Here is a 230,686-nt window from a genome sequence, read left to right as displayed (position 1 = left end):
CAAAGCCAAAGATGACCCAAACGTTCGCCTGTTAATGGGTATTCCCGGTATTAACGTTCTGAGCGCTTTAACCATACTGGCCGAAATTGGCGACATCAAGAGACAAGGTGGTCGAGTAGAGGTATGCCTCACAGCATACCTCCCTCACAGAACCGTGCTTGCGCAATTAACGCACACGGCTCCTCAAGGAATCCTTCACGCAATGTATGCCGACGGCAACCGAATGTCCATGATATTCACATATATCCTGGGACTTGGTAAGGGGTACTTTTCCAGGAACCTTTCGAACTTCTCACTGTCGAAGCTCTTCCTTTGGCTTCTCCGATTTAACCACTTGAAGAGCAAGCACCTGGCAATATGGTGAAATGCTTGGAGGCGCTGGCTATTATCGGTTATACCATAGTAACGGTAGTAGCCTTCAAGCTTCAGCCTAAGAAGGCCCATGAGAGCCTTTGCCGGCAGCATGCGATTCGCCTTTATCCATTCCTTCATCCTCTGCACACTTTGCCGGAATTTCTTCCTGCTGGTACGTCTCTTGACCCTGAACTTGCCCTGGTGGCTGGTGCTGCAGTAGTGGGTAAAGCCTAGAAAGTCAAAGGTATCTGGCTTTCGCTTCCCCATTCGTTTGCACCATTGCGCCGCAAAGCGGCCAAAGGGTATTATCTTGGTCTTCTCTTCGGCCACCGATAGGGAGAATTTAGCCAGTCTGGCCCTTAAGGCCCGGTAAAATGCTTCGGCTTCATGTTTGTATTGAAAGCAGCAGATGAAGTCATCGGCATAGCGCACTATGTAGGCCTCTCCCCGACAGTGCTTCCGCACCACTTTTTCAAACCACAGGTCAAGAACATAGTGCAGATAGATGTTGGCCAGGATGGGCGATATTATGCCGCCCTGGGGTGTTCCTTCGCTTGCGTCCCTTAGTTCCCCGTTTTCCATAATGCCCGCCTTGAGAAATCGACGGATCAACCTGAGAAAATTGGGGTCGGCTATGCGGTGCTCTAAGAATTTCATCAGCCAATCGTGGTCTACATGGTCGAAGAAGCCTTTAATATCGGCATCGACTATATAATTGACCTTCCTGGCTACGATGAGATAGTTTAACAGCTTTAGAGCGTCGTGACAGCCCCGCTGAGGACGAAACCCGAAGGACATGTCCAGAAAATCCGCCTCAAAGATGGCGTTGAGTATCTTGCTAATAGCCAGTTGTACTATTTTGTCTTCGTAGGCCGGTATTCCCAACGGACGTTTCTGGTCAGTGCCCGGTTTGGGAATATATACCCTCCGCACTGGCTGGGGTCGGTAAGATTTGCGTTTGAGGCGTTCTAGGAGGTTCTGAATATTAGCTTCCAGGTTGCCCTCATATTGTCCCTTGGTAATGCCATCCACCCCAGCAGCCTTATTGGCCTTGAGCTCTGCATGGCACATCCTAAGCATATCCACATCTATAAGGTGCATAAGTGAGGTGAAGCGTTCCTTCGGTTGCCTTCGTGCAACTTCCGCTATTCTTGCAAGTTTCGTTGTCAATTCGGTTCCACCTCTGGGTGTGGGAATTGTTTCCCTTACAAGAGCGATCCCTTGTTACGGCCTTCCCTCCCCCGGCGTTACCCGGTTTCCTCAGTACTATGCCGTAATCCGACTCCCTGCCTCCTGTTTGGCTTCCTCACTTTGTATCGCTTGTCGGCCATACTTCCTGAGACCGGAAGAGGTGGCAGGGCCTCCTGAGTTACCGTGGGATAACAATGTACAGCGTGCCGAGGTCTACGACCCCGGGGAGGTGACGGTAGTCTTGCCTTTAGTGATTACCGTCATGTTGCCTTCTGCTGGGGTCAGAGCATCGGCCCTCCCGGCTTAGACAAATTTCGAGGCTCAATCCCTTCAGCGCCATGGCTTTCGGCCCGCTGTCTTGCCTGCCTACGCTTAAACCTGCTGGTTACCCAGCCAGGCTCCAAGGCTGGCTACTGGCGGTTGGCTAGACCTTACCAGGTGGGCTTCCCACCCACTATATCCCGCGGCATTGCTCAGCCGCACGACCCCATTGTCAAGACAGTTTTATTTAAAATTTAAGAGCCAAACACGTGTTTTATAGATCTTGTAATAGGTAGAATGGTTAGGGTTATTTAACCATTGGCACTACCAAATCTGTTATAATATCCCTGGTTGTAGCCACCTCCTTTTGTATATTTTGGCATGATTGTGTGTAAACTTCTGCAGGTGTTTGGTAGCCAAGTGATTGATGAGGGCGACGATAGTTATAAAAGTCCAGGTAGTGGGCGATTCTTTGCCTGGCCTCGCGGGGACTGGCGTAGTCGTGCAGGTAAACTTCTTCGTATTTCAGACTGCGCCAGAGGCGCTCGACAAAGATGTTATCTGTAGCTCTACCCTTGCCGTCCATGCTGATTTGGACCCCTGCATTTTTTAAAAGCTCTATGTACTGCGGACTGGTAAACTGGCTTCCCTGGTCACTGTTCATGATTTTCGGCCGGGACCGGGCCAGGGCCAGTTTAACCGCTTCCAGGACAAAGGAAATCTCCAGCGAGAGGTCCATCTCCCAACTGACCACATAACGGGAGTACCAATCCATGATTGCTACCAGGTACACCCAGCCCTTTTGCAGGCGAATGTAGGTAATATCTATGCCCCACACCTGGTCTGGATGGGTGATTTCGAGGTTTCTAAGCAAGTAGGGGTAAACCTTATGTTGCTGATTGCGCTTGCTCAGGTTTGGCCCGGGATGGATACCGGCGATCCCCATTTCACGCATATGTCGCTGTACTGCTTTACGGTTGACTTCAAAGCCCTCGCGGCGAAGCTGTGCTGTAATCCGTCTGGAACCGTAGTACGGATGTTCTGTGTAGATCTCATCAATGCGGTGTTTGATAGCGATTTCCTCTGGTGAAGGTCCCACAGGCTTGTAGTAAAGGCTTGTGCGATTAAGGCTCAAAAGTCTGGCCTGTGTTGCAATGGGAATTTCCGGGTTATCCCACTCGACCAGGGCCATGCGTTGCTCACGGGTCATGCTGGATGCCAGATTTTTTTTTCAACCAGGACAGTTGTGTGGTCAGACGACCAATCTCGGCATACAAGTCCTGGATTTGCTTTTCGTAATCTTTTTTCATGGCTTCTATATTTCTTTTATCAAAAAGTTGGGGCAGGTTTTCGAGTACTTCTTTTTTCCAATTCTTTAACTGAGTGGTATGGACCCCGTATTCCGATGATATCTGAGAGAGGGTTTTATCTTCTTTGAGAATTTCCAGTACGATCTTGCTTTTGAATTCCGGCGAATATTGTTTGCGAACAGACATTTGGTTCTAAAAAACCCCCTTTTCACTGTCTAAAATCCTGGGTCCATTATAATCGTTTTACCTAAGACTCAAGGCCAAAAAAGGCCATAAGATTGCGATTGTAGCCACGGCATGAAAACTACTCACGATAATATGGGCGGTATTGACTAAACAAGAAAAGGATAAAGACATCCGCAGGGACCTGTTGGAGAGGAAGCTGCGTACCCTGGCTAAAAGGGCTGTAAAGTACCCAATGCGAGAAGATTTGTCCAACCTCCTTGAACGAGTTGGGGAGATGGAAACCGACGATGTATTTGCACCATTTTCGTTACCAGGGCCGGATAAGGTAGCTTGCGGGTAACAATGATATAGCCCGCGGCAGAACCCGTCAAGGAAAAAGACCCTTGACTGAACCTGCCGCGGGCTATGGAAGATTACCAACGTAAGCTACCTGGGGTGGCTAGGGACACTCCCTTTACCGGGTTGACCTCTCCTAAGATTGGACAATTGGTCCTTCATGCTCACGATTTTAGCGAATTTCAATCAGGGCGGCGGCCTTGACTGCCACCCCGCACGTGGTTAATCAAAACCACCGACGGGGCGGCTCCGGGGAACATCTTATGCGGCACAAGAGGCACGCCCCGTCGCCTAGCTATTGTACCACGTGCGGGGTCCTCGGCCGTCAAGGCTACCCTGCGGCACCGCCCAGAAATCCCTCAAGGGCTCACCAAGGAACATGCATTTTTAAAGCCCTACGGGCTGAAACTGTCCAATACAGTTAGGGGGCTTAAGAGTTACTACCCACAAAGAAATTTTTTAAAAGGGTCTTGCATTTTTTCATAGGTGAGAGGACGGGGGTTAGCCGCCCCCTCCTACTCGATGTACACTCGGCATGGGCGTTAACCCGGTGATGAAGGTATACTGCAGACGAGGCAGCACGAGTCTGTTAATTAAAGGCAGGGTATCCACTGCGAGGTGAAATCTGAAAAAAAATTAGTGCTTGTTCCAAAATTTCAGCCAGATTCATCTTAAATCACAAATTCAAGTAAAAATATAAGCATTTTAAAGAAAATAAAAATAAAACAGGTTATAATTGTCTTATTTGCTTATTATTCATACTTGATTTGTTTTTTGTATCAGTATAATTTTCTTGCAATTAAAAATATGAAAATAATTTTCACATTGTGAAAACAGGGGTGTATTTAATATGCATTGTAAAAAAACGGCCTGGGAAACAGCAATAAAACAACTGGAAGAATCTGCGGCTATAGCTGGTTTGTCTCATGAAATACTGGAACTGCTAAAAAAACCGCAACGAATTTATACGGTTCATTTCCCGGTTCGTATGGACGATGGTACTACTAAAATTTTTACTGGTTTCCGGGTACACCATTGTCACGCCTTGGGTCCCATTCGAGGAGGTACGAGATTCCACCCGGACAATACCCTCGAAGATATTAAAGCACTGGCCTTGTGGATGACCATTAAGAATTCTCTCAACGGCATACCGGCTGGCGGAGGTAAGGGCGGAGTAGTTTGCGATCCGGCGACAATGTCTAGGTTCGAACTAGAAAGAGTTTGCCGTGCCTATATCAGGGCTATTTCACCACTTATTGGGACCTGGAAGGATTTCCCGGGGGCCGACATTGGTACTAATGAACAAACTATGAGCTGGATGCTTGATGAATGGGAACAAATACACGAAATGACCCATGACCCGGCAGCCATAAGCGGCAAGGCCCTCGTTTTGGGTGGCTCAGAGGGAAGACCGTCGGCTACCGGGCTAGGGGTAATGTTTGCCGTTCGTGAAACATGTAAATATCTGGGATTACAAATGAAGGGCCTGCGGGTTGCAATTCAGGGGTTTGGGAAAGTTGGTTCCTGGGCGGCCCGTTTGCTTTATGACGAGGGTGTAATAATTGTCGCCTTAAGCGATGTTTACGGTGGTATTTTGAACCCTGAGGGTTTGAGCCCGTACGAAGTTTTAAAATTCGTAGAAGAAACCGGAAGTGTGGTCGGTTACCCTAAATCAGAATCAATCACTAATGAGGAACTACTCTGTCTTGATTGTAATGTAGTCATACCTGCCGCAGTCCAAAGCGTCATTACGGAAGAAAATGCACCCAATATAAAAACAAGGATAATAGTTGAAGCAGCTAATGGCCCAATTACTCCTGAAGGAGAACAAATTCTTCTTAGCAAAGGCACTTTTATAGTGCCGGATATTTTGGCTAACGGAGGTGGTACAACTATCGCACACCTGGAAAGGGTTCAGGGGTTATGTGATCATTACTGGACGGAAGAAGAAGTTAGGAAACAATACAACATTATATTTACCCAAGTTTATAATCAGGTTTACCACGTCGCCAAGGAGCGCAATATCAGTATGCGTATGGCCGCATGGGTCAAAGCTTTAAAACGTTTAGAAAGCGCAATTAAAGCACGAGGATGGGTATAGGGCTATGTCGCCAATGCCGAACGTTAAAGCTTTAGAAAGGGCCCTTGATATCTTAGAAGCTTTTTCGCTTGAAAAAAGCGAATTAAGTCTTACTGAACTAAGCCGTAGAGTAAATCTTTCACCACCTACAGTTAGTCGTCTTATGCAAACCCTCATTAAGCGAGGTTATCTTATCCAAAATCCCTCCAATAAAAAATACCGCCTTAGCTTTAAATTCTTGGACCTGGTTGCCATAATTCATGCAGGTATGGATTTACATCGAGCAGCTTTTCCGGTACTGAGCAAACTCAGGGATAAGTTAAAAGAAACTGTATACTTGGATGTAATTGAAGGCGACGAAAGGGTTTGTATTATATCATTACCTGGAATTCATCCGGTTCGCACATTTGTACCCCTTGGACAACGATCCCCTCTTTACGCCGGTGCAGACTCCCGCATGTTGCTCGCGTCCTTAGATGATGAAGAAATTGAATCCTATTTTAACCGGGTTGAATTTAAATGCTTCGCTTCCAATACGATTACCGATAGGGAGAGGTTGTGGGAGGAGATACGTTTAACCCGCCTTATGGACATGGCTGTTAGCGTGAATGAATTTCACCCGGGTAGCGCATGTATATCAGTACCCATTAGGGATTACTCGACAAAAGTTATAGCCGCATTATCTGTATCCTTCCCGGATTCCAGGGCTAATAAAAGTAACATCGAGAATTATGCTGCTGCCATTCGCAATGCGGCCCGCAGTTTGTCCGAGGCTATGGGTTATAGGCAACAAGGAAAAAAACATATCCCCATCCCTGAGGACTTTATAAAAAGAATTTCCCTGGCATGAATATTCCATAAAAGAAGAGCGAGGGAGTATCAATGAGTAGGGACAATATACTACGAGTTGTGATCACTGTTGCTGCAATTGCGATGTCATTGTTTATTCTAATAACATCCATTAGCTTGCCCCTTGTAGCAATGTGTCAAAGGGCCGTTGTTTTAATGCTCAGTTTATTTATTATTTTTCTTATGTGTCCGTACAAGAAGAAAGAAGGGGCTAGGATTACTATTTTCGATATACTATTAGCTATAGCTGGAATAGTGATTGGTGCATATATATTGATAGACTATGAAAACTTAGTTAACCGCATGGGAGTTCCGAATAAAGCTGACCTGATTATGGGCGGTATGGCCATCCTTCTGGTCCTTGAAGCTACCCGGCGCGCTATTGGCTGGCCCTTACCTATAGTTACGAGCTTATTTTTGCTTTACAATTACTTTGGACATTATATTCCGGGCACTTTTGGACACCGCGGTTATGACTTGGTGAGAATTATTAATCAAATGTACATGACTACCGAAGGCATATTCGGTGTCCCCTTGGGTGTGGTGGTAAGTATTGTCTTTCTTTTTGTGCTGTTCGGATCTTTTCTGGAAAGAAGTGGGGGCGGCAATTTCTTTATCAATTTTGCGATGTCTATCGCCGGTAGATCGAGGGGTGGTCCGGCAAAAATTGCAGTTATTGGTAGTGGGCTAATGGGTACCATTTCCGGGAGCAGCATAGCCAATGCAGTAACTGTAGGTAGTTTCACTATACCATTGATGAAACGTGTTGGCTATAGGCCGGAATTTGCTGCAGCAGTGGAAGCAAATGCTTCTACTGGGGGGCAGATAATGCCACCCATTATGGGTGCAGGAGCTTTTATCATGGCTGAATTTACTCAAATCCCATACATAAAAATAATTGCTGCTGCGGCAATACCCGCAATTCTATACTACTTTAGCATCTATATGAACGTGCATTTCGAAGCCTGCCGCGCAGGGTTGGAAGGCTTGCCTCCTGAAGAGGTCCCTAAAATGAAGGAGGTTTTAAAGGATGGATGGATTTATATTTTCCCCATTGCTGCCCTGGTGGTTATTTTAATATTGGGTTATAGCCCGGCAAGGGCTGCTTATGCAAGCATCGCGTTGTTAATTCTGGCAAGTATGCTTAAAGCGTCCACCAGAATGGGTTTTGCTGACATCCTGGATGCCCTGCGAAATGCAGCATTAAATGCTTACGGGGTTGTTGCTGCATGTGCGTGTGCGGGCATGATTGTAGGTTCGGTTAGTATGACTGGCTTAGGTATAAAGTTTTCTAACGTAATTGGGGCTATTGCCGGAGATAAGATAATTTTAGGACTCTTAATGACAATGGTTGCATCATTAGTTCTTGGTATGGCCCTACCTACTACGGCCAACTACATTGTACAAGCTTCTATTGCTGCTCCAGCCTTGGTCGCACTGGGCCTGCCCGTGCTAACTTGTCACTTATTCGTTTTCTACTTTGGTGTTTTTGCCGATATCACCCCCCCGGTAGCTTTGGCCGCTTATGCAGCCGCTGGTATTGCAAAGGCAAACCCGTTGATTAGTGGTCTTTTGGCTGCTCGAAATGTTACCGTGGCTTACCTGATACCTTACTTGTTTGTTTTCTATCCAGCCCTCCTGGGAAAGGCCCCTGTCTTTGATGTAATATTCACAGCGATTTCAGCTGCGATTGCCATTGTTGCATTTAGTGCTGCCTTCTCAGGCTACCTATACTGTAGATGCAAGGGTTGGGAGAGAATAGTCTTAGTGGTTATGGGTGCTATGTTGCTGTTTCCAGAGAAGATTACCTCTTTAATTGGGGGAGCGCTGCTGTTGCTGTTTTATATCTGGCAGAGGCATAAATATAAAGCTGTTATTAAGGAGGAGGTGGGGAAAAGTGTTAGTGAGTAGATAAACAGCTGAGACCCGTAACTCGTAACAAAAAAAGGGGGGTTAAAGATGTTAAAATTAGGTCTTAAGAAAAACATAGCCTTGCTTGCAACACTAGTTTTTCTTATGGGAATACTTACCGGATGCACAGGCAGCAAAGAGCAAACCGGTCAAGACAGTTCCAAGGTGTTAAATATGTCCATTTCAACCGGTGCTACCAGTGGCACTTACTACCCTTTGGGAACAGCTATTGCCAGCGTGGTTTCTAATGCAGGCATTGGTGTGAACATGACAGCTGAATCCACTAGTGGCTCTATAGAGAATGCGCGTCTTATAGGGCAAAAACAAACCGAAATTGGTTTTGTTGAGTCGTTGATTGCTGACTGGGCTTATAACGGAAAAGAGATGTTTAAAGACCAGAAGGTCGAAAATATCCGTGGACTGGTAGCCCTTTACCCCAACACAATTCAAACTGTGGTAAAGAAAAAGTCCGGTATAAAATCCTACAAAGATCTCAAGGGCAAAAAAGTTGCTGTAGGTATACAAGGTAGCTCAAGCCCTATGGCAATGCAAGTGGTTCTCGAATCTTATGGGTTGTCAATGAATGATATTAAACCGCAGTATCTGGCCTATGGCCCTTCCATGGAACTTTTGAAAGACGACCAGGTAGACGCGGTAATGGTTGATGCCGGAGCACCCAACTCATCAATTATTGACGTTAGCACCCAGCATGATATCGATATTTTATCAATAGAACCAGAAAATATTAGAAAAATTAGGGAAAAATACCCGTACTTTTCGAATCCAGTTACTATACCCAAAGGAACATATAAGGGTGTTGACAAGGACATCATTACTACCGGTTCACTGGCCACGCTTTGTGTAAGAGCCGATTTGCCTGAGGATGTAGTTTACAATATTACAAAGACCATCTTCGAGAAAAGAGATGAAATTGCCAAAGTACACGAAAAAGGTAAGAGCATTAACTTGGATACTGCAATAAACGGAATATCAATCCCGCTGCATCCCGGTGCAGAGAGGTATTATAAAGAGATGGGCGTTTTAAAATAAACTTATTTGTTGATGTGGTGAAGCCCATTAAGTTTCTTAATGGGCTCTCTTATGCCTCCTTAACCTAAATATGGAGATGATTTTATGTATCCGCCAAATGAAGCGGGGCCGGTAGATTATGAAGGCCGTATAGCCCAAGTATGTACGCATTTAGGTGAAAGAAAAGGTGCCTTCGATTTTTCTATCATACCTCCGGTTTATGAAACGGTTAATTTCTACTTTAAAGATCTAGAGGAAGCACAACATTACTTCAATCAAGGTAAATCCGGGCGCTTCTATTACACGCGTGTTAGCAATCCCACTACTGCAATTCTAGAACAAAAATTGGCCGCCCTGGAAAAGGCACCGGCCTGTAAGTGTTTTGCCTCTGGTATGGGTGCCATTGGAGCATCTATCCTGGGTCTTGCTAAATCCGGTGATCACATTGTAGCAGTTAAGACTATTTACAAAAACTCTTCACGCATATTGAACGAAATAGCTCGCAGGTACAGTATAGATGTAACCTTCGTTGGGGGGCATCGGGTTGAGGACTTTGCCGAAGCTATTCGTCCCAATACAACCATATTTTATTTGGAGAGCCCATCGAGCTCACGCTATTCGTTACAGGATTTAGAGGCAATAGGTAAATTGGCAAGGAGTCATGGTATTACTACTCTGATTGATAATACCATAGCAACTCCCTATAACCAGAATCCACGGGATTACGGTATTGATGTGGTCATTCATTCCGGTAGTAAATACCTGAACGGTCATGGTGATGTGCTTTACGGGGCGGTATGTGCAGATGAACATTTAGTACAAAAAATAGCCGAGCGTGAACATTATTTACTGGGAAACATACTGGGGCCCCTGGAATCATGGCTGGCTCTGCGTGGGTTGCGCACTTTTGCTTTGCGGATGGCTTATTACAATAAGGTTGGACTGGAAATAGCATGTTTTTTGGAAAGTCATCCCAAAGTGGCTCGTGTATATTACCCAATGCTGGAATCGCACCCGCAATATAAACTTGCCTTGCGTCAGATGCGTGGTGCGGGTTCGCTCATGGCCATAGAGTTAAAGGACGGTTACGAGAAAGTCAGGTCGTTTATAAACAACCTGAGGCTATTTAAAATTGCAGCAAGCTGGGGTAGTTTTGAAAGTTTGGTGTGGTATCCTGCGACTGGGATGCGAAATATTGATGAGGATTGGTTAAAAGAGCATGAGTTGAGCCTGTCAATGGTACGTTTGTCAATTGGGTTAGAAGATCCTGAGCTGATCAAGGAAGATCTGGATAGTGCGCTTAGAAAATAATGTCTTCTGTCGTTTTTGACTTTACTCATGGGGGAGTTTTTATGCCAATGATTATCATAAATCAAAATTATTGTAAAAAGTGCGGTATATGTATAGCTTTTTGCCCCAAACAAGTTTTTATCCCGGGTCAAAAAGATTATCCCCAGGTTCAGTATGTCGAGAAATGTACAGCGTGTAAACTATGTGTGTTCAGATGTCCTGATTTTGCTTTGGAAGTGAGGGAATAGAAAAATGAACCAGTTAATTAGTGGAGGTAAAAAACTTTTCCTGCAGGGTAACGAAGCCATCGCCGAAGGTGCTATCACCGCTGGTGCCCGTTTCTACGCCGGTTATCCTATCACACCTTCTTCAGAGATCGCGGAGGTATGTTCTCAAAGGCTTCTGGAGGTGGGCGGCGTCTATATCCAGATGGAGGACGAGCTGGCCAGCATAGCTGCAGTCATCGGTGCATCTCTAACAGGAGTAAAGGCTTTTACCGCCACTTCCGGCCCCGGTTTTTCGTTAATGCAGGAAAACCTCGGCGTCGCCATATTAGGTGAAGTTCCGTGTGTGGTAGTTAACGTGCAGCGCTCCGGTCCCAGCACCGGCTTAGCCACCAAACCGGCCCAGGCCGATGTCATGCAGGCGCGCTGGGGGCGCCATGGCGACCAGAGTATCATCGTCATTTCCCCGGCGACTGTGCAAGAATGCTTCGATCTCACCGTCACAGCCTTTAACCTCGCCGAGCGCTTCCGGGTGCCGGTGGTCCTTTTAGCCGACGAAATTGTGGGCCACATGCGGGAAAATGTTGTACTTCCCGACCCGGCCCAGATAAAAATTGTCAACCGTAAAAGGCCGACCTGTCCTCCGGAGGAATACCTCCCCTTTAAGCCGGACGCTGACGGTGTTCCCCCGCTGGCTGACTACGGGAGCGAATACATTTTCCACGTCACCAGCTCCATGCACGGGGAAAGGGGCTACAGCCAGAACGACCCCGCCAACGCTGGGGCGAAAATCAAGCGCCTCTTCACCAAGCTGGAAGATCACCTGGATGAAATTCTGATGGTGAAGCACCATTACAACCCGGAGGAAGAACTGGACCTGTTAGTCGTTACCTTCGGATGCACAACAAGGCCTGCCCGGGAGGCCGTCTTACGTGTCCGGGATATAAAGGCTGGAGTACTGCAGCTCATTACCCTTTGGCCCTTCCCTGAAACCTTTATCGCAAGAGCAGCGGCGAAAGCCCGCGCCCTTTTGGTACCGGAATTAAACTTGGGGCAGGTAGTGCGCGAAGTCGAGCGGGTCGTCGGCAAAGAAAAACCGGTCTTTGGTTTGCCTAAGTCCAACGGCGAAGGGCTCACCCCCGCCGAAATCGGTGCCCGGATTAAGGAGGTGGCTGGCCTTGTCGGCTGTGCTTAAAACACACTGGAGGGAGTACCTGGACGAAAAGATGTTGCCGCATCTGTGGTGCCCGGGATGTGGAAACGGGATTACCCTGGGGGCCCTGGCACGTGCACTGGCTGAGCTGAACCTTCCTCGCCACAAGGTGGTGGTGGTTACCGGGATCGGCTGCTGGGGCAAAGCCGACGATTACCTTTCCACCAGCGCCCTGCACGGGACCCACGGGCGGGCGTTGGCCTTTGCCACGGGTGTAAAAGCCGCCCGCCCGGAACTCACCGTCATTGTCCTCATGGGGGATGGGGACGGGGCAACTATCGGCGGCAACCACCTCATCCACGCTGCCCGTCGCAACATCGACCTCACAGCGATTGTTGTCAACAACCACAATTACGGTATGACCGGCGGGCAGGTTTCCGCCACCACGCCGGCGGACGCCGTCACCAGTACCACCCGATATGGCAACCCCGAGCAGGACTTCGACCTCTGCCGCCTGGTGGAAGCTGCCGGCGCCAATTATGTGGCCCGCGGTACCGTTTACCATGTTCCCCAGCTGGACCGGCTGATTCGCGACGGGATCAGGAAAAAAGGTTTTTCCTTCATCGAAGTGATGAGCCCCTGCCCAACTCACTTCGGGCGGAGAAACCGTCTGGGTTCGGCTGTGGAGATGATGAAACTTTTAAAGGAAAGGGCGGTGCCTGTAGGCTCGGCGGCGGCCAAAAGAGGAGATCTCCCGGCAGGTTCCTTTTTTATCGGCAAACTGGCCGAGCGCGACGAGCCCGACTTTACCACCCGCTACGAACTGATCCGCCAAAAAGCGCTGGCGAAAGGAGGGAACCGGTAGTGAAGGAAACCTGGCAGGTGGTGCTGGCTGGCGAGGGCGGGCAGGGCCTGATCGTCGCCGGCATTCTTTTGGCCGAAGCAGCTTCCCTTTTTGAAGAAAAGAACGCGACGCAGACGCAATCATACGGAATTGCCACCAGGGGTGGATTTACCAAGTCGGAAGTGGTGATCAGCACGCAGGAAATAATTTACCCGGGCGTTGAAGAACCCGACCTGGTTCTTGCTTTGACGCCGGAAGCCTACGAAATATACGCCCGGTCTTTGGCACCGGAAGCCCTCCTGATTTACGATAAGGGCCTGGTGACTGCCGAAGAAATGGAAAAAAGCAGGGCGCGTACTTATGGCTTCCCCTTTACCGATACCGCTCGCGAACTGGGTCGGGTGGGGGTAGCCAACCTGGTTGCCTTAGGGGTTATCGTGGCTTTAACCGGCATAGTCGGGTCTGAATCACTGGAAAAAAGCATTCAGCACCGCTTTTCTGGCAGCGCAGCGGAGTTAAACCTAAAAGCTTACCACCGGGGGTTCGAACTGGTGGGGAAGAAGTAATGCCGTGGCATGTAGCTGTGCTGGCGATGGCACTGGGTTCGAGCTGACGAAGAAGATTAAACAATTTATGTAGGCTTAAGAAAAAGAAAGTATCCTTTAAAATCATTATAACATTATAGTTACAAAACGATAATTTTTTTAATTCATTTATTGGAACATATTTTATTATTCGGAATGTACTGTGCATTAAAGAAATGCGGAAACATTATCCCGGAAACTGGGTTATTCCCAAGCACAGCCGTCCAGGGGGTTGTCCGGCTGACTAAGGGCAAAAATGAATTTCTCACCGGGGAGGAGATCTTATGAACTTCGATTTACCGGAAGAATTACAGGACATTAGAAGGCTGGCCCGCGATTTTGCCGTGAGCGAAGTGCTGCCCACGGTAGATGCCGACGACAAGGCACACCGCTTTCGCCGGGATCTGGTGGAAAAGATGGGGGAACTGGGCTTTTTAGGCTGCGTTATTCCCGAAGAATACGGCGGGAACGGGCTGGGCTACCTGGCTTTAGCCATTCTGGCCGAGGAAATAGCCCGGGTGCACAGTTCCCTGCGCATCATATTTGCGGCCAACACCCTTGGCCCGGCCATTACCATCTGGCGTCACGGCAGCGAAGAACTGAAGCAAAAGTACCTGCCGGGACTCACCAGCGGCAAGCTGCTGGGTTGTTTTGCCATGACCGAGCCCAACGCCGGATCCGACGTGGCGTCCATGAAGGCCCGCGCTGTTTTAGAGGGAGATTATTATGTTTTGAACGGCAGCAAGATGTGGATCTCCTTAGCGCCTGTAGCCGACATAGCCCTCGTTTACGCCTATACCGATCCCTCCCAGCGGGCCAAGGGCATGTCTGCCTTCATCGTGGACATGAAGAGTGAAGGCATTACCGTAGAAGCGATAACTGAAAAACTGGGCAACTGGTCTTCGCCCGTGGGTACCATTACTTTTGAAAACTGCAAGGTGCCCAAAGAAAACCTCCTGGGACGGGAAGGCCAGGGATTTGCCATCTGCATGCAGCAACTGGACAACACCCGCCTGGCCTCGGCCGCAGGTGCAGTGGGAGTGGCCCAGGCCTGCCTTGACGCCGCCATCGAATATGCCAATACCAGGGAGCAGTTTGGCCAGCCCATCGGCAAGTTCCAGATGATCCAGGACATGATTGCCCAGATGTGCGTGGACATTGAAGCGGCCCGTCTATTAACCTACCGGGCGGCCTTCTTGAAGGATAAAGGAGTACCCAACACTCTGGAAACCTCCATGGCCAAGCTTTTTGCCAGTGAAGCCGCCAATAAGTGTGCTGATTATGCCCTGAGAATATACAGCGCCTACGGCTACTCCGAGGAATACCCCGTGGCCCGGTTCTTCCGTGACGCCAAATACTATCAGATAGTGGAAGGCACCAGCAACATCCACAAGCTCATTATCTCCCAGGATGCTCTGGGTTATCGCAAAGCCAACCGTTCGTCCTGATCACGTCTGGAGGAGGAAGCATAAATGGATCGCTACCAGGAACTCAAGGAGAAAAAAGAAAAAATCCTGCAAATGGGCGGCCCCAGGGCGGTGGAACAGCAGCACAAAGCCGGCAAATGGACGGCCCGGGAAAGGATAGAATACTTCTTTGACCCCGGCACCTTCACGGAAATCGGCATGTTCGTTAAGCACCGCACCACGGCCTTTGGGATGGATAAAAGGGAGGTTCCGGCCGAAGGCGTGGTGGTGGGTTACGGTAAGGTAAACGGCCGGAACGTGATGGTGGCGGCTGAAGATTATACTTCCATGGCCGGTACTTTTGGTGAATACCACGGAAAAAAATTCGCCCAGGCCATTGACATGGCCAAGGAAATGGGCATACCCTTTGTGGGCATGAACGACTCCGGCGGTGCCCGCCTTCAGGAAGGCATGGACACCCTGGAGGCCTATGCCTGGTTGTTCCGTTCCCAAATCCTTGCCTCCGGTATTATCCCCCAGATTGCCCTGTTGATGGGGCCCTGCCTGGGAGGACAGGCCTACCACCCGGTGATGCAGGACTTCGTCTTCCAGTGCAAAAAGACCGGTTTCATGGGGATAGCCGGGCCGGCCTTTGTAAAGACCCAGCTGGGTGAGGAAATCAGCCTGGAGAATTTATGCGGCGTGCATGTCCACGCCACCAAGACCGGACAAACCCACGTGGTGGTGGAAGATGACAGGGACTGCCTGGACAAGACCAAAGAACTCCTGAGCTACCTGCCGCAAAACAACCGGGAGAAGCCGCCCCGGGTGGATACCGGCGACGAGGCCGAAAGGAGCATTCCCGAACTGGACGGCCTGGTGCCCGAGGAAGGCCACGTACCTTACGACATGCACCAGGTGATCTACAAAATAGTGGACAACGGGGTTTTCTTTGAGATCCTGAAAGACTTTGCTCCCAACGTGATTGTGGGCTTCGGCAGGATTGCCGGCCGGACGGTGGGGCTTGTGGCCAGCCAGCCCCTGTATATGGGCGGCGTGATCAACTGCGATGCCGCCGACAAGGTGGCCAGGTTTGTGCGCTTCTGCGACCTGTTCAACATCCCCCTGGTTAACTTCCACGACACTCCGGGTTACATGATTGGTTCCTATGAAGAACACAGGGGGATCTTAAGGCACGGGGCCAAAATGCTTTACGCCTACATCGACGCCACGGTGCCCAAGGTCACGGTAATCCTGCGCAAGTCCTTTGCCGGTGCCTACCTGGGGATGTGCTGCAAGGACACCGGGGCCGATCTGGTCTACGCCTGGCCCATAGCCCAGGTCTCCATTGTGGGTGCGGAAACGGCGGCCAGCGTAATTTTTGCCAAGGAAATTAAAAATGCCGAAGACCCGGCCAAAGTAGCCGCCGAGAGAATCCAGCAATACCGTGAAATGTATGAAAACCCGTACCGGGGTGCGGAACGCGGCTATATAGACGATATCATCATGCCCAGCGATACCAGGAAGTATATCGCCAGGGCGCTGGATATCCTGGAGAACAAACGGGTGGCCAGACCCTGGCGGAAGTACTCCAACATTAACCTGTAGGGTAAAGTTATGACAAGGATGCGGTGCGGTGATGGCCACCATCAGGCCCAACGTACTGCCGGTGCCCCAACCCCAAGGGGGACGCGCGGCGGAAGTGGTACAGGTGGACGTGGAGCCGGGGGACATCCGCCAGATCATTAAAGAAGTAGTTCGCCAGGTATCCAGCCGTCCCGAACTCACCGAAGCGGACATTATTGTCTCCGGGGGCCGGGGGATGAAATCGGCGGAGAACTTCAAGATACTGGAAGAGCTGGCGGACGTGCTGGGGGCGGCGGTGGGAGCCTCCCGGGCGGCGGTGGATGCGGGATATGCGCCGCACAGCATGCAGGTGGGTCAGACGGGTAAGACCGTATCCCCGCAGCTGTACATTGCCTGCGGCATCTCGGGGGCCATCCAGCATCTGGCGGGGATGGGCTCATCCAAGGTGATTGTGGCCATAAACAAGGACCCGGAAGCCAATATCTTCAAGGTGGCCGATTACGGGATCGTGGGTGACCTCTTTGAAGTGGTACCCCTGCTTACCCGGGAGTTCAGAAGGCTCCTCGGGAAGGAATAAGATGTTAGGAGATGAGCACCGGTGAAAGAAGTGGTTATAGTTAGCGGGGTGCGTACGACCATCGGCGCCTTTGGCGGTTCCTTAAAGGATGTGCCGGTGGTCAAGCTGGGCAGTCTGGTAATTAAAGAAGCCTTAAAACGGGCCGGTTTAAGGCCCGTCTCCAGCCAGGAGCTTTTAAATTATGGCCCCGACGCCCTGAAAGGTGAACCGGTAACGGATTTGGAGAAAAACTGCTATGACTGGGATGACTCCCTGCAGGAAGTACAGGTTGACGAAGTCATTATGGGGCATGTGCTCCAGGGTGGCAGCGGCCAAAACACCGCCCGCCAGGCCGCCATTTATGCCGGCATTCCCAAAGAATCCAACGCCTTTACGGTAAACAAGGTTTGCGGTTCGGGCTTAAAAGCCATTGCCCTGGGCGCCCAGGCCATTATGGCCGGTGAGGCGGAAGTGGTGGTGGCCGGTGGAATGGAGAATATGAGCCAGGCGCCTTATATCCTGCCCCGGGCCCGCTGGGGATACCGGATGGATGTCAACGCCAAAGGCGAATGCATTGACCTGATGGTTTACGATGGGCTGTGGGAAATTTTCTACGGCTACCACATGGGTAATACGGCGGAAAACATCGCCGCTAAATACGGAATCACCCGCCAGGAACAGGATGAGCTGGGCCTGCTCAGCCACCAGCGGGCCAGGGCAGCCATTAAAGAAGGGCTTTTTAAAGAAGAAATTGTGCCCGTACCCCTGCCCCAGAAGAAAGGCGAGCCGGCAGTCTTTGACACCGACGAGCGGCCCATGGATACCAGTATGGAAAAGATGGCCAAATTGCGCCCGGTCTTCCGGCCCGATGGAACGGTGACCGCGGGCAACGCCTCGGGCATAAATGACGCCGCAGCGGCAGTGGTGCTGATGTCCCGGGAGAAGGCGAAGGAGCTGGGGCTGAAGCCCTGGGTGGCGATTAAAGCCTACGCTTCCGGCGGGGTGGACCCGGCCTACATGGGCATCGGGCCGGTTCCGGCCGTCAGAAAAGCCCTCAAAAAGGCGGGACTTGCCATCCAGGATGTAGACGTGGTGGAACTGAATGAAGCCTTTGCCGCACAGGCCCTGGCCTGTATGAGGGAACTTGGCCTCACTCTGGAAAAAACCAACCCGTTGGGCAGCGGCATTTCTCTGGGTCATCCCATAGGCTGCACGGGGGCCAGGCTGGTGGTCACCATTATGCACGAAATGAAGAGAAAAAATTTGCAAACCGGTCTGGTGACCATGTGCATTGGCGGGGGCCAGGGGATGGCCATGATTGTAGAAAATATTTATGAGGAGGTTTAGGGGATTTATGGATGTACAAAAGGTAATGGTTGTCGGTGCCGGCCAGATGGGTTCGGGCATTGCCCAGGTGGCGGCAGTGGCCGGCTGCCAGGTCATTTTAAATGACATTAAAGATGAATTTGTTCAACGGGGCCTGAGCAATATCGAAAAGAACCTAAGCCGGGATGTGAGCAAAGGGAGGTTGCAGGAAGATCAAAAGGCAGAAATCCTCGCGCGCATTACACCTTCCACCAGTCTGGCCGATGCTAAAGATGTGGACCTGGTCATTGAAGCGGCTATAGAAAATATGGAAGTGAAATCCAGCATTTTTAAACAACTGGATGAAATTTGCCCCGCCCACACCATCCTGGCCACCAACACCTCGTCCCTGCCCATAACCCAGATTGCCGCGGCAACGAAAAGGCCGGAAAAGGTCATCGGCATGCACTTTATGAACCCGGTGCCGGTAATGAAGCTGGTAGAAGTTATCCGTGGACTGGCTACCTCCGATGAAACCTTTGCGGTGGTCAAGGCCATGAGTGAACGCATGGGCAAGGTGCCCGTGGAAGTCAACGATGCTCCGGGTTTTGTATCCAACCGGGTGCTTCTGCCCATGATCAACGAAGCCATTTTCTGCGTTTACGAAGGAATAGCCACTCCCGAAGCAGTGGACCAGGTGATGAAACTGGGTATGAACCATCCCATGGGACCCCTGGCCCTGGCGGATCTCATTGGCCTGGACACATGTCTTTACATTTTGGAAGTGCTGCACAGGGAGCTGGGTGACAGCAAGTACCGCCCCTGTCCCCTCCTGAGAAAATACGTAGCCGCCGGCTGGTTGGGCCGCAAGACCGGACGGGGATTCTACGTTTACAACCAGTGACTTCTGGCCTGAAGGTTGGCAGAACAGGGGAGGTAGGATAATGTCCTGGAATAATATCCTGGTGGAAAAGGATGGCCCGGTGGCCATACTCACCATCAACCGGCCGCAGGTGTTGAACGCACTAAATGCCGAGACGCTTACGGAGATCGACGGGGCCATCGAGGAACTGGGGGCGGACCCGGCGGTGCGGGTAATTATTATTACCGGTGCGGGGGAGAAGGCCTTTGTGGCCGGGGCAGACATTGCCTTTATGAGCAGGCTGACCCCCCCCTGGAGGCTAAAGATTTTGCCCGGCTGGGACAGAAAGTGTTGAGCAAGATTGAAAACCTGCCCAAACCCGTAATTGCTGCCGTCAACGGCTTTGCCCTGGGCGGCGGGTGCGAACTGGCCATGGCCTGTGATATTCGCGTGGCCTCGGAAAAGGCTAAATTCGGTCAACCGGAGGTTAATCTTGGTTTGATTGCCGGTTTCGGCGGTACCCAGCGTTTGACCAGACTGGTCAACCCCGGCCTGGCCAAGGAGATTTTGTTTACGGCGGACATGTTTGATGCCGAAACCGCCAGGCGCATAGGACTGGTGAATCATGTGGTTCCGGCTGAGGAACTGCTTAACTTTTGCCGGGGGATGGCCGAGCGCATTGCCGCCCGGGGACCGGTGGCTGTACGGTTGACCAAGGAAGCCGTGAATGAAGGACTGGAAATGGACCTGGAAAAGGCCCTGGCCCACGAGGCGGATCTTTTCGGGCTGGTATTTGCCACGGCCGACCGGGAAGAAGGTATTGCGGCCTTTTTAAGCAAGCGCAAGCCGCAATTCCAGGGATGCTAGCATTTGTGGTACGAATCTGGGTTTCAAATAACTTATATCTTTCAGTTTCTCCTTTTATAGCTTGGGGGTGAGAATAAGAAAAAATTGGATGGTCGTACCCGGTTGGTCATTGGAATTCTGTAACGGGCACTTATAAAAATAAAAGGAGGTCTTTTAAATGATCGACTGGACCAATGCTCTGGTAGTAGCCATCAGCGGTATTGTTTCGGTGTTTCTGGCCCTGGGCATACTAAGCGCGGTGGTGAGCTTTTCCGGCTGGCTTTTTGCCTACAGCGCCAGGAAAAAAGCTGCCGCCCAACAATCCCAGCAGGCACCTGCTCAGGGAAAAACAGTTGCAATTCACTAGGAAAGGGGGTTCTGTAAGTGGCTACTCCGGTCAATTCACCCATGGTGGGCAAGCTGATTTCAGTTGATGTTAAAGTGGGGGATCAGGTGAAGGAGAATGATCCCGTGGCCACTATTGAAGCCATGAAAATGTATGTCAAAATCTATGCTCCGGCCAGTGGTGTGGTCAAGGAAATTAAAGCCAATCCGGGCGATGTAGTCAACCCGGATACGGTAATCTTAACTTTGGAGTAAAGGTGGAACTGGCTATGCTGGAGCAGTTGACAGAGGTCATCAACAGCACGGGGCTCCTCAGTTTGACCCCGGGCAATTTAATCATGTGGGCCGTTGCCTTTGGTCTCATGTACCTGGCCATAAAAAAAGGGGTCGAACCCCTCCTGCTGGTGCCGATTAGTTTTGGTATTTTTGCAGCCAATTTTCCCCTCACTGGACTGATGGAACCGGGAGGGCTGTACTACTTGTTCTTCCATAACGGGATCCAGAACGAGTTAATCCCTCCCCTGATCTTCCTCGGTCTGGGAGCCATGACCGACTTCGGTCCGGTAATTGCCAATCCCAAGACTTTACTGCTGGGTGCGGCCGCCCAGCTGGGAGTTTATGCGGCCTTCTTCACCGCCCTGTTATTTGGTTTTAGCATTGCCGAAGCGGCCGTCATTGGCATTATCGGCGGTGCGGACGGACCCACCACCATCTTCCTTTCGGCCAACCTGGCTCCGCATCTGATGGGGGCAGTTTCCGTGGCTGCTTATTCCTACATGGCCCTGGTGCCCCTGATTATCCCGCCGGTGGCCAAGCTGCTGACCACACCCAGGGAGCGGGCCATGGTCATGAAACAAATGCGCCCGGTGAGCAAGGGAGAAAAAATCCTCTTCCCCTTGCTGGCCAGCCTGGTGATTATCCTGCTGGTGCCCAAATCGGCGCCCTTAATCGCCATGTTCATGCTGGGCAACCTGTTCATGGAATCGGGTGTGGTCCAGCGCCTCACCGACGTTTCGCGCAATGAGCTGATGAACATCGTAACCATCTTTTTGGGCCTGGGTGTTGGTGCCACCATGTCGGCGGAAACTTTCCTTAAACCCCAAACCATTTACATTTTCATTCTCGGTGTCGTGGCCTTTGCCTTCGCAGCTGCGGGCGGCATCCTGATCGCCAAGATCATGAACTTGTTTACGACGAACAAGGTCAACCCGTTGATCGGTGCGGCAGGAGTATCCGCAGTTCCTATGGCCGCCCGGGTGGTGCACCAGCTGGGCTCGGAAGCCAACCCGCAGAACTATCTGCTCATGCACGCCATGGGGCCGAACGTAGCCGGGGTAATCGGTACTGCCGTAGCCGCCGGAGCCTTCATCACGGCCATCCATTAAGGCGAAAACCCCTTTGGCGCGCCGGGGAACTCCGTAGGTTCCCCAGTTTTTTATTCCTTAGAAAATAGCAATTGCCTGCCGTTTGCACGCGCTCGCTCCGTTCGCCTCGCAGGCCAAACTAGCGCTCGACCTCGGACTCCCGGCGGGGTTCCTGGCCCATTCGGCATCCATGTCTCAGGGGCCAGCCTCGGGCATCCATGCCCTCGGCCCCGCTTCCTCCCTCGGTCTCGCTAAGTTTGCCCAGCACTCAACAGACTTCGAATGATGAGCGACTAAACACAATCACTTTCAAGTCTGTTGAGTGCTGGGTCAATGTCGCTCGCTTACGTGCAAAACGGCGGCCATTTTCATTCTCTGTTGGTGGCGCTGAATGCGTCATGGGTGTCTATTCTATGCCTCGTCTTGGGTTATTTTTTAATTATTCTTCCCGGCCCGGCCGCATTTTTGTATACCATTTTGGTCCTTAGAATAACGTCGTGGCCAGGGAGTAAAGGGCCACGGCGGTGACCAGCAGGGGTACCCCCCGGCGAAAGAGTTCCTGGGATACCCGGGGGAAAATGCCGAGACCTACCATCTGGCCCAGCAGGGCAAAGGGGACCAGGGAAAGGGCGGTCAAGATAGTCTGCCGGTCCAGGGCCTGCACGGCCAGCAAAAGGAGCAGGCTGGCCGGGTAAACCAGGCAAAAGTAGGCGGCGGTGGTGGCCCGGAACTGCCCCTTGGGCACTCCCTGGTGATTTGAAAAGAGCACCACGGGAGGGCCGGGCATGCCCACACTGGCCCCTAAAAAGCCGCCCGCAGCTCCCACCGCAGCTTCGGTCCAGGAGCCAAAAGACCTGGGGGTACCCAGCCCAGGAGGAGGGCCAGGGCAAAGGCCAGGGTAACCAGGGCAATGATGATTTTGAGCTGTGTGACGTCAAAGTGGGTAAAAACGTAGGCTCCCAGGGGAATACCGGCCAGACCGCCCAGAGACAGGTTTCTGGCCATCGGTTTGATGATGTTCTTCCGTACCTGGTACGTGAGGAGGGCCAGCGAACAAAAAGATATGACCATGGTCATACCTACGGCAGTGTGGCGTTGTAGGCCAGCACCAGCAGGGGGACGAGAATGAGGGTTGCGCCAAAACCCGTCACGGCCTGCAGGGTGGTGGCCAGGGTTACGGCCAGGGCGGCCACCAGCCAGGAAAGGGAGAAAATCAAAGGAATCCCTCCAGGATAGTACAGTATTAGACGGGTAACTACTCCGTTAAACCGTGTGGCTACAGTAATCCGTCGGGAGCCATAGCCTCTAATTTTGCCCGCCATGGTCCTGCCGGTGCGGAAGGCGGGTGGGCTCGGCACTGGCCTGCACCGGTCTGGCCAGATACACGAAAGGCAAAACGTATACTTTAAAATTATATACCAGATATGGGGTAATGGGTTTGGTTTTATTAGTGGGCCCGGCCCTGCGGGGGAGCCATGTCGTGGCCGGGACAGGGAAGGTTCAATTTTCCCTCTACCAGGCATACTAAAGCGGATGAATCTTCTACATTCGCTGGGCGGCGTGTCGCCGGCCGGGTGAGGGCGTAAAAAGCAGAGGCTCGGTTGACAGGTCTGGCTGCCGGGAGGTAGAAAACAGCTTCTTCCCTTATAATAATTATCTCAAATAGGTATTGCCAAACAACGCCGTCTGATATAAGTTAATACCAGGCGGTTATTTTTATGAAGCTATATACAATAAGCGAGTTTACCGAAAAACTTGGCGTCAGCGTATCAACGCTCCGCGCTTGGAATAAAGAAGGTAAACTGGTTGCTTTACGTACACCAACTAACAAACGCAGGTACACTGAAGAAATGCTCTACCGGACACTGGGCATAAAGAACCGCCAGGAACCAAAGAAAATCGTTTTATATGCCCGGGTGTCATCAGCCAGCCAGAAACCGGATCTGGAAAACCAGCTTAAGTACCTGAAGGACTTCGCCGCCGGCAAGGGGTTGACCGTGGACGAAATACTTTCCAACGTCGGCTCCGCCCTCAATTATAACCGCAAGAATTTCCTGAAGTTGTGCGGCATGGTCACCCGGGGAGAAGTCAAAACCGTTATCGTTGCCCACAAGGACCGCCTGGTGCGGTTCGGCTTTGACTTTTTTGAAGACCTGTTCGCCAAATTCGGCTGTGAAATACTGGTGGTCAACAAGGCCGAAGACATGTCCCCAGCCCAGGAGTTGACCGAAGACCTGATCAGCATCGTCCAGCATTTTGCGGCCAAACTCTACGGCCAGAGGACCTACAAGGCCCGAAAACTGACCAAAACGGTAAGGGAGGCGCTGGCCGGTGCAGCAGACGGTAAAACAAAAGAGCCTGCCGCTGAACAATGAGAAGTGGGCCAGGATAACTGAGACGGCAGAAGCATATGCCCGGCAGAAGGACGCCTTCCTGGTGGAGTACGGGCATGTAAAATACCTGCACTATCTGGGCGAAAAGCGGAAGCTGCGGGACGAATTAGTTTCAGCGGGTTTTGTAAGCCCTTTTGGCCTGCAGGCCCGGCAGTGGAAGCTGGCTTTAGACGATGCTCTGTTCACCCTGGAGAGGCAGTGGGAGGCCGCCGTCGTCGAAGTCAAAGAGCGCCTTTACCGCTTTGAGGCGCTGACCGACGAAGAAAAGCACTAATACCGGCCCGAATACGGTGAGGCCCTGCAGGAAATGTCCGACCATATCCTGGACAAGAACCGAAAGCGCGGCAAGATCCGGGCACTGCGCCGGAAGTTCCTCGAGCAGGACCCAAACAAGGCCCGGCGCATCTTAAAACACAACCTGGGCCTTATCAAGCAAACCAAAAGGAACAAAAAATACCGGACCAGGTGCGAGAACGAAATCAACCGGGCGTTTAACGAATTCTACAAAGAACGCCGACCAAAGATAATTGCTTACGAAGACCTCGCCCACCTGCGCGGGAAGGCCGGGAGCAGGGGTCTCTCCCGCAAGGTGAGCGGCTGGCAGCGCAGCATCATCAAAGAGCGGTTGGGATACAAGAATTACATTTACTCCGTCACCGACCCCGGTCCGGTGAATGCGGCGTACTCCAGCCAGACGTGCCCCATGTGCGGCTGGGTGGACGCGAAGAACCGCCGCGGGGACGTTTTTAAGTGCCGGAAATGTAGTTTTGAAGCTGATGCGGACAATGTAGCCGCACTGAACCTTAAGTTGAGACTGCATGACAAAGAAATAACCCGGTACATGCCATACAAAAAAGTAAAAGAACTTTTGCTCCAGCGTTATTATCAGAAACAGCAAGCCAATTAATTCTTTATCCTCCCGGGATGTTCCCGGGAAAGGGCAGGGACTGGCCCCGGTGGGAGAAAGACCGTTGGAACGTGCGGTCGGCTGGCTTTTGGTCGCACGCGAGAACGGCTTTGACGATGACGTTTTTCATGGAAAGCGGAGCACTGCCGGGTAGCCTGCACTGGAATGTACGGGAAACGGCATTCCGGTCGGCCAAACCGTTCCTGTCCTTCAGGTGGGAGCCTTTGGGCGTTAACACCACCCCGCCGTTTGGAAGCCGTCGGGCTGGATAAAGACGGTGGGCCTTTCGGGTCTGCCGGATGACGTACCGGTTTGGCGGTGACTGTTTCGGGCGGGACTCCAGAAGCCCGTGGTCCGCCTGCCCCGTCAGCCGGGCAGGCGGGGGTACCCGGCCTCTCGGAGAGCGTAAACTGCTTTTGCTATCACTTTTATCGCTACTTGATAGAAGTTGATAGCAAAAATGAAACAGAAGCCCATACGCCGGTTATCCTTGGTGAACCGGGGGATGAGGCCTTGCTGGGAGTGGTTACGCTGGAGATTCTCGGTTTGGTTTTAAACCCGTTCAACCGGATTCTCCAGCCCATGCGGGTGGCCCTTTAGCGGGTGGTCCCTGACAGTTTACCGGGATAGGGACCTGTTGATTAAGCTCCGGAGGTTCAGACTTCCACTGGTATGGTCAGTGGATCAGTTTGTTTGAATGCCGGCATCTGGTAAATATGCCCCAGGGGATTTGCTGCCCTTGGGGTTTCTTCGTGCCTTTAAGCCGGCGGCCGGTTATAATCCCGGTGTGAAACCATTCCGTCCTTTTTTTGTGGTATACTTATGATATTCCGGTATCATTGATGGTAAAAAAGAGCAAATTCGAATAGATTATTACAAAACTATGGTGGGGAGGACGGCCGATGGCAAAAAAACGGGTGGCGGTGATCTTTGGCGGGCGTTCGGGAGAGCACCAGGTCTCCTTAAACTCGGCGGCTTCGGTGATTGGCGCCCTGGATAAAGACAGGTACGAGGTTATTCCCGTGGCCATTACTCCGGAAGGAAAATGGTTCGCAGGCGCTGAGCCGGCACAATTGCTGGGCGGGGAGGACCCGGAGCAACTGGGACAAAGGGTCGCTCTGCTGGCAGACCCCACTTATGGGGGCCTGGCTCCTGTGGGGGACGGGTGCATAAGGGTGGAACAGGTGCGTCCTATCGACGTGGTTATCCCGGTACTGCACGGCACTTTTGGCGAGGATGGTACCGTTCAGGGGCTTCTGGAGTTGGCCAACATCCCCTATGTAGGGGCGGGGGTGATGGCTTCGGCAGTGGGCATGGATAAAGTGATGATGAAGACCGTCTTTGCCCGGCACGGCCTGCCCCAGGTGCGTTTCTGCCACTTCCTGCGCCGTGATTGGGAGCGGGATCCGGAGGCGGTGCTGGACCGGGTAGAACAGCTGGGTTATCCCGTCTTTGTCAAGCCGGCCAACCTCGGTTCCAGCGTGGGCATATCCAAGGCGAGGAACCGGGAGGAACTGCGGCGGGCCATAGACCTGGCCGCCAGCTACGACCGTAAAATTATCGCGGAGGAATTTGCAGATGCCCGGGAGGTGGAAGTAAGCGTTCTGGGCAATGATGATCCCATGGCATCCCTGCCGGGGGAAATTATTCCCTTAAACGAATTCTACGATTATGAAGCCAAATACGTGGAGGGAAAATCCCGCCTGGTTATACCGGCCCGGTTGCCTGACGAAACCATGCTGGAACTGCAGAGACTGGCCATCCGTGCCTTTAAAGCCCTGGACTGTGCCGGTTTGGCCCGGGTGGATTTTTTCCTGCGCCGGGATAACGGGGCCGTGCTGATCAACGAAATCAACACCATCCCCGGCTTCACCCGCACCAGCATGTATCCCAAGTTGTGGGAAGCCACCGGCATCCCTTATCAGGATTTGCTGGACCGGCTTATTGAGCTGGCCCTGGAAAGGCACCGGGAAAAGAACCGGTCCCGGACCACCTTCCGGCCGCCGGGGGCCGCCGGTTAAAACCGGCCGGTTTTAACCGCATAACCCCTGCCCGGGACCGAAAAAAATACCATTGCACAAGACGTTTTGGAGGAGCTGGTACCATGTTTACCTGCTGGGAATCAAAGCCCTGCCCGGGCAGATGGGAAGTGTCGGCCCGGCTGGGGTTGATGGGACGCTTTCTTTTTCTAGCCTTTCCGGGAGTGGCCCGGGAGTTGAAAAATTGGCGGCTGATGGCGTCGCGCTGCCCCGAGCCGCACCTGCGCCGGATGGCCCTGGCCAGCATTGGCGCCAAGGCGTTTCACTGTCAGGGGGGCAGCGTCTTCAGCGCCTGGACCGGCAGCCACCGCCGGGAGTTAATCCGGGCCATTGTGGCCCTGCAGACCATCAGCGACTACCTGGATAATTTGTGCGACCGGGCGGGGGTGCAGGACGGGGAGGCCTTCCACAGGCTGCACCGGGCCTTTGTGGACGCCCTTTGCCCCGGGGCGTCCGGTTGCGATTATTATGCCCTCTATCCCTACCGGGAGGACGGCGGGTACCTGCAGGAACTGGTACGCTCCTGCCAGCAGGCCCTGGCCCGGTTGCCCGCCTACGGGCCGCTGCGGGAAAGGGCCTGCCGGCTGGCCGAACTTTATTGCCAGCTTCAGGTGTACAAGCATATCCAGTGGCCTCTGCGGGTGAAAAGCCTGACCACCTGGCTGGAACCCTTGCTGGAAAGCCTTCCGGAAAAGCTCTACTGGTGGGAGCTGGCTGCGGCCACCGGTTCAACCATTGGCATCTTTGCCCTCTTCGCCCTGGCGGCCAGGGGGAATTACACCGCGGACGAGGTGGAAAGAGTCACCGCCGCTTATTTTCCATGGATCTGCGGGTTGCACATTTTACTGGATTACCTTATCGACCAGCAGGAAGATGTGGAAGGCGGCGATTTAAACTTTGTTTCTTATTACCAGGACGGGCAGCAGGCCGCCGGGCGCCTGAAGTATTTTGTGGACCGGTCCCTGGCCCTGGCCGCCCAACTGCCCGATCCCTTTTTCCACATGACTGTGGTGCAGGGCCTTCTGGCCATGTACCTGTCCGATGAAAAGGTGGACGAGCAGGGCCTGCAGGCCACCCGCCGCCTGCTTTTGGACAGCGGCGGCCCCGCTGCCCGCCGGCTGTACCGCCTGTGCGCTTTTTTCCGGAAAGTGGGGATTGTTTGAACAAGCCCTGCGTAAAAGTTTCAGATTTATATGATTAATTAGCAAGGAGGGGTATAAGAGGAATGAGTAAGGCGCAGATCTACTTTGTCCTGGCCCTGGTTTTGGCCGTGCTGGTGGCAGTATTTGCCGTACAGAATCTCGAACCGGTTAGCATCAACTTTCTGTTCTGGCACCTGGACGGCATCTCCAAGGTGCTGGTGATCCTGTTTTCTACCATGGCGGGGGCCCTGGCAGTGCTGTTCCTGGGTGTATGGTGGCATTTCAGGAGATACCTTTATATCCGCCGCCTGGAAGGGGAAGTCCAAAAGCTGAGGGGCGAGCTCAACAGTTGTAAAAAGGCGGCCGGGCTTCCTCCGGCCGGGGAGTCATCGGATGTTGGTTCCAGCCTGGGTGAGGCGGGTACTGAAAAGCAAAACGGCACCTATGCTTGAGGTGAAACTTGCCGCCACCCTTTGTGATCTATTTCATTGTCCGTTCAAATTTAAATTCCTATAATGGGGCCCCTGATAAGTACCAGACCAGCGGTAAAAAGGATGATGCACATGAAATGGACCAAAGAGGCCCTGCAGTACATGAACAACGTCCCCTTTTTTGTGCGGGAAAAAGCCAGGAAAAAGGTGGAGGAGTGGGCCAGGCAAAAAGGGGTCGAGGAAATCACCATGAACGAGGTTATGGAAGCCCGGAGCAAAATGACCGCCCGAGACCCCAATGCCCCCCCGCCGGCCAAACCCAGGATTGCCGTGGTGCGCTGCAACATTGTTTCCGAGGTCTGCCCGGGCGTGGGCTGTCTTAACAGCTTCAACAAAAGGGAGCAGCACTTTGCCCGCTACGGTCCCGATGCCGAGCTGATCGGCTTTTTCACCTGCGGAGGATGTTGCGGGCGCCGCGTTTCCCGGCTGGTGGAAAAATTGCTGCCCTACGATCTTACCCATGTTCATTTGAGCTCGTGCATGCTTTTGGAGGGGGACTATCCCAGGTGTCCTTTCAAGGAGCAGATCAAGAAGACCATCCAGGCCAAAGGTGTGGAGGTCGTCGAGGGGACGCACCACTGATGCACCGCGTGCCGGTTCTACCAAAAAATTTTTTCGAGCGTACAGGAAATCAGTTATCAATCTTGAATTCTATATTAAGAAAGCAAAAACGTTTTTGCTGTAGCTTTGTCCGGTTTAGCGGTGGGATATAACATGCTGGCTCATTTATGCAACAAAGGGGGAATACAATATCATGCAACCGGTGGAAATCAAAACGAAAATATACTGGGTGGGCGGCATCGATTGGGACCTGCGTTACTTTCATGGGTATCTCACTCCGCGGGGAACCACCTACAATGCTTACCTGATTGTGGATGAAAAAATTGTGCTGGTGGATACGGTCAAACACTACCTGTTTGATGAAATGTTGAGCAGGATTAAGAAAGTTGTGGATCCGGCCAAAATCGACTACCTGGTGGTCAACCATGTGGAAATGGATCATTCCGGCAGCGTCCCCAAAATAATGGATCTTGCCCCGGTTGCCAAAATCATAACTTCGCCCCAGGGGAAAAAGGGTTTGGAGCGGCATTACAAAAGGAATTGGGACTTTATGGTTGTTAATTCCGGTGACGAACTCAACATCGGCTCCCGCACTTTAAAGTTTGTGCACACTCCCATGGTGCACTGGCCCGACTCAATGGTCACCTATATTCCTGAAGAGAAACTGCTTTTGCCCAACGATGCCTTTGGACAGCACATTGCCAGCATTGAACGTTTTGATGATGAGCTGGGATGGGATGTGGTTCACGAGGAAGCGGCAAAGTACTACGCCAATATCGTTTTGCCCTACGGCGACCAGGTAAACAAGGCCCTGGATATTGTTTCCCAGTTGCCCATTGAGGTGATTGCCCCCAGCCACGGGGTGATCTGGCGCTCCTTCCTGCCCCGGATTTTGCAGGTTTACCGCCGTTGGGCCAATCACGAAACCGGGAAAAAAGCGCTTATAGTATACGATACCATGTGGGGTTCTACGAAAAAAATTGCTCTGGCCCTGCAGGACGGCCTGGAGGATGCCGGTATTCCCGTTACAGTCAGGTTCCTCCAGACCAGCCACATCTCGGAGATTATGCCCGACGTGCTGGTATCGAAAGCCATTTTAATTGGCACGCCCACCTTGAACAACGGCATGCTGCCCAGTGTGAGTGCTTTTCTCACCTACCTGAAAGGACTGAGGCCGAAAAACCGGATCGGGTTTGCCTTTGGTTCTTACGGCTGGGGTGGTCAGGGTGCAAAAGAAGTAAAGGCATTTATGCAATCGATGGGCTGGGAAGTGCCGCTGGATGTCGTCAACCTTCAGTATATCCCCGGTGAGGACGAGCTGGAAGCGGTGAGGGAAATGGGACGTAAGCTGGGGGAGGTGTTGTAGCTGGATTGCAAGCCCCCGGGAAAGGGCACCCGCCACAAAGTGCCTGCGTTTGAAGAGTGAATACTCGTGGGAAAGCTATTTTAACCAGCAGCGGGTGCGGGCGGTCGTTATGGAACGCCCCTGGAAGTGACGGCAATAAGGTAAATTTTTAAGTGCCAGAGGGGGATGGTCTTTTTGGACTCCAAAGCCCTGCATAAGATCAGTTACGGTCTTTATGTTATCACCTCGAAAAAGGGCGACCGTTTTAACGGCCAGATTGCCAATACGGTGTTTCAAATTTCAAATGAGCCACCGACAATTGCCGTGAGCATTAACAAGCAAAACCTGACCCACGAATTTGTCAAAGAAAGCAAGGTTTTTGCGGTTTCCGTACTGGCCCAGGAGACACCCCTTTCCTTAATCGGGCGCTTTGGCTTTAAAAGCGGCAGGGAAGTGGATAAGTTCGACGGCTTGAAGTATGAACTCAGTCAAAATGGGTTACCCTATCCCGCCGAACATGTTCTGGCCTACCTGGAGGCCAAAGTAATTCAGGAAGTGGATGCCGGAACGCACACCATTTTTATTGGCGAACTCACCGATGCAAAAGTTTTAAAAGAAGGTACTCCTATGACCTATGCTTACTATCACCAGGTAAAAAGAGGGAGTGTTCCTAAAACCGCTCCCACCTTTATTCAAAAACAAGCAGAGGTGGCTGTAAAAATGGATAAATACGTATGTTCTGTCTGCGGCTACGTTTACGATCCGGAAGTGGGCGATCCGGAAAACGGTGTACCTCCGGGAACGCCGTTTGAAAAACTTCCCGGCGACTGGACGTGTCCTGTTTGCGGGGTGGGCAAAGAGGAGTTTGAGAAGGAAAGGTAAATCGCAGCCGCTATACTTAAGGGCGCTTTTTTCCGGTACTCAAGACTTCAAGTGTCTGGAATGTATCTCACGAGGTTCACGGATTGCATCGCTCTATCAAAGCTTTACAGGAGGTGTGCGCAACGCCCTGCCCCCCCGGGGGCTTGCGCTTTTTTATGAAAGGTAGCGAAAGCATGAAAAAATACGTTTTGCTGGCGGCCACCCTGGCTTCCTTTTTAACTCCCTTTATGGGCAGTGCCGTTAACCTGGCCGTTCCGGCCATCGGTCGGGAGTTTCACCTGGAAGCATTGATGCTCAACTGGATTGTTACTTCCTATCTCCTGGCCTCCTCTGTTTTCTTGCTTCCCTTTGGCCGGGCGGCGGACCTGTACGGCAGGAAAAAGGTCTTTCTGGCCGGGATCATTACTTATACCTTGCTGTCCCTTTTAAGCGGTCTGGCCACTTCAGGGGAAATGCTGATCCTTTTCCGCATCCTGCACGGCATTGGCGGGGCCATGATCTTCGGTACCGGCGTGGCCATCCTGACCGGCGTATTTCCTCCCCGGGAACGGGGGAAAGTGCTGGGCATCAACGTGGCGGCTGTTTATACGGGGTTATCCCTGGGGCCTGTGGTAGGCGGGTTTTTAACCCACCAGTTTGGCTGGCGGTATATTTTCTACCTGAACTTTTTGCTTGGCTTAATTGTGGTCCTGGTCACCGTGTTTAAACTCAAGGGAGAATGGAGGGATGTGCGGGGTGAAAAATATGACCCGGCGGGGGCGTTCCTTTACACCCTGGGCATGGCGGCATTCATGTACGGCATCGCGTCGGCCAACACCAGCACCTCTGCCCGCTGGGTGCTGGCAATGGGTCTGGTTTTGCTGGCCCTGTTTATCCGGCAGGAGCTGCGCTACCCCTATCCGTTGATCAACCTGAACCTTTTCCGCAACCTGGTTTTTGCCTTTTCCAACCTGGCGGCGCTCATTCACTATAGCGCCACCTTTGCGGTGGGGTTTTTGCTTTCCCTGTACCTGCAGGTGGTCAGGGGGCTGGATGCCCAGACTGCCGGCTTTATCCTCCTGGCGCAGCCCGTTCTGATGGCCCTTCTTTCCCCGCTGGCCGGCAGGCTTTCCGACCGTGTCGAGCCGCGGCTGCTTGCTTCCCTGGGGATGGCTTTAAGCTTTGCCGGGCTTTTCCTTTTTTCCCTTATAAACAAAACCACTCCTTTGTGGACGATAATGGGATATCTGGTGTTGCTTGGCACTGGCTTTGCCCTGTTTTCTTCGCCCAATACCAATGCGGTAATGAGTGCAGTAGAAAAACGCTATTACGGAGTGGCTTCCGCCACCCTGGGTACCATGCGCCTGGTCGGGCAGGCTTTAAGCATGGCCCTGGTCACCTTCTTCTTTGGCCTTTATCTGAAGGGTACGACCATCACCCCGTCTGCGAGTCCGCTCTTGCTGAAAAGCATGCATATATCCTTTTTGCTCTTTGCCGTGCTCTGCGCCGGCGGCGTATATTTCTCCCTGGCCCGGGGGGAGGTCCGGAAAAAAGAAGGGCGGCCGGCAAAATAAAAAGGGTGGCGGGAAACGCGCCACCCGGATTTTTTTAATCTTAATCAAACAGATCTTCAAATAACTCGAAGATGCTGCGTTTCTTTTTGTGCTTGTGGTAGCCGTGATGGCCGTAATGGTCGTGATGGTGATAGCTGTGGTGCTCGTCGTAATCTTTGTGGTGCTGAAATTCGCCGTGGAACTCCCGGGCCAGGGCAATCACCTTTTCCAGTTCTCCGCCGTCGAGCCACACCCCGTGGCAGCGGGAGCAGACATCCAGCAAGACCCCGAAGCGGGGCACTTCCCTAAGGGGTACATGGCATACCGGGCAGTCCTTCATCAAGAAACGCCTCCTTACTTTAAAATCATATGCTGCTTTCATTATAACCAAAAAATGTTACCCTGCAAGCAGGTTTGTTGCCCCGCAGCCAGTGGTGGTTACCGGAAAGGCGCGGCAGGTAAGCCCTATCGAAACGTAAACCACTTCCGTGTAGTCCTACGAATTGCTCCGGAGGTGGTTTATTTGTCAGGAGCTGGTTCCAACCACCCGGCCTTTTCGATGGCGGTGAGAAATTTTTCGCGGATATCGGGGTAGGCTTTCGCCATCAAGCCCACCAGGGAGCGTATTTCTTCCCGCTTCGTTTTACCGCTGGCAGGACAGGGGTTGTCCATCACGGGAAGGTTTTCAGCCCGCGTAATACCGGCCAGGGTGGCTTCCGGCAGGTAAATGAGGGGGCGGATAAGCACCAGGCCGCTTCTGGCCAGATGGGTTGCCGGCGTAAAGGTGGCCAGCCGGCCGGTATAGACCCAGTTTAAAAGAAATGTTTCCAGGAGGTCATCCAGGTGATGCCCCAGGGCCACCTTGTTGCAGCCCAGCCGCCGGGCCACTCCGTGGAGGGCGCCCCGGCGCAGGTGGGCGCACAGGGCACAGGGGTTTTCCTCCCGGCGGTGTTCAAAAACGATGGCTCCGATGGCCGTTTGTTCCACGTGAAATGGTATTTCCCGTTCCCGGCAAAAGGAGGCCAGGGGTGCAGGATCAACCGGCCAGCCCAGGTCAAGAAAGACGGCGTGAAAGTCAAATGAAAGCGGGGAATAGTGTTTGAGCAGCCACATTATGTACAGGAGAGCGGAACTATCCTTGCCCCCCGAAACACCTACTGCAATTTTATCGCCTGCCGTGATCATGGAGTACCGGTAGATCGCCCTTTTCACTTTCGTCAGGAACCATTTCCCGTAGGTGCGCTTGATTTGGTAGACTGCCTTACTCCGGTCCTTCATTTCTTACCCCTGGAAAACCTGGATTCTTGTCATTTAGAGCAAAGATCGTGTAATATTAAAGAGCAATGGTAAAACCATGAGAATTCGTAAGTATTCAGTAAAGTCGCTAGGGGGGTGCGGCGCTGTCCGGAGCGAACGACTTGCGAAGCGCCGGTAACAGCACCCGGTGAAGCGAGGCTGCCGGCTCGGCTCTCGAGGACGCCAAACGAAAGCGAATGGAAGAACACCTGCTGGTGACACATCGGGCAGTTTAATATGGTCGGGAGGTAATAGTTTCGATGGTAATCCGCAGAGAGCCAGAGCCGGCCCGAAGCGAACCGTGGTGCTGTCGGCGCGGAGCACTGGAGTGAGCGGGGACAGCGCCGCACCCAACCGGGTTCACTGAATGTTTACGAGAATTCTTTGTAGAGGGTGAGGCAATGAGTCTTTATCATGATGTACAAAAAATTGTTGTACCGCGCATTGTTCACCTGGCCCGGGAGATGAATCTCGGCGCCGGTCAGGTTGTGGAGCTGGACTGCCCGCGGGCGACCCTTTTGAACATTGCCTTTCGCATCCGCACTACCGGGACCGTGAATCTCTTTGTAGAGGAGCACAACGGGCAGGAATGGGAGACCACCGGCAGGCTGGAGGTCGAAGAAGGGGAAACCGTGTGGCACCACATACTAAAAAAACCCTGCTTTCGACTGCGCCTTGCCAATCCCTCGCCTGCCGGTGCGGTGGAGGTTTCCATCGACGCCAACCTGCCCTGCCTGAAAGATCTTAGCGAAATAAAATAAAAGGCTTCAATAATCTTCGGGACAAGCCGTGTCCTGGCGCTAAAACGCATGGCGGGGCCACCGGCCCAGGCGGCGGAAGGCCTCTATTTTTTCCTGGTGGCCCAGGCGGCTTTCGGCCAGGGCTTTCTCCAGAAAGGCTATGGAGTGATCATAGGTGGCCCGGTCCACGGGATAAGGGTGGCCGTCCTTGCCCCCGTGGGCGAAACTGAACCTGGCCGGATCCCTGAAGCTGGGCGGTGTTCCGTAGGCCAGTTCCGAGAGCAGGGAAAGAGCCCGCAGCGCTTTAGGTCCCACTCCCTCGGTGGCTACCAGCGCGGCAAAATTCTCCGGCTGCCGTTCGTAACTTTTCAGGAGCACCCGGTGCAGTCTGGCCGGATTCAGGTCGGCCAGTTCCACCCGGTGCCGGGCCGGCAGGTTCAGGGCACTCTGCTGCAACCGGGTCAGATCCCGGAGCAGGTTTTCCGGTTTTTCCCGGGCCAGCTCGGCAATTACCTTTCGCGCCGGGTCGCTTTCCAGGGCCACCAGGTTAAGGGTTTCACCCTTGTGATCGCAGCACACCGCCGTGTGGGGTTCGCAGACAAAATCCTTTACCGTGGTGCTCAACCAGTGATAGCGGCGGGCCCAGCGGGTGGTTTCGTTCATACCCTGCTGGATGATTGCCCAGTGCCCGGAGGAAGTAAAAAAGAAGGTGTGATGGTAGAGCTGGTAGCCGTCCTGGACGGCGGCGTTGTCCACTTTGGCGGCCATCTTGCTCGCAAAAACCAGTTCCCGGGGATCCCGGGCCAGGGGAAACTTTTCCCCTATGGCCAGGATTTCGTCCGGCGTCTGGCGGGATGTCTTTCCTTTACCTCCCGCCACAAAAAGCCCCAACTGCCCGGCCCGGTCCCGCAGGGCTTCCTTTAACGCACCGCAGACGGTGGTGGTTAAGCCGGAAGAATGCCAGTCAAATCCCAGCACGCAGCCCAGGGCCTGAAACCAGAAGGGGTCGGCCAGCCTGGCCAGGATCCCGTCCGGGCCGCTTTCAGCTACCATCACTTCAATTAATGCGCGGCTCATTTTGACCATCCGTTCAAAGAGCCAGGGCGGGCATTTCCCTCCGTGCAGGGGCAGGTTGGCCGTCCCGGTTCGCATGTGCATTCCTCCACCAAATAAGGGGGCGTCTTTCCCGACGCCCCTTGTTTTTTGCTTTAGTTCTTTCTATTCCTCTTTCCAGTGGATGCACTGGGCAGGGCACATATCAATGGCTTCCTGAATTTCATCTTCACTGGCCCCCTGGGGATTAACCACCTCGGCGAAACCCAGGGTTTCATTCATCTGGAAGACATCCGGGCAAACGTCTGCGCAGGAGCCGCAGGCCAGGCATTCTTCCGATTCGATGTACGGAATTTTGGCCACGGTGTTTCCCTCCTTAACTTTTCCGTTTGTGGCTGTACTGCCGGGGATATTATATCACCTTTGTCAATAATTTGAATAGAGGTAACTGAACACTTTTTTGTATTTTGTATGCATAGTGCAGGAAAATGAAAAAATTTCTTGAATACTCATTAACATAAGCCACGAATAACATCGCGAGAGGGTGGACTGACCATGAAGGAATTTCGCCGCAAGGTTTTGGCCGCCGAGGAAATAATCAATCCCTCGCCGGAAGTGTTAAGGGCACTGGCCTCCCATGAAGAAAAAGTTACGGTTTACGGGAGTCTCAGCTATATCACACAGGTCCGCAACCGCAGCGCCAAATTCACCTATATTGTTGAAGATGGAGTACGGCTGGGGGTGGACCAGCAGGGCATCTCCCGGGAGCGGGCGCTGGAACTGGTGGACCAGGTGCATGCCTACCTGAAGCAAAAATCGGTCATCCGCCTGGACCGGCAGATGGGCACCCATCCCGATTTCCGCCTCCACTGCCGTTTATATATCACCGCTGAATATGCCCGCATACCACTGCAGTGGCGGTTGATGCTCTTTGAACCGGAAAACCCGGACAAAGAGCCCGATTTAATGAGCATCTATGTTCCGGAGTGGCCCGAGCGGATTATTTTTTGCCACCCCGAAGCGGGTGTGACCTACATTCTGGGCACTGATTACTTTGGCGAATGCAAGAAATCTTTTTTGCGCATGGCCATGTACGTGGTGAAAAAGCGGGGCTGGCTGGGCCTGCACGCCGGGAGCAAGGTTTTAAGGGTGCGGGACAGGAACGGCCAGTTAAAAGAGGTCGGCTTTATTCTCTTTGGCCTTTCCGGTACGGGGAAAACCACTCTCACCATGCATGATCACGGCTTGACCGGAGAGGAAGGGGTGGTCATCCGCCAGGACGACGTGGTGATGATGGATGGCCGGGGTTACTGTTACGGTACGGAAAACGGCTTTTATATTAAAACGGAAGGTTTGGATGAGTCCCAGCTGGTCCTCTACCGGGCGGCCACCGCTTCCGGGGCCGTCTTTGAAAACGTGAAGGTGCTGGAAGACGGGCGGATTCTATTTGATGATACCGGGCTGACTTCCAACGGCCGGGGAGTGATCCTGCGCCGGGACGTGCTCAATACCGATGGCCGTATTGATCTCGACAAGGCCCACCGGCTCATCTTTATCACCCGCCGGAATACCATTATCCCTCCCGTGGCCAGGTTGACGGCGGAACAGGCGGCGGCTTATTTTATGCTGGGGGAATCCATTGAAACCTCGGCGGGAGATCCCACCCGTGCCGGCCAGTCGAAAAGGGAGGTGGGCACCAATCCCTTTATCATTGGTCCAGAAGAAGAGGAAGGCAACCGCCTGCTGGAAATTCTGCGGGCCAACCCGGATATGGAGTGCTACCTGTTGAATACCGGGAGCGTGGGCGCCGGGCCCGGCTTCCCCGGCGAAAAAATCACCATTGCCGTTTCCACCCACATCTTAAGGGAAATTGCCCGCAACAGTATTACCTGGCAAACCGATCCCGACTGGGGCTACCAGGTGCCTTTGCAGGTGCCGGGTCTGGACCTGGACCGCTATAACCCCGTTACTTACTACAGCCCGGAAGTTTACCGGCAGCTGGTGGAAGAACTGCGCCGGGAGCGCCGCCAGTGGCTGGCCAAGTACCGGGGGCTGAAACCGGAAATTGTCGCCGCCATTGAACCGCCGGGGAATTAGTCTCTTGGAAAGCTTAAGACAGGATTTTCCTTGCCTTTAGCGTTTCCTGCAGGCGGGCCATCACTCCTATGGCAGTGGCCCCCAGCAGGGCGGAGTAGAGCAGCATGACCGTGAGGATGTCCCAGCGCTGGGCCAGGAAAGTGCCCGCCAGGGGACCGGCCACCAGGCCTAAGGAATAGGCAGTGTTGGATATCCCATAGGTAGTGCCGTAAAGGCCGTTCTGAGGACCTGTGTTTGCGGTGTTCAGATGCTTGGAATTGATTTTTTCTACAGACTCCGCCAGTAAGGGCAGTGCCGGGGTGGAGTACGCGCCGGCAGTAATGCCCAGCAGTATCATGGCTACCGTTACCAGTTTAACATTTGGCGCCTGGACCAGCCACGGTACGGTGGCCGCCGTGCTGAGCAGTCCGGCTACAATCAGGGGTTTACGACCCAGCCGGTCGGAAAGAATGCCGAAAAGGGGCTGGAACAGGGCGAAGGAGAGGCTCAAGGCGCCAAAGAGCAGCCCCACGCCGGCACTGCCGAGGCCAAAACGTTTATGCAGGTCGATGGGCAGAAGGGGTTCCAGCATGCCAAACCCAAAGCTGCCCGTGACGGTTATTGACACTCCCCAGAAGATATTCCGGTCAAACAAAAACTGCTGCCACGGCAGCTGCTCCCGCCCGGTAGAGGTGCTGTTTTTTGGCAGGGGGCTGAACCAGAGCAAAAGGCTCAATAAGGCTCCCATCCCGGCTGTTAACAGAAAGGGAAAGGCGTAACCGGCAAACTGGTAAAGGGTGCCACCCAGCACGGGGCCGATTATGGTGCCCAGGCCGGTGCTGGTCATGACTATTCCCATTTTTTGCCCCCTTAAATGCGGAGGGTACAGGGCCGCCACCAGGGCCAGGCCGGCCGACCAGGTGGCCGCCGCGGCTATTCCCTGGAGCAAACGGCTGATAACCAGAAGCCAGTCCGAGCGGGAAATCATGAAGATTAGCGTGGATATGGTCAGGCCGGCCATACCCAGAACCATGACCGGCCTGTAGCCGTACCGGTCACAGGCCAGTCCTGCGGGTACGCTGGCCAGTAGAAGGCCGGTCGAGTAGGCGGCAAAAATTACCCCCAGCATGGTGGGAGAGGCGCCTATGGTGGTGGCGTAGTAGGGGACCACGGGGACGATGATGCCGTACAACAGGGTATCCAGGAAAACGGTCAGGTTGATCAGTATAAACAAGTAGCCGGTATTCATAATTTGCCTCGCTTGCAGCCCTCCCCCAAAGCTTCTAAGAAAACCTGTGCCCTTTTGGGTTTCCTTTATTGTACCGGTTTTTTTCTGATACTCATATTCTGGTTGGTAACCCGTCTTCCCTTCTTTCACGAAGATATGAAGGTAAAATGATGCATTTATAATCTACGGACCGCAGGCAGGCAAAACCTGCCTTTTGTTTTTCGCTGGTTGAGCTGGAGGAGATCATATTGCAATGTCGAAATTATGAAGTGTCTAAATATTTTTAACGGAATTTGTCGGGGAGGGAGGAGAAAGCATATGCTTTTTGAAGAAGGCCTTTCTCGTTACCTGCCGGAATATTGGAAAGATGGAAGCGATCATCTGCTCGCTTTACATAAGACAAATCTTTTAGAAAATACCCTGGGGTCCAAACAAAGGACACGGAATTATCAGGGCAGGTCCTTACGTGTTGCCGATACTGAAACCGGCTTTTACTACACCAACGGGCAGGCTTATACCCTGGGCGTGAACAGTGCCTACGAATGTTTGACGGGTTTACATGGCGACGAACTGTTGGGACGCAATATGAATGAACTGGTGGATAACCGCTACTTCGACCGGTCGGTTTCCCTGATGGTACTGGAACAGGGGCGCACCGTTACCATTCTCCAGCATGTGCTTAAAACCGGCCAGAAAGTGATGGTAACCGGAAATCCCGTTTTTGATGAAGAGGGTAAAATTCTTCTGGTAGTAACTACGGTGAAACCGCTGCGAAACAATAAAGGAAAGAAAGTAACCGGGCCGACCCCGGCAAATCACCTGGTGGAACTGGAAGGCATCGGAACGGTAGTGGCGGAAAGCGAAGCCATGAAACAGGTGGTGAACAGGGCCATTCGTGCTGCGTATTCCGACGCCACCGTCTTGATCCAGGGCGAGTCCGGCGTCGGCAAAGAAGTCGTGGCCAGGATTATCCATGAATACAGTCCGAGGAAGCACAAACCCTTTGTGGTGGTAAACGCGGCCGCCATTCCGGGGGAACTTTTTGAGGCGGAATTATTCGGTTACCGTCCGGGAGCTTTTACGGGCGCCCGGCGGGAAGGTTATCCCGGGTTGGTCAAGGCTGCCGAGGGGGGGACCCTGTTTCTGGATGAGATCAGTGAGGTGCCTCTTTCTGCCCAGGTGAAATTATTGCGTCTAATCCAAAATAAGGAATTTTACCCCCTGGGTAGCGGGCAACCGGAAAGAATAGATGTGCGCATTGTGGCTGCATCCAATCAAGATCTGGTAAAGCTGGTGCGTGAGGGGCGTTTTCGCCAGGATCTATACTACAGGTTGAATGTTATACCAATTTACGTTCCTTCCCTGGCCAACCGGCGGGAGGATATTATTCCCCTGGCCAGCCACTTTTTCAAACTCTACACGGACCGTTACAACATCAAAAAGATTCTTACTCCGGAAGCCTGCCGGGAATTGCTTGGCTACCGGTGGCCGGGAAACGTGCGGGAGCTGCAGAATTTGATGGAGCGACTGGTGGTTCTCAGTTCCGGGGTAACAATTACTGCCCGCATGGTAGCCACGGAACTGGAGGCGCAACTGGAGCAACCCGCCGCTTGTTTTTCGCCTGGAAATCCGGAGAACCTGGAAAAGGCGGTGGAAGAATTTGAAAAGGATCTTATCCGGCATGCTTTGCAGATATATTCCTCGCAAGAGGAGGCGTCCCGGGCGCTGGGTATTCACCGGAGTACCCTGGCCCGGAAAATAAAAAAATACTTTTCTTAAACCGCGCAAAGTTGCGCGTTTTTTGTTGCACTCCTGCTACATCCAGAGGCGGGGATGAGAGGATTTAAGGGAAACCGGTAGGTATCAAGCCGCGATATTAAAAGGCTTCGCGATCATTTAAGCAAAAGTATTCAAACAGGCATGAATTTTGAAAATCGTGGCACCGACAGATAATATTCTGGAGGTGCATGATGTGAAAGTAAGCCATTTCTGGACGGCAGGCACAATCATTACTGGATGGGGTAGCCTCGGCCGGATTGCCGGTGAGGCTAAAAACCTTGGCGCCACCAAAATCCTGCTGGTTACCGATCCCGTGCTTTTAAAAACCGGCCTCATTGACCGGGTAAAGGAAGCCCTGGCCCCAACCGGCCTGGAAATCGGACTTTTCAGTGAAGTGGAACCCGAACCACGCCTGCAGGTGGTGACCAGATGTCAGGAGGCCATTAAAGAAGGTGGCTACGACCTGCTGGTGGCGGTGGGCGGCGGCAGTTCCATGGACGTGGCCAAGGCCGCTTCTATTTTGGTGACCAATTCCGGCTCCATTAAGGAATACCTTGGCGTGAACCTGGTGCCCAATCCGGGCATACCGGTAATTGCCGTGCCCACCACTGCCGGTACAGGCAGCGAAGTGACGCCCATCGCCATCCTTTCCGATGTTGATGAACAGTTGAAAAAGGGTGTGGTCAGCCCGTACCTTCTTCCCAGAGTGGCCATTGTGGACCCGGAACTAACGGTAACCATGCCTCCGCATATAACCGCGGCGACTGGTATGGATGCCCTGACCCACGCAGTAGAAGCGTATATCTCCGTTAATGCTACGACAATTACCGATGCACTGGCCCTGGAAGCCATCAGGCTTATTTCCCGGCACCTGCGTACGGCAGTGGCCAACGGTGAGGATATGGAGGCCAGGGAGAACATGGCCATGGCCAGCCTGCTGGCAGGGATTGCCTTCGCCAACGCCGGTGTCGGTGCCGTTCATGCGATGGCCTATCCCCTGGGTGCCCAGTTCCATGTCCCCCACGGTGTGGCCAACGCCGTCCTGCTGCCTTATGTCATGGAATCAAACCTGCTCGGTGCCCTGCCGAGGTTCAAAATAATGGCCCTGGCCATGGGGGAAAGGGTGGAGGAACTGTCCGACCGTGAGGCGGCCGGTAAATTTATCGAGGCCATTAAGCAGCTGTCCACCGATGTAAGAATTCCTTTGCATCTCCGCGATCTCGGTGTAACTGCCGGAGCCATACCGGGTATGGCCGCGGGTGCCATAAAGGTAACCCGCCTGCTGGCCAACAACCCGCGCAAGCTCACGGTGGACGACATCAGGGAAATCTACGAAAGGGCATTTTAAAGGCAAGGAAAGGAAGACTTAAATCATGAGAGGCTTTTACGGACGTCTGCTCCGCATTGACCTGTCAACCAGACAGTGGCAGGCGGAGGAAATTCCAGATGAAGTTTTGGCCGCATACCTGGGCGGTAAAGGTTTGGGCACTTACCTGATGCTCCAAAACATTCCGCCCGGGGCCGACCCCCTGGGTCCGGAAAACTGCCTAATTTTTACCACCGGCCCTGTAACAGGTACGGCCATGCCGGGTTCCAACCGTTTTGGAGTCTTTGCCCGGTCCCCCCTCACCGGTTTTTACGGCGAGTCCTACTCAGGCGGCCATGTGGGGGCGGCAATGAAGAGAACCGGTTACGATGCTATTATCATTCAGGGCCAGGCAAAGAATCCTACCTTATTGGAAGTCACCGATCAGAATGTTTATTTCCGGGACGGCACGAAATTATGGGGCCTGGATTGCTACGCTGCTGAAGATGGGGCACTGGCGGATGTTGGCGCAAGGGGCGCCCAGGCGGTGGTGATCGGTCCGGCCGGCGAAAACCTGGTCCGCTATGCCTGCATTGAAAACAACTACTGGCGTTCCGCGGGACGGACCGGCATGGGGGCCGTGATGGGGTCGAAAAAACTAAAGGCTATTGTTTTTCACGGCCGGGCCGGCTGTGAGCTGGCCGACCCGGCGGGTCTGAAACAATATGTCGCCGGGCTGGCTCAAAAGGCCAGGGACAACGCTGGGGTGCTTGGCTACCGCAAGTACGGTACACCACAGCTGGTTTCGATAATGAACTCGGTAGGCGCCTTTCCGGCCAGGTATTGGTCCCGGGGAACCCTTCCCGGCTGGGAGTCACTGACCGGCGACTACCTGATCGAAAACTTTGAAGTGCAACCGCGGGCCTGCCGCCCCTGCTTAATGACCTGCGGCAACCTCACCCGGGTGACCAGGGGAAGGCACGAAGGGCTTATGGTGGAAGGTCCGGAATATGAAACCATTTATTCTTTCGGCGGATTGTGCTGCATCCACGACCTGTCCGAAATCATTTACCTGAACGACATCTGCGACCGGCTTGGCCTGGATACAATCAGTGCGGGCAACATGGCGGCCTTTGCCATAGAGGCGGCACAAAGAGGAGCACTGGACGTTAAAGTGGCTTACGGGGACGTAGAAGGTATTGCGCAGCTACTCCACCAGATAGCCCGACGGGAGGGCGTGGGTGACCTGCTGGCCGAAGGTATCCGGGTGGCGGCGGAAAAACTGGGCCTTTCCGACCTCGCCATACATGTTAAAGGGATGGAACCGGCCGGCTATGATCCCCGGGTGTTGCAGGGCATGGGCCTGGCCTACGCTACCTCTCCCCGGGGTGCGTGCCATCTGCGCGCTACATTTTACAAGCCCGAGCTGGCCGGGATCATCGATCCGAAGACCACTCACGGGAAAGCAGAGCTGTTCATTGATTATGAGGACCGGTTGGCTATTTACGACGCCCTTATTCTCTGCCGTTTTTACCGGGACCTGGTTTTATGGGAGGACCTGGCTACACTGGTTAACGCCACCACGGGTCTGGGTGTGGACGAAGGACAGCTGCGCCGCATTGCCGGACGCATAGTTGCGGCCACCCGTCAATTTAACCTTTTACAGGGCTTGACCAGGGATGACGATAACCTGCCGCCACGCTTCTTTAAAGAACCGCTGGAAAACGGGGACGTTCTCCCGGAAGAAAACTTCAGGCAGATGCTGGCCGATTACTACCGCCTGCGCGGGTGGGATGAAGAAGGCCGCCCAATCGTTGGGGCTATTTAAACCCGGTTTTAGAAAAAATGAAAAGGAGGAAGTTTATCATGAAAGTTTACATTTTAGATAACGGATACCTCAGCTGCGACGAAAACCAGATGGTGGCTATGGCTACAGTGGGTACGGCAAGCAATCAGACACCTTCTCACCACTGGATCAAGATTCCAGTATATTGTGTTTTGATTGATCATCCCGAGGGCAAGATACTTTTTGATACGGGATGCCCCCCGGAGGCTATGAACGGTTACTGGCCGAAAGGTTTATGTGAAGCCTTCCCTTATACGTTTACCGAAGAACAGCGTATTGAAAACCAGCTCAAGAAAATTGGATTGACTCCTCAGGATATCGACATAGTGGTTTTATCACATATGCATCTGGATCATGCCGGCAACCTGAGGCTTTTCAAAAATGCGCAGGTTTATGTACACCGTAAAGATTTTGAGCTGGGTCTTTTAATGACGCACCGGAACCCTGATCCTGACAGCCATGGAGCATATATTAAAGCTGACCTTGAAGTACCTGCTCAGTTCAATCTGGTTGATGAAGATTTTGAGCTGGTACCGGGCGTGGAAGTGGTTACCCTTCCCGGCCATACTCCGGGTGTCCTGGGTTTGGTCATACATCTGCAAAAGTCGGGAACGTTAATTTTTCCCATGGACGCAGTATATGAACGCCGCAACTATGGCCCGCCGGCCCGTCTCTCAGGCATCGTATATGACAGCATCAGTTTTATCCAGTCAATTGAAAAAGTACGGAAACTGGCCCGTAAGTACAATGGTCGGGTTATGTTCTCCCACGATATGGAGTTCTTCATCAATGAAATGAAAAAGGCCCCTGAATATTACGAGTAAAAGCAATACGTTGAAACACGAGATATGAAGATAAATTCTCCAGCCGGCTGAAAAGGCTACCGGCTGTTAAAGTTCGTGGTTCCAAAAATTTTTCGGTCCGGAAGGCGGTGGTAGAAAGTTCTCGCCGCCTTTTTGCTTTCATTAAAATATAATCTGGCAGGATTTATCAATTGGGAAAACGAATTTCCAACCCTGTGACCAAGAAAACGGGGAGGGCAGGGTCATGCGACTGTATCTTGTGGATGACGGGACCCTTACCGCGGGGGCTTTGCGCCGGGAATTGCCGGCGGCGCTGGCCGGGTGGCCGGTGACCGTAACGGTGCTGAGCATGGGACCGGGGCAGGAAGGTATTGAACCCCTTCCGGGATATGAAAAAGGAGTCAAAGAGTTTTACGGATCTTCGGCGGAGCTGGCCGGCAAACTGGCCGGGGCCGACATCCTGGTGGTGCACAAAGCGCCCGTGACTGAAGAGGTGATCGAGGGCGCACCCGGGTTGCGCCTGATTGCCTGTGCCCGGGCACACCCGGTGAATGTGGATGTCCGGGCGGCCTTAAGCCGGGGGATCCCCGTGGTGCATGCTCCGGGGCGGGCTGCCGACTCTACCGCCGATTTAACCATGGCCCTTTTGCTTTTTCTGGCCCGCAATATGGGGGAGACCTGCCGTCTGGTAAGGCGCCTGGGGGCCGGCGCCTGGCAGTACGACTGCCGCAGCCGGCTGGAGGGAGTAGAACTGGCCGGGAAGATCCTGGGCATTATCGGTTTCGGGCAGGTGGGCCGCCGGGTGGCGGTCCGGGCGCAGGCCTTTGGTATGAACCTCCTCGTATACAGTCCCCATGTGGATCCCGTTGAAATTCTTGCCGCGGGCGGCCGGCCCGTGACTCTGGAAGAACTCCTGTCAGCTTCCGATTTTGTAAGCCTCCATACCCGGCCCACTCCCGAAAAAATAGGCTTGATTGGCGCACCTCAGCTGGCGTTGATGAAGAACTCGGCCTGCTTGATCAATACCGCCCGGGGTGAGCTGGTGGATGAGGATGCCCTTTACCGCGCTTTAAAGGAAAAAAGGATCCGGGCTGCGGCGCTGGATGTTTTAATTTCGGAACCCCCGCCGCCGGATCATCCCTTTTTTACCCTCCCCAACGTCGTCCTGACCCCCCACCTGGGAGGCAAAACGGAAGCTGCACCAATGAGAGCGGCAAAGATAATCATAGAAGAGATCATTAACTTTCTGAGCGGAAAGTCCCTGCGCCATGTTATAACAGGGTCTGAAGTTTGATACCACTCCTGCCAGAAATTTTACCTTGTACTGCGAACATAATTTCATTTACACTTATTAATAAATAGGTCCTCTAATTAAAGCATTCATAAGTGTCCGGCCTTTGCCGGCTCATTTTTTTGCGTTCGGGAAGGAGGATGGGATAATGAAGAGACGTCGCCTGTTAAGCATAATGATGTTCTTAATTGCCCTGCCGTTTTTGGTTGCGGGGACGGGGGGTGCCTGGAACAGTCCGGGTCTGGATATTTCGCCGGTACAGGCGACCGGAGAAAAGGATTCGTCTTTCCAGCAGGTGCCGGATTACCGGCCGCTGCAAAAACAACTGAAAGACTACCTGGCCCAGCAGCCGGGAGTTTACGGCATCTACTTTAAGGACCTGCACTCCGGGGCCAGCTTTGATATCAACGGTGATGAGCCCATAACTGCCGCCAGCACGGTGAAGGTACCCGTGGTTCTCTACTTGAATCATCTCGTCGCCCAGGGGAAGCTGGACTGGGATGACCGGGTGGTTTATGACAGCAAACAGGACTATCAAGGGGGAGCCGGGATTCTGCAGTTTTCCGCCCGGGACGGCGACAGCTATTCCCTGCGGGTACTGGCCAACCTGTCCATAACCATCAGCGACAACATTGCCTACCGGATGCTGGTGCGCCACCTGGGTAAGGATAACGTGGCCCAATTTATGCGTGACCTGGGCGGGCAAACCGTGTTCCCGGGCGGGGAGAATATCACCACTGCCCGGGACATGGGCCGGTATATGGAGGCGGTGCTGGAATTCAGCCGTGAGCATCCCGCCCTGGGAGAGCGCCTGTTGGATGATATGGCCAACCCCATTTACCACGTGGGTTTGCCCGGTAGACTCCCGCCGGAGGTAAGGGTGGCCCATAAGGAAGGGGATGTCTGGGGTGTGGCCAACGATGCCGGGATTGTTTTTGCCGAACACCCTTACATCCTGGTGGTGCTGTCCAAAGGGGAAACGGATGTGGATAAAGGATTTGCCCGCATCGCGGAGATTTCCCGGATGGTCTATGACTACCAGGTTAATCTGAAGCGGTAATGCTGCGCAAAAGGCCTGGCGATTCTCAAGTTACGCCAGGCCCTTGTTTTAGTGCCGGCAAACCGCTAAGCTTTTTTCGCCACCAGATCATCCAGCGTCTTAAAGGTGTACCCCTGGGCCCTGGCGTCTTTAAGGATACGGTCCAGGGCTTCGGTGTTGTCCCTGGATACGGCGTGCAGCAATATTACCGCCCCGTTGTGCAGGTTATCCATTACCGACTGGTAGGCTTCCTGGGAACCTCCGGGCATGGGTACCCAGTCCACCAGGGCCAGGCTCCAGAAAATGTTGTAATATCCTAATTGCCTGGTTACCGCCAAAGTGCGCTCACTGTATTCCCCCTTGGGCGGGCGCAGGTATTTCATCTTCTTCCCCGTCAGCTTTGTGAAAAGTTCTTCCACCGATTGCAGTTCTTTCTTGATCTCCTCATCGCTGATATCGGGCAGGCTGGGATGGTTCATAGTGTGGTTGCCCACGATGTGCCCTTCAGCCGCCATACGCTTGACCAGCTCCGGCTGGGTTTTGACGTAATGCCCGGTCACAAAGAAGGCGGCTTTGACGTTGTTGGCTTTGAGAATGTCCAGTATTTTGGGCGTGTAGCCGTTTTCATAACCTTCGTCAAAGGTCAGGTAAAGCACCTTTTCACCGGGACTGCCAATCCAGTAGGCGTCATACCGGGCCAGGGTGTCGCGGATTGCTTTGGGCATTTCCGGTTGCTGGTGGTTGTCGTTACGTTTAATGCCCCAACCGCGGCGTGCGTTGGACAAGGAAGTAGTGGTCTGGCCGGTCTTTTTATTGCCGGTGGCACCTTTCTTTTCATTAACATTTTCCGGGATTTGAGCCTTTGCCTCATTTTTTGCTGGTTTTACTGCCTGTGAAGGGGGGGGATTTGCCGTTGTTTTTTCCCCCGCAGGTTGGGAAGAATAGACCCCAGTAGCACTGGACTTTGGATTTTCCGCCGCCAGGTACATCTTGCCGGCGTAAAACCCACCGGCAATTACAGCCATTATAAGTGCCACGGTTGCTTTAGCATATCGGGACAACGGATTTTCCTCCTTGATAGTAAAAATATCTAGCATTAGCTTGGGCAGGGAAATAAGGAATTATTCCCGGGTCCTGATCCAAAAAATTCGACACCTTTTGCCACCGCCCCTCTTTTGGTATATTATTTTTAAGGGCGTTTCACGGGAAGCCCGGCTGCCCGCTGAACTTTGCCTGTATACCTGACGTTTACTTAAGCCTAATACCAGGGCAGCTTCAAAGGTTGAGATCTGACCCTCCAGAGCCCGCTGCAAAACCAGCATCCGCTTCAGTTCCGTCTGTGACAGGGTAACCATCTCCTTCATACTGACATTTTTACTGACGGATTTTACCCTGACAATATCACAGACGGATCACACAGGCTGCGGTGGAGGTATTGACACGGTGAGGCTTTTCTGTTATCATAATAACTGCGTCTGAAGTTATTGTGCCATGCCGGCGTAGCTCAATTGGCAGAGCAGCTGACTTGTAATCAGCAGGTTGCGGGTTCGAGTCCCATCGCCGGCTCCAGTTTTTCCCGTGGAGGGGTTCCCGAGTGGTCAAAGGGAGCAGACTGTAAATCTGCCGGCTGACGCCTTCGCAGGTTCGAATCCTGCCCCCTCCACCAAGTACCTGCTTATTCTTCAGGACCGGACTTCTTCAAATAAGGGTTTGAAAAAGTTCCGGTTCTGTGTTATAATATAATTTGCCGACGCGGGGTGGAGCAGCCGGTAGCTCGTCGGGCTCATAACCCGAAGGTCGTAGGTTCAAATCCTACCCCCGCAACCAATGCCACTATAGCTCAGTCGGTAGAGCGCGTCCTTGGTAAGGACGAGGTCACCGGTTCAATCCCGGTTAGTGGCTCCAGTTTCAGAGGTCAGAAGTCGGAGGTCTGAGGTTGGAAGGAGCCGCCTGGCGACAGGGGAACTCAGGTGGACAGCAATTCTGACTTCCGACATCCGACATCTGACTTCCGCTCATGGCGGCGTAGCTCAGTTGGTTAGAGCAAGCGGTTCATACCCGCTGTGTCCGGGGTTCGAGTCCCTGCGCCGCTACCACTACAGAATCGCCAGCGTAAAAGCTGGTGATTTTTATTTTGGGGAGCAGGAATTTTAAGCCCTTTAGCGAATTTTGTGTTCTATGGCTTATTGCATGATTTAAAGAAAAGTGGTAATAATTTAGAAGTGTGTAAAAAAGTGGGTTTCAAGGAGGAGGAAAGAGAGTCATGGCCAAGGCCAAATTTGAGCGGACGAAACCCCACGTAAACGTAGGGACCATTGGACACGTTGACCACGGGAAGACCACTTTGACGGCAGCCATCACCACGGTGCTGGCCACGGTGGGCAGGGCGCAGGTGAAGAAATACGAAGAGATCGACAACGCTCCGGAAGAGCGGGAGCGGGGGATTACCATTAACACGGCCCACGTGGAATACGAGACGGAAAAGAGGCACTATGCCCACGTGGACTGTCCGGGCCACGCGGACTACGTGAAGAACATGATCACGGGTGCGGCCCAGATGGACGGTGCGATTCTGGTAGTATCGGCGGCGGACGGTCCCATGCCCCAGACGCGGGAGCACATATTGCTGGCCCGGCAGGTGGGTGTGCCCTACATTGTGGTGTACATGAACAAGGCGGACATGGTGGACGACGCGGAACTTCTGGAACTGGTGGAGATGGAAGTGCGGGAACTTCTGTCCACCTACGAATTTCCCGGGGACGACGTGCCGGTGATCACCGGTTCGGCGTTAAAGGCACTGGAATGCGGCTGCGGGAAGCGGGAGTGCGAATGGTGCAAATCGATCTGGGAACTGATGGACGCGGTGGACGAATACATTCCGACGCCGCAGCGTGACATTGACAAGCCCTTCCTGATGCCCATAGAAGACGTGTTCAGCATCACCGGTCGCGGCACGGTGGTGACGGGGCGTGTAGAGCGGGGCACGGTGAAGGTGGGCGACGAAGTAGAGATAGTGGGACTGATGGAAAAGCCGAAGAAGACGGTGGTCACGGGAGTGGAGATGTTCCGGAAGATCCTGGACCGTGGGGAAGCTGGGGACAACATTGGATGTCTGCTGCGGGGTATCGACCGTAAAGAAGTGGAGCGGGGGATGGTGCTGGCGAAGCCCGGGAGCATCAAGCCGCACACCCACTTCAGCGCGGAAGTATACGTGCTGACGAAGGAAGAAGGTGGGCGGCACACGCCGTTCTTTAACGGGTACCGGCCGCAGTTTTACTTCCGGACGACGGACGTGACGGGAACGATAACGCTGCCTGAAGGTGTGGAGATGGTGATGCCCGGGGACAACGTTCGGCTGGAGATCAAGCTGATCACCCCCATTGCCATTGAAGAAGGGCTGCGCTTCGCCATCCGGGAAGGTGGCCGTACCGTCGGAGCCGGCGTGGTCACCCAGATTATTGAGTAACGAGCAGCAGCGAATGGAGAAACGGATGAAGAAGGAATTGCCTGTCGATTCCTTCTTCATTGCTTATATATAAGTTTACTTATGGAAGGCTATGGTTACACTTGTTGTTTAGAGGAGTCACTATTGACATCACCGGGGAATTATGTTACAGTGGATAAGGTTAATTCCAGGGAGTTTTTTGCAAGTGTTTTTTAGTTTTAGGAGGTGGCCAGGATGCGGGTTAGTGTTACTCTGGCCTGCACGGAATGCAAACGCCGGAACTACACCACCACAAAGAACAAGAAAAATGATCCCAACCGGCTCGAATTGAAAAAGTACTGCAAGTACTGTCACACCCATACCCTCCACAAGGAAACCCGTTAGTCTTTTCCCGCCGCGACAGGCTTGCGATAAGGGTTTTTTAAGGATGTGGCTAACATGGCACCATTGAGAGGACTGATCAAAAGGGACGGTTCGCGAAACGAAGTGGCGGTTCGCGACGGAGCCAGGGCAGTTAAGAAGCCCGAAAAAAGGCTCGTGATGAAAAAGGAGAAGGTGAACCGCCTGGAACAGGTTAGTAAATATTTTCGCGGGGTCTACAGCGAACTGAAAAAGGTTCACTGGCCTAACCGGCGGGAGGTTGTTACTTACACTGGTGTGGTGCTGGTGGCCGTCACCATCGTTGGCATCCTGATCTGGATTTTCGATTCGCTTTTAAGCCGGCTGCTGCAGTTTATCATTAAATAAGTGCCAAGGGGGTGGGGGGCCTTAAGTTTTCTTGAGGTCCCTTGTATTTATGAGTGAAAAGGGTGAAAAGCACTGGTACGTGGTTCATACCTACTCCGGGTATGAGAACAAGGTAAAGGCGAACCTGGAAAAGCGGATCGAATCCATGAACATGGAGGAAAAAATCTTCCGTATCCTCGTCCCCATGGAGGACGAGGTGGAGATAAAAGACGGCAAGAAAAAAATCGTTAAGAAAAAAATCTACCCCGGTTATGTGCTGGTGGAAATGATCATGACCGACGATTCCTGGTATGTGGTGCGCAATACCCCCGGCGTAACCGGTTTTGTCGGTTCTGGTTCCAGGCCCATTCCCCTGACCGACGAAGAGGCCATGCAGATAATCGGCAAGACTTTGTCCGATACCCCGCGCCCGCGGCTGGACCTGAACGTGAAGGAGCGCGTACGGGTTACTTCCGGTCCCTTTGAGAATTTTGAAGGCATTATTGAAGAAATAGATCCGGATAAGGGAAAGCTCAAAGTAATGATCTCCATGTTTGGCCGGGAAACTCCGGTGGAATTGGATTTTTCCCAGGTGGAAAAGATATAGCGACGGCGAGGAGGTGTTCGTAGCAAATGGCGAAAAGAGTAGCTGCGGTGATCAAGCTGCAGGTCCCGGCAGGAAAAGCCACCCCTGCACCGCCGGTTGGTCCCGCCCTGGGTCAACACGGTGTGAATATTATGGCCTTCGTTAAGGAATTTAACGAACGTACGGCTGCCCAGGCCGGTCTAATCATTCCGGTGGAAATAACCGTTTTTGAGGATCGCAGCTTCACCTTTATCTGTAAGACACCGCCGGCTGCGGTACTGCTGAAGAAGGCCTGCGGTATTGAGACTGCCTCCGGTGAACCCAACCGGAAAAAGGTAGCCAGGATTCCCCTGTCCAAAGTGCGGGAGATTGCCGAAACAAAGATGCAGGATCTCAATGCCAATGATATCGAGGCCGCCATCCGCATGATTAAGGGGACGGCCAGGAGCATGGGCATCGAAGTAGTGGAAGGCTAGGCCCGTGCGGCCAGTGGGAGGATCCAGTCCGTTTGCACCACAAAGGAGGAAGGTAAAAATGCCGCGACATGGCAAAAAGTATTTAGATGCAGCCAAGAAAGTGGATCGGTCCAAGCTTTACGATCCCGCTGAGGCCCTTGCCCTGGTTAAAGAAATGGCTTCGGCTAAATTTGACGAGACGGTGGAAGTGGCCGTAAAGCTAGGGGTAGACCCCCGGCACGCCGATCAGCAGGTACGGGGAGCGGTAGTTTTACCCCATGGCACCGGCAAGACGAGGACCGTGCTGGTCTTTGCCAAGGGGGAAAAGGCCAGGGAGGCCGAGGAAGCCGGTGCGGATTTCGTTGGGGCTGAGGATATGGTAGCCAAGATCCAGCAAGAGGGATGGCTGGGTTTTGACGTAGCCGTTGCCACCCCCGACATGATGAGCCTGGTCGGACGCCTGGGCCGGATTCTGGGCCCCCGGGGCCTGATGCCCAACCCCAAAACGGGTACGGTCACCTTTGATGTTGCCCAGGCGGTTAAAGAAGTGAAAGCGGGTAAGATTGAATACCGGGTGGATAAGGCCGGTATAATCCACGCCCCCATCGGCAAAGTGTCCTTTGACGTGGAAAAGCTGACCGAAAACCTGCGCACCCTGGTGGAGCAGTTGATCCGGGTCAAGCCGGCCGCCGCAAAAGGCCAGTACATCAAGGGCATCACTGTTTCCTCCACCATGGGGCCGGGAGTAAAGGTTAACCACCTGAAGGTTACCGCCTGAGGACAACGCCGCGCCTAAGCGGCTTTCACGCACACAACATCAAAAACGTAAATGATCAGTAAAAGTGCTACCATATACGTAAGGTGCCGCGTTGTCCAAAGCGAACGACTTGCGGAGCACTGGAGTGAGCGTGGGCAACGCGGCACCAAAGCGGTTCACTGAACATTTACTTAAAAACTTCATAACCATACCTAGCTGTAGACAGTTGGTGTCCTGTACTTAATGGCATCTGCCGCCAACCGAGGCCGGGGTTTTGTTACCTGCCGTTTGTTTATCAGGGCAGGCCCTGTGTCTTTTTGTGCTACAGGTGCCTGCCCTTTAGTTTTTTCAACCCGCGGAAAGGAGGTGCAACCGGTTTATGCCTACCAGGGAAGAAAAACAAGCCATACTGGCGGAATTGACGGAGAAGTTTCGGACCAGCAAAGCAGCCGTTCTGACCAACTTTCGCGGCCTTGATGTCGCATCCATGACCAAAGTGCGCCGGCGTCTCAGGGAGTCGGGCAGTGAGCTAAAAGTGGCTAAAAACACCCTGACCCGCCTGGCGGCCAACGAGGTGGGTTTAGAGGGGTTGGACCCTTATCTGGAGGGGCCCACGGCCATTGCCTTTGGTTACGAGGATCCTGTGGCCCCGGCCAAGGTTCTTGCCGAGCTTGCCCGGGAGTTTAAGCAACTGGAAATAAAGGCCGGCATACTGGAAGGCAAGGTCATCGATGTGGAAGGGGTTCGCCGCCTGGCCGACCTGCCCTCCCGGGAGGTCCTGCTGGCCAGGGTGGCGGGTGGCATCCAGGCTCCCCTGTACGGTTTCGCCGGCGCATTGCATGGCCTTCTGCGCAACCTGGTCTATGTACTGGAAGCCATCCGTAAACAAAAGGCCGGAGAAGCAACTACCTGAGAAATTGCCTGAACCCAAAACCATGATCTGAGCATTCCTGTAATCCTTATCAAAGGGGTTGATCAACAAAAAGACCTCCTGGTACAACAAGGTTAGAGCAAACACCAAAAGTACCGGAGGTCGAGGTTAATGACGAAACGAAACAAAAACCTAAAAGAAATTCGTAGCGTCCACACCCTCATCGTGGGCGTCGACATCGCCAAAAGGACCCACTGGGCCCGCACGCTGGACGGGTCAACAGGCATCGAAGTGGGCAGCGCCTTCTCTTTTCAGAATAGCATAAACGGCTTTTCCCGTCTACTGGGTAGAATGCACCGGGTCAAAGAACAAATCGGCGCGCAAAACATCGTCGTGGCCATGGAGCCTTCCGGCCATTACTGGAAACCCCTGGCCAGCTACCTGGTCAATGCCGGCATCCCAGTAGTTATCGTCAATCCTTACCACGTCAAAAAGCAAAAAGAACTCGACGATAACTCGCCCACCAAAAACGACCGGAAAGACGCCCTGATCATCGCCACTTTAACCTGGGAAGGACGCTTTTTCCACTGCTATCTACCCAAAGGGATCTGGGCGGAACTCCGGGGGTACACCCAAAACCGCCACCAGCAAAAGGCCAAACTAAACGCCGCCCAGAACAACCTGGTGGCGATCCTGGACGAGCGCTTTCCCGAATATCCGCAGGTTTTTAAGAACCTTCTAGGGAAAGCCTCCCTGTACATCCTGACCCACCGGCCCTTCCCGGCCGACCTAAAACAGCTCACGACAGAAGAGCTGACCGCTGAACTTAAGGCAGCCAGCGGCGGGAAAGTGGGTCAAAAACGGGCCGTTCTTTTACTGGCTGCCGCCAATGAATCCATCGGCGTGCCGGAAGGTTTAGATGCTGCCCGTCTGCGCCTGACCCAGTGCCTGGAAGAAATCTTCTTCTGGCAAAAGCAATTGCTCCAAACCGAAGCGGCCATGGAAAAGGCCCTGGCCAAAACCGGCTTAGCCGAGTACCTTTTGAGCATCCCCGGGATCGGAGTCGTCACTGCCGCCAGCTTCTTAGGGGAAGTGGGGGATTTCACCCGGTACGAAGACTGGCGCCAGATCCGCAAACTGGCCGGTTACAACCTGACTATCAACCAATCCGGGGATTCCAAAAAAGGGGTTACAAAGATCTCCAAGCGGGGCCGGGCGGGGTTGCGGAGCATCCTCTACCAGGCTGCCCTGGTCCTGGTGGCCAAAAACCCTCAGTTTAAAGCGCTCTACCGTTACCTGGTGACCCGGCCGCAAAACCCGCTGAAAAGCAAGCAGGCCCTGGTAGTGATCGCCTGCAAACTCCTCCGGGTAATGTTCACCTTAGCTAAAGAAAAACGCCTGTACGACCCGGAGAAGGTTTTGGGTAGCTACCGCCGGCAGCAACTGGCGGCCTAGAAGGCTTGTGGATATGCCGCTCGTATGGACTTGCGGGAGGCCTCCTGCCACTTAAGAGGAGCCTGGAGGTTTAGGCATGGTTTATCTTCCGCCTGTCCACAGGGTCCACACTCGCTTGGACAACGCTAAAGCGTTGCCCACATATCCACAAGCCCGACGGCGTAAAGGAATCATCATGAGGCAAAAATCTTGGGTGGGGGAAACCGAAAAAACCTCCGTTAGGGCATGACCCTGCTTCTGAGTAACGGTGCCCCACCCGCCCCCATTATGCTGAACGAAGGAATGTAAGGGCATTGACCCCGGGAGACATGATAGGGTAAGCAGGGGGCGAACAGGTGGGTTAGACCACCCAAGATAAATTTTAAAAATGGCAGATTGAGTAAGCTTTTTAAAGTATCAATGAAAAATATTGAGATAGGAGGTAAAAGTAATGTCCAAGGTAAATGAAATTCTCGAAGCCGTAAAAAGCCTGACCGTATTAGAGCTGGCTGAACTGGTGAAAAAATTTGAAGAGGAGTTTGGCGTGAGCGCTGCTGCGCCCGTGGCCGTGGCCGCCGCCCCGGTAGCTGCGGGTCCTGCAGCCGCCCCGGCAGCCGAGGAAGAACAAACTGAATTTGACGTCATTCTGACCGCCGTGGGCGACAAGAAAATCAACGTGATCAAAGTGGTGCGGGAGATCACCGGCCTGGGCTTGAAAGAAGCCAAGGAAGTGGTGGATAACGTTCCCAAGCCCATTAAGGAAAAGGTCAGCAAGGAAGAGGCCGAGTCCATCAAGGCCAAGCTGGAAGAGCAGGGCGCTACGGTGGAAATCAAGTAAATGCCGTTCCGGCAGCACCGCGGGCCACACTGCATGGTCAGTGTGGCCCGCTCCGCTGTCCGAATCCTCCCCGCATTTTTATTAAGGCCGTGTAAAATTTAGTTAGTGCTCATAACGCATCAACGCAACTAAAAGAGGATAAAATGGCCGCCGATAAAATGGCCGCCGTTTTGCACGAAGCGAGCGACCTTGAGCCGAGCAAGTGCCAAACTTAGCGAGACCGAGGGTGGAGGCGGGGCCGAGGGCATGGATGCCCGAGGCCGGCCCCTGAGGCATGGATGCCGAATGGGCCGGGAACCCCGCCGGAGCCCGAGGTCGAGCGTTAGTTTGGCCTGCGAGGCGAACGGAGCGAGCGCGTGCAAAACGGCAGGCGAGTACAGAGTTACCTATTGAATCTTGATACGAACTTTTACCAATTAGCCCTTGACAATCCTGTGGGAATGTGCTATTATTCCTAAACGTCCATATATATGCATGGACCGGGAGCCGTCTTTATACGTATACGTATGAATGATCGCTTTTGCGGAAATAATATCCTGGCATAGCTTTTTTATGATTTCGTAGGAAAGCGAGGTTTTCGAGGTTCTCTGGAAAACCTTGCTTTTCGTTGTTTTTTAATTTTGGGGGGTGTGAGGCTCTCAATGGTTACTGCAAACGCCGGGATCAGAACCAGGTGGAATTTCGGCAAGCTCCGGGAAGTTTTGGATTTGCCCAACCTGATTGAAGTGCAGCGCAACTCCTACGACTGGTTTTTGCGGGAGGGTTTGCGCGAGGTATTCCAGGATGTTTCGCCCATCCAGGACTTTACCGGCAATCTGGTCCTTGAGTTCCTGGACTATACCCTTGGTGAACCCAAGTACTCCGTCGAAGAGTGCAAAGAGCGGGACGTCACCTACGCGGCGCCCTTAAGGGTAAAGGTGCGCCTGATAAATAAAGAGACGGGAGAGGTCAAAGAGCAGGAAGTCTTCATGGGCGACTTCCCCCTCATGACCGAGAAAGGCACCTTTATCATCAACGGCGCTGAGCGGGTGATTGTCAGCCAGCTGGTGCGTTCCCCCGGGGTTTACTTTGCCGAGCAGCTCGATCCCAGCGGCAAGAAAATCTACACGGCCACCATTATCCCCAACCGGGGGGCATGGCTGGAATTTGAAACCGATGTCAACGACCATGTCTTCGTACGCGTTGACCGCACCCGCAAGATTCCAGTTACCGTCCTGGTGCGTGCCCTGGGTTACGGGTCCAATGTGATGATCGTCGATCTGTTTGACGGCAATAAATATATCCAGGAAACCCTGACCAGGGACAACACCGATTCCGAAGAGGAAGCCCTGGTGGAAATCTACAAGCGGCTGCGGCCCGGTGAACCCCCCACGGTGGAGAGCGCCCGCTCGCTGCTCCACTCGCTGTTCTTTGATCCCAAGCGCTACGACCTGGCCAATGTGGGCCGTTATAAAATATGGAAGAAGTTAAAGCATGATGTGCTCTACCGTTTTAAAGATGACGGTCAGGGACCAACGGAGTGGGACCGTTACCTGAACCGGGAGGTGCCCAAAAACCGCGAATTTATCCGGGAGCTGACCCCCGAGGATATTATTGCCACCGTTAAATACCTGCTTCGTTTAATGGATGGGGAAGGCCAGGTGGATGACATCGACCACCTGGGCAACCGGCGCCTGCGTTCGGTGGGGGAGCTCCTGCAAAACCAGTTCCGCATAGGTCTGTCCCGCATGGAACGGGTGGTGCGGGAAAGGATGACCATCCAGGACGTGGATGTCATCACCCCCCAGGTGTTGATCAACATCCGGCCGGTGGTGGCGGCCATCAAGGAGTTTTTTGGCTCCAGCCAGCTTTCCCAGTTCATGGACCAGACGAACCCCCTGGCCGAGCTGACCCACAAGCGGCGCCTTTCGGCCCTTGGGCCGGGTGGATTGAGCCGGGAGAGGGCGGGCTTCGAGGTGCGGGACGTGCACCATTCCCACTACGGCCGCATGTGTCCCATAGAGACCCCGGAAGGTCCCAACATCGGTCTGATCGGCTCTTTGTCCTGCTATGCCCGGATCAACCACTTTGGTTTTATTGAAACGCCCTACCGCAGGGTAAACAAGGAAGAGCGGCGGGTTACCGACGAGATCGTCTACCTCACGGCCGACGAGGAAGAGGATCTGGTCATTGCCCAGGCCAACGTGCCCCTGGATGAAAATGGCTATTTTCTGGCGGAGCGGGTGAATGCCCGCCACGGCCATGAGATTCTGGTGGTGCCCACGGACAAGGTCGACTACATGGACGTTTCGCCCAAGCAGGTCTTCAGCGTGGCCACCTCCCTGATTCCCTTCCTGGAGCACGACGACGCAAACCGGGCGCTGATGGGTGCCAACATGCAGCGCCAGGCCGTACCGTTGATTAAAGCTCAGGCCCCCCTGGTGGGTACAGGGCTGGAGTACAAGGCCGCCCGGGATTCCGGGGTGGTGGTCATCGCCAGAAACAGCGGCGTGGTGGAGCGGGTAACGGCCAACGAGATCGTGATCCGTACCGACAACGGCACCCTGGATACTTACAAGCTGATCAAGTTTGCCCGTTCCAACCAGGGTACCTGCATCAATCAAAAGCCCATTGTGAACAAGGGTGACCGGGTTGAAGCCGGGCAGGTAATTGCCGACGGGCCTTCCACCGATCACGGGGAGCTGGCCCTGGGCCGCAACGTGCTGGTGGCCTTCATGCCCTGGGAAGGTTACAACTACGAGGACGCCATCCTGGTGAGCGAAAAGCTGGTCAAGGAAGACTACTTTACTTCCATTCACATAGAAGAATATGAGTGCGACGCCCGGGATACCAAGCTCGGTCCCGAGGAAATCACCAGGGATATTCCCAACGTGGGCGAGGAGATCTTAAAAGACCTGGACGAGCGGGGAATTATCCGGGTGGGAGCGGAAGTGCGCCCCGGGGATATTTTGGTGGGCAAGGTTACGCCAAAGGGGGAAACCGAGCTCACCGCCGAGGAGCGATTGTTGCGGGCCATCTTTGGCGAAAAGGCCCGGGAAGTGCGGGACACTTCTTTAAGGGTGCCCCACGGCGAGTCCGGTAAAGTAGTGGATGTCAAAGTATTTTCCCGGGAAAAGGGCGACGAACTTCCCCCCGGGGTTAACCAGCTGGTCAGAGTGTATGTGGCCCAGAAGCGCAAGATTTCCGAGGGCGATAAAATGGCGGGCCGCCACGGGAACAAGGGAGTTATTGCCCGGATCCTGCCGGAGGAGGACATGCCCTTCCTTCCCGACGGCACGCCCGTGGAGATCGTACTGAACCCCCTGGGTGTACCCTCCCGGATGAACCTGGGCCAGGTGCTGGAAACCCACCTGGGCTGGGCGGCCAAGGTGCTGGGCTACCATGTCTCTACACCGGTGTTTAACGGGGCTACGGAAGAAGATATATTGGAATTTTTGGAAAGAGCGGGCCTTCCCAGGGACGGTAAAATAACCCTTTACGACGGGCGTACGGGAGAGCCCTTCGACAACCCCATTACCGTGGGCTACCTCTATATGTTAAAACTGGCCCACCTGGTGGACGACAAAATTCACGCCCGTTCCACCGGCCCTTATTCCCTGGTTACCCAGCAGCCCCTGGGCGGTAAGGCTCAGTTCGGCGGCCAGCGCTTCGGCGAAATGGAGGTTTGGGCCCTGGAGGCCTACGGTGCGGCCTACACCCTGCAGGAGATCCTCACGGTCAAATCCGACGATGTGGTGGGCCGGGTCAAGACCTACGAGGCCATTGTCAAGGGGGAAAATGTACCCGAACCGGGTGTTCCCGAGTCCTTCAAGGTTTTGATCAAGGAACTGCAGAGCCTGGCGCTGGACGTGAAGGTTCTTTCGGAGGACGACGAGGAGATCGAGATCAAGGAAGTGGAGGAGGACATGCAGGAAACGGCCCGGGATCTTGGTCTCGATATTCACGCCGAGGAGCCGCCGCGGGAAAAGGGTTATGATTCCGATTCGGAAGCCGAGGAAGAAGGGGAGGAATATGAAGAGGATGATTACCCGGTTGATTTGCCCGATGACGTCCTGGATCTGGATGATGAGGACACGGAACCGGATCGTTACCAGTGATTGCTATACGTATTGCCGCATCCATGTTGCCGCATCCATGTCATAACAGATTTACACGGCTGCCCCGGGGCGGTTTTGTGGCCGCAATAGAACCGGCGATATTCTTGAGCGAAGGGAGAGGGGTCCTTTGCTGGATTTAAACAACTTTGACCGCATCCGCATTGGTCTGGCATCTTCGGACATGATCCGCCAGTGGTCCAGCGGCGAGGTAAAAAAGCCGGAAACAATTAACTACCGGACACTGAAGCCGGAGCGGGACGGTCTTTTTTGCGAGCGCATTTTCGGTCCTACCAGGGACTGGGAGTGCCATTGCGGCAAATACAAGCGGGTACGCTACAAGGGCGTGGTTTGCGATCGCTGTGGCGTGGAGGTTACGCGCTCGAAGGTACGCCGGGAACGCCTGGGGCATATTGAACTGGCCGCCCCCGTGTCCCACGTCTGGTATTTTAAAGGCATTCCCAGCCGCATGGGGCTGCTCCTGGACATGTCGCCCCGCGCGCTGGAAAAAGTCCTTTACTTTGTTTCATATATTGTCATAGATCCCGGCAACACTCCCCTGATTAAAAAACAGCTGCTTACGGAAACGGAATACCGGGAGTACCGGGAGAAATACGGCAATGCCTTTAAGGCCGGGATGGGTGCCGAGGCGATCAAGGAGCTCCTGGCCGAAATCGATCTGGATGAAATGAGCCGGGAGCTGCGCCAGGAGCTCAAGGAGGTCAGCGGTCAGCGCCGGGTGAGGGCCATTCGCCGCCTGGAAGTGGTGGAAGCTTTCCGCAAATCCGGCAACCGGCCCGAGTGGATGATCCTGGATGTCATCCCGGTGATTCCCCCGGAACTGCGCCCCATGGTCCAGCTTGACGGGGGCCGCTTTGCCACCTCGGATTTAAATGACCTGTACCGGCGGGTCATCAACCGCAACAACCGGTTGAAGCGCCTCCTGGATCTGGGGGCTCCCGATATTATCGTCCGGAACGAAAAGCGCATGCTCCAGGAAGCGGTGGATGCCCTCATTGACAACGGCCGCCGGGGGCGCCCCGTTACCGGCCCGGGCAACCGGCCCTTGAAGTCCTTAAGCGATATGCTCAAGGGCAAGCAGGGACGTTTCCGCCAGAACCTCCTGGGCAAGCGGGTGGACTACTCCGGCCGTTCGGTGATTGTGGTCGGCCCCACCTTGAAGCTGCACCAGTGCGGCCTGCCCAAGGAAATGGCCCTGGAGCTGTTCAAGCCCTTTGTGATGAAGCAACTGGTGAACAAGGGCTATGCCCATAACATCAAGAGCGCCAAGCGCATGGTGGAGCGGGTGCGTCCGGAAGTTTGGGACGTCCTGGAAGAGGTGATCAAGGAGCACCCGGTGCTTTTGAACCGGGCTCCCACACTCCACCGGCTCGGCATTCAGGCTTTTGAGCCCGTCCTGGTGGAGGGCCGGGCCATCCAGATCCACCCCATGGTCTGCACCGCCTATAACGCCGACTTTGACGGCGACCAGATGGCCGTGCACGTGCCCCTGTCGGCCGAGGCCCAGGCCGAAGCCCGTTTGCTCATGCTTTCGGCCCATAACATCTTAAACCCCAAGGACGGCCGTCCCGTGGCCATTCCCACACAGGATATGGTCCTGGGCTGCTACTACCTGACCATGGAAAAACCCGGTGCTCCCGGTGAGGGGAAGGTCTTCAAGGATTACGAGGAAGCCATCATGGCCTATTATAACGGAGCCGTGAGCCTGCAGGCCCGGGTTCAGGTGCGCCAGCCCAACGGGGAGCGGCTGGAAACCACCGTGGGCAGGATCATTTTCAATGAAGTGGTCCCCGATGAACTGGGTTATTTAAACACTGTGATGGACAAGAAGAGCCTGGTGCAGCTGGTGGACGACTGTTACCGCAAGCTGGGGTATTCAGCCACGGCCAGCATGCTGGACGGCATTAAAAAACTCGGTTTCCATTTTGCGACCAGGGCCGGGATTACCATCAGCACTTCCGATATCATTATCCCCCCGGAGAAAAAGGAGATCCTGGCGGACGCGGAAAAGCAGGTGGAAACGGTGGAAACCCAGTACCGCCGGGGGTTGATCACCGAGGAGGAGCGCTACCGCAAGATCATCACCATCTGGAACGAGGCTACCGACAAGGTAACCAAAGCCCTTTTGAATATCCTGGATAAATTCAATCCCGTGTACATGATGGCCAATTCCGGGGCCCGGGGTAACATCCAGCAGATTCGCCAGCTGGCCGGTATGCGGGGACTCATGGCCGACCCCTCGGGCCGGATCATCCCCGTGCCCATTAAAGCCAACTTCCGGGAAGGGCTGGCCGTGCTGGAATACTTTATTTCCACCCACGGTGCCCGCAAGGGCCTGGCCGATACCGCCCTGCGCACCGCCGACTCCGGCTACCTGACCCGGCGCCTGGTGGACGTGGCCCAGGATGTCATCGTCCGGGAGAAGGACTGCGGCACCAACGAAGGCATTCTGGTGCAGGAAATCAAGGACGGTACGGAAGTAATTGAAAAGCTGGAAGACCGTCTGGTGGGGCGGGTGGCCTTGAACGATATCCTCCATCCCGGGACCGGGGAAGTGCTGGTGCGGGCAGAAGAAGAGATCGACGAGGAAAAGGCCAGGGCCATCGTTAACGCCGGCATTAAGGAAGTATGGATTCGTTCGGTGATTACCTGTAAAACCCGTTACGGTGTGTGCGTGAAGTGCTACGGCCGCAACCTGGCCACCGGCCGCATGGTGGACATCGGCGAGGCCGTGGGTATTATCGCGGCCCAGTCCATTGGCGAGCCGGGCACCCAGTTGACCATGCGCACCTTCCACACCGGCGGCGTGGCCGGGGACGACATCACCCAGGGTCTGCCCAGGGTGGAGGAACTCTTTGAGGCCCGGCGCCCCAAAGGGCAGGCGGTCATTGCCGAAGCCGACGGTGTGGTGGACGTGCGGGAGGTCAAGGGACGCAGGGAGGTGGAGATCACCACCGACAGCGGTGAAAAATACACCTACCAGATTCCTTACGGCGCCCGGCTCAAGGTCAGTGCCGGGGACCGGGTGGCTGCCGGAGATGAGCTGACCGAGGGTTCCATCAACCCCCATGACCTTTTAAAGATCAAGGGGCTGCACGGCGTCTATACCTACCTGCTGCATGAGGTGCAGCGGGTTTACCGCCTGCAGGGTGTGGATATCAACGACAAGCATATCGAAGTGATGATCCGCCAGATGCTGCGCAAGGTCAGGGTGGAGGACCCCGGGGATACGGACCTGCTTCCCGGCGGGGTGATCGACAAGTTTGAGCTGGAGGACGAAAACCGCCGGATCCGGGAACAGGGCGGCAGGGAAGCCGTGGCGCGGCCGGTGCTCCTGGGGATAACCAAGGCCTCCCTGGCCACCGATTCGTTCCTCTCGGCTGCTTCCTTCCAGGAAACCACCCGGGTGTTGACCGAGGCAGCCATTAAAGGTAAAGTGGATCCCCTGATCGGGTTGAAGGAAAACGTGATCATCGGCAAGCTGGTGCCTGCAGGTACGGGCATGAGCCGCTACCGCAATATTCAGCTGGTGGAAGCCGGGGCCGAAGACCAGCAGGAAGCGCTCGAGACTGCAGGTACCGCACCTGCTAACGAAAATATTGACAACGTTCGTGACTGATGTTAAGATATGAGAGTGTCTGGATTTCTCTGGGGGGAGAGCTCATGCCCTTGGCCCGGTTGTCCAATGCCCGCAAGAAGATGGTGGGTTCCAAGCAGACCATGAAGGCCATTAATCGAGGGCAGGCAAAAGTAGTTTACGTGGCCATGAACGCGGAGCGGCATATCATTGATCCCATTATCCAGGCCTGTCGCGCCAAAGACATACCCCTGGTTGAGGTGGATTCCATGTCCCAACTGGGCAAAGCCTGCCACATCGAAGTGGGTTGTGCCTCGGCGGCGGTTATCGAAGATTAACCGCCGCTTCAACAGGGGTGGCCGTGGTTATGTCCGATAATCTGGAGGAAGGAGGTGTAGCAGCATGCCGACCATCAGCCAGCTGGTCCGCAAGGGCCGGGAGAAGGTGACCCAAAAGTCCTCAGCCCCCGCGCTCAAGGGAAGCCCGCAAAAGCGGGGAGTATGCACCAGGGTTTACACCACAACCCCGAAGAAGCCTAACTCCGCCCTGCGCAAGGTGGCGCGGGTAAGGCTTACCAACGGGATCGAGGTAACCTCCTATATTCCGGGGATCGGGCATAATCTACAGGAACACTCGGTGGTATTAGTGCGGGGCGGCCGGGTGAAGGACCTGCCCGGTGTCCGCTACCATATTATCAGGGGTGCCCTGGATTGTGCCGGTGTGCAGAACCGCAACCGGGGCCGTTCCAAGTATGGCGCCAAGCGCCCGAAGAAATGATTAACCGCCGGCTGGTTGGGCCGGTAGTTTTAAGTTTGGCAGGAAAGGTTATACTTCCGGTTAAAGGGGGGTAGAAAATGCCCAGGAGAGGCGCAGTAGCCAAGCGAGATGTGCCGCCGGACCCCATCTACAACAGCAAGGTGGTCACCAAGCTGATCAACCAGGTTATGCTCAAAGGCAAGAAGAGCATAGCCGAACGCATATGTTACAAGGCCTTTGAGATCATCCGGGAGAAAACCGGCAAGGACCCGCTTGAGGTTTTTGAGCAGGCCATGAAAAATGTTATGCCCGTGCTGGAGGTAAAGGCCCGCCGGGTAGGGGGTGCCAACTACCAGGTGCCCGTGGAAGTCCGGCCCGAGCGGCGGCAGACCCTGGGTATCCGCTGGATCACCCAGTATGCCCGGCAACGCGGCGGCAAAAGCATGGAAGAAAAGCTGGCCGCGGAAATTATGGATGCCGCCAATAATACAGGTGGGGCGGTGAAAAAGAAGGAAGACACCCACAAAATGGCGGAAGCCAACAAGGCCTTTGCCCATTACCGGTGGTAAGGGGGTGAAAATATGGCACGGCAATTTCCACTGGAAAGAACACGCAACATCGGTATAATGGCCCACATTGATGCCGGCAAGACCACCACCACCGAACGGATTCTTTTTTATACCGGCCGTGTGCACAAAATGGGTGAAGTTCATGACGGGGCTGCCACCATGGACTGGATGGTGCAGGAGCAGGAACGGGGCATTACCATTACCTCCGCTGCCACCAGCTGTCAGTGGCGGGATCATTGTATTAACATTATCGACACGCCTGGGCACGTGGACTTTACTGTGGAAGTAGAACGCTCCCTGCGGGTGCTTGATGGGGCCGTGGCCATCTTCTGTTCCGTGGGCGGCGTGGAGCCCCAGTCGGAGACCGTGTGGCGCCAGGCCGACAAGTACGGTGTACCGCGGATTGCTTACATTAATAAGATGGACCGGGTCGGCGCGGATTTCTTCCGCAGCATGTCCATGATCCGGGAACGGCTGGGAGCCAACCCGGTGGCCATCCAGCTCCCCATAGGCGCCGAGGACAGCTTTGCCGGTGTGGTAGATCTGATTCGTAACAAGGCCATTATTTATGTTGATGATCTGGGCACGCGCAGCAAGGAGACGGCCATCCCGGAGGAAATGCGTGAACTGGTGGCCGAATACCGGGAAAAGCTTTTGGAAGCAGTGGCCGAGTCCGATGAGGAATTGATGATCAAGTATCTGGAAGGCGAAGAACTGGATGAAGAGGAGATCAAGCGGGGCATCCGCAAAGCCACTCTGGCGGTGAAGATGATCCCGGTGCTGTGCGGCTCCTCCTTCAAAAACAAAGGTGTACAGCCCCTTCTGGATGCCATTGTCGACTTCCTTCCGGCACCGACGGACATACCGGCCATCCGAGGTCTCAACCCCGAAACCGGGGTGGAGGATAAGCGGGTGGCCAGGGACGATGAACCATTTTCGGCCCTGGCCTTTAAGATCATGGCCGATCCTTATGTGGGTAAACTGACCTTTTTCCGGGTATACTCGGGTAAGGTAACTTCTGGCTCGTATGTTTATAACTCCACCAAAAACCGGCGGGAACGCATCGGGCGCATCTTGCGCATGCATGCCAACCACCGGGAGGAAATAGATGAGGCTTATGCCGGGGACATTGTGGCCGCGGTGGGCTTGAAGGAAACCACCACGGGGGATACCCTGTGCGATGAAAAACACCCCATCGTCCTGGAGTCCATGGATTTCCCCGAGCCGGTGATTTCCGTGGCCATCGAGCCCAAGACCAAGGCCGACCAGGACAAAATGGGCGTGGCTCTCTCCAAGCTGGCCGAAGAGGACCCCACCTTCAGGATGCATACCGATCCGGAAACGGGCCAGACCATTATTTCCGGCATGGGCGAGCTGCACCTGGAGATTATCGTCGACCGCCTGATGCGGGAGTTCAAGGTCGAGGCCAATGTGGGACGCCCCCAGGTGGCCTACAAGGAGACCATCAGGGAAAAGGTCAAGGCCGAAGGTAAGTTCATCCGGCAGACCGGCGGCCGCGGCCAGTACGGCCATGTGGTTCTGGAAATCGAGCCTCTGGAGCGGGGCGCCGGTTACGAGTTTGTCAGCAAGATTGTCGGCGGTGTGGTGCCCAAGGAATACATCCCGGCCATCGATGCCGGCGTCAAGGAAGCCATGGAAAACGGTGTCCTGGCCGGGTACCCGGTAGTGGACGTACGGGTAACCCTGGTGGACGGCTCCTACCATGAAGTGGACTCCTCGGAAATGGCCTTTAAGATTGCCGGTTCCATCGCCTTCAAAAACGGGGCGCAAAAGGCCAAACCGGTGCTGCTGGAACCGGTTATGAAGGTGGAAGTGGTGGTCATGGAGGAGTACATGGGGGATGTCATTGGGGACCTTAACGCCCGTCGCGGACGGATTGAAGAGATGGAGCGGCGGGGTAATGCCCAGGTGATCCATGCCTATGTCCCCCTGGCCGAGATGTTCGGCTACGCCACGGATCTGCGTTCGCGCACCCAGGGGCGGGGTACCTATACCATGCAGTTCAGTCATTACGAGGAGGTACCTCCGTCAATGGCTGAAGCAATTATTGCCCGGCGGCGGGGATAAAGGCCGCACCCACATTTGCTGCCTACAAAACTATATGCTGGATAAGGAGGATCTAATGTCATGGCCAAGGCCAAATTTGAGCGGACGAAACCCCACGTAAACGTAGGGACCATTGGACACGTTGACCACGGGAAGACCACTTTGACGGCAGCCATCACCACGGTGCTGGCCACGGTGGGCAGGGCGCAGGTGAAGAAATACGAAGAGATCGACAACGCTCCGGAAGAGCGGGAGCGGGGGATTACCATTAACACGGCCCACGTGGAATACGAGACGGAAAAGAGGCACTATGCCCACGTGGACTGTCCGGGCCACGCGGACTACGTGAAGAACATGATCACGGGTGCGGCCCAGATGGACGGTGCGATTCTGGTAGTATCGGCGGCGGACGGTCCCATGCCCCAGACGCGGGAGCACATATTGCTGGCCCGGCAGGTGGGTGTGCCCTACATTGTGGTGTACATGAACAAGGCGGACATGGTGGACGACGCGGAACTTCTGGAACTGGTGGAGATGGAAGTGCGGGAACTTCTGTCCACCTACGAATTTCCCGGGGACGACGTGCCGGTGATCACCGGTTCGGCGTTAAAGGCACTGGAATGCGGCTGCGGGAAGCGGGAGTGCGAATGGTGCAAATCGATCTGGGAACTGATGGACGCGGTGGACGAATACATTCCGACGCCGCAGCGTGACATTGACAAGCCCTTCCTGATGCCCATAGAAGACGTGTTCAGCATCACCGGTCGCGGCACGGTGGTGACGGGGCGTGTAGAGCGGGGCACAGTGAAGGTGGGCGACGAAGTAGAGATAGTGGGACTGATGGAAAAGCCGAAGAAGACGGTGGTCACGGGAGTGGAGATGTTCCGGAAGATCCTGGACCGTGGGGAAGCCGGGGACAACATTGGATGTCTGCTGCGGGGTATCGACCGTAAGGAAGTGGAGCGGGGGATGGTGCTGGCGAAGCCCGGGAGCATCAAGCCGCACACCCACTTCAGCGCGGAAGTATACGTGCTGACGAAGGAAGAAGGTGGGCGGCACACGCCGTTCTTTAACGGGTACCGGCCGCAGTTTTATTTCCGGACGACGGACGTGACGGGAACGATAACGCTGCCTGAAGGTGTGGAGATGGTGATGCCCGGGGACAACGTTCGGCTGGAGATCAAGCTGATCACCCCCATTGCCATTGAAGAAGGGCTGCGCTTCGCCATCCGGGAAGGTGGCCGTACCGTCGGGGCCGGCGTGGTCACTTCGATTATCGAGTAGCCGGCTGGAACGAGAAGTGGGAAGTGGAAAGTGGGGCCAGTAATGGAAAGCATCCCACATCCCACTTCTCATATTTACGAAAACCTCTTTGCCGGGTTTGAAAGGAGGTAGACCCTTGAAAAAGCAAAAGATTCGCATCCGGTTGAAGGCCTACGATCACCACATGCTGGATCAGTCGGCCCAGAAGATTGTGGAGACCGCCCGGCGCACCGGCGCCCAGGTAGCCGGCCCTATTCCTCTGCCCACGGAGAAAAATATTTACACCATTTTGCGTTCACCCCACGTCAACAAGGACTCGCGGGAGCAGTTTGAGATACGGACGCACAAGCGCTTGATTGATATCCTGGAACCCACGCCTAAAACCGTGGACGCCTTAATGCGCCTGGATCTGCCTGCCGGGGTGGACATTGAAATCAAGCTTTAGGAGGTGCTAAGGACCATGCCCAAGGGCATCCTCGGCCGTAAAGTCGGCATGACCCAGATTTTCAATGATGCCGGGCAGGCCATTCCCGTTACAGTTATCGAAGCCGGTCCCTGCATAGTGGTGCAAAAGAAAACCCCCGAGCGGGACGGATACAGTGCGATCCAGCTGGGTTTTGGCGAAAAGCCCGAGCGTTTGGTCAACAAACCCTTAAAAGGGCATTTTGCTAAAGCCGGCGTGCGGCCTTTGCGTTTTTTGCGGGAATTGCGCGTGGAAAATGTGGAAGATTACCAGGTGGGGCAGGAAATTAAGGCCGATGTCTTTGCCGCCGGTGAAAGGGTGGATGTGGTCGGTACATCCAGGGGCCGTGGTTTTGCAGGCGGCATTAAACGCCACGGCTTTCACCGGGGACCCATGGCCCACGGTTCCAAATACCACCGGCGGCCCGGCTCCCTGGGAGCGAAAGGACCGGCCCGGGTTTTCAAAGGAAGAAAGTTGCCCGGACATTACGGTGTGGAGCGGGTAACGGTGCAAAACCTGGAAGTAGTGCGGGTGGACCCCGAGAGAAATCTTCTGGCCGTGAAAGGATCTGTCCCTGGCCCCCGCGGAGGTCTTTTGCTGGTTAAGGAAACCGTTAAGGCCCGCTAGTAACCAGGCACCGGAAGGAGGAAAGCGTTATGCCTACAGTTGCCGTTTACAATATCAACGGGGACCAGGTGGGCGAAATCCATTTGCGGGACGATGTATTCGGCGTTCCCGTGCATATGTCCGTGCTGCACGATGCCGTAGTCTGGCAGCTGGCCGGGCGCCGTCTGGGAACCCATGATACCAAGACCCGTGCCGAGGTTCGGGGCGGCGGACGCAAACCCTGGCGCCAGAAAGGTACCGGCCGTGCCCGTCACGGCAGCATCCGTTCCCCCCTCTGGCGGAAGGGCGGCATAGTCTTTGGTCCCCATCCCCGGGACTACAGTTACCGGTTGCCCCGTAAGGTGCGGCGTCTGGCCATGAAGTCCGCCCTGTCGGCCAAGGTGCAGGACGGCAAAATTGTGGTTCTGGAAGACCTGAAGCTGGAACAGCCCCGTACCAAGGATATGGTGCGCATTTTGGGGAACCTCAAGGTAAATGACAAGGCCCTGGTGGTTACTGCCGACCGGGAGGAAAACGTGATCAAGTCGGCCCGGAATATCCCCGGTATTAAACCCATGGCTGCCGATGGTCTTAATGTGTACGACCTGTTGGCCCATAATACGCTGGTCATAACGAAGGACGCGGTGGCCAGGGTCCAGGAGGTGCTGGCCCGGTGAAAAACCCCCGGGATATTTTAAAGCGGCCGGTAATTACGGAGAAGAGCATGTCCCTGCTGGCCGACAACAAGTACACTTTTATCGTCGATCCCCATGCCAATAAGGTGGAAATCAAGAGAGCGGTAGAAGAACTGTTCAAGGTGAAAGTGGAAAAGGTAAACACCATGCGGGTTAAAGGGAAAACAAAACGGGTGCGGAATGTCGTTGGTCGCCGCCCCGACGTCAAGAAAGCCATCGTCACCCTGCGGAAAGGGGATAAGATCGAACTCTTTGAGGGTGTGTAAAGCTTCCCTCCCCCCATTCGGGTGGGCGGTTTATTCTGGAAGGAGGGAAACCAGTTGGGTATAAAAAAGTTCAAGCCGACATCTCCCGGGCGGCGGTTTGTCACCGTATCGACCTTTGATGAAATCACCAAAACCGAACCGGAAAAATCCCTGCTGGCGCCGCTGAGGAAAAAGGCCGGCCGCAATTTCCAGGGCAGGATTACCGTGAGGCACCGGGGCGGCGGCCACAAGCGCATGTACCGGATCATTGACTTCAAGCGGGATAAGGACGGCATCCCGGCCAAAGTGGCCAGCATTGAATACGATCCCAACCGTTCGGCCCGTATTGCCCTGTTGCACTATGCCGACGGGGAAAAGCGCTACATCCTGGCTCCCGTGGGGCTGGAAGTGGGCATGACGGTGGTATCGGGTCCCGACGCCGACATCAAGGTGGGCAACGCGCTGCCCCTGCGGAATATCCCGGTGGGTACCCTGGTGCACAACCTGGAGCTGTATCCGGGCGGCGGCGGCCAGCTGGTGCGCTCGGCGGGTGCGGCGGCCCAGGTTATGGCCAAGGAAGGCAAGTATGCCCACATTCGCATGCCTTCGGGCGAAATGCGGCTGCTTCTTCTGGACTGCCGGGCCACCATCGGCCAGGTGGGCAATGTGGAGCATGAAAACATCACCATCGGTAAAGCCGGCCGCTCGCGCTGGCTGGGCATCAGGCCGACCGTGCGCGGTGTGGTCATGAACCCGGTGGATCACCCCCACGGCGGCGGTGAAGGCCGTTCCCCCATTGGCCGTAACCCGGTTACTCCCTGGGGCAAGCCGGCCCTGGGCGCCCGTACGCGCAGGAAAAAGCCCAGCGATCGCCTGATCATCAAGAGAAGGGCGAAGTAGCAGCCGGAAGGAGGTAGGTGAAAAGGCGATGGGACGTTCTTTAAAAAAGGGCCCTTACTGCGATCCGAAGCTATTGAAAAAAATCGAGGAAATGAACGCTAAAGGGGAAAAGCGGGTCATCAAGACCTGGTCCCGCCGTTCGACCATTTTCCCGCAGATGATCGGTCATACTATTGCCGTACACGACGGCCGGAAACACGTTCCCATATATATTACCGAAGACATGGTGGGGCATAAGCTGGGTGAGTTTGCTCCCACCCGGTTATTCCGGGGCCACGGTGCCCACACCGAAAGATCCACGGCCCTGAAGTAATCACTAAGGAGGGTTTGGGATGGAAGCCAGAGCAGTGGCCAGGTACGTGCGCATTTCGCCCCGCAAGGTGCGCCAGGTGGTGGATCTCATCCGGGGGAAGGATGTGCGTGAGGCGCTGGCCATCCTGAAGTTTACGCCTAAAAGGGCCGCGGTTCCGGTGGCCAAGGTAATTAAGTCGGCTGCGGCCAACGCCGAACACAACTATGATATGAATCCGGATAATCTCTATATTGCGGCGGCTTATGTGGATCAGGGTCCCACCTGGAAGCGTTACCAGGCCCGGGCCATGGGCCGGGCGGACCTGCTGCGCAGGCGGACCAGCCACATCACTGTGGTGGTCAAGGAAAAGGAATAGAAAAGGAGGAGTAGTGTGGGCCAGAAGGTACATCCCAAAGGGTTGCGTATTGGCATTATCAAAGACTGGGACGCCAAATGGTTTGCCGATAAGAAGAATTTTGCCAACCTGCTTTTAGAAGATGTAAAGATCCGCAGATATATCAAGCAAAAGCTTTATGCCGCCGGCATCTCCCGCATTGCCATTGAACGGGCGGCCAACCGCATCCGCATCAGCATTTATACGGCCAAACCGGGGATTGTCATCGGCCGGGGCGGTGCGGAAGTGGAAAACCTGCGCCGGGAACTGGAAAAAATGACGGGCAAGCAGGTACACGTGAACATCGTGGAAATCAAAGTGCCCGAATTGGACGCCCAGCTGGTGGCGGAGAACGTGGCCGCCCAGATCGAAAAGCGGGTTGCCTTCCGGCGGGCCATGAAACAGGCCGTATCGCGGGCCATGAAAATGGGCGCCAGGGGGATCAAGGTTTCCGTCAGCGGCCGGCTGGCCGGAGCGGAGATTGCCCGTACCGAGTGGTACAGCGAGGGCAAGGTACCCCTGCACACCCTGCGGGCGGATATCGATTACGGCTTTGCGGAAGCGGACACCACTTACGGCAAGATCGGCGTAAAGGTATGGATTTACAAGGGAGAAGTGCTGCCGGAGGCCAGGGCTGCTGCCGGTCAAGGAGGAGAGAAGGCCTATGCTCATGCCCAAGAGGGTTAAATATCGTAAACAGCACCGTGTGAGAGATCTGAGCGGCAGGGCCAAGGGGGGTACGGAGGTACACTTTGGCGAGTACGGGCTGATGGCTCTGGAGCCGGCCTGGATTACCAGCCGTCAAATTGAGGCCGCCCGTATTGCCATGACCCGTTACATTCGCCGGGGCGGGAAGGTGTGGATCAGGATATTCCCGGACCGGCCGATTACCGCCAAGCCTGCCGAAACCCGGATGGGCAGCGGTAAAGGTGCTCCCGAGTACTGGGTGGCGGTCGTCAAGCCCGGGCGGATTTTGTTTGAGCTGGCCGGTATTGACGAGGAGGTGGCCCGGGAAGCCATGCGCCTGGCCTCTCACAAGCTGCCCATTAAAACAAAGTTTGTCAAACGTGGGAGTGAGGCAAATGAAGGCTAAGGATTTGCGGGAACTATCCGATGAGGAGCTGGTCAAGAAGCTGGACGATTCCAAGGATGAACTTTTCAAGCTGCGGTTCCAACTGGCTACCAACCAGCTGGATAATCCCATGAAAATCAGGGAAGTGCGCCGGAACATTGCCCGTTTAAAGACTGTGCTCCGGGAGCGGGAGCTGGGCATCCGGCGGGCCTAACGAAAGGGGAGTCACGAGGTGGAAGTTCGTAAGCAGCGCAAAGTCCGGACGGGCCGCGTGGTTAGCGATAAAATGGACAAAACGGTAGTGGTGGCGGTGGAAACCCTGGTGCGGCATCCGCTTTACCAGCGCACCATTCGCAAGACCAAGAAGTTTAAAGCCCATGACGAGGAAAATGCCTGCCGCGTCGGGGACAAGGTGCGCATTATGGAAACTCGGCCCCTTTCGAAAGAAAAGCGCTGGCGGGTGGTTGAAATCCTGGAACGGGCTGAACGGATTTAATAAACCCTTGCGAAGGGAGGTTAAAGCCGATGATCCAGGTACAGTCAATGCTCAACGTCGCCGACAACACCGGTGCCCGCCGTTTAATGTGCATTCGCGTGCTCGGCGGCAGCATGCGCCGTTATGCCAGTCTGGGAGATGAAATCATTTGTTCCGTCAAGGAGGCTACGCCCGGAGGCGTTGTAAAGAAGGGCGATGTGGTGCGGGCGGTGGTCGTGCGGACCAATAAGGAAGTGCGCCGCCCGGACGGTTCATACATTAAATTTGACGAGAACGCGGCAGTGATTATCAAGGACGACAAGAGCCCCCGGGGCACCCGTATCTTCGGACCGGTGGCCCGGGAGTTACGGGAGCGGGACTTCATGAAGATTATTTCCCTGGCTCCGGAGGTAATTTAGCCGGGGAAGCTGGAGGTGGGTCAGGATGCCCAAGTTACACGTGCGCAAGGGCGATACAGTGCTGGTGCTGACCGGCAAATATGCCGGCAAAAGAGGCAAGGTGCTGGCGGCATTACCGGCTGAAGGGCGGGTAATTGTGGAGGGCGTGAACATCGTGAAGCGCCATACCAGGCCCAACCCGCGCATGCCCCAGGGAGGCATCGTGGAGAAGGAAGCCCCCATTCACGCCTCCAACGTCATGCTGGTCTGCAGCAAGTGCAACAGCCCAACCCGCATAGCCAAAAAGTTTTTGGAGGACGGCAAAAAGGTGCGGGTATGCAAAAAATGCGGGGAAGAACTAGGCTAAAAGGCAGGTGAAAAAGCGTGCCGAGACTTAAAGATAAATATAAAAACGAAGTAGTCAAGGCCATGATGCAGAAGTTTGGCTATAAAAACGTGATGGAGGTACCCAGGCTGGAAAAGGTGGTCATCAACATGGGGGTGGGCGAGGCCACCCATAACAGCAAGGCCATGGACGCGGCGGTCAGCGATCTGGCCACTATCACCGGCCAGCGTCCGGTGATCACCCGGGCTAAGAAATCCATTGCCGCCTTTAAGGTGCGCCAGGGGATGACCGTGGGCTGCAAGGTAACCCTGCGGGGGGACCGCATGTATGAGTTCATCGACAAGCTTTTCAACGTGGCCCTTCCCCGGGTTCGGGATTTCCGGGGGGTTTCGCCCAAGTCCTTTGACGGCCGCGGCAATTACAGCCTGGGCGTCCGGGAGCAGCTGATCTTCCCCGAAATCGAATATGATAAGATCGATAAAGTACGGGGAATGGACATCATCTTTGTAACCACGGCCAAAACCGACGAGGAGGCGCGGGAACTCTTGCGCCTGCTGGGCATGCCTTTTGCGGCCGCCTGAGCGGAAACAGCTTCGAACGATTAGGCAAAGCAGGTAAGAATCGTATATAAGGGGGGACTCAAGTGGCCAAAAAATCGATGATTGCCAAGGCAATGCGCGAACCCAAATTCAAGGTGCGCCAGCATAACCGCTGCAAGCTCTGCGGCCGTCCCCGGGCGTACATGCGGAAGTTCGGCATTTGCCGCATCTGTTTCCGGGTTCTTGCCTACCGCGGCGAGATTCCCGGCGTTCGAAAGGCCAGCTGGTAAAGAGGAAGGGGGTATTGCCATGGTTATGACCGACCCGATCGCGGACTTTCTCACCCGTATTCGCAATGCCAATACGGTTTATCTCGATAAAGTGGAGGCCCCTGCTTCCCGCCTGAAGAAGGCCATTGCCGAGATTCTCAAGGAAGAGGGCCTGATTAAGGATTACGAAATAATTGACGACGGCAAGCAGGGCGTCATCCGCGTATATTTGAAGTACGGTCCGGACAAAAAACGGGTAATTACCGGATTGAAACGGATCTCCAGGCCGGGACTCCGGGTCTATGCCCGCAAGGACTCCATCCCCAAGGTGCTGGGTGGCCTGGGTATAGCTATCCTGTCCACCTCCAAGGGCATCATGACCGATAAACAGGCCCGGAAACTGGGTGTGGGCGGCGAAGTAATCTGCTACGTATGGTAGGAGGAGGGAAGGCTTGTGTCCAGGATTGGCAAAAAGCCCATTGCCCTGCCCCAGGGGGTTGATGTGCAAATAGAAGGCAATACCGTGCGCATAAAGGGGCCCAAGGGCCAGCTGGAGCGGGAATTCCACCGGGATATGCGCATCCGCCTGGACGAGGAGGGCCGCCTGGTGGTGGAACGCCCCTCGGACGAAAAACTCCACCGGTCCCTGCACGGTTTGACCCGCACCCTGCTGTTCAATATGGTGGAAGGAGTGACCAGGGGGTTTGCAAAAACCCTGGAACTGGTCGGCGTAGGTTACCGGGCCACCAAGCAGGGTAACAAGCTGGTGCTGTCGGTGGGTTACTCCCACCCGGTCGAGATTGTCCCCCCGCCGGGGCTGGAGATAGAAGTTCCCGCGCCAAACAAAATTGTGGTCAAGGGAACGGATAAAGAAAAGGTCGGCGCCCTGGCTGCGGTGATCCGCGGTGTACGGGAGCCGGAACCCTACAAGGGCAAGGGCATTAAGTACGAAAACGAACAAATCCGGCGCAAGGCCGGCAAGGCTGGCGGTAAAGGTAAGAAGTAGGGAGGCTTGATTGCTTTGATTAAGAAACCGGATCGCAAGGCATTGCGGGCCAAGAGACATTTACGGGTACGCAAGAAGATCTCCGGTACCGCCGAGCGCCCCAGGTTGAATGTCTTCCGGAGCTTAAAGCACATGTATGCCCAGATTATAGATGACGAGCGGGGAATTACCCTGGTCAGCGCTTCGACCCTTTCCCCCGAATTGAGGGAGCAGCTCAAAGCAGGTGGCAACAAGGAAGCAGCTGCCGCGGTGGGCCGCCTGGTGGCCAGGAAAGCCCTGGAGCGCGGGATTAAGAAAGTGGTCTTTGATCGGGCTGGATATATTTATCACGGCCGGGTGAAGGCTTTAGCCGAGGCCGCCCGGGAAGCCGGTCTGGAATTCTAGGTGACGAAGGAGGGAAACGGGTGACCAGGATTGACGCCAGTAAGCTGGAGCTTACCGAGAAAGTAGTATCCATAAACCGCGTGGCCAAGGTGGTCAAAGGCGGACGGCGCTTTAGTTTTTCGGCCCTGGTGGTGGTGGGCGATGGCAACGGCCGGGTCGGCGCCGGGCTGGGCAAGGCCGGCGAAGTACCCGAAGCCATTCGCAAGGGCATTGAAGATGCCAAGAAAAACATGATCCAGGTGCCCTTATCCGGCACCACCATTCCCCATGAAGTGATTGGTGAATTTGGTGCCGGCAAGGTGCTGTTAAAACCGGCCGCCCCCGGTACGGGGGTAATTGCCGGCGGTCCCGTGCGGGCGATTCTGGAGTGTGCCGGGATCCGGGACATCCTCACCAAGTCCCTGGGTTCGCACAACGCCAACAACATGGTTCATGCCACCATGGTGGCTTTAAAGAGCCTGAAGACCCCGGAAGAGGTGGCCCGGCTGCGGGGTAAAACGGTGGAAGAATTACTGGGCTAAGGGGGTAAGAACATGGCCAAGCTGAAGATTACCCTGATCAGAAGTCTCATCGGTCGCCCCGAAGACCAGCGCGTAACCGTACGTACTCTGGGCCTGCGCAAACTGCACAGCTCGGTAGTTCAAAACGATACGCCTCAAATACGGGGCATGATTAACAAAGTATCCCACCTGGTCAAGGTCGAGGAAGTTTAAGCGACGGGTACGGATGGCCTTTCGACCAGCAACCAACTGGAGGTGTAATTGTGGCTCAACTGCACGACCTGCGTCCCAACCCGGGGGCGCGTACTAAACCAACCCGCAAGGGGCAGGGTATCGGTTCCGGGTTAGGAAAAACAGCCGGCCGGGGGCACAAGGGACAAAAGGCGCGTTCCGGCGGCGGGGTGAGGCCCGGTTTTGAAGGCGGCCAGATGCCCCTGCAGCGGCGCATACCCAAGCGGGGTTTTACCAACGCGCGCTTTAAGAAGGAGATAGTGGCCGTAAATATTGAGGCGTTAAACCGTTTTGAAGACGGTGCGGTAGTAACACCGGAAACGCTCCTGTCGGAACGGATAATCAAAAAGCTGGGTGATGGGGTAAAGATCCTGGGCGACGGGCAGCTGGAAAGAGCGCTGACCGTGCGGGCCCACGCTTTCAGCAAATCGGCGGTGGAAAAGATTGAAGCTGCCGGCGGCAAGGCTGAGGTGATCTAGGTGCTGGACAGCCTCAGAAGCGCCGTCAGGATTGATGAGCTGCGTTCAAAACTTCTCTTTACCCTGGCCATGCTTTTTGTTTTCCGCATCGGCGCTCACATTCCCGTGCCGGGGGTTAACACCGAAGTTTTTGCGAAACTGCTGGAAACGGGAGCCCTTTTCGGCTTCTTTGACGTGATCTCCGGTGGGGCCTTCAAAAATTTTTCCATCTTTGCCATGAGTATTACCCCTTACATTAACGCTTCTATTATAATGCAGCTCCTGACGGTGGTCATTCCCTCCCTGGAGCGGCTGGCCAAGGAAGGGGAAGAGGGCCGGAAAAAAATCGTCCAGTACACCCGCTACCTCACCGTGGTGCTGGCGTTTATCCAGGCCATCGGTATCAGCTTTGCCCTGCGCAACCAGCATGTGCTGGTGAGCCCCACCGTCGGCCACTACCTCCTGGTGGCTCTGACCCTGACCGCCGGTACGGCCTTCCTGATGTGGATCGGGGAACAGATTACCGAAAAGGGCATTGGCAACGGCATCTCGCTTTTGATCTTTGCCGGTATTGTCTCCCGGGTTCCGGCGGGTGCGGTAAGGGTGGTGGAGTACCTGCAGGCCGGGACCATCAATATCCTGAGCGTGATCCTGCTCCTGGTCATTGGTGCACTGGTCATTGCCGCCATTGTGGCGGTCAATGAGGGACAGCGGCGTATTCCGGTGCAGTACGCCAAACGCGTGGTGGGACGCCGGGTATACGGCGGGCAGTCCACCCACCTGCCCTTGAGGGTGAACCAGGCCGGCGTCATTCCGGTGATCTTTGCTTCTTCCATTTTGATGTTTCCGGAACAGCTTGCCACCTGGTTTCAAAACACCTGGTTCGGCAACTGGTACCTGGCCTTTTTTGCCTGGGGTACGCCCCTGCACACCATCATTTACGCCCTTTTGGTGATTGGCTTTACCTACTTCTACACGGCGGTAATCATGAACCCGGTGGATATTGCCGAAAACATTAAGAAATACGGCGGCTTCATCCCGGGCATCCGGCCCGGACGCCCCACAGCCGAATATATCAGCCGGGTCATGAGCCGGGTAACCCTGGCGGGGGCTGTTTTCCTGGCCTTAATTGCCATCCTGCCGAATTTTGTCCTGCTGGCTACCCGCATCCCCCAGATTTACTTTGGCGGAACCGCCCTGTTGATTGTGGTGGGGGTGGCCCTGGATACCATGAAGCAGGTTGAATCCCACATGCTGATGCGCAGCTACCAGGGGTTTATCAGGTAGGGAGATGACCTTATAAATGATTATGATCAAGTCGCAGCGGGAACTGCGCTACATGCGCGACGCCGGTCGCGTGGTGGCGGGTGTCCTGGGCGAGCTCTCCCGGGCCATTAAGCCGGGGGTGACCACCGCAGAACTGGACCGTTTGGCTGAGGACTTTATCCTGGCCCGGGGTGCCAGGCCTGCGTTCAAGGGCCTCTATGGTTTTCCGGCCAGTATCTGCACCTCGGTCAACGAGCAGGTGGTGCACGGTATTCCCGGTTTAAGAAAACTGGAAAGTGGAGATATTATCAGTATTGACGTCGGGGCGGAAATAAATGGATATTTTGGGGACGGTGCGGCCACCTTTCCGGTAGGTGAGATTTCCCCGGAGGCAAAAAAACTGCTGGCCGTAACCGAAGAAGCTCTGTACGAAGGCATTCGCTTTGCCCGGCAGGGCAACCGGCTGTCGGATATTTCCCATGCCGTACAGAGCTATGTGGAGAAACACGGGTTCTCTGTGGTCCGGGAATACGTGGGCCACGGTATTGGCCGGAGCATGCATGAGGAGCCGCAGGTGCCCAACTTCGGAAAGCCGGGACGGGGTCCCAGGCTGAAGGCGGGAATGACTTTAGCCATTGAACCGATGGTCAATGCGGGCACCCATGAGGTGCGCACCCTTGGGGACAACTGGACGGTGGTAACCGGGGATTCCAAGCTGTCGGCCCATTTCGAGCACACCGTTGCTATCACCGATGGTGAGCCGGAGATCCTTACCCGGTTGTAACTGGAGGTGATCCCGGTGAAGGATTATTTTATGCCGGGCCGGCTGGTGAGCTCTACTGCCGGCCGGGATTGCGGCAAATTTTACCTCATTCTCGACCGCGTCAACGAGACAAGGGTACGGGTGGTCAACGGGGCGGATCGCAAAGTAAGCGGGCCGAAGCTGAAAAACATCAAGCATTTAAAAGTTTATCCCCTGGTGGCCGGCGATATTGCCCACAAGGTGAGCACCGGCCAGCGGGTTACCGATCTGGATGTCCGCAGGGCGCTCAAAGAACTGCTGGAAACTTACGGGCAGGCAACACCTGCGCCTGGCATACCATCGGACGGAAAACTGGAGCACAGCTAAACGGCTCCGGAAAGGAGGTTGGCTAAAGCCCATGTCCAAACAGGAAAAGGATGTTATTGAAGTTGAGGGCACTGTGATTGAACCACTTCCCAATGCCATGTTTCGCGTCGAACTGCAGAACGGCCATAAAGTTTTAGCCCACGTTTCGGGGAAAATCCGCATGAACTTTATCCGCATTTTACCCGGTGACCGGGTGCTGGTGGAACTGTCACCCTATGATTTAAGCCGTGGTCGGATTGTTTACCGTTATAAATAAGGTGATGGTCCGGGCAAAGGAGGTTTAACAAATGAAAGTGCGCCCGTCGGTAAAACCCATTTGTGAGAAATGCAAGGTTATCCGCCGTCATGGTAAAGTGATGGTCATCTGCGAAAATCCCAAGCATAAGCAAAAACAAGGTTAATGGAGGTGTATTTTCACGCATGGCTCGTATTGCAGGGGTTGACCTGCCCAGGGATAAGCGGGTAGAGATCGCCCTGACCTATATTTACGGCATCGGCAGGCCCACATCCAGGAAAATCCTGGCCCAGACGGGAATTAACCCCGATACCCGGGTCCGCAACCTCACCGAAGACGAGGTCAACCGTTTAAGGGACGTCATTGAGAAGAACTACCGGGTGGAGGGCGAGCTCCGCCGGGAAGTGGCCATGAATATTAAGCGGCTCATCGAAATCGGCTGCTACCGTGGCTTGCGTCACCGCCGGGGCCTCCCGGTACGGGGACAGCGCACAAAAACCAACGCCCGGACGCGCAAGGGTCCGCGGAAAACAGTGGGTGTGCGGCGGAAGAAATAAGGGGGGTAAGGTAAAATGGCCAGAAAAGCAGCACGTACTAAAAGGCGGGAGCGCAAGAATATAGAACACGGAGTGGCCCACATCCGTTCTACCTTTAATAATACCATCGTGACCATAACCGATACGCGGGGCAACGCCATTTCCTGGGCCAGCGCCGGGACCGTGGGGTTCAAGGGTTCCCGGAAGAGCACGCCCTTTGCCGCTCAGATGGCCGCCGAGGCGGCAGCCAGGGAGGCCATGGAACACGGCATGAAAACGGTAGAAGTAATGGTCAAGGGCCCGGGGGCGGGCCGGGAAGCAGCCATCCGCTCCCTGCAGGCGGCGGGGCTGGAAGTAAGCCTGATTAAAGACGTTACACCCATTCCCCATAATGGATGCCGGCCACCAAAACGCCGGAGAGTTTAAGGAGGTATCAAGGAACTAGATGGCCAGATACACAGGTCCGCAATGCCGGCTGTGTCGCCGTGAGGGTATCAAGCTTTACTTGAAAGGGGACCGCTGCTACACGAGCAAGTGTGCCATTGACCGGCGGCCCTATGCACCGGGCGTCCACGGGCAGGCGCGCCGCAAGATCAGCGAATACGGTTTGCAGTTGCGGGAAAAACAAAAGGCCCGGCGTATCTACGGGGTGCTGGAAACCCAGTTTCGCAATTACTTTGAGCGTGCCGAGCGCCAACCGGGGATTACCGGCGAAAACCTGCTCCGTTTGCTGGAAAGACGCCTGGACAATGTAGTCTATCGCCTGGGACTGGCCACGTCCCGCATGGAAGCCAGGCAGCTGGTGCGCCACGGCCACTTTACCGTTAACGGCCGGAAGGTGAATATCCCTTCCTACCTGGTACGGGTTGGCGACGTCATTGCGGTACGGGAAAAGAGCAAGGACTCCCCGCGCATCAAGGAGTTGATGGAGCGGGCAGCCGACAGGACACCCCCGCCCTGGCTGGAGTATGACGAGAATCAGGCACAAGGTCGCGTGGTGGCCCTCCCAACCAGGGACCAGATTGACACTCCCGTGCAGGAACACCTGATTGTGGAGCTGTACTCCAGGTAATGGCCTTGGTAAACTCTTATGGCCGGAACCGGCACTTGAGGGGGTTGCCGTATGCTGGAAATTGAGAAGCCCAAAATTGAGTGCGTGGAAAGCAGTCCCGATAACACCTACGCCAAGTTTGTGGTGGAACCCCTGGAGAGGGGATACGGGATCACGCTGGGTAATTCCCTGCGCAGGATTCTGCTTTCATCCCTTCCCGGGGCGGCAGTCACCTCGGTAAAAATCGAGGGCGTGCTGCACGAGTTTTCCACCATTCCCGGCGTACGGGAAGACGTAACCGACATCATCCTCAATCTGAAGAGCCTGTGCCTGAAGCTGCATACCGATGAGGAAAAAATCCTGCGCATTGAGGCCACGGGGGAAAGGGAGGTCAGGGCCGGCGATATCATCCACGACCAGGATGTGGAGATTTTAAATCCCGACCTGCATATTGCCACCCTCGCCCCCAACGGCCGCCTGTTCATGGAAATTACCGTAGCCAAAGGGCGGGGCTATGTACCGGCGGAAAGGAATAAGAAAGGGGATCATATCATCGGTGTGATTCCCGTGGATTCCGTGTTCACCCCGGTACGTAAAGTCAACTACACGGTGGAAAACACCCGCGTGGGCCAGCGCACCGACTACGACAAGCTCACCCTGGAAGTATGGACCGACGGCAGCATAAGGCCCGATGAGGCCACCAGCCTTTCGGCCAAAATTCTGGGTGAACACCTGCGCCTGTTTATCGGGCTCACCGAAGCGGTTAAAGATGTAGAAATAATGGTAGAGAAGGAAGAGGAAAAGAAGAACAAGATTCTGGAAATGACCATTGAAGAGCTGGATCTCTCCGTCCGTTCCTATAACTGCTTGAAGCGTGCGGGCATCAACACGGTGGAGGAACTGATCCAGCGTAACGAGGAAGACATGATGAAGGTGCGCAACCTGGGTAAGAAATCCCTGGAAGAAGTAATCAACAAGCTAAGCGAGCTGGGCCTGTCCCTGCGCAAAAGCGATGAGTAAGGGGGGAGTAAAAATGGCGTATCGGAAGCTGGGACGTAACACCGGTCACCGCCGGGCCATGCTCAGAAATCTGGTTACGTCCCTTTTCCGCGACAACCGTATCCAGACCACCGAACCCCGGGCTAAGGAAGTTAAAAGCATTGCCGATAAAATGGTTACCCTGGCGAAAAGGGGTGACCTGGCAGCCCGGCGTCAGGCGCTGGCTTACATCTACGATGAGCGGGTGGTGCGCAAGCTCTTTAACGACCTGGCTCCCAGGTATGCCGACCGTCCGGGCGGCTATACCCGCATTATCAAGATGGGTTACCGCCGGGGCGATGCCGCACCCATGGTGATCCTGGAACTTGTGTAAGGCAGAGATTTCCATCCGGGGGTTGAGCCATGTCTATCGCCCGGGCCAGCCCGGGGAAAGGATTGCCCTGCAAGATATTAACGGTGATATTCGCCAGGGGGAATTGCTGGCCATCATTGGCCCCAATGGTTCGGGCAAATCTACCCTGGCCCGTCACTTTAATGCCCTGCTTTTGCCGACCCGGGGAACCGTAACGGTGAACGGGCTATCTACAGCCGATCCGGCCAACCGGTGGGAGATCCGCTGCCGGGTGGGGATGGTCCTGCAAAACCCGGACAACCAGCTGGTGGCGGCGGTGGTGGAGGAAGATGTGGCCTTTGGTCCCGAAAATTTAGGCCTGCCCCCGGAAGAAGTGCGGCGGCGGGTCGACCGGGCCCTGGCTCTGGTCGGGCTTGGCGAGCAGCGGTTGCGCCCTCCCCACTCGCTTTCCGGTGGGCAGAAGCAGCGGCTGGCCATTGCCGGTGCCCTGGCCATGAAGCCGTCCTGCCTGGTACTGGACGAGCCTACGGCCATGCTGGATCCTGCCGGGAGGCGGGAGGTTATCCAAACGCTCTTAAGTTTGAACCGGGAGGAAGGCCTGACCGTAGTGCTGGTTACCCATTTTATGGAAGAGGCCGTCCTTGCGGACAGGGTCTGGGTCCTCTCCGGGGGTCGGCTGGTGCTGGAGGGAACACCGGCGCAGGTTTTCAGTCACCGGGAAACCCTGCAAAAAATTGGCCTGGCCCTGCCCGGACCGGCGGAACTGGCCTGGCGATTGCGCAACTCCGGGTGGCCCATTCCTGCCGGTATTCTGACTTTGGACGACCTGGTTGCCTGCCTGGCAGATTTGTTGTCTGAAACTGGATGGGGGCAACAGTAATGATCCTGGTGGAACACCTGACCCATATCTATGCCCCCGGTACTCCCCTTGCCCTGACGTCCCTGGAGGATGTTTCCCTGCGGATAGAGGAAGGGGAATTTGTCGTTCTGGCCGGGGCTACCGGTTCGGGCAAAACCACCCTGGTCCAGCACTTCAACGGGCTGCTTTTGCCCACCGCCGGCCGGGTGCTGGTCGACGGCCGGGATACCCGGGATAAACGGGTGCGCCGGGATTTGTGGCGCACGGTGGGGTTGCTTTTTCAAAACCCGGAACAGCAGCTTTTTGAGGAGAATGTTTTTGCCGAGGTGGCCTTCGGGTGCCGCAATTTAGGCCTGGATGAGGGGACCATCGCGGTCCGGGTCCGCCGGGCCCTGGAAATGGTGGGGCTGGAACCGGTCCGGTTCGGCACGCTGTCCCCCTTTGCCTTGAGCCGGGGCCAGCAGCGCCGGGTGGCCCTGGCCGGCGTGCTGGCCTACCGCCCCCGGGTGCTGGTCCTGGATGAGCCCACCTCCGGCCTGGACCCGGCGGCCAGGGAACAGATCTGGCAAATGCTCAAAGGGATGCAGCAGCACGGCCATACGGTGGTGGTGATCACCCACCACATGGAAGATGCTGCCCGGTATGCCGACCGGGTGGTGGTGCTCCACCGGGGGAAAATATACCGCCAGGGAACCCCGCGCCAGGTCTTCGGCGATCCCGAAGGCCTGCGGGCGGTGGGGCTGGACGTCCCCATGCCCGGCGAGCTGATGTATCGCCTGCGGCAAAGGGGCCTGCCCGTCAATACCGGTATCCTGACCCTGGACGAGGCCGAGGCGGAGCTGAAAAAACTGGCACCGTCCGGTAAAGCATGCCCGGTGATGTAAGATGATGTTAAGCGGTATTACCCTCGGCCAGTATATCCCGGGGCGGTCCTTTGTCCACCGCCTGGATCCCCGGACCAAAATCCTGGCCTGTGCCGTGATGATCATGGCCGTGCTGGTCTGCAACAAACCGGCGGGGTATGTCTTCCTGACCCTGGGCACACTGCTGGCCCTGGGGTTTGCCGGCACGTCCCCGCGCCTTCTGGTGGGCATCCTGCGCCCCTTTTGGATTATTCTCACGCTAACCCTGATTTTGCAGCTTTTTTTCACTCCCGGGCAGGCCCTGCTGGCCCTGGGGCCCCTCCATGTAACCAGGGAAGGACTGGTCCTGGGAGGACAGATCCTGTGGCGCCTGACCCTGTTAATTGTTTTCAGCTCGCTTTTAACCCTGACCACTTCTCCCCTGATGCTTACTGCCGCCCTGGAGAGCCTTTTGAAACCCCTGCAGCGGGCAGGGGTGCCGGCTTTCGACCTGGCCATGATGATGACCATTGCCCTGCGCTTTGTGCCCACGCTGCTGGAAGAGGCCCAGCAGATCATCAGGGCGCAGCAGTCCCGGGGGGCGGTTTTTACCCGGGGCGGTTTGTTCCAGCGCGTCCGGGGGCTGGTGCCTTTGCTGGTGCCCCTTTTTGCCGGGGCCTTTCGCCGGGCGGAGGAGCTGGCCACAGCCATGGAAATTCGCTGCTACCGGGTTGGGGCAAACCGTACCCGCATGCACCAGCTTCGCTACGAATGGCGGGACTACGCCGTGCTGGCCGGGACGGGGGCGTTGTTTCTGGCTACTTTGGCCTTGCGCTGGTGGGGGTAACCTTGCGGAACATTAAGCTGACCATTGCCTACGACGGGACCAATTACCACGGGTTCCAGGAACAGCGGGGTACGGGCCTGGTGACCGTCCAGGAGGTCCTGGAAAAGTGCTTGAGTCGCCTGGTGGGCAGGGAAGTACGGGTAATTGGTGCCGGGCGCACCGATGCCGGGGTCCATGCCCGGGGCCAGGTAGTGAATTTTGATGCCTGCGGGTGGAATATCCCCGCGGAGCGCATTGTGCTGGCCTTAAACGGCATGCTGCCCGGGGACATTGCCGCCCTGAAGGCGGAAGAGGTGGGTCCGGAGTTCCACGCCCGCTATTCGGCCCTGGCCAAGACCTACCGCTACACCATTTACAACAGCCGCATCCCTTCACCTTTCTGGCGGTTGTACAGCCACTTTGTGCCCCGCCCCCTGGACGTGCAGGCCATGGCCAGGGCGGCCCAAAGGCTGGTGGGGACGCACGATTTTGCCTCCTTTCAAGCGGCGGGCTCGCCGGTAAAGCATACCGTGCGCACACTGTTTTCTGCGGATGTCTGCCGGGAAGGAAAAGAGCTGGTCCACTTAACCTTTCGCGGCGACGGCTTTCTTTACAATATGGTGCGGATCATGGTGGGTACGCTGATTGAAGTGGGGCTGGGAAAACGGGACCCGGATGAAATACCGGCCATTCTGGCCGCCCGGGACCGCACCCGGGCCGGTCCCACCGCGCCGCCCGAAGGTTTGTGCCTGGAGCGGGTGGAGTACTGAAGAAGCAGGCAGCAGGCAGCGCACCGGACCCGTTCAAGACGAGTCTTATTGGATCGTGTTCTTGACACTGGCAGAGCGAGGCATTAAAATACTACTATGTGGATTTCTGCCCCGGCCCTATGAGCCCCGGGGCTGGGGGCAAAAAGGCGATTAATATTTATCGTTGAGCCATTTCTTGTCCGGAATTTATGCTTATACACCGGCATGACGTAAACGATTGGGGTCTCCCCAGTGTACTGCCCACGCAAGAGGAGTGGGCAAATCCAGCCGAAAGGAGCGAAAACCTGGTCGGGGGGAGGCCGCCTGTATGTTCGGCTGTACCAGGTGAGCTGGCATGAATAAAACGTATATGGCCAAGCCAGGTGAAATACAGCGCAAGTGGTATATTCTTGATGCCACGGATAAGCCCCTGGGGAGGCTGGCCGCCGAGGCCGCCCGCATCTTACGGGGCAAGCACCGCCCCCAGTTCACTCCCCACGTGGATACGGGAGATCACGTTATTGTGATTAATGCCGAAAAGGTAATCCTTACCGGCAACAAGCTCAAAAAGAAAAAGTACATCCGCCATTCCGGTTATCCCGGCGGCTTAAAGGTGACGGGGTACGACGAGCTCCTGGCCAGGCGCCCCGAACTGGCCGTACGCAAGGCCATTGTGGGCATGCTGCCCCACAACCGGCTTGGCGCCAGAATGGCCAAAAAATTGCGGGTTTACCGGGGAGAAAATCATCCCCACCAGGCCCAGAAACCTGAAGTTTGGTCCATGTAGCGAGGGGAAGGAGGTCAGCAATGTCTGTTATTAAGTTTTACGGCACCGGGCGGCGTAAGAATGCCGTGGCGCGGGTTTACCTTGTTCCCGGTGAAGGCCGGATAATCATCAATGACCGGCCGGTGGAAGTATATTTAGGGCGCAAGACCCTGGAGGTGCTGGTGCGGCAGCCCCTGGAACTGACGGGCACGGAAGGTCGTTTTGATGTGCTGGCCCGGGTCAGGGGCGGCGGTGTCAGCGGCCAGGCCGGGGCGGTAAGGCACGGTATTGCCCGGGCGCTCGTCAAAGCCGATCCCAACCTGCGTCCGGTACTGAAAAAGGCCGGTTTCCTCACCCGGGATCCGCGGATGAAGGAGAGAAGGAAGTACGGCTTGAAGAAGGCCCGCCGGGCGCCCCAGTACTCCAAGCGTTAATGCGTTGCCGGCTAAGGGTTTGGCTTGCGAAGTTAAGATTATTATTAAGGAAGGGCAGGTTCCCTTCCTTTTATCATTTTATAAGTATTCAGTGAGCCCGGTTGGATGCGATGCTGTCCTCGCTCACTCCAGTGCTTCGCGCGCTATATTTACATCATTTTTTTGCCCTAAAACGGGCGAAGAGGGCGGATAAAACCACGGCCGTGCCTACGCCCAGGGCCATACCGGCACTATCATTCAATCCCAGGGCTACCGACCAGTAGTAATATACCCCCACTGATGCAGTTACGGTCAGCATCATGGGCAAAAAGCTTTTGCTCATGCGCGAACCTCCCGGTACAAACCTGTCCCTGTAAATATTCGGTGAACCCGGTTGGATGCGGCCCAGCACTCACCCAAATATGACCCTGCTTCCGGTGTTTCAGGTTTAATTGGCAAATCAGGTTCTAGGAAGAGCTATTTATCCCAGTGAGTGCTGGGTCCCCGCTTTTACTGAATATTTGCCTGTCCCTTCTAGCATAGCAGGGAAAGAAGTCCCCGGCAAGCGAGAATGGCCCTTTGGGAAAAGGGCCGGGAATGAAGGTTAAAGGTTGGTTCAGGCTGTGGCCTGGTCGATGATCTTGCGATAGGGATTGCCGGCGTCATCACCGGACTCGAGCAACTGGTAGATCCTGCCGGCAGTGTTGTCGTCGATACCCCCTTCCCCCAGCAGGGCCAGCACTTCCTCCCGGGACCAGCCCTTCGCCCGGGCGGCCGGACCGACCAGGCTGGCCGCCACTGGAATGAGGGGATCTGCTTTTTCGGCCAGGGCCATTGCTTCTGCCTTTTGGGCCGCTTTCAAGGACCGGTTCAACAAGTCATGGTCCTCCGGCCTGAGTTTTTTGCGCAGCGCTACTTCCAGGCGGTTCCGGATGATCTGGGGCTGGCTTTGAATTGTCTTTGCCATTTCGCCAAGACATTTGCTGGCATAGGAGCACCAGGCGGCACAACCGGGATCGAACCGGGGATTACCCACCAGCTGCCTGCAGTTGGGGCAGCGCAGGGTTATATCATCTTTCCAGAACTCGATGCTCTGGCCGCAGTGGGGGCAGGGAGACTCGAATATATCTTCAGGTTTCCAGAAGCTGCGATCCTGTCCGGGACACTTCCAGATGGACATGGGACACTCCTCCTTTTTCCGGTGTTGAATTGATCATAATATTTTAGGGCAATAGAAATCTGTGAGTATGGTCACACTATCCGGTGGATCAGGGAAAATATCAAAAAAAGAGAGGTAGGTGCTGAAATGAAAATTGCCGTTCAGGACAACCTGGAAGAGGTAAGAAATTTTCTGGCTTCCCAGGGGTACGAGGTAGTCAGTCCTTCCAATGCCCTGGGTGCGGCCGCCATGGTCGTTACCGGGGACATCGATGCCCGGGAGGAAGAGCAGACCCTGGCCCTGGCCACCAACCCGACCATTACCACCTATGCTCCGGTAATTAACGCTGCCGGGAAGTCCCCGGAAGAAATCCTGCAACGCATCCGGGAAGTGGTTGGGGAAAGAAAAGCCTGATCGTACCTTGCGTAAAGTCAAAGCCCGTTCCGGGGAAGGTGCCTGTTTAAATAGTCCCTTACCTGCACCTGATCGATTGGCCCGGGACGGGCTATCTTTTATAGAAAATTTGCAGGATTTTCCTTCCTCCCCGTCGAAGGGAAACAAGTAAATTGAACCAAGGGGAGGGGTATTATTGTTGCGCATGAGGTTGCGCTTAACATGCCTGTTAACGGCCGTGCTGGTTTTGCTCTCCGGCCTGTTTTCTGTATGTGGGGCTTTAGCAGCGGGAGAAACATTTAAAGATATCCGGGGTCACTGGGCGGAAAAGGTCATGCTGGAAATGAACGCTTACGATATTGTGCACGGCTACCCCGGGGGGGAATTTCGTCCCAACAATAATGTAACCCTGCTGGAAGCGGTGGTGATGATCCTCAATACCCTGGGGTTGAACGAAAAAGCCGGGCAGGCGGATCTCTCCGGTCTGCAGTTTCACCCTTCGCTGACCTGGGGTAAAGGGCACCTGGCCCTGGCGGTGGAAAAGGGTATGCTTACCCGGCAGGGCCTGCCGCAGATAGATAACCGGCGGCTGGCCAGCCGGGTGGAAGTGGCGGCCCTGGTTTGCCTGGCCCTGGGCTTGACCCCCGATTCCAGCTATGTAACCTTTTTCGACACCAGTGAGATTCCAGAGAAATACCGGGGTTACGTGGGAGCCGTAGTGAAACACAATATCATGCGGGGAATGCCCGGCAACATGTTCTCGCCCGACGAGCCCGTTACCCGGGCCCAATTATGTGCCACTTTATCCCGCTTGATTGACCAGAAACTGGTGCCCCCGCCGGCACCCATGAACCTGGTGGTGGGCCGGATTACCTCCATAGATGTGGATAAACGGAAGGTTGTTTTGCGCAACCTGGAAGGGGAAAAAACCGTCTATTTCCCCGCGGATATGTCCGTGTTCACAGCCTCCGGGACCACTACCCTGAGGTCCCTGAAGGCCGGCGACCGCCTGAAGTGCATTACCGATGGACAGTACCGTGTCCGTTATGCATCTTTAGTGGAGGGTTCCGCTTCTATAAAGACCACGGTGGAAGGGGTGGTCGTTTCCTTTGCCAAAGGCAGCCGGGGTTACTCCCTCATCCTGGAAACCAATGAGGGGAACCGCCTTACCTACCCGGTGGAAGATGATGCCCGCTTGATCCGGGCGGGCAAGGAAATCGATGCCTCCGGGCTGGTGGAGAATGACTACGTGGAAATCGGGCTGGACGGGAACGACCGGATTGTCAGAATTGAGGTATACCCTCCGGAAAGAATCAGCGGTACCGTGGTGGAAGTGGAAAGAGATGCCCTCACCCTCAGAAGGCAGGGTGAAGAAACGGAGTACGAAGTAAGCCCCCGGGTGCAGGTAACCAGGAACTTCATCCGCGGGATGAGCTACGGTGAATTAAAGCGCGGCGACCGGGTGGAAGTTGTGGTCATGAACAAGACCATATTCCAGATTAATCTCCTTTCCGACGTGCTTACCGGGCAGAGCGGCATGGTTTCCCGGGTGCACAGCAAGGCCGTATACCTCTACGTGGGAGATGAAGAAAAGCGCTATGAACTGGATGAACGGGTGGAAGTGATCAAGGACGGCCGCCTGGTAAGCCTGGACAAGCTGCGCCGGGGAGACTATGTAAACTTCGAGGTGGATAGCCGCGGGTATCTAATCACCATTGAGGTTCTGGACGAAGAAGACGGTGACTTCGAGGGGACGCTGAAATACCTTGAGTTTTACCCCACGCCGTGGATAACCATTGTCACCTCCGGCGGTCTGGAACTGGAATATGAAGTATCCAAAAGCGCCGGGGTTTTGCGGGACGGGGACAGGATCAACTTAAGCGACATCATTCCCGGTTCGCAGGTCGGCATCCGGGTCGAAGACGGCAGGGTGACGGAAATAGAGGTGCTGGACGATCAAAACCTTACTGTGAGATGCCGGGTGTCCAGTATAAACCGGGAGCGCCTGCGGGTCACCCTGGAGATCAACGGCCGTTACTTCACCTATTCCCTGGCTCCCCAGGTCACCATCCTGGACCGCAACGGCAAACCGGTATCCCTGGAGGATGTCGAAGGATACCAGGTGGAGGTACGCCTGAAGGACGGGGAGATAGACAGCATCACGATGATTTAACCCGAACCTGCTTACTGTCCCGGTCAAACCGGGATTTTTTTCTTTCCTTCCCGGCATTTATATCGTATAATTGCGATATATAGATATTTCTCTGCCCTGGAAGCCTTGCGGTTCTCCCTGCAAAGCACCTTCTTCCCGGAGAGGCCGGAATGTCCGGGCGGGGTTGAGGCAAATACTGGAACGGGAGGGTTGTTGTTGCCGGAAGTAAACGTTTCTCTGGGGGCTGCTTTTCTTGCCGGGCTGGTTTCGTTCCTGTCCCCGTGCGTACTCCCTTTAATACCCACCTACATGGCGTATTTAACCGGAGTTTCGGTAACGGAGTTGACTGCACCGGGGACGGCACGCCTGCGCTTATTGCTCCTGGCCAACGCCTTGTTGTTTGTGACCGGTTTCAGCCTGGTTTTTGTAGCCCTCGGTCTTTCCGCAAGCGCCCTGGGCAAACTGCTGCTCCGCCACCAAAACCTGCTGCGGCAGGTCAGCGGTGTATTGATCATCCTCTTCGGGCTGCACATGGCGGGCCTGCTGCGCCTTAACTGGCTGATGAGGGAAAAGAGGGTTCATTTTATACCCCAAAAGGCAGGCTGGTTGAACTCCCTGCTCATGGGCATGGCTTTTTCCGCCGGCTGGGTGCCCTGCGTCAGCCCCATTCTCGCTTCGATTTTACTGCTGGCCGGTCAAAGCGAAAGCCTTATCCAGGGAACCTACCTGCTGGTAACCTACGCCCTGGGGCTGGCCCTGCCCTTTTTAATAGCCGCCCTGGGTTTGGGCCACATGGTGCAGGCTTTGCGCCGCCATGCTTCCCTTTTGCTCCTGGTGACCAGGGTGGGCGGCTGGTTGATGGTTGGTGTGGGCTTGCTGGTACTGACCAATTCCTTCGCCCGCCTCTCGGGCTACGTCCCATTTACTCTTTAATGATTAGGAGGCTTAAAAGTGAATAAGAGGCTGTTTTCTGTGGTCATCCTCTCTGTGGTAATTGTAAGCCTTATCGCCGCTTATGCTTACATTTGGTCGGGCGGCAAGGAAAGGGGGAAGGACGGCACACCGCCCGCCGCAACCGGCAACAAGGAGAGTGGTGTTCCTGTGGGCACGGAAGTGGGCCAGCGGGCTCCCGATTTCACCCTGACCACCACCGGCGGGAAAGAGGTTTCCCTTTCCAATTTCAGGGGCCGGCCGGTGGTGCTCAATTTCTGGGCTACCTGGTGCCCTCCCTGCCGGGAAGAGATGCCGGCCATCCAGAGTTTCTATGAAAAAAGGGGCCGGGAAATCCAGGTGCTGGCGGTTAACCTCACAGCCAGCGAAAAATCTGCCGCCCATGTAAAGGACTTTTTAAAAGCCGGCGGCTTCACCTTCCCGGTTTTGCTGGACACCCGCAACACTGCGGCCCAGGAATACCTGGTGCGGGCCATTCCCACCACCTTCTTTATTGACCGGGAAGGCATCATCCGGGCCAAACACACCGGGCCCATGACCCTGGAAATGCTGGAGAAGGCTGTGGAAAAAATAAGCAACCTGTAGAATAACTTCTTCTGGAAATGCCTCCCTGTACAATTTTATAGAAAATTGCCTCTGAAAACCTACGGCCTTGTGCCGTAGGATGAAAGAGGCATCGCCCGGTAGGGCGACTTCACAAACATCTGTTTTCGTGGTATAATATTCCTGTGCTCTTTGACAATCCGTATGGGGTTGCAGCGGGTCAATGGGCCGCTGCGTAAAACTGATTCCCGAAAGAGACTGGTGCTTTGAAGTAAGCACGTATCTACGTAGCCAAATGGCGAAGTAGTAGACGCCCATGGACCGGGCCCTCCCGGCAAATGCCGGGATGTAGCTCACGAGGAAAGCGTAAGACCTGCGCTTTAGCAGGCAGCATTCCGATGACATGAGAAACCTTCGGGACGAAGCCCCCGGGCTTGTCCCGGGGGAGGTTCACCATTGACAAACCCCCTGGCCCCTGCTATGCTAAATTCCAGAAGGGGAGTAGCAAGTTTTCCCGGTGGCGTCAGTTCGGCCTGCGGGTCCGCTGCCGGGGCGGTTTTAAGCCGTTTGCAAGACCTTCACCTGTAGAATGGTGGGGGTCTTCATTTTTTCCTGCCGGTGGGAAATTACAACACCATTAATCCAATTTGGAGGTGCAGCAATTAATGGAATGGCTGAACGCCCAAAACCTGTTCGCCATACTTACTATTATCATTGCCGACCTGATGCTTGCCGGCGATAACGCCCTGGTCATTGGCCTGGCCTGCCGGGGTTTGCCGCCGGCACAGAAACGCCGTGCTCTCCTATGGGGTACGGGCGGTGCAGTTGTCCTGCGCATCATTTTAACTTGCGGCGTGACTTTGCTGCTTGCCATCCCCTTCCTGCAGGCGGCCGGGGGAATATTGTTAACCTGGGTGGCCTTGAAATTATTGTTGCCGCACAAAGAAGTGGGTGTTGGTGCCGCAGAGAACCTCACCGGTGCCATCAAAACTATTATTATAGCCGATGTGGTGATGAGCCTGGACAATGTGCTGGCCGTAGCCGCTGCGGCCCACGGGAGCATTGCGCTGGTTGTCTTCGGGCTTGTCTTAAGTATTCCCATTGTCATTTTTGGCAGCCAGTTAGTTTCCCTGCTGGTGGAAAGGTACCCCATTCTTATTTTTGCCGGGGCTGGTGTGCTGGCCTGGACGGCCGGCAAAATGCTGGTGGAAGACAGGGTGGTGCACCGGCTGATTTCGAACATTGATTATATACCGGTGGAAATTATTATTCCGGCCGGAGTGACCCTGCTCGTGCTGGTTGCCGGCTGGTACCTGAAGCGGCGCGGGCATAAGCAGGCGCCACTTAAGCGGGAGGTACCTACCCAACAGGGGTAACAAAAAAGGGGGCTTTAACACCCCCTTTTACTCTTCCTCAAGGAACCTGGCCAGCAGCTCGACCGTGTGCACCACTTTCTGGGGCATTTGTTCCTGGGTCAGCCCGTCGGTCAGGTGCATCCGGCAGGCGGGACAACCGGTCACCACCAGTTGTGCGCCGGTTCCTTCGATATCTTTTAACTTGCGAGTGAGAATCTGATAGGACATATCGTAATGGGTCAGGCTGAAGGAGCCGGCGTTGCCACAGCACCGGGCCGGTTCCTTCAGGGGCAGGTAATTGACCCCGGGAATGCTCCGGATGATGGAAAGGGGCTCCTGCACCACGCCCAGGCCGCGGCCCAGGTGACAGGGCTGGTGGTAGGTGACGGCCAGTTCCGGTGCTCTGAACAGTTCCGGGTTAAAGGGCAGCCTGTGCAGGAACTGGGTTATATCAAGGATTTTGGCGGCCACTTCCCGTGCCCTGTCCCCGTATCCTGAGACGCCATCCAGCAGTTCCGGGTACAGGTGTTTAAAGGCTTCCCCGCACGTCCCGCACACGGTGATGATGGCGTCGGCCGGTATGCCGCCGAACAAATCCACGTGGGACCTGGCCATCTCCAGGGCCATGTCCGCCGCACCGTTGTACAGGATGGGAGCGCCGCAGCAGTGCTGCAGCCGGGGGATAATCACTTCCACTCCGTGGGCCTTCAGGACGCGCAGGGCGGCCTGTCCGATCCCGGGATACAGGTAATTGGTCATACAGCCGGTAAAGAAGGCCACCGTGGCCACAGGCCGCTCGACCGTATGCTTTTCCGCCACCTGGTCCCGGAAGGGAACCGGTGCCAGAGGAGGGACGATCCGGCGCAGCTCCAGGCCGATGGGGAAGCGGGGCTGCATTTTCCCCGGCTCAATATTTTTAAATAAGAGTCCCTGTAAGCGGGCGGCGGTTTTTACCCCCAGATCAAAAAGGCGGGGGCGGCTGAGGCCGGTAAATACGGTCTTCTTTATGAAGGGCAGCCCTTTCTTTTGGGTCAGGGCCGTCCTGGCGGCCAGGATAATCCGGTCCACCTTCACGCCGGAGGGACACGAAGCTACGCAGGCCAGACAGGTGAGACAAAGGGCGAAGCGCTCGGCCAGCCCGTCCGTTGGTTCCAGCCTGCCCTCCAGGACCGCCGCGGCCAGGCGGATTTTTCCCCGGGCCACGGCCGGTTCCCGCCGGGATTCCTGGTATAAAGGGCAAACAGCCTGGCAGTTGCCGCATTTCATGCATTTGAGTATTTCTTCTTCCACCGCCGCCAATCCGTCAAAAATGCTCATGCCTGCCCCTCCTCAAGATCCACAATTTTGCCCGGGTTGAGGAGATTGTCCGGATCTAAGGCCTGCTTGATTTTCTTGAGTACCTGCACGCCCGAATTGCCCATCTCCCAGGGGAGAAATTGCTTTTTGGCGATGCCGATCCCGTGCTCCCCGGAAAGGGTGCCCCCCAGGCTCAAAGCTGCACGGAAGATTTCCTCCACGGCCGCCCGCACCCGTTCCATCTCCTCCTCGTCGCGGGCGTCGGCCAGGATGGTCGGGTGCAGGTTGCCGTCACCGGCGTGCCCAAAGGTGCCGATAACCAGGTTGTAACGCCTGCCGATGTCTTCCACGGCCAGGAGCATATCCGTGATCTTGCTCCTGGGCACGGTGGCGTCCTCCAGGATGGTGGTGGGCTTGCGTTGGGCCAGGGCGGGCAGGGCGGCCCGGCGGGCGCTCCATAATTTTTCCCGTTCTTCATCGTTTTCCGCTGTTTTGACCCACCCGCCGTTTTTGGCGACAACCTGCCTAACGGCGGCCGCCTCCGATTTAACCACTTCGGGAATCCCGTCCACCTCGATGAGCAGGATGGCCGCCACATCGGTGGGCAGACCGACGTGGGCAAAATTTTCTACGGTCTCTACCGTAACCCGGTCCATAATTTCCAGGGTGGCCGGGATTACTTTTTGCCCGATGATATCAGCAACGGCGTTTCCCGCGTCGGCCAGGTGGCTGAAACCGGCCAGCATGGTTTCCCTGGCCTGGGGTGCCGGGATCAGGCGGACAATAATTTCCGTAATGATCCCCAGGGTGCCTTCGGAGCCGGTAAACAACCGGACCAGGTCGTAGCCCGTTACATTCTTAACCGTCTTGCCCCCGTACCGGATTACCTCACCGTCCGCCAGAACTACCTCCAGCCCCATCACATAATGCCTGGTGACCCCGTACTTGAGCCCCCTCAGTCCTCCGGAACACTCGGCCACGCTTCCTCCCATGGTGGCGGTGGCCACCGTGCCCGGGTCGGGCGGGTAAATCAAACCGTAGGGGGCCACGGCGTTATTCAAGTCCTGAATGATTACTCCGGGCTGCACCGTGGCCGTCAGGTTGGAAGGATCTATTTCCAGAATGCGGTTCATTTTTAAGGTGCTGAGCACAATTCCCCCTTTGATGGGTACTGTGCCGCCGCTTAAATTTGTTCCCGAACCGCGGGGGTAAATGGGCAAGCGAAACTGGCGGGCAATTTTGACCACTTTCACCACTTGATCCACGTTTTCCGGGGTAACCACCACGTCCGGCTTTTGCTCCGGCAGGTCAGCCGTGGCGTCATAGGAATAACAGAACAAATCTTCGGTCGCGGTAATGACGTTATTTTCGCCCAGTTCCCGGCGTAACGCTTCGATAGCCTGTGTGACGGACATATAATTTCCCCCTCAGAGAGAAGTTGTCTGATGGTATGACCACTATACGTTTTAAATATTCGCTCTTTTTCTGGCGAATTCCTCCCGGGGTCCGGCATGTTGCCAAAAATTTTTTTATGACATTTCCGGTTTCAGGAAGACCCGGTATGCCGCGAGTGCCTGATCCACGTTCAATCCCAGGCTTCCGCACAGTACCGCGGCGAGTAATGTGACCGGACTGGCGGTGCTGCAAATGCGGCATGGCAGTTGCACCTTACTGCGGTGAGCAGAGCATTCCAGCTGGTTGCCAGTGTCCTTGCTGAATAAAAAAACCCGGCTTAACCGGGCCAGGCTTTACGCCATATTGACTACCTTTCCGTACTTTCTGAGAAACCGCATGCCTTCGAAGAGCATGATATCTTCCTTGCCCACGTTTTTGCCAATTCTGGCCATAAACACATTGGCGGGGTGCTCTAGAATATCGGGGTCGTCGGTGGTTACCTTTTGCAGACCCACTTTCCCGAAGAGCCTGGTGAGCATCTTTTGATAAGCCCAGATATCCAGACCGGTGTTTCTGGTGTCCCAGTGCCAGCAATATTCGGTGGTGATTACAATGAAGTTTTCCACGGCGGGATGGGAAAAGGCCAGTTTCATCAGGTTTTCCGCTACGCCACAACCACGCCATGACGGGCTTACCTCAATGCCGCCCATTTCCAGCACCTGCGGGTGTTTGGACCAGCGGCTGAAATCATCGGGGTGGTGGAAGGTGACATAGCCGATAATCTCATTTTCGTGGCGGGCAATGAATATCATGCCGTCGGGCAGATTGGTTATCTGTTTGAGGGCTTCTTTCTGGCGGTCCGGTGGGCGGAAATTGGTAAGACCCTTGTTCATGGAGAGCCCGTCAATGTAGCTGTCCGTTACCGGTCCTTCAAAGACAACCAGTCCTTTGGGAGTATTCAACTCCACGGGTTTTAACTGTACCAGTTTGGCCATCGACCTCACCTCCCGGGCTGACCATTCAGGTGTCATAATCGACCGTTTACCCCTGGATTACAACCGTTTAGTTACCTTTATTATAGGTAACCCTGTCAATATATTCAATCCCGGCGGATGAAATAGATATATTAAAAATATTCACATATTTAGTTTGCCATAGACTTGTGTATTTATTCCGGGTTATGGCCCTGATGATTTTAAAACTGAAATTCTACCTGCTATTAAGGAAGGATTGATGTTTAATTTTTATTACCTTAACAAGAGGCGTCTTTATGGTACAATTGAAAATTAAAGTTAGCATTTGACTAAAATGGGCATTATAGATTATAATACCATCAAAAAATAAAAAGGAGATGTGATGTATGCCTTTTGAAGTTTATAAACCCCGTGGTGAAAGGGCAGAAAAAGCACCCATGGTTTCTTTTTCTAAAAGTTCAATAGTGCTAAATAATGTGGCCAGGGAAAAACTGGGTGCACAGCATGTGGAATTAGCCTATGATCGGGATGCGCGTGTTATCCGGATCCGGGCGGTGGAAGAAGGGGGCATGCAGATCAAAAAAACAAAGGTTTTTGGCAAGGGCTTTTTTAAACACTTTAACATCAGCCCCCGTGGAAAGTATGAAGCCAGGTTCGATGAGAACGAGCGGGCGCTTTATGTTCAACTGGATGCTACCGGAGAAAATCCTTAACCCGCATGATCTTGCGGGTTTATTTTATAAGGTTATCTTTTTATGAGGAGCAGGTTTAACCGTACATGTTTTTGCTTGAACGGTGTAACCAGGGTACGGTTTAACCCGTCATGAGCGTGCACAAGGTGAGAGAAATGGCTGCGGAGGGGACAAAACCGGCATCCGGAAAAACTACTGCGTTCCATTTATCGAATCAAGAGGTATCATTTTTACCCCCTTGAAGTTATACCCCAGGTAATGGCCGAAGAGAACAAAACGCACTCCGGTTAAAAAACAAATGCTGCCAGCAAGGGAGGACTTTCCCTGGTACCTGTCGAAGTTATATTGTCCAAACATTTAAAAGGGGGCTCTTCACATGGAAATCTTTCAGAAAATAGGTGAGACGGCTAAGGGGTTGAGCGATAAGGCCAAAGAGGTGACCAAGCGGTCCGGTGAATTTCTCGAGGCCACCCGGCTAAAATTTGAGCTGTCGCGGCTGGAAAAAGAGTTGGAGAACAATTTTTTAAGTTTGGGGGAACTGGTTTATCGCCGTTATAAAGGTGAAGCAGGACTGGATGGGGAAATTGAACGCCTTTGTGAGAGCACCCGGAAGATTGAAACCGATATGTTAGCCATCCAGGAGCAGATCAACAGGCTGCAGCCCAAGCCTCTGGTATGTCCCCAGTGCAAAATCGAACTTCCGGCGGGAGGGAAATTCTGCAGCTACTGCGGCAACCAGGTGGCTCCGGAAAAACCGGCCGGAGACACCCATGACAGCGCCACCAGCAGAGAATGAGAATGGCCCAGCACTCACTGCAACCGGAGTTCTCTGAATATATGCAGATTAAATACCTGCGTAGGTGCCCTGAATCAGTGAGTGCTGGGCCGTCCGGTACAGATGCGGCAAGGCCGGAGACGGCTGCTGCTGAAAATTTATCTAAATAGTGCAAAAATTATTCTGCAGGAGGTGAGCGGCCATTTCTACGTCCTACCAGGAAAAAATCTGTACCCTGGCCGAACTTCTACGCCGCCACGACCGAAATTTTGCCCTGACGGGGGCCGGAGTAAGTACCGAGAGCGGTATTCCCGATTTCCGCAGCCCGGGAACGGGGTTGTGGACCAAGTATGACCCTATTCAAACAGCCAGTTTGAGTGCCTTAAAGCGGGATCCGGCTACTTTTTACAACATAAATCTCTCCCGCTGGACAGCCTTTAGCGGCGCCGAGCCCAACGATGCCCACCGGGCACTGGCCCGCCTGGAGGAGCTGGGTTACCTGGTGGGGGTAATTACGCAGAATATCGATGGCTTGCACCAAAAAGCGGGTTCAAAACGGGTGTGGGAAGTTCACGGCCACCTGCGCACCTGCCACTGTATGAGCTGTGAGCAAAGTTACCCCTTTTCTCACCTGGTGGAACAGTTTGAAAAGGGGCAGAACCCTCCCCTTTGCGGTATATGCAAGGGAACTTTGCGGCCGGATGTGGTCCTGTTTGAAGACCGGATGAGCGAGGACTTTTTCAAAGCCACCAGGGCCTTGTCCGGCTGCCAGTTAATGCTGGTGGTGGGGAGCAGCCTGCAGGTTTACCCGGCTGCCGGATTGCCGCAGTTTGCCCGAAAGGTGGTGATCATCAACCGGGAGCCGACCCCCTGGGACGAACAGGCCGAGCTGGTGATTCATCACAGTGCGGGCCAGGTATTCCGGGACCTGATGGCGGAACTGGGGGAACCCCTCACCGGCCAGTAGAAATATTCAGTGAACCCGGTTGGATGCGGCCCAGCACTCACCTAAATATGACTCTGCTCCCGGTGTTTCAGGTTTAATTGACACATCAGGTTTTGGGAAGAGCTAGTATTCCAGTGAGTGCTGGGTTCACCGGGTGCTGTTACCGACGTGTGCTACGTCGTTCGCGCCGGACAGCGCCGCATCCTCCTCATAACGGTTTTCTGAATATTTCAGTTCGCCGGTACCAGTTCCACCAGCAGGGGCAAATGGTCGGAAGCTCCTGTGGAAGGAGTAAAAGCCTTGATGATGCGCCAGTGGCGCGAGGCAAATATGCGGTCCAGCCCGAACCGGGGGCGGTAAGAGGGAAATGTTGGCAGATGGTCCGGCGGGGTTACGGGCAGTTCGGGGAAGGTGAGCCGTTCCGTATTCATATCACCGGCTAAGACCACCGGCCCGCTCAAAGAGCGTATGATCTCCCTTATTGCTTCCGCTTGTTTTTCCCTTTCCTGGTAGTTTAAGCCCAGGTGGGTGTTGAGCAGGAAGAACGTTCCTGCGTCGTGGTCTAAACTGGCGGACTGCAGTCCCCGGGGCTCGTGAGCGCCGGGCAAGGGGTAGTATTGATGTTCTGATATGGGGTAACGGCTTAAAATGGCCAGGCCGTACTGGCAGATGCCCAGCCAGCTTAAGGTGGGGGTAAAAACAAAGTACATGCCCAGGTGCCGGGCCAGCGCCCGGGCCTGGTGGCGCAGGTAGCTGCGGGGCAGGTGGCGGTCCACTTCCTGGAGAGCGACCGCATCGGGGTTATGCCGCTGCAGGACCGCCGCCACGCGCCGTAAACGCACCTTGCCGTCAACTCCCTTACCGTGGTGTATATTGTAGGTGAACAGCCGCACAACGCGCTCCATCTTTTATTCCCCCGGTGGTTGCGTACCCCGGCAGTTATGCCGGGGTGTTTTTTGTGGTATTATTATAGTATTGTTACCTTGCTTTTGAGAGAGGTAGTGAGATGGGCGTTAAGATTCTGGCAATCGAAACTTCCTGTGATGAAACATCCGCCGCCGTGGTGGTAGATGGTGTGGAGGTGCTTTCCAACATCATCTCTTCGCAGGTGGATGTACACAGGAAATTTGGCGGGGTCGTGCCCGAAGTGGCCTCCCGCAAGCACCTGGAGTTAATCAACCATGTTATTAAAGAAGCGCTGGATCAGGCCGGGCTGGATTTTGGCGATCTGGATGCGGTGGCGGTTACCCATGGCCCCGGGCTGGTAGGGGCCCTGCTGGTGGGGGTAGCTGCGGCCAAGGCCGTGGCCTTTGCCCTGGATATTCCCCTCATTGCCGTTAATCATCTGGAAGGCCACATCTATGCCAATTTCCTGGTCCGGCCCGGTTTGCCCTTTCCCCTCATCTGCCTGGTGGTGAGCGGCGGCCATACGGATCTTGTGCTGGTTCTGCATCACGGTGATTACCGGTTATTGGGCAGTACCCGGGATGATGCCGCCGGTGAAGCCTTCGACAAGGTGGCCCGGGTGCTGGAACTGGGTTACCCCGGGGGGCCGGCAATTGAGCGCCTGGCCAGGGAGGGTAACGAAGAGGCTATTGATTTTCCCCGGGCCTGCGTGGACGGCCTTGATTTTTCCTTCAGCGGTCTGAAGACGGCGGTGCTCCAGTACTTGCACCGCTGCCGGCAAAGGGGAGAAGAAGTAAACCTGGCCGATGTGGCGGCCAGCTTTCAGAAAGCCGTGGTGGACGTGCTGGTGGATAAAACCGTGGAAGCTGCCCGCAATTACAACTGCCCGACCATAATCCTGGCCGGGGGAGTGGCGGCCAACGGCCGGTTGCGGGCGGCCCTGGCGTCCCGGGCGTATCAGGAAGGCCGGGAAGTATTTTACCCCCCGCCGGTGTTCTGCACCGATAATGCGGCCATGATCGGGTGTGCGGCCTTTTACAAGTATCTGCGGGGCGATCTGGCCCCTCTGACCCTCAATGCCGTGCCCGGCCTAACCCTGCTCTCGTCTTAAGCAAACTTTGTCGAAGGAATTTTATCGCTTTTTGCCTGTGGATTATCCCGAGTTATCCACAAAAAGTTTGGCCTTTGTGGAACAGCAAATCCGGCGGGCAAAAAGGAGTTGAAAAACGCGAAGCCTTGAAAATCAAGGCTTTCAGGGTTGAAATGGTTCCCTGTAAAAACCGGTTTCCGGTCGGGTGAATGGCGGTTCTGTGGATTACGGGTTGTGGATAATGTGAATAAGTTTGTTAATAACTGACCAGTCAAAGGATGGGCCTGTGGGTGAAATTGTGGGTCGATTGATGTCCAATATTTCCGAAACAGATTTCTTTTTGTCTACCAACCTGCCAGATATTTACACCAGCTAATGACGAAGTACCGAAAAATTTTTTCTTCAGCAGGATGCACGGAACCGGTTGTTGAAGTATTTTAGGGGCATTTTACTCAATATTTGCTTTTAAATAACTAGTTTATGGAAAAGGAGCAGTGGGCTTGTGTACTGGGATCGCGAGTGTGAAACCATGTCCCGTGAGCAGCTGCAGGCGCTGCAGCTGGAGCGCCTGCAGCTGACCGTCGAGCGTGTTTACCGCAACGTACCCTTTTACCGCCAAAGGTTTACCGAAATGGGTATCAAACCCTCGTCCATCCGTTCATTAGAGGACCTGCGGCGGCTGCCCTTCACCACCAAGCAGGATTTGCGCGACAATTATCCCTTTGGCTTGTTTGCCGTACCCATGAGCGATGTGGTCCGCGTGCACGCTTCTTCAGGCACCACGGGCAAGCCCACCGTGGTGGGATACACTCAAAACGATATCAACACCTGGGCGGAACTGATTGCCCGTTCACTGGTCTGCGCCGGGGCCACCAAATTCGATGTGGTCCAGAACGCCTACGGCTACGGTTTGTTTACCGGGGGATTGGGTCTGCACTTTGGCGCCGAACGCCTGGGTGCAACGGTGGTGCCCGTTTCCGGGGGCAATACCCAGCGGCAGCTCATGCTCATGCAGGATTTCGGCACCACCATCCTCACCTGCACGCCGTCCTATGCTCTATACATGGCCGAGGAAGGGCAAAAAATGGGCCTGGACTTTAAAAAGATGCCTTTAAAGGCCGGTATTTTCGGCGCCGAGCCCTGGTCGGAGCGCATGCGCCGGCAGCTGGAAGAAAAATTAGACTTAGTGGCTCTGGACATATACGGCCTTTCGGAAATAATGGGGCCCGGTGTGGCCATGGAGTGCGCTGAAAAACAGGGCATGCATATCTGGGAAGATCACTTTATACCCGAAATTATCGATCCGGCAACGGGGGAAGTGCTACCTCCCGGGGAAGAGGGAGAACTGGTGATCACCACCATTACCAAGGAAGCCTTTCCCCTCATCCGCTACCGCACCCGGGATATCACGCGTATTGATCCGGAACCCTGTTCCTGCGGCCGCACCCATGTGCGTATAAAGCGGATTACCGGCCGCAGTGACGACATGCTCATCATCCGCGGGGTTAACGTATTTCCCTCCCAGGTGGAAAGCGTGCTCCTGGAATTCGGCGAAACCGAGCCCCACTACCTGCTGGTGGTGGACCGCAAGGCCAACCTGGACTACCTGGAAATCTGGGTGGAAGTGGCGGAGCACATGTTCAGCGACACGGTGCGCAAGCTGGAAGACCTGGAACAACGCCTGCGGGAGCGGATCGAAAGCGTTCTGGGTATTTCCGCCCGGGTGAAGCTGGTGGAGCCCAACACCATCCCGAGAAGTGAAGGCAAGGCGAAGCGGGTAGTCGACCGGCGGCAGATATAAGCGGTATAATTAAAGAAAGGAAAGGGGGTTCTCCCATGAAAGTCAAGCAAATCTCCATTTTTCTGGAAAACAAATCGGGGCGTTTGGCCCAGGTGACGCGGGTGCTGGGGGATAACGGCATCAACATTCGCGCCCTGGCCATAGCCGATACCACCGACTTCGGTATTTTGCGCCTCATTGTCAACGACCCGGACCGGGCTTACCGGGTGCTTAAGGAGGCCGGTTTTACCGTCAGCGCCACCGATGTCATTGCCGTGGAAGTGGTGGATGAACCCGGGGGCCTGGCCGGGGTGCTGGCCGTTTTACAGGAAGCAAGCCTGAACATCGAGTACCTGTATGCCTTCTTGCAGAAGGCTTCAAAGGCCGCCCTGGTGGTGTTCCGGGTGGAACAGCTGGACGAGGCCATTGCCGCCCTGCAGGCAAAGGGTATCCGTATCCTGAGCGGGGAAGAGGTATACGCTTTGTAAAAAAAATAGCTCGGCTTGCGCCAACAGCCGGGTTTGCTTTTGCAAATTAGCCGTGTCTTTACTGGTGTAGGGCGGTGGGGGGGCAAATAAACGCCCTTTTTCTTTGCAGCCAGGGGAGTGGACAGAACCATGCGCTTTACAAGGCACGATATGATCTTCCTCTTTGCCCTGCTGGTTGCTGCCGGGACCGGCCTGGCTACGCTGTATAACCTGGTAATTATCGAAATGCTGGTATCCGGCAACACCCGGCAGGTCGGCGGGGCCATACATTATGCTTTGGGGCTCAACCTGGCCTTCTGGGCATTGTCGGTGGTGCTGGGAGCCGCCGGCCTGTGGTTTTATTTGCGGCAGAGGCAATCCCGGGATAACACCGGGCATGGCCATGCAGGGGAACACCCCGCCGAAAGGGTTGCACCGCCCTGTACCGAGCAAATGACGGAGCTGGTCCGGACGGTAAGGGAGACTTTGGAGGTTATCCAGCCGCTGGTTTTGCACCTCACTGCCAGACAGGAAACAGCTGCCGGTACAACCACTGTCTGTGACCCGGTTTCCCCGCCAGGGGAGCACTTAAGAGCCGGCGATAGCCGGCCGGGAGAGCGGACGGGGGAAGATGAATCCGAGCAGGAATTCTGGCCGGACTTCCCCAAAGGGCTCAATAAGGTGACTTTAAAGCAGGTTTTATCATATCTGGAGGAACATAACGAAACGGGTGTTTCTTCGGAAGAAATAGCCACAGGGGTGGGGCTTTCCCGGGTGACCGTAAGGCGCTACATGGATTACCTGGAACAGATTGGCTATGTCAAGGTTGATTTAAGGTATGGCACCGTAGGTAGGCCGTTAAAAATATATACTTTGGTCAACTTGTTCAGTTCCTGATAACTCCCAAAACCCGCCACGGGTTTTTTTCTTTTTTAAAGAGATTTATGTGTTTTATGTTGTTTATTTAGCTTTCATTGTAGTATGCAGAAAAATCATTAAAATTTGAATCGGTAAAGTCTAAAACTTTTGAAGAGTGGGAGGGATTTGTATGGAGGGAACGGGCAGAAAGTTTGAAAAGTTGCAGGAAATTATCGCCCGTTACGAAGGTAAGGTGTCGCATTTGATTGCCATCCTGCAGGAAGTGCAGCAAGAATACCGCTACCTGCCCGAAGAAGTACTGACCTATATTGCCACGGCTTTAAATATTCCGCCGGCGGTGGTCTACGGGGTGGCCACCTTCTACGCCCAGTTTTCCCTGGTTCCCAAGGGCAAATATGTCATCCGGGTTTGTGACGGCACGGCCTGCCACGTGCGGGGTTCCGAACCGATCCATTTTGCCCTGCGCAAGGAACTGGGACTTGCGGAAGGCCAGCAGACAACCGATGACCTGCAGTTTACGGTGGAAACGGTATCCTGCCTGGGGGCCTGTGGGCTGGCTCCGGTGGTAACCATTAACGACCGGGAAGTGCACGGGCAGATGACGCCCGAAGATGTTTTAAGGGTGTTGCGGGCTATAAAATCGGGGGAAAGCAAAGAAGAACGGAGGGAAGTCCATGCTTAAATCAAGGCAGGATTTGCAGGCGCTCACAGAGCGGGCCAGGGGGGCCCTGGAAAAAGAAAAGCTGCGCATTTTAATCTGTGCCGGTACCGGTTGTGTGGCCAACGGCTCCCTGGGCGTATACGAAGCCTTCCGGGAGGAACTGGTCAAAAGAGGTTTACCTTATAAATTAGAGCTGGTGCAAGAGGAGGAAAACGCCGGGACCGCTTTAAATATCAGCGGCTGCCACGGGTTTTGCCAGATGGGTCCCCTGGTGCGATTTGAGCCGGAAGGGGTGTTGTATCTAAAGGTCAAAAAAGAGGACGTCCCGGAGATCGTTGAAGAGCACATTGTTCATAAACGACCCGTAGAAAGGTTGCTCTACCATCATCCGGTTACCGGCCAGGTGGTGGCCCGGGAGGAGGATATCCCCTTTTACCAGAATCAGGTGCGGGTGGCCCTGGAATTGTGCGGCCTGGTTAACCCGGAGGATATCAGTGATTACCTGGCCCACGGCGGTTATCAGGCCCTGGAAAAAGCCCTTTTTGAGATGACTCCAGAAGACGTAATTAAGGAAGTAATGGACTCGGGTTTGCGCGGCCGTGGCGGAGCGGGTTTTCCCACCGGCCGGAAGTGGGCCTTTGCCCGGTCTGCCGCGGGGGACAAAAAATATGTCATTTGTAACGGCGACGAAGGCGACCCCGGGGCCTTCATGGACCGCAGCGTGATGGAAGGCGCTCCTCACCGGGTGCTGGAAGGGATGATGATTGCCGGTTATGCCATCGGTGCGGACGAAGGGTACATTTACGTCCGGGCCGAATACCCCCTGGCGGTAAAACGGTTGAAAAAGGCCGTGGCTGATGCCGAAGCTCTTGGCTTTCTGGGCGACAACATCCTGGGCAGCGGATTCGCTTTTCGCATCCACATTAAAGAGGGTGCCGGCGCCTTTGTCTGCGGCGAGGAAACAGCTTTGATTGCCTCCATTGAGGGCCAGCGCGGCATGCCCCGTCCCCGTCCTCCCTTCCCGGCCCAGAGCGGCCTCTGGGGCTGCCCGACCATCATCAATAACGTGGAAACCCTGGCCAACGTGGCTCCTATTATCTCCCGGGGAGCGGGCTGGTTCAAGCAGTACGGCACTCCCAAGAGCCCCGGTACCAAGACCTTTGCCCTGGCCGGTCAGGTGGCCCACACCGGTCTGGTGGAGGTGCCCATGGGCATTACCCTGCGGGAAGTGGTTTTTTCCATCGGCGGTGGGCTGCGGGAAGGCAAAAAATTCAAGGCGGTGCAAATCGGAGGGCCTTCCGGAGGCTGCCTGACGGAAGAGCACCTGGACCTGCCCCTGGACTTCGACTCCCTGCAACAGGTGGGGGCAATGATCGGTTCCGGCGGCATGGTGGTCATCGGGCAGGACAGCTGTATGGTGGAAGTGGCCAAGTTCTTCATGACCTTCGTACAGAATGAGTCCTGCGGCAAATGTGTGCCCTGCCGGGAAGGGACCAGGCGGATGCTGGAGCTCCTGACCAGAATAACCCGGGGTAAGGCCACGGAGGAAGACCTGATCCTGCTGGAAGAGCTGGCGCTGGTGGTCAAAGACGGTGCCCTGTGCGGCCTGGGCAAGACCGCTCCCAACCCCGTGCTCACCACCCTGCGCTACTTCCGTGATGAATACGAAGCCCATGTGCGGGAGAAAAAATGTCCGGCGGGAGTCTGCAAGGCACTGCTCAGTTACTTTATTGACCAGGAAAAATGCAGGGGCTGCGGTTTATGTGCCAGGAACTGCCCGGTGGAAGCCATCAGCGGTGAGAAAAAACAGCCCCACACCATTGACCTGGTTAAATGCATTAAGTGCGGCACCTGCATGGAGAAATGCAAGTTCGGCGCTGTTTACACCGCCTGATATCATGAGGAAAGGAAGTGCCAATGGGTATGTCTACAGGGAAAGTTACCGTAGATGGTCATGTGGTGGAAATAAATGATGCCAGGAACATCCTGGAAGTAGTGCGCCGGGCCGGTATCAAGCTGCCTACCTTTTGCTACCACTCGGAATTGAGCGTTTACGGGGCCTGCCGCATGTGCATGGTGGAGGTGGAGGGCCGGGGGCTGGTGGCCTCCTGTTCAACGCCTCCAGCCGACGGCATGGTTATTCACACCAGCACCCCCCGCACCCGCCGGTTGCGCCGCATGATTATCGAACTGCTCCTGGCCAACCACGACCGGGAATGCACCAGTTGCGGGCGCAGCGGCAGCTGCAAACTGCAGCAGCTGGCCCGCCAGATGGGGGTTACGGAGGTCCGCTTCGGTCAGCGGGATAAAAAGATGCCGGTGGATAATACTTCCCCGGCCCTGGTAAAGAACCCCAACAAGTGCATCCTCTGCGGCGACTGCGTGCGCATGTGCAAGGAGGTCCAGGGGCTGGGGATCTGGGACTTTGCCTTCCGGGGTTCCAAAACCCAGGTAACTACCGCCTTTGGCAAACCCCTGCAGGAAGTGGCCTGTGTCAACTGCGGTCAATGTGTGGCCGTGTGTCCTACCGGCGCCCTGACGATCAAGTCGGAAGTGGATAAGGTTTGGGACGCCATCCACGATCCGGATAAAGTGGTGGTGGTGCAGGTGGCTCCGGCGGTAAGGGTGGCCATCGGCGAGGAATTTGGCCTCCTGCCCGGGGAAAAGGCCACCGGGCAAATGGTGGCGGCCCTGCGGAAAATAGGTTTTGACCGCGTGTTTGACACCCTGTTTACTGCCGATATGACCACCATCGAGGAAGGGATGGAGCTGCTGGGCCGGCTGGAAAAGGGCGGCAGGCTGCCCCTGTTCACCTCCTGCTGCCCGGCCTGGGTGAAATATGCCGAGCAGTTCCACGCCGACCTCCTGGAAAACCTGTCCACCTGCCGGTCTCCCCAGCAGATGTTCGGTTCCCTGGTGAAGAAATATTACGCCCGGGAGATTGGTAAGAATCCGGCGGAAGTGATCTGCGTGTCGGTAATGCCCTGTACGGCTAAAAAGTTTGAAGCCAGACGGCCCGAATTTACCACCGGGGGCGTCCCCGATGTGGATTTCGTCCTCACTACCATGGAGCTGGCCCAGATGATTAAGGAAGCGGGCATTGTCTTTAACGAACTGGAGCCGGAAGTGTTTGACAATCCCCTGGGGATGGGCTCAGGCGCGGCGGTCATTTACGGTGCCTCGGGCGGAGTGATGGAATCGGTGGTGCGCTTTGTTGCGGCCCAGCAGTCCTCCGGTGATGTGGGGCGGGTGGATTTTTACCCCGTGCGGGGTATACAGGGAATTAAGGAGGCGGAACTGGAGATCGGCGGGCAAAACCTCAAGCTGGCGGTGGTAAACGGCCTGGCCAATGCTGAGAAGCTCATCAACCGTATCAAATCGGGGGAAGCCTTCTATCATGCCGTGGAAGTGATGGCCTGTCCCGGCGGCTGCCTTGGCGGCGGCGGTCAGCCTTACCCCAACAATACCGCTTCCCGGCTGGGGCGTATGAAGGGCCTTTACGCCCTGGACCGGGCGGAACAGCTGCACAGGCCCCAGGACAACATTTTTGTCACCAGGGCCCTGGAACGGTGGTTTGGCGGCCCGGCCAACGCCAATACCCATCAGGCCCTGCATACCCGCTACTACCCGCGGCGGCGCATCAGCGGCAAGCCCGTGGAAGTGAGCGACCGCCGGGAAGAGCGCCCGGTGGAGGTAGCGGTTTGCGTGGGTACCAATTGTTACCTCAAAGGTTCCTATGACATTTTAAATAAGTTCATGACCCTGGCGCGGCAGATGGGCATCGCCGATTACGTGCAGCTGAAGGGAACCTTCTGCCTGGAGCACTGCGACCGGGGAGTGAGCATTAAGGTCAACGACGAAATCATTACCAACGTAACCCTGGATAACGCCGAAGAAGTCTTCAGGACTAAGATTGCCATCAAGGCCGAGCCGCCCTGGGTGGTTTAAGGAAGGGCGGTGCGACAAGGGACGGGGCAGGAACCCCGTCCTTTGTCGTAGAATAGACTTCAAACACGTTTTCACGGTACGAGGGGGCGCTTTAAGTGGGTGAACAGACAACCTTTCCCATCACCACCGTGGCCGACCGCTGCCGGGACTGTTACCGCTGCATCCGTTCCTGTCCGGTCAAGGCCATCCGTATCGAGGCGGAAAACGACAAGCTGCGTGCCCGCATTGTGGAAGACCTTTGCGTCCTTTGCGGCCGGTGTGTTTTAACCTGCCCCCAGGGGGCGAAAAAGGTGTCCTCAAGCCAGGAGCGGGTTAAGAAATTGCTGGCCTGCGGCGACCCTGTGGTGGCCAGTGTGGCCCCTTCCTTTGCCGCCGTGCTGCCCCCCGGGTATGCCCTGGCCCTGCCCGCTATGCTCAAAGCCCTGGGATTTGCCCTGGTGCAGGAAACTTCCTGGGGGGCCGAACTGGTCTGCCGGGCGCAAAAGCAATTGCCCGGAGGCACATCGTACATTTCCACTGCCTGCCCGGTGGTGGTGAACCTGGTGGAAAAATACTACCCGGAGTTGATTTCCATGCTTGCTCCCCTGGTGTCCCCCATGGTGGCCCACGGGCGGTGGATCAAACAAAACCACCCGCAAAGCCGGGTGGTCTTCATCGGGCCCTGTATCGCCAAAAAAGAAGAAGCCAGGCAATTTCCCGATGCCATTGATGAGGTGCTGGGATTTGATGAACTCTGGCAGTGGTTCAAGGAGGAAGGGTTTTCCCCCGACCGATTTTCCCCGGCGGAATTTGATCCCCCCCGTCCCCATAAGGCCGTTCTATTTCCCGTGGAAGGCGGCCAGCTGCACACCTTGTCCATGAGCACCGATATGCTGAATGCCCGGGTGGTGGCCATCTCGGGGCTGGTCAACTGCATTGATTTCCTTTCCCAGCTGCAGCGGGGGGAAATCAAACACCCCCCGGCCTTCATGGAATTGCTGGCCTGTAACGGCGGGTGTATTGCCGGCCCCCTCATGGAGACTGCCGGGGATATTTTCGTGCGCCGCCAGAGGATTATTGAATACTTCCGGGCCAGGTCCTCCGCGGCTCCCCTCAAGGGGGACGAGGAGACCAAGCCCCTGCCCCTGGACGTGCTCCGGCGGCGCTATCGGGAACGCAAGATTTACCGGCCCGAACCGCCTGAGGAAGCCATCAAACAAATACTGGCGCAAACGGGCAAGTACACACCCCAGGACGAATTAAACTGCGGTGCCTGCGGCTACAACTCCTGCCGGGAAAAGGCCGCGGCGGTGTACTGGGGGATGGCCGAGGTGCAGATGTGCATCCCCTACATGCGGCGCCGGGCGGAATCCATGTCCAACCTGGTGATCAATGCCATGCCCAACGGCTGTATTATTGTGAACCGGCACCTGGAGATCCTGGAGGTAAACCCGGCGGCCCGGGAGATGTTTGGCTGGCAGGGGAAAGAAATTACCGGGCGGAAGCTGGATCAACTGCTCGATGCCACCAACTTCCGCCGGGTGCTGGCTACCGGGGAACCCTTGAACGTTTTGCATACCTATGACGAACACGACCGGATCATCCGGGAAGTAATCTTTCCCCTGGAAAAGGGGGAGGTTGTGGTGGGCATCCTGGTGGACATCACCCACGAGAAGCGCCAGCAGGAAGAGTTAAGGCAAATGAAGGCCCAGACCATCAAGCGGGCTCAGGAGGTCATTAACAAGCAGATGAAGGTGGCCCAGGAAATTGCCGGCCTGCTGGGGGAAACCACGGCGGAGACCAAGGTTTTGCTCAGCCAGTTAATTCGCCTGATGCAGGAGTAGTGGCTGTAGATAAGGGGGGTGAGCCGCTCTCTTCCCTCGAATAAAATCGGGGGTACTCCAGCGGCGAGTTTTCATGAAAATTTCCCTTGACATTGGGATGGCTCAGCTAAATAAGGCCGGGGAAGAGCTCTGCGGCGACAGCATCGAGGTGGTTCGAACCCGCTCTTCCACCATCGTGGTCCTCTCCGACGGCCTGGGCAGCGGGGTGAAGGCCAATATTCTCTCTTCTTTGACCACCAAAACTGCCGCCACCATGCTGCGCATGGGCGGGGAAATCGAAGAAGTCATTGAAACCCTGGTGCAGACCCTGCCCACCTGCAGGGTGCGCAAGCTGGCCTACAGCACCTTCTCCATCCTGCAGGTCATGGCCGGCGGCCGGGCTTATCTGGTGGAATACGACAACCCCAGGGCCTTCCTGGGCCACGGGGACCGGTTGAGGGAAATCAGCCGTATCCGGCGGGTGATCAATGACAAAGAAATTACGGAAGCTTTTTTCGATTTCCGGGAAGGGGACTGGCTGGTGCTGATCAGCGACGGGGTGGTGCACGCGGGTATTGGCGGCGTCCTTAACCGGGGCTGGGGCTGGGACGGGGTACGAACCTTTCTTTTGGAGCTGGCCGCCAAAAACATGGACGCGGCAGCCTGGGCAAAGGAATTAATCCAGCGGTGCCACCAGCTTTATACCGCCCGGCCGGGTGACGATACCAGCGTGGTGGTAGTGAAAGCCCTCGCCCCCCGTAAGGTGACGGTAATGATCGGGCCCCCCATGGACAGGTCCGCCGATGCCCTGGTGGTGGAAAAACTGGTGCGCTCGCCCGGGGTGAAGGTGGTCTGCGGGGGTAGCACGGCCAGCATTGTGGCCCGCGTTCTGGGCAGGGAAATAGAGGTGGACCTTTCCACCCGCAGCGACCGGGTGCCGCCGGTAGGCTTCATTGCCGGCATTGACCTGGTTACCGAAGGTACCCTGACCGTGCTTTACGCCCTGGAACACCTGCGCCAGGGTGTGCCCCTCGAAGATTTGCAGAAGGCCCGGGACGGCGCCAGCCGGCTGGCGGCCATCCTGCTCGGGGCGGACTTGATCCATTTTATCGTAGGGCTGGCCGTCAACCCGGCCGGGGATTGCACTTACAAACACCGGACTATCGAACAATTAATCCGTTTGCTCAGGAAAAAGGGGAAGGAAGTCACAGCGGAATACCGTTAATTATGATCCAGTGAATCGCCGGCTCATTAATGAAGGAACTTTTTCATTGCCGGCGAATTGTTTTCCCCGGGACTGATTAAAAATTTTTATTGAAATCTGACAGCTGGAGGATTTCTGGTGGGCAAGGGCGAATTAAGAAAGGATGTATTAAAAGCACGGGGCAGTCTTTCTCCGGAAGAAATAGCCGAAAAAAGCGGGCGGATTTTGCGCCGCGTGCTGTCCCTGGAGGAGTTTCAAAGGGCCCGGACTCTCATGGCCTATGTTGACTTCCGCAACGAGGTGCAGACCGGCGCCCTGATCATGGAATCCATGGCCCGGGGCAAAAGGGTGGCCGTGCCGGTGACCGATGTGGCCGGCAGGCGGCTCACCCCCTCCTTGTTGTTGGAATACCCGGGCGATCTGGCACCGGGAACCTGGGGCATTTTAGAACCCCGCCCGGAGTGCCTGCGCCCTCTGGAGCCCCAGGAACTGGATCTGGTGGTGGTGCCCGGGGTGGCCTTTGACCTGAAGGGCAACCGTTTGGGTTATGGCGGTGGCTTTTATGACCGCTTCCTGCCCCGCACCAGGCCGGATACTGTTTGGCTGGCCCTGGCTTTTGAGCTGCAGATCCGCCCGCAGGTTTATGCCGGCCCCCACGATTGCCCGGTGCACATTCTGGTTACCGAGGAGCGGGTTGTTTACACCCGCTGGTAAAGCCTGTGCACTTGTAATGCGCAGGCTGTTGGCTGTATTAGTAGCGGGTTTATTTACACCTGCAAGGGAGAGCAATGGGAGGAGGGAAATTTTGGTGAGCTGTCAGTGTGGATGCCAGGATGAAGCGGCCAAAAAAGAAGCCCTGGAGAAAGTTTTTGAGCAGTACCGGGGCACTAAAGGGGCGCTCATCCCGCTGTTGCAGGAAGCTCAGGAGATTTACGGGTACCTGCCCGGGGAAGTGATGCAAAGGATAGCCGCCGAGCTGAAAGTTCCCTTCAGCAAGGTCTTCGGGGTGGCCACCTTTTACGCCCAGTTTCACTTAAAACCCCGGGGGCGGAATATTATCAGAATCTGCCAGGGGACGGCCTGCCACGTGCGGGGGGCGGCCCGGGTATTTGAATCGGTATCGGAGAAGCTTGGCGTGGGCAGAAACGAAACCACCGCCGACCTGCGCTACACCCTGGAGACGGTGGCCTGCCTGGGTGCCTGCGGCCTGGCGCCGGTGATGATGGTCAACGAGGATACCCACGGCCGTCTGACCCCGGAGCGGGCGGCAGAAGTTCTCGAGCAGTACGAATAGAAAGGGGGCGGCGAGAGAAATGAAGTCATTAATGGATAAATGCTGTGAAAAGTGTTTCCATTCCCCGGCCAGCCCCTGCAAAGACTATATCAAATGCCGCCGGCAGGGGCCCCTGTGCCACGAGGATGAAAGCTGCCGGGCTAAATACAGGGCATTTCTGGAGGATATCCACCTGCCTGAAGACAGCTCCAGGCGGCAGATTCTCATTTGCGCCGGTACCGGCTGCACCTCCTCCGGTTCCCGCAAACTGGTGGATGCCCTGGTGGAAGAGCTCGCCAAGCAGGGTTTGCAGGACAAAGTATCGGTCAAAATCACCGGCTGCCACGGTTTCTGCGAGCAGGGTCCCTTAATGATCGTTGAGCCCCAGAAGGTTTTCTACACCCGGGTGCAGGTAGAGGATATTCCCGAGATTGTGGCCGGCCATCTGGTGGGAGGCCAGGTGGTTGAGCGCCTGCTCTACGTTGATCCCGCCACCGGTGAAAAATCCCTCACCTACGAGACCGTTCCCTTCTACGCCAAGCAAAAGCGCCTGGTGCTCGCCAACTGCGGGCACATCAATCCCGAAGAAATTGCCGACTATGTGGCCAATGACGGTTATCTGGCCCTGACCAGAGCCCTGTTTGAAATGACCCCCGAGCAGGTAATTGAAGAAGTAAAGATCTCCGGCCTGCGGGGCAGGGGCGGCGCCGGTTTTCCCACCGGGATGAAGTGGAGCTTTGTCCGCGCGGCGGAAGGGGACAAGAAGTATGTGGTCTGCAACGCCGACGAAGGGGACCCGGGCGCTTTTATGGACCGCAGCGTCCTGGAAGGGGATCCCCACGCGGTGCTGGAAGGGATGCTGATCTGCGGCTATGCCGTTGGTGCCGATGAAGGCTATATTTACGTGCGGGCCGAGTATCCCCTGGCCATTCACCGGCTCAAGATAGCCATTGCCCAGGCCGAGGAATGCGGCCTTTTAGGGGACAACATCCTCAATTCCGGGTTCAACTTCCGCATCAAGATCAAGGCCGGGGCAGGGGCCTTTGTTTGCGGCGAAGAGACGGCCCTTTTGACCTCCATTGAAGGCAACAGGGGCATGCCGCGGCCGAGACCGCCCTTCCCGGCGCAAAAAGGTTTATGGGGCAAGCCCACCAATATCAACAATGTGGAAACCTTTGCCAATGTGCCCCTGATCATCCGCAACGGCGGCGCCTGGTATGCCGCCATGGGCACGGAAAAGAGCAAGGGCACCAAGATTTTCGCCCTGACCGGCAGGGTGAACAACACCGGCCTGGTGGAAGTGCCCATGGGCATTACCATGCGGGAGATCATTTTTGGCGTGGGCGGCGGCATCCGGGACGGCAAGAGGTTCAAAGCCGTGCAGATCGGCGGGCCCTCCGGCGGCTGCCTGCCCGAGGAACAGCTGGACCTGCCCATCGACTACGAATCCCTCACCTCCGCAGGGGCCATCATGGGTTCCGGCGGCCTGGTGGTCATGGATGAAACCACCTGCATGGTGGATGTGGCCCGGTTCTTCTTGAACTTCACCCAGGCCGAATCCTGCGGCAAATGCACTCCCTGCCGGGAGGGCACCAAGCGCATGCTGGAAATCCTCACCCGCATCTGCGAAGGCCAGGGTAAGGAGGAGGACATCGAGACCCTGGAGCGGCTGGCCCGGGTGGTTAAAAACACGGCCCTGTGCGGCCTGGGACAGACCTGCCCCAACCCCATCCTGTCCACATTGCGCTACTTCCGGGACGAATACGAGGCCCATATCAGGGATAAACGCTGCCCGGCCCGCGTCTGCCAGGCGCTTTTGGTGTACACCATCAACGCCGAAAAGTGCACCGGCTGCGGCAGCTGTGCCCGCGCCTGTCCGGCCGGGGCCATCAGCGGCGAAAAGAAACAGCCCCACGTCATCGATATTTCCCGGTGCATCAAGTGCGGCAACTGCATGCAGAAGTGCAAGTTCGGCGCCGTGGAAAAGGCGTAAGCGACCGCTGACGGGTCTAATAATTTAAATTGCCGGAAGGTAATTGTTCAGTAAAACCGTCGCCACCGGCACGGTGCCGCGTTGTCCAAAGCGAGCCGTGGTGCTGTCAGCGCGTGACAACACGGCACCATAGCGGGATCGCTGAACATTTACGCCGGAAGGACGTAGTGATGTATCCGTTTCAGTGAGGAATGAGGGGGAATGCAAGTGGCCAATGTCACTTTAACCATAGACGGGAAAAAAGTGACCGTACCGGCCGGCACCACCGTGCTGGATGCGGCCCGGTCGGCGGGGATTTTCATCCCCACCCTGTGCCACGACCCGGCCATTCCGGGGTTTGGGGCCTGCCGCCTGTGCATCGTGGAGATACCTGGAATGCGCAACCTGCCGGCCTCCTGCGTGACCACCGTGGCCGAGGGGATGGTGGTCCACACCGCCTCGGAAGCGGTAATTGAGGCGCGGCGTACCATTATCGATTTGCTGCTGGCCAACCACCCCCAGGACTGCCTGACCTGCGAAAAAAACGGCGACTGCCGTTTGCAGGATTATGCCTTCATGTACGGGGTTCGACAGACCAGCTTTCACGGCGAGAGGAAAAATTACCCCCTGGATGATTCCAACCCCTACATCATCAGGGATCAAAATAAGTGCATCCTGTGCGGCAAGTGCGTGCGCACCTGCCAGGCCGTACCCGGGCGCAGCGTGATTGACTTCGGCTACCGGGGCTTTAACACCAGGGTGGTTACGGCCATGGACGTACCCCTCGGCGAGTCTGACTGTGTTTATTGCGCCCGCTGCGTGGCCGTCTGCCCGGTAGGGGCGTTGACCTACAGGCCCATGGCCGGCAAAGGGCGCACCTGGGAAATGCAAAAGAAACCCGTCACCTGCACTTTTTGTGAAAGCGGCTGTACCTTTGAGCTGAACATCAAAGACGGGAAAGTGATCGGCATTACAGCAAAAGAACCCGGCCCCGGCCGGCCCCTGTGCCTCAAAGGCCGCCTGGGCCTGGAGCTGCTCTACGTGGAAGAACCAATGACCCCCATGCTGAAAAAGGACGGCCAATTTGTGCCCGTACCCTGGGCCGAAGCCCTGGGGCTGGAGCGCCTTGTGGACAGGATGAAAGAAGTGGAAGGTAAGTAGGCACCCATGGCGCTTTCAGCGCCACCAGCAGAGGATGAAAATGGCTGCCGTTTTGAGTGCTGGGGTGTTGAGTGCCGGGCAAACCTGGCGAGGATGATAACAGTGATAAGAAATCATTTTGAAAGGGGGTTCCTAAATTGGCGGAAGTCACTTTGACCATAGATGGCCGGCAGGTGACCGTACCGGCCGGCACCACCGTGCTGGATGCGGCCCGGTCTGCAGGAATTTTCATCCCCACCCTTTGCCACGATCCGGAGCTCACCCCGTGGGGCGGCTGCCGCCTGTGCGTGGTGGAAATCGAGGGCATGCGCAACCTGCCGGCCTCCTGCGTCACCACCGCCACCAGCGGCATGGTGGTGCACACCGCCTCGCCGGCCGTAGTGGAAGCCCGGAAGACCATCATCGAGCTGCTGCTGGCCAATCACCCGCAGGACTGCCTGACCTGCGGTAGAAACGGCGACTGCCGCCTGCAGGATTACGCCTACATGTACGGCGTCCGGCAGGCCGGTTTTGCCGGGGAGCGCCACAGTTACCCCATTGAAGATGATAACCCCTTCATAGTGCGGGACTTGAATAAATGTATCCTGTGCGGCAAGTGCGTGCGGGCCTGCGCCGAAATCCAGGGCAAAAACGTAGTGGATTTTGCCTACCGGGGTTTCAACACCAAGGTTACCCCGGCCATGGACAGTACCCTGGCCGGTTCCGACTGCGTTTTTTGCGGCAACTGTGTGGCCGTCTGCCCGGTGGGGGCCCTGCAGGAAAAGGGCCTGCGTGCGGCAGCCCGCACCTGGGAAGTCAAGAAGGTGCGCACCACCTGTCCCTACTGCGGCACCGGTTGCACCTTTGATCTCAATGTAAAGGACGGCCGGGTGGTGGGGGTAACATCCTGTGACGGTGAAGTCAACGGGCGGGCCCTGTGCGTGAAAGGCCGTTTTGGTTACGGCTTTATTCACCACCCCGACCGCCTCACCAAACCCCTGATCAAGCGCAACGGGGTCTTTGAGGAAGCCAGCTGGGAAGAGGCCATCAACCTGGTGGCCGAAAGGCTGGGGGCAATTAAAAAAGAATACGGTTCCGTTGCCCTGGGGGTCCTGAGCTCGGCCCGGTGCACCAACGAAGAGAACTACTTGATGAGCAAGTTCACCAGGGCTGTGCTGGGAACCAACAACATCGACCATTGTGCCCGCCTCTGACACGCGCCTACTGTCGCCGGTCTGGCGGCAGCCTTTGGCAGCGGTGCCATGACCAACCCCATCGGAGATATTGGGGGAGCCGACTTTATCCTGGCCATTGGGACCAACACCACCGAGTCGCACCCGGTTATCGGCCTTCAGGTGAAAAAGGCCGTGCGCAACGGCGCCACCCTGGTGGTGGTGGACCCCCGCAGGACAGAGGTGGCCGGTCTGGCCCACCATCACCTGCAGTTGAAATCGGGCACGGACATCGCTCTTTTAAACGGCCTGGCCAATGTGATTATTTCCGAAGGCCTGGTGAACAAGGAATTTGTGGACACCCGCACCGAAGGGTTTGAAGCCCTCAAAGAGGCGGTGGCCAAATACACCCCCGAATATGTGGCGGAAATTACCGGTATCAGCCCCGGTGTGATCCGGGAAGTGGCCCGGGGTTATGCCACGGCCAGAAACGCCACCATTCTTTATACCATGGGCCTCACCCAGCACATCTGCGGCACCGACAACGTCCTTGCCGTGGCCAACCTGGCCATGCTCTGCGGGCACATCGGCAAGCCCCACAGCGGCGTGAATCCCCTGCGGGGGCAGAACAACGTCCAGGGAGCCTGCGACATGGGCGCCCTGCCCAACGTCCTCACAGGTTACCAGAGCGTTACCCTCGAGGATGTGCGGTCCAAGTTTGCCGCGGCCTGGGGGGTAGACGGGCTGCCGGCCACGCCCGGGCTAACCGTGGGCGAAATGATCGAAGCCGCCGCCCGGGGAGAAATCAAGGGGATGTACATCATGGGCGAAAACCCCGTGCTCTCCGACCCCGATGCCGATCACGTAGTTCACGCTTTAGAAAAGCTGGACTTTTTGGTGGTGCAGGACATCTTCCTTACCGAGACTGCCCGCCTGGCCGATGTGGTTTTGCCCGCAGCCAGTTTTGCCGAGAAGGACGGCACCTTTACCAACACCGAGCGCCGGGTTCAGCGGGTGCGCAAGGCCATTGAGCCCGTAGGGGAAGCCAAACCCGACTGGCAGATCATCTGCCTGGTGGCTGCGGCCATGGGTTATCCCATGCAGTACGGTTCGCCGGCGGAAATCATGGAGGAAATTGCCCGCCTCACCCCCTCCTACGGCGGCATTTCCTACCAGCGCCTGGAGAGCGGCAGCCTGGTCTGGCCCTGTCCCGCCCCCGATCACCCGGGAACGCCCATCCTGCACGCGGGCAAGTTTGCCCGGGGGTTGGGCAAGTTCCACCCGGTAGAATACGTACCCCCGGCCGAGCTGCCGGACGAAGAATATCCGCTCATCCTGAATACGGGGCGGCGGCACTTCCACTACCATACCGGGACCATGACCCTGCGTACCGGGGCCCTGGAGGAGTACTACGGCCGGGAGCACCTGGAGATCAATCCAGCCGACGCCCGGGTCCTGAACATTGCCGACGGCGAGCGGGTGCGGGTTATCTCCCGCCGGGGACAGGTGGAAGTAACCGCCCGGGTTGTAGATACCGTGCCGCCCGGCGTGGTCTTTACCTCCTTCCACTTCCCGGAGGTGGCCATCAACAAGCTGACCAACACGGCCCGGGACCCGGTGGCCAGAATACCGGAGTTAAAAGTCTGCGCCGTGCGGGTGGAGAAGATCGCCTGAGAGCATTTAAATAGGGGACCCAGCTTTCACCAGGGCTGGGTCCTATTTATCACGGACTTGTAAAAGGGTGCGCCGGTCACAAGTCACTGGCTTACGGCCGGCGCACTGCTTAGTTCGTCCAGGGGAGGGATTCATCTGAGGGAGGTATTTGCATTACTTGATCCCGTACCCGTGGGGTTGTTGCTGGTTGATGCCGGGGGAAGGGTGGAGTTTTTGAACCGGGCCGCCGAAGACCTCCTGGGTGTAGAAAGAAGTGCGGTTGCGGGGAGGCAACTTGGCGACGTATTACCCGCCGTCCTGGTGGAGCAGTTATGGCCGCAGGACGGTTCGCCTTCAGGCAGGAAGGTGGAAATAAACGGCCGGAAGGTGGCCGTGCAGGTCAACCCGCTGGTGGGGGAAGAGGGCGCCGGCGGGACGATGCTGGTTTTACAGGACATTTCCCTGTGCGAATCCTTGAGGGAAGCCAAGGAAGAGCTGGAAGCCATCTTTAACTCTTCTTACGACGAAATTTACGTTGTCGACGGCGAGGGCTACACCCGCAGGGTGAACAAGATTGGAGAAAGCTACTACGGGGTGGAAGTGGAAAAGATAATAGGTAAACATTACAGCGAAATGGAGGAGGAAGGTTATTTCAACCCATCCGTTTCGCGCCGGGTTTTTGAAGAAAGACGGCGGGTGACCATGGTCCAGCACACGAAGACGGGCAAGACTCTCATCGTTACAGGAAATCCGGTCTTTGATGAGTCGGGCAGGATCACCCGCATAGTGGTTAACTCCCGGGATGTTTCCGAGCTGATCAATTTAAAGCAGCGCCTGGAAGACACCGAACAGCTGGTGGACAACTACCGCCGGCTGGTGATGTACCTGCGGCAGGAAAAGCTGGAGAACACGGAAATTATCGCGGTCAGCCCCCAGATGAAACAGGTCCTGGACCTGGTGGACCGGGTGGCCCAGGTGGATTCCACCATCCTGATTACCGGCGAATCCGGTGTGGGCAAGGGCGTTATTGCTTCCCGCATTCACAGGTTGAGCAGGCGGCATAAAGGTCCCTTTATCACCATCAACTGTGGAGCCATACCCGAGAACCTGCTGGAATCGGAGCTGTTCGGCTATGAGCCCGGGGCCTTTACCGGAGCCAGGCGTGAGGGGAAGAAAGGCTTAATTGAAATGGGTGACGGGGGAACCGTTTTTCTGGATGAGGTGGCGGACCTGCCGTTGAACCTGCAGGTTAAGCTGCTGCAGGTAATTCAGGAAAAAAAGTTAATGCGCGTCGGGGGAAGCCAGCAAATCGCGGTGAATGTGAGATTTATCGCCGCCACCAACCGCGATATTCAAAAGATGGTCAGGGAAGGATTGTTCCGGGAGGATCTTTACTACCGGTTGAATGTAGTCCCGGTCACCATTCCTCCCCTGCGGTATCGCAAAGAAGATATTGTGCCCTTGATTGAGCATTTCGTCAATAAGTTTAATCTGAAATATGACATGAATAAACATTTTTCACCGGAAGTCCTGGACGTACTGGTGAAATACCACTGGCCCGGTAATGTAAGGGAAGTGGAAAACCTGGTGGAGCGGTTGATGGTTACCACCGACAGCAACCTTATTGAGACGGTGCATATTCCCGATTATATTATCAACTCCAGCGGCGAGCTTCCCGGCAGGGTATATGTGCTGGGGATATGCCCCTTGAAACAGGCCGTCGACGAGGTGGAAAGGCAGCTGATTATGCTGGCGTCACAGCGTTGCAAAACCACCTACGAAATGGCCAGCGCCCTGCAGGTCAACCAGTCAACCATCGTCAGAAAGATCCAGAAGTACCGCGTGTACCCCACGGGGAGCAAACAAAAGAAGCTCATGAAAAACACAAAATAATGCAATTGCGCATCACATGTAATCCTGTGTTGCATTATCAAAAGGGGACAAAGTGTAGGGAAGTGCCAGGTATCCCGGGTTTGTGTTAATTCGGGTTAATGCGTGTTTGCATCCATTCACTTAGTAAAAATTACAGAAGTCTTAAAAATGTTGCGCCAATTAAGATTATTAAGCCTGGCATGCTTCTTGCGCCCTTAAGGGGTAAAGCCTCCGGAGGGAAAGCTTCCGGGGCAAACCCTTAAGGGGAGTGATTTGATGAGCAAGCAGGTTAACAGTTTTGAACTGGCATGTAATCACGTCCTGTCGGCGGTGAAAAGGCTCAACCTCAACCCGGCGGTTTACGAAATTCTGCGCAGCCCGGAGCGGGTACTGACGGCGGCCATACCGGTGAAAATGGATGACGGCAGCATCAAGGTTTTTACCGGCTACCGGGTTCAGCACTGCAGTGTACTGGGTCCTTTTAAGGGGGGAATAAGGTTCCACCCGGATGTGGATATGGACGAGGTGAAAGCCCTCGCCCTGTGGATGACCATGAAGTGCGCCGTACTGGGGCTGCCCTACGGCGGCGCAAAGGGTGGAGTGACCTGCGACCCCAGGGAAATGTCCCTCGATGAACTGGAAAGGCTGAGCCGGGGTTATATCAAGGCCATGTACCCGCTGCTGGGACAGGAAAAGGATATCCCCGCCCCGGACGTTTATACCAACGCCCGGGTGATGACCTGGATGATGGACGAGTTTTCCGGGATCAAAGGGTATAACGAGTTTGGGGTTATTACCGGCAAGCCGCCGGTGGTAGGCGGATCCCTCGGACGGGAAGAGGCCACAGCCAGGGGTTGTGTCATTGCCGTGCGGGAAGCGGCCGCGGCGCTGGGGATCAGCTTAAACGGCGCCACCGCTGCCGTGCAGGGCTATGGCAACGTGGGGAGCATTGCCGCCAGGCTGCTGCACGAAATGGGCTGCCGCATTATTGCCGTATCCGACTCTTCCGGCGGCATCTACAACCCCAGGGGGCTCGACCCGGTGGCGGTGCTTCAATTCAAGAAAAATACGGGAACCGTGAAGGGGTATCCGGGCAGCCGTCCCATCAGCAACGAGGAGTTGCTGGCCTTAAGCTGTGACATTCTCATCCCGGCGGCCCTGGAAAACCAGATTACCGAACAAAACGCCCGGAATATTAAAGCCCGGATTATCGGCGAGGGAGCCAACGGCCCCACCACTCCCGGCGCAGACCGGATCTTGAATGAGAAAAAGATTTTTGTAATTCCCGATATTCTGGCCAATGCCGGCGGCGTAACCGTTTCCTACTTCGAGTGGGTGCAGAACAATACCGGTTACTACTGGTCTGAAGAAGAAGTGAACCGCCGTTTGGAGGAAAAAATGGTGGCAGCCTTTAAAGAAGTTTATCAAATGTACAGGGCCCATAAGGATCTGAATATGAGGGATTGTGCGTACCTGGTGGCCGTGCAGCGCCTGAGCGAGGCCATGTGGCTGCGGGGATGGCTGGGCAAGGGTGCCGAATATCAAGATAAGCGGGAAGCCGTACTTGCGTAAGAGCTTTGAAAAGCCTGCAAAAGTTGGTTGCCTTTACTCCGCACTCCGGAGTCGTGCTTGCTTAGGTGCTTTGAAAACCCGGGTCTATTTGTTGACTCGGGTTTTTTAGTTTAAGCTAATGCGCTATGGCATTAATCAATGCCAATATGCATTAGTCAGGCTGGTGCGGTTTCGGGAGAAAAAACGAACCGTTCTTTTAATCCTTAATGCTGGTGCGCATTTCTGATGTTTTTGTAAAATCACAAAAAGACAAAAATTTGTCCATTTTTCGCCATTTTGAACCGGGAATATGGTTTGCAAGACCTGTTTGTACTTCTGCTTGTCGGCGAAAGGTGGTGAAATCCCGGAAAATTCGCACATTCAGGCGTTGAACATCTGACAAAACTAAAGCATGCAGGAGGTTTTTAAGTAATGGCTCAGAAAGAAAGCTTTGCGCGGGTTTTAACCCGCAAAGACGTGCTGGCTCTGGCCTTTGGAGCCATGATTGGCTGGGGCTGGGTAGTCCTGGCGGGTACATGGGTTGAATCAGCAGGTTCCATAGGGGCAATGCTGGCCTTTCTCATTGGCAGCATTGTGGTTATTTTTGTGGGGTTAACTTATGCTGAATTGACACCGGCCATGCCCAAGGCGGGCGGTGAATTTGTGTTCAGTTTCCGCGCCATGGGTATCACCCCTTCCTTTATTTGCGGCTGGATCCTGGCGTTGGGTTATACCTCGGTGGTGGCCTTCGAAGCAGTGGCCCTGCCGACCGTGGTGGAGTATCTCATACCGGATTACAAGCACGGTTACCTCTGGACTGTGGCAGGCTGGGATGTGTACGCTTCCTGGGCACTTGTAGGCATAATTGGTTCCATTATCCTTACCATAATCAACTATGTAGGTATTAAGCCGGCAGCATTTTTGCAAGGAGTGCTTACATTATTAATTGCCGTTGTAGGCATTATGCTCATGACCGGTGCCCTGTTTAACGGCAACCCCGGCTATATGGAGCCCCTGTTCGTAGGCGGCATCAAAGGAATTTTTGTGGTTCTGATTATGACCCCTTTCATGTTTGTGGGTTTTGACGTCATCCCCCAGGCAGCGGAAGAAATGAACATTCCATTTAAGTCAATCGGGAAAATACTCCTCCTGTCCATTTTCCTGGCGGCTTTATGGTACATCATGGTCATTTTCAGCGTTTCCGTGGCGCTAACCGAGCAACAAATGCACGCTTCCAAGCTGCCCACCGCCGATGCCATGGCCGCCCTTTTTAAAGGCGGTTGGGCCGCCAAGTTGCTGATCCTGGGCGGCATTGGCGGCATCATTACCAGCTGGAACAGCTTTTTCGTGGGTGCCAGCCGGGTTATTTTCGCCATGGCCCGGGCCAAGCTGCTCCCCGATTTCCTGGGCCAGCTGCACCCCCGGTTCAAAACACCGGGTAACGCCATTTTGCTTGTTGGTGTGCTATCAACTCTGGCTCCCCTCCTGGGCCGCAAAATGCTGGTCTGGTTGGTGGATGCGGGCAGCCTGGCGACTATCGTGGCCTGGACAATGGTGGCAATATCATTTTTGATCCTGCGTTACCGCGAACCGGAGATGGAGCGGCCTTTCAGGGTTAGCTACGGCAAGCCGGTGGGGTTTTTGGCCGTAATTTTCAGCCTGGCCCTGGTTTTCCTGTACCTGCCCGGCAGTCCCGCTGCCCTGGTGTGGCCATATGAGTGGTTGATCTTCCTGGGTTGGTGCGCGTTGGGTGTGGTTTTCTACTTCTGGGCGCGGTCTTCCCACGCGCAAACCACTGCCATCATGCAGGAATTGTTGCAGGCTGAAAAGTAGAACGCCCTTGCAAGGGCCCTGGTTGGAACACCGGGGTTCCTTCGCGTTTATTAATTCGTGCGAAATGACTCCCGGCCGGGGTGAAGGAGCCTCTGGTTCCCCCCGGTCCGGAAATAAAAAATAGCAGGAGGTTTTGCATGTGATGCTTCAAAAAATTACTGCCGTACCCGGCCCTAAGTCAAGCAGCATGCTGGAAAGAAAGAACAAGTACGTCGCCCGGGGGATTTCCAATGCCACTCCCGTCTTCGTGGCAGAAGCAAAAGGAGCCCTGATCAGGGATGTGGACGGGAACGAATTTATTGACTTTTACGGCGGCATCGGCACCTTGAACGCCGGCCACTGTCCCGAGCCTGTGGTGGCCGCCATTAAAAGCCAGGCCGACAAGCTCCTGCACACCTGCTTTATGGTGACCATGTACGAGAACTATGTGGACCTGGCCGAAAAGCTGGCTTCTTTGTGTCCCGTCAAGGGAGAAGCTAAAAAGGTCATGTTTGCCAACAGCGGGGCGGAGGCGGTGGAAAACGCCGTCAAGATTGCCCGTTTTTATGCCAAAAAGCCTGGGATTATCTCATTTGAGTGCGCATTCCACGGCCGGACATTGATGACCATGAGTTTAACCAGCAAGGTGAAACCCTACAAGTTCGGCTTCGGCCCCTTTGCCCCGGAAGTCTACAAGGTTCCTTCCGCCTATTGCTACCGCTGTTACTACAACTCCACTTACCCTGGGTGCGGGCTGCACTGCCTGGAGAACTTCACCCGTTTTTTTGCCGCCGAAGTGGCGCCGGAAAATATCGCCGCCATGATTATCGAGCCGGTACAGGGTGAGGGTGGGTTCATTGTACCTCCGCCGGAGTTCCTGCCGGGCCTGCAGAAGCTCTGCGAAAAGCACGGCATCGTCTTTATTGTGGATGAAGTGCAGACCGGTTTTGCCCGGACCGGAAAGATGTTCGCCGTGGAGCACTGGGGCGTACAGCCCGACCTGATGACCGTGGCCAAGTCCATTGCTTCCGGGCTGCCCTTAAGCGGGGTGATCGGCCGGGCGGAGGTCATGGACGCGCCCGATCCGGGTCACATCGGCGGCACCTACGGCGGCAACCCCATTTCCTGTGCCGCGGCCCTGGCCACCATTGACTACATGCAGGAGCAGAAGCTGGCGGACCGGGCCGCCAAAATCGGGGAAATGGCCCTGGGGCGCCTGCGGGCCATGCAGGAAAAATACCCCCTCATTGGCGACGTACGCGGTCTGGGGGCCATGGTGGCCATGGAGCTGGTCAAGGACAGGAAAACCAAGGAACCGGCTAAAGAGGAGGCCGGCCGCATTATCCAGGAGTGCTACAAGCGCGGCCTGATCATCATCGGGGCGGGAATATTCAGCAATGTGGTGCGCATGCTCATGCCCCTGACCATTACGGACGAGCAGCTGGACCTGGGCTTCTCCATCCTGGAAGAAGTGGTGGCTGAAGTGGCCGGTTAAAACGGCCCGGCAAGTGGGAAGGAGGCTCAAAATGTACGGTTTTTACGGCAGGTTGCTGCGCCTGAACCTTTCGGACCGGTCCTCTGCGGTGGAGGAACTGCCGGAAAGCGTGTACCGGGACTACCTGGGCGGGAAAGGTCTGGGCACCTACCTGTTGCTGCGCGAACTGGAACCGGGAATAGATCCCCTCTCCTCGGCCAACAAGCTGATCATCACCGCCGGCCCCGCCACCGGCACGGTGCTGCCCGGCTCCAGCCGCTACGGGGTGTTCAGCAAATCCCCCCTGACCGGGCTTTACGCCGAGTCCTATGCCGGCGGGCGGGTGGCCCCGGCCATACGCCGCACTGGCTACGACGCGGTGATTGTCGAAGGTGCGGCTGATGCGCCCGTATACGTGGAAATCAGCGACCGGGGCGTGGTTTTCCACGATGCATCCCACCTGTGGGGAAAGGATACTTACGCTACGGAAGACGCAGTGCTTGCAGAGGTGGGCAGGGAAGGGGCCCAGGCCGTGGTTATCGGCCCGGCGGGGGAGAACCTGGTCAGGTTTGCCTGTATTGAAAACAATTACTGGCGCTCGGCGGGGCGCACCGGCATGGGTGCGGTGATGGGGTCCAAAAAGCTCAAAGCCCTGGTCTTCCACGGGGAGGCCGGCTGTGAGGCGGCCGATCCAGCCCTTTTGAAGGAGGCCGCCCGCCGCATCAGGGAAAAGGGCAGGGACAACCCGGGGGTCAAGGCCTACCAGACCTACGGCACCACTGTTATGGTAGGCACCATGAACGGCGCCAGGGCATTTCCGGCCCGCTACTGGTCCATGGGCACTGGTCCCGATTGGGAGAATTTAAGCGGGGATACGTTGCTCCAGAATTTTGAAGTCAGGGCCAGGGCCTGCCCCAACTGCTTCCTGACCTGCGGCAAGCTGACCACGGTGAAGGAAGGAAAACACGCCGGATTAAAGCTGGAAGGCCCCGAGTACGAAACCATTTATGCCTTCGGCGGGTTGTGCGGTATTAACAGGCTGGACGAGGTAATCTACCTCAACGACCTGTGCGACAGGCTTGGCATGGATACCATTACCGCCGGGAACCTGGTGGCGTTGATGATGGAGGCCGGGGAAAGGGGCCGGGTAAAAGGTTACCCAGCCTACGGGGATGCCGAAGGAGCGGCCCGCCTGCTGGAGGATATCGCCCACGCCCGCGGCCCGGGGGAATTGCTGGCCCAGGGCATAAAACGGGTGGCCACTGAGCTGGGCCTGGAGGACCTGGCCATTCACGTCAAGGGACTGGAGCCGGCCGGTTACGACCCCCGGGTGCTGAAGGGGATGGGCCTGGCCTACGCCACCTCGCCCAGGGGTGCCTGCCACCTGCGGGCCACCTTTTACAAGCCGGAACTGAGCGGGATGATCGACCCCTCCACCACCGAGGGGAAAGCCGCCCTCTTCATTGAATTTGAAAACCGGCTGACGGTTTTCAACACCATGATTTTCTGCGTCTTTTTCCGCGACCTGATCCAGTGGGACGACCTGGTGGCCATGATCAAGGGCAGCACCGGCTGGGAGTACACCCGGGAGGAGCTGGCCCGGCTGGCCGACCGTATTGTCACCGCCACGCGCCTCTTCAACACCAGGGAAGGCGCCACCCGGGCGGACGACATGCTGCCGCCCAGGTTCTTCAACGAGCCAATTAACGACGGCCGGGACATCATCACCAGGCAGGAGCTGGATATTATGCTGGACGACTACTACCGCCTGCGCGGCTGGGATCAAAACGGCGTTCCGCCTGGGAATTGAGAGTGATGCCCGTTGACCAGGTAACCGTTCCGCAGGCTGGTTTATGGGATAGTAGCTGCAAAACCTATCTTGTCGAATGGGAAATGTTCCATCCTCCACTGCCCCCCGCCGGGGGGTATTTTTTTAAATGGTTCTACCAGTAAGCATTACAGGTCCTAAAAAGCATTTCCGGCGGCCCTTTTTTCAAAGGAAATATACTGCCAGTGAAGGTATTTTTTCCCCGGCGGAGAATGGAATAAGTATCTGGGAGAGCAGAAGTATGATCTTTTCGCAAATAAAATAAGTAAATGTATTTAGCGATGAAAAAAGCATGGGAAAAGATAGGGTCCGGAAAGGGGCTATCTTACCTTACCGGTTGGTTAGATTGAGTAAAGGATTTAGCTACTACAAACGAGTGTAAAGTTGTAGCGAATCATTCGTTCGAAAGGGAAAAGAATGAAAGAAAGGGTAGAAGGTTCAAAATTATAAAAGAGCGGTTTACCAATTAGCGGGCAACCAAAAACGACAAAGGAGGAACCATCTTTGGCTTACCCACGACAAGAAGCAAACGGTGGCTATACCTACAGTGACTATTTAACCTGGCATGCTGGGGAAAGGTGGGAGATCATCGAAGGGTTTGCCCATCGCCTTGGCCCGGCGCCTTCACGGAGGCACCAGAAAGTGCTCACCGCCCTCCTGGGCGAATTTTACAATTACCTCAAGGGGAAAGATTGCGAGGTATACGCGGCTCCCTTTGACGTCCGCCTGCCTGCAGGGGAAGAAAAAGATGAAGAGATTAAAACCGTAGTGCAGCCGGACATAGTGGTGGTCTGCGATAAGAACAAATTAGACGACCGCGGTTGCAAAGGAAGCCCCGACCTGATCGTTGAGGTGACCTCCCCTGGGACGGCTTCCCTTGATTACATTAAAAAGCTTGCCCTTTACGAAAAGCACGGCGTGAAGGAATACTGGCTGGTTCACCCGGTAGACGGGATCGTTATGGTGTACAGGCTGGGTACTGACGGCAGGTACGGAAGGCCCGAGATATATGCCCGCGACCACGTGGTAAAAGTAAGTTTTTTTGAAGACTTTAATCTTTCCCTGAAGGAGATATTCGGGGATTCGTAAGTGGAACTTATTACCGGTTGCTTGTTAAGAAAGACCTGCACATCACCGGCGACGAATTGCGCCAGCGGTTCTGTGAAGTACGGGATGAAAAAGCCCGCGCGGGGGATTCGGCCGGGTTTTCCAGCGCATTACCTGCACCGCGCGGCAAAAAGACTGCCGGACCTACCTTCTAAACCAATACTGCCCCTATGCCTACATCTTCGAAACCAGTCCTGTTTCATTTTTGCTATCAACTTCTATCAAATAGCGATAAAAGTGACAGCAAAAGCAGTTTACGCTCTCCGAGAGGCCGGGTATCCCCACCTGCCCGGCTGACGGGGCAGGCGGACCACGGGCTTCTGGAGTCCCGCCCGAAACAGTGACCGCCAAACCGGTACGTCATCCGGCAGACCCAAAAGGCCCACCGTCTTTATCCAGCCCGACGGCTTCCAAACGGCGGGGTGGTGTTAACGCCCAAAGGCTCCCACCTGAAGAACAGAGACGGTTTGGCCGACCGGAATGCCGTTTCCCGTACCTTCCAGTGCAGGCTACCCGGCAGTGCTCAGTCCCCCGCAGGAAACCTCATCGTTAAAGCCCGCTTCGCGTGCGCCACTGCCAGCCAACGCACGTTCCATCGGAGCTTTCTCCCACCGGGCCAGTCCCTGCCCTTTCCCGGGAACATCCCGGGAGGATAAAGTGTTAACTGACTTGCTTTTGACGGTAACGCTCAAGTAGAATTTTTTTTACTTTTTTATACGGCGTGTACCTGGTTATCTCTTCGTCATGCAGTCTGGACTTAAGGTTCAGCGCGGCTACGCTATCCGCATCTGCTGCAAAACCGCATTTCTGACATTTAAAAACGTCCCCGCAGCGGTTCTTCGCGTCCACCCAGCCGCACATGGGGCACGTCTGGCTGGAGTACGCCGCATTCACCGGACCGGGGTCGGTGACGGAGTAAATGTAATTTTTGTATTCCAGCCGCTCTTTAATAATGCTGCGCTGCCAGCCGTTCACCTTGCGGGAGAGACCCCTGCTCCTGGCCTTCCCGCGCAGGTGGGCGAGGTCTTCGTAAGCAATTATCTTCGGTCGGCGTTCTTTGTAGAATTCGTTAAACGCCCGGTTGATTTCGTTCTCGCACCTGGTCCGGTATTTTTTGTTCCTTTTGGTTTGCTTGATAAGGCCCAGATTGTGTTTTAAGATCCGCCGGGCCTTGCTCGGGTCCTGCTCGAGGAACTTCCGGCGCAGCGCCCGGAGCTTGCCGCGCTTTCGGCTCTTGTCCAGGATATGGTCGGACATTTCCTGCAGGGCCTCACCGTATTCGGACCGGTATTTTCTGCCCGTGTCATCGGTGAACACTTCGGTCACGCCCAGGTCGATGCCCGCCTCTTCCTCACCGGGCGGGTAAGTCCGCGGTCCCCTGGTCAGGTGGATTTCTACCGCCTGCTCGTCAGGCAACAGTATCACCCGCAGGTTGCCTTCTACGGCATGTACCCCGGCCAGCGGGATGACCACCCTCTCGCCAGGGGTTAAAGTAGCCACGGCAATGTACTGCCGCTTTTCGGTAGCAAATACCCGGTACATCTGCTGATCGACGGCGAAACTGCGAGCTTTTTTGACGCGGGGCTTTTTGCCCAGGACGCGCCGAAAAACGCGCTTCAGGTACTTTCTCACTTTAGCGCGGCCTTCCACGTCCAGGTTTATCTCTTCGTTGGCCACGTCTTCGCCGGTGAAGACCGCCTGGATGCGTTTCCAGTCGCGGCTGTGCTTCTCGTGCCTGTACAGCAACCAGAAGGCGTAGTGCTTTTCTTCGTCGGTCAGCGCCTCAAAGCGGTAAAGGTATTCTTTGACTTCGACAATGGCAGCCTCCCACTGCCTCTCCAGGGTGTAAAGAGCATCGTCTAAAGCCAGCTTCCACTGCCGGGCCTGCAGGCCAAAAGGGCTTACAAAACCCGCTGAAACTAATTCGTCCCGCAGCTTCCGCTTTTCGCCCAGATAGTGCAGGTATTTTACATGCCCGTACTCCACCAGGAAGGCGTCCTTCTGCCGGGCATATGCTTCTGCCGTCTCAGTTATCCTGGCCCACTTCTCATTGTTCAGCGGCAGGCTCTTTTGTTTTACCGTCTGCTGCACCGGCCAGCGCCTCCCTTACCGTTTTGGTCAGTTTTCGGGCCTTGTAGGTCCTCTGGCCGTAGAGTTTGGCCGCAAAATGCTGGACGATGCTGATCAGGTCTTCGGTCAACTCCTGGGCCGGGGACATGTCTTCGGCCTTGTTGACCACCAGTATTTCGCAGCCGAATTTGGCGAACAGGTCTTCAAAAAAGTCAAAGCCGAACCGCACCAGGCAGTCCTTGTGGGCAACGATAACAGTTTTGACTTCTCCCCGGGTGACCATGCCGCATAACTTCAGGAAATTCTTGCGCTTATAATTGAGGGCGGAGCCGACGTCGGCAAGTATTTCGCCCACGGTCAACCCCTTGCCGGCGGCAAAGTCCTTCAGGTACTCAAGCTGGTTTTCCAGGTCCGGTTTCCGGCCGGCTGATGACACCCGGGCGTATAAAACGATTTTCTCTGGTTCCTGGCGGTTCTTTATGCCCAGTGCCCGGTAAAGCATTTCTTCAGTGTACCTGCGTTTGTTAGTCGGCGTACGTAACGCAACCAGTTTACCTTCTTTATCCCAAGCGCGGAGCGTTGATACGCTGACGCCAAGTTTTTCGGCAAACTCGCTTATTGTGTAAAGTTTCATAAAACACCACCTGATATTAATTTATATCAGATGGTGTTGGTTGGCAATACCCGTTTGAGATAATTATTACAAGGGAAGAAGCTGTTTTCTACCTCCTTTCCCAGGAGGTGTTTTTTTCCGACAGGAAGTTTCCCGGTGATAGAGAATTAAAACAATTAGAAAAAATTTTATGGAGAGAAAGCCCATGCGGATGATCAGTAAATTTGTGGCTCCCGAAATTATTTTCGGCCTGGGGGCCTTGAGCCAGGTGGGTGAAAGCGCCCTGCGCCTGGGAGCGACCAAACTTTTTGTCATCAGTGACCCGGGGGTGGTGGCCAACCGGTGGGTGGACAAGGCCATCGACCGGCTCAAGGAGGCCGGCCTTTCCTTTGAGGTGTGGTTCGAGGTGACCAGCAACCCGAAGGATTACGAGGTGATCGAAGGGGTCAAGCGCTACCAGGACACGGGCTGCGATGCCATTCTGGCCGTGGGAGGAGGCAGCCCCATCGACGTGGCCAAGGCCGTGGCCATCCTGGCCACCAACGGGGGGGTTATCCAGGATTATGAAGGGGTCAACAAGATCACCCGCCCCCTCCCGCCGTTGCTGGTTGTGCCCACCACGGCCGGTTCGGGGTCCGAGGTCACCCAGTTTGCCATTATCGTTGACACCCGGCGCAAGGTTAAAATGACCATTATTTCCAAATCCCTGGTGCCCGACATAGCCATTATCGACCCCGTGGTACTCCAGACCAAGGACGCCAGGCTGACGGCTGCCACCGGGCTGGATGCTTTAAGCCACGCCATCGAGTCCTTTGTATCCCTGGCCGCAACCCCCCTTACCGACGTAAATGCCTTAAATGCCATACGCCTGGTGGCCAGGTACCTGCGTCCATCGGTTGCCTGCCGCTCCAACCTGGAGGCCAAGTCGGCCATGACCATGGCTGCTTTGCAGGCCGGTCTGGCCTTCTCCAACGCCATTTTAGGGGCCACCCATGCCATGGCCCACCAGCTGGACGCGCAGCTGGACTTGCATCATGGAGAAACCAATGCCATCCTTTTGCCATATGTAATGGAGTTTAACATGATCGCCTGTGTGGAAAAATTCGCCCGGATAGCTGAGGCCATGGGCGAGAATATTGCAGGACTGAGTACATGGGAGGCGGCGGAAAGGGCCATCCAGGCGGTGCGCAGGCTGGCCCGGGATCTTGACATACCGGATAAAATTACCGTGGGGAACCTGTCGGAGGAGCGTATAAACAATCTTGCCCAAAACGCCCTGAAAGACGCCTGCATTATTACCAACCCGCGGGATGTAACAGAAAGGGATTTGCATAACCTTTTTGCTCTGACCTTGAAGAGAGGGATTCAGGTTGATTGACGACAAAGCCAGGCTGATTGAGAATTTGACGGGGGTCAGGTCATCCAAGCTGAATTATTACGTGGAGCTGAAAAAACGCAACCGGGAAATTGTTATCCAGAACCGCCGCCTGGAGATCATCCACCAGTTGAGCCGGGATATCAATATCGATATGTCCCTGGAAATGATCGTGCAAAGAGTTTATGAAAACCTTCCCCTGGTTATTCCGTGTGATTTTCTGGGCCTGATCACGCTGGAAGGCAGTGAGCTGCGCCTGGTGGCCACGCAGCCTCCGCTGCCGTGCAACGGCCTGGTGGTGCCCCGGAATTCGGTGCTCTGGGAGACCATTAGAAAACAGCAAGAACAGGTGTACCTGTGTGTTGCCGGCGACGGGAAACTTCTTGAGGAGCTTCCCGTGCGGCAGTTCGAGCTCAACTGCCTGATCTTGGACCCTCTTAAAGTGAAGCAAAACATCATTGGTATGCTGGTGATCGGCACCCGGGAAAAGAATATCTACTCCCAAAATGATTTAACTTTTGCCCGGCAGCTGGCGGATCAGCTGGCCATCTGCGTCCAGAACCGCCGGCTTTACGAGGAAGTGGTCCAGGCCAAGCGGGAATGGGAGGAAGCCTTCCGGGCGCGGGTGCAAATGCAGGCTCAACTGATCCAGTCGGCCAAGCTGGCGGCCATAGGTGAAATGGCTGCGGGAGTGGCCCACGAACTTAACAGTCCCATGACCGTGATCATTGGCAACGCCCAGATGCTGCAGCGTGAGCTTGAGCCTGAACACCCGGCTTCCCAGTTGCTCAAGGATATCGTTACCTGCGGCCTGCGCTGCAAAAAAATAATCCAGAACCTGCTCACCTTTGCCCGCCAGGAGCCGCCGGTGGTAGCTCCCACCGACCTCAATGAGGTGGTGGAAAGGGTGCTGAGCCTGGTTAAATATCAGATTAACCGGACCGGGATCAATGTCTGCACGGACCTGGCCCCGGACCTGCCCAGGGTGGCCGCCAACGGGCAGCAGCTCGACCAGGTCTTGATCAACCTGTTGCTCAATGCCCGGGATGCTTTAGAAGGGGTGGAAAGGGAAAGGTATATTCATATCCGCACCGGGGTGCGCAGGGATGAAAACGGGCGGCGTTGTGCAGTCGTGACTGTTCAGGATAACGGGCAGGGAATTTCCCCTGAAAATATGAGCCGGGTGTTTGATCCCTTTTTTACGACAAAGGAAGCTTCCCGGGGTACCGGGCTGGGGTTGAGCGTGAGCCTTGGCATTGCCCGGGCCCACGGAGGGACCATCGAAGTAGAGAGCCGGCCGGGTGAGGGAAGCACCTTTACGCTGGTCCTCCCTTTGGAGGAGGGCCGGTCCTAGATTTTTCTAAATTCAGCTTGCTCCCGGAGGGATTATTTTGTCTTTACAGGCACGTATCCTGGTGGTAGATGATGAAGTTGAGGTAGGTACCTTTTTCCGTTGCCTGCTGGAAAGAAAAGGGTACCGGGTAACCGTAGCTGCAAGTGGCCAGGAGGCCCGCGAGGCCATTAACGACCAGAAGTTTCACGTGGCGGTGGTTGATTTAAAGCTGCCCGATTTCGACGGCCTGTTCCTGCTCCAGGAGATAAAAAAGGTACAGCCCGGCTGTGAAGTCATAATCATGACGGGATACAGCACCACCAGGACGGCCGTGAGGGCCATTCAACTGGGGGCTTACGATTACATTGAGAAGCCTTTCGAGGACATTTCGCAAATCGAGGCCTTGATCGATAAAGCCCTTGATTTTGCCGGTGGTGCTGAAGAGAGGAAAAAAAGGCTTTCCACCGCCGAATGGGGTCATATTGCCGCCCGGGCGGGAATAATTGTCGGGAACAGCCGGGCCATGAACCAGCTTCTTTCCGTGGCTTTTAAAATTGCCCGCAAGGATGTTAACGTCCTGATCCAGGGGGAAACCGGCACCGGCAAGGAAGTGCTGGCCCGCTTCATCCATGCGGCCAGCCACCGGAGCGACCGCCCCTTTATTCCCGTTAACTGCGGAGCGCTGCCGGAAAATCTTCTGGAAAGCGAGTTGTTTGGCCATGAAAAGGGTGCGTTTACAGGTGCCACCGGCCAGCGCAGGGGTATTTTCGAACTGGCCAACCATGGTACACTATTCCTGGATGAAATTGGTGAGGCCAGCCTGTCCATCCAGGTTAAGCTCCTCCGGGTGCTGGAAACCGGGGAGTTCATGCGGGTGGGGGGAGAAAAGCCCATTAAAACCGATGTTCGCGTAATTGCCGCCACCAATGTGGATCTGGAGCAGGCCGTCAGGGAAAAAAGCTTCCGGGAAGATTTATTTTACCGGCTTGACGTGGTGCGGCTGCATCTTCCCCCTTTAAGGGAACGCAAAGAAGATATTCCGGTGCTGGTCAATCATTTTTTAAATGAGCTTGCCGGACATGGAACAGGTCAGAGTATAAAAATCTCCCCTGAAGCAATGAAAATCATGATGCAATATTCCTGGCCGGGCAACGTGCGGGAACTGGTTAATGCCATCCACCAGGCCGCGGCCCTGTGCGACGGCACGGTAATTTTACCCGGGCACCTCTCCAACCGCATAACCGGTGCCCTGAACCGGTTCCCCAAAGCGGGGCCGGCGTCCCCGGATGATCAGCCGGAAGCCTCACCTTTTTTAGCGCAACTGCAAAACCTGGTGCGTTCAAAGGATTTCCTGTCCGGCCTCGAGGACGGGGAACTGCCACGGGTTTTTCATTTGTTAAAGGTACTGGAAAAAAGGGTGCTGGAGGTGATGTCCCGCAGGGGCCTGCCCTGCCCGCCTCCCGCAACCATTGAAGAGATGGAAAGGGAAGCCATCAATCAGGCCCTGAGTTATTCCCGCGGCAATATTACCCTGGCCGCACGCATACTGGGTATCGGCCGGAATACCCTCTACCGGAAATTAAAAGAAATGCAGGGCGAGGCAAGAAACAGCTGATTACAGGGGACGTCGTCGCACCCTCGCTCCGGCGCTTCCCGTGATGTACACCCTGTGTCCGGTATCCACCGGCAAGTTTGGCTTTTCACACACGGCAGACCAACCGCTTTCCCGCCGAAAGCGGTTTTTTTCTTGAGAGGGCCGCTTCAAAATTCGCTTCAAAATTACTAAATTGAAACTCCCCGCTCCAAATTGGCTGAGCTTTTGTCCCGTAATGGAACGCTGTCAACACAGGGTTGCCTTAAGCGTAGCGAATTTTAAGATTTTTATCTCTGGCATGAATATTGCCTTACTTTAAATAATCGAAAAATAAAAATTCTTGCAGGGAGAGGGATAAATATGATTGTTTATTCCTCTCTAGAACACTAAGTACAGGGAGGCGGTTTTAATGGCATTGGGTGAACAGGTTTACGGGTATTACATCCCTACGGTGAACCTCATGGGTATTGGGGCTCACAAAAAGGTCGGCGAACAGGTGAAAATTCTCGGCGGCAGGAGGGCGCTCATTGTTACGGATGCCTACCTGGCCAAGTCCGGTATGGCCGACCAGATTAAGGCGCAGGTGGAAGAGGCCGGCGCCGAGGCCGTTATCTTTGCCGGGGCCGAGCCCAATCCCACCGACATCAACGTTCATGACGGCTTAAAAGTGTTCCAGGAAAACCGGTGCGACATGATCATCTCCCTGGGCGGCGGCAGTTCCCACGATTGCGCCAAAGGTATCGGCATTGTGGCCACCAACGGGGGCAACATCCGGGATTATGAAGGCGTGGACAAGTCCAGCAAGCCCATGCCCCCCTTCATTGCCGTGAACACCACCGCGGGGACGGCCAGCGAAATGACCCGTTTCTGCATCATTACCGATACTGACCGGAAGGTGAAAATGGCCATCGTGGACTGGCGGGTTACCCCCAACGTGGCCATAAACGACCCCCTGCTCATGGTGGGCATGCCTCCGGCCCTGACGGCTGCAACGGGGATGGATGCTTTAACCCACGCCGTGGAAGCGTATGTTTCGACCATGGCCACCCCGGTTACCGATTCGGCGGCGCTGATGGCCATGAAGTTAATTGCCGGCAACCTGCGCCAGGCCGTGGCCAACGGTCAGAACATGGAAGCCCGGGATAGGATGGCTTATGCCGAGTTCCTGGCCGGCATGGCTTTCAATAACGCCAGCCTGGGTTACGTCCACGCCATGGCCCATCAATTGGGCGGCTTCTATAACCTTCCCCATGGCGTGTGCAACGCCATCCTGCTCCCCCATGTCTGCCGTTTCAACCTGATTGCCTGCCCGCAGCGGTTTGCCGACATTGCGGTGGCTTTAGGCGAAAACATTGAGGGGCTTTCCGTGCGTGAGGCCGCCGAAAAGGCTATTTTCGCCATTCAGAAACTGTCGGAGGATGTGGGTATTCCTTCCGGTCTCGCCGGTCTGGGAGTGAAGGAGGAAGACCTGGCCATCATGGCCGAAAACGCCATGAAAGATGCCTGCAGCCTGACCAACCCGCGCCTGGCCACCCTGGACGATATAATTGACATCTACCGGCAGGCAATGTAAAATGTAATCATTAGCTAATGATAGGAGAGTCAAATCTCTCCTATCATTTTTAGTAAAAGTGTCCTGTTGTGATGCTGGTGCCCTGTAATGGAGCAGGTAGGGCGTATCAAAATGGCGCACTACTTTTATATACGGCGAAGGCATACCGCAGGATTTATGCAGGGTGGCATAAAAATTGTATGAGGCTATATGTATAGATAAAAAATGTATGGCTTAGGAAAAACAAAAAGATCAAAAAGGAGGAAAGAACGGTGTCCAAGTTCCTGCGGGTTAATACGACCACCGGGGAAGTCAAGTTTGAAGAAGTACCGGAAAAGTACATGGCGCTTGGGGGCAGGGCGCTCACGTCCCAGCTGGTTTTAGATGAGGTGCCGCCCACCTGTGATCCTCTCGGTCCCTACAACAAGCTGGTCATTGCCCCGGGATTGCTCTCCGGCACCAACGCACCGTCATCGGGACGGCTGTCGGTGGGAGGAAAGAGCCCCCTCACCGGAGGAATTAAGGAAGCCAATGCCGGCGGTATTGCCTCTCAGAAGCTGGCCAACCTGGGCATCAAGGCCATCATTCTTGAGGGTAAGCCCGCAGGCAGCGATTGGTACCTGCTCAAGGTCACTCCCGGTGGTGCGGAGTTGCTGCCCGCCAGCGATCTGGCCGGCAAGGGTACCTACGAGGTTACGGCCATCTGCCGGGAGCGGTACGGTAATAAGGTTGCCGTGATTACCATTGGTCCTGCCGGCGAAATGCTCATGCCGGCCGCAGGGGTGACCAACAACGACAGTGATGGCAACAGCAGCCGTTATGCCGGTCGGGGTGGCCTGGGGGCGGTAATGGGCTCCAAGAAAATTAAGGCCATCGTCGTGGACAGCCCCACCACCTTTGATGCGCCGGTCAAAGAGCCCGAGCGGTTTAAGGCGGCGGCCAGGAAGTTTGCCCAAATTTTACAAAGCCACCCCGTAACCGGGCAGGGCCTGCCTAACTATGGCACCAACGTGCTCATGAACATCATCAATGAGGCGGGCACCCTCCCCACCAGAAACTTCCGCTTTGGCCGTTTTGACAAAGCTGCTGAGGTCAGCGGGGAGAAGCTGGCCGAGGTGGCCGTTGCCCGCGGCGGAAAGGCCACCCATGCTTGCCACCCCGGTTGCGTCATGCGGTGTTCAAACGTATATCCCATGCCCGACGGTAAGGTATGTGCCCCCATTGAATATGAAACCGCCTGGTGTTTCGGCCCGAACCTGGAAATCGGCGACCTGGATGTAATCGCCAAACTGAACTACATCTGCAACGACGTGGGCCTGGACACCATTGAGACGGGGTGCACCCTGGGTGTGCTCATGGAAGCCGGCGTCATACCCTTTGGCGACGGTGAGGCTGCCATTAAAGCCCTGGAAGAAGTGGCCAGGGGCACGCCTCTGGGGCGGATTATCGGCGGCGGTTCGGCCAACGCCGGCCGGGTTTACGGTGTAACCCGCGTGCCCGCTGTGAAGGGCCAGGGCATCCCCGCCTACGACCCGCGGGCCTGCAAAGGCAACGGCGTTACCTACGCCACCACGCCCATGGGCGCCGACCATACCGCCGGGTATGCCGTTACCGCCAATATTCTAAAGGTAGGCGGGTATGTGGACCCGCTGAAACCCGAGGGGCAGGTGGAGCTTTCCCGGAACCTGCAAATTGCCACCGCGTTCATAGACAGTACCGGATTGTGTCTCTTTGTGGCCTTTGCCGTTCTGGACAACCCCGAGGGAATGCCCACCATTGTGGAATTGCTTAACGCCAGGTACGGCTTCAATTTAACTGTGGATGACGTGCTCAACCTGGGCAAACAGGTATTGAAGGCGGAGAGGGAGTTCAACCTCAAGGCCGGATTCACCAGCGCCGACGACCGGTTGCCGGAGTTCTTCAGCCTGGAAGAACTGCCGCCCCACAACACGGTCTTTGATGTCAGGGAAGAGGGATTGGACCAGGTATTCAACTTCTAATCAGCTGGCCGGCAGGGCACCCCGGGTGGGGTGTCCTGCCGCCTTTCGTAATAACGGGGGTATGTTGTTTGCGGCTGGAAGTGCGAGTTTTCAGCGGACTGGAGAAACATATACCCGGAGCCCGTTTCGGCCAGAGTATCGAGGTGGAGCGTCCGGAAGGAATTACCGTGGCCGGACTTGTGGACAGCCTGGGCATTCCCCGGAGCCAGGTTTTTACGGTCCTGGTCAACGGGCGCCACGCGACCATGGATGCCGTTTTGCAGCCCGGCGACCGTGTCTCCCTGTTCCCGCCGGTAGGTGGGGGATAAGTGAGATGAAGAGGTGTGAGGGAATAGTGAAAGAGCTGACCCGGGAACAACAGAAGCGCTACCAGAGGAACATCCTCCTCCCCGGCGTGGGCATGGAGGGGCAGAAGAAGCTGTTGCGCGGCGGGGTACTGGTGGTGGGGACCGGCGGGTTGGGTTCACCGGTAGCCTACTACCTCGCCGCCGCCGGAGTAGGGCGATTGGGTCTGGTGGATGCCGACGTGGTGGATTTATCCAACCTGCAGCGGCAGATCCTGCACCGCACCGGCGATATCGGCCGGCCCAAGGTGGAATCGGCCAGGGATAAGCTGGTGGCTCTAAACCCGGACGTGCAGGTGGAGGTTTTCCCTGAGCGTTTGAGCGCCGCCAGTGCCGTGTCCTTGATCGAGAGGTATGACATTGTTGTTGACTGCACCGATAATTTTGCCACCCGTTTCCTGCTCAATGAAACCTGCCTGCGCCTGGGGAAACCCTTTATCTACGGCGGTGTGCTGGCCTTTGCCGGGCAGGTGATGACCGTGATGCCGGGGGCGGGTCCCTGCCTGCGCTGTATTTTCCCGCACGAACCGGATCCGCACGTCCCCGGCTGTGCGGAACTGGGGGTCCTGGGGGCCGTGCCGGGTGTTATCGGTACCATCCAGGCCACGGAAGCCATCAAGTACCTCCTGGGGCTTGGCGATTTGCTGGTCGGCCGGTTGCTTACCTATGACGCCCTGTCCATGACCTTTTATGAAGTTTCCATAGATCGGGACTCCGGATGCCCGGCCTGCGGCCAAAAGGCGAGGTGACGGCGATGGCCAGAATAGAACTGCGGGCCTTTGGCCCGTTGATGAAAATTTTTTCCCACCGGGGCTGGCCTTTCCCCCTGCATGTGGAAATCGCTCCCGGTGATACTCCCGGGGCTCTATTGAAGCGTCTGGAAATACCTGAAGAACAGGTGGAAGTGGTCTTTATCAATGGCCGGGTGGAAAAAATGAGCCATCCTCTGCAAGACGGCGACCGGGTGGCTTTCGTCCCGCCGGGGATACCGTCCATTCACAGGGTCATGCTGGGGTTTTACGGGAAAAAGGCATAGTTCAAGTTCCTTTGTACAACACCTTCACGGTGTTTTTTATTTACGCACGGCAGGTTACCGGGGGCTGGCCGTAGAAATTTTTAATTAACGTTTATTTTCGGGGGGTACGTTCATGGCCAAGGAACTGGCGGTCAACCCCGGCAAGTGTATCGGCTGTTGCACCTGTGCCCTGACCTGTGCCATTACCCACCATGGGGAGTTTGACCTCACCAAAGCCTTTATCTGCATTACGAGGCATGAGTTTGACGGGACATTTGCGATTACCTTTTCATCCTGTTGCCGCGGCTGCAAAAAATGTGCCCTGGCCTGCCCCGCGGGAGCCCTGCGGGTGGTTGAAGCAGCCGGGGCGGCGGAATAGAGAGGGGGTAAATGCGTGTACGGTTACAGCGGCAAAATCCTGGATATCGACCTCACTGCCGGCAAAATAAAGGAACGCCCGGTGGAGCAGGATTGGGCCGGGGAGTATTTAAGCGGCCTGGGATTTAACGCCCGCCTGCTGTATGAAGAGATTCCCGCCGGTGCCGACCCCCTCGGCCCGGAGAATGTCCTTGCCTTTAATGTGGGAGTGCTGGTAGGGACGACGGTGCCCACCGCGTCCCGCACCGAAGCTTCCGCCCTCTCGCCCGCCACCGGCTTGTTTGGCACGGCCAACTCCGGCAACTTCTGGGGGAGCGAGCTCAAGTTTGCCGGATTTGACGGGGTGATCATCCGGGGAAAGGCTGCCTCGCCGGTTTATGTATGGATCTGTGACGGCCAGGCAACAATTTTACCGGCGGGCCACCTCTGGGGGCGGGATGCCTGGGAGACGGTGCGCCGGATCCGCCGGGAACTGGGCGATGACGCCATCCAGGTGGCGGCCATTGGTCAGGCCGGCGAAAACCTGGTCCGCTTTGCCAGCATAGAAAACGGCCCCTTTGATGCCTGGGCCCGCACGGGGCTGGGTGCGGTAATGGGCAGCAAAAACCTGAAGGCCGTAGCGGTGCGCGGCCGGGGTGCAGTGCGGGTGGCTCGCCGGAAGGAGTTCCTGCAGGCGGTGGATGACACCCGTAAAGCCATCTTTTCCTCCCCCTTTTACGATTCTTTTTGCCGCTTCGGCACCATGCTGGCCAGCCTGCCCTACCAGGAGTTCGGGGCCCTGCCGGGGCGCAATTACCAGCGCGGTGCCATTGACGGCTGGGTGGAAACCCGCAGCCGCAAGGTCCTGCCCAGGTACAGTACCCGCGGGGTGGCCTGTATGGCCTGCCCCATTGCCTGCGCCCACTGGGTGGAAGTGAAGGAAGGCCCCTACGCCGGCCTGAGACTTAAAGATCTGGAAGTTACACCGGTGATCGGCTTTGGAGCCGGGTGTGATATCAACAACCTGCCGGCCATCGCCATGCTTACCGAAACCTGCCAGCGCCTGGGCATGGATATGGTTTCCGCGGCGGCGGTGGTGGCCTTCGCCATGGAGTTGTACGAAAAGGGGCTGATCGGCGAAAGGGATCTGGGCTTCTCCCTCAACTGGGGCGATGAACGGGCTACCATTTCCCTGCTCGACATGATTGCCCACCGCCGGGGTATGGGGGATGTGCTGGCCGAAGGCGTCAGGAGGGCAGCGCGGCATTTCCCCGGAGCATCAAGATATGCCGTGGAAGTCAAGGGGCTGGAGTGTTTCCTTTTAGATCCCCGGGCCCGCTGGTCCACCTGGACGCTGGGGTATATTACCAGCGTGCGGGGCGGAGACCACCTGCGCACCCGGAACCCGGTGGAAAATCTCCGTTACAACGAAAACCCCGTCCCCTACCTTACGGAGAAGTTTGGTTTCCCGGAGGAGATGTACGATCGTCTGGATATGCCGGACGAGTTGAAAAAAGAGATTTTTGATCCGGTTACCCGGGATGTAAACATACCCAAAATGTCCAGGTGGGCGGAGGATCTCATTGCCGTTTACAACGCCCTGGGCATGTGCATCCGCCCGCCCGTACTGCATACCGTAGGTCCCACCCTTTTTGCCCGCCTGTATGCCAGCTTGACCGGCATTGATATTACACCGGCGGAAGTGATCAGGGCGGGGGAACGCATCTGGAACCTCCAGAAGCTGTTTAACCTGCGCCACGGTGAAAAACCGGGTGATGCGGATTACCCCTCCCGTTTTTACGATGAGCCGGTGACGGTTGGTCCCGCCGCCGGGCGCAGGCTGGACCGGGAAAAGGTGCGGGAGGTTTTGAGGGAATATTACCTGGCCCGGGGGTGGGAACCGGATACGGGCGTACCCGGTGCGGCAAAGCTGGCGGAGCTGAATTTACAATCCTACACCCACCAAAGGAGTTGAAGGAGTTTGGAAATCTTCTGGCAGGGTCTTGTGGAGGCCGTTCGTTTGCTGGCGACAGGCGATCCCGAAGTTCTGGATATTACCTTACGCACTTTAAAAATCTCCGGTTTGGCCACACTGATCAGTGTGCTCATTGGCGTTCCCCTGGGGACCCTTCTGGCCCTGACCAATTTCCCCGGCCGCCGCTTCCTGGTCAGTGTGGTTAACTTCGGCATGGGCCTGCCGCCGGTGGTGGTGGGACTGGCGGTCTGGCTTACCTTTACCCGGTACGGGCCCCTGGGTTTCCTCGACCTCCTTTACACCCCTGCGGCCATGGTGGTAGCCCAGGCCATTATTGCTTCCCCTATTGTGGCCGGCTTTACCGTGGCCGCCATGCAGTCTTTAAACCCGAAGATTCCCCTGCAGATCCTGGCCCTGGGGGCTTCCCGGTGTCAATTGCTGTGGCTTCTGGTGCGGGAGGCCCGGCTGGGCCTGCTGGCCGCGTTGATGGCCGGGTTTGGCGGCGTAATTTCCGAGGTGGGCGCCTCCATGATGGTCGGCGGCAACATTGCCGGAAGCACCCGGGTGCTTACGACGGCCACGGTACTGGCAGTGGGCCAGGGCAAGTATGAGCTGGCCACCGCCTTAAGCATCATTTTGCTGCTCCTGGCCTACGGCATTACCGCCTTTTTAACCATGGCCCAGCAGCGCGGCAGCCATGCTTAAAGATCGGAGTGATGAGGGCGGCGGGGGCGACCGCCGCCCTGACAGCGTTGCTATATTTTAAGGAGAGAAAAGTGGATGAAGGAATTATTTCAGGCAGTTACCATTAAAGAGGCGCGGGAAATAGTTTTAAATCATGTATCATTTCCCCGGGATGGGGAGAAAGTTTCATTGTTGTCCGCCCTCGACCGTTGTCTTTTGCACGATGTGGTGGCCGTTGACGATGTGCCCGGCTTTGACCGCTCCACCATGGACGGTTTTGCCGTGCGGGCAAGGGATACCTTTGGCGCCTCCGAGGGCCTGCCCGCCTACCTGGAGGTGGCGGGGGAAGTCCTGATGGGCGCAGCGCCGGAAGGGGAGTTAAAGCCGGGCCAGGCCTGGCGCATTGCCACCGGCGGCATGCTGCCCGCGGGCGCCGACGCGGTGGTGATGGTGGAGCATACCGAGGAGCTGGATGAAAAGACCATTGGCGTTACCAGGCCGGTGGCTCCCGGGGAAAACGTCGTCCGCCGGGGTGAGGATGTCCAGGCCGGGAGCGTGGTGTTGCCGGCGGGGCACCGCCTGCGGCCGCAGGACCTGGGGATGCTGGCCGCGGCCGGGGTTGTTGCGGTGGAAGTAAGACGCCCCTTAAGGGTGGGTATCATCTCCACCGGCGATGAAGTGGTCTCCCCGGAAGAAAAGCCGGCTCCGGGCCAGGTGCGGGACATCAACTCCTATACCCTTTACGGCGCGGTGGCCAGTTGTGGCGGCGAGCCCCGCCTGTACGGCATTGTCCGGGACGACTTTCACCAGCTGCAGGAACGGCTGGCCCGGGCCCTTTCGGAAAACGATATGGTCTTGCTCTCCGGGGGTAGTTCGGTGGGCACCCGGGACGTGGCGGCCCGGGTGATTGACTCCCTGGGCCGGCCGGGGGTTTTGTTTCACGGCATATCCCTGAAACCCGGCAAACCCTCCGTGGGGGCGGTGGTTAACGGCAAACCGGTCTTCGGCCTGCCCGGCCATCCTGCCTCGGCCCTGGTGGTCTTTGAGCTGCTGGTGGCTCCTTTGATTAGATCTTACAGTTACCCCCGGGAAGGTTTCTGGGAATTTCCCCTGAGGGCGCGGATAACCCGCAATTTGCGTTCCGCCGCCGGGCGGGAGGATTTCGTGCGGGTGAAACTGCGTTTGCAGGACGGGGAGCTTCACGCGGAGCCCGTGCTGGGCAAATCGGGCCTGATTACTACTATGGTTCGTGCCGACGGGCTGGCCCGCATCCCGGCGGGTAAAGAAGGTGTAGAAGCAGGCGAATGGGTGGAGGTCAAACTTTTTTGAGGAGTGATGGCGTTGTCTAAAGTTACGGGCAAACGGGACGTTTATCTGGACGACCGGCCCTGGGAAGAAGCCCTGGAAGAATACATGGCTTACCTTGAGCAAAAGGGGGCACTCAATCCCGGGCTGCCCGAGGTTGTGGCGGTGGAGGAAGCCCGGGGTCGGGTGACGGCGGCTCCCGTTTATGCACGGGTGTCTTCGCCCCACTACCACGCGGCGGCCATGGACGGCTATGCGGTGAAGGCTGCCCTGACCTTTGGTGCTTCCGAAACTGCTCCCAGGCAGCTGGCAGTTGGCAGCGAGGCCATCATGGTCGATACGGGTGATCCCCTCCCCGAAGGGTGCGATGCGGTGATCATGGTGGAGGACGTGCATTTTGTGTCCCCGGAAGTCCTGGAGATCACCCAGCCGGTTTACCCCTGGCAGCACGTGCGGCCCATTGGGGAAGATATCGTTGCTACGGAAATGATCGTTCCCGCCAATCACCGGGTGCGCCCGGTGGACATCGGGGGGCTCCTGGCCGGCGGGGTAACGGAAATTTCCGTCCACCCCCGGCCGCGGGTGGCCATTTTGCCCACCGGTACGGAACTGGTGGAGCCGGGCCGGGAGCTGAGGCCCGGGGATATTATCGACTATAACAGCCGGATGCTGGCAGGCCTGGTGAGCGAGTGGGGGGGCGATCCGGTCCGCAAAAAAATCACCGCCGATGATTTTGAGGCCCTGCGCCAGTCCCTGCTGGAAGCCCTGCAGGAATCCGATGTGGTGCTCATCAATGCCGGCTCTTCGGCCGGCAGCGAGGATTACACGGCGGAAGTAATCAGAAGTCTGGGCCGGGTGCTGGTGCACGGTGTGGCCACCAGGCCGGGGAAACCGGTGATCCTGGGGGAAGTGGACGGGCGGCCGGTGATCGGGGTGCCCGGTTACCCCGTATCGGCCTACCTGTGTGCCGATTTGTTTGTTAAACCAATCATATACAAAAAGCTTGGTTCCGTCCCGCCAGCCCGCCGGAAAATTGAAGCCACCGTTTCCCGCAAGCTGGTCTCCTCCCTGGGAGTAGAGGAGTTTGTACGAGTCAAACTGGGACAGGTGGGGGACAAGATCATTGCCACACCAATATCCCGGGGAGCGGGCATTGTTATGTCCCTGATCCGGGCCGACGGGATTGTGCGGGTGCCCCGGCTTTCCGAGGGTTACGGTGCGGGCCAGGCGGTGCCGGTGGAGCTCCTGCGTCCCCTGGAGGAGATCAAGGAAACCACCGTCATCATCGGCAGCCACGATATCGCCCTGGACGTCCTGGCCAATTACCTGCGCCGCCTTTACCCCCAGGCCAGCCTGTCCAGCGCCCATGTGGGCAGCCTGGCCGGTTTGAACGCCTTGAAAAGGGGAGAGGCCCACTGTGCCGGCACGCACCTTTTGGATGAGGAAACGGGGGAGTACAACGTTTCCTATATCCAGCGGCTGCTGCCGGACAGGGGAGTAGTGCTGGTCAACCTGGTCTACCGGGAGCAGGGGCTGATTGTGGCCAAAGGCAATCCCAAAGGGATCAGGGGGCTGGAAGACCTGGCCCGGCCCGACGTCACCTTTGTGAACCGGCAGCGGGGGGCGGGTACCCGGGTTTTGCTGGATTACCACTTGAAACAGCTGGGGATCAGCCCGGCCCAAATAAACGGTTACGAGCGGGAGGAATACACCCACATGGCCGTGGCGGCGGCCGTGGCCGGCGGGGTGGACGCGGGGCTGGGCATCCGGGCCGCCGCGGTGGCCCTGGGGCTCGACTTCATACCCCTGGCCGAGGAGCGTTACGACCTCTGCATCCCCCGGGAATACTGGGATACACCTTACATCCAGCGTTTGTTGGCCGTGATGAGCCAGCCGGACTTCCGCAAAGAGGTACAGGCCCTGGGCGGCTACGACCTGCGGGACTGCGGCAAGGTCATGTGGGAACAGAAGTAAGAGGCAATCTTGATACGACCATGTTCCAGGGATATAATTCCGGGCCGGTATCCATATTTATCCGGCCTTCTTTCAGGGGAGAAGGATGAATGACTAAAGATGAATTACGTCTATTGCTGGAAGATGTGCGCCACGGCCGCCTGGAAGTGGATGCGGCTTTAGACAGGCTCAAGACCCTGCCCTACGAAGACCTGGGGTTTGCCAAGGTGGATCACCACCGGGCCCTGCGCAAGGGTTTCCCGGAAGTGGTTTTCTGCCAGGGCAAAACCACGGAACAAGTAGTGGAGATTGTGCAGAGGCTTTGCGGGAACAACCGGACCGTTCTGGCCACCCGGGCCGCCCGGGAGGTATACGAAGCAGTACGGGCCGTTTTCAGCGACGCCGTTTATTCGGAACTGGCGCGCACTATTGTGGTGTACCGCGGGGAGCGCCCGCAGCCAAAGGGTAAAGTGCTGGTGATGTCGGCGGGGACCGCTGATCTCCCGGTGGCCGAGGAAGCAGCCGTGACCGCCGAAGTGATGGGCAACCACGTGCGCCGCTGCTACGACGTAGGAGTGGCGGGCATCCATCGTCTGCTGGACAAACTGGAGATGATCCGGTGGGCGCAGGTAATCATTGTGGTGGCGGGAATGGAGGGAGCCCTGGCCAGCGTGGTGGCCGGGCTGGCGGAGCAGCCGGTCATCGCCGTGCCCACCAGCGTCGGTTACGGGGCCAGTTTTCACGGCCTGGCCGCCCTTCTCACCATGCTGAACAGCTGCGCTTCCGGTATTGGCGTGGTAAATATCGATAACGGTTTTGGTGCCGCCGCCCTGGCCAGCGCCATCACCCGCATGATTACGGGGCCGGAATAAGGATCTTTTCTAAAGAAACGGAGCATATCTATTACAAAAAGGATACCAGGAAAGCGGAGGCGCAGGACGGCAACAGTAAAGGAAATCGATACTATGGGAGGACTTTATGATGTATCTTTCATTTAAAGTCTCTAACTTTCGGTGTTTCCAAGAGCTGATTATCGAAAAATTAGCTCCCGTCAACCTGATTGCAGGGATGAATAACGTCGGCAAAACAGCCCTTTTGGAGGCTCTATTCCTGCACTGTGGAGCATATAACCCCGAGCTGGTCCTGCGCATCAGTACGTTTCGAGGTATCGAGCCGTCTTTTAAGATCGAATCAGGAAGAACCGCAGAAACACCATGGGATTCCCTTTTTACCGGCTTTGATCCGGCAAAGGAAATAGAACTAACAGGGAAAAGCAAAACTGCGGGTTACCGCACCCTCAGGTTGAGGATACTCCGTGAACCCCTGGAAAATCCGGGAGTTAGCTTATTTATACACTCAAATCAGGGGAAACCTGCTGAACCGTTGCTGTCCACCGACACTGATCTTGTGCTTGAGCTGGAATACAATGAGGCACAGCGAAAGGGTAAGCACTATCTGGTTGTGGGGCCGAAAGGAATTCAGGTCCAGCCTTTTCCTCCGCCTCCGCCGCCCATCCCGGCTGTCTTCCTGGCTGCACGCGGCCGGATTTCTCCTGCTGAAGATGCCGAGCGTTTTGGAAGACTGGAGATCACTGGTAAGCAGGATGTACTTTTAAAAGTCTTAAAAACGGTTGAGCCACGGCTGCGCCGCCTGAGCGTGGTGGTTGCCGGGGGGGTACCAATGATCTACGGCGATCTCGGCCATGGCCGTCTCATTCCCCTGCCGGTTATGGGAGAAGGAATGGTACGTTTGGCCAGTCTGGTGCTGGCGATTGCCAATACTGGAAAAGGTGTGGTGCTTGTAGATGAAATCGAGAACGGGCTTCACCACTCCGTTTTATATAAAGTGTGGCGGGTCATTGGGGAAGCAGCACGGACGTTTAATACCCAAATTTTTGCCACCACCCATAGTCTTGAGTGTATTAGGGCTGCCCACAGGGCGTTTAGGGATAGCGGGCACTATGATTTTTGTCTGTACCGGCTGGAAACCCTGGGAAAAAGTACCCGGGTAATTGCCTACGACCAGGAAACGCTGGAAGCGGCCATGGAGACGGACCTGTAGGTGCAATAGTGAGCATCAAATGCCTGCAGAATATGAGCCTTTCTTTACCACGGCAGATTTCGAAAGCAATGCTGCAGGTTTTTTTAGCTTCCCGTCCCGAGGTTGGGAAACGTTTGGGTGAAGCGGCCCTGGCAGGATACTTCTCTTTGTCCAGTGATGCCTTCGGGCAGTTAAGAGAATTTCTTAGACGTATGTCTGTTTAACAACTGTTTAATGTGTTTGGCCGCCGCCCGGGGGCAAGGTTGCCGGTGAATGGTCCGGGCCGGCTTGTGTTTTGCTTTACCCCGCCGTGTCGCTTTCAAAAACCCGGTAAAGGGAGGTAATGTAGTTCTCCCGCCGGGGCTTTACTTTAAATATTTCCTCGAAGGTGCCTGTTTTGACGAGGCGGCCGTTTTTGAGCACGGCCACCCGGTCGGTGAGATAGGGCACCTCCGAAAAATCATGGGTTACAAAAATAGCAGCAATCCCCGTATCTTTTAAAAGCCTGTCCAGTTCATTGAGCAGGGACAGGCGGGTGGGGAAGTCCAGGGCGGAAAAGGGTTCGTCCAGGAACAAAACATTCGGTTCCAGGGCAAAGGCCCTGGCCAGGCTGACCCTCTGGGCTTCTCCCCCCGAGAGCTGGTGGGAACGGCGTCCGGCCAGGTGGGCGATGCCCAGCAGTTCGAGCCAGCGGTCCACCCTTTTTTTTATTTCCTGCCGGGGAACTCCCCGCAGCTTCAGTCCTGTGGCCACATTCTCATAGACCGTCGTATTTAAAAGAAGCGGTTCCTGGAATACCACGGCCATGCGCCGGCGAATGGCCAGGGCGATCCGGGGGGTGGCCGGTACGCCCCGGAATTCCACGGTTCCGCGGGTTGGTTTTAATAAAAGGGCCATTACCTGCAACAGGGTACTTTTGCCGGCTCCATTTGGCCCGATCAGGGCGATGGTTTCCCTCTCGTGAAGGGCAAAATGATCGATATTTAAAATTTCCCGGTTTCCCCGCTTGAACTGTAGATTGTGCACTTCTAAGATGGTGTTGTTCACTGGATAATCCCCACTTCTAAGATCTGCTCCATACTTAATTAACGCAAAGCTTAAGGAGCCCGCCCTGCATTTATGGCTAAAAGGTTTAAGGCAGGGGGGGCGGTTTCATTTCTATCCTACTTCCCCAGTTCTTCTTCCTTTTTACCGGCATCGGGGAAGAACAGCGGCTGGCCGTACTTGTCCACCCCGAACTTACCGATAATCTGCTGGGTTTCAGGTGAAACCATGAAGTCCACAAAGGCTTTGGCACCTTCGGCATTGACCTTGCTGAACTTTTCCGGGTTGACCTGCATCACGTGATAGATATTGAGCAGGGTTTTATCTCCCTCGTATAAAATTTTCAACTTCAGGTGTTTCTGGTTGGCCAGGTAGGTGGCCCGGTCGCTGAGGGTATAGCCTCCCTTTTCCGAGGCAATGTTCAGAGTATTGCCCATGCCCGTGCCGGCTTCCTGGTACCATTTGCCGCCGGGGGTAATGCCGGCTTCTTTCCAGATGTCTTTTTCTTTCTTGTGGGTGCCCGATTCATCCCCGCGGGAAACAAAGGTGCTCCGGGTTTGGGCGATTTTTTTAAAGGCTTCCACAGTGTTTTGGGCCGACTTGACTCCGGCCGGGTCGTTTTCCGGACCGACCACGATAAAGTCGTTGTGCATTACCAGCCGGTAGTTGATGCCCACGCCGCTGTCCACCAGTTCCTTTTCCGCTTTGGGGGCGTGCACCAGCAGCACGTCCGCTTCACCTTTTTTACCCATTTCCAGGGCCTGGCCCGTACCCACGGCAATGGTTTTCACCTTATAACCGGTTTTCTTTTCAAATTCCGGAATAAGCACATCCAGAAGGCCGCTGTCCTGGGTGCTGGTGGTGGTGGCCAGAATTACGTCCTGTTTTTGCGGTTTTTCCCGGGCCGGCTGTCCCTGTTTTGCTTCTTCCTGTGCGCTATTGGAAGAGCAGCCCGCAATAAGCACGAGCGCAAGGAGAAGGGTTAATACAGGGGTAAGAACTCGCTTGAACATTGTCGTTCACCTCTTCAGGTATTTGGATTGGATTTGATCAAAAGTAAGTGTTCAGTTAACCCGCTTGTGGCACTGTGTTATCTCGATCACTTATTTGCTCCGCGCCGGCAACAAGTATCAGAGAGCACTTCTCTCACCTCCTGACTGCCTTAAGGACAGGCCATACATAATTGGATTCACGGCCGGCAGGGACCTCAAGGTTTGTTTTAAAGCAAAAAAGCTGTGCTCTGGCGAAAAGGCAGAAGCACAGCCGTTTTCCGGGCGGCCGGGTGGTTATACGTCCGCAGAAAAAAACTGTGTTCTGCGGGAAACAGAACACAGCCTACCCTCTTAAAAGCCTGGCAGTGTTCTCCTTTCCGCACTGGGAGGCACACCAGTTTCCCGGTATACCCTGCCGGCCCGAAAACCATAGCCATGGCCACAGGTAATCGGGCTCGGAGAACGCTAACGCTATTTTTTAACTAAACTATTTCGCCTTGCCCTCCAGAATTTCCTGCTGTATTTTTATTGTCGGAAAAATTTTTTAGCCCTCAATGCGGGGCATGATCTTCCTTCCGTCTTCCCCGGCTCCCTCATCCGGTGGCGGCCGGGTTTGTTTTTACTTGCCTGCGCCACCATCCGTCTTATGTGTATTTTGCCTTTAAAGGAAACCGTTCCGGGTGTTCTATGATCTCAACGGTAAGATCCACGTCTAAATCCGGCCAATAGAAATGCCCCCGATGAAGCTCTTTAACGTTAAGGATTTTCCCAACAGGAGCATCCTTAAACCATGGGAAATCTTTGTAAGCCATGAACAGCTCTTTATCATAGGCCAGAAGCCAAACTCCATTCTTTGAAATATGGGTAATTTCAACTGCCGAAGTGCTTTTCCCGAGCGCTTTTGAACTCATCATAATACACTTCAATTATGCTTTCGATTTCCTTCAACTGAGCCCGTGTTAAATTATGGTTTTCGCCAACTCAATCTCCGGGAGAAGCCAAAACTTTGCTTCTCCGTCGGAACATACAACGTGGACATGCATTCGCGTCTCCTCACGGGAGAAGAAAAAGAAACGATAACCTTTTTCTCTTAAGATCGTTAGGCTCATTTTTTTCCTTTCATATTATGAATGATTACAATTACATCGTATCTACCTTAAACAGCCTTGTCAAGGGAAAGCCGGGCACACGGGCACACGATCGAAGTGTTCGACCAGGCCCGGGTTCCAATCAGGGCCGGTTGTTATCGTTAAAAACATAAGGCATCTCAAACAAATAATCGCCAAGTATTCATTGCATATTAAATATTTTAATAAGTTTAAATATTGGCTATAGAACAATTTTTTAATGTCATGTTGCAATAAAACTTCTTAAGTGTTATTATCAAATTACCATAAATAAAGTTAATAGTAGGTTTTTTGGCAATGGGAATGTGATAACTATCACATAAGATGGAAAAATCGCCCTGCCTCTCATCGCCAGGAACTCAGGATTCACCTTGACGCAAGGCATTTAGACTAACTCCCCCGGAATCCTCCGCTGAATGCATACACCTTGAGAAATGTGAATGTACTCGGGAAGGAGGCGGTGTACGGCAACTATTCAGGGGTTTTTGTGTTTGTGATAGTTATTACCATCACTTATTTGAGGGAGGAAAAGTACCTTGCTGTGTCTTCTGGCGGTGAGAATCTTCCGTGAACCCATTAGTTAAAGGAGGCAAAAGAACATGGAAAAGCAATGCTGTACCTGTGTTCCGGTCAATGAGGAGGAGCTTTATCCCCAGATCGAAGAGTTTATTAATCAACACCGGGGGGATAAAAATGCCCTGATCATGGTACTACACAAGGCCCAGAGTCTTTTGGGCTACCTGCCGCGCAGGGTACAGGAAATGGCGGCAGAAGGACTTAATGTCCCCTTGAGCGAGGTACACGGGGTGGCTACTTTTTACGCCTTCTTTTCCCTTGTGCCTAAAGGCAGGCATGAAATCAGGGTTTGCATGGGTACGGCCTGTTATGTGCGGGGAGGGCAGAGGATCATTGACCATCTGGAGAAGGCCCTTGGAGTCCGGGTGGGCGATACCACGAGGGACAGGAAATTTTCCTTAAACGAGGTGCGCTGTGTGGGAGCCTGCAGCCTGGCGCCGACGGTCTTAATCGACGAGGATGTCTATGCTCAGGTGGATCCTGCCCGGATAAATGAAATTCTGGAAAAATACGAGTAAAGGAGGGGACCAGGATGAATCCATGGCGTGCGCAGGTATTGGTTTGTGCCGGGGCCGGTTGTGTGTCGTGTGGGTGCCGTGCGATTAGGGACGCCTTCAGGCAAAAGGTTGCCAGCCACGGCTTGCAGCAGGAAGTCAAGGTTATCGAGACCGGTTGTATTGGCTCGTGTAACCTGGGTCCGCTGGTGCTGATCAATCCTGAGGGGGTGCTTTACCATAAGGTTGCCCCGCAGGATGTGGAAGAAATTGTGGTGGAGCACTTGTTGAACGGCAGGCTGGTGGGCCGGTTGCTGTATAAAGATCCGTCCACGGGTAAAGCCATTCCGAAGATGGAGGACATGGATTTCTTCAAGTACCAGCAAAAAATTGTCCTGCGCAACTGCGGCCTCATCGATCCCAACAACATCGAAGAATATGTGGCCAGAGACGGCTACCGTGCTCTGTCCACGGTGTTGACCTCCATGACCCGGGAAGAAGTTATTGACGCTGTGATCAGGTCCGGACTCCGGGGGCGGGGAGGTGCGGGATTTCCCACCGGCCTCAAGTGGAAGTTTGCCAGCCAGTCCAGGGAATTTCCCAAGTACGTGGTTTGCAACGCCGACGAGGGGGATCCGGGGGCTTTCATGGACCGCAGTGTCCTGGAAGGGGATCCCCATAGTGTGATTGAAGCTATGGCTATCGCCGGTTATGCCATTGGCGCCAGCCAGGGTTATGTTTACATCAGGGCGGAGTACCCCCTGGCCATCGAGCGTTTGAGCCGGGCCATTGAACAGGCCAGGGAACATAAATACCTGGGCAAAAATATTTTCGGCACCGGTTTTGATTTCGATGTGGAGATCAGGATTGGCGCCGGCGCCTTTGTTTGCGGGGAGGAAACCGCCCTCTTAAACTCCATAGAGGGCAGAAGGGGTGAGCCCCGTCCAAGACCTCCTTTCCCCGCTCAGAAGGGCCTTTTTGGACTTCCCACCCTGATTAATAACGTGGAAACTTTCGCCAATATACCCGTCATCATTTTAAAGGGCGCCGACTGGTTCGCCCGGTTCGGTACGGAAAAAAGCAAGGGCACCAAGGTCTTTGCCCTGGCCGGCAGCGTGATCAATACCGGCCTGGTGGAGGTTCCCATGGGTACTACTTTAAGGGACCTGGTTTATAAGATCGGGGGCGGTATCAAGGACGGCAAGAAGTTCAAAGCCGCCCAGACCGGCGGTCCCTCGGGCGGGTGTATCCCCGCGGAATATCTTGATGTACCCATTGATTATGAATCGCTGGCCAGGATCGGGGCCATTGTGGGGTCGGGCGGGCTGATCATCACCGACGAAGACACCTGCATTGTGGACTTTGCCCGGTTCTTCATGGATTTTACCCAGAGCGAATCCTGTGGTAAATGCCCACCCTGCCGGATCGGTACCAAAAGGATTTTGGAGATCCTTGTCCGCATAACCCAGGGCAGGGGTAAGGAAGACGATATCGACAGGCTGGAGGAACTCTGCGTCAACATCAAGGATGCCGCCCTGTGTGGCCTCGGGCAGACGGCTCCCAACCCGGTGCTGACCACCATCAAGTATTTCCGGGACGAGTACCTGGAGCATATCAGGGATAAGCACTGTCGTGCCGGGGTCTGCAAGAGGCTGAGGAAGCAGCCGGCAGTGAAGATCTCTTAAAGGGGGGTAACACAAGATGGTGACTCTGACCATAGACGGCCTTAAGGTGCAGGCGGAAGAGGGCAGCACCATTCTGGAAGCGGCCAGGAGGGCTAACATTCGTATTCCCACCCTCTGCTACCTGCCGGAAGTGCAGGCCATCGGGGCCTGCCGGGTTTGCCTGGTGGAAATCGAGGGAAACCGCAACCTCCAGCCGGCCTGTGTATTTCCGGTGAGCGAGGGGCTGGTGGTACACACAAATAACGCCCGGGTGAGGAGGGCCAGGAAGTTTTCGGTGGAAATGATTCTTTCCGACCATCCCATGGACGACTGCCTGACCTGCACCCGTAATCAGAGGTGCGAGCTGCAAAAACTGGCCGACGAGCTGGGGATCAGAGAAGTTAAGTTCACCGGCGAGAAGAGCGAAGGGCGCCTCGATAACCTTTCGCCTTCCATTGTGAGAGACCAGAGCAAGTGCATCCTCTGCCGCCGTTGTGTTACCGTTTGCAAGGAAATTCAGGAGGTGGCGGCAATCTCCATTCAGGGCCGGGGGTTTAAAACCCGGGTGGAACCCGCCTTCGGCGAGAGCCTGAACGATGTTGCCTGTGCCCTTTGCGGCCAGTGCATCCTGGTCTGCCCCGTCGGAGCCATCCATGAGAAGGAACATATCGAAGAGGTGTGGCACGCCATCTTTGACCCGTCCAAGTTTGTGGTGGTCCAGGACGCCCCGGCGGTAAGGGCAGCGCTGGGGGAGGAATTCGGCTATCCGCCGGGCACGCTGGTGACCGGGAAAATGCTGGCGGCGGTTCGCCGGCTGGGATTTGACCGGGTGTTCGACACCAACTTTGCGGCCGACCTTACCATCATCGAAGAAGGGCATGAACTGTTAAAAAGAATCAAAGAGGGCGGCGTGCTGCCCATGATTACCAGCTGCAGCCCGGGGTGGGTGAAATTTATCGAACATTTTTACCCGGAACTTTTACCCCACCTGTCCACCTGCAAATCTCCCCACCAAATGCTGGGGGCACTGGTGAAAACCTATTATGCACAAAAGGTGGGGGTGGACCCGAAAGACATGGTGGTGGTCTCGGTCATGCCCTGTACGGCCAAGAAGTTTGAGTGCAACCGGCCCGAGATGAACGGCAGCGGTTACAAGGATGTTGATTACGTGATCACCACCCGGGAACTGGCCAAGATGATTAAACAAGCCGGCATAGATTTTGCGGGCCTCGAAGACGGGTATTATGATGACCCCCTGGGTGAATACAGTGGAGCGGGGACTATTTTCGGCGCCACCGGCGGGGTAATGGAAGCGGCTCTGCGTACCGCCTACGAGCTGATGACCGGGAAAACCCTGGAGTGTTTGGAATTTACTACAGTCAGGGGCCTGGAGGGCATCAAAGAGGCGGTAGTACCGGTGGAAGGGTTGGGCGAGCTGAAGGTGGCTGTGGCCCATGGTCTGGGCAACGCTCGCAAGATTCTGGACCGGATCAAGGACGGCAGTGCGGATTACCACTTTATTGAAATTATGTGCTGTCCCGGTGGGTGCGTCGGTGGCGGCGGGCAGCCCCTCCCGGTGAACGACGAAATCAGGATGCTTCGCGCCCGGGCTCTGTACCAGGAGGATGAGAAGTTAAGGATCCGAAAATCCCACGAAAATCCTTCCATAAAGAAGCTTTACGAGGAGTTTTTGGGTCGCCCCCTGGGAGAGAAATCCCATCAACTACTGCATACACGGTACACGGCCCGGAGAAAGTTTTAAAGGGGGAAAATTCATGTTTAAGAAAATTCTGGTACCCATTGACGGTTCGGATGCTTCCCTTCAGGCGCTGAAAGCTGCGGCCAGAATGGCTGAGAAATTTGGTTCGGAAGTTATGCTCTTTCATGTCATGCAGTTACCGTCACCCATCGAGATGTTTGAAACCTACAGCGGTAAACTGGGTGAAATATATTATCAAATCAAGGACCGGATCGAAAAGTATGGCCGGAAGGTTCTCGAAAGCGGGCTTAAACAGTGTGAAGGCTTTCAGGTGACCTTTAAGGAAAAAGCGGCCTGGGGAGAGCCGGCCAGCGAGATTATCCAGGAAGCGGACGGGGGTGGATACGATCTGATCGTAATCGGCAGCAGGGGCCGGGATGACGTGGAGGAATGGCTTCTGGGCAGCATCAGCCAGAGGGTGGTGCGGCGTGCCAAATGCCCGGTGCTGGTGATCAGGTGAAAGGGTAAGGGGAGGGTCCCGGGGAAAGGTGTTGATGGCCGCAGCCGGGACCGAAATCCAGGACGTGCAGTGCCCGACAGCCGATTAATAATTTGGTGAATTCTTAAAGGGAGTAGTTGCCGGGAATAGTCTTTATTCCCGGCTTTTTTGCGGAAATGCCTTTTTGTCAGGATTTATTGCAGAACAGGGCATTGATGGCTGCCGTTGGTTTGGTGGTTGAGCTCTGGAGATTGATCTATAGGAAGGGTTTCTATTAGAATATAAGCAAGTGACTGTTTTCACAAGATAGTTCCCTGGAGAAAAGGGGTTTTGCTATGGGGCTTATTACCACCAATGAAGCTCAGTGCCGTGACTGTTACCGTTGTCTCAGGGGATGTGCGGTTAAAGCCATCCGTTTTAGTGCCGGGGCCGAGTCGGGGGCCCTGCACGCGCGGGTAATTGACGAACTGTGCGTACAGGATGCCCGTTGCGTACTGTCCTGTCCGCAAAAGGCCAAAAAGGTGGCCCGCGACCTGGATGAGGTACGGCAATTGTTAAAAGAAGGACATCCTCTGGCCGCTACAGTGGCTCCTTCCTTTGTGGCGGCGTTCCCCCTGCAGGATCCGGAGCAGATGCCGGCGCTGTTGAGAAAGCTGGGGTTTGGAAGGGTGCAGGAAACCTCCCTGGGGGCCGAACTGGTGGTTCAGATGCACCGGCGGCTGGGGCTTGATCGCCCCTTGATCAGCAGTGCCTGTCCGGTGGTGGTCAATTTAATCGAGCGGCATTACCCCGCTCTTTTGCCTTTGCTGGCACCGGTGGTATCACCCATGATTGCCCACGGGCGGCTGCTTAAAAAAATATACCCCGGTTACCGGACGGTTTTTATCGGGCCCTGCGTGGCCAAGAAGGCGGAGGCCCGGACGGAGGGGATAAATGACGCCATTGATTATGTACTGGGATTTGACGAACTCTGGGAATGGGTGCAGGAGGAGGGTCTTGATCCCGGGAGCCTGCCCGCAGGTGAATTTGATCCGCCCCGGCCCGGCCGGGCAAGACTTTTCCCTATTGAGGGGGGACTGATCAGTGCCTTGCAGTTTGACCTGCAGAGGGAAGAAAGCTACCTGACCATAACAGGATTACAAAATTGCATTACCTTTTTAAATCATTTATCACACAACAAAATCCCTGGGCCGCCGGCATTGATGGAACTGCTGGCATGCCGGGGCGGCTGTATTGACGGTCCCCTTTCCCTCTGCCGGGCGGAGGATATATACACGCGCCGCGGCAAGGTGAGGGATTATTACCGGTCCCGGTCAAAAGAGGAAACTCCCGGTACCGCCGGAGGGGTGGAATTACCCTCCTCCCTTATGTACAGGGAGTATTTAGACCGCAGTGTTTCCCTACCCCTACCCGATGAGCATGACCTGCGGCAAATTTTGGCCCAGGCGGGAAAGTACCGGCCCGAGGACGAGTTGAACTGCGGCGCCTGCGGTTATGATTCCTGCAGGGACAAGGCCGTCGCCGTCTACCGGGGGCATGCCGAGGTGCAGATGTGCATTCCCTACATGCGCAAGCGGGCCGAGTCCACCTCCAACCTGGTGATGGCGGCCATGCCCAATGCCTTGCTTATCGTGGATTACCAGTTGGTGATCAGGGAAGTCAACCCGGCTGCCGAGCGCTTGTTTAAACGTCAGGCCGGGGAAATGATCGGACTGCGGCTGGATGAATTAATCAACCCGGAAAACTTTTTAAAGGTCATTGAAACCGGGGAAATGATGAGCTGCGTCCATTCCTACCCCGAGCTGGGTATAATTACCAGGGAAATTATTTTCCCGTTGGAAAGGGAAAAATCCGTAGCGGGCATCCTGGTGGACATTACCGCTGAAAGAAGACAGCGCGAGCAGTTCGAGCTTGTGAAGGTACAAACCATCGCCCGGGCCCGGGAAGTAATTAACAAACAAATGAGTGTGGTCCAGGAAATTGCCGGTCTGTTAGGCGAAACCACTGCCGAAACGAAGGTTCTCTTGAGCAAATTGATTGAACTGATGGAGCAGGAATCTTTTTAAACGACACAATTTAAAGCCCGGAAGGGGGCCGGGTCAATGGGTTTTTGCGTGGATATCGGAACCGCCCAACTGGTTAAAAACGGGGAGGAAATATGCGGGGACACTATTGAGGTGGTTCGTACCGCCGGCAGCCATATTGTGGTGGTGGCGGATGGCCTGGGCAGCGGTATAAAAGCCAAAATCCTTTCCGGTCTTACCGCCAAAACAGCGGGTACCATGCTCAAGATGGGTGGACGGATAGTGGACGTGATAGAGACCCTGGCCCTCACGCTGCCCATCTGCAAGGTGAGAAATCTGGCTTACAGCACTTTCACCATCATTCAATTTACCCCTGACGGCCAGGGCTACCTGGTGGAGTATGAAAATCCCCCCTCGTATATTGGCATGAATAACACTTTGTGCAGTGTGGACAGAAAGGAGAGGGTGATTGGCAACAAGCTAATCCGGGAGTGTTATTTCACGGTTGCCGAGAACAGCTGGCTGGTCATTGTTACCGATGGGGTCATCCACGCGGGGGCGGGAAGGACGTTGAGTATGACGTGGGATCAACACAGGTTGGGGGTGTACCTGGCAGCAACGTACTCACCGGCAAGGAGTGCAACGGAGTGGGCTCAGGAAATTGTCCAGCTTTGTTATCGCATTTACGGAGAAAAACCGGCAGATGACGCCAGCGTGGCGGTAATTAATATCCGCAAGCCGCGCCACGTGACCGTTTTAATCGGGCCTCCACGGAACGTGCACGACGATGTGGAGGTGGTGGATAAACTGATCCGGTCAAACGGAATGAAAGTGGTCTGTGGGGGTACCACCGGTAACATCGTGGCCCGGATATTGGGCAGGGAATTGAAAATAGATTATTCTTCCGGAAATGGCGGGGTGCCACCTGCCGGTACCATTGGTGGTATCGATCTGGTTACCGAAGGTGCCGTTACACTGGTCAATGCCATGGAACACCTGCGAAAGAAAACCAGTTTAAAGGAATTACGGGGGAGGGACGGGGCCAGCCGGCTGGCTTCCATCTTGCTCGCCGCGGACAGTGTGCATTTTATTGTGGGTACGGCGGCAAACCCGGTCCTTCCTGAAACGGAAATACCGGCCATATTTGTTTATAAGCAGTATATCATCCGGGATTTGATCCGCATTTTACAGGAAATGGGGAAGAACGTTACGGTGGAATTCTATTAAATTAATATTTCAAATAATATTGTTCAAAGAGGGAAGGACCGTTTAAACAAGTCAAAAAAATTTAAATATAAAGAAGGTTTTTCACTATTTTTGTTGAATGAATAATCATTTATTAAAGTCAGGAGGGAGGATTTCCATGGCCCGGCAAGTTACACTACCCTGGCTGCGCTTTTATGAGGAAGGCGTGCCCCCAACCCTGGAATATCCGGATAAGACCATGCCCGAGTTGCTGGAACGCGCGGCAGTCGATTGGCCTGACCGGACAGCCATCATCTTCGCCGGTGTGGAGATCAACTACCGCACCCTGGCGGGTATGGTACACCGGTTTGCCGCTGCTCTGGCGGATTTGGGCGTCAAAAAGGGTGACCGGGTAGCCCTCATGTCGCCCAACTCCCCCCAGTATGTGGTCGGCTACATGGCCATTCAGAAAATCGGGGCGGTGGTGGTGCAGGTAAACCCCATGTACACCGAGCGGGAACTGGAGCACCTTCTGGTGGATTCAGGGGCCGAAGTAATCATTGCCTATGACGCCCTATATCCTCGCCTTAAATGTCTCCGGGGAGTGACTCCCTTAAAACACGTAATTTTATTTAGCCTGGGCCAGCCGCAGTGCGCGACCGATCCGGATGTCCTGCAGGCGGAAAAAATGATGGCCGGTGCCCCGCCCAGTCCGCCGGTGGTAAAGATCAATCCCGTGGAGGATCTGGCGGTACTGCAATATACCGGCGGCACCACCGGCATACCCAAAGGAGCCATGCTTACCCACCGCAATGTGGTGGCCAACGCCCTTCAGATGGTGGCCTGGTTTGCCGGCTGCCAGTACGGGCAGGAGCGGGTACTTTCGGTGCTTCCCTTTTTCCACGTCTACGGTATGACCGTGGCCATGAATTTTGCGGTGGTTATTGCGGCCACCCAGATCATTTTGCCCCGCTTTGAAATAAACCAGGTTCTTGAGTGTATCAATGCCTACCGGCCCACCCTTTTTCCCGGCGTTCCCACCATGTACGTGGCCTTTAACAACCACCCCGAGGTTAAAAAGTATGACGTACGTTCCATCAAGTATTGCATCAGCGGCTCGGCGCCTTTGCCCGTGGAGGTGGCGGAAAAGTTTGAAGAACTAACCGGCGGTTACCTGGTGGAGGGCTACGGCCTTTCGGAAACCTCCCCGGTGACCCATTGCAACCCCCTGCGGGGAAAACGCAAGGTGGGTAGCATCGGCCTGCCCCTGCCGGATACCCTGTGCAAGATCGTGGACCCGGAAACGGGTGATCGGGAGTTGCCTCCAGGGGAAGCCGGTGAGCTTTGTATCAAGGGACCCCAGGTGATGAAGGGTTACTGGAATATGCCCGGGGAGACGGCCTATGCCCTGAGGGACGGGTGGGTTTATACCGGGGACATAGCAAAGATGGACGAGGAGGGTTATTTCTACATTGTGGACCGTAAAAAGGACATGATCATTGCCGGTGGATATAACATCTATCCCCGGGAGGTTGAAGAGGTTTTATTTGAGCACCCCAAGGTTTTGGAGGCCGTGGTAACCGGGATACCCGACCCCTACCGGGGAGAAACGGTGAAGGCCTTTGTGGTTTTAAAACAGGGAGAGACGGCAACGGAAGAGGAACTGATCCAGTACTGCCGCGGCAAACTGGCGGCCTATAAAGTGCCGCGGCAGGTAGAATTCAGGGACAGCCTGCCCAAGACCATTGTGGGTAAGGTGTTGCGCCGTTACCTGCGGGAGGAGGAACTGGCCAGGCAGAAGAAATAGTGTTCATAAGATTTATTCACCGTGGCAGGGATCGGCTGTCCTTTGTAGAAATTATGAATATATATAATCTTTTGCATGGGAGATGGAGAGGATGACCGAAGCCAAAAAACAACAAAAAGAAGAGGTTATTACTTTAAACGGCGTGCAGCTTGTAATACCGCCGGGGGCCAGAGTAAAAGATGTGGCCGCGGCCGCCGGGGTCGAAATTCCCGCCCTAAAAGTGGACCCGGAAAAATGTAAGGGCTGCCAGATGTGCACTAAAGCCTGTGAAACGGGCGCCATCTCGGGCAACAAAAAGGAGCCCCATTCCATTGACCAGGCCCTGTGTATCCGCTGCGGTGAATGTCTGGCGAAATGCAAGCTGGGAGCCATTGTTCCCGCTTAAAGGTGACATATTAAAACCAGGCCGTGGTGGGGCCTGGTTTTGATCTGCCCGTAAGACGGTCAAAAAGCAAGGGAGGTAAAAAGCTTGAAAGAAAAACAAAACATTTCCGTGGAGCCCCGGGTTTTAGAAGCCGTGAAGCAGGCTGCGGTTGATGGCCGGCTGACCTGTACGGCGGCCCGCCGGCTGGCCGGGGAACTTGACGTGCCGGTCCGGGTGGTGGGCGCGGCGTGCGACGCCCTGGGCATCAAGATAAAAGCCTGCGAGCTGGGTTGTTTTTAGGGAAAAATAATACGTTCCGGATGGGTATAAACATTCATTCTCTCCCCCCGGGCAAATCCCACTATGGTAATACCAGTCTCTTTCGCCATTTCCAGGGCCAGGTCGGTGGGCGCGCCCCGGGCAATAAGGATGGGGGTGCCCATGCGGGCCACCTTGATCAGGATTTCCGCAGAAACTCGGCCGCTGAAGACCAGAAGTTTATCCTTTAATTCCATCTCGTCCAGAAAAGCGCGGCCAAAGATTTTATCCACAGCGTTGTGGCGGCCGATGTCCTCGTAAAACAGCAGGCGCTGGCTTCCGGCATACAGGGCTGCGCTGTGGGTGCCGCCGGTGGCTTGAAACAGGGCGGCCGTTTCTTCCAGCTCCCGGCTGAACTCAAGGATTGCGCCGGCCCTTACGGTCAGGGGTGAAGTTACCGGTGATATGCCCCGGGCATCATTGACAAAATAAAAAGAAGAGCGACCCCGGCCGCAGCAGGTGGTGATGTAACGCTTTAAAAAATGCTGGCGGGTGGGAACCGGCCCGGAAGTTTCCACCCAGATCAGTCCTTCTTCGGGCCGGATAAAGACGTCTTTTAAGTCCGTGCGCTTTTGGAGGATGCCTTCGGAGCAGAGGAAACCCACCGCCAGTTCTTCCAGGTTGCCGGGGGAACAGACCAGGGTAACCAGTTCCTCGTCGTTTAAAAATAAAGTAACCGGAACTTCCCTTGCCACTTCATCTTCAACGGTCACCATACGGTCGCCGGTTACTTTTTTCACCATGACGGTGGTGGTTTCAGGTACGGCCATGGGTTTAACCTCCTTTACTCATTAAACCCATTTTATCTTTCCTGGTTTTTTGCTTCAACTGTAAAGGCAGTGTTGCAAGCGTTTTTGTGTCCCGACCTTACATACGGATGGAGGTGTTGGCCATGTGGCGGGTAGGTATTCTCACGGCCAGTGACAAAGGGTCCCGGGGTGAACGGGAGGATAAGAGCGCGCAGGTAATCCGGGATATGGTGGCCGGCATCGGGGGAGAAGTGGTGTCTTACCGTATTGTGCCCGATGACCTGGATGTCTTGAAGGAAGCACTTATTAAAATGGTCGATCAGGAGAAGCTGGACTTGATTTTAACTACCGGGGGTACAGGCTTTGCCCCGCGGGACAACACCCCCGAGGCAACCCGGGCGGTTATCCAGCGGGAGGTGCCGGGTATTCCCGAGGTGATGCGCTACGAAAGCCTCAAGAAGACTCCCCGGGCCATGCTGAGCCGGGCCGTAGCCGGCATCCGTCACCAAACGCTCATCATCAACCTGCCGGGCAGTGCCAGGGCGGTCAGGGAGTGCCTGGAAGTGATTTTGCCGGCACTTGCCCATGGTCTGGAAATACTTACCGGTCGGGGTGGCGAGTGCGGGGCGGATTAAGGGGAGTTCTGCCCGCGGTAAAAGCTTACGGCCGGATCATTGAGCTTTTCCGTGTAAAACGTGACTGACGGGTAACTTTTATTTTGCATGTATAAACCATTTTTTTATGGGGAAAATGTTACTAGAAAGGCTAAGAAATGTTTGGACAGGAAGTCATGATAATAGCTTAATGGAGGGAGAAAATGCGAGATAAAATCAGGTAATTTCCTTTGAGCGGTTAAGAAGGGGGATTAGGTCCTTTGAGAAAAGTTGCTTTTTGCCACTCCCCCTTTATATTATAGTACTTGGGTATTAGCACTCGGTTTAAATGAGTGCTAACAATAGAGGAAACCAATCTCTTATCTTAAAGGAGGGGTTTTAGGTGAAGATTAGGCCATTAGGTGAACGGGTGGTTGTCAAGCCGCTGCCCAGCGAGGAGAAGACCAAGGGGGGCATTGTGCTGCCTGAAACCGCCAAGGAGAAGCCCCAGGAGGGGGAAGTGGTGGCGGTAGGTCCTGGCCGCCTGCTGGAAAATGGTACCCGTGTACCTATTGATCTCAAGGTGGGGGACAGGGTTTTGTTCTCCAAATATGCCGGCAACGAGGTCAAGATAGATGATGAAGAGTATCTGATCATGCGTGAAGCTGACATCCTTGGGGTTATTGAAAAGTAAAAGTAACCGGTGCTCTGGAACGCGTGATCAAAATATCTAAGGAGGTCGAGGAAATTGGCTGGTAAAGAGATTATTTTCCGGGAAGACGCGCGCCGTGCCCTGGAAAGGGGCGTCAATGCCCTGGCTGAAGCGGTACGGGTTACACTGGGACCAAAGGGCCGCAACGTGGTGCTGGAGAAGAAGTTTGGTTCTCCCATGATCACCAACGACGGTGTGACCATTGCCCGGGAAATTGAATTGACCGATCCCTTTGAAAATATGGGTGCCCAGCTGGTTAAAGAAGTAGCCACCAAGACCAACGATGTGGCCGGCGATGGTACCACCACTGCTACTGTACTGGCTCAGGCCATTGTCCGGGAAGGTTTGAAGAACGTGGCTGCCGGCGCCAACCCGATGATTATCAAGCGGGGCATTGAAAAGGCGGTAGATAAAGCCGTAGAGGCCATCAAGGCAGCCGCCAAACCGGTGGAAAGCAAGGCTGCCATTGCTCAGGTAGCTTCCATTTCGGCCAACGACCCGTCCATCGGCGAATTGATCTCTGAAGCCATGGAAAAGGTGGGCAAGGACGGTGTAATTACCGTCGAGGAATCCAAGGGTATCGGCACCACCCTGGAAGTGGTGGAAGGGATGAATTTCGACCGGGGTTACATATCCCCGTACATGATCACCGATACCGAGAAGATGGAGGCCACCCTCAACGATCCCTACATCCTCATTACCGACCGGAAGATCAGCGCCGTGGCCGACCTGCTGCCCATTCTGGAAAGGATCGTGCAGGCGGGCAAACCGCTGTTGATCATTGCCGAGGATGTGGAAGGTGAGGCTCTGGCTACCCTGGTGCTGAACAAGCTGCGCGGCACTCTGTCCTGCGTGGCCGTCAAGGCTCCTGGCTTTGGTGACCGGCGCAAGGCTATGCTGGAGGATATCGCCATTCTTACCGGCGGTACCGTAATCAGCGAAGAGCTGGGCCTCAAGCTGGACAAGGCCACCATCGACATGCTCGGTCGGGCCTCCAAGGTACGGGTGAAGAAGGAAGAAACCATTATTGTCGGCGGTGCCGGTTCCCAGGACAAGATTAATGCCCGGATCGCCTCCATCAAGAAGCAAATCGAAGAAACTACCTCCGACTTTGACCGGGAGAAGCTGCAGGAGCGTCTGGCCAAGCTGGCCGGCGGCGTAGCGGTCATCCAGGTTGGCGCAGCCACTGAAACTGAAATGAAGGAGAAGAAGCTGCGCATTGAGGACGCCCTGAACGCCACCCGGGCTGCCGTGGAGGAAGGTATTGTTTCCGGTGGCGGTGTGGCCTATGTGGCAGCCATCAAGGCTTTGGACAATATTGAAACCGCCAGCCTGGATGAAAAAACCGGTGTGGACATTGTGCGCCGGGCTTTGGAAGAACCGCTGCGGCAAATTGCCAACAATGCCGGTGCGGAAGGTTCCGTGGTGGTGGAGAAGGTCAAGGCCCTGCCCGATGGTATGGGCTTCAACGCCCTGACCGGCGAGTATGTGAACATGATTGAAGCCGGTATTGTGGACCCGGCCAAGGTTACCCGGTCCGCCCTGCAGAATGCCGCTTCCATTGCCGCTATGATTCTGACCACTGAAACCCTGGTGGCGGAAAAGCCGGAAAAGGAAAAGGATACCGGCATGGGCGGCGGCATGCCTCCAATGTAAGGTAAAACGAACATTGAAAAGCCCCCGCGTTATTTGCGCGGGGACTTTTTATTTTCCGGGCAATCCTTCTGGACAGCGTATACCTGTTGTGCTATAATTTAGGCAATTGAATAAAGTGGACGGGTGCTCCCTGCCGGAAAGGGCAGGGATAGAGGGAAGTCAGTGAAAATCTGACGCGGTGCCGCCACTGTGAATGGGGAGTCCGCCACACAAAGCCACTGGTCCAGCACTCAGTTAATTTGATTCTGCTGTGATTGAGGTTAGCTGATGATAAAGATAAAGTGAGGGAGAACGGAAATAAGCAGGGCTGAGTGCGGGGCTGGGAAGGCGTGGTGGGGCAGTGATCCATGAGCCAGGAAACCTGCCCGTTCCAATTCACCGCTCGTACCTACGGTCCATGGGGAGGTGAAGCCGCTTGTAAGCCGTCTTTCCCCTGTGCCCGTTGCGGACAGGGGTTGTTTACTTTCAGCCGACAATTTTTAAGAATAGGTGCTTTATCCCGAGGGATAGAGCTTAAAAACGACCTGTGTGGTCCAATGCCGGGGGAGCTCTTTCAAAGGAAGGGGAAAACTTGAAAGGGTGATGATCTGACGGCAGAAAGGACGTGCCTATTCAACTTCTTGTTACCCGACACCGGGAAAGGCGGTGGGGCTAGTCCTTTTGTTCCCGGACTACAGGCGTTTATCCCCCCGTGGAGGTCGGGGGGATTTGTTTTTGAAGAGTATTTTTTCCCAAAGGGGGTCATGTGTGTGCATTTAAGAATCCTTGCCCTGCTTTTATTGTTCACCTACTTTATGATTTTCCCGCAGCAAAATGCCTGGGCCATGCATATAATGGAAGGTTTCCTGCCTGTGGGATGGTGTGTTTTCTGGTATGTCTTGAGCTTGCCCTTTCTTATTGTTGGCATCCTTTCCATTCAAAAGGTGGTCAAGGCCAGCCCGGGAACAAAGATGCTGCTGGGTCTGGCCGGTGCCTTTGCGTTTGTGCTTTCGGCCTTAAAACTACCTTCCGTTAGCGGCAGCTGTTCCCATCCCACCGGTGTAGGCCTGGGGGCCATGCTTTTCGGACCTGCGGTGATGAGTGTACTGGGCTGTATTGTCCTGCTTTTTCAAGCGTTGCTGCTGGCCCACGGTGGTTTAACCACCCTGGGGGCCAATACCTTCTCCATGGCTGTGGTGGGGCCCCTGGTGGCCTACGGACTCTTCCGGGCCGGGCAGCGGCTTGGCCTGCCCCGGTGGTTGACGGTTTTCCTGGCCGCTTCCCTGGCTGATCTGGCTACCTATGTCACCACGGCCATACAGCTGGCGGTAGCCTTTCCCGCCCCGGTGGGGGGAGTGGTCCAGTCTCTGGTTGAATTTCTTGTTGTCTTTGCCTTTACCCAGGTGCCCCTGGCCATTAGTGAAGGGCTCTTAACCGTGGTAATTTTCAACTTCCTGGTAGCTCATAACTGGCAGCAGCTGGAAGAATTACGGGTCGTATCCCGGGAGGTGTAAAACATGAGTCTTACCACCAAAAACATGGTGTTAATTTTGATTGTTCTGGCACTGGCGGTTTTCCCGCTGGCAGTCAATAAACATGCGGATTTTGGCGGAGCCGACGGGAAGGCGGAGGAATTAATCGGAGAACTCAATCCCGGTTACCAGCCATGGTTTGAATCCCTCTGGGAACCTCCCAGCGGGGAAATTGAAAGCCTGCTCTTTGCCCTGCAGGCAGCTCTGGGTGCGGGGTTCATTGGCTATTACATAGGTTACTGGCGGGGGCGTAAAAAATCCCTGGCGGAGCGGCAAGAGTAAACGTACTCATATGAGGGAGCGGTACGGGTGTTCCAAGTAGATCAATATGCCTACAGCAATAACCTGCGCCGTGTACATCCGGGGGAAAAAGTTGCCTATGCCCTGATCACCATGATCATCTGCATGGCCGCCCCCGGCATCCTGGTGCCCCTTCTGGTTATGCTGCTCATGGCGGCCACGGTAATCCTGCGTGCCGGCATTCCCGCCCGTATTTACGTTAAACTCCTGTGTGTCCCCCTTGGTTTTTTGTTGGCCGGTGCACTGACCGTGGCCCTGACCGTATCCCGGGTACCCGATCCGGCGGTGCACGGGCTGACATTTTACGGGTTTACCGTGGGAGTGACCGTACCCGGCCTCCAGCGGGCCGGCTTCCTGCTGGTTAAATCCCTGGGGGCCGTTTCCTGCCTTTATTTTTTGTCCCTGACCACACCGGTGGTGGAGATTATTTCCGTACTGCGCCGGTTGAGGGTCCCGGCAGTGTTTATTGAATTGATGGGCCTCATTTACCGGTTTATTTTCGTGATCATGGATACGGCGGAAAAAATGTATGTTTCCCAGTCATCCCGCTGGGGGTACGCCAGTTTAAAAACGGCGTACAACTCCCTCGGGCAGCTGGTGTCCAATCTGTTTATAAAGTCATATTACCGGTCCCAGGCCCTGTTTACCACCCTGATGGCCAGGGGTTATACGGGGGAAATCCGGGTTCTGGAGAGGCCTTTCCCCCTGTCGAAGAAAAACCTGGCTTTGATCGCCCTGGTGGACGTGCTTTTAGTGGTGCTCGCCCTGGTGACCTGGAGGTGGCCCTTGTGAAAGAGTTCATTCTCGAGGCCCGTGATGTTCATTTTAACTACCCGGATGGAACTCCCGCCTTACGGGGAGCAACCATGGCCATTGCCAGGGGATCTAAAGTGGCGGTGCTGGGTTCCAACGGGGCGGGTAAAACCACCATTTTTCTTCATTTTAACGGTATTTTGCGTCCCGGGCGGGGCCAGGTGCTTTTTGCCGGCCAGCTGGTGCGTTACGACCACCGCTCGCTGATGCAGCTGCGCAAAAACGTGGGAATTGTTTTCCAGGATCCCGATACGCAGCTTTTTTCTGCCAGTGTCATTCAGGAAATTGCCTTTGGCCCGTTAAACCTGGGCCTGTCCAGAGAAGAAGTGTTCCGCCGGGTGGAAGCGGCCATGGCGGCTACGGAGATCACTGACTTAAAGGATAAGCCCACCCACCTGTTGAGCTACGGTCAGAAAAAACGGGTTTGCCTTGCCGGCGTCCTGGCTATGGAGCCACAGGTGTTGATCTGTGACGAACCTACAGCCGGCCTGGACCCGCTGCACGCCGGTCAGGTAATGGAACTTTTTGAACGCATCAACCGGCAGGGTACCACGGTAATCCTCGCCACCCACGATGTGGACCTGGCCTATTCCTGGGCCGATTATGTGTTTGTGATGAGCCGCGGCGCCGTGGTGGGGGAAGGTTTGCCCGAAGAGGTTTTTCGCGATGAGCGGCTTTTGAAACAGAGTGATTTAACCCGCCCCTGGCTGGTGGAGATCCATGAGCAGCTGAGCCGCAGGGGATGGCTGCCTGACGGTTTACCCTTGCCCCGCACGAAGGAACAGCTTTTTGACTATATGCAAAGGGTTTCCGGTTCAGGGAAGCCTGCTTTAGTACATCTTTTCCCCCGGGAAAAAATGCGCCCGGAATGTGCATCATGCAGTGTGGGGAGAAAATAATATAGGCCCTGGCGATACCGGCTATGAGTGGATGAAGTAAATGCTCCCCAAAAAATTGGGGATAATTTTTTTCTGGAAGGGGGGAGAATAAGGGGGGAGGGGAAACGGATGCCCGTAAATGACAAGCGCAAAATAGCAGTGGTGGGTGTTGGTGCGGTCGGGTCCGCCACCGCCTACGCGGTCATGATGAGCGGCCTGGTCAGCGAACTGGTGCTGGTGGATATCAACCGGGAGCGGGCCGAGGGAGAGGCCATGGACCTGGCCCACGGTGCTTCGTTCATCAAACCCATTCGCATTTACGCCGGCGAATATGAGGACTGCCGCGATGCCGACATCGTCATCTTTTGCGCCGGGGTCAACCAGAAGCCCGGCGAAACGCGCCTGGACCTGGTGCAGCGTAATTTTGCCATCCTGAAGGATGTTCTTGTCCGCCTCCTGCCCCTTGAGGAGCACGGGGTGTTCTTAATGGTAACCAACCCGGTGGACATTCTTACCTACGCGGCGTTGCGTTTGACCAACCTGCCTCCCAACCGGGTGATCGGTTCCGGCACGGTCCTGGACAGCTCCCGGTTCCGCTACCTGCTCAGCCAGTACTGCCAGGTGGAACCCCGGAACATTCACGCCTATGTGGTAGGCGAACATGGAGACACGGAAGTACCCCTGTGGAGCCTGGCCAACATTGCCGGCATGCCGGTGCAGGAATTCTGCTGCTGGCGTGGTGTTCCCTGCCTTGATCCCGGGGAAATCACCCGGCGGGTAAGGGAGGCCGCCTACGAGGTTATCGCCCGCAAGGGAGCCACTTATTATGCCATTGGCCTGGCGGTGAAACGAATTTGCGAAAGCATTTTAAGGGATGAAAACTCCATCCTTACAGTATCCGGCCTGGTGGATGGCGAATACGGGATCACCGGCGTTTGTCTCAGCCTCCCTTCCATTGTAAACCGGACGGGCAGGGCCCGGGTGCTGGCCGTGCCCCTGGCTCCCCAGGAAGAAGAAGCCTTACATCATTCCGCCCGGACGCTAAAATCAATTATAGGCCAGCTGGATTTGCCGTAAAGGGTGCCGTATGGCTCATATTATGTAAACAAAAGAATTTACTATTGCTTTTTTTTGTGGTTTTGATATAATAACATATGCAGCTATTTAGATGCGCCTGTAGCTCAGCGGATAGAGCGCCGGCCTCCGGAGCCGGGTCTTGCGCAGGTTCGATTCCTGCCAGGCGCACCAGGATAAAACCCGCAGGCCCAGTAAAATCAAGGGCTTGCGGGTTTTCTAATTTTCCGGGGGAGGGCCGGGGGCGGCTTCGTATGGTTCCCCTGAAACCCGCATGTTTCCTGGGGTTGCCGGAAGGAAAAACCCGGTGTGTCAGACAAAAATTCAGACAAACAGAAAACCAGTCTGCCTGCGCCCAACCGCTGAGGCCGAAGTCCATGGGCAAAAACATTTCCTTGGGCTGGTTTTGCCGCCAGAGGCGCACGTAGCGACGCACGGTTTCTCACTGCCCTGGTAGTTGTGCTCGTCTTTTAGCCGTTCAAAAATACGTTTGGCTGTATGGCGCTGTTTGGGTGGGCGCTGTTGATCTTCCTCCAGCCACTGGTGTATGATGGGGAGGAGTGGAGTCCGAGGCAAAACTGGAGGCGCTGAAAGCTCGCCATGCCGGGGCCGTTGCGCTGGCAAACCTGCTGGCCGCCTACGTGCAGGCCGGGAAGGACACCGTCGAGCTGGAAGCGGCCATAGCGGAGGCGCTGGGCGGGAAGCAGGTGCAACCGGCCCAGCAGGCCCAGCCGAACGGCCAGGCGCAGGCCGCCGGGGACGGCACGGAAACCGGCACCTTCACGGTGCTGGAAGTCCGGTCCGGCAAGTCCCCCGGCGCCGTCAGGGCCTACTGCCAGGCCATAGACGGCACCAAACACGCCGTCTACGCCAAAAACGGCGCTGGCCAGGCTTTGGCCGGTGCGGTGGACAAGACGGTGGAAATTAAATACCGGCAGGGCCACAAGGGGCTGATTGCCCTGGGCGTCCGCCTTGCCGGTTAGACCGGCCTGTGGTAGAATGGGGGCGAAGGGAAGTGAGCGGGATGGCGGAGATTCTTTATATCCCGGAAACCTTGCGAATGAAGCTGGGCGAGGATGGCGTAAAAGAATTAGTTGACCTGCTTAACCAGGCCGCAAAAAACATAAAGGGAAGCCTGGAGGAAAAGGCTTCTGACAAACTGGAACAGAGGCTGACGGAAGCAAAAGGCGGAATTGAAAAACAAATTGCCGATCTCAGGACGGAGCTCAAAACAGAGATCGCTCACACCAGGGCGGATTTGATCAAGTGGATGTTTATCTTCTGGGTAGGCCAGGTTGCTGTTATGGGCGGCTTGTTAGGGCTTTCCATTAAGCTGATTTTAACGGCAATCGGCAGGTAAGAGGGAATCCGGTAAAGAACAAAAAACCGTGAGGCCAAAGGCAGTTTCCCGAAAGGGGCTGCCTTTTCTTGTGCGCCCGGCGTGGGCGTTAACACTCGAAAAATATGCAAATCGTGCAGACAATTATCGGGTAAGAATGCCATAAGTTAACCGGCCATGGGCGGCGGGCCAAAATGAGGCATATTTCAAGGCTTGCATGGCGCTTGCGGGAATGCTAAAATCAACAAGAATCGTTGCAAACAGGCTGGTGCAGCTAACAATCTCTTGCCGTAGGGAGTGTTTTCAGTGGCCAAACTGTGGGGAGGACGCTTTCAAAAGGCTACGGATCACCTGGTGGACGACTTTCATTCTTCCATTTCCTTTGACCAGCGGTTGTACCGTTATGATATACGGGGCAGCATGGCCCATGCCCGTATGCTGGCCAAACAGGGGATTATTGCTCCGGAAGAAGCGCAGGCAATCATAAAGGGTCTGGAAGAAATCCTGGCCGATATTGAGGAAGGCCGGGTGCAGTTTTCGGTGGCCGCCGAGGACATTCACATGAATATAGAACAGTTGCTTACCGAGCGCATCGGTCCGGTGGGAAAAAAGCTTCACACCGCCCGCAGCCGCAACGACCAGGTGGCCCTGGACGTGCGCATGTATCTAAAGGATGAAATTGACGCCATTATCGCTCTCCTCAGGCAGCTGCAGAAAACTCTGCTGGATCTGGCCGAAAAGCACCTGGATACGGTTATGCCCGGCTACACCCACCTGCAGCGGGCCCAGCCCATCACCCTGGCCCACCATTTAATGGCTTATGTGCAAATGTTTGGACGGGATGTGGACAGGCTGCAGGACTGCCGGCGGCGTACGGATGTTCTGCCCCTGGGTGCAGGGGCCCTGGCCGGCACCACCTTTCCCATAGATCCGGCCTGCGTGGCCGAACAGCTTGGTTTTGCCGCCGTGGCGGAAAACAGCCTGGATGCCGTCAGTGACCGGGACTTTGCGGTGGAGTTTACGGCTGCCGCAGCCTTGATCATGGTGCACTTGAGCCGTTTTTGTGAGGAGATTATCCTCTGGTCTTCTGCAGAGTTTGCCTTTGTGGAGCTGGATGATGCCTACAGCACCGGTAGCAGCATGATGCCCCAGAAAAAGAACCCCGATGTGGCGGAGTTGACCCGGGGCAAAGCCGGCCGGGTATTTGGCGATTTAATGACCCTTTTGACCATGCTTAAAGGGTTACCCCTGGCTTACAATAAAGACATGCAGGAAGATAAAGAAGCCCTTTTTGATGCCGTGGACACGGTCAAAAAGTGCCTGCGGGTTTTCACGCCCATGGTGGCCAGCTTAAAGGTGCGCCCGGAAAATATGGCCGGGGCGGCAAGGGGGGGCTTCACCAACGCCACCGACCTGGCGGACTACCTGGTGAAAAAAGGCGTACCCTTCCGGGAAGCCCATGAACAGGTGGGCAAACTGGTTTACTACTGCCTGTCCCGGGGTAAATCCCTGGAGGAACTGTCCCTGGAGGAGTTCAGGCATTTCGCCCCCCGGGTTGAAGAAGATGTTTACCGGGCCATTGATATCAGGCAGTGCGTGGCCGCCCGGCGGGTGCTGGGGGGGCCGGCGCCGGAGTCTGTCCGGGAGGCCATTTCCCGGGCAAGGGAGAGGTTGGGCCGGTAAAAACTAAACAAATTCTTAACTAAAAATTGCTTGACACCCGTACCCTGAAACTGTATACTGGATAACAAGTTCACGGATAAAGACTATGAAGGGGAGCGAGTAACCTGTCTTCCAGGCTGCAGAGAGCCGGGGTAGCTGCGAACCGGCGCCGGAGCAGGTGAAAGGATCGCCCCGGAGTCGCCAGCTGAAAGGCGTCTCTTGCAGTAACGCCGATTAAGCCGGGCCGGGTTGGTCACCCGTTACCAAAGCCGTGTCCTGGTAGGGACACATAAGGGGTCCTTGCCGCGAGGCAAGGGCAAGCAGGGTGGTACCGCGCGAGGATTTACCTCTCGTCCCTGGCAGTTTTCTTTGGGCTGCCGGGGCGGGAGGTTTTTAATTTTTATCCCACAAAACAAGTACATAGGGTTTGTACGGAGGGAAGTGTACCTAGGGTTCCGCCCCGCTTTGGCGGGGGACTGGACCAAGCGGTACAGGCCGCCGGTGAAAATTTCACGGCGGTTACACCGTGGGGATAAAAGACCCGAGCGGATAGGTTCCACTCTGTGGGAAATATCGTATCGGGTCTTATTTTTTACTGGTTTGAAGCGGGGGTGAACATTGGTGTTACTTGTAGTTATCCCCCGGATGGGGGAGACAGGAGAAAGGGAATTTGCAAGAAAGAAGAGAGGTGTGTTTTGATGGGACTGATTATTTATCTTGACGGCAAGTTTGTACCGGAAGAGCAGGCAGTGGTATCCGTTTTTGATCACGGCCTTCTATATGGGGACGGCGTTTTTGAAGGCATCCGGGCCTACCATAACCGGGTTTTCAAGCTCAGGGAGCATATTATACGCCTGTACGAGTCGGCGCGCACCATAGGCCTTGATATTCCCATCACCATGCCCGAAATGGAAGAAGTGGTGCTGGAAACCTGCCGGCGCAACGGCCTGCGGGACGGCTACATTCGCCTGGTGGTCACCCGGGGCCGGGGGGACCTGGGCCTGGATCCCCGCAAGTGCCCCAGTCCGACCATCTTCTGCATAGCCGCTTCCATCCAGCTCTATCCCGAAGAACTGTATGAAAAGGGGTTGGAGCTGGTTACCGTGGCCACCCGCCGCAACCTGCCCGAGGCGTGCAACCCCCGGGTCAAATCTTTGAACTACCTCAACAACATCTATGCCAAGATGGAGGCCAACCTGGTGGGCGCCCCCGAGGCGGTGATGCTCAACCAGGAGGGCTATGTGGCCGAGGCTACCGGGGACAACATTTTCATCGTCAAAAACGGCGTGCTCATTACCCCGCCGCCCTATGCGGGCATTCTGGAGGGGATTACCCGCAACACGGTGATGGAGATTGCCCGTCAAAAGGGCATCCCGGTGGAGGAGAAACTCTTTACCCGGCATGACATTTACACCGCCGACGAGTGCTTCCTTACCGGCACGGCGGCGGAGGTCATCCCGGCGGTTAAGCTGGACGGCCGGGTCATTGGCGACGGCCGTCCCGGGAAAATGACCTGGGAGTTGATCCGGGCCTACCGGGAGCTGACCAGGGTTGACGGGCCGGTAATCTTCCGGGAAGATGAGCGTAGCATGAACTGCGCCGGCTAGTGTCCGGTCAGTTCCGACTTCCGACTTCCGACGACTGACGACTGAATAAGGAGGGCTTGGCCGTGCGCAGCGACGCCATAAAAAAGGGTCTGGAGAAGGCCCCGCACCGTTCCCTTTTAAAGGCCCTGGGTTTCGTGGACCAGGAACTGGAGCGGCCCATGATCGGGGTGGTGAATTCCTTCAATGAAATCGTGCCGGGGCACATGCATTTAAACGAGATCACCGCCGCGGTCAAGGCCGGTGTGCGAATGGCCGGCGGCACGCCGGTGGAGTTTCCCTGCATTGCGGTTTGTGACGGCATTGCCATGAACCACAGCGGCATGAAGTATTCCCTGGCCAGCCGCGAGCTGATTGCCGATTCCATAGAGGTTATGGTCCAGGCCCACCAGTTTGACGGCCTGGTCCTGGTAACCGCCTGCGACAAGATCGTGCCGGGCATGCTCATGGCCGCCGCCCGGCTGGACATTCCAGCCATAGTGATCAGCGGCGGCCCCATGCTGGCCGGCCGCTACCAGGGCCGGGATTTATCCTTGAGCAACATGTTCGAGGCCGTGGGGGCCGTGCGGGCGGGCCGGATGACGGAAGAGGAACTGGCCGCCCTGGAGGAGGAGGCCTGCCCGGGCTGCGGTTCCTGCGCCGGCATGTTTACCGCCAACTCCATGAACTGCCTTACCGAGGCCATCGGTATGGCCCTGCCCGGCAACGGCACCATCCCCGCCGTTTCGGCGGCCCGGCGCCGGCTGGCCAAGTTGACGGGCATGCGCGCCGTGGAACTGGTGAAAGATGATGTGCGGCCATCAAGCATCCTGACCGCCAGGGCCTTTGAGAACGCCCTGGCTGTGGATATGGCCCTGGGCTGCTCCACCAACACGGTGCTGCACCTCCCGGCCATTGCCCGGGAGGCCGGGGTGGAAATCAGCCTGGACAAGATCAATGAAATCAGTGCCCGCACGCCAAATTTGTGCAAGCTCAGCCCCATGGGGCCCTACTTCATGCAGGACCTCCATGAGGCGGGTGGTATTCCGGCAGTTATGGCCCAGCTGGCGAAAAAGAACCTGCTCCACTTAGATTTGCCTACGGTTTCCGGGCAAACCGTTGGCGAACTGATCCGGGACCGTCAGGTAAGCCGGCCGGAGGTGATCCGGGACATTGAGAATCCCCACAGCCCCACCGGCGGCATAGCCATCCTGCGGGGCAACCTGGCCCCCGGCGGGGCGGTGGTGAAAAAGGCCGGTGTGGCCCCGGAAATGATGGTGCACCGCGGGCCGGCCCGCGTATTTGATTCCGAGGAGGAGGCGTTGGCGGCCATCCTGGGCGGCACGATAAACAGGGGCGATGTGATTGTCATTCGTTATGAAGGTCCCCGGGGCGGTCCCGGTATGCGGGAAATGCTGGCTCCCACGGCGGCGGTGGCGGGCATGGGGCTCGACAGGGATGTGGCCCTTTTGACCGACGGGCGTTTTTCCGGCGCCACCCGGGGTGCCTCCATCGGCCATATTTCCCCCGAGGCGGCTGCAGGCGGCCCCCTGGCCGTGGTCAGGGACGGGGACATGATTGTCATTGACATTCCCAATTATCGCCTGGATGTGGAACTCAGTCCGGAAGAAATACAGGACCGGCTGGCCCGGTGGACTCCTCCTGCCCCCCGGGTGAGCAGGGGTTACCTGGCCCGCTATGCCCGGCAGGTGAGTTCGGCCGGCACGGGAGCAGTTTTCGAATAGGATGGTGGAGGTGAGGGGGCATGAAAAAATCCGGGGCGCAAATCCTGGTGGACTGTTTGCGTGAACAGGGAGTGGATACCATCTTCGGTTATCCCGGAGGCGCGGTATTGCCCATTTATGATGCCCTCTACGATGCGGATATCCGGCACATTTTAACCAGACACGAGCAGGGTGCCGCCCACGCGGCGGACGGCTATGCCCGGGCTTCGGGCCGGCCGGGGGTATGCCTGGCCACCTCGGGTCCCGGGGCCACCAACCTGGTTACGGGCATTGCCAATGCCTACATGGATTCCGTACCCCTGGTGGCCTTTACCGGGCAGGTGGTTACTTCCCAGCTGGGGAAGGACTCCTTCCAGGAAGCGGATATTACGGGGATCACCCTGCCCATTACCAAGCACAATTATCTGGTGAAAGACGTGCGGGACCTGGCCCGGGTCATCAAGGAGGCCTTTTACATCGCCACCACCGGCAGGCCCGGCCCGGTGCTGGTGGATATACCCAAGGACGTCTCCAGCACCCAAACCGAGTACGAGGACCCCGGCCCGGTCAACCTGCCCGGGTACCGCCCGGTGCTGGAACCGCCGGCAGAACAGCTCAACCGGGCGGCGGAAGCCATTGCCCGGGCCGAGCGGCCGGTGATTTACGCCGGGGGCGGCGTGGTTTATTCCGGCGCCCACCGGGAGCTGCGCCGCTTTGCCGAGCTGATCCTGGCCCCCGTGGCCACCACCCTTATGGGTCTGGGAGGTTTCCCCGGGGATCATCCCCTGGCCCTGGGTATGCTGGGCATGCACGGCAGCAAGTACGCCAACTTTGCCGTCTGCGAGTGCGACCTGCTGATTGCCGTAGGCGTGCGGTTTGACGACCGGGTTACCGGCAAGCTGGAGAGTTTTGCTTCCCAGGCCAGGATCATGCACATTGACATTGACCCGGCGGAAATAGGGAAGAATGTACGGGTAGACATTCCCCTGGTGGGGGATGTCAAGCGGGTTTTGTCCGCCCTCATTGAGCGTCTGGAAGCCAAGTTGCCGGGAGCCTGGCAGGAGAAGATCCAGACCTGGAAAAAGGAATACCCCATTACCTACGAGGAAAACGGCCACCTCAAACCCCAGCATGTCATCCGGGAGATATACCGGGTGACCAAAGGCCAGGCCAGGATTACTACCGAGGTGGGCCAGCACCAGATGTGGGCGGCCCATTATTACACTTATACCCGCCCCCGGACCTTTATCTCTTCCGGCGGGCTGGGTACCATGGGCTTTGGCCTGCCTGCGGCCATCGGCGTGCAGGTGGCCTGCCCCGGTGAGATTGTCTTTGACATCGCCGGCGACGGCAGCATCCAGATGAACATCCAGGAGCTGGCCACGGCGGTAAACTACGACCTGCCGGTAAAGGTGGCCATCCTGGATAACGGTTACCTGGGCATGGTCCGCCAGTGGCAGGAGCTCTTTTACAACCGCCGCTATTCCTACAGCGAGCTGGTCAACCCCGACTTTGTCAAGCTGGCCGAGGCCTACGGCGCGGTGGGCATGCGGGTGGAAAAACCCGCCGACGTCAGGCCGGCCCTGGAGCAGGCCCTGGCCACGTCCAAGCCGGTGCTCATGGACTTCGTCATTGAACGGGAAGAGAATGTCCTGCCCTTTGTTCCTCCGGGCGAGTCCCTGGACCGCATGTTAGGTTAAACCGGGGAGGTGGTATGATGCGACACACCCTGGCGGTGCTGGTGGAAAACAACCCCGGGGTCCTGGCCCGGGTGGCCGGCCTGTTCAGCCGGCGGGGATACAACATCGACAGCCTGGCGGTGGGGCGCACCGACAACCCGGCCATTTCCCGCATGACTATTGTGGTGGAGGGAGACGACCGGGTACTGGAACAGGTGACCAAGCAGCTCCACAAGCTCATCGATGTGATCAAGATCAGCGACATCACCGCCGACGAATACGTGGACCGGGAACTGGTGCTCATCAAGGTGAATGCCGGGCCGGAAAAAACGGGGGGAAATAATGCAGATTGCCGATATTTTCCGGGCCCGCATTGTGGACCTGGGACGGCGGACCATGATCCTGGAATGCACCGGCAACGAGGGCAAGATCAGGGCCTTTGAGGAATCCCTCAAGCCTTACGGGATTAAAGAACTGGTGCGTACAGGTAAAATTGCCATGCTGCGGGGTTCCCGCTATACCAGTATCAATACCAATGGTTCACGGGAGGATGAGTGAGATGGCTAAAGTTTACTACGACAGCGATGCCGATCTGAGCTTATTACAGGGAAAGGTCATTGCGGTTCTGGGCTACGGCAGCCAGGGACACGCCCAGGCCCAGAATTTAAAAGACAGCGGATTAAATGTGATCGTTGGCTTGCCGGAAACCAGCCGCAGCCGGGAAAGGGCTAAGGCTGATGGATTTGAGGTTTATACACCGGCCGGGGCGGCTGAGCGTGCGGACATCATCCAGGTGCTGGTGCCCGATGAGGTGCAGCCCGGGCTGTATAAAGAGCACATTGCCCCCCACCTGAGGAGCGGCAAGGCCCTGATGTTCTCCCATGGCTTTAACATCCATTATGGACAGATTACTCCCCCGGCAGATGTGGATGTCTTTATGGTGGCACCAAAGGGGCCGGGACACATCGTCCGCCGCATGTTTGTAGAAGGGAAAGGGGTGCCCTGCCTGGTGGCCGTCCATCAGGATGCCAGCGGCCGGGCAAAAGAGCTGGCCCTGGCCTACGCCAGGGGCATCGGCGGCACCCGGGCTGGCGTTTTCGAGACCACCTTTAAGGAAGAAACGGAAACCGACCTCTTTGGCGAGCAGGCTGTCCTGTGCGGCGGGGTTTCCGAGTTAATCAAGGCCGGCTTCGACACCCTGGTGGAGGCCGGATACGCCCCGGAAATGGCCTACTTTGAGTGCCTGCACGAACTCAAGCTCATTGTCGACCTGATCTACGAGGGCGGCCTGAGCTGGATGCGTTACTCCATCAGCAACACCGCCGAATATGGGGATTACATGGTCGGTAAGCGCATCATCACGGAAGAGACCCGCAGGGAAATGAAGCGGGTGTTGCAGGAGATCCAGAACGGCCAGTTTGCCAAACAGTGGATCCTGGAAAACCAGGCCAACCGGCCCATGTTCAACGCCATGCGCCGCCGGGAGGCCGAACACCCCATTGAAAAGGTGGGGGCCGAGCTGCGCAAGATGATGCCCTGGCTGCAAAAGCGCTAAATACCGGGTTCAGGGCGGGGCCCGCCGGTTGGGCCCCCCGGTAACTCCCGGAAAAACGGCTGGAAAAGGGGGGAGTTGCCTTGAAGATTACCGCTGCCCAGGCCCTCGTCCGCTGCCTGGAGCTGGAAAAGGTGGATATTGTTTTTGGATATCCGGGAGGCGCCATGCTCCCCGTATACGACGCCCTCTATCATTCCTCCATCAAGCATGTACTGGTCCGCCACGAGCAGGGGGCCGTGCATGCCGCCGACGGCTACGCCCGGGCTACCGGGCGGGTGGGGGTATGCATGGCTACCTCCGGCCCGGGAGCCACGAACCTGGTGACCGGGATAGCCAACGCCTACATGGACTCGGTCCCCCTGGTGGTTTTTACCGGCCAGGTACCCACCAGCCAGGTGGGCACCGACTCCTTTCAGGAAGTGGATATCACGGGGATTACCATTCCCATTACCAAGCATAATTACCTGGTAAAAGACCCGGCTGCCCTGCCCCAGATCATTAAGAACGCCTTTCATATCGCTTCCACCGGCCGGCCGGGGCCGGTACTCATTGACCTGCCCAGGGATGTGGCCGGGGCGACCATTGACTTTCACTATCCTGAAACGGTGAAGCTGCGGGGGTATAAGCCCACCTACCGGGGGCACCGCAACAAAATAAACGAGGCGGCGGAATTAATCAACAGGTCGCAGCGCCCGGTGATTTACGCCGGCGGCGGCATTCTCAATTCCGGGGCCAGCGCGGAGCTTTTGGAGTTGGCCGAGTTAATTTCCGCCCCGGTTACCAATACCTTCATGGGGCTTTCCAGCTTTCCCGGGGATCACCCGCTGTTTTTGGGGATGCTCGGCCTGCACGGGACCCGCTACGCCAACCTGGCCGTGACGGAGTGCGATTTGCTCATTGCCCTGGGGGCCAGGTTTGACGACCGGGTAACGGGCAAGCTGGCCAGATTTGCCCCCCACGCGGTGGTGATCCACGTGGACATCGACCCGGCCGAAATTGGCAAGAACGTGCCGGTGCATGTACCCATCGTGGGGGACGTGAAGCTGGTGCTGCAGGCCCTCTTGCCCCTGCTCAAGAAAACCGACCGTTCCCCCTGGCTGGCCCGCGTCCAGGAACTGCGGGAACTTTATCCTTTGCGCTACAACCGGGAAGGCGGCTTGAAACCCCAGTACATCATTGAAGAATTGTACCGCCACACCAGAGGCTGCGCCACCATCGCCACCGATGTGGGTCAGCACCAGATGTGGGTGGCCCAGTACTACCGGTTTAAGCACCCGCGCGGCCTGATATCTTCGGGTGGTTTGGGCACCATGGGTTTTGGCCTGCCCGCCGCAGTTGGCGCCCAGCTGGGACTGCCCGACCGGCAGGTTATCCTGGTTACCGGCGACGGCAGTTTCCAGATGACCATGCAGGAGCTGGCCACGGTGCGGGAGCAGGAGTTGCCCATAAAAATATTCATGATCAATAACCAGACCCTGGGCATGGTGCGCCAGCTCCAGGAATATTACTGCGAGGGCCGCTACATGGCCGTGGACTTCAAGTTCCATCCCGATTTCATCACCCTGGCCAGGGCTTATGGCATCAAGGGCTTTACCGTAGAAACGGAAGAAGAGGCGCAAAGGGTCATCCCCGAGGCGCTCGGCACGACCGGCCCGGTGCTGGTCAATTGCCTGGTAAGTCCACAGGAGAAAGTTCTGCCCATGGTTCCCAGCGGACGTGGAATTGACGAAACCTTTGAAGGTTGATTCCACTCAAAGGAGGACTTTTATGACCCGGCGTGTTTACATCTTTGATACTACCTTGAGGGACGGGGAGCAATCCCCGGGGGTAAGCCTGAACGTGATGGAGAAATTGCAGATCGCCAGGCAGCTGGCCAGGCTGGGCGTGGACGTGATTGAGGCCGGTTTTCCCATCACTTCCCCGGGGGATTACGAGGCGGTGAAGACCATTGCCCGGGAAGTACGGGGCGTGACCGTGGCGGCCCTGGCCCGGGCCAATTTCCAGGACATCGACCGGGCCTGGGAGGCCGTTAAGGGGGCGGAGCAGCCCCGGATTCACACCTTTATTGCCACCTCGCCCATTCATATGCGCCACAAGCTGCGCATGACCGAAGAACAGGTAATAGAAGCCGCCGTGGCCGCAGTCAGGCGGGCCAAAAGTTATGTTTCCGACGTGGAGTTTTCCGCCGAGGATGCCTCCCGGTCGGAGCTGGATTTCCTGTGCCGGGTGCTGGAGGCGGCTATTGCGGCCGGGGCTACGGTGGTGAACATCCCGGACACGGTGGGTTACGCCACGCCCGAGGAATTTGCCCGTTTCATCCGGGACATCCGCCAGCGGGTGCCGGGCATTGAGAAGGTGGTGCTGAGCGTGCACTGCCACGACGACCTGGGGCTGGCGGTGGCCAATTCCCTGGCGGCGGTGGCGGCCGGGGCCAACCAGGTGGAAGGGGCCATCAACGGCATCGGCGAGCGGGCCGGAAACGCCGCCCTGGAAGAGGTGGTCATGGCCCTGTATACCCGCCGGGACCAGTTCGGCTGTGAGACCAACATCCGTACGGAAGAAATTTACCGCACCAGCCGCCTGGTGTCCAGCCTTACCGGCATGCCCGTGCAGCCCAACAAGGCGGTGGTGGGGAAGAACGCCTTTGCCCACGAATCGGGCATTCACCAGGACGGGGTGCTCAAGGAGCGTACCACCTACGAGATCATGAACCCGGTGATGGTGGGGATCAGCCAGAGCAACCTGGTTCTGGGCAAACACTCGGGGCGGCACGCCTTCCGGCAGAGGCTCCTGGAGCTGGGTTACGAGCTGGGAGAGGAAGAGCTTAACAAGGCCTTCCAGCAGTTCAAGGTCCTGGCCGACAAGAAAAAGGAAATCACCGACGCGGACCTGGAAGCCATTGTGGAGGAAGAGCTGCGCCCGGTGCCGGTAACCTATACCCTGGAGTACCTGCACATTTCCACGGGTACGACCATAGTGCCCACAGCCACCGTCGGGTTGAAGAAGGGCGACGAGGTCTTTGAGGAGGCGGCTTGCGGCAACGGCCCCGTGGATGCCATCTGCCGGGCGGTCGACAAGGTCACCGGCATTCCCTGCGTGCTCAAGAGCTGGGGGATTAATGCCGTTACCTCCGGTAAGGACGCCATTGGCGAGGTTACCTTGAAAATTTCCGAAAACGGCGGCAAGACCTACCTGGGCCGGGGCATCAGCACGGACATCCTGGAGGCCAGCGCCAAAGCCTACGTCAACGCGGTCAACAGGCTCCTCTGGGAGACGGGGAGGTTAAAAGATAAAAGCTGTAACGAGGTGAATTAAGAACATGCCCATGACCATCACGGAAAAGATCCTGGCCGCCCATGCCGGCCTCGACCGGGTGGAGCCCGGGCAGCTGATCAATGTCCGGGTGGACCTGGTTTTGGGTAACGACATTACCGCTCCCGTGGCCATTAAGGAGTTCCGGCGCATCGGTGTAGAAAAGGTCTTTGACCGGGAGCGGGTGGTCCTGGTACCCGACCACTTCGTACCGAACAAGGATATCAAGTCGGCCGAGCAGGCCAAAATCCTCAGGGACTTTGCCCGCCAGCAGCAGCTGACCCACTACTTCGAGGTCGGGCGCATGGGGATCGAGCACTGCCTTTTGCCCGAGCAGGGGCTGGTGGGACCGGGGGACGTGGTGATCGGGGCCGATTCCCATACCTGTACCTATGGCGCCCTGGGGGCCTTTGCCACCGGGGTGGGCAGCACCGACCTGGCTGCGGCCATGGCCCTGGGGGAAATCTGGCTCAAAGTTCCCGAGTCAATTAGGTTCGTCTATTATGGAGAGCTCCAGCCCTGGGTGGGGGGCAAGGATTTAATCCTCTACACCATCGGCCAGATCGGCGTGGACGGCGCCCTCTACCAGGCCATGGAATTCACCGGGCCGGCCATCGAGACCCTGTCCATGGACGGGCGCCTGACCATGGCCAATATGGCCGTTGAGGCCGGAGCCAAAAACGGCATTGTGCCGCCCGATGAAATTACTCTCGACTACGTAAAGGGACGGGCCAGAAGGCCCTACCGGGTGTATCAGAGCGATCCCGGTGCCCGGTACGCCCGGGTTTACGAGTTTGATGTGAGCAAGCTGGAACCCCAGGTGGCCTTCCCCCACCTGCCCTCCAATGTCCGCCCGGTGAGCCAGGCGGGACACGTGGAGATCCAGCAGGTGGTTATCGGTTCCTGCACCAACGGCCGACTGGAGGACCTGCGCCTGGCCGCCCGGGTGTTGCAGGGCAAGAAGGTGCATCCCGATGTGCGCCTGATCATTATCCCGGGAACCCAGGAAGTTTACCGCACCGCTTTAAAGGAAGGTTTAATTGAAATATTTATTGACGCCGGTGCGGCGGTGAGCACTCCCACCTGCGGCCCCTGCCTGGGCGGCCACATGGGCATCCTGGCCGCCGGGGAGCGCTGCCTGGCTACCACCAATCGGAATTTTGTCGGCCGGATGGGCCACCCGGAAAGCGAAGTATACTTAAGCAATCCCGCGGTAGCCGCCGCCTCGGCCATTTTGGGGCGGATTGCCGCTCCCCAGGAGGTGCTGTAGATGAACCAGCTGCGCGGAAAAGCGTGGAAGTTTGGTGATGATATAGACACCGACGCCATTATCCCGGCCCGTTACCTGAATACCTCCGATCCCCGGGAGCTGGCCGCCCATTGCATGGAGGATGCGGATCCCTCCTTTGCCGGGAGGGTGCAGCCGGGGGACATCATTGTGGCCGGGAAAAACTTCGGCTGCGGCAGCTCCCGGGAGCATGCCCCCATAGCCATCAAGGCGGCCGGGGTTTCCTGCGTGATTGCCGCTTCCTTTGCCCGCATTTTCTACCGCAACGCCTTCAACATCGGCCTGCCCATCTTCGAGTCGCCGGAAGCGGCGGCTAAGATCCAGGAGGGTGACGAAGTGGCGGTGGACGTGGAATCGGGGACCATCACCAACCTGACCCGCAGCGAGCAGTACCGGGCCACACCGGTGCCGCCGTTCATGCAGGAGATCATCGCCGCCGGAGGCCTGATTAACTACGTAGCCCGGAGGTTGAATGGATGATGTACAGGATTGCGGTTCTGCCGGGGGACGGTATTGGCCCGGAGGTAACGGCCCAGGCCACCCGGGTCCTGGCCGCCGCCGGACGTCGTTTTGGATATGAATTTTGTTTCCAGGAAGGCTTAATCGGGGGAATAGCCTATGACGCCACGGGCCAGCCCCTGCCCCAGGCCACCCTGGATCTGTGTCGGTCCAGTGATGCGGTCCTTCTGGGGGCGGTCGGGGGGCCCAAATGGGATAACCTCCCGGTGCACCTGCGACCGGAAGCGGGCGCCCTGCTGCCCCTGCGGAAGGCCCTGAATGTTTACGCCAACCTGCGCCCGGCCGTGGTTTTCCCGGCCCTGGCCGGTGCTTCCACCCTGAAGCCGGAAGTGGCGGAGGGGCTGGATATAGTGGTGGTGCGGGAGCTGACCGGCGGGCTTTATTTCGGGGAGAAAAAGCGGGAGGAAATTCCCGGCGGGCAGCGGGTGGTGGAAACCCTGGTCTACACCACCGAAGAGATCCGGCGGGTGGCCAGGCGGGCCTTTGAACTGGCCCGGAAGAGAAAGAAAAAGCTCACCTCGGTGGATAAGGCCAATGTGCTGGAAAGCTCCCGCCTGTGGCGGGAGGTGGTTACGGACATGGCCCGGGATTACCCCGACGTGGAAGTCAACCACATGCTGGTTGATAACTGTGCCATGCAGCTGGTGCGCAACCCGAAACAATTCGATGTACTGCTGACGGAAAACCTTTTCGGTGATATCCTGAGCGACGAGGCCGCCCAGCTCACCGGCTCCCTGGGTATGCTGCCCTCGGCCAGCCTGGGAGACGGGGTGGGCTTATATGAGCCGGTTCACGGCTCCGCCCCGGACATTGCCGGGCGTCAGCTGGCCAATCCCATTGCCGCCATCCTTTCCGGTGCCTTAATGCTGCGCCATTCCTTCGGGCTGGAGGAGGCGGCCGCGGCCATTGAACGGGCGGTGGCCGCGGTGCTTGAGCAGGGATACCGCACGGCCGATATCATGGAACCGGGCAAACACCAGGTAACCACCACGGAGATGGGCCGGCTGATTGCCGAACTGGTGGAAAGGGGCGAGCTTGTCTAAGGGGGAGAAACCATGGCGGTAGTGGAGATTTACGATACCACCCTGCGGGACGGCTCCCAGGGGGAAGGGATTTCCTTTTCCGCGGAAGACAAGGTCAAGATTGCCCTCAAGCTTGATAAAATGGGCTTTCACTACGTGGAAGGCGGCTGGCCCGGCTCCAACCCCAAGGACATGGCTTTTTTCCAGCGCATTAAAAACCACCGGCTGTCCCATGCCCGCATTGCCGCCTTTGGGTCCACCCGCAAGCCCGGTGTTCCGGTGCAGGAAGACGGCAACATCCAGTGCATTCTGGCCGCCGGGGTTTCCGTAGCCACAATTTTCGGCAAGAGCTGGGACTTACACGTTACCAGGGCCCTGGGGACCACCCTGGAAGAAAACCTGGCCATGATTGAAGAATCGGTGGGCTATTTGAAAAGCCGGGGATTGACGGTCATTTACGATGCGGAACATTTTTTTGACGGCTTTAAGGCCAATGCGCAATATGCCCTGGCCACCTTACGGGCCGCCGTGCGGGGAGGGGCCGACCGGCTGGTACTGTGCGATACCAACGGGGGAAGCCTGCCGGAGGAAATTGCCGCTATAGTGGGAAGGGTAAAGGAAGAGATCCCGGTTGTCCTGGGCATCCACTGCCATAATGACGGGGAACTGGCCGTGGCCAACACCCTGGCGGCGGTGCGGGCCGGGGCAACCCATGTGCAGGGGACCATCAACGGCTACGGGGAGCGCTGCGGCAACGCCAACCTCTGTTCCGTTATACCCAACCTTACATTCAAGTACGGCCACGAAACCATCCCCCGCTCTGCCCTGGCCCAGCTCACCGATCTCTCCCGCTATGTGAGCGAGCTGGCCAACCTGCATCCCAACCCCCACCAGCCCTTTGTGGGAGCCAGCGCCTTTGCCCACAAGGGCGGGGTCCATGTCAACGCCATTTTGAAAGACCCCCGGACCTACGAGCACATTGACCCGGCACTGGTGGGCAACCGGCGGCGGGTGCTGGTATCCGAGTTGAGCGGGTTGTCCAACCTGTTCTACAAGTTAAAGGAGCTCAACTTCAATCTCGATGCCAGCAAGGAAGAAACGCGCCGCTTCCTGGAGGAAATTAAGGAACTGGAACATCAGGGGTACATGTTTGAAGGCGCCGAAGGGTCCTTTGAACTGCTCCTGCGCCGGGCGTACGACAATTACCGGGAGCCCTTCAAGCTGGAAAGCCTGCGGGTGATCATAGAGCTGAAGGAAAACAGCCCCGTGTATTCCGAAGCCATCATCAAGCTGACCGTGGGCGACCAGGTGGTGCACACGGCGGCGGAAGGAAACGGTCCGGTGAACGCCCTGGACAATGCCCTGCGCAAGGCCCTGGAAGTTTTCTACCCCGATATCCGGCGCATGCAGCTCACCGACTACAAGGTGCGGGTGCTGGATGAAAAGGACGGCACGGGGGCGGTGGTGCGGGTGCTGATTGAAACCGGGGACGGTGAGCGGTCCTGGGGTACCGTGGGGGTATCCACAAACATCATTGAAGCAAGCTGGCAGGCCCTGGTAGACAGCATCGCCTACGGGTTGCTCAAAAACAATGGTAGATAAATCCGGGCGCTCCATTAGATGAGGGCGCTCCTTTATTTGCAGCCGCAAAAGGGTTATAATGTCTTCATGGATCCAATACTAACCGTGATCGGGGGTACGAAGGGGGAAAGAAGTTGCTGGAGCAACTCAAGGCCCTGAACCTGGATCTGTTTAATCTCACCAGTATCATCGACATCCTCATTGTGGCCTTTGTTCTCTACCGGTTAATTCTGTTGATTAAAGGCACCCGGGCGGTACAGCTCCTCAAAGGCCTGGCCGTTCTGCTGGTGGCCACGGCTTTAAGCAGCTGGCTGCATTTATACACCTTTCACTGGCTGCTGCGCCAGGCCATGACCGCCCTGGTGGTGGCCCTGCCCATAGTTTTTCAGCCCGAACTGCGCCGGGCACTGGAAAAGCTGGGGGGAGGCCGCTTTTTTACCAGCTCGCTCATTCATCAGGGTGAGGACGATCGTTCCCGGACCATCAGCCAGGTGGTACGGGCGGCCAGTCTTCTATCCCGCCGGCGTATTGGCGCGTTGATTGTTTTAGAACGGACCACCGGGCTGGAGGAGTACATCGATACGGGCATTAAAATCGACGGCCTGGTGACGGCAGAATTACTGCTCAATATTTTTGAGCCCAACACCCCTTTGCATGACGGCGCGGTGATCATCCGGGGCGACCGGGTGGCATCGGCGGCCTGCCTGTTACCCCTGACGGAAAGCCCCGACGTGGCCAGGGGATTGGGCACCCGCCACCGGGCGGGGATTGGCGTAACGGAAGTTTCGGACGCCCTGGCGGTGATTGTTTCCGAGGAGACGGGGATCATTTCCCTGGCCGTGGAGGGTGTGCTGGCCAGAAACCTGGACGAGCCTGCCCTGGCCGACCGGCTGGCCGGGGCGTTCGAGCCGCAAAAGGGGCGCTCCCTGGCCTTTTTGTGGCTCCGCAAACAGTAGCATTGCCGGAGGTGTTCCTGTTTGCCCCGTTTAAACTGGCGCAATCTTTCCCTGCAAATCCTGTCGCTGTTGATGGCCCTGATCCTGTGGGTTTACGTGACCAACGAGCAGAACCCCCTGGATGAACGCCCGTTTAATGTTTCCCTGCGGGGGCGGGGGGTGCCCGACGGTTACCTGGTGACCGGGCTGCCGTCAACGGTGAATGTGCGGGCCCAGGGCAGCCGGGGCCAGCTGACCACCCTTACCCCGGGTGATTTCCAGGCGGTGGTGGACTTATCAGGCATCACCCCGGGGGAAAACGAGTTGACGGTAAATGTGAGTGCTCCACCCGGCATCCGGGTGATCCAGGTGTCCCCCTCCCGGGTGCGGGTGCAGGTGGACAGGGTAGTGGAAAAGGAAGTCCCGGTGGCGGTAACCTTCAGGGGGGAACCCGCCGCCGGTTACAGTGCCCTGGCCGCTACGGTGGACCCGCCGCTGGTGCACCTGAAAGGACCGGAGCGGCTGGTCAATGCCGTTACCCGGGTAACGGCGACCGTTGACGTACAGGGTGCCAGTGGAACGGTGGAAAGATCGGCAACCCTCACCGGCCTGCCCCGGGGAGTCAGCGTGTTTCCCCCTGTGGTCAGGGTGACCGTTCCCGTTCTGGCCATGCCGGTAAAAGAAGTGCCGGTGGAACCCCAGGTAAGGGGGACTCCCGCGGCGGGTTACCGGGTGGAGGAGGTAAGGGTGGAACCCGATGTGATCCAGGTATCGGCACCGGCGCCGGTACTGGAAGGTGTCCAAAGGGTAAACACTGTTCCGGTGGATATCAGCGGGGTCAGCCAGGACGTGGTGCGAAGGGTTGGCCTGGTTGCTCCCGGGAACGGGGTGGTCATGCGTCCCGAGCAGGTGCAGGTTACGGTACGCCTTTCCCCCTTGGCGGAAAGCCCTCCTGAAAAAACGCCGCCGGAAGAACAAAACCAAACATGAAAAACGGGTGGTGCCCCATAGAGATTTTTTATCAGGGGCGTGATACTGGCCGGAAATCATCCTTCATCATATTATGTTTAGTGAACTCAGACTTTTTGGCAAAAAATTGACCTCTTCGATGGCTGTAGATATAATAATCAGTGTTTGGACGTGATCTCTGTCGAGCGTGAAAGGAGACTTTGACCATGGGAGCAATATTTGGTACCGACGGCGTCCGGGGGGTGGCCAACCGGGAGCTTACCCCGGAACTGGCCTTAAAGCTGGGACGGGCGGGGGCTTACGTCCTTTCCCGGGGCCTGCCGGGGGCGAGCCTGGTGGTCGGCTGGGATACCCGCATTTCCTCCGACATGCTGGAGGCCGCCCTCACGGCCGGGATATGTTCGGCCGGGGTCAATGTCCTCAAGGTGGGGGTCATGCCCACCGCGTCCATTGCCTACCTCACCAGGGCCCTGGGTGCCGCCGGGGGAGTGGTTATATCTGCTTCCCACAATCCCATGGACGACAACGGGATCAAGTTTTTCGGAGCCAGCGGCTACAAGCTGTCCGACGGGATGGAAGAGGAAATCGAGCAGCTGGTTTCCTGTCCCGACCGCATTCCCGCTCCCGTGGGGGCGGGGGTGGGCCGTGCCTACCCGGTAGTCGATGCGGTGGACCGTTACGTGGCCTTTTTAAAGGATACCGTATCATGTGACTTTTCCGGCTTGAAGGTGGTGGTGGACTGCGCCAACGGGGCCGCCTCCCGGGTTGCCCCCCGGGTGCTGGCGGAACTGGGTGCGGAAGTCATCCCCATATTCAACACCCCCGACGGGGTCAATATCAATGCCGGCTGCGGCTCCACCCACCCGGCTGCCCTGCAGGAGGCGGTGCTGGAGCACGGCGCCCACCTGGGGCTGGCCCATGACGGGGATGCCGATCGGGTACTCGCCGTGGACGGCCGGGGCAACCCGGTGGACGGCGACCAGATTATGGTTATCCTGGCCCGGGCCCTCCAGAAAAAGGGCAGGCTGGCCAAAAATACGGTGGTGGCCACGGTGATGAGCAACCTGGGGCTGGACCTGGCCCTGGGGCAGAGCGGCATCCGGGTGCTGAAAACCCGGGTTGGGGACCGTTACGTCCTGGATGAGCTGCTGCGTTCGGGAGCCACCTTTGGCGGGGAGCAGAGCGGGCACATCATAATGCTGGATTACAACACCACCGGGGACGGCATTTTAACCGCCCTGCAGCTCCTGCAGGTGGTCCGGGAAACGGGGGCGACCCTGCAGGAACTGGCCGCCCAGATGGAGAAGCTGCCGCAACTGCTGGAAAACGTCCGGGTAACCGATAAGGATAAGGTGATGAACAGTCCCGTACTGGCCCGGGCCATCCGGGAACAGGAAGAACGCCTGGCCGGTCAGGGGCGCATCCTGGTGCGCCCTTCGGGCACCGAACCCCTGGTGCGGGTGATGGTTGAGGGCCGGGATATGGACCTCCTGCGGTCCATTGCCGGCGAGCTGGTGGACGTAATCCGGAAGGTGTCCTCTTAAACGAGGATTTTTTGAAAGGGGGTGGGAAGCGCAAGTCTTTTTTGGGGACAACTGAAAATTAAAGCGCCAGAACCCGGAAATTGCCGGTTAGCCAGTTGATTTAACGGGTGTTCCGGGTTGACGAGGAGGGAGTTTATCGAAGTTTTCGGCGGGTGCTCCCCGGTTGGCCACGACCGTGAACGACACTACAAAACCGGCCGGCAACGGCCGGGACAAAGGGTGTCCGGTGGCATAAGGGTAGGAGGCCGTTCTACGAAATTACCCCCGTTCCTTCTTTTTACAAAAGCCCTTTCTCTGCCGGAGGCCTTTCTGTGCCCCGGCATTTCTAATTATTAGACTTAAAACCTTTTTGCTGGAGGTTTTTCATATGTGTGGCATCGTTGGCTATACCGGCCCCCGGCGGGCCGTACCCATACTCCTTGGCGGGCTGGCCAAACTGGAATACCGCGGTTATGATTCGGCCGGCATTGCCGTTCTGGAAGACGGGGTCATTAAGGTGCACAAACAGGCGGGCAAACTGGCCGGCCTGGCGGAAAGGTTACAGGGTTACAACGGCCAGGCGCGTACCGGCATCGGGCACACCCGCTGGGCCACCCACGGCCGCCCTTCGGACACCAATGCCCACCCCCACAGCGACTGTTCCGGGCGTTTCGCCGTGGTGCACAACGGGATTATTGAGAACTACCTGGAATTGAGGGAATGGCTCGGCTCCCAGGGCCATCAATTTACTTCCGAAACGGACACGGAGGTGCTTCCCCACCTGGTGGAACACTTTTATCAGGGTGATCTGGTGGAGGCGGTACGCCGGGTGGTGGAGCGCATCCGGGGTTCCTACGCCATGGTGGTGCTGTCTGCTGACAAGCCGGATAAACTGGTGGCCGTGCGTCAGGACAGCCCCCTGGTGGTGGGCCTTGGTCAGGGCGAAAACTTCCTGGCTTCCGATATCCCCGCCCTGCTGGCCCATACCCGGCGTACATACATCCTGGACGACGGCGAGATGGCCGTACTGACACCGGAAGAAGTAAAGATTTTTAACCGGTGCGGGGAGCCGGTGGAGAAACGGGTCTTTGAGGTAAAATGGGAAGCCGCCCAGGCGGAAAAAAACGGCTTTGCCCATTTCATGCTCAAAGAGATCCACGAGCAGCCCCGGGCCCTGCGGGATACCTTGAAGGGCCGCCTGGCCGGTGACGATTCGGCGGTGGTGCTCAAAGAGCTGGAGATTGATGACGGGAAGCTGAGAAGCCTGCGTAAAATATTTATCACCGCCTGCGGCACCGCCTACCACGCCGGCCTGGTGGGCAAGTATGTGATCGAACAGCTGGCCCGCGTACCGGTGGAGGTGGATATCGCTTCGGAATTCCGCTACCGCCAGCCTCTTATTGATGAAGGTACGCTGGTGATAGTAATCAGCCAGTCGGGGGAGACCGCCGATACCCTGGCCGCCTTGAGGGAAGCCAGGCGTCTGGGTGCCCCGGTGCTGGCCGTGACCAACGTGGTGGACAGCTCCATTGCCCGGGAAGCCGACCACGTGCTCTATACCTGGGCCGGTCCCGAGATAGCCGTGGCCTCCACCAAAGCCTATACCACCCAGCTGGTGGCCATGTACCTGATTGCCCTGCACCTGGCCACGGTACGGGGCACCATTACCCTTGAGGAAAGGCGGACGATCATTAAAGAATTAAAACAGCTGGACAGCCGGGCGGAACTGATCCTGAGCAACGGCCACCTGATCAGGGATCTCGCCCGGATGTACGGCGGGGCGGAGGATGTCTTCTTCATCGGCCGGGGCCTGGACCATGCCGTGGCCCTGGAAGGTTCCTTGAAGCTGAAGGAAATCTCCTATATACACGCGGAGGCCTACGCCGCCGGGGAATTGAAGCACGGCACCCTGGCCCTGATTGAAAAGGGCGTGCCGGTGGTCGCCCTGGCCACCCAGAAGAACCTCTTTGAAAAGACCTTAAGCAACATCAAAGAGGTGAAGGCCCGGGACGCCACGGTAATCGCCCTGGCCATGGAGGGGCAGAAGGAACTGGAAAAGGTAGCCGATCACGTGCTCTACATCCCGCCCACCAACCCCGTCCTGGCCCCCGTGCTGGCCGTGATACCCCTGCAGCTCCTGGCCTACCAGATGGCCGTGGTCAGGGGCTGCGACGTGGACCAGCCCCGCAACCTGGCCAAGAGCGTGACGGTGGAGTAGGGGGCGGGGGAAAGTTGAAGAATTAATGTTTCGATGGAATAAAGTTTTGAACTGAGTATAAGTCGTGAACCGGGTAATAAAGTGGTAAACTGAATTGAAATAGGCATGGGCGAGGAACGGATGGAACCTCGCCCTGTTTTTTTTAGCTCTGGCTGGTTGCATCACACCCGGAACTGCAGCAACGACTGCTATTTTTGGCAGGATTTTCGCCAGATTCCGTCGAACCATGAGCACCGGTGATTACTATGAGTGATAAAATAGAGGCTCTGAAAAGACATATAGAGGCAGCCCGGTCGCGTTATTATCAATTAGTGTTATTGGTTGGGCCGGATGCGTCCGGGAAAACCCGGGCTCTTCTTCAACTGTCCAATGAGGCGGGTTATCCTTACATTAACCTGAACCTGATACTGAGCCAGAAACTGCTTGAATACCCCGGCCGGGTTCGCCCGTTGCGGTTGCCCAGAATCATCGAAGCAATTATTGATGATAGGGCGGGAGACACTGTTTTGCTGGATAATATTGAGATACTCTTTGACCCTGCTCTTCAGCAGGACCCATTACGCCTGCTTCAACACATCAGCCGCACCCGGACCATCGTGGCTGCATGGAGTGGAAAATTTGAAGGCCGCACACTGATTTATGCCGAGCCCGGTCACCCGGAGTACAGGAAATATTCTGAAGTTGATACTCTGGTTTGTCAAATTTAACAAAGGTGGGAGTGTCGTGAAATACAATGACCTGATTCATTTTGAACCCATAGAGACTATCGTCCAATTGCGCGAAGCCGACGCTAAAGCCAGAGCTTACCAGTTAGTTGAAACCTATGTAATCTCCGACCGCATGGCCGAGCAGCTTGCAGGCGTTGTTTTTTCTCAACTTCAATATGATAACCCTCAGGATAACAAGGGATTGCTGATCGTAGGCAACTACGGTACCGGTAAATCCCACTTAATGTCGGTAATCTCTGCGGTGGCCGAATATCCGGAGATGGCCGGGGTAATACGCAACCCGGCTGTGGCGGAAAAGGCCAGAGCCATCGCCGGAAAGTTTAAAGTCATCAGGACCGAAATTGGCTCCACAACGATGTCCCTGCGGAACATTATCTGTGCCGAGCTGGAAGAACATCTGGCTGAAATGGGAGTAGAGTACCAGTTTCCGGATGCGGATAAAGTCACCAATAATAAAGACCCTCTCATTGAAATGATGAATGCTTTTCAGGAGGTTTACCCTGATTACGGGCTTTTACTGGTTGTTGATGAACTCCTCGACTACCTGCGGACCCGCAAGGACCAGGAACTGATTCTCGATTTAAATTTCTTGCGGGAAATAGGCGAGGTCTGCCGGCTGACCCGTTTCCGCTTTATGGCCGGTGTACAGGAGGCCCTGTTCGACAATCCCCGCTTCCAGTTTGTAGCGGAAACCCTGCGCCGGGTGAAGGACCGCTTCGAACAAATACGGATTGTCCGTGAAGATATAGCCTATGTAGTCGCCGAGCGGTTGTTGCGCAAGGATGACAGGCAAAAGGCCCTTATCCGGGAACACCTGCAGCGTTTCACCAGACTTTACGGCACTATGGCCGAGCGCATGGATGAATTTGTTGCCCTATTTCCCGTCCATCCGGCGTATCTCGAAATCTTCGAACAGGTCTATGTGGCCGAAAAACGGGAAGTGCTGAAAACCATCAGCGGCGCCATGAAAAAACTCCTGGACAAAGAAGTTCCGGAAACTGCGCCCGGCCTCATTGCCTATGACTCCTACTGGCAGAACTTGAGGGATAACCCGTCTTTCAGGAGCATTCCCGAAATAAGAGAAGTTATAGAAAAGAGCCAGGTTTTAGAAAACCGCATCCAGCAGGCTTTTACCCGGCCCCAGTATAAGCCTGTGGCGCTGCGCATAATCCACGCTTTAAGTGTCCACCGCCTCACTACCGGCGATATTTACAGCCCGCTGGGGGTTACGGCCGAAGAGTTGCGCGACGACCTCTGCCTCTACTTACCTTTACCCGAAGAGGATGCCGATTTCCTGAAGACCACCGTTGAATCGGTCCTGCGGGAAATCCTGCGGACGGTAAGCGGGCAGTTTATCTCTTTTAACCAGGAGAACGGCCAGTATTACCTGGACTTAAAGAAGGATATCGATTTTGATTCCTTGATTGAGCAGAAGGCAGAGACCCTGAATGAGGCCCAGTTAGACCGCTACTATTTTGAAGCCCTTGCCCAGGCTATGGAATGCCCGGAGGTCACTTATGTACCCAATTTCAGGATCTGGGAACACGAAATCGAGTGGCGGGCGAAAAAAGTGAGCCGGTTGGGCTATCTGTTCTTTGGAGCTCCCAATGAACGTTCTACGGCCCATCCCCCCAGGGATTTTTATCTGTATTTTCTCCAACCCTTTGACCCGCCGCATTTTGAAGATGAGATAAAGCCCGACGAAGTGTTTTTCAGGCTGGTACAGCGTGACGAAAGCTTCAATCAGGCCTTAAAGCTTTTCGCCGGTGCCCGGGAAATGGCCAGTACTGCCTCGAAAGGTACGCGGCAGGTTTACGAGAACAAGGCCAATGAGCACCTTAAAACTATAGTCAAATGGCTGCGCAACAATATCATTACCGCTTTTGAAGTTACCTGCAGGGGAGTTACCAGAAAATTTGTCGAGTGGATCAGGGGAAATGCCGCTCCCCATTCCTCCATACGGGATCTGGTCAACCTGGCAGGGTCCATATGTCTGGCATCACACTTTGAAGAACAGGCCCCGGACTATCCGGCGTTTTCCACCCTGATCACGTCAAAAAACCGGCCCCAGGCTGCCCAGGAAGCCATCCGGTGGATCCTCGGCCAGATCAAAACCAGGCAGGGTACTGCCGTCCTTGACGCTCTGGAACTGCTGGACGGGGATAAGCTCAGGCCACAGCAGTCGCGTTATGCCAGACACATCCTGGACCAGCTGAACCGGAAAGGGCCGGGGCAGGTTCTGAAGCGAGACGAAATAATTGCCGATTTTCGCGGTGTAGAGTACGAGCCCCGTTTCAGGCTGGAACCGGAATGGGTAGTAGTCATCCTGGCCAGCCTGATCCACAGCGGTGATATCACTCTAAGCCTTACGGGGAAAAAAATAGACGCCTCCAATCTGGAGGAACTCGGCAGGACTCCCCTGGCAGACCTTGTCAATTTCAAGCACATTGAACGGCCGAGGGATCTACCCGTTGGCCCGTTACAGGCTCTCTTTGAATTTTTCGGCCTGCCTCCCGGGCTGGTCGTCAACCCGGCCACCAGGGAGGAGGCCATAAGGCAGCTGCATGATGCAGCAGATAAGCTCTTGGAACGCGTTTTACGGGCCCGGCAGGAGATACAGCAGGGGGTATCCCTGTGGGACATTTCCCTTTTCGATGAAAAAAAGAAAACTTATTTACGGCAGGCACTGGACGCTTTTAAAGAGTTTCTGGAGTCCTTAAAAGTATTCAATACACCGGGCAAATTGAAAAACTTCCGGTACGGTGAAAGCGATATTAACGCCCAAAAGTCGCACCTCGACAGCCTGCGGAAGATAGAGGAACTGGCCGGCTTGGCCAGGGAAATCATGCCGTTAACTTCTTACCTTGCTACGGCCGAAGCCGTCCTCCCGGCTGAGGCGGAATGGACCAAAAAGGCCCGGGAGCAACGCGCCAATCTCATAGCAAAAATATCCGGGGCGGATGAGCTTGCCGACCCGAATCTACGCCGGAAGATCGTTCATGTACTCACGGAACTTAAAAATTCTTATATTGATAGCTACCTGCAGGCCCATGCAAAAGCCCGGTTAAATGCCACAGGGGATCAAAAGAAATCTGAACTCCTTAAAGATGAGCGCTTAGGCAAACTTGGCAAACTGGCGGGCATTGAATTGATGCCCCGGGCGCAGTTGAACGACTTTCAAAACCGCCTGGCCGAACTGAAAACATGCTTCAGCCTGACCGTTGAGGATTTGAAGGGAACTCCTGTCTGTCCTCACTGCCGTTTCCGGCCGGCGGAAGAGCCGGTTAAGGTGCCAGCGGAAGCAGCCCTAAGGCAGCTCGAAGATGACCTGGAACGGTTGTACGAGGATTGGACCCGCACCCTGGCCGCCAACCTGGAAGACCCTACGGTGAAGGAAAACATCTATCTCTTAAAGCCGGAGCAGCAAAAAGCACTGGAGACGGTAGTTAGAGAGCAGCAACTTCCTTACGTGGTTGATGCAGCGTTTGTAAAGGCCGTTCAGGAAGTGCTGTCCGGCATGGAAAAAGTTCTGGTGAAGGTAGATGACCTTAAAAAGGCCCTGGGTGTGGGAGGAACGCCCTGCACCATTTCTGAATTTCAGAAACGCTTTGAGGACTATGTGCAGTCCCTGACCCGCGGCAGGGACCCCGGGAAGGTTAGAATCGTACTGGAGTAGAGGAGTGAAGATTTGTGGCAAAAGAAAACCAGATTTTCCCGGATGCCCTATTAGAAGAAACCGGTGAGCGAAAAGAAGGGCAGGAAAACAGGCGCTTCAAGCTTACCAGAGATTACCTGGACCGGGTCAGGCATATAGAAGGGTTTCCCATTGCTCAAGATGAAGATATCATTAACCTCTCCGACCCGCCCTATTATACCGCCTGCCCCAATCCGTTCATCGAGGATTTTATTAAAGAATACGGCAGGCCCTATGATCCTGATAACGACAGCTACCACCGGGAGCCCTTTGCGGCGGACGTTTCAGAAGGGAAAAATGACCCCATTTACAACGCCCACTCGTACCACACAAAAGTACCCCACAGGGCCATCATGCGCTACATACTCCATTACACGGAGCCCGGAGATATTGTCTTTGACGGCTTCTGCGGCACGGGGATGACCGGCGTGGCGGCGCAGCTCTGCGGGGACCGGAAGGCCGTCGCCTCCTTGGGCTACCGCGTGCTGGATGATGGGAACATCCTGGACGAAAAAGGCCGGCCCTTTTCTAAGCTTGGAGCACGCAAGGCTATATTAATCGACCTTTCGCCGGCAGCCACTTTCATTGCCTACAACTACAACACACCGGTGGATGTTCGGGCCTTTGAGCGGGAAGCCCGGCGGATTCTGGACGAAGTTGAAAAAGAATGCGGCTGGATGTACCGGACGCAGCACGTGGTGGATGGGAAGGTGCAGAAAGATATAAACGGCAATCCCATCATGGGGAAAATCAACTACACCGTCTGGTCCGACGTGTTTATCTGCCCCCATTGTTCAGCGGAGCTTGTCTTCTGGGAAGTGGCGGTAGACAAAGAAGAAGGTAAAGTCAGGGACGATTTTCCCTGCCCCCACTGCGGGGCAGATCTTACCAAGCGGACCCTGGAGAGGGCCTGGGAAAAAGTTTTTGACCGGGACATCGGGCAGACCATCACCCGGGCCCGTCAGGTGCCGGTGCTTATAAATTATTCGGTGGGGAATAAGAGGTATGAGAAAAAGCCCGACGAGTACGACCTGGAGCTGATCCGGAAGATTGGAGAGAGCGAGATACCGTACTGGTATCCTACCGACCGTATGCCGGAGGGCTACAATACCGAACAGCCTAAATTATCACATGGGATTACTCATGTTCACCATTTTTACACCAGGCGGAATTTGTGGGGGCTGAGTGCCACATTATCTAAGATTATCGAAGTCCCTAGCCATGGGATAAAGGCAAAGCTTCTATGGGCGTTTAATAGTGTTCAACAAAGGCATTGTAAACTAAATGCCCATCGGTTTAACGTTTCTTTTCCTTCCAATATTACTAGCGGCACTCTTTATGTTGCTTCAATGGTAAGAGAAAATAACTACTTTGAGCAACTAAAAAATAAGATATTTCGGCGGTTATTACGAGTAGTATTCAGAAACACATATAACAGACTAGTTCTGACTGGAACTGCAAGTACAACATTTACTTGTCTAAGACAAAATTCTGTAGACTATATCTTCACCGATCCTCCCTTTGGTGGTAACCTAATGTACTCCGAGCTGAACTTTATTTGGGAAGCTTGGCTTAAAGTTTTCACCAATAATAGACCCGAAGCGGTTGAGAATAAAGTTCAGGGCAAAGGCCCCAGGGAATACCAGGAGCTTATAGAGAAGTGTTTTGCTGAATATTACCGTGTTCTCAAGCCCGGCCGGTGGATGACGGTGGTGTTTCACAACTCCCAGAACCGGGTCTGGAACGCCATCCAGGAGGCCATCATGCGGGCTGGGTTTGTTATTGCCGACGTACGGACCCTGGACAAAAAGCAGGGGACTTTCAAGCAGGTTACTTCGACAACCGCTGTGAAGCAGGACCTGGTTATCTCAGCTTATAAGCCCAACGGCGGCCTGGAGAAGCGTTTTGCGCTGGAGGCGGGTACCGAAGAGGGAGTCTGGGACTTCGTCCGTACTCACTTAAGGCAGCTTCCCGTTTTTGTGGAGAAGGAAGGCAGGGCCGAGGTCATCGCCGAGCGCCAGAACTACCTTCTCTATGACCGGATGGTGGCCTTCCACATCCAGCGGGGAGTTGCCGTTCCGATGGGCGCGGCGGAGTTTTACGCCGGGCTGAAAGCACGTTTCCCCGAGCGGGACGGGATGTATTTCCTGCCGGACCAGGTAAACGAATATGACAAAAAAAGGCTTTTGGTTAAGGAATTTGAGCAGCTGTCGCTGTTCGTGACTGATGAGAAATCGGCCATCCAGTGGTTGCGCAATGAACTGGAAAAGAAACCCCAGACTTACCAGGAAATCCAGCCTAAATTCTTAAGAGAGCTGCACAAGGCCAGGCACGAGAAACTGCCGGAACTTTCCGAGCTTCTGGAACAAAACTTCCTGCGGGACGAAGCGGGCCGCTGGTACGTTCCCGACCCCAACAAGCAGTCCGACCTGGAGAAGATCCGGGAGAAGGCCCTCCTGAAAGAGTTCGAGGAATACAGGGAGGGCAGGGGCAGGCTGAAAGTATTCCGTACCGAAGCACTGCGGGCTGGATTCAAGGCCTGCTGGGCGGCGAAAGATTTTAAAACCATTGTGGATGTGGCCAAACGGATCCCCGATACCGTCCTCCAGGAAGACTCAAGCCTCCTGATGTACTACGACAATGCCCTGATGCGGCTGGATGAGTAATGCCGTTGGCCTGCTTGACCATTCTTGAAAAGCTTTTGATTATGATAAAGATAAGAAAAGGGACTGTTAGCGGAATGGATAGAATTTGATAAAAGGGGATGATAAAATGGCTACATGTCTTGAAGCAGTCAAGGACGCCGTAACAAAACTTGGCGGTACGGTAACAACAAGGCAAGTTATTGACTACATTTATGAAAAATATCCCGACAGGCCCTGGAAGGAGAGCACCATCCAGTGTCATTTGATCGGCTTAAGCGCTAACCATCCCTCCAGCAAGCATTATCCCTATCTTCGTAAACAGCCTTGTTTATTTTATGTTGGCAGAGGGCAGTACAGGCTTTATAACCCCGAAACGGATGGGGAGTGGGCAGTTACTGAGAAGGGGGTTGTTCAGGTTGATGAAGAAATTGATGAAATTGAAGAAGAAATTGATGAAGCCGTTATAAGCCTTGAAAAAGACCTTGAAGAGTATATCGTAAGAAACTTGGAACAGATTGAAGAAGGACTGCAGCTATATTCAGAAGACAGTATATCGGGGAGACAATACCGCACCGATGTAGGAAGAATAGATATTTTGGCCGTAGATAAAGAAGGAGGCTACCTTGTTATTGAGCTAAAAGCAGGGAAGGCCAGCCATTCGGTTGCTGGTCAAGTTCTAAGTTACATCAGCTGGGTTAGACGAAACATTGCTGGCAGCAAAAATGTAAGAGGTATTATAATTGCCGAAGACTTCGATAGAAAACTAAAATACGCTGTATCTGAAATACCCAATATATCATTAAAAAAGTATGAAGTTAATTTTGTTTTTAAGGATATCTCTTAAGAAAACCTGGATTTATAACCCAACAAGTGTGACTTTTGCATAATTCCAAAAAATCAAACCGAACTAAACGGTGAACCAGTATCACCGGCAGAACGACTACCAGTTAATGTTAATAAGAAGCATTAAACCGTTTTTTGTCAGTCAAGCATAGTAAAAAAGCATACTCTACTTCCTGCGGGACGAAGAGGGCCGCTGGTACGTCCCGGATCCCAACAAGCAGTCCGACCTGGAGAAGATCCGGGAGAAGGCCCTCCTGAAAGAGTTCGAGGAATACAGGGAGGGTAGGGGCAGGCTGAAAGTGTTCCGCACCGAAGCCCTGCGGGCGGGATTCAATGCCTGCTGGGCGGCGAAAGATTTTAAAACCATTGTGGATGTGGCCAAACGGATCCCCGATACCGTCCTCCAGGAAGACTCAAGCCTCCTGATGTACTACGACAATGCCCTGATGCGGCTGGAGGAATAATGCTGGTGGCAGGTGAGGTTAAGCTTTGCGGCAGGATGTATTATGGCGGCCGGGCGACTGGGCCTGGAGCCGGGACACATTTTGGAGCTCTTTCGTTTTTTGAAGAAGGTGAAAAAAGTGGGATTACTCCAATGTGGCCATTTGCATGCCAGCGACACATACTTTGAAGAGTTACTGGCTGGCTCTTCGGATTTGGCCATTTTAGGGGATATCGAGTTGAATCATGAGGAACTCAATCACCTGGCGAAATTGATCTCAAGGGAGTTAAAAAAACCGCATCCTGCTCTTGAGAATTCCCTGAGCATTGCCATCTTTCTTGTTTGGATGGGTATATTGCATTACAGGGATAACTTTTGGGACCCGGTATACAGGGCCCTTGAACTGCCTCAAGCTCAGTTAAAATGGCAGAGGATTTTGGGCGAAACTTTTCTCCAGGCAGTTGAGAAGTATAAATTGCCTAAATTTGAAGGCAAATCGCGCTATATAGTACCAATTCTGGCCCACGGCTATGTTCCGAATTCTTATCTGGACAGTTACTTCTCCGATGTGATAATGGCATTATTCAAAGACCGCAAAAATGCCGGGCTGATAGAAAGCTGGGTAAACTGGGACGAAGTAAAACATGTGGTGGCAAACTGGCGTCAGGAATATCTTATCTATCAAGATTTGCAGGAACAACTTGCGGAACTCGACAAACGTGAGAAGTCTTTGGTCATTGCCCTGGAGCTATTGAAAAACAGGGATAGGTTAAAGCGGTTGAAGGAATTGAAAACCAAAATTAAAGAATCTGACGAGTTAACTGAGCTATTGGCTCTTCCAGAGAGATGGCTGGAGCATGCTGAGGCAGAACGGAATAATTTGCAGCAGATTTGTAATTGGTTGGAGAAGGCCCAGGAGATTGCTGAAATCAAAGAAGTTAGGCTTTCCGAACTTTATGAGTTCAATCAGAAAATAGCAGCAGCTGCTGTTCAAGTATTGGACTGCTGGGATGAAAGTTTAGCCGTTCCTCTGTTAGAACTTCCAGTTGAATATGTTGAGAAATTGGCCAGAGAATCTTTTTCTGCTATCAGGGTGTTTACCGGTTCTTGGGGGTGGCTATTGCGTTTAGTGTTGCGGCGGCGATATCGGCAGGCAATGGAATGCAGGCGTATGCTGGTGCAACATCTCAGCAATTTGCCCGTGCGGAGCCATCTTCTGGCAGAGCCATGGCCGCTATTGCCCGAGGGCTTGCTGAAGGTTCAACAACTTTTGAAAGGCCGTCGAGAAATTGAGAAGCAATTGGAGGAGCTGGGTAGAGCAGAGCAGGAAATCGCTGCAGATAGGCATGGGATGGCAACTGTTTCTAAACAAGAACTTTACCAATATAAGGAACAGTTGTCCAAGCTCAAAGAAGAAATTGCTGGATACAAAATGAAACTGGTCAAGCTGGGCAAAGGTAAGCTGGAGGACGGGCTGGAGGAGCTGGTTCAACAGAGAAATATACGCCGTGAAATTGAGACTATAAAAGGTGAAATATCCAGCCAGATCGATATTGATGTTCTGTTGGACAACCTGCCTTTAATGGAGGAGCATCCCGATGAAGATTCTCTTCACGTCAGCCTGACCGAGGTGCGGAAGCAGAAATTGGAATTGGAAGGAAAAATGGAACGGAGCAAAAAGCCGTTGTATTCTTTGAATGAATCCACCCGCACCTTTTTAATACAGGGAGGAGATATATCAGACAAATTTGTGTTTAATTCCCTGTTGTTAATGCAGAAGCTGGATCAGGGTGATGAAAAAATTAACGGTATTACTTTACCTTCCAGAATTGTCCGGTCTATGGAAAAATGGTGGCACCAGCAGGGAAAAAGCATGTTGGCTGCAGCACAACAGCCGTGGGGCTGGAGAGATGCGGGAGATATAATTTTACGCCGGCCGGTTATCAGATTGGATACTCTTGAGCGTTCCCTTAAGGTGGAGCTGCCTCAACAATCCGTAAAAGAGGCAACAGGGGCTGTATTTGTGATTCGAGGAAAATCTGGGGCTGAATGGAAAAAAGATGTTTTTATTAAAAAGACTAAAGATGGCCAGTTTCGAACTGAGTCTGTTATTATAGAGCTGGAACAACCTGAATCTGTATACTACTTTGAGCTCATATGCGGAGAAATTAACCGGTGTTGGGAAATTAACGGTTTAGGTGGCGATAAATTATGCCTGCTTTTCAACTCGCGGGGAGAGTTAATTGAAAAGGAGCAATTGCCAACAGGAGACGTTTACCTGGTTGCCCCTGCTGGAAGCAGTATACAACCCGTCCAGGTAATTAAAGAACAAGAACGGTTGACCGGTCGCTGGTCCGGTTATGAATACTGGTATTTGCATCTGGATGACGTCGATTTGGTACTGGTGGAGTCGAAAACTGGGGTGTCCATTCTTAAGCGGAAAGGAGAGTTGGAGCCCAAGTTATTAGGAGGCAATAGGATAACGGTTCTGAGGACCAAAGATAATACACCGGTATACCTGGGGAAGCTACCGGAACTGGTATTCTCGCTGCCTGATCCTGAAGAATTATATCTATATGGGGTGCGGTTGGATTACCCTGGCGGCAGTCTGTATCTACCTTTAGAGAACCTGAGGAAGGTGATTTGCGGAGGTAAGGATGTATACGTGCCTCTGGCTGCTATTGCTGGAGATATTAACGGGTTATGCACAATATCTTTGATTCTCAGGCAGAATGTTATTTGGACTGAAAATTGTATTGTAATTCCCGGCACTGAATTGCGTTTTGATCAGGACATTTACTGTCCTCAAATGGGGAAAAAAGAAAAAGGGCAATTGGAGATTAGTTCCGAGTGTCCGTTTAATTTCTTGGTTCATCCGCCCGCGGCGTTAGTCGAGATCTCTACTTATAAGGTACTGATTGAATTTGATACCCGACAACAACAGCTTTCTGGGGAAATATGTTATTATGTACAGGAAGGGCAAAACTTTAGACTTGAAGTTTGCGTAGATATTCCAAGTGTTCGCTGGCGGAAAGGTGAAACTGACACTTGGAAGGCCGAAGTAGAAGAAATATGGCATGAAGACATGGGGGAAGTTCAGCTGCGATTGCCACCTTTTATTTCAGGGTTGGTTACATTGGCTTTGGAAGACCACAGACAAGTTATTTCCCGCCCGATTAAGCAGGAGCTTGTTGTCTTTGACCTACGGCAATTCAGTGATGCCCTCCGGGAGAGCAACCAAGCTATTCAGACTTTGTTACTTGTTTTTGAGGATAATCGCCTTCCTCCATTTACCCTTGTTCGGGTGAGGACTCGCTGGCAGGTAGCGGGGATTAAAATAGAACAGAGGCTTCAGGATGATGTACGAACAATTGTTCTGGAATGGGAGGATCTGGGCAGAGCTTTCAACAGAGTTGTTCGTTTCTGGCCGCTAGATATGCCTGGAATAAGCATGATTGAACATTTTATTCCCGATGGGGTTTCCAGGGTGGAAATTGTTGAATCCAAGGGCCGATTGCCAGCAGGTCGGTACAGACTGCAGTTTGCTGTTGATGATCCATGGGGTGAAGATGAAACCCTGTTGCCAGAGCCTGATAGCGAGAATTGCATAGATGTTATGATTGGGTCCAGGGACGAAAGATTGCAGGATGTATTAGAAATGGGGCTTACCATAGAGGCTTTTGAGTGTGAGGGTAAAAAGATTCCGGCAGGAAGAGAATACTGGATTCAGGATATTCATATCTCCCCCGAATTTGAGGGCGAGGAACGGTTCCAGGGGATAGTTTGTACTGCTGATCAGGAGGGTAAGCCCATCGCGCTGGATTATAATCCCGTAAGTTTTTATTTGGAATTTGAAGATTTTAACAGGTTGCCCTTTCTGCAGGATAAAGATAGAGATGGAGTAATGTATTGCATAAGATGCCGGGCGTTATTTTGGGAGAATGCACACAGAGAATGCAAAAATGAGGTAATTTTCCCCGATTATATACATGTTGTGGTAAGGAGGGGGAAAGATGGGTTTAGATCCGCTGAAAGCGACTGATGCAATTGTAAACCGGTACCTGGATTACCTGGAAACAACTTTTGCCTTCAATGATATGGGGTTACATATGCAGTTGGCTGACGAATTGAGAAAGCCAGAAAAATTTGCCAGGGGGCCTATTTTGGAAGCTACTCCGCCTTTTGAGAGTGGTAATTCAGTGAATTTCCTGATAGAACAGGGAGTGCTGTCTCCCGAGTTCAGGAAGTTGAGCACACCGGAATTACCCTTGGATCGGAATTTATATTTGCATCAGGAAATTGCTATCCGAAAGCTGGTGGAAGACAAAGAAATATTATTGTAGCTACCGGTACCGGCAGCGGAAAGACTGAAACATTTTTGATCCCTATCCTCAACCATTTGTTCCGGCAGAAGGAACAAGGCCGGCTCGGACCGGGAGTACGAGCATTGTTGCTGTACCCTATGAACGCCCTGGCCAACGATCAGTTAAAAAGGCTGCGCAAACTGCTAAAGAATTACCCTGACATTACCTTTGGAAGCTACACGGGAGAGACGGAACAGAACGAGAATCGGGCGGTTGAACGCTTCAAGCAAATGAACCCGAAAGAAGTTTTACTGTCCAACGAATTGCTTTCCAGGGAGAGGATGAAGGAGTCACCCCCACATATTCTGCTTACCAATTATGCCATGCTGGAATTCTTATTACTGCGCCCCGAAGACCATGTATTTTTTGATAGTGAATATGCCCGGGATTGGCGCTTTATCGTTATTGATGAAGTTCATACATATTCAGGAGCTAAAGGAATCGAAATGGCCATGCTCTTGAGGCGGCTGAAAGATAGAGTTGTGGAAAGCAAGCCAGGAGCCCTGCAATGCATAGGTACCAGTGCTACGTTGGGAGGAAGTGAAAAAGATTTTAAGCAGTTGGCCGTCTTTGGAGAAAGATTGTTTGGCGAGAAGTTTGAATGGATTGCCAGTGACCCTGCACGTCAGGATGTAGTAATTGGTTATAAGAAACAGCTGATTATTGCCGGAAGGAGCTGGGGCAGTCCGGATAGTGAACTTTACCAGCGATGGGTTGAGATCGTTGATGGGAAAGACCCGGATAAAATACCCACTTTGATGCGTGAAGGTCTTAGTTCAGGAGTCCCTGAGGAAATCTTGAAAGCAGCACAGAAGAACTGTAGTGGGGAATGGACCAGATTTATCTACCTGGTCCTTTCCGGTGACAGCCGGGTAATTACTTTGCAACAGATGCTGGAAAAAAAGCCGTGTTCTATCGCTGATGCGGCCAGCGAATTATTCCCGGGTGATAAAGACAGACAAAGTCATTTAGTGGCCCTTGTATACCTGGCAAATAAAGCCAAACTGGATACTGACGGGCAACCCCTTTTGCCGGCCAGGTACCATTTGTTTATTCGGGCGGTTGAAGGTGGATATGTTTCGTTGTTGCCCGAAAAGCGACTGTATATGGAAAGACGGGAGTGGATTGAGGGAAGTAACGGCAGCCGTTATCCTGTCTTTGAAGCTGCTACCTGCCGTCGGTGCAATTCGCTGTATCTGGTGGGAGAATTGGATAAGGTTGGCCAGCATGACTTTCTCAAGCAGCCAGGCAATCGCTTTTACGACGATAGTAACAACCTGGTGTATTTTTTACTTCTTGAGGATAAAGAGCCTGTTTCCGAAGAAAACGAAGATGAAATAGTTGGTGGTGGTGGAGAAGAAATACCGGCGGAGGAAGGCTATCTTTTGTGTGGAAAATGCAGGTCTGTGAAATCTGCTGCCAATATTGAACCCCCTTGCGATTGTGGAAAAGAATGTATCTTCACGGTAATTAAAGTACCAAGTAAAAACGGAAATGTCCATAGGTGTCCGGCCTGCGGAAGTATCAATGCCCTGGGTTCTGTGGTAAGGCGATTTGTGGTGGGAGCTGAGGCTGTGACCAGCGTTCTGGCTACTGCTCTCTACCAGCAAATACCTGAGCAGACTGGGGAATTGAAAACCGATATTGTTGCTGAAGATGATTGGGAAACTACCGGTGGCACCGACGATTACAAAAGCAACCGTCGCCTGCTGATTTTTTCTGACAGCCGCCAGGACGCCGCTTATTTTGCCAGCTACCTGCAAGCCTCTTACAATCAGATTTTGCAGCGCCGGTTGATAATTATGACTCTGGAGAAATACAGGGACAAAGTCCTGGCCAATCAGTGGAGGGTTAACGATTTAGCTGACTTTGTCAAGAAGATGCTTGGCGATCTACAGCTATTTCCTAAAATGAGTTACCAGCAATTAGAAACGGAAGCCTGGAAATGGGTGCTGCATGAATTTATGGCCGGAGACCGCACCTTAGGGCTGGAGGGGCAAGGATTGCTGGGATTTATGCCGGTACCGCCGCCAAACTGGAGCCCGCCTAAAGCTTTGTGTAGAGAACCCTGGAACTTTACTGCCGACGAAGCAACCACTCTCATCATGGTTTTATTGGACAGTGTGCGGAGAAACGGTGCTGTTCGTTTCCCCGATTGTGTTGATCCTAGAGATTCCTTCTTTGCACCCCGAAATAAAGAGTATTATTTTAAAGAAAACATGTCGGTTCCAGGACGGATTTACAGCTGGAACCCTGCTGCTAAAGGCCGTAGCAATTCCCGGCTGGATTATTTGTTGCGATTGGCAGATGTTATAGGTAACGGAATTAGACGCCCAGAGGTTGAAGAGCTACTGGCCAAGATCTGGAGCAAGTTGCTTGCAGGTGAAAAAGCGCCGTGGAAAACTCACTTTTCCAGCCATCATGAATCAAAAAAGTACGGTGATGTGTATTGCCTGAAACCGGAATACTGGAGGATACTCCCGGCAGTGATTGACGATTCTGTGACCTGGTATCGTTGCAGCAAATGCCATGGCCTAACGGTGCATAATCTTCGGGGTGTCTGCCCCACCTACAGGTGCGATGGCAGGCTAGTTGCATGTAACCCTGCAAAAGAACTGGCAAACAATCATTATCGCAAATTGTACCTTGATACCTTGCCTTTAGTAATGCAAGCCAGCGAACACACTGCCCAGCTTACTACTGAAAGGGCTAGTAGAGTTCAGAAAGAGTTCTATGATGGACAGGTTAATGTTTTGAGCTGTTCTACTACCTTTGAGCTGGGTGTTGATGTGGGGGAACTGGAAACCGTTTTTATGCGCAATGTACCACCGACGGCGGCCAATTACATTCAGCGGGCCGGGCGGGCTGGCAGGAGGACAAGCTCAACAGCCTTTGCTCTCACCTTTTGCCAGCGCCGTTCCCATGACTTTGCCTACTATACTGACCCGCTGCGGATTATTAAGGGAGAAATTCGTTCCCCGCATATCGAGATCAGCAACGAAAAAATTATAAAGCGGCACATGTATGCAGTTGCTTTGGCGATGTTTTGGAAACGATGGCCGGAGTATTTTGGCCAGGTCAATGCCTTCTTTAAGGAGTCCGAAAAATCAGCTACCGGGGTTTTAAAGGATTTTTTACGAAAACGACCCGTGGAATTGAAAGCCAGCCTGAAGCGGATTATTCCCGAAAAAATGTGGGAAAGGCTTGGTGTTGACGATTGGAGCTGGGTCGAGGAGCTTTTACATGAGCGGGATGGAGTGCTTAGCAAGGCAGAGGCGCAACTGATGGCAGATCTGCGGGAATTAAAAGCCGTCGAAAGGGAATACAGGGATGCAGGGAGATATGAAAAAGCCCTTGCTGTTCAAAAGACTATCAATACCCTGGAAAAGCGCTATATTCTCAACTTTTTGTCTCAGCATAATGTGATTCCCAAGTATGGTTTTCCTGTAGATGTGGTGGAATTGCAGATCTATCACCATGGTGAGGAAGCCAGAGGTTTGGAACTCGACAGGGATCTCAAGGTAGCGTTGTCCGAATACGCACCGGGGAGTCAGGTAATTGCAGGGGGCAAGTTATGGACCAGCAGGTACCTGAAAAAGCTCCCGGACCGGGAACCTGTAAAATATATGTATGCCATTTGTGATCATTGTGGTTACTACCAAAGTGACATAGCGGATAAACAGTCGGTTATGGATACATGTATTTGTGGCGAGAAAATAGGTAACCAGCGTGGGATATTTATTACCCCTGAATTTGGTTTTATCGCCGACAAGCCTATGGCACCTACCATGTCAAAACCTCAAAAAACTTACACCACCCGGAAGTACTTTGCTCAGGAAGGAAGGATGGAAGAGGAAATCACTTTGAACCTGGGTGCTTTTAATCTCAAGATACAGGCTGGCGAAGGCAAGCTGGCAGTAATAAACAGCGCCGGGAAGAGAGGTTTTAAGATCTGTCAATTCTGTGGTTATGCTGAGGTTAATACTGGGAAACCTTTGCCTTCTCATAAAACACCTTGGGGAAAAGACTGTAAAGGCCGAGCTGATCGCTATTCATTGGGTTACGAATTTAAAACCGATATTCTAAGGCTGTGGTTACCAGATTACGATGACAGACGCACAGGCTTCTGGGATTCTTTGTTATATGGGTTGCTGGAGGGGGCTTGCAACGCATTGGAGATCGAACGACAGGATGTTGATGGCACTTTATACCCTTATGCGGGCAATCCCCACAGTCCTGCCCTGGTGCTGTTTGATGATGTACCCGGCGGGGCAGGTCATGTTAAGAGGATTGCAGAAAAAGAAAGTTTCATGGATGTTTTGCGCCGGACGTTAGAGATAGTCTCCAAATGTGAATGTGGTGGCAAACGAGCTGATACCAGCTGCTATGGCTGCCTGCGAAATTACACCAATCAGTATTGCCATGATAGATTAAATCGGGGGTACGTAATAGAATTCGTAGAAAAGTTATTAGGCTGTCTTTAAATCTACTTCTTTAAATTAAAGCAATGTACCATTATCCCAGGAAATTCGTTTCTATAAAATAGTTTACTTACGGAGAAGCTACCTAACTTAGCTTTCAATCAGCCTCATTTTAATGACAAGTTCCTGACGCGGCTGGAGGATAAAACTTGTGGCCGGTGAGGTGTAAACTTTGCGGCAGGATGTGTTGTGGCGTCCGGGCGACTGGGCCTGGAGCCGGGAATATCGTGAACCGGTGCGCATAATCGAAGCCATCAATTTATGGGATCAGACGGCCTACCGCGTCTGGGTACCGGGCAGGGATTCTATCGTCCGCCTTTCGGGTAATGAATTATCGCCCATAACCCGGTCTGAGGGGTACAGCCGGGAAAGATTGATCTATACAGTTTCCGCGGCAAGGATTGCGGAAAGCCTGGCGCAGCCCGATGTGCTGCTGGCACCGCTGGAGGGGAGTGTAACTCCCCTTCCCCACCAGATCTACGCCCTTTCCCGGGCGATTTCCGGTAACAGGGTCCGTTTTCTCCTGGCTGACGAGGTGGGGCTCGGCAAGACCATCGAGGCCGGGCTCATCATGCGGGAACTAAAGCTCAGGGGCCTGGTGAGAAGGACGCTGGTGGTGGCGCCCAGGGGATTGGTTACCCAGTGGGTGCAGGAAATGGATACCCACTTCCGCGAAAGGTTTCACCTCATAATGCCCGCGGAGGTTACGGCTCTGTCATACCTCGAGGGAGACGCCAATGTCTGGCGGCGGTTTGACCAGGTCGTGGTTCCCATGGATGCCGTTAAACCAGTGAAGGCGCGGCGGGGCTGGACCAGCGAACAGGTAAGCCGCTATAACCGTGAGCGCTTTGAAAACCTTATCTCTGCAGGATGGGATCTGATAATAGTGGATGAAGCCCATAGAATTGCCGGCAGCACAGATACTGTTGCCCGCTATCGCCTTGGTGAAGGCCTGGCTGAAGCGGCACCGTATCTCCTCCTTCTTACCGCCACGCCCCACCAGGGGAAAACCGAAGCTTTTTACCGGCTTGTTGCCCTCCTGGATAAGGAGGCCTTTCCCAACATTGATTCGGTGAAGCGGGAACGGGTGGCTCCCTATGTCATCCGTACCGAAAAACGAAAGGCCGTTGACGCCCGTGGCAACCCGCTTTTTAAACCGCGCATAACTCAGCTTATCCCGGTTGGCTGGCAGGCCCGGCACCAAAAACAGCGGGAACTTTACGAAGCAGTCACAGAGTATGTGCGCCATGGGTACAACCAGGCTTTAAAAGAAAAACGGAACTACATCGGCTTTTTGATGGTTCTCATGCAGCGCCTGGTGGCCAGCAGTACCAGGGCAATCCGGACGGCGCTGGAACGGAGATTGGAAATAATTGAACAGGAAGTGCCCCTTCAGTTTCTTAATAACGAAGAAATGGAGCCGGGGGAAGACTGGTGGGACCTCGATGGACAGGAGCAGCTTGAGCAAATTCTTAAAAAGCGCCTGCTGGCCTTTGCCAATGAACGCGAAGAAGTTAACCGGCTGCTCAGTCTGGCGCGGCAGTGCGAGGCCCTGCAGCCTGATGCCCGGGCGGAGGCGTTATTGGAATGGCTGTATCGCCTGCAGGCCGAGGAGAATAACCCGGAGCTTAAGTTTCTTATTTTTACCGAGTTTATTCCGACCCAGGAAATGCTCAAGGAGTTCCTGGAACAAAGAGGTTTCAGTGTGGTATCCCTGAACGGGTCGATGGGGCTGGAGGAACGGCGTAGAGTCCAGCAGGAGTTTGCCGGCCCTGCCCGGGTGCTTATTTCTACCGATGCCGGTGGTGAGGGCTTAAACCTGCAGTTTTGTCACGTAGTTATTAACTACGATTTGCCGTGGAACCCGATGCGCCTGGAACAGCGCATTGGCCGGGTAGACCGTATCGGTCAAAAATACCCGGTGAGGGCGCTGAATTTTATTCTCCAGGATACCGTTGAGTTCCTGGTCCAGGAAGTCCTTGAAAAAAATTGGCCACTATTTTAGCAGAATTCGGAGTAGATAAGATGGGCGATGTTCTTGATTCCGCCGAGATGGCGGCGGAATTTGAGAATTTGTATAAAGAGGCCATCCTGAACCCGGAAGAGGTTCAAGCACACATTGAGCGGCTGGGAGCTTCTCTTCGGGAACGTATGCTAGAGATAACTGCGGCCACGCAACTCCTGGGACAGGAAGAACAGATCGATGCAGGGCTTGCGGAGAAAATCTCAGAGCACCCATTACCATACTGGGTTGAACGTATGGTTATTAATTTCTTGCAGGGTGAAGGCGGTACAGTAAAGCGTAAACTGGTGGGTTACGACCTGACATGGCCTGACGGCTCTGTTATGAATAACGTGGTTTTCTCCCGTCAGGAAGCAGAGAATTATCATATGTCTTATTTAAGCTTAGAAGAGCCAAAGGTACGAGGGCTGGTAAATAGACTGCCTCGGGTGGTGGCCGGTCAGCCCATCCCCAGGATCAGGCTTAAAGGTTTATCCCACGAAATCTGCGGTTACTGGTCTTTATGGCGAATATCTCTTCTTGCCGGGAGCATGCGCAATATTCGGATTCTGCCCCTGTTCCAGCATAAAGACGGTAGAGTACTGCTGCCTACCGCCAGGAGGATATGGGATATGTTGCTCTCGGAGCAAACTTCCATCGGCATGGAAGGCACCATTCAAGGGGAAAAATCCCGGGAAATCTTTGCAGAGCTTGAGGAGCTGGCCGTAAACTACGGGCAAAATCTCTACCTTGAACTGAAGAGCAAATATCAAGAGTTCCTCCAGAAAGAACGGGAGAAAGGTTTGTGCGCGTTCCGCGCCCGCCGGGAAGCCATTATGAGGATAGGGCTGCCTGCTGTAAGGCAGCACCGCCTGGCAGAACTGGAACGTGAGAAAAGAGATTGGACGCTGCGCTTACAGGAAAGAGAAAGAGTCTTGCCCGAATTAAGCGCAGTTACGATTGTATATGTAAAAGGAGAATGACCATGAACTGGCGCGATATCATCCTTCAACATTTTCAGCCGAATATATCCCATCTCACTTTAGCGGCGGACCCCGATGGTTTGCTGCTGGAAGAAGATATTCTTACGGCCCTCGGGGAAATGGGATTTGAGCTAATATCTTTTGGCGATCCCGTTGCCTTTCGTTATGCCTACGAATCTAAGTACCGCTGCAGGTGGGATCAAGGTGAGGCGGCTGAATTAATAGTGGTGGTACGAGGCAATGAGCAGGAATTACGCCGCCTGCCTTACGATATATGGAAAGCAGGGCGCAAGCTTTCCTTCACCCTGGCTGATATTTTCCCCAAGCTCAGCTATCCTGTAGTTGCGTCTCTGGAAAGATTTTACCTCGACAGGCTTTATAGGGCTTATGCAGAATACGATGGCGGTGAGTTGGTCGAAAGAGCAACCAAGGAATTTATTTTAAAGCATGTTTTTGGAATAGTACCCGAACTCATAAATTCGCCGGTGGAACTGTTAAAAATGCTGCTGTCCCGCCACTGCAACATGGTCAGCGTACCCCCGATGCTGGATGAATATCTTGTTAAATCTCTAAGGAAGAAGACCATTTTTCAGAACTGGCCCCTGGAAGATATTGTTTCAAGCAGGGAAGCCTTTTTTGCTTTTCTTCAGACGAAGTGGAATCAATTTCTTAAGAGCCTGGCAGGAGGAGGTAGCTTTGAGGAAGTTCCCTTTGATCATTACGATATACGGGTCTACATAGACGATCTTTTCTTGGAAGGACATTTACAACCCGTCCCGGTTGCAGGGCTTGAAACCTTACCTGAGTGGGCGAAAGCAGGTGTTCTTTTCGATAAACGGAGTGAAGATAGGAAGAGACTCGAAGGGCTGGTAGCAAAAATCAAGAAGGACCTTCCGGAAGAGACGGCCACCTACAGGGATTGGCAACGCCTGGCCGTGTTGTGGGCAGAAATGCTTGTTCTCAACAACGAACTAACCGGGGACGTGAAGACTGGTGGCAAAGCGAAAATCGAAGAACTGCATGAAACGATTGAAGAAAGATTTACAAGCTGGATGATAAGACGCTACGGTTCGTTAGTTAACCTTCCTTATACATCCAGGCCGGTGATGTTGCATCACATACCACGCTATCTGGCTTACCGGCGATCCAGAGGGGGAGCGAGGAAGACTGCACTGGTGGTAATGGACGGTTTAGCGCTGGACCAGTGGCTGATTATTCGTCGTGTTCTGGCGGAAAAGCGGCGGAAGTGGAGATTTGAGGAAAGCCAGGTTTTTGCCTGGGTGCCGACTTTGACCTCCATCTCGCGGCAGGCGCTTTTCGCGGCGGAGCCACCCCTTTATTTTAAAGATTCCCTGACCATAACCCAAAAGGAGGAACGGCACTGGCGCAAATTTTGGGAGGATTGCGGGGTTAAGAGGGGCAGCATTTTTTACCGCAAAGCTTCAGGCAGCGAGCCGGTGAACGAAATTGAGGAAGCTTTGAGCCCACAGCTGGAGATTATCGGGCTGGTTATTGACAAGGTAGACAGGATTATGCATGGCATGGAATTGGGTACCGCCGGTATGCACCAGCAGGTCAGATTATGGGCGGAACAGGGCTACCTGATGGAGCTCGTAGAATATCTGCTTACGTACGAGTTTGACGTTTTCCTGACTTCGGATCATGGCAATATTGCGGCCGCGGGGAAAGGACGTTTGCCGGATGGGATCCTGGCTGAAACCCGTGGGGAGCGGGCCAGGATATATGATAACGAAGCTTTTCGGCGGCAGGTGCAGAAAAAAGTTGAAAATGCCTTACCCTGGCCGGGGTTTGGTTTGCCTGCTGACTGTTACGTATTGCTGGCCAGGGGACGGTATGCTTTTGTCTCCGAGGGGGAAGAAGTAATGAGCCATGGCGGAATATCTTTGGAAGAAGTTATCGTCCCCTTCGTGAGAATTTGGGAGGAGCGTTGATGATGAATTCAAATATAGGTTTCGACAGACGTATTAAACTGGAGTGGCTGGATGCTACGGCCTGGAAAGCGGGAACGGAAGGAAACGCTGATGAAGTACGCAAATACCTTAATGAGCTTTTAAGTACGGAATACAAAGGTGAGAAGGCTCGCAAAAACACTATTACGGTATTGACCCGTATATGGGTAAGGATTCCGGAAGAGCAGCGAAAATTGCAGTACAGAGCGTTGAAAATTTTAGTTGATAGTGACCCCGGCACGCGCCTCTGGTTGCACTGGGGCATGATGCTGTTGGCCTATCCTTTTTTCCGGGACATAGCGACGATAATCGGCCGTCTATTGACGCTTCAGAATGAAGTTTCTTTGCAACAAATTTCCCGACGTTTAGCGGAGTGCTGGGGGGAGAGGGCAACAGTGCGACGGGCCTGCCAGCGGGTAGTTCGTTCAATGGTGGACTGGGGTGTTCTCGAGGACACGTCTACGAAGGGTATTTATGTCCCTGCCGCTAAGAAGGAAACCACCAGTGAAGATGTTCAATTATGGTTTTTGGAAGCCCTGTTGCGTTCAGAACCAACCCCGATAATGCCGCTGCAACAATTATTACAAATACCTTCAGCTTTCCCGTTTCACCTGGATATTCCGGTGGTCGCCATACGACAATCAAAGGAGATTGAGATACAGCGCCAGGGTTTGGATTTGGATATGGTGGTTATCAGGTAATTCTTGGGCTTAATAAGCGTTTCTGGTATCCCGGAGCGCTTATTTAAAGGGCTTGATGTTGGCTATGTCCACGGGAAAACTTTGTGGCTACCGGGATTTCCTCTTTGGCCATCAGCATCCCGACCAGGATCTGGACCCGGTCCGAGGGAGCAGTGATCTTTGGAGTAACCCTTTTCGGTCAGGCCCTTTGGCCCTTTTCCTTAGAAATTAGGTGTGTCCCAGAACACCACATCTACCTTCAGGTTGAACAGATTTTTACCTGCTCAAAAAGGGTAAGCTCAATTTCATCTTTGGATTCGGCTAGAAAATACTTTTCCTGTTTATTAAAGATGTGGTAAAATCTTTACCGAAAGAAACCGGTTTGCCTGTATTCTGGTCTGAAAACAGTGAGCATCGTCGGAGAAAAGCAAAGGTGCCGGAGGTCAATTATGATAGTGAGTGATGAAAATATGGAGCAAAGAATAAACGATACCGGTGTTGAAAAAGAGGATATTATTGGTTCGGAGAGTATAAAACAACCTTACGACCCGGGCCGGATTAATGTGGTTCGCCAGGAGATGACTGTATTTCAAGTATTGCGGAAGATAAGTAACAAAGAAATTAACCTCGAACCTGATTTTCAAAGGAATCTGGTTTGGGATGAAACCCGGCAAAGCAGGCTTATTGAATCAATCTTAATCCGGATTCCTTTACCCAGTTTTTATATGGACGCTACCAACGATGATGAATGGTTAATTATTGACGGGTTGCAGCGTTTATCTACTTTGCATCGTTATGTCAATGAGGAAAAATTTGCCCTCCAGGGACTGGAATTTCTTGAAGAACTAAAAGATAAGAAATTTAGTCAGTTGCCGCGGAGCTATCAAAGAAGGATTGAGGAAACGCCTCTTTTTCTGTACATTATCAGACCGGAGACTCCTCCTGAGGCAAAGTTTACTATTTTCAGGAGAATCAATACCGGCGGAGTGTTTCTTAATGCTCAGGAAATTCGTCATTGTTTGTACCGGGGTAAATCAACGGAATTACTGAAAGAACTGGCATCTTCTCCGGAATTTCGAAAAGCTACGAGCAATTCTGTATCGCCTGCTCGGATGGATGACCGGGAGTGCGTTATACGTTTTTTTGCTTTTTATCTGACTCCTTATTATGAATACCAAAAGCGTGACTTTGATTATTTTCTTGGTGATACAATGGTTAAAATTAACCAGATGTCGGATAATGAACTTGCGCAAATATCGAAAGCTTTTAAAGATGCAATGATTAAAGCAGAAGCGGTTTTTGGAAAAAATGCCTTCAGAAAGCCAAAGGGAAGAGATCAACATGCGCGTAACCCGATTAATAAAGCGTTGTTCGAAGCCTGGTCAGTCTGCCTTCAAAAATATCCTCTGGATGTTTTGGTAAAAAATAAGGAAAAGATTAAGGAAAGATTTATTTATTACATGAATAATGACCCGGAATTTGTCAACTCTATCTCTCAGGGTACAGGGGAAGTAAAAAAAGTGCATAAACGTTTCGAAATTATTGAAAAAATTATTAGGGAGGGGATCAATTGATAGCTTATATCCGGCTACAGCGGTTTAAGTGTTTTCTTGATCAGACTGTCCAGTTTGCACCGTTAAGTATTCTCTGCGGAACCAATAATACCGGGAAATCGACCGTTATTCAAGCCTTATTATTTTTAAGGCAATCGGCAATGACGGGTAATTTTGCGAAACCAGACTTGCCGCTTAACGGTTCTCTTGTTCATATGGGAACTGCGAGGGATCTTTTTTGCCAATGGGCGGAAGAAGATAACATCCAGATATCGGTTGCTTTTTTTGATCTGCCCGGTCGTGTTTTTACCTGCAAATTAGCTTATTGCCGGGAAGATCCCGATGCCCTTTCGATGAAATTAATGGAAAGCCCGTCCGATCTCCCTTCGAACACACTTTTTGCTGACAGATTTTTTTATCTTGGAGCCGAAAGAATGGGACCACAGTTGGTTTATCCGGTCAGTGAAGATTCTCTGGAAGCCATGCACGTTGGAATTCGAGGGGAATATACCGCCCATTGCCTGCATCAGTTTGGAAATAAAAAGATTAAGTTGCCGCAATTAAAACATTCACCGGAAGATCGTTCAATCGAGCTATTATTTCAGGTGGAAGAATGGCTTAAAGATATGCTTCCGGGAGGGATAATGATCAACCCTGCGCGGATTACGCAAGCCGATATCTTGCAGGTAAGCTTTCGCGATTCTGAAAGAAATACAGATTATTTGAGACCGACAAGCATCGGCTTCGGTATTTCATATTGTCTGCCCATAATTGTTGCAGGGCTCATGGCGGAAAAGGGTAATCTGCTGATCGTGGAAAATCCGGAAGCGCATTTACATCCCCATGCACAATCCCGGATGGGTATTTTTTTAAGCAAACTGGCGGCAGCAGGCGTCCAGGTAATCCTGGAAACACACAGCGATCATCTGTTGAATGGGGTCAGGATAGCGGTAAAAAAAGGTTACATTAATGAAAAGTACGTTTCAATTAACTTTTTTAAGCGGGATTATAATATCGTCCGTCCTGCAATAGATGCCGACGGAAGAATAGATATATGGCCTGATGGATTTTTCGACCAGGCAGAAAAGGATCTTGGGGAGTTGATTTAGGTGAATATATTTTTAAACGAACTATCTTTTTGTGGACAGGCTTCTAATAAATATCAGGGAGCAAAATTAATGAGTGATATGTTAAAGGTATTAAAAATTTTACAAACAATTTCTAACGAACCAATTGCTACTTCCAATATCCTGTGGAAAAGGGAAATTGGACCTCAATATTCTGTACGTGATTATATCTATGATCGAAATATTGACCAGGCAGTACGAAATTATTTCCAGATAATAACGACTAAAGGACCATATATTGAGTATCTGTTTGGTCAATCGTTTAATGAACATAAATGTTATCTACAAAATGAAAACATCCTGGATGTTTCCTGGACTTCTGTAGCTGCGGCATTCTTCTTCGATGGTATTCTAGCAAGCTTAAAAGGAGCGCCACAATTTGCTTCCGAAACAATAAATGTATTCTGTTGTCTGAAAGGTGACGAACGGCAGGAAGCAGATATAATTAATCTGTACAACCCTGATCAAGCAGATTCCTTCGTGAGAAATTTTTTACGGCAAAACTTGAATTCATGGGAAAATTTATGGCATAATCGTGACGCTCTTTTTCCTGAAATTACTTTTTGTGAGGAAGTTAAAAGTCAATTGCAAAGCTCAAATTATTCTCCTTTGGTACTTCGAAATATCATCCGCCATCTTGAGTGCATGAACAAATACATGAAGTCAATTAGATCTGGCGAAATCAAAGCGCCAAATTATACCCAGATGGGTATAGAAGCTTCGCAGGAATCAGAAATTACCTTAAAGCATTATGGCCATCTTCGGACCTTTAAATGTCCGGATGGTAAAAAAAGGGTATTTAGCTGGCACAGCAAAATTAAGGGAAAGGTGAACCTCCGCATCTATTTTTACCCACCCGATAAGGAAAATGAACATTTTCTGATTGGTTATATCGGTAGACATCTTCCTGTATGGACAGAGAAATAGTATGATTTCCCTGCAAAAACCTCCGTCGCATAATAAATTGCGCTGGAAAACTTAAATTGATAGCCGCACAGTTGGTAAAGAAGCGTATAACTCTGTTAAGCGCTTGCGTTTAAAAGACTTAACCTTAACCTCGCCTTCCGGGCTTACATCAAATAGTAGTTCGTCTCCCGGTTGCAGGTTAAGCATGCGGCGCACAGTTACCGGTATGGTTATCTGGCCCTTACTTGTTAATCGTGCCCTTAACATATGAATACCTGCTACGAACCTCCTTACCGACAGCATATGTCCTTCATCGAGCTGTGTCAAGCCGTTCCCTTAAGGCAGGATCCCACTGCTACTGGCAGAGACCGGGTTGCAGGTTCTGGGTGGCGCCGCAAGGCTCTATCTCGCCGGTCGCTGTTGCTTCACGGTCCTTTCCAGGGCGTCTTCCACCTGCAGGGCATAGTCGGCCAGCAGGTGGAGGTAATGGTGCAGGTGTTCCCACGCCTGGAAGTTTACACGGTCGTGGCACAGTATATTGATGGCTTCTGTGATAAAGGAAGCCGCCCGCCGGGTAATGATGCCGGCCCGGTACAGTACCAGGGGCAACTGTTGCCGTTCTTCCGGTACGGGTAGCCCCAGCCTGACCACCGCCCGGTGGGCCAGGTTCAGGCAGGTGCGCAGAATGCCCTCATAGGAGGCAAAAACCTGGCCCCGGGCGGTGCGGACGATCCAGGTTGCCTTTAGCCGCCAGGCGGCAATGGTGGCCTCCTCCGGCGTAGGGCGGCCGTGCCGGAAAGCCAGCTTTTCCAGTTCCGCCTTAAAGGAGGGATCCGGGGTGTGGACCGGCAGGGCGCCGGCCAGCATCCAGGGGAGGGAAGAAAGGGTGTGGGATGCATTCAGCACTACCACTTCCACCGGGGTGAAGAGCCATTCCGCCCGGGGTTCGGGGTCATAACCGGGAAAAAGCGCCTCCGTCAGGGAGTATTCCAGTGCCGCTGCCAGGTCCAGGGCGTTGTCTGTGTTCGGGCACAGGGAGGGGTAAAGGCCGATGCCCACATCCACATCACTCAGAGGGGTGGCCGTGCCCCCGGCATAAGACCCCATCAAATAGGCCACGGCCACCTGTGGCCGGTCCTGGACATGGCGTTTAATTTCACTGATAATTTTTTCGCTCTCGAGAAGCATTTTTATTCCTCGCGAATGGCTTCGGTGACTGCTTCATAGGAAAGGCTTTATTGCTAATTGCATCCGGGATTGAGTCCGGTTATTTTATTTAGTATAATCTTGATTAGACTAATCATATCATAATCAAGTTATATCAGCAATGAGGTGCTGCTGTGACTTTTGTGAACCGGAAAGCTGAACTACACTGGCTGGAGGAAGCTTATGGAAGCGGTCGTGCCGGGCTGCTGATGTTATACGGCCGCCGGCGGGTGGGGAAAACGGAACTGCTCAGGTTTTTTTGCCGGGAGAAGAGACACGTCTTTTTTGTGGCCGACCTGGCGCCCGACCGGGAGCAGCTGGCCGCTTTTTCGCAGCGGCTGTGGGAGCAGGCCTACGGACAGGCAGAAACGGGTTTTTCCTTTCCTTCCTGGGAAGCTGCCTTCCGTTTTATGGGCGGGCTGGCCCGCCAGGAGAGGCTTATTGTGGTGCTGGATGAATTTCCCTACCTTATGGAAACCAATCCGGCCATACCTTCCATTCTACAGAAAGTCTGGGACGAGGAATTGAGGAATACCGGGATATTGTGTATTTTGTGCGGTTCCTATGTAGGAGTGATGGAGAAGGAGGTTCTGGGATATAATAGCGCTCTCTCCGGCAGGCGCACCGGGCAATACCTGATTGAGCCCCTGCACTTTCACGATATGACGGGCTTTTTCCCGGGGAGGGATCCTATCTGGCAGGTGGAAGCCTACGCCGTGCTCGGTGGAGTGCCGGCATACCTGCTGGAATTTATAGATGAAGATGATCTTTTTGCCGGCATTGCCCGCCGGGTGCTGCGCCGGGGTACCTTCCTCTATGAAGAACCGCGTTTTCTTCTCATGCAGGAACTGCGGGAGCCGGCCAATTATTTTGCCGTGCTCAGGGCCATTGCCCACGGCAAAACCCGCCTGAATGAAATCACCCAGGCGGCAGGCCTGCACGACCGCAGCGCCGCTTCCCGTTACCTGGACATATTAAGGGACATGGGTTTAATCCAGCGTCTGGTGCCGGTGACGGAAAAGCAGCCGCAGAAAAGCCGCCGGGGTATTTACCGGTTACAGGATCAATTTCTGCGCTTCTGGTTTCGCTTCGTTTACCCCAACCGCAGCGACCTGGAGGAGGGAGAAGCGGAGCGGGTGCTGGAAACCAGGATCAAGCCCCATTTTCCGGAGTTTGTTGGCCCGGCCTTTGAAGAGGTTTGCCGGCAGCATTTGCGACTCCTGGGGCGGCGGGGGAAACTTCCCTTTTATCCCTACCGCCTGGGCTCCTGGTGGGACGGGCAGAACGAACTGGACCTGCTGGCCATCAGTGAGGATGAAGCGGCCATCATGGTGGGTGAGTGCAGGTGGTGGGCGAAACCGGTAGGGGCAAATGTACTCTCCGAACTCCAGCAAAAGGCCAAAGCCGTGCTGCCCCATTTTCAGCGGCCGCCGCATGTGTATTACGCCCTGTTTGCCCGGGACGGTTTCACTGAAGAGCTGCGTGAGATGGCGGCGGAACGACACGACCTGCTGCTTATTGAAGCCGGTCAATTCCATGGTGGAGGCGATTTGTGAACGTTTATTCCCTGTGATTAAGTTTTCTAAAAGGCATTCTTTGAGGTGAGCCAGGCATGGTTACTGAAATTGCGCCGGAAAAGCTTAAATTAATAGCCGCGCAGAAAGAAGATGAAAACTGGGAATTCCGTTCCTTTTTAAAAACCAGGATTGCGGGTGAAGAAGTGGATTCCCTGGTACACAAGTTGTATAAAGATATTTCTTCGCAGATTGACTGCAAACAGTGCGCCAACTGTTGCCGGGAATGCAGTCCAGTTCTGCACGATAAAGATATCGCGAGGTTATCTCAAGGGACGGGTATTCCGGTTTTCGAATTTATAGAGAAATACTTGAAAGAAGTTGAAAACGACTATGTTTTCAACCAGAAACCCTGCCCGTTTCTAAAGGACAATCTGTGTACGCAATATTCATACCGTCCCGGTGATTGCAGGAGTTATCCTCACTTGCACAAAAAGGGTTTTGTTTTCCGGTTGATCAGGGTAATTGATAATTATGCCGTCTGTCCGATTGTATTTCATGTTTACGAGGAACTGAAAAAAGAGTTGGGCTGGAAGAAAAGGACCAGACCCGGAAGAATGCCGACGTATGGTTAGCGCCAGCACCCTGTCAGCCCTAAAATTGTAAAGCCTGACAATCCTTGTCACGGGCGTGGAACACAAAGCAGGCCTCTGATCAGGAAAGAGATCTGCGGGAAAAAATTGACTGTTCAACGGTAGGACGGTAAAATAAGCAAAACGGAAGAAAGCGGCATTTACAATCTTTCCCTGTGTCTGATAGCAATATTTTACATTGCCCGCCGAATTCATTACCTCAGCTTTCCAAATTCTATCGGAGGTGTGTCATGCTTACCAAACTTCTCGCCAGCATTGGCATTGGTTCTGCCAGGGTAAACCTGGAGGTGGCGGGGACTGCGGTCCCCCTGGGCGGGATCCTGAATGGGACCATCAGGATCCAGGGCGGGAACGTCGAACAGCAGGTGGACAAAATCTACATCAACCTTATCCTATCCTCAGCCTACAAGGCCGGGGATCAAACCAGGAACATTCGCCGGATCATCGGCACGGTCACGGTGGGGGAGAAAATGGTGGTCCGGCCGGGGGAGGAAAAGGTCTACCCCGTGAGTTTCCAGATCCCCTTCGGCCTGCCCATTTCCAGGGGCCGGACCAGGTACTTCCTCCAGACGGGGCTGGACATACCCCAGGCCATTGACCCGGTCGACCATGACCCCATTCAAATAGTGCCCAACAGGGAGTTCAAAATGTTCTTCGATGCCTTAAGGTTCCTGGGCTTTCGGGAAAAGCCCGGCTGTGGCGATTACAACGGCCGCTTCCAGGAGTTTGAGTACCGACCCACCACCTATTTTGCCCGGGAGCTCGATGAAATCGAAGTTTATCCCGTGGCCGGGGAGAGGGAACTGGTGGTGGTCATGCAGCTCGACAAAAAGGCCCGGGGCCTCTTCGGGTCTCTTCTGGACGAGCTGGACCTGGACGAAAGATTTGTCCGGTTTACCATCCCCTACAGTGAAATAGACAGTGTGGCCGGGCTGGCTGGAATGCTCAGGAGTATTATTGAAAGGGAATACCGGAAGATTATTTAGTGGAAAATGACTTTGTCCCCATTTCCACATTGGATGCCACCTTTAATTTCCCGTTTAATTTGCGGAACAAAAAAATTTTCTTAGGGAGCTGTTACAATGAAGTCTTACACCGAGTACCTCTGGTTCAACACTGCCCGCCGGAGGGAGTACATCAATATAACCTCTCAGGTGGAGGAGGCGGTAAAAAAGTCCGGTATTAAGGAAGGGCTGGTGCTGGTCTCGGCCATGCACATTACCGCCGGGGTCTATGTCAATGATGCCGAGGAGGGGATTATCCAGGACATAGACAATATGCTGGAGAGGTTGGCCCCCTTTGGTCCGGATTACCTGCACCACCGCACCGGGGAGGACAACGGCGACGCCCATCTGAAGAGCATCCTGGTCCACCACCAGGTGATCCTCCCGGTGACCGGCGGAAGACTTGACCTGGGCCCCTGGCAGCAGGTTTATTATGCTGAATTCGATGGTCGCCGGCGGAAAAGGGTCATTATTAAAGTGCTGGGGGAATAACCAACCTGGATCTACAGCATAAGATGTGGGTTTACTTTTAGGTTTTGGATGCATTCTGTCTTGTAATAGGAATATACGTCTTGTATACTGTAAGAAAAGGGAGGTGTGTTGTTTGAGCACAAGAAATATCATTAAAACCACTGTCAGTCACCGTTACCAGACCGTTATTCCAGCCGGGATTAGGGAACGCTATAATATTCGGGAAGGGACGCGCATAGCCTGGATCGACCAGGGCGGGGAGATAAAGATAATTCCTTTGCCAGCTGAACCGGGTAAACTTTTCCGGGGTGCTGGAAAGGGAAAGGATTTGCTCGGTTTACTGATGAAGTACCGGGAAAAGGAACGGAAAGTAAATGAGTGACATCAAAAAATACGTGCTGGACACCAGTGCCCTGTTGACCTATTACCAGGATGAAGCAGGAGCTGACCTGATCGAAGAGGTATTTGTACAAGCTTCCTCAGGTAAGGCAATTGTTTATATTTCGTTCATGAGTATTTTTGAGATTGCTTATCTGGTCATGTCCAGGGAGAATCTGGATGAGGCAACAAAAGTGGTTCATTTTTGTGTACGCCCGAGCATGGTCGTGGTCTATTATATATAGAGAAATACTTGCACGGGCAGACGGCGCCCGCTTCAAGGCGGGTTGTTTACAGGATTAAAACTATACCCGAATGGTACTGATTTTCTGGAACCCTGCTCTTCTTCATTATTCTTGTATCCATAAGAGAAACCATTTACCCATAATATCTACCGTTATAAGTACATTTTTGCACTCCTCGCACCAACCACCAAAACCCTGCCTGACTGGCTGGCCATCCAGCCTGAAAATAAAATATTTTTTGGAGGGATTACCACCGTGAAAAAAATCTGCCCTTCTGCCGATGAAGTCCTCTTTCAATTCATCTCCAGCCGGGACGGTGTGGAAACGGCCTTTCACCGCCTGTCCGGGCAGCAATCGAAATGCGGTTTCGGCCTGCAGGGAATATGATATTCTGCTGGGGGAACCACAGCTGTCCTCCCAGCCGGTGGGTTTTGGCGTGGTGGACCCGGATTACATCAACATCATGGTCACCGGTCACCAGCATGCCCTGATCGGCCCGGTCCAGGAAGGCCTGGGAGAGCCCTGGGCCGTGGAACTGGCCCGGGATGCCGGGGCGAAGGGCTTTAAAATTGTGGGCTGCACCTGTGTGGGTCAGGACCTGCAATCCCGGGGAAGCCAGGTATTTGCCGGCCATGCGGGCAACAACTTCACCAGTGAGGCGCTGCTGGCCACCGGCGGCATAGACCTGGTGATCAGCGAATTTAACTGCACCCTGCCGGGTATTGAGGAGGTCTGCCGCCAGTATATGGTGGCCCAGATCTGCGGCCCTGGCCGACGGCGCCTTCGGCCTCGCCCTGGGACTGCCCCTGCACCTGGCCCAGCCGCCCTTCATTACCGGCAGCAAGCTGGTCACCCGGGTGCTTACGGAAGAGATGGAAAAGCTCACCGGCGGCAGGGTGATTGTAGAAGGGGAAACCGGGAAAGCGGCGGAGCAGCTGGAACAGGTTATCCAGCAAAGAAGGACGTCCCTGGGGATCTAGACGCCGGGTCCGTAATTTTTGATGAAATGGGGGCTTCTGATATCCCTTCTACTTCCCCCCTATCTTATACACCCGCTCTGAAACTGGAGCGGGCTTTTTTGTCTGAGCCAGAGGGAACCTTGATGAGGAAAAACCTTGTCGATCCGACATCGTTCGACAGTGTTCCCCTTGACGCTCTTTCCAGGAAGTGGTCCAATTGAATCTGGTGCAAGTTGGCGAAAGGGGGAAGTTTTTGCTGGATCTCGGCAGGGCGATCCTGCGGCTGGAAAAAGCCAGGAGAGAATTGGTGGCCGTCGATCCCGGCGACAAAGAGAAACTCCTGGCGGCCAGCCGGAAGGTGGATAAGCTGATCTTAGAGTACTACCAGGCTAAAGCTCGGCCCATGGGCATCGGAGGCCGCGGCGGGGAATAACCGTCTGTTTCTTCTCTATTCCGGGGCAGGATTTTGTTCCCCGAAAAATAAAAAAACATCCGGAGAAAAGTGTTCAAAAGGAGCGGTGGATTGCGTGAACCCGGGTCGAGGAAAAGACGAACTTTACCGGCTGGTGGACGCTCTGCCAGAGGAAAAAGCCGAAGCGGCGAAGAAGTTTCTTGAACTCCTGCTCGGCGCCAGCAGTAAACTCCTGCCGGAAAAATTGGTGGAAAGGCTGGACCTCTTCGAAAGAATCATTGATTCCCTCCCGGATGCCACCCTTGCCGTTGACCGCAAAGGAAAGGTGCTCGTGTGGAACCGGGCCATGGAAGAAATGACGGGGGTTAAGAGAGAAGAAATACTGGGCAGGGGAGAATACGCTTACGCAGTCCCGTTTTTACGGGGAGAAACGGAGACCCATCCTCGCCAATATCCTCCTCGGCAATGGCACAGGAGTGGGAGCAGGAATACGGCAAAATCGAAGAGGGATGGGCCATGTTCTCGTCGGCGAAGGCTTCGCTCCCTTTGCCTGCGGCGGCAGGGGGCTTCACTTCTGGACGCTTGCGGCCCCAGTCTACGACGGAAGGGAAACCTGCTCGGGGCAGTCCAGTGCATCCGCGACATCGGTGAGCGCAAGAAAGATGGAGGATGAACTGAGGCGCTGCAGCACCCGCGATGCCCTCACCGGGCTGTACAACCGTGCTTTCTTCGAGGAAGAGCTGCGCCGCGGCTGGACAGGGGACGCTCTTTTCCTGTCAGCCTCATTTTATGCGATCTGGACGGCTTGAAAGTGGTCAACGACATGCTGGGGCACGAGCAGGGTGACGAGTTATTGCGCCGTGCGGCCAGAGTAATTGCGAGCTGCGTCCGGGGTTCCGACGTGGTGGCCCGGGTCGGCGGGGACGAGTTTGCTGTAATCCTGCCCCAAACAGACCGGAAGACGGCGGAAGAAGTGGCAAGGCGCATAAATGAGGCCGTTGAAAAGGACAACGTGCAGCACCCGGATCTCCCTTTGAGCATCTCTGTAGGGTATGGCGACGGCAGAAAATGCTTCGCGCCGGCTGTGGGAAGTCTACAAGGAAGCAGACGACGCGATGTACGTGAACAAGCTTGCCAGCGGGAAAGATCCGCGGGCGGCGGTGATCCGTGCCCTCAAGGCAGCCCTGGCGGAGAAGGATTTCCACAACACGGAGCGCATGAAAGAGATTGCCTGCATGCTGGGGGAAGCAGTAGGGCTCTCGCGTGAAGAAATGGACGGCCTGCGACTCCTGGTGGAGATGCACGACATCGGCAAGCTGGGAGTGCCGGACCACATCCTCTTCAAGCCCGGTCCTCTGACTGAAGAGGAAAGGAAAGAAATCCAGCGCCATTCCGAAGTGGGGTACCGCATTGCTCTCTCCTCCGGCGAGCTGGCCCCGGTGGCCCCTTACATTCTCCAGCATCACGAGCGGTGGGACGGGCGGGGCTATCCCCTGGGACTGAAGGGGGAGCAGATCCACCTCTTGAGCCGTATCCTGGCCGTAGTCGACGCCTACGACGCGATGACATCGGATCGCCCCTACCGCGGTGCAATGTCGCACGAAGAGGCTCTGGAGGAACTGAAGAAGT

Annotated in this window: 218 protein-coding genes, 6 tRNA genes, 6 pseudogenes, 2 riboswitches and 1 other annotated feature (1 of these 233 cut by a window edge); of the genes and pseudogenes, 204 read left to right on the top strand and 26 right to left on the bottom strand. The window is 55.1% G+C overall.

The window, feature by feature from the left end; all coding sequences use genetic code 11:
* A pseudogene (locus G7K71_RS20300) lies at positions 1 to 94 on the top strand (IS110 family transposase) (its annotated part extends 617 nt beyond the left edge of the window); the annotation flags it as partial.
* A 101-nt stretch (positions 95 to 195) separates the two neighbouring features.
* On the opposite strand, the gene ltrA reads toward G7K71_RS20300, so the two are convergent.
* Together ltrA and G7K71_RS16910 are read right to left on the bottom strand one after the other, a co-directional pair.
* On the bottom strand, positions 196 to 1,524 hold the full coding sequence (ltrA, locus tag G7K71_RS19615; protein ID WP_166348957.1) for a group II intron reverse transcriptase/maturase: 1,329 nt from the start codon (positions 1,522 to 1,524) through the stop codon (positions 196 to 198).
* A 589-nt stretch (positions 1,525 to 2,113) separates the two neighbouring features.
* A protein-coding gene (locus G7K71_RS16910) for an IS3 family transposase (protein ID WP_243175077.1) occupies positions 2,114 to 3,302 on the bottom strand; the annotation gives its coding sequence in 2 pieces (ribosomal slippage) (positions 2,114 to 3,038 and positions 3,037 to 3,302; 1,191 coding nt in all).
* A 1,186-nt stretch (positions 3,303 to 4,488) separates the two neighbouring features.
* Between G7K71_RS16910 and G7K71_RS16905 the strand changes: the two genes are divergently transcribed.
* The 18 genes and pseudogenes from G7K71_RS16905 (at position 4,489) to G7K71_RS16820 (ending at position 21,894) form a co-directional block, all read left to right on the top strand.
* Positions 4,489 to 5,739: a Glu/Leu/Phe/Val dehydrogenase gene (locus tag G7K71_RS16905; protein ID WP_166348954.1), complete on the top strand. Its 1,251-nt coding sequence runs from the start codon at positions 4,489 to 4,491 to the stop codon at positions 5,737 to 5,739.
* A 4-nt stretch (positions 5,740 to 5,743) separates the two neighbouring features.
* Positions 5,744 to 6,568, top strand: coding sequence for an IclR family transcriptional regulator (locus tag G7K71_RS16900; protein ID WP_166348951.1), 825 nt, complete (start codon positions 5,744 to 5,746; stop codon positions 6,566 to 6,568).
* A gap of 32 nt (positions 6,569 to 6,600) precedes the next feature.
* Positions 6,601 to 8,478 carry a TRAP transporter permease gene (locus tag G7K71_RS16895; protein WP_166348948.1) on the top strand — a complete coding sequence of 626 codons (1,878 nt, stop codon included), beginning with the start codon at positions 6,601 to 6,603 and terminating at the stop codon, positions 8,476 to 8,478.
* Positions 8,479 to 8,526: 48 nt separating this feature from the next.
* A complete protein-coding gene (locus G7K71_RS16890; protein WP_166348945.1) occupies positions 8,527 to 9,528 on the top strand; it encodes a TAXI family TRAP transporter solute-binding subunit in 1,002 nt (333 codons plus the stop codon).
* Positions 9,529 to 9,612: 84 nt separating this feature from the next.
* The gene (locus G7K71_RS16885; RefSeq protein WP_166348942.1) at positions 9,613 to 10,818 is read left to right on the top strand and encodes a PLP-dependent aspartate aminotransferase family protein; all 1,206 of its coding nucleotides are present in this window, start codon (positions 9,613 to 9,615) and stop codon (positions 10,816 to 10,818) included.
* The gene (locus G7K71_RS16880; RefSeq protein ID WP_313885020.1) at positions 10,818 to 11,045 is read left to right on the top strand and encodes a ferredoxin family protein; all 228 of its coding nucleotides are present in this window, start codon (positions 10,818 to 10,820) and stop codon (positions 11,043 to 11,045) included. The genes G7K71_RS16885 and G7K71_RS16880 overlap by 1 nt, the downstream gene beginning before the upstream one ends.
* Before the next feature lie 4 nt (positions 11,046 to 11,049).
* On the top strand, positions 11,050 to 12,216 hold the full coding sequence (locus G7K71_RS16875; protein ID WP_166348936.1) for a 2-oxoacid:acceptor oxidoreductase subunit alpha: 1,167 nt from the start codon (positions 11,050 to 11,052) through the stop codon (positions 12,214 to 12,216).
* Positions 12,209 to 13,039 (top strand): 2-oxoacid:ferredoxin oxidoreductase subunit beta, encoded by an 831-nt coding sequence (locus G7K71_RS16870; RefSeq protein WP_313885034.1) that lies wholly within the window; start codon positions 12,209 to 12,211, stop codon positions 13,037 to 13,039. Before G7K71_RS16875 ends, G7K71_RS16870 begins: the two co-directional genes overlap by 8 nt.
* Positions 13,039 to 13,584, top strand: a complete 546-nt coding sequence (locus G7K71_RS16865; protein ID WP_166348933.1) for a 2-oxoacid:acceptor oxidoreductase family protein — start codon at positions 13,039 to 13,041, stop codon at positions 13,582 to 13,584. The genes G7K71_RS16870 and G7K71_RS16865 overlap by 1 nt, the downstream gene beginning before the upstream one ends.
* A 302-nt stretch (positions 13,585 to 13,886) precedes the next feature.
* Positions 13,887 to 15,050 carry a glutaryl-CoA dehydrogenase Acd gene (gene acd, locus G7K71_RS16860; protein WP_166345991.1) on the top strand — a complete coding sequence of 388 codons (1,164 nt, stop codon included), beginning with the start codon at positions 13,887 to 13,889 and terminating at the stop codon, positions 15,048 to 15,050.
* A gap of 24 nt (positions 15,051 to 15,074) precedes the next feature.
* Positions 15,075 to 16,616: an acyl-CoA carboxylase subunit beta gene (locus G7K71_RS16855; protein ID WP_013823640.1), complete on the top strand. Its 1,542-nt coding sequence runs from the start codon at positions 15,075 to 15,077 to the stop codon at positions 16,614 to 16,616.
* A gap of 28 nt (positions 16,617 to 16,644) precedes the next feature.
* Positions 16,645 to 17,172: pseudogene (locus tag G7K71_RS16850) on the top strand (electron transfer flavoprotein subunit alpha/FixB family protein); the annotation flags it as partial.
* A 21-nt stretch (positions 17,173 to 17,193) separates the two neighbouring features.
* Positions 17,194 to 18,498: an acetyl-CoA C-acetyltransferase gene (locus tag G7K71_RS16845; RefSeq protein WP_166348930.1), complete on the top strand. Its 1,305-nt coding sequence runs from the start codon at positions 17,194 to 17,196 to the stop codon at positions 18,496 to 18,498.
* A gap of 7 nt (positions 18,499 to 18,505) precedes the next feature.
* Entirely contained in the window at positions 18,506 to 19,360 is an 855-nt protein-coding gene (locus G7K71_RS16840; protein ID WP_121451788.1) for a 3-hydroxybutyryl-CoA dehydrogenase, read from the top strand.
* A 40-nt stretch (positions 19,361 to 19,400) separates the two neighbouring features.
* Positions 19,401 to 20,185, top strand: a pseudogene (locus G7K71_RS16835) (enoyl-CoA hydratase-related protein).
* 157 nt (positions 20,186 to 20,342) lie between these two features.
* Entirely contained in the window at positions 20,343 to 20,531 is a 189-nt protein-coding gene (locus tag G7K71_RS16830) for an OadG family transporter subunit (protein WP_166348927.1), read from the top strand.
* Positions 20,532 to 20,548: 17 nt separating this feature from the next.
* Positions 20,549 to 20,764 (top strand): biotin/lipoyl-containing protein, encoded by a 216-nt coding sequence (locus G7K71_RS16825; protein ID WP_121452102.1) that lies wholly within the window; start codon positions 20,549 to 20,551, stop codon positions 20,762 to 20,764.
* Between the two features lie 14 nt (positions 20,765 to 20,778).
* The gene (locus G7K71_RS16820; RefSeq protein ID WP_166348924.1) at positions 20,779 to 21,894 is read left to right on the top strand and encodes a sodium ion-translocating decarboxylase subunit beta; all 1,116 of its coding nucleotides are present in this window, start codon (positions 20,779 to 20,781) and stop codon (positions 21,892 to 21,894) included.
* A gap of 463 nt (positions 21,895 to 22,357) precedes the next feature.
* Here the strand turns inward: G7K71_RS16820 and G7K71_RS19970 are convergent, their stop codons facing one another.
* The 3 genes from G7K71_RS19970 to G7K71_RS16805 are packed head-to-tail and all read right to left on the bottom strand — an operon-like array spanning position 22,358 to position 23,090.
* Positions 22,358 to 22,660 (bottom strand): hypothetical protein, encoded by a 303-nt coding sequence (locus G7K71_RS19970; protein WP_279286376.1) that lies wholly within the window; start codon positions 22,658 to 22,660, stop codon positions 22,358 to 22,360.
* 14 nt (positions 22,661 to 22,674) lie between these two features.
* The gene (locus G7K71_RS19965) at positions 22,675 to 22,944 is read right to left on the bottom strand and encodes a TSUP family transporter (RefSeq protein WP_166348918.1); all 270 of its coding nucleotides are present in this window, start codon (positions 22,942 to 22,944) and stop codon (positions 22,675 to 22,677) included.
* A gap of 8 nt (positions 22,945 to 22,952) precedes the next feature.
* Positions 22,953 to 23,090: a hypothetical protein gene (locus tag G7K71_RS16805; protein ID WP_166348915.1), complete on the bottom strand. Its 138-nt coding sequence runs from the start codon at positions 23,088 to 23,090 to the stop codon at positions 22,953 to 22,955.
* Positions 23,091 to 23,591: 501 nt separating this feature from the next.
* Between G7K71_RS16805 and G7K71_RS16800 the strand changes: the two genes are divergently transcribed.
* The 11 genes from G7K71_RS16800 to G7K71_RS16755 all read left to right on the top strand — a co-directional run bounded on the left by G7K71_RS16800 (position 23,592) and on the right by G7K71_RS16755 (position 33,186).
* Complete coding sequence (locus tag G7K71_RS16800) at positions 23,592 to 24,248, top strand: IS607 family transposase (RefSeq protein ID WP_166348912.1); 657 nt, start codon at positions 23,592 to 23,594, stop codon at positions 24,246 to 24,248.
* The gene (locus G7K71_RS19605) at positions 24,205 to 24,540 is read left to right on the top strand and encodes a hypothetical protein (RefSeq protein ID WP_243175075.1); all 336 of its coding nucleotides are present in this window, start codon (positions 24,205 to 24,207) and stop codon (positions 24,538 to 24,540) included. Before G7K71_RS16800 ends, G7K71_RS19605 begins: the two co-directional genes overlap by 44 nt.
* 33 nt (positions 24,541 to 24,573) lie before the next feature.
* Positions 24,574 to 25,173, top strand: a complete 600-nt coding sequence (locus tag G7K71_RS19600; protein WP_243175074.1) for a transposase — start codon at positions 24,574 to 24,576, stop codon at positions 25,171 to 25,173.
* Positions 25,174 to 25,491: 318 nt separating this feature from the next.
* Positions 25,492 to 25,773 carry a hypothetical protein gene (locus G7K71_RS19140; RefSeq protein ID WP_313885033.1) on the top strand — a complete coding sequence of 94 codons (282 nt, stop codon included), beginning with the start codon at positions 25,492 to 25,494 and terminating at the stop codon, positions 25,771 to 25,773.
* A gap of 302 nt (positions 25,774 to 26,075) precedes the next feature.
* The gene (locus G7K71_RS16785) at positions 26,076 to 27,194 is read left to right on the top strand and encodes a D-alanine--D-alanine ligase (RefSeq protein ID WP_166348909.1); all 1,119 of its coding nucleotides are present in this window, start codon (positions 26,076 to 26,078) and stop codon (positions 27,192 to 27,194) included.
* A gap of 83 nt (positions 27,195 to 27,277) precedes the next feature.
* Positions 27,278 to 28,375: a tetraprenyl-beta-curcumene synthase family protein gene (locus tag G7K71_RS16780; protein ID WP_166348907.1), complete on the top strand. Its 1,098-nt coding sequence runs from the start codon at positions 27,278 to 27,280 to the stop codon at positions 28,373 to 28,375.
* Between the two features lie 62 nt (positions 28,376 to 28,437).
* Positions 28,438 to 28,806, top strand: coding sequence for a LapA family protein (locus G7K71_RS16775; protein ID WP_072868732.1), 369 nt, complete (start codon positions 28,438 to 28,440; stop codon positions 28,804 to 28,806).
* Positions 28,807 to 28,917: 111 nt separating this feature from the next.
* Positions 28,918 to 29,427, top strand: a complete 510-nt coding sequence (locus G7K71_RS16770; RefSeq protein WP_166348904.1) for a CGGC domain-containing protein — start codon at positions 28,918 to 28,920, stop codon at positions 29,425 to 29,427.
* Positions 29,428 to 29,599: 172 nt separating this feature from the next.
* Complete coding sequence (locus G7K71_RS16765; RefSeq protein WP_166348901.1) at positions 29,600 to 30,772, top strand: FprA family A-type flavoprotein; 1,173 nt, start codon at positions 29,600 to 29,602, stop codon at positions 30,770 to 30,772.
* A gap of 174 nt (positions 30,773 to 30,946) precedes the next feature.
* Complete coding sequence (rd, locus tag G7K71_RS16760) at positions 30,947 to 31,633, top strand: rubredoxin (RefSeq protein WP_207713018.1); 687 nt, start codon at positions 30,947 to 30,949, stop codon at positions 31,631 to 31,633.
* Between the two features lie 173 nt (positions 31,634 to 31,806).
* The gene (locus tag G7K71_RS16755; RefSeq protein WP_243175073.1) at positions 31,807 to 33,186 is read left to right on the top strand and encodes an MFS transporter; all 1,380 of its coding nucleotides are present in this window, start codon (positions 31,807 to 31,809) and stop codon (positions 33,184 to 33,186) included.
* A gap of 40 nt (positions 33,187 to 33,226) precedes the next feature.
* Here G7K71_RS16755 and G7K71_RS16750 read toward each other — a convergent pair whose 3' ends face one another.
* On the bottom strand, positions 33,227 to 33,505 hold the full coding sequence (locus tag G7K71_RS16750) for a zf-TFIIB domain-containing protein (RefSeq protein WP_013824095.1): 279 nt from the start codon (positions 33,503 to 33,505) through the stop codon (positions 33,227 to 33,229).
* A 179-nt stretch (positions 33,506 to 33,684) separates the two neighbouring features.
* Complete coding sequence (locus tag G7K71_RS16745; protein ID WP_166348892.1) at positions 33,685 to 34,443, bottom strand: ATP-binding protein; 759 nt, start codon at positions 34,441 to 34,443, stop codon at positions 33,685 to 33,687.
* A 419-nt stretch (positions 34,444 to 34,862) separates the two neighbouring features.
* Between G7K71_RS16745 and G7K71_RS16740 the strand changes: the two genes are divergently transcribed.
* The gene (locus G7K71_RS16740; RefSeq protein WP_166348889.1) at positions 34,863 to 35,222 is read left to right on the top strand and encodes a hypothetical protein; all 360 of its coding nucleotides are present in this window, start codon (positions 34,863 to 34,865) and stop codon (positions 35,220 to 35,222) included.
* 39 nt (positions 35,223 to 35,261) lie between these two features.
* On the opposite strand, the gene G7K71_RS16735 is transcribed toward G7K71_RS16740, so the two are convergent.
* Together G7K71_RS16735 and G7K71_RS16730 are read right to left on the bottom strand one after the other, a co-directional pair.
* On the bottom strand, positions 35,262 to 36,332 hold the full coding sequence (locus G7K71_RS16735) for a DUF763 domain-containing protein (RefSeq protein ID WP_395858288.1): 1,071 nt from the start codon (positions 36,330 to 36,332) through the stop codon (positions 35,262 to 35,264).
* 87 nt (positions 36,333 to 36,419) lie between these two features.
* Entirely contained in the window at positions 36,420 to 36,617 is a 198-nt protein-coding gene (locus G7K71_RS16730; protein WP_013824091.1) for a ferredoxin, read from the bottom strand.
* A gap of 192 nt (positions 36,618 to 36,809) precedes the next feature.
* On the opposite strand from G7K71_RS16730, the gene G7K71_RS16725 reads away from it, so the two are divergent.
* Positions 36,810 to 38,351, top strand: a complete 1,542-nt coding sequence (locus tag G7K71_RS16725; RefSeq protein ID WP_166348884.1) for a phosphoenolpyruvate carboxykinase (ATP) — start codon at positions 36,810 to 36,812, stop codon at positions 38,349 to 38,351.
* 13 nt (positions 38,352 to 38,364) lie between these two features.
* Here the strand turns inward: G7K71_RS16725 and G7K71_RS19960 are convergent, their stop codons facing one another.
* The gene (locus G7K71_RS19960) at positions 38,365 to 39,579 is read right to left on the bottom strand and encodes an MFS transporter (protein ID WP_166348881.1); all 1,215 of its coding nucleotides are present in this window, start codon (positions 39,577 to 39,579) and stop codon (positions 38,365 to 38,367) included.
* 297 nt (positions 39,580 to 39,876) lie between these two features.
* On the opposite strand from G7K71_RS19960, the gene G7K71_RS16715 reads away from it, so the two are divergent.
* The 6 genes from G7K71_RS16715 to G7K71_RS16690 all read left to right on the top strand — a co-directional run bounded on the left by G7K71_RS16715 (position 39,877) and on the right by G7K71_RS16690 (position 47,643).
* Positions 39,877 to 41,337, top strand: coding sequence for a sigma-54-dependent Fis family transcriptional regulator (locus G7K71_RS16715; protein WP_166348878.1), 1,461 nt, complete (start codon positions 39,877 to 39,879; stop codon positions 41,335 to 41,337).
* 193 nt (positions 41,338 to 41,530) lie between these two features.
* Entirely contained in the window at positions 41,531 to 42,685 is a 1,155-nt protein-coding gene (locus G7K71_RS16710; RefSeq protein ID WP_166348876.1) for an iron-containing alcohol dehydrogenase, read from the top strand.
* A 25-nt stretch (positions 42,686 to 42,710) separates the two neighbouring features.
* Positions 42,711 to 44,471, top strand: coding sequence for an aldehyde ferredoxin oxidoreductase family protein (locus tag G7K71_RS16705; protein WP_166348873.1), 1,761 nt, complete (start codon positions 42,711 to 42,713; stop codon positions 44,469 to 44,471).
* Between the two features lie 38 nt (positions 44,472 to 44,509).
* Complete coding sequence (locus G7K71_RS16700) at positions 44,510 to 45,313, top strand: N-acyl homoserine lactonase family protein (protein ID WP_013824085.1); 804 nt, start codon at positions 44,510 to 44,512, stop codon at positions 45,311 to 45,313.
* A 223-nt stretch (positions 45,314 to 45,536) separates the two neighbouring features.
* Entirely contained in the window at positions 45,537 to 46,586 is a 1,050-nt protein-coding gene (locus G7K71_RS16695; RefSeq protein ID WP_166348870.1) for an NAD(P)-dependent oxidoreductase, read from the top strand.
* A gap of 145 nt (positions 46,587 to 46,731) precedes the next feature.
* Positions 46,732 to 47,643, top strand: coding sequence for a serine hydrolase (locus tag G7K71_RS16690; protein ID WP_166348867.1), 912 nt, complete (start codon positions 46,732 to 46,734; stop codon positions 47,641 to 47,643).
* 65 nt (positions 47,644 to 47,708) lie between these two features.
* On the opposite strand, the gene pdaA is transcribed toward G7K71_RS16690, so the two are convergent.
* Positions 47,709 to 48,683: a delta-lactam-biosynthetic de-N-acetylase gene (gene pdaA, locus G7K71_RS16685; protein ID WP_166348864.1), complete on the bottom strand. Its 975-nt coding sequence runs from the start codon at positions 48,681 to 48,683 to the stop codon at positions 47,709 to 47,711.
* Between the two features lie 432 nt (positions 48,684 to 49,115).
* On the opposite strand from pdaA, the gene G7K71_RS16680 reads away from it, so the two are divergent.
* The 58 genes from G7K71_RS16680 (at position 49,116) to rpsI (ending at position 88,398) form a co-directional block, all read left to right on the top strand.
* Positions 49,116 to 49,191 (top strand) — tRNA-Thr (locus G7K71_RS16680).
* 11 nt (positions 49,192 to 49,202) lie between these two features.
* Positions 49,203 to 49,288: transfer RNA gene (locus G7K71_RS16675), tRNA-Tyr, on the top strand.
* Positions 49,289 to 49,373: 85 nt separating this feature from the next.
* A tRNA-Met gene (locus tag G7K71_RS16670) sits at positions 49,374 to 49,449 on the top strand.
* Between the two features lie 2 nt (positions 49,450 to 49,451).
* Positions 49,452 to 49,527 (top strand) — tRNA-Thr (locus tag G7K71_RS16665).
* A 114-nt stretch (positions 49,528 to 49,641) separates the two neighbouring features.
* A tRNA-Met gene (locus tag G7K71_RS16660) sits at positions 49,642 to 49,718 on the top strand.
* 167 nt (positions 49,719 to 49,885) lie between these two features.
* The gene (tuf, locus tag G7K71_RS16655) at positions 49,886 to 51,088 is read left to right on the top strand and encodes an elongation factor Tu (protein WP_166348862.1); all 1,203 of its coding nucleotides are present in this window, start codon (positions 49,886 to 49,888) and stop codon (positions 51,086 to 51,088) included.
* 213 nt (positions 51,089 to 51,301) lie between these two features.
* Positions 51,302 to 51,451, top strand: a complete 150-nt coding sequence (rpmG, locus tag G7K71_RS16650) for a 50S ribosomal protein L33 (protein WP_013824078.1) — start codon at positions 51,302 to 51,304, stop codon at positions 51,449 to 51,451.
* Between the two features lie 54 nt (positions 51,452 to 51,505).
* Entirely contained in the window at positions 51,506 to 51,814 is a 309-nt protein-coding gene (secE, locus tag G7K71_RS16645; protein ID WP_013824077.1) for a preprotein translocase subunit SecE, read from the top strand.
* A 49-nt stretch (positions 51,815 to 51,863) separates the two neighbouring features.
* Complete coding sequence (gene nusG, locus G7K71_RS16640) at positions 51,864 to 52,400, top strand: transcription termination/antitermination protein NusG (protein ID WP_013824076.1); 537 nt, start codon at positions 51,864 to 51,866, stop codon at positions 52,398 to 52,400.
* A gap of 26 nt (positions 52,401 to 52,426) precedes the next feature.
* Complete coding sequence (gene rplK / locus G7K71_RS16635) at positions 52,427 to 52,855, top strand: 50S ribosomal protein L11 (RefSeq protein ID WP_013824075.1); 429 nt, start codon at positions 52,427 to 52,429, stop codon at positions 52,853 to 52,855.
* Between the two features lie 58 nt (positions 52,856 to 52,913).
* Positions 52,914 to 53,612, top strand: a complete 699-nt coding sequence (rplA, locus tag G7K71_RS16630; RefSeq protein ID WP_166348859.1) for a 50S ribosomal protein L1 — start codon at positions 52,914 to 52,916, stop codon at positions 53,610 to 53,612.
* Between the two features lie 358 nt (positions 53,613 to 53,970).
* The gene (gene rplJ / locus G7K71_RS16625) at positions 53,971 to 54,504 is read left to right on the top strand and encodes a 50S ribosomal protein L10 (RefSeq protein WP_166348856.1); all 534 of its coding nucleotides are present in this window, start codon (positions 53,971 to 53,973) and stop codon (positions 54,502 to 54,504) included.
* A gap of 129 nt (positions 54,505 to 54,633) precedes the next feature.
* A complete protein-coding gene (locus G7K71_RS16620; protein WP_166343398.1) occupies positions 54,634 to 55,917 on the top strand; it encodes an IS110 family transposase in 1,284 nt (427 codons plus the stop codon).
* Between the two features lie 430 nt (positions 55,918 to 56,347).
* Complete coding sequence (rplL, locus tag G7K71_RS16615; RefSeq protein ID WP_013824072.1) at positions 56,348 to 56,734, top strand: 50S ribosomal protein L7/L12; 387 nt, start codon at positions 56,348 to 56,350, stop codon at positions 56,732 to 56,734.
* 641 nt (positions 56,735 to 57,375) lie between these two features.
* Complete coding sequence (gene rpoB / locus G7K71_RS16610) at positions 57,376 to 60,831, top strand: DNA-directed RNA polymerase subunit beta (protein ID WP_166348853.1); 3,456 nt, start codon at positions 57,376 to 57,378, stop codon at positions 60,829 to 60,831.
* A gap of 127 nt (positions 60,832 to 60,958) precedes the next feature.
* Complete coding sequence (rpoC, locus tag G7K71_RS16605) at positions 60,959 to 64,468, top strand: DNA-directed RNA polymerase subunit beta' (protein WP_166348850.1); 3,510 nt, start codon at positions 60,959 to 60,961, stop codon at positions 64,466 to 64,468.
* Positions 64,469 to 64,512: 44 nt separating this feature from the next.
* Positions 64,513 to 64,764 carry a ribosomal L7Ae/L30e/S12e/Gadd45 family protein gene (locus G7K71_RS16600; RefSeq protein WP_041282996.1) on the top strand — a complete coding sequence of 84 codons (252 nt, stop codon included), beginning with the start codon at positions 64,513 to 64,515 and terminating at the stop codon, positions 64,762 to 64,764.
* A 64-nt stretch (positions 64,765 to 64,828) separates the two neighbouring features.
* The gene (gene rpsL, locus G7K71_RS16595) at positions 64,829 to 65,203 is read left to right on the top strand and encodes a 30S ribosomal protein S12 (RefSeq protein WP_013824068.1); all 375 of its coding nucleotides are present in this window, start codon (positions 64,829 to 64,831) and stop codon (positions 65,201 to 65,203) included.
* 77 nt (positions 65,204 to 65,280) lie between these two features.
* Positions 65,281 to 65,751: a 30S ribosomal protein S7 gene (gene rpsG / locus G7K71_RS16590; protein WP_013824067.1), complete on the top strand. Its 471-nt coding sequence runs from the start codon at positions 65,281 to 65,283 to the stop codon at positions 65,749 to 65,751.
* A gap of 12 nt (positions 65,752 to 65,763) precedes the next feature.
* The gene (gene fusA, locus G7K71_RS16585; RefSeq protein WP_166348847.1) at positions 65,764 to 67,839 is read left to right on the top strand and encodes an elongation factor G; all 2,076 of its coding nucleotides are present in this window, start codon (positions 65,764 to 65,766) and stop codon (positions 67,837 to 67,839) included.
* A gap of 60 nt (positions 67,840 to 67,899) precedes the next feature.
* On the top strand, positions 67,900 to 69,102 hold the full coding sequence (gene tuf / locus G7K71_RS16580) for an elongation factor Tu (protein WP_166348844.1): 1,203 nt from the start codon (positions 67,900 to 67,902) through the stop codon (positions 69,100 to 69,102).
* 115 nt (positions 69,103 to 69,217) lie between these two features.
* Entirely contained in the window at positions 69,218 to 69,526 is a 309-nt protein-coding gene (gene rpsJ / locus G7K71_RS16575) for a 30S ribosomal protein S10 (protein ID WP_013824064.1), read from the top strand.
* 15 nt (positions 69,527 to 69,541) lie between these two features.
* Entirely contained in the window at positions 69,542 to 70,171 is a 630-nt protein-coding gene (rplC, locus tag G7K71_RS16570; RefSeq protein WP_013824063.1) for a 50S ribosomal protein L3, read from the top strand.
* 29 nt (positions 70,172 to 70,200) lie between these two features.
* Positions 70,201 to 70,827, top strand: coding sequence for a 50S ribosomal protein L4 (rplD, locus tag G7K71_RS16565; protein WP_013824062.1), 627 nt, complete (start codon positions 70,201 to 70,203; stop codon positions 70,825 to 70,827).
* The gene (rplW, locus tag G7K71_RS16560; protein ID WP_013824061.1) at positions 70,824 to 71,111 is read left to right on the top strand and encodes a 50S ribosomal protein L23; all 288 of its coding nucleotides are present in this window, start codon (positions 70,824 to 70,826) and stop codon (positions 71,109 to 71,111) included. Before rplD ends, rplW begins: the two co-directional genes overlap by 4 nt.
* 54 nt (positions 71,112 to 71,165) lie before the next feature.
* Positions 71,166 to 71,990 (top strand): 50S ribosomal protein L2, encoded by an 825-nt coding sequence (gene rplB, locus G7K71_RS16555; protein ID WP_166348841.1) that lies wholly within the window; start codon positions 71,166 to 71,168, stop codon positions 71,988 to 71,990.
* A 28-nt stretch (positions 71,991 to 72,018) separates the two neighbouring features.
* Positions 72,019 to 72,303 carry a 30S ribosomal protein S19 gene (gene rpsS, locus G7K71_RS16550; protein WP_013824059.1) on the top strand — a complete coding sequence of 95 codons (285 nt, stop codon included), beginning with the start codon at positions 72,019 to 72,021 and terminating at the stop codon, positions 72,301 to 72,303.
* Between the two features lie 19 nt (positions 72,304 to 72,322).
* Positions 72,323 to 72,658 (top strand): 50S ribosomal protein L22, encoded by a 336-nt coding sequence (rplV, locus tag G7K71_RS16545; protein WP_013824058.1) that lies wholly within the window; start codon positions 72,323 to 72,325, stop codon positions 72,656 to 72,658.
* Positions 72,659 to 72,673: 15 nt separating this feature from the next.
* Positions 72,674 to 73,363, top strand: coding sequence for a 30S ribosomal protein S3 (gene rpsC, locus G7K71_RS16540; protein WP_166348839.1), 690 nt, complete (start codon positions 72,674 to 72,676; stop codon positions 73,361 to 73,363).
* Positions 73,341 to 73,769, top strand: a complete 429-nt coding sequence (rplP, locus tag G7K71_RS16535; RefSeq protein WP_013824056.1) for a 50S ribosomal protein L16 — start codon at positions 73,341 to 73,343, stop codon at positions 73,767 to 73,769. Before rpsC ends, rplP begins: the two co-directional genes overlap by 23 nt.
* The gene (gene rpmC / locus G7K71_RS16530; protein WP_013824055.1) at positions 73,759 to 73,962 is read left to right on the top strand and encodes a 50S ribosomal protein L29; all 204 of its coding nucleotides are present in this window, start codon (positions 73,759 to 73,761) and stop codon (positions 73,960 to 73,962) included. Before rplP ends, rpmC begins: the two co-directional genes overlap by 11 nt.
* 18 nt (positions 73,963 to 73,980) lie before the next feature.
* On the top strand, positions 73,981 to 74,244 hold the full coding sequence (rpsQ, locus tag G7K71_RS16525) for a 30S ribosomal protein S17 (protein ID WP_013824054.1): 264 nt from the start codon (positions 73,981 to 73,983) through the stop codon (positions 74,242 to 74,244).
* 29 nt (positions 74,245 to 74,273) lie between these two features.
* Positions 74,274 to 74,642, top strand: a complete 369-nt coding sequence (gene rplN / locus G7K71_RS16520; RefSeq protein ID WP_013824053.1) for a 50S ribosomal protein L14 — start codon at positions 74,274 to 74,276, stop codon at positions 74,640 to 74,642.
* 25 nt (positions 74,643 to 74,667) lie between these two features.
* On the top strand, positions 74,668 to 74,988 hold the full coding sequence (gene rplX, locus G7K71_RS16515) for a 50S ribosomal protein L24 (protein WP_013824052.1): 321 nt from the start codon (positions 74,668 to 74,670) through the stop codon (positions 74,986 to 74,988).
* Between the two features lie 17 nt (positions 74,989 to 75,005).
* Positions 75,006 to 75,548 carry a 50S ribosomal protein L5 gene (rplE, locus tag G7K71_RS16510; RefSeq protein ID WP_013824051.1) on the top strand — a complete coding sequence of 181 codons (543 nt, stop codon included), beginning with the start codon at positions 75,006 to 75,008 and terminating at the stop codon, positions 75,546 to 75,548.
* A gap of 62 nt (positions 75,549 to 75,610) precedes the next feature.
* The gene (locus tag G7K71_RS16505; RefSeq protein WP_013824050.1) at positions 75,611 to 75,796 is read left to right on the top strand and encodes a type Z 30S ribosomal protein S14; all 186 of its coding nucleotides are present in this window, start codon (positions 75,611 to 75,613) and stop codon (positions 75,794 to 75,796) included.
* A gap of 19 nt (positions 75,797 to 75,815) precedes the next feature.
* Positions 75,816 to 76,214, top strand: coding sequence for a 30S ribosomal protein S8 (rpsH, locus tag G7K71_RS16500; protein WP_013824049.1), 399 nt, complete (start codon positions 75,816 to 75,818; stop codon positions 76,212 to 76,214).
* Between the two features lie 15 nt (positions 76,215 to 76,229).
* On the top strand, positions 76,230 to 76,781 hold the full coding sequence (gene rplF / locus G7K71_RS16495; protein WP_166348836.1) for a 50S ribosomal protein L6: 552 nt from the start codon (positions 76,230 to 76,232) through the stop codon (positions 76,779 to 76,781).
* 15 nt (positions 76,782 to 76,796) lie between these two features.
* Positions 76,797 to 77,165, top strand: coding sequence for a 50S ribosomal protein L18 (gene rplR / locus G7K71_RS16490; RefSeq protein WP_013824047.1), 369 nt, complete (start codon positions 76,797 to 76,799; stop codon positions 77,163 to 77,165).
* Positions 77,166 to 77,185: 20 nt separating this feature from the next.
* On the top strand, positions 77,186 to 77,686 hold the full coding sequence (rpsE, locus tag G7K71_RS16485; RefSeq protein ID WP_013824046.1) for a 30S ribosomal protein S5: 501 nt from the start codon (positions 77,186 to 77,188) through the stop codon (positions 77,684 to 77,686).
* 12 nt (positions 77,687 to 77,698) lie between these two features.
* Positions 77,699 to 77,878, top strand: a complete 180-nt coding sequence (rpmD, locus tag G7K71_RS16480) for a 50S ribosomal protein L30 (RefSeq protein WP_013824045.1) — start codon at positions 77,699 to 77,701, stop codon at positions 77,876 to 77,878.
* Positions 77,879 to 77,928: 50 nt separating this feature from the next.
* Entirely contained in the window at positions 77,929 to 78,375 is a 447-nt protein-coding gene (gene rplO, locus G7K71_RS16475) for a 50S ribosomal protein L15 (RefSeq protein WP_013824044.1), read from the top strand.
* A complete protein-coding gene (secY, locus tag G7K71_RS16470; protein ID WP_166348833.1) occupies positions 78,376 to 79,641 on the top strand; it encodes a preprotein translocase subunit SecY in 1,266 nt (421 codons plus the stop codon).
* A 16-nt stretch (positions 79,642 to 79,657) separates the two neighbouring features.
* Positions 79,658 to 80,404, top strand: coding sequence for a type I methionyl aminopeptidase (gene map, locus G7K71_RS16465; protein WP_166348830.1), 747 nt, complete (start codon positions 79,658 to 79,660; stop codon positions 80,402 to 80,404).
* Between the two features lie 15 nt (positions 80,405 to 80,419).
* Positions 80,420 to 80,749: a KOW domain-containing RNA-binding protein gene (locus tag G7K71_RS16460; RefSeq protein ID WP_013824041.1), complete on the top strand. Its 330-nt coding sequence runs from the start codon at positions 80,420 to 80,422 to the stop codon at positions 80,747 to 80,749.
* A gap of 31 nt (positions 80,750 to 80,780) precedes the next feature.
* The gene (gene infA, locus G7K71_RS16455) at positions 80,781 to 81,005 is read left to right on the top strand and encodes a translation initiation factor IF-1 (RefSeq protein ID WP_013824040.1); all 225 of its coding nucleotides are present in this window, start codon (positions 80,781 to 80,783) and stop codon (positions 81,003 to 81,005) included.
* A gap of 31 nt (positions 81,006 to 81,036) precedes the next feature.
* The gene (gene rpmJ / locus G7K71_RS16450; protein WP_013824039.1) at positions 81,037 to 81,150 is read left to right on the top strand and encodes a 50S ribosomal protein L36; all 114 of its coding nucleotides are present in this window, start codon (positions 81,037 to 81,039) and stop codon (positions 81,148 to 81,150) included.
* 19 nt (positions 81,151 to 81,169) lie between these two features.
* Positions 81,170 to 81,541 (top strand): 30S ribosomal protein S13, encoded by a 372-nt coding sequence (gene rpsM, locus G7K71_RS16445; protein WP_013824038.1) that lies wholly within the window; start codon positions 81,170 to 81,172, stop codon positions 81,539 to 81,541.
* Positions 81,542 to 81,556: 15 nt separating this feature from the next.
* Positions 81,557 to 81,946: a 30S ribosomal protein S11 gene (gene rpsK, locus G7K71_RS16440; RefSeq protein ID WP_013824037.1), complete on the top strand. Its 390-nt coding sequence runs from the start codon at positions 81,557 to 81,559 to the stop codon at positions 81,944 to 81,946.
* A gap of 19 nt (positions 81,947 to 81,965) precedes the next feature.
* Positions 81,966 to 82,592, top strand: a complete 627-nt coding sequence (rpsD, locus tag G7K71_RS16435; RefSeq protein ID WP_013824036.1) for a 30S ribosomal protein S4 — start codon at positions 81,966 to 81,968, stop codon at positions 82,590 to 82,592.
* Positions 82,593 to 82,643: 51 nt separating this feature from the next.
* Positions 82,644 to 83,591, top strand: a complete 948-nt coding sequence (locus tag G7K71_RS16430; protein ID WP_013824035.1) for a DNA-directed RNA polymerase subunit alpha — start codon at positions 82,644 to 82,646, stop codon at positions 83,589 to 83,591.
* A 13-nt stretch (positions 83,592 to 83,604) separates the two neighbouring features.
* Positions 83,605 to 83,943: a 50S ribosomal protein L17 gene (gene rplQ / locus G7K71_RS16425; RefSeq protein WP_013824034.1), complete on the top strand. Its 339-nt coding sequence runs from the start codon at positions 83,605 to 83,607 to the stop codon at positions 83,941 to 83,943.
* On the top strand, positions 83,936 to 84,802 hold the full coding sequence (locus tag G7K71_RS16420; protein WP_166348827.1) for an energy-coupling factor transporter ATPase: 867 nt from the start codon (positions 83,936 to 83,938) through the stop codon (positions 84,800 to 84,802). The genes rplQ and G7K71_RS16420 overlap by 8 nt, the downstream gene beginning before the upstream one ends.
* A complete protein-coding gene (locus G7K71_RS16415) occupies positions 84,802 to 85,665 on the top strand; it encodes an energy-coupling factor transporter ATPase (protein ID WP_166348824.1) in 864 nt (287 codons plus the stop codon). Before G7K71_RS16420 ends, G7K71_RS16415 begins: the two co-directional genes overlap by 1 nt.
* 1 nt (position 85,666) lies before the next feature.
* Positions 85,667 to 86,470, top strand: a complete 804-nt coding sequence (locus G7K71_RS16410; RefSeq protein WP_243175071.1) for an energy-coupling factor transporter transmembrane protein EcfT — start codon at positions 85,667 to 85,669, stop codon at positions 86,468 to 86,470.
* Positions 86,471 to 86,472: 2 nt separating this feature from the next.
* The gene (gene truA, locus G7K71_RS16405; RefSeq protein WP_207713017.1) at positions 86,473 to 87,219 is read left to right on the top strand and encodes a tRNA pseudouridine(38-40) synthase TruA; all 747 of its coding nucleotides are present in this window, start codon (positions 86,473 to 86,475) and stop codon (positions 87,217 to 87,219) included.
* A 334-nt stretch (positions 87,220 to 87,553) separates the two neighbouring features.
* Positions 87,554 to 87,985 (top strand): 50S ribosomal protein L13, encoded by a 432-nt coding sequence (gene rplM / locus G7K71_RS16400; protein ID WP_013824029.1) that lies wholly within the window; start codon positions 87,554 to 87,556, stop codon positions 87,983 to 87,985.
* Between the two features lie 20 nt (positions 87,986 to 88,005).
* Positions 88,006 to 88,398, top strand: coding sequence for a 30S ribosomal protein S9 (gene rpsI / locus G7K71_RS16395; RefSeq protein ID WP_013824028.1), 393 nt, complete (start codon positions 88,006 to 88,008; stop codon positions 88,396 to 88,398).
* 154 nt (positions 88,399 to 88,552) lie between these two features.
* On the opposite strand, the gene G7K71_RS16390 is transcribed toward rpsI, so the two are convergent.
* Both G7K71_RS16390 and G7K71_RS16385 read right to left on the bottom strand, forming a co-directional pair.
* Positions 88,553 to 88,720, bottom strand: a complete 168-nt coding sequence (locus G7K71_RS16390; protein WP_166348822.1) for a hypothetical protein — start codon at positions 88,718 to 88,720, stop codon at positions 88,553 to 88,555.
* 273 nt (positions 88,721 to 88,993) lie between these two features.
* A complete protein-coding gene (locus tag G7K71_RS16385; protein ID WP_166348820.1) occupies positions 88,994 to 89,557 on the bottom strand; it encodes a hypothetical protein in 564 nt (187 codons plus the stop codon).
* 126 nt (positions 89,558 to 89,683) lie between these two features.
* Here G7K71_RS16385 and G7K71_RS16380 point away from each other — a divergent pair, with 126 nt between their 5' ends.
* The 5 genes from G7K71_RS16380 to G7K71_RS16360 all read left to right on the top strand — a co-directional run bounded on the left by G7K71_RS16380 (position 89,684) and on the right by G7K71_RS16360 (position 94,951).
* Positions 89,684 to 89,950: a YkuS family protein gene (locus tag G7K71_RS16380; RefSeq protein WP_013824024.1), complete on the top strand. Its 267-nt coding sequence runs from the start codon at positions 89,684 to 89,686 to the stop codon at positions 89,948 to 89,950.
* A gap of 184 nt (positions 89,951 to 90,134) precedes the next feature.
* Positions 90,135 to 92,102: an S-layer homology domain-containing protein gene (locus tag G7K71_RS16375; RefSeq protein WP_243175117.1), complete on the top strand. Its 1,968-nt coding sequence runs from the start codon at positions 90,135 to 90,137 to the stop codon at positions 92,100 to 92,102.
* A 195-nt stretch (positions 92,103 to 92,297) separates the two neighbouring features.
* Positions 92,298 to 93,014 (top strand): cytochrome c biogenesis CcdA family protein, encoded by a 717-nt coding sequence (locus tag G7K71_RS16370; RefSeq protein WP_166348816.1) that lies wholly within the window; start codon positions 92,298 to 92,300, stop codon positions 93,012 to 93,014.
* Between the two features lie 18 nt (positions 93,015 to 93,032).
* Positions 93,033 to 93,617, top strand: coding sequence for a TlpA disulfide reductase family protein (locus G7K71_RS16365; protein ID WP_166348814.1), 585 nt, complete (start codon positions 93,033 to 93,035; stop codon positions 93,615 to 93,617).
* Positions 93,618 to 94,240: 623 nt separating this feature from the next.
* A complete protein-coding gene (locus tag G7K71_RS16360; RefSeq protein ID WP_166348811.1) occupies positions 94,241 to 94,951 on the top strand; it encodes a TerC family protein in 711 nt (236 codons plus the stop codon).
* Between the two features lie 27 nt (positions 94,952 to 94,978).
* Here the strand turns inward: G7K71_RS16360 and G7K71_RS16355 are convergent, their stop codons facing one another.
* The 3 genes from G7K71_RS16355 to G7K71_RS16345 all read right to left on the bottom strand — a co-directional run bounded on the left by G7K71_RS16355 (position 94,979) and on the right by G7K71_RS16345 (position 98,616).
* Positions 94,979 to 96,247: a (Fe-S)-binding protein gene (locus G7K71_RS16355; protein ID WP_166348809.1), complete on the bottom strand. Its 1,269-nt coding sequence runs from the start codon at positions 96,245 to 96,247 to the stop codon at positions 94,979 to 94,981.
* Positions 96,244 to 97,641 carry an FAD-binding oxidoreductase gene (locus G7K71_RS16350; protein WP_166348806.1) on the bottom strand — a complete coding sequence of 466 codons (1,398 nt, stop codon included), beginning with the start codon at positions 97,639 to 97,641 and terminating at the stop codon, positions 96,244 to 96,246. The genes G7K71_RS16355 and G7K71_RS16350 overlap by 4 nt, the downstream gene beginning before the upstream one ends.
* A gap of 333 nt (positions 97,642 to 97,974) precedes the next feature.
* On the bottom strand, positions 97,975 to 98,616 hold the full coding sequence (locus G7K71_RS16345; protein ID WP_207713016.1) for a GNAT family N-acetyltransferase: 642 nt from the start codon (positions 98,614 to 98,616) through the stop codon (positions 97,975 to 97,977).
* 365 nt (positions 98,617 to 98,981) lie between these two features.
* Here G7K71_RS16345 and G7K71_RS16340 point away from each other — a divergent pair, with 365 nt between their 5' ends.
* From G7K71_RS16340 to G7K71_RS16330, 3 genes are all read left to right on the top strand, one after another.
* Positions 98,982 to 99,308 carry a hypothetical protein gene (locus G7K71_RS16340; RefSeq protein WP_166348800.1) on the top strand — a complete coding sequence of 109 codons (327 nt, stop codon included), beginning with the start codon at positions 98,982 to 98,984 and terminating at the stop codon, positions 99,306 to 99,308.
* 355 nt (positions 99,309 to 99,663) lie between these two features.
* Complete coding sequence (locus tag G7K71_RS16335; RefSeq protein ID WP_166348797.1) at positions 99,664 to 100,083, top strand: zinc ribbon domain-containing protein; 420 nt, start codon at positions 99,664 to 99,666, stop codon at positions 100,081 to 100,083.
* Between the two features lie 181 nt (positions 100,084 to 100,264).
* On the top strand, positions 100,265 to 101,029 hold the full coding sequence (locus tag G7K71_RS16330; RefSeq protein ID WP_313885032.1) for an NAD-dependent deacylase: 765 nt from the start codon (positions 100,265 to 100,267) through the stop codon (positions 101,027 to 101,029).
* Between the two features lie 209 nt (positions 101,030 to 101,238).
* Here G7K71_RS16330 and G7K71_RS16325 read toward each other — a convergent pair whose 3' ends face one another.
* The gene (locus G7K71_RS16325; RefSeq protein ID WP_166348794.1) at positions 101,239 to 101,913 is read right to left on the bottom strand and encodes an endonuclease/exonuclease/phosphatase family protein; all 675 of its coding nucleotides are present in this window, start codon (positions 101,911 to 101,913) and stop codon (positions 101,239 to 101,241) included.
* A gap of 101 nt (positions 101,914 to 102,014) precedes the next feature.
* Here G7K71_RS16325 and tsaD point away from each other — a divergent pair, with 101 nt between their 5' ends.
* The 21 genes from tsaD to G7K71_RS16220 all read left to right on the top strand — a co-directional run bounded on the left by tsaD (position 102,015) and on the right by G7K71_RS16220 (position 130,754).
* Positions 102,015 to 103,025, top strand: coding sequence for a tRNA (adenosine(37)-N6)-threonylcarbamoyltransferase complex transferase subunit TsaD (gene tsaD / locus G7K71_RS16320; RefSeq protein WP_166348791.1), 1,011 nt, complete (start codon positions 102,015 to 102,017; stop codon positions 103,023 to 103,025).
* A 481-nt stretch (positions 103,026 to 103,506) separates the two neighbouring features.
* Positions 103,507 to 104,805, top strand: a complete 1,299-nt coding sequence (locus tag G7K71_RS16315) for a phenylacetate--CoA ligase (protein ID WP_313885018.1) — start codon at positions 103,507 to 103,509, stop codon at positions 104,803 to 104,805.
* A 35-nt stretch (positions 104,806 to 104,840) separates the two neighbouring features.
* Complete coding sequence (locus G7K71_RS16310; protein WP_166348788.1) at positions 104,841 to 105,272, top strand: ACT domain-containing protein; 432 nt, start codon at positions 104,841 to 104,843, stop codon at positions 105,270 to 105,272.
* A 129-nt stretch (positions 105,273 to 105,401) separates the two neighbouring features.
* On the top strand, positions 105,402 to 106,148 hold the full coding sequence (locus G7K71_RS16305; protein WP_166348785.1) for an HTH domain-containing protein: 747 nt from the start codon (positions 105,402 to 105,404) through the stop codon (positions 106,146 to 106,148).
* 151 nt (positions 106,149 to 106,299) lie between these two features.
* Positions 106,300 to 106,812, top strand: coding sequence for an NADH-quinone oxidoreductase subunit NuoE (gene nuoE, locus G7K71_RS16300; protein WP_166348782.1), 513 nt, complete (start codon positions 106,300 to 106,302; stop codon positions 106,810 to 106,812).
* Complete coding sequence (gene nuoF, locus G7K71_RS16295) at positions 106,805 to 108,685, top strand: NADH-quinone oxidoreductase subunit NuoF (RefSeq protein WP_166348779.1); 1,881 nt, start codon at positions 106,805 to 106,807, stop codon at positions 108,683 to 108,685. Before nuoE (G7K71_RS16300) ends, nuoF (G7K71_RS16295) begins: the two co-directional genes overlap by 8 nt.
* Positions 108,686 to 108,714: 29 nt before the next feature.
* Entirely contained in the window at positions 108,715 to 110,739 is a 2,025-nt protein-coding gene (locus tag G7K71_RS16290; protein WP_166348776.1) for an NADH-dependent [FeFe] hydrogenase, group A6, read from the top strand.
* Between the two features lie 95 nt (positions 110,740 to 110,834).
* Positions 110,835 to 112,562, top strand: coding sequence for a [Fe-Fe] hydrogenase large subunit C-terminal domain-containing protein (locus G7K71_RS16285; protein WP_166348773.1), 1,728 nt, complete (start codon positions 110,835 to 110,837; stop codon positions 112,560 to 112,562).
* 73 nt (positions 112,563 to 112,635) lie between these two features.
* A complete protein-coding gene (locus G7K71_RS16280) occupies positions 112,636 to 113,766 on the top strand; it encodes a SpoIIE family protein phosphatase (RefSeq protein ID WP_166348770.1) in 1,131 nt (376 codons plus the stop codon).
* A 117-nt stretch (positions 113,767 to 113,883) separates the two neighbouring features.
* Entirely contained in the window at positions 113,884 to 114,459 is a 576-nt protein-coding gene (locus G7K71_RS16275) for a 5-formyltetrahydrofolate cyclo-ligase (protein ID WP_166348767.1), read from the top strand.
* Between the two features lie 94 nt (positions 114,460 to 114,553).
* The gene (gene nuoE / locus G7K71_RS16270) at positions 114,554 to 115,039 is read left to right on the top strand and encodes an NADH-quinone oxidoreductase subunit NuoE (RefSeq protein WP_166348764.1); all 486 of its coding nucleotides are present in this window, start codon (positions 114,554 to 114,556) and stop codon (positions 115,037 to 115,039) included.
* A 19-nt stretch (positions 115,040 to 115,058) separates the two neighbouring features.
* Positions 115,059 to 117,011, top strand: coding sequence for an NADH-quinone oxidoreductase subunit NuoF (nuoF, locus tag G7K71_RS16265; RefSeq protein WP_166348761.1), 1,953 nt, complete (start codon positions 115,059 to 115,061; stop codon positions 117,009 to 117,011).
* Positions 117,012 to 117,218: 207 nt separating this feature from the next.
* Positions 117,219 to 118,151 (top strand): 2Fe-2S iron-sulfur cluster-binding protein, encoded by a 933-nt coding sequence (locus G7K71_RS16260; protein ID WP_166348758.1) that lies wholly within the window; start codon positions 117,219 to 117,221, stop codon positions 118,149 to 118,151.
* A 137-nt stretch (positions 118,152 to 118,288) separates the two neighbouring features.
* Positions 118,289 to 120,976, top strand: a complete 2,688-nt coding sequence (gene fdhF, locus G7K71_RS16255) for a formate dehydrogenase subunit alpha (protein WP_166348755.1) — start codon at positions 118,289 to 118,291, stop codon at positions 120,974 to 120,976.
* Between the two features lie 105 nt (positions 120,977 to 121,081).
* The gene (locus tag G7K71_RS16250) at positions 121,082 to 122,848 is read left to right on the top strand and encodes a sigma 54-interacting transcriptional regulator (protein WP_313885031.1); all 1,767 of its coding nucleotides are present in this window, start codon (positions 121,082 to 121,084) and stop codon (positions 122,846 to 122,848) included.
* Between the two features lie 255 nt (positions 122,849 to 123,103).
* Complete coding sequence (locus G7K71_RS16245) at positions 123,104 to 124,399, top strand: Glu/Leu/Phe/Val dehydrogenase (protein ID WP_166348752.1); 1,296 nt, start codon at positions 123,104 to 123,106, stop codon at positions 124,397 to 124,399.
* A gap of 411 nt (positions 124,400 to 124,810) precedes the next feature.
* Entirely contained in the window at positions 124,811 to 126,211 is a 1,401-nt protein-coding gene (locus G7K71_RS16240) for an APC family permease (RefSeq protein ID WP_166348749.1), read from the top strand.
* Between the two features lie 142 nt (positions 126,212 to 126,353).
* Positions 126,354 to 127,685 carry a 4-aminobutyrate--2-oxoglutarate transaminase gene (gabT, locus tag G7K71_RS16235; RefSeq protein WP_166349571.1) on the top strand — a complete coding sequence of 444 codons (1,332 nt, stop codon included), beginning with the start codon at positions 126,354 to 126,356 and terminating at the stop codon, positions 127,683 to 127,685.
* Between the two features lie 31 nt (positions 127,686 to 127,716).
* Positions 127,717 to 129,474, top strand: coding sequence for an aldehyde ferredoxin oxidoreductase family protein (locus tag G7K71_RS16230; RefSeq protein WP_166348746.1), 1,758 nt, complete (start codon positions 127,717 to 127,719; stop codon positions 129,472 to 129,474).
* 522 nt (positions 129,475 to 129,996) lie between these two features.
* A complete protein-coding gene (locus G7K71_RS16225) occupies positions 129,997 to 130,581 on the top strand; it encodes a Uma2 family endonuclease (RefSeq protein ID WP_166348743.1) in 585 nt (194 codons plus the stop codon).
* A gap of 17 nt (positions 130,582 to 130,598) precedes the next feature.
* Positions 130,599 to 130,754, top strand: a complete 156-nt coding sequence (locus G7K71_RS16220) for a hypothetical protein (RefSeq protein WP_166348741.1) — start codon at positions 130,599 to 130,601, stop codon at positions 130,752 to 130,754.
* Between the two features lie 505 nt (positions 130,755 to 131,259).
* On the opposite strand, the gene G7K71_RS16215 is transcribed toward G7K71_RS16220, so the two are convergent.
* Together G7K71_RS16215 and G7K71_RS16210 are read right to left on the bottom strand one after the other, a co-directional pair.
* Positions 131,260 to 132,690, bottom strand: a complete 1,431-nt coding sequence (locus G7K71_RS16215) for a zinc ribbon domain-containing protein (RefSeq protein WP_166348738.1) — start codon at positions 132,688 to 132,690, stop codon at positions 131,260 to 131,262.
* Positions 132,647 to 133,303 (bottom strand): IS607 family transposase, encoded by a 657-nt coding sequence (locus tag G7K71_RS16210; RefSeq protein WP_166348735.1) that lies wholly within the window; start codon positions 133,301 to 133,303, stop codon positions 132,647 to 132,649. Before G7K71_RS16210 ends, G7K71_RS16215 begins: the two co-directional genes overlap by 44 nt.
* A 184-nt stretch (positions 133,304 to 133,487) precedes the next feature.
* Between G7K71_RS16210 and G7K71_RS16205 the strand changes: the two genes are divergently transcribed.
* From G7K71_RS16205 to G7K71_RS16135, 15 genes are all read left to right on the top strand, one after another.
* Positions 133,488 to 134,660 carry an iron-containing alcohol dehydrogenase gene (locus tag G7K71_RS16205; protein WP_207713013.1) on the top strand — a complete coding sequence of 391 codons (1,173 nt, stop codon included), beginning with the start codon at positions 133,488 to 133,490 and terminating at the stop codon, positions 134,658 to 134,660.
* On the top strand, positions 134,653 to 136,011 hold the full coding sequence (locus G7K71_RS16200) for an ATP-binding protein (protein WP_166348729.1): 1,359 nt from the start codon (positions 134,653 to 134,655) through the stop codon (positions 136,009 to 136,011). Before G7K71_RS16205 ends, G7K71_RS16200 begins: the two co-directional genes overlap by 8 nt.
* A 37-nt stretch (positions 136,012 to 136,048) precedes the next feature.
* A complete protein-coding gene (locus tag G7K71_RS16195) occupies positions 136,049 to 137,605 on the top strand; it encodes a sigma-54 dependent transcriptional regulator (RefSeq protein ID WP_166348726.1) in 1,557 nt (518 codons plus the stop codon).
* A 388-nt stretch (positions 137,606 to 137,993) separates the two neighbouring features.
* The gene (locus G7K71_RS16190) at positions 137,994 to 139,157 is read left to right on the top strand and encodes an iron-containing alcohol dehydrogenase (protein WP_166348723.1); all 1,164 of its coding nucleotides are present in this window, start codon (positions 137,994 to 137,996) and stop codon (positions 139,155 to 139,157) included.
* Positions 139,158 to 139,408: 251 nt separating this feature from the next.
* Entirely contained in the window at positions 139,409 to 141,136 is a 1,728-nt protein-coding gene (locus G7K71_RS16185; RefSeq protein ID WP_166348720.1) for an aldehyde ferredoxin oxidoreductase family protein, read from the top strand.
* Between the two features lie 68 nt (positions 141,137 to 141,204).
* A complete protein-coding gene (locus G7K71_RS16180) occupies positions 141,205 to 141,444 on the top strand; it encodes a MoaD/ThiS family protein (RefSeq protein WP_166348717.1) in 240 nt (79 codons plus the stop codon).
* A gap of 5 nt (positions 141,445 to 141,449) precedes the next feature.
* Positions 141,450 to 142,229, top strand: a complete 780-nt coding sequence (locus G7K71_RS16175) for a HesA/MoeB/ThiF family protein (RefSeq protein WP_166348714.1) — start codon at positions 141,450 to 141,452, stop codon at positions 142,227 to 142,229.
* A gap of 5 nt (positions 142,230 to 142,234) precedes the next feature.
* The gene (locus tag G7K71_RS16170) at positions 142,235 to 142,516 is read left to right on the top strand and encodes a MoaD/ThiS family protein (RefSeq protein WP_166348711.1); all 282 of its coding nucleotides are present in this window, start codon (positions 142,235 to 142,237) and stop codon (positions 142,514 to 142,516) included.
* Positions 142,517 to 142,628: 112 nt separating this feature from the next.
* A complete protein-coding gene (locus G7K71_RS16165) occupies positions 142,629 to 142,874 on the top strand; it encodes a hypothetical protein (protein WP_166348708.1) in 246 nt (81 codons plus the stop codon).
* Between the two features lie 15 nt (positions 142,875 to 142,889).
* The gene (locus G7K71_RS16160; protein WP_166348705.1) at positions 142,890 to 144,827 is read left to right on the top strand and encodes an aldehyde ferredoxin oxidoreductase family protein; all 1,938 of its coding nucleotides are present in this window, start codon (positions 142,890 to 142,892) and stop codon (positions 144,825 to 144,827) included.
* Positions 144,828 to 144,833: 6 nt separating this feature from the next.
* Positions 144,834 to 145,532, top strand: coding sequence for an ABC transporter permease (locus G7K71_RS16155; protein WP_166348702.1), 699 nt, complete (start codon positions 144,834 to 144,836; stop codon positions 145,530 to 145,532).
* Positions 145,533 to 145,607: 75 nt separating this feature from the next.
* Positions 145,608 to 146,840, top strand: a complete 1,233-nt coding sequence (glp, locus tag G7K71_RS16150; RefSeq protein WP_166348699.1) for a gephyrin-like molybdotransferase Glp — start codon at positions 145,608 to 145,610, stop codon at positions 146,838 to 146,840.
* A gap of 12 nt (positions 146,841 to 146,852) precedes the next feature.
* On the top strand, positions 146,853 to 148,790 hold the full coding sequence (locus G7K71_RS16145) for a molybdopterin biosynthesis protein (RefSeq protein WP_243175068.1): 1,938 nt from the start codon (positions 146,853 to 146,855) through the stop codon (positions 148,788 to 148,790).
* Positions 148,791 to 148,879: 89 nt separating this feature from the next.
* Positions 148,880 to 149,641, top strand: a complete 762-nt coding sequence (larB, locus tag G7K71_RS16140; protein WP_166348693.1) for a nickel pincer cofactor biosynthesis protein LarB — start codon at positions 148,880 to 148,882, stop codon at positions 149,639 to 149,641.
* A 106-nt stretch (positions 149,642 to 149,747) separates the two neighbouring features.
* Entirely contained in the window at positions 149,748 to 150,830 is a 1,083-nt protein-coding gene (locus G7K71_RS16135; RefSeq protein WP_166348690.1) for an ATP/GTP-binding protein, read from the top strand.
* A gap of 279 nt (positions 150,831 to 151,109) precedes the next feature.
* On the opposite strand, the gene G7K71_RS16130 is transcribed toward G7K71_RS16135, so the two are convergent.
* From G7K71_RS16130 to G7K71_RS20295, 4 genes are all read right to left on the bottom strand, one after another.
* Positions 151,110 to 151,856 carry an ABC transporter ATP-binding protein gene (locus G7K71_RS16130; protein ID WP_166348687.1) on the bottom strand — a complete coding sequence of 249 codons (747 nt, stop codon included), beginning with the start codon at positions 151,854 to 151,856 and terminating at the stop codon, positions 151,110 to 151,112.
* A 116-nt stretch (positions 151,857 to 151,972) separates the two neighbouring features.
* Positions 151,973 to 152,866, bottom strand: coding sequence for a substrate-binding domain-containing protein (locus tag G7K71_RS16125; protein ID WP_166348684.1), 894 nt, complete (start codon positions 152,864 to 152,866; stop codon positions 151,973 to 151,975).
* A gap of 333 nt (positions 152,867 to 153,199) precedes the next feature.
* Positions 153,200 to 153,318: riboswitch (molybdenum cofactor riboswitch) on the bottom strand.
* 171 nt (positions 153,319 to 153,489) lie between these two features.
* Positions 153,490 to 153,759 carry a DUF2442 domain-containing protein gene (locus G7K71_RS16120; protein ID WP_207713011.1) on the bottom strand — a complete coding sequence of 90 codons (270 nt, stop codon included), beginning with the start codon at positions 153,757 to 153,759 and terminating at the stop codon, positions 153,490 to 153,492.
* A gap of 45 nt (positions 153,760 to 153,804) precedes the next feature.
* Complete coding sequence (locus tag G7K71_RS20295; protein WP_207713010.1) at positions 153,805 to 153,954, bottom strand: DUF4160 domain-containing protein; 150 nt, start codon at positions 153,952 to 153,954, stop codon at positions 153,805 to 153,807.
* Between the two features lie 617 nt (positions 153,955 to 154,571).
* Here G7K71_RS20295 and nuoE (G7K71_RS16110) point away from each other — a divergent pair.
* The 9 genes from nuoE (G7K71_RS16110) to G7K71_RS16070 all read left to right on the top strand — a co-directional run bounded on the left by nuoE (G7K71_RS16110) (position 154,572) and on the right by G7K71_RS16070 (position 164,584).
* Complete coding sequence (gene nuoE / locus G7K71_RS16110; RefSeq protein WP_166348681.1) at positions 154,572 to 155,066, top strand: NADH-quinone oxidoreductase subunit NuoE; 495 nt, start codon at positions 154,572 to 154,574, stop codon at positions 155,064 to 155,066.
* A 14-nt stretch (positions 155,067 to 155,080) separates the two neighbouring features.
* Positions 155,081 to 156,727 carry an NADH-quinone oxidoreductase subunit NuoF gene (gene nuoF, locus G7K71_RS16105; protein WP_166348678.1) on the top strand — a complete coding sequence of 549 codons (1,647 nt, stop codon included), beginning with the start codon at positions 155,081 to 155,083 and terminating at the stop codon, positions 156,725 to 156,727.
* Positions 156,728 to 156,743: 16 nt separating this feature from the next.
* Entirely contained in the window at positions 156,744 to 158,468 is a 1,725-nt protein-coding gene (locus G7K71_RS16100; protein WP_166348675.1) for an NADH-dependent [FeFe] hydrogenase, group A6, read from the top strand.
* A 13-nt stretch (positions 158,469 to 158,481) separates the two neighbouring features.
* Entirely contained in the window at positions 158,482 to 158,925 is a 444-nt protein-coding gene (locus tag G7K71_RS16095) for a universal stress protein (RefSeq protein WP_013823946.1), read from the top strand.
* A gap of 314 nt (positions 158,926 to 159,239) precedes the next feature.
* On the top strand, positions 159,240 to 160,970 hold the full coding sequence (locus G7K71_RS16090) for a [Fe-Fe] hydrogenase large subunit C-terminal domain-containing protein (RefSeq protein WP_166348672.1): 1,731 nt from the start codon (positions 159,240 to 159,242) through the stop codon (positions 160,968 to 160,970).
* A 36-nt stretch (positions 160,971 to 161,006) separates the two neighbouring features.
* On the top strand, positions 161,007 to 162,155 hold the full coding sequence (locus G7K71_RS16085; RefSeq protein ID WP_166348669.1) for a SpoIIE family protein phosphatase: 1,149 nt from the start codon (positions 161,007 to 161,009) through the stop codon (positions 162,153 to 162,155).
* Between the two features lie 136 nt (positions 162,156 to 162,291).
* Positions 162,292 to 163,920: a long-chain fatty acid--CoA ligase gene (locus tag G7K71_RS16080; RefSeq protein WP_166348666.1), complete on the top strand. Its 1,629-nt coding sequence runs from the start codon at positions 162,292 to 162,294 to the stop codon at positions 163,918 to 163,920.
* Positions 163,921 to 164,011: 91 nt separating this feature from the next.
* Positions 164,012 to 164,305: a 4Fe-4S binding protein gene (locus tag G7K71_RS16075; protein WP_243175065.1), complete on the top strand. Its 294-nt coding sequence runs from the start codon at positions 164,012 to 164,014 to the stop codon at positions 164,303 to 164,305.
* Positions 164,306 to 164,389: 84 nt separating this feature from the next.
* Positions 164,390 to 164,584, top strand: a complete 195-nt coding sequence (locus G7K71_RS16070; RefSeq protein WP_166348660.1) for a hypothetical protein — start codon at positions 164,390 to 164,392, stop codon at positions 164,582 to 164,584.
* Here the strand turns inward: G7K71_RS16070 and fdhD are convergent.
* Entirely contained in the window at positions 164,581 to 165,372 is a 792-nt protein-coding gene (fdhD, locus tag G7K71_RS16065) for a formate dehydrogenase accessory sulfurtransferase FdhD (protein WP_166348657.1), read from the bottom strand. The two genes, G7K71_RS16070 and fdhD, sit on opposite strands and share 4 nt — an antisense overlap.
* A 122-nt stretch (positions 165,373 to 165,494) precedes the next feature.
* Between fdhD and mog the strand changes: the two genes are divergently transcribed.
* From mog to G7K71_RS15865, 42 genes and pseudogenes are all read left to right on the top strand, one after another.
* Positions 165,495 to 165,986 (top strand): molybdopterin adenylyltransferase, encoded by a 492-nt coding sequence (mog, locus tag G7K71_RS16060; RefSeq protein WP_013823924.1) that lies wholly within the window; start codon positions 165,495 to 165,497, stop codon positions 165,984 to 165,986.
* Positions 165,987 to 166,347: 361 nt separating this feature from the next.
* Entirely contained in the window at positions 166,348 to 166,638 is a 291-nt protein-coding gene (gene groES / locus G7K71_RS16055; protein WP_013823923.1) for a co-chaperone GroES, read from the top strand.
* Positions 166,639 to 166,692: 54 nt separating this feature from the next.
* Positions 166,693 to 168,312, top strand: a complete 1,620-nt coding sequence (gene groL / locus G7K71_RS16050) for a chaperonin GroEL (protein ID WP_013823922.1) — start codon at positions 166,693 to 166,695, stop codon at positions 168,310 to 168,312.
* A 104-nt stretch (positions 168,313 to 168,416) separates the two neighbouring features.
* A riboswitch (cobalamin riboswitch) is annotated at positions 168,417 to 168,696 on the top strand.
* Between the two features lie 365 nt (positions 168,697 to 169,061).
* A complete protein-coding gene (locus G7K71_RS16045; protein WP_395858284.1) occupies positions 169,062 to 169,805 on the top strand; it encodes an energy-coupling factor ABC transporter permease in 744 nt (247 codons plus the stop codon).
* Between the two features lie 3 nt (positions 169,806 to 169,808).
* Complete coding sequence (locus G7K71_RS16040) at positions 169,809 to 170,105, top strand: energy-coupling factor ABC transporter substrate-binding protein (RefSeq protein ID WP_013823920.1); 297 nt, start codon at positions 169,809 to 169,811, stop codon at positions 170,103 to 170,105.
* A gap of 27 nt (positions 170,106 to 170,132) precedes the next feature.
* Positions 170,133 to 170,915 carry a cobalt ECF transporter T component CbiQ gene (gene cbiQ, locus G7K71_RS16035; RefSeq protein ID WP_166348651.1) on the top strand — a complete coding sequence of 261 codons (783 nt, stop codon included), beginning with the start codon at positions 170,133 to 170,135 and terminating at the stop codon, positions 170,913 to 170,915.
* A complete protein-coding gene (locus G7K71_RS16030; protein ID WP_166348648.1) occupies positions 170,912 to 171,835 on the top strand; it encodes an energy-coupling factor ABC transporter ATP-binding protein in 924 nt (307 codons plus the stop codon). The genes cbiQ and G7K71_RS16030 overlap by 4 nt, the downstream gene beginning before the upstream one ends.
* Positions 171,836 to 171,943: 108 nt before the next feature.
* Entirely contained in the window at positions 171,944 to 172,891 is a 948-nt protein-coding gene (locus G7K71_RS16025; RefSeq protein ID WP_166348645.1) for an L-lactate dehydrogenase, read from the top strand.
* A 93-nt stretch (positions 172,892 to 172,984) separates the two neighbouring features.
* A tRNA-Arg gene (locus G7K71_RS16020) sits at positions 172,985 to 173,062 on the top strand.
* Between the two features lie 386 nt (positions 173,063 to 173,448).
* Positions 173,449 to 173,871: a hypothetical protein gene (locus G7K71_RS16015; protein ID WP_166348642.1), complete on the top strand. Its 423-nt coding sequence runs from the start codon at positions 173,449 to 173,451 to the stop codon at positions 173,869 to 173,871.
* Between the two features lie 41 nt (positions 173,872 to 173,912).
* A complete protein-coding gene (locus tag G7K71_RS16010; protein WP_207713009.1) occupies positions 173,913 to 174,248 on the top strand; it encodes an LA_3696 family protein in 336 nt (111 codons plus the stop codon).
* Between the two features lie 285 nt (positions 174,249 to 174,533).
* On the top strand, positions 174,534 to 175,910 hold the full coding sequence (argH, locus tag G7K71_RS16005; RefSeq protein WP_166348639.1) for an argininosuccinate lyase: 1,377 nt from the start codon (positions 174,534 to 174,536) through the stop codon (positions 175,908 to 175,910).
* 76 nt (positions 175,911 to 175,986) lie between these two features.
* Positions 175,987 to 176,250 (top strand) — a binding site (T-box leader).
* A 337-nt stretch (positions 176,251 to 176,587) separates the two neighbouring features.
* The gene (gene ilvE / locus G7K71_RS16000; RefSeq protein ID WP_166348636.1) at positions 176,588 to 177,496 is read left to right on the top strand and encodes a branched-chain-amino-acid transaminase; all 909 of its coding nucleotides are present in this window, start codon (positions 176,588 to 176,590) and stop codon (positions 177,494 to 177,496) included.
* Positions 177,497 to 177,558: 62 nt separating this feature from the next.
* Positions 177,559 to 179,217: a dihydroxy-acid dehydratase gene (gene ilvD / locus G7K71_RS15995; RefSeq protein WP_166348633.1), complete on the top strand. Its 1,659-nt coding sequence runs from the start codon at positions 177,559 to 177,561 to the stop codon at positions 179,215 to 179,217.
* Between the two features lie 20 nt (positions 179,218 to 179,237).
* Entirely contained in the window at positions 179,238 to 180,896 is a 1,659-nt protein-coding gene (gene ilvB, locus G7K71_RS15990) for a biosynthetic-type acetolactate synthase large subunit (RefSeq protein WP_166348630.1), read from the top strand.
* Positions 180,897 to 180,913: 17 nt separating this feature from the next.
* A pseudogene (gene ilvN / locus G7K71_RS15985) lies at positions 180,914 to 181,433 on the top strand (acetolactate synthase small subunit).
* A gap of 1 nt (position 181,434) precedes the next feature.
* Entirely contained in the window at positions 181,435 to 182,430 is a 996-nt protein-coding gene (gene ilvC / locus G7K71_RS15980; RefSeq protein WP_166348627.1) for a ketol-acid reductoisomerase, read from the top strand.
* Between the two features lie 80 nt (positions 182,431 to 182,510).
* The gene (gene ilvB / locus G7K71_RS15975; RefSeq protein ID WP_166348624.1) at positions 182,511 to 184,175 is read left to right on the top strand and encodes a biosynthetic-type acetolactate synthase large subunit; all 1,665 of its coding nucleotides are present in this window, start codon (positions 182,511 to 182,513) and stop codon (positions 184,173 to 184,175) included.
* Between the two features lie 22 nt (positions 184,176 to 184,197).
* Positions 184,198 to 185,745, top strand: a complete 1,548-nt coding sequence (locus G7K71_RS15970) for a 2-isopropylmalate synthase (protein ID WP_166348621.1) — start codon at positions 184,198 to 184,200, stop codon at positions 185,743 to 185,745.
* A gap of 4 nt (positions 185,746 to 185,749) precedes the next feature.
* A complete protein-coding gene (gene leuC / locus G7K71_RS15965) occupies positions 185,750 to 187,012 on the top strand; it encodes a 3-isopropylmalate dehydratase large subunit (RefSeq protein WP_166348618.1) in 1,263 nt (420 codons plus the stop codon).
* Positions 187,013 to 187,510, top strand: a complete 498-nt coding sequence (leuD, locus tag G7K71_RS15960; protein ID WP_166348615.1) for a 3-isopropylmalate dehydratase small subunit — start codon at positions 187,013 to 187,015, stop codon at positions 187,508 to 187,510.
* Complete coding sequence (gene leuB, locus G7K71_RS15955; protein ID WP_166349568.1) at positions 187,510 to 188,592, top strand: 3-isopropylmalate dehydrogenase; 1,083 nt, start codon at positions 187,510 to 187,512, stop codon at positions 188,590 to 188,592. The genes leuD and leuB overlap by 1 nt, the downstream gene beginning before the upstream one ends.
* Positions 188,593 to 188,604: 12 nt before the next feature.
* Positions 188,605 to 190,173, top strand: a complete 1,569-nt coding sequence (gene cimA, locus G7K71_RS15950) for a citramalate synthase (RefSeq protein ID WP_166348612.1) — start codon at positions 188,605 to 188,607, stop codon at positions 190,171 to 190,173.
* 113 nt (positions 190,174 to 190,286) lie between these two features.
* On the top strand, positions 190,287 to 191,108 hold the full coding sequence (gene cdaA / locus G7K71_RS15945; RefSeq protein ID WP_013823902.1) for a diadenylate cyclase CdaA: 822 nt from the start codon (positions 190,287 to 190,289) through the stop codon (positions 191,106 to 191,108).
* 21 nt (positions 191,109 to 191,129) lie between these two features.
* The gene (locus G7K71_RS15940) at positions 191,130 to 192,077 is read left to right on the top strand and encodes a YbbR-like domain-containing protein (RefSeq protein ID WP_166348609.1); all 948 of its coding nucleotides are present in this window, start codon (positions 191,130 to 191,132) and stop codon (positions 192,075 to 192,077) included.
* Between the two features lie 185 nt (positions 192,078 to 192,262).
* A complete protein-coding gene (gene glmM / locus G7K71_RS15935; RefSeq protein ID WP_166348606.1) occupies positions 192,263 to 193,600 on the top strand; it encodes a phosphoglucosamine mutase in 1,338 nt (445 codons plus the stop codon).
* A 367-nt stretch (positions 193,601 to 193,967) separates the two neighbouring features.
* Complete coding sequence (glmS, locus tag G7K71_RS15930) at positions 193,968 to 195,797, top strand: glutamine--fructose-6-phosphate transaminase (isomerizing) (RefSeq protein ID WP_166348603.1); 1,830 nt, start codon at positions 193,968 to 193,970, stop codon at positions 195,795 to 195,797.
* A gap of 245 nt (positions 195,798 to 196,042) precedes the next feature.
* A complete protein-coding gene (brxF, locus tag G7K71_RS15925) occupies positions 196,043 to 196,504 on the top strand; it encodes a BREX-3 system P-loop-containing protein BrxF (protein ID WP_166348600.1) in 462 nt (153 codons plus the stop codon).
* Between the two features lie 16 nt (positions 196,505 to 196,520).
* Positions 196,521 to 200,201 carry a DUF6079 family protein gene (locus G7K71_RS15920; RefSeq protein ID WP_166348597.1) on the top strand — a complete coding sequence of 1,227 codons (3,681 nt, stop codon included), beginning with the start codon at positions 196,521 to 196,523 and terminating at the stop codon, positions 200,199 to 200,201.
* A 14-nt stretch (positions 200,202 to 200,215) separates the two neighbouring features.
* The gene (locus G7K71_RS15915) at positions 200,216 to 202,885 is read left to right on the top strand and encodes a DNA methyltransferase (RefSeq protein WP_166348594.1); all 2,670 of its coding nucleotides are present in this window, start codon (positions 200,216 to 200,218) and stop codon (positions 202,883 to 202,885) included.
* Between the two features lie 106 nt (positions 202,886 to 202,991).
* A complete protein-coding gene (locus G7K71_RS15910) occupies positions 202,992 to 203,708 on the top strand; it encodes an endonuclease NucS domain-containing protein (RefSeq protein ID WP_166348591.1) in 717 nt (238 codons plus the stop codon).
* Positions 203,709 to 204,006: 298 nt separating this feature from the next.
* Positions 204,007 to 204,171, top strand: coding sequence for a hypothetical protein (locus G7K71_RS19585; RefSeq protein WP_243175063.1), 165 nt, complete (start codon positions 204,007 to 204,009; stop codon positions 204,169 to 204,171).
* Between the two features lie 42 nt (positions 204,172 to 204,213).
* The gene (locus G7K71_RS15900; protein WP_166348588.1) at positions 204,214 to 208,191 is read left to right on the top strand and encodes a hypothetical protein; all 3,978 of its coding nucleotides are present in this window, start codon (positions 204,214 to 204,216) and stop codon (positions 208,189 to 208,191) included.
* Complete coding sequence (locus tag G7K71_RS19130) at positions 208,163 to 208,492, top strand: hypothetical protein (protein ID WP_207713006.1); 330 nt, start codon at positions 208,163 to 208,165, stop codon at positions 208,490 to 208,492. The genes G7K71_RS15900 and G7K71_RS19130 overlap by 29 nt, the downstream gene beginning before the upstream one ends.
* A gap of 35 nt (positions 208,493 to 208,527) precedes the next feature.
* Positions 208,528 to 212,997, top strand: a complete 4,470-nt coding sequence (locus G7K71_RS15895; protein WP_243175061.1) for a helicase-related protein — start codon at positions 208,528 to 208,530, stop codon at positions 212,995 to 212,997.
* Positions 212,998 to 213,166: 169 nt separating this feature from the next.
* Positions 213,167 to 214,999: a DEAD/DEAH box helicase gene (locus tag G7K71_RS15890; RefSeq protein WP_207713005.1), complete on the top strand. Its 1,833-nt coding sequence runs from the start codon at positions 213,167 to 213,169 to the stop codon at positions 214,997 to 214,999.
* Complete coding sequence (locus G7K71_RS19125; RefSeq protein WP_207713004.1) at positions 214,984 to 215,979, top strand: hypothetical protein; 996 nt, start codon at positions 214,984 to 214,986, stop codon at positions 215,977 to 215,979. Before G7K71_RS15890 ends, G7K71_RS19125 begins: the two co-directional genes overlap by 16 nt.
* A 2-nt stretch (positions 215,980 to 215,981) precedes the next feature.
* Positions 215,982 to 217,931 (top strand): BREX-3 system phosphatase PglZ, encoded by a 1,950-nt coding sequence (gene pglZ / locus G7K71_RS15885; protein ID WP_166348585.1) that lies wholly within the window; start codon positions 215,982 to 215,984, stop codon positions 217,929 to 217,931.
* Entirely contained in the window at positions 217,931 to 218,650 is a 720-nt protein-coding gene (locus G7K71_RS15880) for a hypothetical protein (protein WP_166348582.1), read from the top strand. Before pglZ ends, G7K71_RS15880 begins: the two co-directional genes overlap by 1 nt.
* A gap of 434 nt (positions 218,651 to 219,084) precedes the next feature.
* Positions 219,085 to 220,203, top strand: a complete 1,119-nt coding sequence (locus tag G7K71_RS15875) for a DUF262 domain-containing protein (protein WP_166348579.1) — start codon at positions 219,085 to 219,087, stop codon at positions 220,201 to 220,203.
* On the top strand, positions 220,200 to 221,291 hold the full coding sequence (locus G7K71_RS15870; RefSeq protein WP_166348576.1) for a DUF3696 domain-containing protein: 1,092 nt from the start codon (positions 220,200 to 220,202) through the stop codon (positions 221,289 to 221,291). The genes G7K71_RS15875 and G7K71_RS15870 overlap by 4 nt, the downstream gene beginning before the upstream one ends.
* Positions 221,292 to 222,236: a hypothetical protein gene (locus tag G7K71_RS15865; protein WP_166348573.1), complete on the top strand. Its 945-nt coding sequence runs from the start codon at positions 221,292 to 221,294 to the stop codon at positions 222,234 to 222,236.
* 51 nt (positions 222,237 to 222,287) lie between these two features.
* Here the strand turns inward: G7K71_RS15865 and G7K71_RS15860 are convergent, their stop codons facing one another.
* Together G7K71_RS15860 and G7K71_RS15855 are read right to left on the bottom strand one after the other, a co-directional pair.
* On the bottom strand, positions 222,288 to 222,482 hold the full coding sequence (locus G7K71_RS15860; protein WP_166348570.1) for an AbrB/MazE/SpoVT family DNA-binding domain-containing protein: 195 nt from the start codon (positions 222,480 to 222,482) through the stop codon (positions 222,288 to 222,290).
* Between the two features lie 135 nt (positions 222,483 to 222,617).
* On the bottom strand, positions 222,618 to 223,403 hold the full coding sequence (locus tag G7K71_RS15855; protein ID WP_166348567.1) for a nucleotidyltransferase domain-containing protein: 786 nt from the start codon (positions 223,401 to 223,403) through the stop codon (positions 222,618 to 222,620).
* A 152-nt stretch (positions 223,404 to 223,555) separates the two neighbouring features.
* Here G7K71_RS15855 and G7K71_RS20115 point away from each other — a divergent pair, with 152 nt between their 5' ends.
* The 13 genes and pseudogenes from G7K71_RS20115 to G7K71_RS19570 form a co-directional block, all read left to right on the top strand.
* Positions 223,556 to 224,977 carry an ATP-binding protein gene (locus tag G7K71_RS20115; RefSeq protein WP_166348564.1) on the top strand — a complete coding sequence of 474 codons (1,422 nt, stop codon included), beginning with the start codon at positions 223,556 to 223,558 and terminating at the stop codon, positions 224,975 to 224,977.
* Positions 224,978 to 225,033: 56 nt separating this feature from the next.
* A complete protein-coding gene (locus G7K71_RS15845; protein WP_166348561.1) occupies positions 225,034 to 225,570 on the top strand; it encodes a YkgJ family cysteine cluster protein in 537 nt (178 codons plus the stop codon).
* Between the two features lie 248 nt (positions 225,571 to 225,818).
* Complete coding sequence (locus G7K71_RS15840) at positions 225,819 to 226,574, top strand: sporulation protein (RefSeq protein WP_166348558.1); 756 nt, start codon at positions 225,819 to 225,821, stop codon at positions 226,572 to 226,574.
* A 96-nt stretch (positions 226,575 to 226,670) separates the two neighbouring features.
* On the top strand, positions 226,671 to 227,084 hold the full coding sequence (locus G7K71_RS15835; protein ID WP_166348555.1) for a secondary thiamine-phosphate synthase enzyme YjbQ: 414 nt from the start codon (positions 226,671 to 226,673) through the stop codon (positions 227,082 to 227,084).
* Between the two features lie 112 nt (positions 227,085 to 227,196).
* Positions 227,197 to 227,445 (top strand): AbrB/MazE/SpoVT family DNA-binding domain-containing protein, encoded by a 249-nt coding sequence (locus G7K71_RS15830; protein ID WP_013823890.1) that lies wholly within the window; start codon positions 227,197 to 227,199, stop codon positions 227,443 to 227,445.
* On the top strand, positions 227,438 to 227,686 hold the full coding sequence (locus G7K71_RS15825) for a type II toxin-antitoxin system VapC family toxin (RefSeq protein WP_166348552.1): 249 nt from the start codon (positions 227,438 to 227,440) through the stop codon (positions 227,684 to 227,686). The genes G7K71_RS15830 and G7K71_RS15825 overlap by 8 nt, the downstream gene beginning before the upstream one ends.
* 255 nt (positions 227,687 to 227,941) lie before the next feature.
* On the top strand, positions 227,942 to 228,073 hold the full coding sequence (locus G7K71_RS19945; protein ID WP_279286392.1) for a hypothetical protein: 132 nt from the start codon (positions 227,942 to 227,944) through the stop codon (positions 228,071 to 228,073).
* Positions 228,074 to 228,110: 37 nt separating this feature from the next.
* Positions 228,111 to 228,383 (top strand): annotated as a pseudogene (locus G7K71_RS20110) (carbon monoxide dehydrogenase); the annotation flags it as partial.
* A 25-nt stretch (positions 228,384 to 228,408) separates the two neighbouring features.
* Positions 228,409 to 228,666 carry a hypothetical protein gene (locus G7K71_RS20105; protein ID WP_313885030.1) on the top strand — a complete coding sequence of 86 codons (258 nt, stop codon included), beginning with the start codon at positions 228,409 to 228,411 and terminating at the stop codon, positions 228,664 to 228,666.
* 205 nt (positions 228,667 to 228,871) lie between these two features.
* Entirely contained in the window at positions 228,872 to 229,078 is a 207-nt protein-coding gene (locus tag G7K71_RS15815) for an aspartyl-phosphate phosphatase Spo0E family protein (RefSeq protein WP_313884961.1), read from the top strand.
* Between the two features lie 94 nt (positions 229,079 to 229,172).
* Positions 229,173 to 229,730, top strand: coding sequence for a PAS domain S-box protein (locus G7K71_RS19580; RefSeq protein ID WP_313885017.1), 558 nt, complete (start codon positions 229,173 to 229,175; stop codon positions 229,728 to 229,730).
* A gap of 150 nt (positions 229,731 to 229,880) precedes the next feature.
* Positions 229,881 to 230,054: pseudogene (locus tag G7K71_RS19575) on the top strand (diguanylate cyclase domain-containing protein); the annotation flags it as partial.
* Between the two features lie 55 nt (positions 230,055 to 230,109).
* The coding region (locus G7K71_RS19570; protein ID WP_243175059.1) for an HD-GYP domain-containing protein at positions 230,110 to 230,686 on the top strand (577 nt) is incomplete at its 3' end.

It is taken from the genome of Desulfofundulus sp. TPOSR, assembly GCF_011393055.1.
Taxonomy (GTDB): Bacteria; Bacillota; Desulfotomaculia; order Desulfotomaculales; family Desulfovirgulaceae; genus Desulfofundulus; species Desulfofundulus kuznetsovii.
This window is presented reverse-complemented; position numbering and strand designations above follow the sequence as displayed.

Coding starts and splice junctions, on each gene's coding strand:
- G7K71_RS16905 (WP_166348954.1), top strand. CDS start 4,489: ATGCATTGTAAAAAAACGGCCTGGGAAACAGCAATAAAACAACTGGAA.
- G7K71_RS16900 (WP_166348951.1), top strand. CDS start 5,744: ATGTCGCCAATGCCGAACGTTAAAGCTTTAGAAAGGGCCCTTGATATC.
- G7K71_RS16895 (WP_166348948.1), top strand. CDS start 6,601: ATGAGTAGGGACAATATACTACGAGTTGTGATCACTGTTGCTGCAATT.
- G7K71_RS16890 (WP_166348945.1), top strand. CDS start 8,527: ATGTTAAAATTAGGTCTTAAGAAAAACATAGCCTTGCTTGCAACACTA.
- G7K71_RS16885 (WP_166348942.1), top strand. CDS start 9,613: ATGTATCCGCCAAATGAAGCGGGGCCGGTAGATTATGAAGGCCGTATA.
- G7K71_RS16880 (WP_313885020.1), top strand. CDS start 10,818: ATGTCTTCTGTCGTTTTTGACTTTACTCATGGGGGAGTTTTTATGCCA.
- G7K71_RS16875 (WP_166348936.1), top strand. CDS start 11,050: ATGAACCAGTTAATTAGTGGAGGTAAAAAACTTTTCCTGCAGGGTAAC.
- acd (WP_166345991.1), top strand. CDS start 13,887: ATGAACTTCGATTTACCGGAAGAATTACAGGACATTAGAAGGCTGGCC.
- G7K71_RS16855 (WP_013823640.1), top strand. CDS start 15,075: ATGGATCGCTACCAGGAACTCAAGGAGAAAAAAGAAAAAATCCTGCAA.
- G7K71_RS16840 (WP_121451788.1), top strand. CDS start 18,506: ATGGATGTACAAAAGGTAATGGTTGTCGGTGCCGGCCAGATGGGTTCG.
- G7K71_RS16830 (WP_166348927.1), top strand. CDS start 20,343: ATGATCGACTGGACCAATGCTCTGGTAGTAGCCATCAGCGGTATTGTT.
- G7K71_RS16820 (WP_166348924.1), top strand. CDS start 20,779: ATGCTGGAGCAGTTGACAGAGGTCATCAACAGCACGGGGCTCCTCAGT.
- G7K71_RS19970 (WP_279286376.1), bottom strand. CDS start 22,660: ATGCCCGGCCCTCCCGTGGTGCTCTTTTCAAATCACCAGGGAGTGCCC.
- G7K71_RS19965 (WP_166348918.1), bottom strand. CDS start 22,944: ATGGTCATATCTTTTTGTTCGCTGGCCCTCCTCACGTACCAGGTACGG.
- G7K71_RS16800 (WP_166348912.1), top strand. CDS start 23,592: ATGAAGCTATATACAATAAGCGAGTTTACCGAAAAACTTGGCGTCAGC.
- G7K71_RS19600 (WP_243175074.1), top strand. CDS start 24,574: ATGTCCGACCATATCCTGGACAAGAACCGAAAGCGCGGCAAGATCCGG.
- G7K71_RS16785 (WP_166348909.1), top strand. CDS start 26,076: ATGGCAAAAAAACGGGTGGCGGTGATCTTTGGCGGGCGTTCGGGAGAG.
- G7K71_RS16780 (WP_166348907.1), top strand. CDS start 27,278: ATGTTTACCTGCTGGGAATCAAAGCCCTGCCCGGGCAGATGGGAAGTG.
- G7K71_RS16775 (WP_072868732.1), top strand. CDS start 28,438: ATGAGTAAGGCGCAGATCTACTTTGTCCTGGCCCTGGTTTTGGCCGTG.
- G7K71_RS16770 (WP_166348904.1), top strand. CDS start 28,918: ATGAAATGGACCAAAGAGGCCCTGCAGTACATGAACAACGTCCCCTTT.
- G7K71_RS16765 (WP_166348901.1), top strand. CDS start 29,600: ATGCAACCGGTGGAAATCAAAACGAAAATATACTGGGTGGGCGGCATC.
- G7K71_RS16755 (WP_243175073.1), top strand. CDS start 31,807: ATGAAAAAATACGTTTTGCTGGCGGCCACCCTGGCTTCCTTTTTAACT.
- G7K71_RS16750 (WP_013824095.1), bottom strand. CDS start 33,505: ATGAAGGACTGCCCGGTATGCCATGTACCCCTTAGGGAAGTGCCCCGC.
- G7K71_RS16745 (WP_166348892.1), bottom strand. CDS start 34,443: ATGAAGGACCGGAGTAAGGCAGTCTACCAAATCAAGCGCACCTACGGG.
- G7K71_RS16740 (WP_166348889.1), top strand. CDS start 34,863: ATGAGTCTTTATCATGATGTACAAAAAATTGTTGTACCGCGCATTGTT.
- G7K71_RS16725 (WP_166348884.1), top strand. CDS start 36,810: ATGAAGGAATTTCGCCGCAAGGTTTTGGCCGCCGAGGAAATAATCAAT.
- G7K71_RS19960 (WP_166348881.1), bottom strand. CDS start 39,579: ATGAATACCGGCTACTTGTTTATACTGATCAACCTGACCGTTTTCCTG.
- G7K71_RS16715 (WP_166348878.1), top strand. CDS start 39,877: ATGCTTTTTGAAGAAGGCCTTTCTCGTTACCTGCCGGAATATTGGAAA.
- G7K71_RS16705 (WP_166348873.1), top strand. CDS start 42,711: ATGAGAGGCTTTTACGGACGTCTGCTCCGCATTGACCTGTCAACCAGA.
- G7K71_RS16700 (WP_013824085.1), top strand. CDS start 44,510: ATGAAAGTTTACATTTTAGATAACGGATACCTCAGCTGCGACGAAAAC.
- G7K71_RS16695 (WP_166348870.1), top strand. CDS start 45,537: ATGCGACTGTATCTTGTGGATGACGGGACCCTTACCGCGGGGGCTTTG.
- G7K71_RS16690 (WP_166348867.1), top strand. CDS start 46,732: ATGAAGAGACGTCGCCTGTTAAGCATAATGATGTTCTTAATTGCCCTG.
- tuf (WP_166348862.1), top strand. CDS start 49,886: ATGGCCAAGGCCAAATTTGAGCGGACGAAACCCCACGTAAACGTAGGG.
- rpmG (WP_013824078.1), top strand. CDS start 51,302: ATGCGGGTTAGTGTTACTCTGGCCTGCACGGAATGCAAACGCCGGAAC.
- secE (WP_013824077.1), top strand. CDS start 51,506: ATGGCACCATTGAGAGGACTGATCAAAAGGGACGGTTCGCGAAACGAA.
- nusG (WP_013824076.1), top strand. CDS start 51,864: ATGAGTGAAAAGGGTGAAAAGCACTGGTACGTGGTTCATACCTACTCC.
- rplK (WP_013824075.1), top strand. CDS start 52,427: ATGGCGAAAAGAGTAGCTGCGGTGATCAAGCTGCAGGTCCCGGCAGGA.
- rplA (WP_166348859.1), top strand. CDS start 52,914: ATGCCGCGACATGGCAAAAAGTATTTAGATGCAGCCAAGAAAGTGGAT.
- rplJ (WP_166348856.1), top strand. CDS start 53,971: ATGCCTACCAGGGAAGAAAAACAAGCCATACTGGCGGAATTGACGGAG.
- G7K71_RS16620 (WP_166343398.1), top strand. CDS start 54,634: ATGACGAAACGAAACAAAAACCTAAAAGAAATTCGTAGCGTCCACACC.
- rplL (WP_013824072.1), top strand. CDS start 56,348: ATGTCCAAGGTAAATGAAATTCTCGAAGCCGTAAAAAGCCTGACCGTA.
- rpoB (WP_166348853.1), top strand. CDS start 57,376: ATGGTTACTGCAAACGCCGGGATCAGAACCAGGTGGAATTTCGGCAAG.
- G7K71_RS16600 (WP_041282996.1), top strand. CDS start 64,513: ATGCCCTTGGCCCGGTTGTCCAATGCCCGCAAGAAGATGGTGGGTTCC.
- rpsL (WP_013824068.1), top strand. CDS start 64,829: ATGCCGACCATCAGCCAGCTGGTCCGCAAGGGCCGGGAGAAGGTGACC.
- rpsG (WP_013824067.1), top strand. CDS start 65,281: ATGCCCAGGAGAGGCGCAGTAGCCAAGCGAGATGTGCCGCCGGACCCC.
- fusA (WP_166348847.1), top strand. CDS start 65,764: ATGGCACGGCAATTTCCACTGGAAAGAACACGCAACATCGGTATAATG.
- tuf (WP_166348844.1), top strand. CDS start 67,900: ATGGCCAAGGCCAAATTTGAGCGGACGAAACCCCACGTAAACGTAGGG.
- rplC (WP_013824063.1), top strand. CDS start 69,542: ATGCCCAAGGGCATCCTCGGCCGTAAAGTCGGCATGACCCAGATTTTC.
- rplD (WP_013824062.1), top strand. CDS start 70,201: ATGCCTACAGTTGCCGTTTACAATATCAACGGGGACCAGGTGGGCGAA.
- rpsS (WP_013824059.1), top strand. CDS start 72,019: ATGGGACGTTCTTTAAAAAAGGGCCCTTACTGCGATCCGAAGCTATTG.
- rplV (WP_013824058.1), top strand. CDS start 72,323: ATGGAAGCCAGAGCAGTGGCCAGGTACGTGCGCATTTCGCCCCGCAAG.
- rplP (WP_013824056.1), top strand. CDS start 73,341: ATGCTCATGCCCAAGAGGGTTAAATATCGTAAACAGCACCGTGTGAGA.
- rpmC (WP_013824055.1), top strand. CDS start 73,759: ATGAAGGCTAAGGATTTGCGGGAACTATCCGATGAGGAGCTGGTCAAG.
- rplN (WP_013824053.1), top strand. CDS start 74,274: ATGATCCAGGTACAGTCAATGCTCAACGTCGCCGACAACACCGGTGCC.
- rplX (WP_013824052.1), top strand. CDS start 74,668: ATGCCCAAGTTACACGTGCGCAAGGGCGATACAGTGCTGGTGCTGACC.
- rpsH (WP_013824049.1), top strand. CDS start 75,816: ATGGTTATGACCGACCCGATCGCGGACTTTCTCACCCGTATTCGCAAT.
- rpmD (WP_013824045.1), top strand. CDS start 77,699: ATGGCCAAGCTGAAGATTACCCTGATCAGAAGTCTCATCGGTCGCCCC.
- map (WP_166348830.1), top strand. CDS start 79,658: ATGATTATGATCAAGTCGCAGCGGGAACTGCGCTACATGCGCGACGCC.
- infA (WP_013824040.1), top strand. CDS start 80,781: ATGTCCAAACAGGAAAAGGATGTTATTGAAGTTGAGGGCACTGTGATT.
- rpmJ (WP_013824039.1), top strand. CDS start 81,037: ATGAAAGTGCGCCCGTCGGTAAAACCCATTTGTGAGAAATGCAAGGTT.
- rpsM (WP_013824038.1), top strand. CDS start 81,170: ATGGCTCGTATTGCAGGGGTTGACCTGCCCAGGGATAAGCGGGTAGAG.
- rpsK (WP_013824037.1), top strand. CDS start 81,557: ATGGCCAGAAAAGCAGCACGTACTAAAAGGCGGGAGCGCAAGAATATA.
- rpsD (WP_013824036.1), top strand. CDS start 81,966: ATGGCCAGATACACAGGTCCGCAATGCCGGCTGTGTCGCCGTGAGGGT.
- G7K71_RS16430 (WP_013824035.1), top strand. CDS start 82,644: ATGCTGGAAATTGAGAAGCCCAAAATTGAGTGCGTGGAAAGCAGTCCC.
- rplQ (WP_013824034.1), top strand. CDS start 83,605: ATGGCGTATCGGAAGCTGGGACGTAACACCGGTCACCGCCGGGCCATG.
- G7K71_RS16415 (WP_166348824.1), top strand. CDS start 84,802: ATGATCCTGGTGGAACACCTGACCCATATCTATGCCCCCGGTACTCCC.
- G7K71_RS16410 (WP_243175071.1), top strand. CDS start 85,667: ATGATGTTAAGCGGTATTACCCTCGGCCAGTATATCCCGGGGCGGTCC.
- rplM (WP_013824029.1), top strand. CDS start 87,554: ATGAATAAAACGTATATGGCCAAGCCAGGTGAAATACAGCGCAAGTGG.
- rpsI (WP_013824028.1), top strand. CDS start 88,006: ATGTCTGTTATTAAGTTTTACGGCACCGGGCGGCGTAAGAATGCCGTG.
- G7K71_RS16390 (WP_166348822.1), bottom strand. CDS start 88,720: ATGAGCAAAAGCTTTTTGCCCATGATGCTGACCGTAACTGCATCAGTG.
- G7K71_RS16385 (WP_166348820.1), bottom strand. CDS start 89,557: ATGTCCATCTGGAAGTGTCCCGGACAGGATCGCAGCTTCTGGAAACCT.
- G7K71_RS16380 (WP_013824024.1), top strand. CDS start 89,684: ATGAAAATTGCCGTTCAGGACAACCTGGAAGAGGTAAGAAATTTTCTG.
- G7K71_RS16375 (WP_243175117.1), top strand. CDS start 90,135: ATGAGGTTGCGCTTAACATGCCTGTTAACGGCCGTGCTGGTTTTGCTC.
- G7K71_RS16360 (WP_166348811.1), top strand. CDS start 94,241: ATGGAATGGCTGAACGCCCAAAACCTGTTCGCCATACTTACTATTATC.
- G7K71_RS16355 (WP_166348809.1), bottom strand. CDS start 96,247: ATGAGCATTTTTGACGGATTGGCGGCGGTGGAAGAAGAAATACTCAAA.
- G7K71_RS16350 (WP_166348806.1), bottom strand. CDS start 97,641: ATGTCCGTCACACAGGCTATCGAAGCGTTACGCCGGGAACTGGGCGAA.
- G7K71_RS16345 (WP_207713016.1), bottom strand. CDS start 98,616: ATGGCCAAACTGGTACAGTTAAAACCCGTGGAGTTGAATACTCCCAAA.
- G7K71_RS16340 (WP_166348800.1), top strand. CDS start 98,982: ATGCCTTTTGAAGTTTATAAACCCCGTGGTGAAAGGGCAGAAAAAGCA.
- G7K71_RS16335 (WP_166348797.1), top strand. CDS start 99,664: ATGGAAATCTTTCAGAAAATAGGTGAGACGGCTAAGGGGTTGAGCGAT.
- G7K71_RS16325 (WP_166348794.1), bottom strand. CDS start 101,913: ATGGAGCGCGTTGTGCGGCTGTTCACCTACAATATACACCACGGTAAG.
- tsaD (WP_166348791.1), top strand. CDS start 102,015: ATGGGCGTTAAGATTCTGGCAATCGAAACTTCCTGTGATGAAACATCC.
- G7K71_RS16310 (WP_166348788.1), top strand. CDS start 104,841: ATGAAAGTCAAGCAAATCTCCATTTTTCTGGAAAACAAATCGGGGCGT.
- G7K71_RS16305 (WP_166348785.1), top strand. CDS start 105,402: ATGCGCTTTACAAGGCACGATATGATCTTCCTCTTTGCCCTGCTGGTT.
- nuoE (WP_166348782.1), top strand. CDS start 106,300: ATGGAGGGAACGGGCAGAAAGTTTGAAAAGTTGCAGGAAATTATCGCC.
- nuoF (WP_166348779.1), top strand. CDS start 106,805: ATGCTTAAATCAAGGCAGGATTTGCAGGCGCTCACAGAGCGGGCCAGG.
- G7K71_RS16290 (WP_166348776.1), top strand. CDS start 108,715: ATGTCTACAGGGAAAGTTACCGTAGATGGTCATGTGGTGGAAATAAAT.
- G7K71_RS16280 (WP_166348770.1), top strand. CDS start 112,636: ATGAAAATTTCCCTTGACATTGGGATGGCTCAGCTAAATAAGGCCGGG.
- nuoF (WP_166348761.1), top strand. CDS start 115,059: ATGAAGTCATTAATGGATAAATGCTGTGAAAAGTGTTTCCATTCCCCG.
- G7K71_RS16245 (WP_166348752.1), top strand. CDS start 123,104: ATGAGCAAGCAGGTTAACAGTTTTGAACTGGCATGTAATCACGTCCTG.
- G7K71_RS16240 (WP_166348749.1), top strand. CDS start 124,811: ATGGCTCAGAAAGAAAGCTTTGCGCGGGTTTTAACCCGCAAAGACGTG.
- gabT (WP_166349571.1), top strand. CDS start 126,354: ATGCTTCAAAAAATTACTGCCGTACCCGGCCCTAAGTCAAGCAGCATG.
- G7K71_RS16230 (WP_166348746.1), top strand. CDS start 127,717: ATGTACGGTTTTTACGGCAGGTTGCTGCGCCTGAACCTTTCGGACCGG.
- G7K71_RS16210 (WP_166348735.1), bottom strand. CDS start 133,303: ATGAAACTTTACACAATAAGCGAGTTTGCCGAAAAACTTGGCGTCAGC.
- G7K71_RS16205 (WP_207713013.1), top strand. CDS start 133,488: ATGCGGATGATCAGTAAATTTGTGGCTCCCGAAATTATTTTCGGCCTG.
- G7K71_RS16190 (WP_166348723.1), top strand. CDS start 137,994: ATGGCATTGGGTGAACAGGTTTACGGGTATTACATCCCTACGGTGAAC.
- G7K71_RS16175 (WP_166348714.1), top strand. CDS start 141,450: ATGAAGAGGTGTGAGGGAATAGTGAAAGAGCTGACCCGGGAACAACAG.
- G7K71_RS16170 (WP_166348711.1), top strand. CDS start 142,235: ATGGCCAGAATAGAACTGCGGGCCTTTGGCCCGTTGATGAAAATTTTT.
- G7K71_RS16165 (WP_166348708.1), top strand. CDS start 142,629: ATGGCCAAGGAACTGGCGGTCAACCCCGGCAAGTGTATCGGCTGTTGC.
- glp (WP_166348699.1), top strand. CDS start 145,608: ATGAAGGAATTATTTCAGGCAGTTACCATTAAAGAGGCGCGGGAAATA.
- larB (WP_166348693.1), top strand. CDS start 148,880: ATGACTAAAGATGAATTACGTCTATTGCTGGAAGATGTGCGCCACGGC.
- G7K71_RS16135 (WP_166348690.1), top strand. CDS start 149,748: ATGATGTATCTTTCATTTAAAGTCTCTAACTTTCGGTGTTTCCAAGAG.
- G7K71_RS16125 (WP_166348684.1), bottom strand. CDS start 152,866: ATGTTCAAGCGAGTTCTTACCCCTGTATTAACCCTTCTCCTTGCGCTC.
- G7K71_RS16120 (WP_207713011.1), bottom strand. CDS start 153,759: ATGATGAGTTCAAAAGCGCTCGGGAAAAGCACTTCGGCAGTTGAAATT.
- G7K71_RS20295 (WP_207713010.1), bottom strand. CDS start 153,954: ATGAGCCTAACGATCTTAAGAGAAAAAGGTTATCGTTTCTTTTTCTTC.
- nuoE (WP_166348681.1), top strand. CDS start 154,572: ATGGAAAAGCAATGCTGTACCTGTGTTCCGGTCAATGAGGAGGAGCTT.
- nuoF (WP_166348678.1), top strand. CDS start 155,081: ATGAATCCATGGCGTGCGCAGGTATTGGTTTGTGCCGGGGCCGGTTGT.
- G7K71_RS16100 (WP_166348675.1), top strand. CDS start 156,744: ATGGTGACTCTGACCATAGACGGCCTTAAGGTGCAGGCGGAAGAGGGC.
- G7K71_RS16095 (WP_013823946.1), top strand. CDS start 158,482: ATGTTTAAGAAAATTCTGGTACCCATTGACGGTTCGGATGCTTCCCTT.
- G7K71_RS16090 (WP_166348672.1), top strand. CDS start 159,240: ATGGGGCTTATTACCACCAATGAAGCTCAGTGCCGTGACTGTTACCGT.
- G7K71_RS16085 (WP_166348669.1), top strand. CDS start 161,007: ATGGGTTTTTGCGTGGATATCGGAACCGCCCAACTGGTTAAAAACGGG.
- G7K71_RS16080 (WP_166348666.1), top strand. CDS start 162,292: ATGGCCCGGCAAGTTACACTACCCTGGCTGCGCTTTTATGAGGAAGGC.
- G7K71_RS16075 (WP_243175065.1), top strand. CDS start 164,012: ATGACCGAAGCCAAAAAACAACAAAAAGAAGAGGTTATTACTTTAAAC.
- fdhD (WP_166348657.1), bottom strand. CDS start 165,372: ATGGCCGTACCTGAAACCACCACCGTCATGGTGAAAAAAGTAACCGGC.
- mog (WP_013823924.1), top strand. CDS start 165,495: ATGTGGCGGGTAGGTATTCTCACGGCCAGTGACAAAGGGTCCCGGGGT.
- G7K71_RS16040 (WP_013823920.1), top strand. CDS start 169,809: ATGAGTCTTACCACCAAAAACATGGTGTTAATTTTGATTGTTCTGGCA.
- G7K71_RS16025 (WP_166348645.1), top strand. CDS start 171,944: ATGCCCGTAAATGACAAGCGCAAAATAGCAGTGGTGGGTGTTGGTGCG.
- G7K71_RS16010 (WP_207713009.1), top strand. CDS start 173,913: ATGGCGGAGATTCTTTATATCCCGGAAACCTTGCGAATGAAGCTGGGC.
- ilvE (WP_166348636.1), top strand. CDS start 176,588: ATGGGACTGATTATTTATCTTGACGGCAAGTTTGTACCGGAAGAGCAG.
- ilvB (WP_166348630.1), top strand. CDS start 179,238: ATGAAAAAATCCGGGGCGCAAATCCTGGTGGACTGTTTGCGTGAACAG.
- ilvC (WP_166348627.1), top strand. CDS start 181,435: ATGGCTAAAGTTTACTACGACAGCGATGCCGATCTGAGCTTATTACAG.
- G7K71_RS15970 (WP_166348621.1), top strand. CDS start 184,198: ATGACCCGGCGTGTTTACATCTTTGATACTACCTTGAGGGACGGGGAG.
- leuC (WP_166348618.1), top strand. CDS start 185,750: ATGCCCATGACCATCACGGAAAAGATCCTGGCCGCCCATGCCGGCCTC.
- leuD (WP_166348615.1), top strand. CDS start 187,013: ATGAACCAGCTGCGCGGAAAAGCGTGGAAGTTTGGTGATGATATAGAC.
- leuB (WP_166349568.1), top strand. CDS start 187,510: ATGTACAGGATTGCGGTTCTGCCGGGGGACGGTATTGGCCCGGAGGTA.
- cimA (WP_166348612.1), top strand. CDS start 188,605: ATGGCGGTAGTGGAGATTTACGATACCACCCTGCGGGACGGCTCCCAG.
- glmM (WP_166348606.1), top strand. CDS start 192,263: ATGGGAGCAATATTTGGTACCGACGGCGTCCGGGGGGTGGCCAACCGG.
- glmS (WP_166348603.1), top strand. CDS start 193,968: ATGTGTGGCATCGTTGGCTATACCGGCCCCCGGCGGGCCGTACCCATA.
- brxF (WP_166348600.1), top strand. CDS start 196,043: ATGAGTGATAAAATAGAGGCTCTGAAAAGACATATAGAGGCAGCCCGG.
- G7K71_RS15910 (WP_166348591.1), top strand. CDS start 202,992: ATGGCTACATGTCTTGAAGCAGTCAAGGACGCCGTAACAAAACTTGGC.
- G7K71_RS15900 (WP_166348588.1), top strand. CDS start 204,214: ATGGCGGCCGGGCGACTGGGCCTGGAGCCGGGACACATTTTGGAGCTC.
- G7K71_RS19130 (WP_207713006.1), top strand. CDS start 208,163: ATGGGTTTAGATCCGCTGAAAGCGACTGATGCAATTGTAAACCGGTAC.
- pglZ (WP_166348585.1), top strand. CDS start 215,982: ATGAACTGGCGCGATATCATCCTTCAACATTTTCAGCCGAATATATCC.
- G7K71_RS15880 (WP_166348582.1), top strand. CDS start 217,931: ATGATGAATTCAAATATAGGTTTCGACAGACGTATTAAACTGGAGTGG.
- G7K71_RS15860 (WP_166348570.1), bottom strand. CDS start 222,482: ATGTTAAGGGCACGATTAACAAGTAAGGGCCAGATAACCATACCGGTA.
- G7K71_RS15855 (WP_166348567.1), bottom strand. CDS start 223,403: ATGCTTCTCGAGAGCGAAAAAATTATCAGTGAAATTAAACGCCATGTC.
- G7K71_RS15845 (WP_166348561.1), top strand. CDS start 225,034: ATGGTTACTGAAATTGCGCCGGAAAAGCTTAAATTAATAGCCGCGCAG.
- G7K71_RS15840 (WP_166348558.1), top strand. CDS start 225,819: ATGCTTACCAAACTTCTCGCCAGCATTGGCATTGGTTCTGCCAGGGTA.
- G7K71_RS15835 (WP_166348555.1), top strand. CDS start 226,671: ATGAAGTCTTACACCGAGTACCTCTGGTTCAACACTGCCCGCCGGAGG.
- G7K71_RS15825 (WP_166348552.1), top strand. CDS start 227,438: ATGAGTGACATCAAAAAATACGTGCTGGACACCAGTGCCCTGTTGACC.